198 protein-coding genes, 1 tRNA gene, 10 pseudogenes and 1 riboswitch are annotated in these 227816 nt (G+C 70.5%); of the genes and pseudogenes, 103 read left to right on the top strand and 106 right to left on the bottom strand.

The genetic code is table 11. The features are described from left to right. Positions 1–160: 160 nt before the first annotated feature. The 5 genes from M6G65_RS26100 (at position 161) to M6G65_RS26080 (ending at position 6048) form a co-directional block, all read left to right on the top strand. Positions 161–1150: an aliphatic sulfonate ABC transporter substrate-binding protein gene (locus M6G65_RS26100; RefSeq protein WP_238198545.1), complete on the top strand. Its 990-nt coding sequence runs from the start codon at positions 161–163 to the stop codon at positions 1148–1150. A gap of 4 nt (positions 1151–1154) precedes the next feature. Further along, a complete protein-coding gene (locus tag M6G65_RS26095; RefSeq protein WP_238198538.1) occupies positions 1155–2207 on the top strand; it encodes an LLM class flavin-dependent oxidoreductase in 1053 nt (350 codons plus the stop codon). Between the two features lie 13 nt (positions 2208–2220). Then, positions 2221–3558: an LLM class flavin-dependent oxidoreductase gene (locus tag M6G65_RS26090; RefSeq protein ID WP_238198536.1), complete on the top strand. Its 1338-nt coding sequence runs from the start codon at positions 2221–2223 to the stop codon at positions 3556–3558. 248 nt (positions 3559–3806) lie between these two features. Further along, positions 3807–4862, top strand: a complete 1056-nt coding sequence (locus tag M6G65_RS26085; protein ID WP_238198534.1) for a helix-turn-helix domain-containing protein — start codon at positions 3807–3809, stop codon at positions 4860–4862. A gap of 1 nt (position 4863) precedes the next feature. Further along, positions 4864–6048: a transporter substrate-binding domain-containing protein gene (locus M6G65_RS26080; protein ID WP_238198532.1), complete on the top strand. Its 1185-nt coding sequence runs from the start codon at positions 4864–4866 to the stop codon at positions 6046–6048. On the opposite strand, the gene M6G65_RS26075 is transcribed toward M6G65_RS26080, so the two are convergent. From M6G65_RS26075 to M6G65_RS26040, 8 genes are all read right to left on the bottom strand, one after another. Then, complete coding sequence (locus M6G65_RS26075) at positions 6036–7412, bottom strand: LLM class flavin-dependent oxidoreductase (RefSeq protein ID WP_238198530.1); 1377 nt, start codon at positions 7410–7412, stop codon at positions 6036–6038. The two genes, M6G65_RS26080 and M6G65_RS26075, sit on opposite strands and share 13 nt — an antisense overlap. Then, the gene (locus tag M6G65_RS26070) at positions 7412–8650 is read right to left on the bottom strand and encodes an SfnB family sulfur acquisition oxidoreductase (RefSeq protein ID WP_250103070.1); all 1239 of its coding nucleotides are present in this window, start codon (positions 8648–8650) and stop codon (positions 7412–7414) included. Before M6G65_RS26070 ends, M6G65_RS26075 begins: the two co-directional genes overlap by 1 nt. A 10-nt stretch (positions 8651–8660) precedes the next feature. Further along, positions 8661–9905, bottom strand: coding sequence for an SfnB family sulfur acquisition oxidoreductase (locus tag M6G65_RS26065; protein ID WP_238198526.1), 1245 nt, complete (start codon positions 9903–9905; stop codon positions 8661–8663). 26 nt (positions 9906–9931) lie between these two features. Then, the gene (locus M6G65_RS26060; RefSeq protein ID WP_238198524.1) at positions 9932–10585 is read right to left on the bottom strand and encodes a methionine ABC transporter permease; all 654 of its coding nucleotides are present in this window, start codon (positions 10583–10585) and stop codon (positions 9932–9934) included. 48 nt (positions 10586–10633) lie between these two features. Beyond that, entirely contained in the window at positions 10634–11791 is a 1158-nt protein-coding gene (locus tag M6G65_RS26055; protein WP_250103069.1) for a methionine ABC transporter ATP-binding protein, read from the bottom strand. Then, positions 11791–12591: a MetQ/NlpA family ABC transporter substrate-binding protein gene (locus tag M6G65_RS26050; protein ID WP_250103068.1), complete on the bottom strand. Its 801-nt coding sequence runs from the start codon at positions 12589–12591 to the stop codon at positions 11791–11793. The genes M6G65_RS26055 and M6G65_RS26050 overlap by 1 nt, the downstream gene beginning before the upstream one ends. A 246-nt stretch (positions 12592–12837) precedes the next feature. After that, positions 12838–13299, bottom strand: a complete 462-nt coding sequence (locus M6G65_RS26045; RefSeq protein WP_238198519.1) for a YeeE/YedE family protein — start codon at positions 13297–13299, stop codon at positions 12838–12840. Continuing rightward, a complete protein-coding gene (locus tag M6G65_RS26040; RefSeq protein WP_238198517.1) occupies positions 13296–13706 on the bottom strand; it encodes a YeeE/YedE family protein in 411 nt (136 codons plus the stop codon). Before M6G65_RS26040 ends, M6G65_RS26045 begins: the two co-directional genes overlap by 4 nt. Before the next feature lie 286 nt (positions 13707–13992). On the opposite strand from M6G65_RS26040, the gene M6G65_RS26035 reads away from it, so the two are divergent. The 7 genes from M6G65_RS26035 (at position 13993) to M6G65_RS26005 (ending at position 21484) form a co-directional block, all read left to right on the top strand. Beyond that, on the top strand, positions 13993–14184 hold the full coding sequence (locus M6G65_RS26035) for a hypothetical protein (protein WP_192709786.1): 192 nt from the start codon (positions 13993–13995) through the stop codon (positions 14182–14184). A 329-nt stretch (positions 14185–14513) separates the two neighbouring features. Then, positions 14514–15737: a metallophosphoesterase family protein gene (locus M6G65_RS26030; RefSeq protein ID WP_238198515.1), complete on the top strand. Its 1224-nt coding sequence runs from the start codon at positions 14514–14516 to the stop codon at positions 15735–15737. A 50-nt stretch (positions 15738–15787) separates the two neighbouring features. Beyond that, complete coding sequence (locus M6G65_RS26025) at positions 15788–17056, top strand: arsenic transporter (RefSeq protein ID WP_238198513.1); 1269 nt, start codon at positions 15788–15790, stop codon at positions 17054–17056. A 29-nt stretch (positions 17057–17085) separates the two neighbouring features. Then, positions 17086–18021 (top strand): DMT family transporter, encoded by a 936-nt coding sequence (locus tag M6G65_RS26020; protein ID WP_238198511.1) that lies wholly within the window; start codon positions 17086–17088, stop codon positions 18019–18021. A 12-nt stretch (positions 18022–18033) separates the two neighbouring features. Beyond that, positions 18034–19431 (top strand): TAXI family TRAP transporter solute-binding subunit, encoded by a 1398-nt coding sequence (locus M6G65_RS26015; RefSeq protein ID WP_238198509.1) that lies wholly within the window; start codon positions 18034–18036, stop codon positions 19429–19431. Positions 19432–19743: 312 nt separating this feature from the next. Next, complete coding sequence (locus M6G65_RS26010) at positions 19744–21132, top strand: adenylate/guanylate cyclase domain-containing protein (RefSeq protein ID WP_250103067.1); 1389 nt, start codon at positions 19744–19746, stop codon at positions 21130–21132. A gap of 112 nt (positions 21133–21244) precedes the next feature. Beyond that, the gene (locus M6G65_RS26005; RefSeq protein WP_238198505.1) at positions 21245–21484 is read left to right on the top strand and encodes a hypothetical protein; all 240 of its coding nucleotides are present in this window, start codon (positions 21245–21247) and stop codon (positions 21482–21484) included. Positions 21485–21521: 37 nt separating this feature from the next. Here the strand turns inward: M6G65_RS26005 and sorB are convergent, their stop codons facing one another. The 6 genes from sorB to M6G65_RS25975 all read right to left on the bottom strand — a co-directional run bounded on the left by sorB (position 21522) and on the right by M6G65_RS25975 (position 28696). Beyond that, positions 21522–21839: a SorB family sulfite dehydrogenase c-type cytochrome subunit gene (gene sorB, locus M6G65_RS26000; protein ID WP_238198503.1), complete on the bottom strand. Its 318-nt coding sequence runs from the start codon at positions 21837–21839 to the stop codon at positions 21522–21524. Positions 21840–21862: 23 nt separating this feature from the next. Beyond that, positions 21863–23071, bottom strand: a complete 1209-nt coding sequence (gene sorA / locus M6G65_RS25995) for a SorA family sulfite dehydrogenase catalytic subunit (RefSeq protein WP_250103066.1) — start codon at positions 23069–23071, stop codon at positions 21863–21865. A gap of 97 nt (positions 23072–23168) precedes the next feature. After that, positions 23169–24110, bottom strand: coding sequence for an NAD(P)-dependent oxidoreductase (locus M6G65_RS25990; RefSeq protein WP_238198498.1), 942 nt, complete (start codon positions 24108–24110; stop codon positions 23169–23171). A 94-nt stretch (positions 24111–24204) separates the two neighbouring features. Further along, positions 24205–26685 carry a putative bifunctional diguanylate cyclase/phosphodiesterase gene (locus tag M6G65_RS25985; RefSeq protein ID WP_250103065.1) on the bottom strand — a complete coding sequence of 827 codons (2481 nt, stop codon included), beginning with the start codon at positions 26683–26685 and terminating at the stop codon, positions 24205–24207. Then, on the bottom strand, positions 26675–28072 hold the full coding sequence (locus tag M6G65_RS25980; protein ID WP_238198494.1) for a cytochrome P450: 1398 nt from the start codon (positions 28070–28072) through the stop codon (positions 26675–26677). Before M6G65_RS25980 ends, M6G65_RS25985 begins: the two co-directional genes overlap by 11 nt. A 363-nt stretch (positions 28073–28435) precedes the next feature. After that, the gene (locus tag M6G65_RS25975; protein ID WP_238198492.1) at positions 28436–28696 is read right to left on the bottom strand and encodes a hypothetical protein; all 261 of its coding nucleotides are present in this window, start codon (positions 28694–28696) and stop codon (positions 28436–28438) included. 260 nt (positions 28697–28956) lie between these two features. Between M6G65_RS25975 and M6G65_RS25970 the strand changes: the two genes are divergently transcribed. Next, a complete protein-coding gene (locus M6G65_RS25970; protein ID WP_238198490.1) occupies positions 28957–29313 on the top strand; it encodes a hypothetical protein in 357 nt (118 codons plus the stop codon). 372 nt (positions 29314–29685) lie between these two features. Here M6G65_RS25970 and M6G65_RS25965 read toward each other — a convergent pair whose 3' ends face one another. Continuing rightward, positions 29686–29895, bottom strand: a complete 210-nt coding sequence (locus M6G65_RS25965; protein WP_238198489.1) for a hypothetical protein — start codon at positions 29893–29895, stop codon at positions 29686–29688. A 183-nt stretch (positions 29896–30078) separates the two neighbouring features. Continuing rightward, positions 30079–30447: a hypothetical protein gene (locus M6G65_RS25960; protein WP_250103064.1), complete on the bottom strand. Its 369-nt coding sequence runs from the start codon at positions 30445–30447 to the stop codon at positions 30079–30081. 351 nt (positions 30448–30798) lie between these two features. On the opposite strand from M6G65_RS25960, the gene M6G65_RS25955 reads away from it, so the two are divergent. Then, positions 30799–31335, top strand: a complete 537-nt coding sequence (locus tag M6G65_RS25955; protein ID WP_238198486.1) for a DUF2059 domain-containing protein — start codon at positions 30799–30801, stop codon at positions 31333–31335. 284 nt (positions 31336–31619) lie between these two features. Then, entirely contained in the window at positions 31620–31934 is a 315-nt protein-coding gene (locus tag M6G65_RS25950) for a response regulator (protein WP_238198484.1), read from the top strand. 262 nt (positions 31935–32196) lie between these two features. On the opposite strand, the gene M6G65_RS25945 is transcribed toward M6G65_RS25950, so the two are convergent. From M6G65_RS25945 to M6G65_RS25915, 6 genes and pseudogenes are all read right to left on the bottom strand, one after another. Further along, positions 32197–32481 carry a hypothetical protein gene (locus tag M6G65_RS25945; protein ID WP_238198482.1) on the bottom strand — a complete coding sequence of 95 codons (285 nt, stop codon included), beginning with the start codon at positions 32479–32481 and terminating at the stop codon, positions 32197–32199. 137 nt (positions 32482–32618) lie between these two features. After that, complete coding sequence (locus tag M6G65_RS25940) at positions 32619–32939, bottom strand: hypothetical protein (protein ID WP_238198481.1); 321 nt, start codon at positions 32937–32939, stop codon at positions 32619–32621. A gap of 386 nt (positions 32940–33325) precedes the next feature. Further along, positions 33326–33475 (bottom strand): hypothetical protein, encoded by a 150-nt coding sequence (locus tag M6G65_RS25935; RefSeq protein ID WP_238198479.1) that lies wholly within the window; start codon positions 33473–33475, stop codon positions 33326–33328. After that, complete coding sequence (locus tag M6G65_RS25930; RefSeq protein WP_238198477.1) at positions 33475–33729, bottom strand: hypothetical protein; 255 nt, start codon at positions 33727–33729, stop codon at positions 33475–33477. The genes M6G65_RS25935 and M6G65_RS25930 overlap by 1 nt, the downstream gene beginning before the upstream one ends. Before the next feature lie 1234 nt (positions 33730–34963). Then, a pseudogene (locus M6G65_RS25920) lies at positions 34964–38157 on the bottom strand (efflux RND transporter permease subunit). 102 nt (positions 38158–38259) lie between these two features. Then, a complete protein-coding gene (locus M6G65_RS25915) occupies positions 38260–39501 on the bottom strand; it encodes an efflux RND transporter periplasmic adaptor subunit (RefSeq protein WP_238198472.1) in 1242 nt (413 codons plus the stop codon). Between the two features lie 104 nt (positions 39502–39605). Here M6G65_RS25915 and M6G65_RS25910 point away from each other — a divergent pair, with 104 nt between their 5' ends. Then, positions 39606–40205 (top strand): TetR/AcrR family transcriptional regulator, encoded by a 600-nt coding sequence (locus M6G65_RS25910; RefSeq protein ID WP_238198469.1) that lies wholly within the window; start codon positions 39606–39608, stop codon positions 40203–40205. A gap of 408 nt (positions 40206–40613) precedes the next feature. Here the strand turns inward: M6G65_RS25910 and M6G65_RS25905 are convergent, their stop codons facing one another. From M6G65_RS25905 to M6G65_RS25895, 3 genes are all read right to left on the bottom strand, one after another. Beyond that, positions 40614–41327: an SDR family NAD(P)-dependent oxidoreductase gene (locus tag M6G65_RS25905; RefSeq protein ID WP_238198467.1), complete on the bottom strand. Its 714-nt coding sequence runs from the start codon at positions 41325–41327 to the stop codon at positions 40614–40616. A gap of 375 nt (positions 41328–41702) precedes the next feature. Next, on the bottom strand, positions 41703–43007 hold the full coding sequence (locus tag M6G65_RS25900) for a TAXI family TRAP transporter solute-binding subunit (protein WP_238198464.1): 1305 nt from the start codon (positions 43005–43007) through the stop codon (positions 41703–41705). Positions 43008–43101: 94 nt separating this feature from the next. Next, complete coding sequence (locus M6G65_RS25895; protein ID WP_238198462.1) at positions 43102–43809, bottom strand: hypothetical protein; 708 nt, start codon at positions 43807–43809, stop codon at positions 43102–43104. A gap of 323 nt (positions 43810–44132) precedes the next feature. On the opposite strand from M6G65_RS25895, the gene M6G65_RS25890 reads away from it, so the two are divergent. Beyond that, positions 44133–44834 carry a GntR family transcriptional regulator gene (locus M6G65_RS25890; protein ID WP_238198460.1) on the top strand — a complete coding sequence of 234 codons (702 nt, stop codon included), beginning with the start codon at positions 44133–44135 and terminating at the stop codon, positions 44832–44834. Between the two features lie 10 nt (positions 44835–44844). On the opposite strand, the gene M6G65_RS25885 is transcribed toward M6G65_RS25890, so the two are convergent. After that, on the bottom strand, positions 44845–45261 hold the full coding sequence (locus M6G65_RS25885) for a nuclear transport factor 2 family protein (RefSeq protein WP_238198458.1): 417 nt from the start codon (positions 45259–45261) through the stop codon (positions 44845–44847). A gap of 199 nt (positions 45262–45460) precedes the next feature. Between M6G65_RS25885 and M6G65_RS25880 the strand changes: the two genes are divergently transcribed. Genes M6G65_RS25880 through M6G65_RS25865 form a run of 4 tightly spaced genes read left to right on the top strand, consistent with a single transcriptional unit; the run spans position 45461 to position 50894 of the window. Next, positions 45461–46642, top strand: a complete 1182-nt coding sequence (locus M6G65_RS25880; protein ID WP_238198456.1) for an ABC transporter substrate-binding protein — start codon at positions 45461–45463, stop codon at positions 46640–46642. A gap of 8 nt (positions 46643–46650) precedes the next feature. Continuing rightward, complete coding sequence (locus tag M6G65_RS25875; RefSeq protein ID WP_238198453.1) at positions 46651–47520, top strand: branched-chain amino acid ABC transporter permease; 870 nt, start codon at positions 46651–46653, stop codon at positions 47518–47520. A gap of 4 nt (positions 47521–47524) precedes the next feature. Then, entirely contained in the window at positions 47525–49993 is a 2469-nt protein-coding gene (locus tag M6G65_RS25870) for a branched-chain amino acid ABC transporter ATP-binding protein/permease (protein WP_238198451.1), read from the top strand. Positions 49994–50003: 10 nt separating this feature from the next. Then, positions 50004–50894: a polysaccharide deacetylase family protein gene (locus M6G65_RS25865; protein ID WP_250103063.1), complete on the top strand. Its 891-nt coding sequence runs from the start codon at positions 50004–50006 to the stop codon at positions 50892–50894. Positions 50895–51049: 155 nt separating this feature from the next. On the opposite strand, the gene M6G65_RS25860 is transcribed toward M6G65_RS25865, so the two are convergent. Continuing rightward, positions 51050–52336 (bottom strand): Zn-dependent hydrolase, encoded by a 1287-nt coding sequence (locus M6G65_RS25860; RefSeq protein ID WP_238198446.1) that lies wholly within the window; start codon positions 52334–52336, stop codon positions 51050–51052. Between the two features lie 358 nt (positions 52337–52694). Between M6G65_RS25860 and M6G65_RS25855 the strand changes: the two genes are divergently transcribed. From M6G65_RS25855 to M6G65_RS25830, 6 genes are read left to right on the top strand one after another with little or no spacing between them, the layout of a single operon-like run. Beyond that, positions 52695–53921, top strand: a complete 1227-nt coding sequence (locus M6G65_RS25855; RefSeq protein WP_238198444.1) for a transporter substrate-binding protein — start codon at positions 52695–52697, stop codon at positions 53919–53921. Further along, a complete protein-coding gene (urtB, locus tag M6G65_RS25850; protein ID WP_250103062.1) occupies positions 53914–55533 on the top strand; it encodes an urea ABC transporter permease subunit UrtB in 1620 nt (539 codons plus the stop codon). Before M6G65_RS25855 ends, urtB begins: the two co-directional genes overlap by 8 nt. Further along, positions 55530–56630 carry an urea ABC transporter permease subunit UrtC gene (urtC, locus tag M6G65_RS25845; RefSeq protein WP_238198440.1) on the top strand — a complete coding sequence of 367 codons (1101 nt, stop codon included), beginning with the start codon at positions 55530–55532 and terminating at the stop codon, positions 56628–56630. The genes urtB and urtC overlap by 4 nt, the downstream gene beginning before the upstream one ends. Continuing rightward, positions 56627–57337 carry an ATP-binding cassette domain-containing protein gene (locus M6G65_RS25840; protein WP_250103061.1) on the top strand — a complete coding sequence of 237 codons (711 nt, stop codon included), beginning with the start codon at positions 56627–56629 and terminating at the stop codon, positions 57335–57337. The genes urtC and M6G65_RS25840 overlap by 4 nt, the downstream gene beginning before the upstream one ends. Beyond that, entirely contained in the window at positions 57334–58047 is a 714-nt protein-coding gene (urtE, locus tag M6G65_RS25835; RefSeq protein ID WP_250103060.1) for an urea ABC transporter ATP-binding subunit UrtE, read from the top strand. Before M6G65_RS25840 ends, urtE begins: the two co-directional genes overlap by 4 nt. 19 nt (positions 58048–58066) lie before the next feature. Then, complete coding sequence (locus M6G65_RS25830; protein ID WP_238198435.1) at positions 58067–59026, top strand: acetamidase/formamidase family protein; 960 nt, start codon at positions 58067–58069, stop codon at positions 59024–59026. A gap of 157 nt (positions 59027–59183) precedes the next feature. On the opposite strand, the gene M6G65_RS25825 is transcribed toward M6G65_RS25830, so the two are convergent. Next, the gene (locus M6G65_RS25825; protein ID WP_238198433.1) at positions 59184–59537 is read right to left on the bottom strand and encodes a transposase; all 354 of its coding nucleotides are present in this window, start codon (positions 59535–59537) and stop codon (positions 59184–59186) included. Between the two features lie 216 nt (positions 59538–59753). Here M6G65_RS25825 and M6G65_RS25820 point away from each other — a divergent pair, with 216 nt between their 5' ends. From M6G65_RS25820 to glnT, 5 genes and pseudogenes are all read left to right on the top strand, one after another. Beyond that, complete coding sequence (locus tag M6G65_RS25820; RefSeq protein ID WP_238198431.1) at positions 59754–60440, top strand: helix-turn-helix domain-containing protein; 687 nt, start codon at positions 59754–59756, stop codon at positions 60438–60440. 99 nt (positions 60441–60539) lie between these two features. Continuing rightward, positions 60540–61450: pseudogene (locus tag M6G65_RS25815) on the top strand (class II glutamine amidotransferase). Positions 61451–61498: 48 nt separating this feature from the next. After that, entirely contained in the window at positions 61499–62185 is a 687-nt protein-coding gene (locus M6G65_RS25810; RefSeq protein ID WP_238198427.1) for a GXGXG domain-containing protein, read from the top strand. Between the two features lie 14 nt (positions 62186–62199). Then, complete coding sequence (locus M6G65_RS25805; protein WP_250103059.1) at positions 62200–63528, top strand: FMN-binding glutamate synthase family protein; 1329 nt, start codon at positions 62200–62202, stop codon at positions 63526–63528. A 75-nt stretch (positions 63529–63603) separates the two neighbouring features. Beyond that, positions 63604–64910, top strand: a pseudogene (glnT, locus tag M6G65_RS25800) (type III glutamate--ammonia ligase). A 34-nt stretch (positions 64911–64944) separates the two neighbouring features. Here the strand turns inward: glnT and M6G65_RS25795 are convergent. From M6G65_RS25795 to solA, 5 genes are all read right to left on the bottom strand, one after another. Next, positions 64945–65721: an amino acid ABC transporter ATP-binding protein gene (locus M6G65_RS25795; RefSeq protein ID WP_283214891.1), complete on the bottom strand. Its 777-nt coding sequence runs from the start codon at positions 65719–65721 to the stop codon at positions 64945–64947. Between the two features lie 5 nt (positions 65722–65726). Further along, positions 65727–66572: an amino acid ABC transporter permease gene (locus M6G65_RS25790; protein WP_238198420.1), complete on the bottom strand. Its 846-nt coding sequence runs from the start codon at positions 66570–66572 to the stop codon at positions 65727–65729. Further along, entirely contained in the window at positions 66569–67318 is a 750-nt protein-coding gene (locus M6G65_RS25785) for an amino acid ABC transporter permease (RefSeq protein WP_238198419.1), read from the bottom strand. Before M6G65_RS25785 ends, M6G65_RS25790 begins: the two co-directional genes overlap by 4 nt. Before the next feature lie 139 nt (positions 67319–67457). Further along, positions 67458–68297, bottom strand: coding sequence for a transporter substrate-binding domain-containing protein (locus M6G65_RS25780; protein ID WP_238198417.1), 840 nt, complete (start codon positions 68295–68297; stop codon positions 67458–67460). A 95-nt stretch (positions 68298–68392) separates the two neighbouring features. Next, positions 68393–69562, bottom strand: coding sequence for an N-methyl-L-tryptophan oxidase (gene solA / locus M6G65_RS25775; RefSeq protein ID WP_238198415.1), 1170 nt, complete (start codon positions 69560–69562; stop codon positions 68393–68395). A 151-nt stretch (positions 69563–69713) separates the two neighbouring features. On the opposite strand from solA, the gene M6G65_RS25770 reads away from it, so the two are divergent. After that, positions 69714–70733 carry a GlxA family transcriptional regulator gene (locus M6G65_RS25770; protein WP_238198413.1) on the top strand — a complete coding sequence of 340 codons (1020 nt, stop codon included), beginning with the start codon at positions 69714–69716 and terminating at the stop codon, positions 70731–70733. Between the two features lie 182 nt (positions 70734–70915). Here the strand turns inward: M6G65_RS25770 and M6G65_RS25765 are convergent, their stop codons facing one another. Beyond that, on the bottom strand, positions 70916–72952 hold the full coding sequence (locus M6G65_RS25765) for a molybdopterin oxidoreductase family protein (protein ID WP_238198411.1): 2037 nt from the start codon (positions 72950–72952) through the stop codon (positions 70916–70918). A 150-nt stretch (positions 72953–73102) separates the two neighbouring features. Here M6G65_RS25765 and M6G65_RS25760 point away from each other — a divergent pair, with 150 nt between their 5' ends. From M6G65_RS25760 to M6G65_RS25745, 4 genes and pseudogenes are all read left to right on the top strand, one after another. Continuing rightward, positions 73103–73300: a hypothetical protein gene (locus M6G65_RS25760; RefSeq protein ID WP_238198409.1), complete on the top strand. Its 198-nt coding sequence runs from the start codon at positions 73103–73105 to the stop codon at positions 73298–73300. Continuing rightward, entirely contained in the window at positions 73297–74349 is a 1053-nt protein-coding gene (locus tag M6G65_RS25755) for an alpha/beta fold hydrolase (protein WP_250103058.1), read from the top strand. The genes M6G65_RS25760 and M6G65_RS25755 overlap by 4 nt, the downstream gene beginning before the upstream one ends. Before the next feature lie 135 nt (positions 74350–74484). Continuing rightward, positions 74485–75516: an aldo/keto reductase gene (locus M6G65_RS25750; RefSeq protein ID WP_238198405.1), complete on the top strand. Its 1032-nt coding sequence runs from the start codon at positions 74485–74487 to the stop codon at positions 75514–75516. Positions 75517–76153: 637 nt separating this feature from the next. Further along, positions 76154–77134, top strand: a pseudogene (locus M6G65_RS25745) (helix-turn-helix domain-containing protein). 319 nt (positions 77135–77453) lie between these two features. On the opposite strand, the gene M6G65_RS25740 reads toward M6G65_RS25745, so the two are convergent. Beyond that, positions 77454–78749: a tyrosine-type recombinase/integrase gene (locus tag M6G65_RS25740; protein ID WP_238198403.1), complete on the bottom strand. Its 1296-nt coding sequence runs from the start codon at positions 78747–78749 to the stop codon at positions 77454–77456. Positions 78750–79103: 354 nt separating this feature from the next. Between M6G65_RS25740 and M6G65_RS25735 the strand changes: the two genes are divergently transcribed. The 5 genes from M6G65_RS25735 to M6G65_RS25715 all read left to right on the top strand — a co-directional run bounded on the left by M6G65_RS25735 (position 79104) and on the right by M6G65_RS25715 (position 84217). Continuing rightward, the gene (locus M6G65_RS25735) at positions 79104–79553 is read left to right on the top strand and encodes a hypothetical protein (RefSeq protein WP_238198401.1); all 450 of its coding nucleotides are present in this window, start codon (positions 79104–79106) and stop codon (positions 79551–79553) included. After that, positions 79531–79740, top strand: a complete 210-nt coding sequence (locus M6G65_RS25730; RefSeq protein ID WP_238198399.1) for a DNA-binding protein — start codon at positions 79531–79533, stop codon at positions 79738–79740. The genes M6G65_RS25735 and M6G65_RS25730 overlap by 23 nt, the downstream gene beginning before the upstream one ends. 160 nt (positions 79741–79900) lie before the next feature. Continuing rightward, positions 79901–80200 (top strand): hypothetical protein, encoded by a 300-nt coding sequence (locus M6G65_RS25725; protein ID WP_238198397.1) that lies wholly within the window; start codon positions 79901–79903, stop codon positions 80198–80200. Between the two features lie 354 nt (positions 80201–80554). Further along, positions 80555–80749 (top strand): helix-turn-helix domain-containing protein, encoded by a 195-nt coding sequence (locus M6G65_RS25720; RefSeq protein WP_238198395.1) that lies wholly within the window; start codon positions 80555–80557, stop codon positions 80747–80749. A 213-nt stretch (positions 80750–80962) separates the two neighbouring features. Next, on the top strand, positions 80963–84217 hold the full coding sequence (locus M6G65_RS25715; RefSeq protein ID WP_238198393.1) for a bifunctional DNA primase/polymerase: 3255 nt from the start codon (positions 80963–80965) through the stop codon (positions 84215–84217). Between the two features lie 1076 nt (positions 84218–85293). On the opposite strand, the gene M6G65_RS25710 is transcribed toward M6G65_RS25715, so the two are convergent. After that, the gene (locus tag M6G65_RS25710) at positions 85294–86118 is read right to left on the bottom strand and encodes a hypothetical protein (protein ID WP_238198391.1); all 825 of its coding nucleotides are present in this window, start codon (positions 86116–86118) and stop codon (positions 85294–85296) included. A 354-nt stretch (positions 86119–86472) separates the two neighbouring features. Next, positions 86473–87468, bottom strand: coding sequence for a DUF2971 domain-containing protein (locus tag M6G65_RS25705; protein WP_238198389.1), 996 nt, complete (start codon positions 87466–87468; stop codon positions 86473–86475). A 99-nt stretch (positions 87469–87567) separates the two neighbouring features. On the opposite strand from M6G65_RS25705, the gene M6G65_RS25700 reads away from it, so the two are divergent. The 3 genes from M6G65_RS25700 to M6G65_RS25690 all read left to right on the top strand — a co-directional run bounded on the left by M6G65_RS25700 (position 87568) and on the right by M6G65_RS25690 (position 89825). After that, a complete protein-coding gene (locus M6G65_RS25700; protein WP_238198387.1) occupies positions 87568–88047 on the top strand; it encodes a hypothetical protein in 480 nt (159 codons plus the stop codon). A gap of 32 nt (positions 88048–88079) precedes the next feature. Continuing rightward, positions 88080–89327 carry a S49 family peptidase gene (locus M6G65_RS25695; protein WP_250103057.1) on the top strand — a complete coding sequence of 416 codons (1248 nt, stop codon included), beginning with the start codon at positions 88080–88082 and terminating at the stop codon, positions 89325–89327. 210 nt (positions 89328–89537) lie between these two features. Continuing rightward, complete coding sequence (locus tag M6G65_RS25690; protein ID WP_238198384.1) at positions 89538–89825, top strand: hypothetical protein; 288 nt, start codon at positions 89538–89540, stop codon at positions 89823–89825. 83 nt (positions 89826–89908) lie between these two features. Here the strand turns inward: M6G65_RS25690 and M6G65_RS25685 are convergent, their stop codons facing one another. Further along, positions 89909–91102, bottom strand: a complete 1194-nt coding sequence (locus M6G65_RS25685) for a hypothetical protein (RefSeq protein ID WP_238198382.1) — start codon at positions 91100–91102, stop codon at positions 89909–89911. A 189-nt stretch (positions 91103–91291) separates the two neighbouring features. Between M6G65_RS25685 and M6G65_RS25680 the strand changes: the two genes are divergently transcribed. The 5 genes from M6G65_RS25680 (at position 91292) to M6G65_RS25660 (ending at position 97138) form a co-directional block, all read left to right on the top strand. Further along, positions 91292–91534: a helix-turn-helix transcriptional regulator gene (locus M6G65_RS25680; RefSeq protein ID WP_238198380.1), complete on the top strand. Its 243-nt coding sequence runs from the start codon at positions 91292–91294 to the stop codon at positions 91532–91534. Between the two features lie 33 nt (positions 91535–91567). Then, a complete protein-coding gene (locus M6G65_RS25675; RefSeq protein ID WP_238198379.1) occupies positions 91568–92341 on the top strand; it encodes a hypothetical protein in 774 nt (257 codons plus the stop codon). Continuing rightward, the gene (locus M6G65_RS25670; RefSeq protein ID WP_238198377.1) at positions 92341–92589 is read left to right on the top strand and encodes a phage tail assembly protein; all 249 of its coding nucleotides are present in this window, start codon (positions 92341–92343) and stop codon (positions 92587–92589) included. Before M6G65_RS25675 ends, M6G65_RS25670 begins: the two co-directional genes overlap by 1 nt. Positions 92590–92595: 6 nt before the next feature. Then, positions 92596–95691, top strand: coding sequence for a lysozyme family protein (locus M6G65_RS25665; protein ID WP_250103056.1), 3096 nt, complete (start codon positions 92596–92598; stop codon positions 95689–95691). 379 nt (positions 95692–96070) lie between these two features. Continuing rightward, entirely contained in the window at positions 96071–97138 is a 1068-nt protein-coding gene (locus tag M6G65_RS25660; RefSeq protein ID WP_238198373.1) for a tyrosine-type recombinase/integrase, read from the top strand. A gap of 65 nt (positions 97139–97203) precedes the next feature. Here the strand turns inward: M6G65_RS25660 and M6G65_RS25655 are convergent, their stop codons facing one another. Then, on the bottom strand, positions 97204–97725 hold the full coding sequence (locus M6G65_RS25655) for a Cap15 family cyclic dinucleotide receptor domain-containing protein (protein ID WP_238198371.1): 522 nt from the start codon (positions 97723–97725) through the stop codon (positions 97204–97206). A 94-nt stretch (positions 97726–97819) separates the two neighbouring features. Next, complete coding sequence (locus tag M6G65_RS25650) at positions 97820–98185, bottom strand: mCpol domain-containing protein (RefSeq protein WP_238198368.1); 366 nt, start codon at positions 98183–98185, stop codon at positions 97820–97822. 415 nt (positions 98186–98600) lie between these two features. Between M6G65_RS25650 and M6G65_RS25645 the strand changes: the two genes are divergently transcribed. The 3 genes from M6G65_RS25645 to M6G65_RS25635 all read left to right on the top strand — a co-directional run bounded on the left by M6G65_RS25645 (position 98601) and on the right by M6G65_RS25635 (position 100484). Beyond that, positions 98601–99544, top strand: a protein-coding gene (locus M6G65_RS25645; protein WP_238200384.1) for an IS630 family transposase whose coding sequence is annotated in 2 segments (ribosomal slippage) — positions 98601–98937 and positions 98937–99544 — 945 coding nt in all. Because the reading frame shifts where the segments join, the coding sequence is not laid out codon by codon here. 383 nt (positions 99545–99927) lie between these two features. After that, a complete protein-coding gene (locus M6G65_RS25640; protein ID WP_238200008.1) occupies positions 99928–100173 on the top strand; it encodes a hypothetical protein in 246 nt (81 codons plus the stop codon). A gap of 14 nt (positions 100174–100187) precedes the next feature. Beyond that, a complete protein-coding gene (locus tag M6G65_RS25635; protein WP_238200007.1) occupies positions 100188–100484 on the top strand; it encodes a hypothetical protein in 297 nt (98 codons plus the stop codon). A gap of 432 nt (positions 100485–100916) precedes the next feature. Here M6G65_RS25635 and M6G65_RS25630 read toward each other — a convergent pair whose 3' ends face one another. Both M6G65_RS25630 and M6G65_RS25625 read right to left on the bottom strand, forming a co-directional pair. Beyond that, positions 100917–101648 (bottom strand): hypothetical protein, encoded by a 732-nt coding sequence (locus M6G65_RS25630; RefSeq protein ID WP_238200006.1) that lies wholly within the window; start codon positions 101646–101648, stop codon positions 100917–100919. A 488-nt stretch (positions 101649–102136) separates the two neighbouring features. Further along, positions 102137–102213 (bottom strand) — tRNA-Arg (locus M6G65_RS25625). A 165-nt stretch (positions 102214–102378) separates the two neighbouring features. Here M6G65_RS25625 and M6G65_RS25620 point away from each other — a divergent pair. Further along, positions 102379–104583, top strand: coding sequence for an FUSC family protein (locus M6G65_RS25620; RefSeq protein ID WP_250103055.1), 2205 nt, complete (start codon positions 102379–102381; stop codon positions 104581–104583). A gap of 42 nt (positions 104584–104625) precedes the next feature. Here the strand turns inward: M6G65_RS25620 and M6G65_RS25615 are convergent, their stop codons facing one another. Beyond that, a complete protein-coding gene (locus M6G65_RS25615; RefSeq protein WP_192710376.1) occupies positions 104626–104856 on the bottom strand; it encodes a hypothetical protein in 231 nt (76 codons plus the stop codon). A gap of 236 nt (positions 104857–105092) precedes the next feature. Between M6G65_RS25615 and pth the strand changes: the two genes are divergently transcribed. The 5 genes from pth to M6G65_RS25590 all read left to right on the top strand — a co-directional run bounded on the left by pth (position 105093) and on the right by M6G65_RS25590 (position 109757). Beyond that, entirely contained in the window at positions 105093–105701 is a 609-nt protein-coding gene (gene pth / locus M6G65_RS25610) for an aminoacyl-tRNA hydrolase (RefSeq protein ID WP_238200004.1), read from the top strand. Between the two features lie 45 nt (positions 105702–105746). Beyond that, positions 105747–106418, top strand: a complete 672-nt coding sequence (locus tag M6G65_RS25605; RefSeq protein WP_250103054.1) for a PIN domain-containing protein — start codon at positions 105747–105749, stop codon at positions 106416–106418. A 9-nt stretch (positions 106419–106427) separates the two neighbouring features. Beyond that, positions 106428–107525, top strand: coding sequence for a redox-regulated ATPase YchF (ychF, locus tag M6G65_RS25600; RefSeq protein ID WP_250103053.1), 1098 nt, complete (start codon positions 106428–106430; stop codon positions 107523–107525). 140 nt (positions 107526–107665) lie between these two features. Further along, on the top strand, positions 107666–108655 hold the full coding sequence (locus tag M6G65_RS25595) for a MaoC/PaaZ C-terminal domain-containing protein (protein ID WP_250103052.1): 990 nt from the start codon (positions 107666–107668) through the stop codon (positions 108653–108655). Between the two features lie 58 nt (positions 108656–108713). After that, positions 108714–109757 (top strand): aldo/keto reductase, encoded by a 1044-nt coding sequence (locus M6G65_RS25590; protein WP_250103051.1) that lies wholly within the window; start codon positions 108714–108716, stop codon positions 109755–109757. 99 nt (positions 109758–109856) lie between these two features. Here M6G65_RS25590 and M6G65_RS25585 read toward each other — a convergent pair whose 3' ends face one another. The 3 genes from M6G65_RS25585 to M6G65_RS25575 are packed head-to-tail and all read right to left on the bottom strand — an operon-like array spanning position 109857 to position 112395. Next, entirely contained in the window at positions 109857–110657 is an 801-nt protein-coding gene (locus M6G65_RS25585) for an ABC transporter substrate-binding protein (RefSeq protein WP_238200009.1), read from the bottom strand. A 17-nt stretch (positions 110658–110674) separates the two neighbouring features. Continuing rightward, positions 110675–111445, bottom strand: coding sequence for a TerC family protein (locus M6G65_RS25580; RefSeq protein ID WP_238199996.1), 771 nt, complete (start codon positions 111443–111445; stop codon positions 110675–110677). Further along, complete coding sequence (locus tag M6G65_RS25575) at positions 111442–112395, bottom strand: lipid kinase (protein WP_250103050.1); 954 nt, start codon at positions 112393–112395, stop codon at positions 111442–111444. The genes M6G65_RS25580 and M6G65_RS25575 overlap by 4 nt, the downstream gene beginning before the upstream one ends. A gap of 292 nt (positions 112396–112687) precedes the next feature. Here M6G65_RS25575 and M6G65_RS25570 point away from each other — a divergent pair, with 292 nt between their 5' ends. The 3 genes from M6G65_RS25570 (at position 112688) to M6G65_RS25560 (ending at position 115974) form a co-directional block, all read left to right on the top strand. After that, positions 112688–113587, top strand: a complete 900-nt coding sequence (locus M6G65_RS25570; protein WP_250103049.1) for a hypothetical protein — start codon at positions 112688–112690, stop codon at positions 113585–113587. Between the two features lie 64 nt (positions 113588–113651). Beyond that, positions 113652–114929, top strand: a complete 1278-nt coding sequence (locus M6G65_RS25565) for a thermonuclease family protein (RefSeq protein WP_238199991.1) — start codon at positions 113652–113654, stop codon at positions 114927–114929. Positions 114930–114933: 4 nt separating this feature from the next. Further along, positions 114934–115974, top strand: coding sequence for an aldose epimerase family protein (locus tag M6G65_RS25560; protein WP_238199990.1), 1041 nt, complete (start codon positions 114934–114936; stop codon positions 115972–115974). A 16-nt stretch (positions 115975–115990) separates the two neighbouring features. Here the strand turns inward: M6G65_RS25560 and M6G65_RS25555 are convergent, their stop codons facing one another. From M6G65_RS25555 to M6G65_RS25530, 6 genes are all read right to left on the bottom strand, one after another. Next, positions 115991–116734 carry an NADH dehydrogenase ubiquinone Fe-S protein 4 gene (locus M6G65_RS25555; protein WP_250103048.1) on the bottom strand — a complete coding sequence of 248 codons (744 nt, stop codon included), beginning with the start codon at positions 116732–116734 and terminating at the stop codon, positions 115991–115993. Between the two features lie 24 nt (positions 116735–116758). Further along, positions 116759–117103, bottom strand: a complete 345-nt coding sequence (locus tag M6G65_RS25550) for a hypothetical protein (RefSeq protein WP_238199988.1) — start codon at positions 117101–117103, stop codon at positions 116759–116761. Between the two features lie 18 nt (positions 117104–117121). Next, complete coding sequence (locus M6G65_RS25545; RefSeq protein WP_250103047.1) at positions 117122–117535, bottom strand: hypothetical protein; 414 nt, start codon at positions 117533–117535, stop codon at positions 117122–117124. 126 nt (positions 117536–117661) lie between these two features. Beyond that, entirely contained in the window at positions 117662–118183 is a 522-nt protein-coding gene (locus tag M6G65_RS25540) for an Hsp20/alpha crystallin family protein (protein ID WP_250103046.1), read from the bottom strand. Between the two features lie 140 nt (positions 118184–118323). Continuing rightward, positions 118324–118806, bottom strand: coding sequence for an Hsp20 family protein (locus M6G65_RS25535; RefSeq protein WP_238199985.1), 483 nt, complete (start codon positions 118804–118806; stop codon positions 118324–118326). 313 nt (positions 118807–119119) lie between these two features. Then, on the bottom strand, positions 119120–121771 hold the full coding sequence (locus M6G65_RS25530; protein ID WP_250103045.1) for a DNA translocase FtsK: 2652 nt from the start codon (positions 121769–121771) through the stop codon (positions 119120–119122). 192 nt (positions 121772–121963) lie between these two features. Between M6G65_RS25530 and mtnA the strand changes: the two genes are divergently transcribed. Then, positions 121964–123067 carry an S-methyl-5-thioribose-1-phosphate isomerase gene (gene mtnA / locus M6G65_RS25525; RefSeq protein WP_238196011.1) on the top strand — a complete coding sequence of 368 codons (1104 nt, stop codon included), beginning with the start codon at positions 121964–121966 and terminating at the stop codon, positions 123065–123067. Positions 123068–123420: 353 nt separating this feature from the next. Here the strand turns inward: mtnA and leuS are convergent, their stop codons facing one another. Continuing rightward, positions 123421–126006 carry a leucine--tRNA ligase gene (gene leuS, locus M6G65_RS25520; RefSeq protein ID WP_238196010.1) on the bottom strand — a complete coding sequence of 862 codons (2586 nt, stop codon included), beginning with the start codon at positions 126004–126006 and terminating at the stop codon, positions 123421–123423. 454 nt (positions 126007–126460) lie between these two features. Between leuS and M6G65_RS25515 the strand changes: the two genes are divergently transcribed. Further along, positions 126461–127168, top strand: coding sequence for a YggS family pyridoxal phosphate-dependent enzyme (locus M6G65_RS25515; protein WP_238196030.1), 708 nt, complete (start codon positions 126461–126463; stop codon positions 127166–127168). Between the two features lie 68 nt (positions 127169–127236). Here the strand turns inward: M6G65_RS25515 and M6G65_RS25510 are convergent, their stop codons facing one another. Beyond that, positions 127237–127941, bottom strand: coding sequence for a YoaK family protein (locus M6G65_RS25510; RefSeq protein ID WP_238196009.1), 705 nt, complete (start codon positions 127939–127941; stop codon positions 127237–127239). 16 nt (positions 127942–127957) lie between these two features. After that, positions 127958–128158 (bottom strand): hypothetical protein, encoded by a 201-nt coding sequence (locus M6G65_RS25505; protein WP_250103044.1) that lies wholly within the window; start codon positions 128156–128158, stop codon positions 127958–127960. A 112-nt stretch (positions 128159–128270) separates the two neighbouring features. Between M6G65_RS25505 and M6G65_RS25500 the strand changes: the two genes are divergently transcribed. Continuing rightward, positions 128271–129143 (top strand): LysR substrate-binding domain-containing protein, encoded by an 873-nt coding sequence (locus tag M6G65_RS25500; RefSeq protein WP_250103043.1) that lies wholly within the window; start codon positions 128271–128273, stop codon positions 129141–129143. 74 nt (positions 129144–129217) lie between these two features. Here the strand turns inward: M6G65_RS25500 and M6G65_RS25495 are convergent, their stop codons facing one another. Continuing rightward, positions 129218–129745 carry a L,D-transpeptidase family protein gene (locus M6G65_RS25495; RefSeq protein WP_379011834.1) on the bottom strand — a complete coding sequence of 176 codons (528 nt, stop codon included), beginning with the start codon at positions 129743–129745 and terminating at the stop codon, positions 129218–129220. Positions 129746–130134: 389 nt separating this feature from the next. Here M6G65_RS25495 and M6G65_RS25490 point away from each other — a divergent pair, with 389 nt between their 5' ends. The 10 genes from M6G65_RS25490 (at position 130135) to holA (ending at position 141871) form a co-directional block, all read left to right on the top strand. Then, positions 130135–130821 (top strand): response regulator transcription factor, encoded by a 687-nt coding sequence (locus M6G65_RS25490; protein ID WP_192710400.1) that lies wholly within the window; start codon positions 130135–130137, stop codon positions 130819–130821. 66 nt (positions 130822–130887) lie between these two features. Beyond that, positions 130888–131403, top strand: a complete 516-nt coding sequence (locus M6G65_RS25485) for a cyclic nucleotide-binding domain-containing protein (RefSeq protein WP_250103042.1) — start codon at positions 130888–130890, stop codon at positions 131401–131403. Positions 131404–131438: 35 nt separating this feature from the next. Then, positions 131439–132299 carry a 2,3,4,5-tetrahydropyridine-2,6-dicarboxylate N-succinyltransferase gene (gene dapD / locus M6G65_RS25480; RefSeq protein WP_238196004.1) on the top strand — a complete coding sequence of 287 codons (861 nt, stop codon included), beginning with the start codon at positions 131439–131441 and terminating at the stop codon, positions 132297–132299. 26 nt (positions 132300–132325) lie between these two features. Next, positions 132326–133180 (top strand): alpha/beta fold hydrolase, encoded by an 855-nt coding sequence (locus M6G65_RS25475; RefSeq protein ID WP_238196003.1) that lies wholly within the window; start codon positions 132326–132328, stop codon positions 133178–133180. A gap of 138 nt (positions 133181–133318) precedes the next feature. Beyond that, entirely contained in the window at positions 133319–134203 is an 885-nt protein-coding gene (locus M6G65_RS25470; protein ID WP_238196002.1) for an acid phosphatase, read from the top strand. A 260-nt stretch (positions 134204–134463) separates the two neighbouring features. Continuing rightward, positions 134464–136689, top strand: coding sequence for a TonB-dependent siderophore receptor (locus tag M6G65_RS25465; protein ID WP_250103041.1), 2226 nt, complete (start codon positions 134464–134466; stop codon positions 136687–136689). Positions 136690–136863: 174 nt separating this feature from the next. After that, a complete protein-coding gene (locus tag M6G65_RS25460; RefSeq protein ID WP_238196000.1) occupies positions 136864–139098 on the top strand; it encodes a TonB-dependent siderophore receptor in 2235 nt (744 codons plus the stop codon). A gap of 106 nt (positions 139099–139204) precedes the next feature. Then, entirely contained in the window at positions 139205–140158 is a 954-nt protein-coding gene (locus tag M6G65_RS25455) for an AEC family transporter (protein ID WP_238195999.1), read from the top strand. Between the two features lie 129 nt (positions 140159–140287). Then, on the top strand, positions 140288–140833 hold the full coding sequence (locus M6G65_RS25450; protein WP_238195998.1) for an LPS assembly lipoprotein LptE: 546 nt from the start codon (positions 140288–140290) through the stop codon (positions 140831–140833). A gap of 6 nt (positions 140834–140839) precedes the next feature. Beyond that, the gene (holA, locus tag M6G65_RS25445) at positions 140840–141871 is read left to right on the top strand and encodes a DNA polymerase III subunit delta (protein ID WP_238195997.1); all 1032 of its coding nucleotides are present in this window, start codon (positions 140840–140842) and stop codon (positions 141869–141871) included. Between the two features lie 249 nt (positions 141872–142120). On the opposite strand, the gene M6G65_RS25440 is transcribed toward holA, so the two are convergent. From M6G65_RS25440 to mnmG, 4 genes are all read right to left on the bottom strand, one after another. Then, positions 142121–143017: a ParB/RepB/Spo0J family partition protein gene (locus M6G65_RS25440; RefSeq protein WP_250104289.1), complete on the bottom strand. Its 897-nt coding sequence runs from the start codon at positions 143015–143017 to the stop codon at positions 142121–142123. Between the two features lie 150 nt (positions 143018–143167). Next, complete coding sequence (locus tag M6G65_RS25435; protein WP_284042360.1) at positions 143168–144025, bottom strand: ParA family protein; 858 nt, start codon at positions 144023–144025, stop codon at positions 143168–143170. Further along, on the bottom strand, positions 144022–144657 hold the full coding sequence (rsmG, locus tag M6G65_RS25430) for a 16S rRNA (guanine(527)-N(7))-methyltransferase RsmG (RefSeq protein ID WP_238195996.1): 636 nt from the start codon (positions 144655–144657) through the stop codon (positions 144022–144024). The genes M6G65_RS25435 and rsmG overlap by 4 nt, the downstream gene beginning before the upstream one ends. After that, complete coding sequence (gene mnmG, locus M6G65_RS25425; protein ID WP_250103040.1) at positions 144654–146546, bottom strand: tRNA uridine-5-carboxymethylaminomethyl(34) synthesis enzyme MnmG; 1893 nt, start codon at positions 146544–146546, stop codon at positions 144654–144656. Before mnmG ends, rsmG begins: the two co-directional genes overlap by 4 nt. Before the next feature lie 396 nt (positions 146547–146942). On the opposite strand from mnmG, the gene M6G65_RS25420 reads away from it, so the two are divergent. Beyond that, on the top strand, positions 146943–147092 hold the full coding sequence (locus M6G65_RS25420; RefSeq protein WP_192710413.1) for a hypothetical protein: 150 nt from the start codon (positions 146943–146945) through the stop codon (positions 147090–147092). 61 nt (positions 147093–147153) lie between these two features. Here M6G65_RS25420 and M6G65_RS25415 read toward each other — a convergent pair whose 3' ends face one another. Together M6G65_RS25415 and M6G65_RS25410 are read right to left on the bottom strand one after the other, a co-directional pair. Then, entirely contained in the window at positions 147154–147375 is a 222-nt protein-coding gene (locus tag M6G65_RS25415; RefSeq protein ID WP_238195994.1) for a heavy-metal-associated domain-containing protein, read from the bottom strand. Positions 147376–147440: 65 nt separating this feature from the next. After that, positions 147441–148319 carry a MipA/OmpV family protein gene (locus M6G65_RS25410; RefSeq protein ID WP_238195993.1) on the bottom strand — a complete coding sequence of 293 codons (879 nt, stop codon included), beginning with the start codon at positions 148317–148319 and terminating at the stop codon, positions 147441–147443. A 279-nt stretch (positions 148320–148598) separates the two neighbouring features. On the opposite strand from M6G65_RS25410, the gene M6G65_RS25405 reads away from it, so the two are divergent. Next, entirely contained in the window at positions 148599–150050 is a 1452-nt protein-coding gene (locus tag M6G65_RS25405; protein ID WP_238196028.1) for an EAL domain-containing protein, read from the top strand. Between the two features lie 145 nt (positions 150051–150195). Here M6G65_RS25405 and M6G65_RS25400 read toward each other — a convergent pair whose 3' ends face one another. Then, complete coding sequence (locus tag M6G65_RS25400) at positions 150196–151482, bottom strand: OprO/OprP family phosphate-selective porin (protein WP_250103039.1); 1287 nt, start codon at positions 151480–151482, stop codon at positions 150196–150198. Positions 151483–151785: 303 nt separating this feature from the next. Between M6G65_RS25400 and M6G65_RS25395 the strand changes: the two genes are divergently transcribed. Continuing rightward, a complete protein-coding gene (locus tag M6G65_RS25395) occupies positions 151786–152172 on the top strand; it encodes a response regulator (protein ID WP_238196027.1) in 387 nt (128 codons plus the stop codon). A gap of 240 nt (positions 152173–152412) precedes the next feature. Here M6G65_RS25395 and panC read toward each other — a convergent pair whose 3' ends face one another. From panC to bla, 4 genes are all read right to left on the bottom strand, one after another. Then, the gene (gene panC / locus M6G65_RS25390) at positions 152413–153261 is read right to left on the bottom strand and encodes a pantoate--beta-alanine ligase (RefSeq protein ID WP_238195991.1); all 849 of its coding nucleotides are present in this window, start codon (positions 153259–153261) and stop codon (positions 152413–152415) included. A 95-nt stretch (positions 153262–153356) separates the two neighbouring features. Then, positions 153357–153713 carry a hypothetical protein gene (locus M6G65_RS25385; RefSeq protein ID WP_238195990.1) on the bottom strand — a complete coding sequence of 119 codons (357 nt, stop codon included), beginning with the start codon at positions 153711–153713 and terminating at the stop codon, positions 153357–153359. Positions 153714–153781: 68 nt separating this feature from the next. Next, a complete protein-coding gene (locus M6G65_RS25380; RefSeq protein WP_238195989.1) occupies positions 153782–154294 on the bottom strand; it encodes a YbaK/EbsC family protein in 513 nt (170 codons plus the stop codon). A gap of 13 nt (positions 154295–154307) precedes the next feature. After that, entirely contained in the window at positions 154308–155189 is an 882-nt protein-coding gene (gene bla / locus M6G65_RS25375; RefSeq protein ID WP_238195988.1) for a class A beta-lactamase, read from the bottom strand. Positions 155190–155330: 141 nt separating this feature from the next. Here bla and mnmE point away from each other — a divergent pair, with 141 nt between their 5' ends. After that, positions 155331–156644 (top strand): tRNA uridine-5-carboxymethylaminomethyl(34) synthesis GTPase MnmE, encoded by a 1314-nt coding sequence (gene mnmE / locus M6G65_RS25370; protein WP_238195987.1) that lies wholly within the window; start codon positions 155331–155333, stop codon positions 156642–156644. Positions 156645–156844: 200 nt separating this feature from the next. On the opposite strand, the gene M6G65_RS25365 is transcribed toward mnmE, so the two are convergent. Together M6G65_RS25365 and M6G65_RS25360 are read right to left on the bottom strand one after the other, a co-directional pair. Beyond that, positions 156845–157324 carry a hypothetical protein gene (locus M6G65_RS25365; RefSeq protein WP_238195986.1) on the bottom strand — a complete coding sequence of 160 codons (480 nt, stop codon included), beginning with the start codon at positions 157322–157324 and terminating at the stop codon, positions 156845–156847. 203 nt (positions 157325–157527) lie between these two features. After that, complete coding sequence (locus M6G65_RS25360; RefSeq protein WP_238195985.1) at positions 157528–159150, bottom strand: ABC-F family ATP-binding cassette domain-containing protein; 1623 nt, start codon at positions 159148–159150, stop codon at positions 157528–157530. Between the two features lie 186 nt (positions 159151–159336). Between M6G65_RS25360 and M6G65_RS25355 the strand changes: the two genes are divergently transcribed. Next, positions 159337–159597, top strand: coding sequence for a hypothetical protein (locus M6G65_RS25355; protein WP_238195984.1), 261 nt, complete (start codon positions 159337–159339; stop codon positions 159595–159597). A gap of 146 nt (positions 159598–159743) precedes the next feature. On the opposite strand, the gene ypfJ is transcribed toward M6G65_RS25355, so the two are convergent. Then, on the bottom strand, positions 159744–160649 hold the full coding sequence (gene ypfJ, locus M6G65_RS25350; protein ID WP_250103038.1) for a KPN_02809 family neutral zinc metallopeptidase: 906 nt from the start codon (positions 160647–160649) through the stop codon (positions 159744–159746). Between the two features lie 143 nt (positions 160650–160792). After that, positions 160793–161670, bottom strand: a pseudogene (locus M6G65_RS25345) (uracil-DNA glycosylase). Positions 161671–162072: 402 nt separating this feature from the next. On the opposite strand from M6G65_RS25345, the gene M6G65_RS25340 reads away from it, so the two are divergent. The 3 genes and pseudogenes from M6G65_RS25340 (at position 162073) to M6G65_RS25330 (ending at position 168041) form a co-directional block, all read left to right on the top strand. Beyond that, positions 162073–163746, top strand: coding sequence for an electron transfer flavoprotein-ubiquinone oxidoreductase (locus M6G65_RS25340; protein ID WP_250103037.1), 1674 nt, complete (start codon positions 162073–162075; stop codon positions 163744–163746). Positions 163747–164028: 282 nt separating this feature from the next. Next, entirely contained in the window at positions 164029–165897 is a 1869-nt protein-coding gene (locus tag M6G65_RS25335; protein WP_250103036.1) for a tetratricopeptide repeat protein, read from the top strand. 471 nt (positions 165898–166368) lie between these two features. Then, positions 166369–168041 (top strand): annotated as a pseudogene (locus tag M6G65_RS25330) (formate--tetrahydrofolate ligase). A gap of 255 nt (positions 168042–168296) precedes the next feature. Here the strand turns inward: M6G65_RS25330 and M6G65_RS25325 are convergent. Both M6G65_RS25325 and M6G65_RS25320 read right to left on the bottom strand, forming a co-directional pair. Continuing rightward, positions 168297–169664, bottom strand: coding sequence for an 8-oxoguanine deaminase (locus M6G65_RS25325; RefSeq protein ID WP_238195978.1), 1368 nt, complete (start codon positions 169662–169664; stop codon positions 168297–168299). A gap of 83 nt (positions 169665–169747) precedes the next feature. Beyond that, positions 169748–170236: a DUF305 domain-containing protein gene (locus M6G65_RS25320; protein WP_238195977.1), complete on the bottom strand. Its 489-nt coding sequence runs from the start codon at positions 170234–170236 to the stop codon at positions 169748–169750. A gap of 177 nt (positions 170237–170413) precedes the next feature. Between M6G65_RS25320 and M6G65_RS25315 the strand changes: the two genes are divergently transcribed. Then, positions 170414–170998: a MarR family winged helix-turn-helix transcriptional regulator gene (locus M6G65_RS25315; RefSeq protein ID WP_238195976.1), complete on the top strand. Its 585-nt coding sequence runs from the start codon at positions 170414–170416 to the stop codon at positions 170996–170998. Continuing rightward, on the top strand, positions 170995–171699 hold the full coding sequence (locus tag M6G65_RS25310) for a response regulator (protein WP_192710434.1): 705 nt from the start codon (positions 170995–170997) through the stop codon (positions 171697–171699). The genes M6G65_RS25315 and M6G65_RS25310 overlap by 4 nt, the downstream gene beginning before the upstream one ends. A 127-nt stretch (positions 171700–171826) precedes the next feature. On the opposite strand, the gene M6G65_RS25305 is transcribed toward M6G65_RS25310, so the two are convergent. The 4 genes from M6G65_RS25305 to M6G65_RS25290 form a co-directional block, all read right to left on the bottom strand. Further along, the gene (locus M6G65_RS25305; protein WP_238195975.1) at positions 171827–172714 is read right to left on the bottom strand and encodes a Brp/Blh family beta-carotene 15,15'-dioxygenase; all 888 of its coding nucleotides are present in this window, start codon (positions 172712–172714) and stop codon (positions 171827–171829) included. Between the two features lie 65 nt (positions 172715–172779). Continuing rightward, positions 172780–173532: a bacteriorhodopsin gene (locus M6G65_RS25300; RefSeq protein ID WP_238195974.1), complete on the bottom strand. Its 753-nt coding sequence runs from the start codon at positions 173530–173532 to the stop codon at positions 172780–172782. Positions 173533–173856: 324 nt separating this feature from the next. Beyond that, positions 173857–174096 carry a hypothetical protein gene (locus M6G65_RS25295; protein WP_238195973.1) on the bottom strand — a complete coding sequence of 80 codons (240 nt, stop codon included), beginning with the start codon at positions 174094–174096 and terminating at the stop codon, positions 173857–173859. 101 nt (positions 174097–174197) lie between these two features. Further along, positions 174198–175022 (bottom strand): 2-keto-4-pentenoate hydratase, encoded by an 825-nt coding sequence (locus tag M6G65_RS25290; protein WP_250103035.1) that lies wholly within the window; start codon positions 175020–175022, stop codon positions 174198–174200. 193 nt (positions 175023–175215) lie between these two features. On the opposite strand from M6G65_RS25290, the gene M6G65_RS25285 reads away from it, so the two are divergent. Beyond that, positions 175216–175959: a dienelactone hydrolase family protein gene (locus M6G65_RS25285; RefSeq protein WP_238195971.1), complete on the top strand. Its 744-nt coding sequence runs from the start codon at positions 175216–175218 to the stop codon at positions 175957–175959. Positions 175960–175981: 22 nt separating this feature from the next. On the opposite strand, the gene M6G65_RS25280 is transcribed toward M6G65_RS25285, so the two are convergent. From M6G65_RS25280 to rho, 8 genes and pseudogenes are all read right to left on the bottom strand, one after another. Beyond that, a complete protein-coding gene (locus M6G65_RS25280; protein WP_238195970.1) occupies positions 175982–176860 on the bottom strand; it encodes a TIGR01459 family HAD-type hydrolase in 879 nt (292 codons plus the stop codon). Positions 176861–177006: 146 nt separating this feature from the next. Beyond that, a complete protein-coding gene (locus tag M6G65_RS25275; protein WP_238195969.1) occupies positions 177007–178212 on the bottom strand; it encodes an extracellular catalytic domain type 1 short-chain-length polyhydroxyalkanoate depolymerase in 1206 nt (401 codons plus the stop codon). Between the two features lie 206 nt (positions 178213–178418). Then, positions 178419–179141, bottom strand: a complete 723-nt coding sequence (dnaQ, locus tag M6G65_RS25270; RefSeq protein ID WP_238195968.1) for a DNA polymerase III subunit epsilon — start codon at positions 179139–179141, stop codon at positions 178419–178421. Positions 179142–179831: 690 nt separating this feature from the next. Further along, a pseudogene (gene coaE, locus M6G65_RS25260) lies at positions 179832–180389 on the bottom strand (dephospho-CoA kinase); the annotation flags it as partial. An 80-nt stretch (positions 180390–180469) separates the two neighbouring features. Further along, the gene (locus tag M6G65_RS25255) at positions 180470–181360 is read right to left on the bottom strand and encodes a shikimate dehydrogenase (RefSeq protein ID WP_238195966.1); all 891 of its coding nucleotides are present in this window, start codon (positions 181358–181360) and stop codon (positions 180470–180472) included. Next, a complete protein-coding gene (locus M6G65_RS25250) occupies positions 181357–182334 on the bottom strand; it encodes a cation diffusion facilitator family transporter (protein WP_238195965.1) in 978 nt (325 codons plus the stop codon). Before M6G65_RS25250 ends, M6G65_RS25255 begins: the two co-directional genes overlap by 4 nt. A 93-nt stretch (positions 182335–182427) precedes the next feature. Continuing rightward, positions 182428–182958 (bottom strand): annotated as a pseudogene (locus M6G65_RS25245) (Maf family protein); the annotation flags it as partial. A gap of 272 nt (positions 182959–183230) precedes the next feature. After that, positions 183231–184571, bottom strand: coding sequence for a transcription termination factor Rho (gene rho, locus M6G65_RS25240; RefSeq protein ID WP_238195963.1), 1341 nt, complete (start codon positions 184569–184571; stop codon positions 183231–183233). Positions 184572–184962: 391 nt separating this feature from the next. On the opposite strand from rho, the gene M6G65_RS25235 reads away from it, so the two are divergent. The 7 genes from M6G65_RS25235 (at position 184963) to cuyB (ending at position 191611) form a co-directional block, all read left to right on the top strand. Further along, positions 184963–185466: a DUF3429 domain-containing protein gene (locus M6G65_RS25235; RefSeq protein ID WP_238195962.1), complete on the top strand. Its 504-nt coding sequence runs from the start codon at positions 184963–184965 to the stop codon at positions 185464–185466. 292 nt (positions 185467–185758) lie between these two features. Beyond that, the gene (gene hisS, locus M6G65_RS25230; RefSeq protein ID WP_238195961.1) at positions 185759–187306 is read left to right on the top strand and encodes a histidine--tRNA ligase; all 1548 of its coding nucleotides are present in this window, start codon (positions 185759–185761) and stop codon (positions 187304–187306) included. Positions 187307–187384: 78 nt separating this feature from the next. Next, complete coding sequence (locus M6G65_RS25225; RefSeq protein WP_238195960.1) at positions 187385–187627, top strand: hypothetical protein; 243 nt, start codon at positions 187385–187387, stop codon at positions 187625–187627. 158 nt (positions 187628–187785) lie between these two features. After that, positions 187786–188928 carry an ATP phosphoribosyltransferase regulatory subunit gene (locus tag M6G65_RS25220; RefSeq protein ID WP_238195959.1) on the top strand — a complete coding sequence of 381 codons (1143 nt, stop codon included), beginning with the start codon at positions 187786–187788 and terminating at the stop codon, positions 188926–188928. Further along, positions 188925–189917: an ATP phosphoribosyltransferase gene (hisG, locus tag M6G65_RS25215; RefSeq protein WP_250103034.1), complete on the top strand. Its 993-nt coding sequence runs from the start codon at positions 188925–188927 to the stop codon at positions 189915–189917. Before M6G65_RS25220 ends, hisG begins: the two co-directional genes overlap by 4 nt. Before the next feature lie 12 nt (positions 189918–189929). Then, positions 189930–190781: a LysR family transcriptional regulator gene (locus M6G65_RS25210; RefSeq protein WP_238195957.1), complete on the top strand. Its 852-nt coding sequence runs from the start codon at positions 189930–189932 to the stop codon at positions 190779–190781. Between the two features lie 107 nt (positions 190782–190888). After that, a complete protein-coding gene (gene cuyB, locus M6G65_RS25205) occupies positions 190889–191611 on the top strand; it encodes a cysteate racemase (RefSeq protein ID WP_250103033.1) in 723 nt (240 codons plus the stop codon). 11 nt (positions 191612–191622) lie between these two features. Here the strand turns inward: cuyB and M6G65_RS25200 are convergent, their stop codons facing one another. The 3 genes and pseudogenes from M6G65_RS25200 to M6G65_RS25190 all read right to left on the bottom strand — a co-directional run bounded on the left by M6G65_RS25200 (position 191623) and on the right by M6G65_RS25190 (position 193658). Continuing rightward, positions 191623–191973 (bottom strand): lysozyme inhibitor LprI family protein, encoded by a 351-nt coding sequence (locus M6G65_RS25200; protein WP_238195955.1) that lies wholly within the window; start codon positions 191971–191973, stop codon positions 191623–191625. 83 nt (positions 191974–192056) lie between these two features. Then, positions 192057–192488 carry a protoporphyrinogen oxidase HemJ gene (gene hemJ / locus M6G65_RS25195; protein WP_238195954.1) on the bottom strand — a complete coding sequence of 144 codons (432 nt, stop codon included), beginning with the start codon at positions 192486–192488 and terminating at the stop codon, positions 192057–192059. Positions 192489–192498: 10 nt separating this feature from the next. Beyond that, positions 192499–193658: pseudogene (locus tag M6G65_RS25190) on the bottom strand (uroporphyrinogen decarboxylase). A 475-nt stretch (positions 193659–194133) separates the two neighbouring features. Here M6G65_RS25190 and M6G65_RS25185 point away from each other — a divergent pair. Next, positions 194134–194964, top strand: a complete 831-nt coding sequence (locus tag M6G65_RS25185) for a pyruvate, water dikinase regulatory protein (RefSeq protein WP_192710460.1) — start codon at positions 194134–194136, stop codon at positions 194962–194964. A 117-nt stretch (positions 194965–195081) separates the two neighbouring features. On the opposite strand, the gene crcB is transcribed toward M6G65_RS25185, so the two are convergent. The 10 genes and pseudogenes from crcB to M6G65_RS25135 all read right to left on the bottom strand — a co-directional run bounded on the left by crcB (position 195082) and on the right by M6G65_RS25135 (position 204055). Continuing rightward, positions 195082–195471, bottom strand: a complete 390-nt coding sequence (crcB, locus tag M6G65_RS25180) for a fluoride efflux transporter CrcB (protein WP_238195952.1) — start codon at positions 195469–195471, stop codon at positions 195082–195084. An 84-nt stretch (positions 195472–195555) separates the two neighbouring features. Beyond that, a riboswitch (Fluoride riboswitch) is annotated at positions 195556–195642 on the bottom strand. A 219-nt stretch (positions 195643–195861) separates the two neighbouring features. After that, positions 195862–196371, bottom strand: coding sequence for a hypothetical protein (locus tag M6G65_RS25175; protein WP_238195951.1), 510 nt, complete (start codon positions 196369–196371; stop codon positions 195862–195864). A gap of 181 nt (positions 196372–196552) precedes the next feature. Further along, complete coding sequence (lanM, locus tag M6G65_RS25170) at positions 196553–196984, bottom strand: lanmodulin LanM (RefSeq protein WP_238195950.1); 432 nt, start codon at positions 196982–196984, stop codon at positions 196553–196555. A 211-nt stretch (positions 196985–197195) separates the two neighbouring features. Next, positions 197196–198443 (bottom strand): hypothetical protein, encoded by a 1248-nt coding sequence (locus M6G65_RS25165; RefSeq protein ID WP_238196025.1) that lies wholly within the window; start codon positions 198441–198443, stop codon positions 197196–197198. A 20-nt stretch (positions 198444–198463) separates the two neighbouring features. Then, positions 198464–199383 (bottom strand): annotated as a pseudogene (locus M6G65_RS25160) (tetratricopeptide repeat protein). Positions 199384–199396: 13 nt separating this feature from the next. Next, a complete protein-coding gene (locus M6G65_RS25155; protein ID WP_238195948.1) occupies positions 199397–200326 on the bottom strand; it encodes a VWA domain-containing protein in 930 nt (309 codons plus the stop codon). A 169-nt stretch (positions 200327–200495) separates the two neighbouring features. After that, on the bottom strand, positions 200496–201533 hold the full coding sequence (locus tag M6G65_RS25150; protein ID WP_238195947.1) for a VWA domain-containing protein: 1038 nt from the start codon (positions 201531–201533) through the stop codon (positions 200496–200498). Positions 201534–201540: 7 nt separating this feature from the next. Then, positions 201541–202014: a DUF4381 family protein gene (locus tag M6G65_RS25145; RefSeq protein WP_238195946.1), complete on the bottom strand. Its 474-nt coding sequence runs from the start codon at positions 202012–202014 to the stop codon at positions 201541–201543. 24 nt (positions 202015–202038) lie between these two features. Then, positions 202039–202908: a DUF58 domain-containing protein gene (locus tag M6G65_RS25140; RefSeq protein ID WP_250103032.1), complete on the bottom strand. Its 870-nt coding sequence runs from the start codon at positions 202906–202908 to the stop codon at positions 202039–202041. A 145-nt stretch (positions 202909–203053) separates the two neighbouring features. Next, positions 203054–204055, bottom strand: a complete 1002-nt coding sequence (locus tag M6G65_RS25135) for an AAA family ATPase (protein ID WP_250103031.1) — start codon at positions 204053–204055, stop codon at positions 203054–203056. 257 nt (positions 204056–204312) lie between these two features. Here M6G65_RS25135 and M6G65_RS25130 point away from each other — a divergent pair, with 257 nt between their 5' ends. Beyond that, positions 204313–205023 (top strand): MgtC/SapB family protein, encoded by a 711-nt coding sequence (locus tag M6G65_RS25130; RefSeq protein WP_238195944.1) that lies wholly within the window; start codon positions 204313–204315, stop codon positions 205021–205023. Between the two features lie 181 nt (positions 205024–205204). Here the strand turns inward: M6G65_RS25130 and M6G65_RS25125 are convergent, their stop codons facing one another. Next, a complete protein-coding gene (locus M6G65_RS25125) occupies positions 205205–206428 on the bottom strand; it encodes an MFS transporter (RefSeq protein ID WP_238195943.1) in 1224 nt (407 codons plus the stop codon). Positions 206429–206566: 138 nt separating this feature from the next. Between M6G65_RS25125 and M6G65_RS25120 the strand changes: the two genes are divergently transcribed. Continuing rightward, positions 206567–207352, top strand: coding sequence for an AraC family transcriptional regulator (locus M6G65_RS25120; RefSeq protein ID WP_238195942.1), 786 nt, complete (start codon positions 206567–206569; stop codon positions 207350–207352). A 305-nt stretch (positions 207353–207657) separates the two neighbouring features. Beyond that, entirely contained in the window at positions 207658–208344 is a 687-nt protein-coding gene (locus tag M6G65_RS25115; protein WP_250103030.1) for an SDR family oxidoreductase, read from the top strand. A 21-nt stretch (positions 208345–208365) separates the two neighbouring features. On the opposite strand, the gene M6G65_RS25110 is transcribed toward M6G65_RS25115, so the two are convergent. Beyond that, entirely contained in the window at positions 208366–208698 is a 333-nt protein-coding gene (locus M6G65_RS25110; protein WP_250103029.1) for a hypothetical protein, read from the bottom strand. 286 nt (positions 208699–208984) lie between these two features. On the opposite strand from M6G65_RS25110, the gene M6G65_RS25105 reads away from it, so the two are divergent. The 3 genes from M6G65_RS25105 to M6G65_RS25095 all read left to right on the top strand — a co-directional run bounded on the left by M6G65_RS25105 (position 208985) and on the right by M6G65_RS25095 (position 212021). Then, the gene (locus M6G65_RS25105; RefSeq protein WP_238195939.1) at positions 208985–209830 is read left to right on the top strand and encodes a C40 family peptidase; all 846 of its coding nucleotides are present in this window, start codon (positions 208985–208987) and stop codon (positions 209828–209830) included. Between the two features lie 121 nt (positions 209831–209951). Further along, positions 209952–210953, top strand: a complete 1002-nt coding sequence (gene ispH / locus M6G65_RS25100; RefSeq protein WP_250103028.1) for a 4-hydroxy-3-methylbut-2-enyl diphosphate reductase — start codon at positions 209952–209954, stop codon at positions 210951–210953. A 102-nt stretch (positions 210954–211055) separates the two neighbouring features. Then, positions 211056–212021, top strand: a complete 966-nt coding sequence (locus M6G65_RS25095; protein WP_238195938.1) for a homoserine kinase — start codon at positions 211056–211058, stop codon at positions 212019–212021. A gap of 443 nt (positions 212022–212464) precedes the next feature. On the opposite strand, the gene zwf is transcribed toward M6G65_RS25095, so the two are convergent. Beyond that, positions 212465–213991: a glucose-6-phosphate dehydrogenase gene (zwf, locus tag M6G65_RS25090; protein ID WP_238195937.1), complete on the bottom strand. Its 1527-nt coding sequence runs from the start codon at positions 213989–213991 to the stop codon at positions 212465–212467. A 116-nt stretch (positions 213992–214107) separates the two neighbouring features. On the opposite strand from zwf, the gene dmeF reads away from it, so the two are divergent. After that, a complete protein-coding gene (gene dmeF, locus M6G65_RS25085) occupies positions 214108–215076 on the top strand; it encodes a CDF family Co(II)/Ni(II) efflux transporter DmeF (RefSeq protein WP_238195936.1) in 969 nt (322 codons plus the stop codon). Positions 215077–215247: 171 nt separating this feature from the next. Here dmeF and M6G65_RS25080 read toward each other — a convergent pair whose 3' ends face one another. From M6G65_RS25080 to M6G65_RS25060, 5 genes are all read right to left on the bottom strand, one after another. Continuing rightward, the gene (locus M6G65_RS25080) at positions 215248–216798 is read right to left on the bottom strand and encodes an efflux transporter outer membrane subunit (RefSeq protein WP_250104287.1); all 1551 of its coding nucleotides are present in this window, start codon (positions 216796–216798) and stop codon (positions 215248–215250) included. A 191-nt stretch (positions 216799–216989) separates the two neighbouring features. After that, positions 216990–220454 carry an efflux RND transporter permease subunit gene (locus M6G65_RS25075; RefSeq protein WP_250103027.1) on the bottom strand — a complete coding sequence of 1155 codons (3465 nt, stop codon included), beginning with the start codon at positions 220452–220454 and terminating at the stop codon, positions 216990–216992. Continuing rightward, on the bottom strand, positions 220451–223579 hold the full coding sequence (locus M6G65_RS25070) for a multidrug efflux RND transporter permease subunit (RefSeq protein WP_250103026.1): 3129 nt from the start codon (positions 223577–223579) through the stop codon (positions 220451–220453). Before M6G65_RS25070 ends, M6G65_RS25075 begins: the two co-directional genes overlap by 4 nt. A 273-nt stretch (positions 223580–223852) precedes the next feature. Further along, positions 223853–225247 (bottom strand): MdtA/MuxA family multidrug efflux RND transporter periplasmic adaptor subunit, encoded by a 1395-nt coding sequence (locus M6G65_RS25065; RefSeq protein ID WP_238195933.1) that lies wholly within the window; start codon positions 225245–225247, stop codon positions 223853–223855. A gap of 297 nt (positions 225248–225544) precedes the next feature. Beyond that, a complete protein-coding gene (locus M6G65_RS25060) occupies positions 225545–225715 on the bottom strand; it encodes a hypothetical protein (protein ID WP_192710482.1) in 171 nt (56 codons plus the stop codon). A gap of 356 nt (positions 225716–226071) precedes the next feature. Between M6G65_RS25060 and M6G65_RS25055 the strand changes: the two genes are divergently transcribed. Both M6G65_RS25055 and M6G65_RS25050 read left to right on the top strand, forming a co-directional pair. Beyond that, complete coding sequence (locus tag M6G65_RS25055; RefSeq protein ID WP_238196022.1) at positions 226072–227226, top strand: aminotransferase; 1155 nt, start codon at positions 226072–226074, stop codon at positions 227224–227226. Between the two features lie 90 nt (positions 227227–227316). Then, positions 227317–227811, top strand: coding sequence for a DUF4112 domain-containing protein (locus M6G65_RS25050; protein ID WP_238195932.1), 495 nt, complete (start codon positions 227317–227319; stop codon positions 227809–227811). Positions 227812–227816: the final 5 nt, after the last annotated feature.

Below are 227816 nucleotides of genomic sequence, written 5' to 3'. Positions count from 1 at the left end.
CCCGCCTTAGAAATAGAAACATCGTTCCATTGATCCTGTCGTTCGTAACGGTCTTCAATAGAAGCGGGACGGGATGCGACGCGGATCTTCGCAGGACCGTGCCTTCCACAGCAGCTCCGGCACGCCGTCCGGGCACAGCTTCGAGATCCACGAGACCGTGATGACCGACGACACGTTGAGCCGGATCGCCCCGTCCCGCCGGTCCCTGCTGCACGCCGGCCTCGGCGCGGCCGCCACCCTGGCGCTCGGCGCGCCGGCAGTGCGGGCCGGCCCCCGCGAGGTGAAGATCAGCATGCAGCGCTCCTCGGTGCTGTTCACCGTGCTGAAGGTGAAGGGCACGCTGGCCGAGCGCCTGGCGCCGTTGGGCTTCACGCCGAGCTGGCACCTGTTCACCAGCGTGATCGAGCCGATGACGGCCGGCGCCGTCGACATCCATGCCGACGTCGCCGACGCGGTGCCGATCTTCACGCAATCGGCCAAGGCGCCGCTGACCTTCTACGCCCGCGAGCGCGGCGCGCCGGCCGCCGAGGCGATCATCGTGCCGGCGGAGTCGCCGATCCGCACGATCGCGGACCTCAAGGGCCGCACGGTCGGCGTCTCCCGGGGCTCGGGCAGCCACTACGTGCTCGCCGCCGCGCTGAAGCGCGCCGGCCTGAGCTTTTCCGACATCAAGCCGGCCTACCTCCAGGCGCCGGAGGGCGCGGCCGCCTTCGAGCAGGGCAGCCTCGACGCGTGGTCGATCTGGGACCCGTTCCTCGCCTTTGCGCAGGCGAAGCGCCCGGTGCGGGTCGTCGCCGACGCCACCGGCCTGACGAGCTATCACCGCTACTACCTCGTCAACGACAGCTTCGTCGCCGCGCAGCCGGAGGTCGTCGCCGTCGTCTACCGGGCGCTGGTCGAGGCCGGCGCCTGGATGCGGGCGAATCCGGAGGAGGCGGTGGCGCTGCTGGCCCCGATCTGGGGCGACCTGCCGCCCGCGGTCGTGGCCGCCGCCAACAGCCGCCGCACCTACGCGGTCGAGCCGGTGGACCGCGCCCAGCTCGGTGAGCAGCAGGCCATCGCCGACGTGTTCTACGAGGCCAAGCTCATCCCGCGCCGAATCGACGCCACCGACGTGCCGATCTGGCAGGCGCCGGCGGGGCGGGGCTGAGGCCATGGCCGGACCGACCCACGCGCCCCGCTTCGGCATCTGGGCGGCCGTCCACGGCTCCCGGGCCTCCCACCACGACCCCGACGAGCCGGACGACGCCAGCTGGGACCGCAACCGCGCCCTGGTCCTAGAGGCGGAGGCCCTGGGCTTCGATTCCGTGCTGGTCGCCCAGCACACGATGAACCCCTACGACCCGACGCGCGACCAGCTCGAGGCCTGGACGGGGGCGGCGGCGCTCGCGGCACTCACCCGCCGCATCGAGATCATCGCGGCGATCAAGCCCGGGCTCTACCATCCGGTGGTGCTCGCCAAGATGGCGCTCCAGATCGAGCATATCAGCGGCGGCCGCTTCGCCCTGAACCTCGTGAATGCCTGGAACAAGGCCGAGTTCGAGCGGGCCGGCCTGCCCTTCCCGGCCCACGACGACCGCTACGCCTACGGGCGCGAGTGGATCGGCCTCGTGGATCGGCTGATGCGCGGCGAGCGTGTCACCTTCGCGGGGGCGCATTTCCGGGTCGAGGACTACCAGCTCCGCCCCGCCGGCACGTTCCGGAAGCGGCCGACCATCTATCTCGGCGGCGAGTCGGAGCCTGCCCGGGCGCTGGCCGCCGACCATGCGGATGTCTGGTTCATCAACGGCCAGCCGCTGGAGGACGTCGCGGCCCTGATCGCCGACGTCGCCCGGCGGCCTGCGTCCAACGGCCCCCTGCGCTACGGCCTCTCGGCCTTCGTGATCGCGCGGGACTCCGACGCGGAGGCCGAGGCCGAGCACGCGCGGCTCCTCGCCCTCGCGCAGCGCGACGTGGACCTGCGCGCCGACACCCGCGCCCGGACCGACCAGGCCAGCGTGATGTTCGCCAAGACCGATGCGGCGGCTTCCCGCCACGTCGGCACCAACGGCGGCACGGCCGCCGGGCTGGTTGGCAGCTACGCCACCGTGGCGGAGCGGATCCGCGCCTTCCACGCGGCCGGCATCGAGCTGTTCATGCTGCAGTTCCAGCCGTTCGAGGCCGAGATGCGCCGCTTCGCCGAGCAGGTCCTGCCGCGCGTCCGCTGACCCGGAGAGTTCGATGAGCGGACGCACGCTGCATCTCAACGTCAACCTGCTGCATTCGGGCGTCTACCCGTCCGCGTGGCGGCTGCCGGACAGCCGGCCGGACGCCTTCATCGACATCGACCATTTCGTGCGCGTCGCCCGCATCGCGGAGCGGGGCAAGCTCGACGCGATCTTCCTGGCCGACACGCCGGCGATCAACGACCGGATCGACTACCGGCCGTTCAACGCCCTCGAACCCACGGTGGTGCTGGCGAGCGTGGCGGCGGCGACCAGCCATGTCGGCCTCGTGGCCACCGCCTCGACGACCTACAACGAGCCCTACAATCTCGCCCGTCGCTTCGCGAGCCTCGATCTCGTGAGCCGCGGCCGGGCCGGCTGGAACGTGGTGACCACGGCCGACGCCGCCGCGGGCCGCAATTTCGGCTTCGCGGGGGCGTCCGAGCACGGGGCGCGGTACGCCCGGGCCCGGGAATTCACCGAGCTGGTCCACGCCCTGTGGGACAGCTGGGAGGACGACGCGTTCGTCGGCGACAAGGCGGGCGGCAGGTTCGTCGACACCGGGAAGGTCCACGCCGTTCGCCACCGCGGCGCGCACTATACGGTCGAGGGCCCGCTCACGGTGCCGCGCAGCCCGCAAGGGCGCCCGGTGACCTTCCAGGCCGGCGGCTCGGAGGACGGGCGCGAGCTCGCCGCCGCCACCGCCGACGCGGTGTTCTCCCTGGCCCAGACCATCGAGGACGGGGCGGCCTATGCCCGGGACCTGCGCGCACGGGCGGCGCGCTACGGACGCGGGCCGGATGCGCTGATCATCCTGCCCGGCCTCGCCACGGTGATCGGCGCCACGGAGGCCGAGGCGCGCCGCCGGCAGGACGAGCTCTGGGATCTGGTGCCGGAGGCATACAGCCTCGCGCGGCTCGCCGGGACGCTGCGGATCGATCCGGCACGGCTCGACCTCGACAAGCCGCTGCCGGACCCGCTGCCGCTCCCGCCCGACGCCAACCACACGATGTTCCTCGGCACGGTCGCGCTCGCCCGGCGGGACGGGCTGACCGTGCGCCAGCTCCTGCGGGCGCTGGGCGGCGGCGTCGGCCACCGCATCGTCGCGGGCACGCCGGAGGCGATCGCCGACGACATCGAGGCGTGGTTCCGGGCCGGCGCGGCGGACGGCTTCAACCTGATGCCGGACGTGCTGCCGGACGGGCTGGAGACCTTCGTGGACGCGGTGGTGCCGATCCTCCAGCACCGCGGCCTGTTCCGGCGCGACTACGCGGGCGCGACCTTGCGCGACCATCTCGGCCTGGACCGGCCGGCAAGCCGCTACGCGGTCGGCGCGGCCTCGCTCTCCGCCTGATACGCCTGAGGCCGCCCCGGGACGGGAGGAGCCTCCACGCCGGCTGTCCGTCCGGACGATGCCGGCGCTCGGTCGCGCGCACCGACACGGCAAAGGACCGTGTACAGCCGCCTCGCACGCCGTGGGAGCGGATGACCCTCCGGCCGGCCGGGGCTAACATCCGGACCGATCGCGCCGCGCCGCGGCGCGATTCCGCTTCCCACGCCTCGTCAGCGGTCGCGATCAGAACACGCATTCAGGCTGACCGTATGCCGTCCGACGCGACAAGCCGCCCTGCCGACGCCGCCTCGTCCGGCGACGAAGCCGCCGGCGGCGCGGTCGCCTGCCTGCGGTTCGAGCCGCCCGCGGATCCGGAAGCGCTCGGCCGGGCCTGGCAGGACCATCTCGCGCCGGTCTTCGCGGTCAGCTTCCGGCCCGAGACCGATCTCACCGTCCCGATCGCGATGCGCAGCTACAACCTCGGCGACCTCCTCGTCGGCGACGTGATTGCGCCGGCCCACACCCTGGTCCGAACCGAGGCGATGATCCACCAGCAGGGCATCGACCACATCCTTCTCCAGTTCTACCGCCGGGGGCGGAGCGTCGTGGAGACGGACAGCCGCGCCGGACCGGTCACCGAGGTGCAGTGCATCGTCTTCGACCTCGCCCAGCCCGTGCGCATCGTCGCGGAGGCCGTCGACGCCACCAACGTCGTGATCCCGCGCGCGCTCCTGGAGCAGCAGGGCTGCCACCCGGACGCCCTGCACGGCCGCCCCCTCGATCACGACGGCGACCCGTTCGGCCGGCTGGTCCACAACTTCGTCGCCAACGTCGTCGCGTGCGGCGACCTGCTGGACCGGCGCGAGGCCCTGTCGGCCGCGGCGGCGATCACCCAGCTCTGCGCGAGCTGGCTGCGCGGCCAGGAGCAGGGCCGCCCGACCGAGCATCAGGACGTCCGGATCCGGCTGCGCCGCCTCATCGAGGCCGAACTGGGCAACCCGAAGCTGACGCCCGCGCTGATCGCCGGCCGCCTGGGCCTGTCGCGCTCGACGCTGTACCGCCTGTTCGCACCGAACGGCATCGTCGCCTATATCCGCGACCGCCGCCTGATGGCCGCGATGCGGATGCTCGTCCGGGACGACGCGCCCCGCCCGCTGCGCATCGCGCAGGTCGCCTACGCCGTCGGATTCTCGGACGAGCGGACCTTCCGGCGCGCGTTCAAGCGCCGGTTCGGCTTCATCCCGAGCGACGCCCCGCACCGCGCGGACACGGAGCCGGACCGGGCGTCGGCGGCCGTCCTGCGCAACTGGATCGAGAGCCTCTGACGTGCGGGCCCCTCACCGGTCGCTTCCCGCATGCCTGCCGGCCCTGCGGCTGTCCCTGTGCCTGGCCGCCGCGGCCCTGCTGCTCGATGCCCGCGCCTGCCGGGCCGAGCCCCTGGAGACGCCGCGCGAGGCACCCCTCGCCCTCCGCACCGGGAGCACCGAGACGTGGCGGGTCGCGACCCATCCGGTCCCGCCGCTGGTCATGGACGAGGGCGGCCGGCTGCGCGGGTTCAGCATCGATCTCTGGAACGCGATCGCCAAGGATCTGGGGGTCCGGACGGAGTACCGGCGCGTCGACAACCTGCCCGCGCTGTTCGACGCCCTGTCGGCAGGCCGGGCGGACGTGGCGATCGCGGCCGTCTCGATCACCGCGGAGCGCGAGCAGCGGTTCGACTTCTCGGTGACCATGCTGGAGACCGGCCTGCGGATCGCCGTCCGGGCGGCCCCGGATTCCACGGGATCGGCCACGGTGCGGGCCCTCTGGGCGCTTTTGGGCGACGCCGCCTTCCTCCAGGTCGTCCTGGGGATCGGCGCGCTCATCCTGGCGGTGGCCGCCCTCGTCTGGTGGCTGGAGCGGCGCCATCCGGCGGGCATGGTGGCGCAGGCGCCGCCCGGGCGCGGCTTCGCCTACACGCTGTGGTGGGCCCTGAGCAGCCTCGGCGCACAGGCGGAGGAGATGCCCCGCAGTCCCGCGGCGCGGGCGATCACCGTCCTCTGGCTGTTCGCCTGCATCGCCCTGGTGGCGTGGTTCACGGCCGGCCTGACCAGCACCGCGACGGTGGAGCGCCTGCGCGGCGCCATCAACGGGCCGCAGGACCTGCCGGGCAAGCGGGTGGGCACCGTCGCCGACACCACGTCGGTCGCCTATCTGGCGGACCACTTCGCCACGCCGGTGGCCTTCGCGAGCCTGGAGGAGGCCTGCGCGGCGCTGGAGGCCGGGACCGTCGCCGCAGTGGTCTACGATGCCCCGGCGCTCGCCTATTACGCGACGCAGGCCGACCACGCGCCGGTGCGCCTGATCGGGCCGGCCTTCAACCGGCAGGCCTACGGCATCCTGTTCGCGGCCAACGACCCGCGCCGCAAGCGCGTGAACCGGGCCCTCCTCGCCCTGCGGGAGGATGGCCGCTACGACGAAATCTACGGCCGGTGGTTCGGCTCCGAGAGCGGCGAGGCTCAGTCCCGCTGAACCGTCCCGGGCCGGAAGGCGTTCGCGGGGTGGCGCGCGGGCAGCCGGTCGCCCGCGCCGAACAGCTTCGCCCGCAGCGCGCCTTCGGCATAGGCGGTCTTGTAGAGGCCGCGGTCCTGCAGCTCCGGGATCACGATGTCGATGAAATCCGAGAAGCTTTCCGGCACGACGATCCGGCTGAGGTTGAAGCCGTCGACCTCGCCCTCCGCGATCCAGGCCTGGAGTTCGTCGGCGATCGTCACGGCGTCGCCGGTGAGCACCGCGTAGCGGCTGCCGAGTTGCAGCTCGGCCAGGAGGTCGCGCTTGGTCAGGCCGCGCTTGGCCGCCGCCGCGGTGGCCGACTGGATGGCGTTGCCCGGCGCGTAGGGGATCGGCTCGTCGAGGCCGTAGCGGGCGAAATCGATCCCCGTGGAGGCCGAGAAATGCGCCAGCCCGGCCTCCGGGCTCGCGTAGGACAGGTACTCGTCCCGCTTCGCCTCGGCCTCCGCCCGCGTCCGTCCGGGGATGACCGCGAGGCCGACGAACACCTTCACGTCGTCGGGCTTCCGGCCGGCGGCGACCGCCTCGGCCCGGATGGCGCGCACGGATTCGCGGGCGGCGGCGGGGTCACGGGCCGAGATGAACACGCATTCGGCGTGACGCCCCGCGAAGGCCCGGCCCCGGCCCGAGGCGCCGGCCTGGTAGAGGACCGGCGTGCGCTGGGGCGACGGCTCCGACAGGTGATAGCCCTCGACCGAGAAGAACTCGCCCCGGTGGGAGACCTTGCGGATATGGGCGGGATCGCTGAACACCCGGGTCGCCCGGTCCCGGCGCACGGCCGCGTCGTCCCAGCTGCCCTCCCAGAGCCGGTAGAGCACCTCCAGGTACTCGTCGGCGTAGTCGTAGCGCCGGTCGTGCGCCGGCAACGTGCCGCCGCTCTGGCCGCGATGGGCGCTGTCGAGATAGCCGGTGACGATGTTCCAGCCGATCCGGCCGCCGGTCAGGTGGTCGAGGGTCGAGAGGCGCCGGGCGAAGGTGTAGGGCGCCTCCTGGTGGACGTTGATCGTCACCCCGAAGCCGAGATGCTCGGTCACCGCCGCCATGGCGGAGATCATCACGGTCGGGTCGTTGACCGGGAGCTGCACGGCCTCCCGGGCGGTGACGTCGATGCCGCCGCCGTAGATGTCGTAGACGCCGATGATGTCGGCGATGAACAGGCCGTCGAACAGGCCGCGCTCCAGGAGCTTCGCCTGCTCGGTCCAGTAGGACAGCGTGTTGTAGGCGGCCGAGCGGTCGCGCGGGTGGGTCCAGAGCCCGTGGTTGATGTGGCCCACGCAAGTCATGTTGAAGGCGTTCAACAGGATCTGCTTCTTTGCGAGGGCCATCAGAGCGCTCCGTGCCGGGGCGGATGCCGGCCGTCGAGGTGGTAGGCGCCGATCCAGTGGTACTTCCAGCGCACCGGATCGTGCAGGGTGTGGGTGCGGACGTTGCGCCAGTAGCGGTCGAGCGCCTCGGCCCGGTCGGTGGCCGAGGCGCCGCCGAGTTCGAGGAGCTTGTTGGCGGCGAGAAGCCCGGCCCGGTGGCTCGCGGCCCGGGCCTCCGCCACCGCCACGGAGGCCGCCGCGACGCGCTCGGCGTCGGGGGCTTCCTGCGCGGCGTCGACGAAGCGGCCGGCCCGCGCCAGCAGGGCGTCGGCCGCCGCGAGGCGCACCTGGACGTCGCCGAGCGCGTGCAGGGTCAGGGGATCCTCGCTCGCCCGCGTTACCCCGGAATCGATCCACGGCCGGGCGCGATCGCGCACGAAGGGCAGCGTCGCCGCGAAGGCGCCCGCGCCGATGCCGAGATCGATCCCGGCATGCAGGATCTGCGCGAAGGGACCGATGGCGGTCGGCCGCTCCAGCGAGGCCTGGAACGGCACCACCCAGTCGGGCTCCACGGCGACCCGCTCGAACAGGACCGACCCTGAGCCGGTGACGCGCTGGCCGAACCCGTCCCAATCATCGACCAGGGTCACGCCGGGCGCGTCCCGGGGGATGAAGACGAGGTAGGCGACCGCCCGCTCCGCCTCCTCGGCGTTGACCAGGGTCGGGATCCGGTGGGCGTAGAGCGAGCCGGTGCAGTAGAATTTGCGGCCCTCGACAATCCAGCCCGCGGGGTCACGCACGAGCCGCGTGCGGCGGGTGTGGTCGCGCGCGCCGATCTCGGCCAGCGCGTTGCCGAAGCGCTCGCCCGCCAGGACGCGGCCGTAAAGGGCGCGCTTCTGGGCCTCGGTGCCGCCGTTGCGGAGCACCTCCAGGGCGTAGAAGTGGTTCTGCGGGATCTGGCCGAGGGAGCCGTCGCCCGCGGCGATCCGGGCGATCACCTGGGCGACCGTGGCGCTGTCGAGGCCGGGGCCGCCGTATTCCGTCGGCACCGAGATCGCCCAGAGTCCGGATGCGGTGAAGCGCTCGATCTCGGCGAAGGGCAGGAGGCGCTCGCGGTCGCGCTCGACGGCGGCCTCGGCGAAGTCGGAGGCCAGCGTGTCGGCGATCGCCAGCGCCGACGCGGCGTCGGCGATCACCGGCACCGGGCGCGGCGGCGCGGGCGTCCGCGTGAACGCGGTCTCGTGCGGCTGGAGCGGCATGGCCCGGTCCTCAGTTCCACTGGTGCCGGGCCGGCAGCACGCCGTTCAGGGCGTAGTTGCCGAGGAGGTGGTATTTCCAGCGCACGGGATCGTGCAGGGTATGGACCCGGGCGTCGCGCCAGAACCGGCCGAGATTATAGGCCTCGCGGGTCGCCGAGGCGCCGGCGAGCTCGAGGAGCCGCTCGGAGGCCTCCAGGGCCACCTCGGTGGTGAGGATCTTGGCCTGCGCCACCGCCACGGAGGCCTCGGCCGAGCTCTGCGCGGTGACGGGCGCGGCGGCGATCCGGTCCAGACTCCGTCCGGCCCGGGCCAGAACCTCCTCGGCGGCGTGCAGGTCGACCGTGAGCCGGCCGATCTCGCCGAGGATGTGGGGATCCTCCGCGACGGTCTCGGCGGTGAACGGATAGGGCCGCGTCCGGGTGCGCAGGAATGCGAGGGCGGCGGCGGTGGCGCCCCGGGCGAGGCCGGCATCGATCGCCGCCTGGATCAGCTGCGAGACCGGGCCGAACAGGCCCGGCCGGTCGGCCAGCGGCGCGAGGTCCAGGGTGAGATCCGCCTCGACGGGCGCATCCTCGAACACCACCGTGCCGCTCGCCGTGGTGCGCTGGCCGAAGCCCTGCCAATCGTCCACGACCCGCACCCCGGAGGCGTCCCGGCGGACGAAGACCACGAGCGGCCGGCCGGCGGGATCGACCGCGCGGGTCGGGATCCAATGGGCGAAGAGCGCGCCGGTCGCGTAGAAGCGCGTGCCGGTCAGGCGCGGCCCCTCCGGCCCGGCGGTCAGGCGCGTTTCCATATGGGTGATCGCCTTGCCGTTGCGGGCGGGTCCGGCATTGCCGATCCGGTAGCCGGCGAGCACGTCGCGAAAGATCCGCGCCTTCTGGTCGGGGCGCCCGGCGAACGCGACCAGGGCCAGCACGCCGAACTGGTTCTGGGGGATCTGCGCCGCCGAGCCGTCGGCCTCGGCGAGGATCGCGAACACCTCGGCGAGCGTCGCGTACGAGACCTCCGCCCCGCCGTAAGCCCGCGGCACCGTGATGCCGCCGAGCCCGCTCTCTGTGAAGGCCGCGATCTCCGCCCAGGGCAGGCGCCGGTCGCGGTCGCGCTCCGCCGCGCCCGCGGCGAAGACCCGGGCCACCGCGCGGGCGGCCGCGAGCGCCTCGGCGTCGGAGCGGATCCGGTGCGGGGGCGACGGCGGCGGCGGAAGCCGGTCCGCGGCGGCCTCGGGGGCGGGATCGTCCCGATGCAGAGTCATGGCCGGCGCGCCTCGCGAAGGGTCCGTCAGCGGGCGCGGAGGCGCCGCACCGCGGTGTCGCCCACGAGCTGCACGAGGCAGACGAGGGCGATCAGGATCGCGATCACGACGCTCATCACGGTGGTGTCGAAGCGCTGGTAGCCGTACCGGATGGCGACGTCGCCGAGCCCGCCCGCGCCCACCGCCCCGGCCATCGCGGAGGCGCCGATCATCGACACCACCGTGATGGTGAAGCCGCCGACGATGCCGGGCAGCGCCTCGGGCAGGAGCACGTGGGCGAGGATGTGCCGGCGCCGGCAGCCGATGGACTGGGCCGCCTCGATCAGGCCGGCATCGACCTCGCGCAGCGACACCTCGGCGATCCGGGCGAAGAACGGGGTGGCGCTCACCGAGAGCGGCACGATCGCCGCCCAGACGCCGATCGTGGTGCCGGCCACCAGCCGGGTGAACGGGATCAGCGCCACCAGCAGCACGATGAACGGCACCGCCCGGAAGCCGTTGACCAGGGTCCCGACCACCCGGTTGGCCCGCGGCGCCGGGAAGATGCCCTCGGGAGCGGAGGTGACGAGGAACAGCGCCAGCGGGATGCCGGCCAGCACCGCGATCCCGGCCGAGACCCCGACCATGAACAGCGTGTCCAGGAAGGCCTGCCAGAGGCGGTCGATCATCTGCGGGGTCATGGCGAGGCTCCGGGTCGAGACGGTTGTCGGGCGGCCGCTGTCGCGGACTCACGCCGCTTCGAAGTCCGAGCCGGCGTAGCCCAGCCGCTCGACGCTCCCGCCGAGCGCCCGCAGCCGCCCCTCCACGCCCGGATCCTCGCTTGCGACGGCGACCAGGATCCGGCCGACCGCGTGGCCCTGGATCCGCTCGATGCCGGCCTGGAGGAGCCGCACCGGCGCCCCGGCGGCGGCCGCCGTGCCCGAGAGATCGGGCGCGCCCTGCCCGGAATAGGTGACCTGCAGGATCGCCGACCCGCCGGGCGCCGGGTGCGGCTGCAGCCGGGCCGCGAGGTCCGCCGGCAGGCCGCGGGTCAGCGGTTCGAGGAGCGCCCGGGTGGTGGGATGCGCGGGCGCCCCGAAGACGCGCCAGACCGGCCCGGTCTCGACCACCCGGCCCGCCTCCAGCACAACCACGTCGCTGCAGATCTCGCGGATCACGCTCATCTCGTGGGTGATCAGCACGATGGTGATCCCCAGCCGCCGGTTGATGTCGCGCAGCAGATCCAGGATCGCCAGCGTCGTCTCCGGATCGAGGGCGGAGGTCGCCTCGTCGCAGAGCAGGATCTCGGGGCTGCTCACCAGCGCCCGGGCGATGCCGACCCGCTGCTTCTGCCCGCCGGAGAGCCGCGACGGGTAGGCGTCGGCCTTGTCCTCCAGCCCGACGAGGCGCAGCGCCTCCGCGACCCGCCGGCCGATCTCGGCCTTGGGGATGCCCGCCACGGCCAGCGGCAGCGCCACGTTCTGTCGGACGGTCTTGGCCGCCAGCAGGTTGAAGTGCTGGAAGATCATGCCGATGCGGCGGCGCAGGGCCACGAGCCCGTCCGTATCGAGGGCGTCGATCGGCGCGCCGTCGACCAGCACCCGGCCAGAACTCGGCCTCTCCAGCCGGTTGACGGTCCGCAGCAGGCTCGACTTGCCCGCCCCCGAGCGGCCGATGATGCCGAAGATCGCCCCGGCGGGGATGTCGAGGTCGACGCCGTCGAGGGCCCGGACCGGGCCGGCGGCGGACGGATAGGTCTTGGAGACCGCCTCGAACCGCACCGTGCCGGCGGCCCGGCCGGGCGGCGCCGTCACGCTTGCGGGAGCGAGGGCGGCGCCCGGGTTCCGCGGTCCGAGGGCGATCCGTCCGGCCGGATCGCGCAGGCTGTCGAAGACGAGGCCGACCATCAGTTCTGCCACGCCAGCAGGTAGAGCTTGTCGCTGTCGGCGAAGGACTTGCGGATCTGCTGCTTCACGGCCTCCGAATTCTGGAACAGCTTGACGAACTTGGCGATGGCCGGGTCGTCCTTGCGGGACGCCTTGGTGACGAAGCTGACGGCGAAGAGCTTGTCCTCGATGCCGGAATAGATCAGGCCGCCGGTCGGGTCGAAGCTGCCGGACGCCACGATGAAGTGCGGGTAGCCCTGCGCAAGGTCGACGTCGCGGGTGATCCGCACGAGCTGCGGACCCTCGACCTCGGTGAATTTCAGCTTCTTCGGGTTCTCGGTGATGTCGCCGAGGGTGCCGAGGAAGCCGACCCCGTCCTTCAGCCTGATCAGCCCGGCCTTCTGGAGGAGCAGCAGGGCGCGGCCCTGGTTCACCGGATCGTTGGCGACCGCCACCGAGCCGCCCACCGGGATCGCGTCGAAGCTCTTATGCTTCAGGGAGTACAGGCCGATGTTCTGCAGGATCCCGAGGCCGACGATCGCGAACTGGTAGCCCTTCTGCTTCGCGGCGTTCTCCATGAAGGGCCGGTGCTGGAAGAAGTTCACGTCGACATCGCCGGCGTCCAGCGCGACGTTCGGCGTCGTCCAGTCGCTGAACTCGATGACCTGGACATCGAGCCCCTCGGCCTTGGCCTCCCGGGCTGCCACGTTGGCGGCGTCGCTGTAGGCGCCGGGGACAGTGCCGATCTTCAGGGTCTCGGCCCGGGCGGAGACTGTGCCGAGGGCGAGCCCCAGGGCGGCGAGGACAGGCAGGACCTTCATCGGGCAGGACTCCGGGCTCGTGACGGGGCGCGGGCCCCGCACCGACCGGACGGCATCGATCCCGCAGGCGCGGCGGCGTGCGGAGACCGTTCCCCAAGTCGATGCGTGCCAGTGCGCTCAGCTGATCTTCAGCGCCGAGGTTTAGATCACGGGCGCCGGCGCCGACATTCCAAAGATACCGACCGAATGGGATGTTTGATCTCTGGCTGGCCTGTATCGGAAATTGGAATGCTTCCGGCGTCCGGCTCAGGCCGGGGCGCGTTCGTGCGGCGCATCCTTGCGCCCCGCGACCCCGCGTCCGAGATCGTGGAGGGCCATCCCGGCGAGCATGGCGGCGACGAAGACGAGGACCGGGCTCGCCCCCGTGGAGAGCGCCGCGACGGCCGGGCCGGGGCAGAAGCCCGAGAGCCCCCAGCCGATCCCGAACAGGGCCGCACCGGCGACGAGCGGCGCGTCGATCCGGCGCTTGGCCGGCCAGTCGAACCGGGTCGCGAGCACCGGCCGGGCGCGGCGCCGGCTCAGGCGGTAGCCCAGACCCGAGACCGTGACGGCGCCCCCGAGGACGAAGACGAGGCTCGGATCCCAGGCGCCCGCCACGTCGAGGAAGCCGCGTACGCGCGCCGGGTCGAGCATCCCCGAGAGCGCGAGGCCGAGGCCGAAGAGCAGCCCGGACGCCAGGGCCGCGAGGATGCGCAGGGCCGCGCTCACGCCAGCCCCCGGACGGCCGCGACCGTCAGCATGCCGGTGGCGAGGAAGACCAGCACCGCCACGATCGAGCGCGGCGACAGGCGCGCGAGGCCGCAGACGCCGTGGCCGGAGGTGCAGCCGGACCCCAGCCGCGTGCCGAAGCCGACCAGCAGGCCGGCCAGCGCCAGGACCGGCAGACCGGCCGCGATGCGCATCTGCGGCCATTGGCCGGCGAGCAGAGCGAAGAGCGGCGGCCCGAGGGCGAGGCCGAGCAGGAACGCGGCGTCGGTCCAGCGGCGCGCGCCCGGGCGGCCGAGGCCGGCGACGAGGCCGCTGATCCCCGCGATCCGGCCGTTCAGCAGGAGCAGCAGCGTGGCCGACAGGCCGATCAGCAGGCCGCCAGCCAGGGCGGGGAGATAGGTGCCCATCGCACGTCCCCGGATCGCGACTCGCAGGATCGCGACTCGCGCGGCCGCGGCGGCGGCCGGATGCGACGTGGTAGCGCTCCGGAAACGCCGGAACAAGCCTTGCCGGATCGTTTTGGACCTGTAATTATTCATTTATCGCAATGGCTTAGTGAAGATCATGCTCTTCCGCGAGCACTCCGCGAACGAAACCTTCTCCTCGACCCTGGAGCCCGGGGAAGAGCTTTTCCGGGACGATCGGGCGCCCCCGCGGCAGACCCGCGACGCTTGGGAGCCACCGGCTCTGGGCGTGGCGCAGGGCGACGAGGTCGTGTTCGAGCGGCTCGACCTCGCCGAGATCCTGGGGATCTGGCGCCACGCCCGCGGCCGGGTCGTGGGCATCCACCGCCAGGGCGGCGACGCCGCCACCGTGGATGTGAAGTTCGAGGGACACGAGACCCTGGAGCGCTACCTGCCGGACCTGTTCCGCCGCGTGCACTGACGCGCCGCCGGAAGTCTCCGACCGCCCGCGGCAAGATCCGGCCGGGCGCGGCTCAAGATCCCGCGATCTGTCGCGCCAGACGACAGGGGGTGTCTGCTTTCCCGACACTTCCGGCTGCTGACCCTCCGGCGCGGCCCCGATCACGAAAAGTTAGGCCCCTCCGCCCGCGTGCCTCCCCGGCAGGCCGGAACTCGGCCCCGTCCGAAACGTCGGGCCGGTCGCGACCACCGCGGCCGATCCCCGGCCGGGGCGGACGCGTCTGTCCCGGGGGGCACGATGGCTGAGGGGAACCGCAGAACGAGCGGGCGGCGTGCGCGCGCGGGCGCACCATGACGGCCCGCCACGGCGTCTTCGCGTTCGCGCATGTCGGCGACCTCCACCTGGCGGGTGCCGATGACCGCCACGTCGCCGACCTGCGGGCGATCCTCGCGGAGGTGGCGGGCCTGCACGGCCGGAGCCTGCTCGACTTCGCCTATCTCCCCGGCGACCTCGCCGAGGATGGCCGGGCGGAGCAGTACGCGCTCCTGCGCGCGGCCCTCGACGCGCATCCGGACCTGCCGGTGCGCCTGATCGCCGGCGACCACGACCGCCAGCACGGCACGATGACGGATTTCGACGCCCTGTTCGCGGCGATCGCCGGCAGCCGCCGCGGCGGCGGCCACGCGGCGCGCCGCCACGACCTGCCGCGCCCGCGCGATCCGGCCCCTGTCACCCAATCCTACTACGCCGAGACCATCGCGGGCGTGCGCTGCCTGTTCCTCGACATGATCAGTGCCGGCTACGGCGAGAAGGGGTTCGGCCTCGATTTCCGCCTCGGCCCCTGCCAGCTCGCTTGGCTCGGCGAGGAACTGGCCCAGGCCGAGCGCGAGGGCCTGCCCTGCGCGGTCTTCGCCCACACCTACCCGGACGACCTGTGCGTGCCCGACGAGCGGGAAGCGCTCGCCGGCCTGATCCGCCACCACGGCGTGCGCCTCGTGGAAATGGGCCATACCCACTACAACGAGCTCGCCCCGGATGGCCGCACCCTCTACGCGGCGGCCCGCTCGGTCGGCCAGAACGAGGACGGCTCGGTGGGCTACGCGGTCGCGGCGATCGACGGGCCGGTCACGAGCTGGCGCTTCAAGCCCCTCGACCGGGCGCTGCCCTTCGTGATGATCACGAGCCCGGCCGACCGGCGCCTCGCCACCGCCCCCCTCGACGCCCCCGACGGCACGATCTCGGTGCGCGCCCTCGTGCTGTCGGAGAGGCCGCAGGACGCGTGGCGCTGCCATCTGCGCGTCGATGGCGGCCCGGCCCACCCGATGGTGCCGGACGGGCCCCGCACGGTCCACGCCCGCATCCCCTGGCGGGAGGGCGCGCACCGCCTCGCCGTCACGGTGACGGACGGCACCGGCCCTGCCGATACCGAAGTGATCGAGCCCGTGGGCCGGAGCTTCGTGCCGCCGCCCCCGCACGCCCGCCCCGGCAGCGATGCGTTCCGCCTGCCCGCTTGGCCCGAGAAGGGCCTGCGCGGAGACCAGCTCGGCCCGAACCGCAATGGCCGGGACTGGTAGACGCGCTACACCCCCGCACCAACCAACCCGACAGAGGATCACCGGACCCGATGGGCGCGCTGACGCTGACCCCCAACATCGCCACCTGGGCCATCGCCGCGCTCGCGACGCTCGGCGTCATCGTGCGGCCGTTCTCCTGGCCGGAGGCGATCTGGGCCGTGCTCGGCGCCGGGGCGCTCGTCGCCCTCGGCCTGCTCGCCCCCGCCACCGCCTGGGACGGCGTGCTGAAGGGGACCGACGTCTACCTGTTCCTCGTCGGCATGATGCTGATGTCGGAGGTCGCCCGGAAGGAGGGCCTGTTCGACTGGCTGGCCTCGATCGCGGTCCGGGCTGCCAAGGGCTCGGCGACGCGGCTGTTCACCCTGGTCTACCTCGTCGGCACGGTCGTCACGGTGTTCCTGTCGAACGACGCCTGCGCGGTGGTGCTCACGCCCGCCGTCTACGCGGCCACCAAGGCCGCCAAGGTCGAGAACCCCCTCCCCTACCTGTTCATCTGCGCCTTCATCGCCAACGCGGCGAGCTTCGTGCTGCCGATCTCGAACCCGGCCAACCTCGTGGTCTTCGCCGAGCACATGCCGCCGCTGGTGCGCTGGCTCGGCCTGTTCGCCCTGCCCTCGGTTCTCGCTATCGGGACGACCTACGCGGTGCTGCGGCTGACCCAGGCAAAGACCCTGCGCGGCCAGCAGGTCGCCACCGACGTCGCGGCCGTGTCGCTGTCCCGCACCGGCCTCGTGGCGGGCTTGGGCATCGTGGCGACCGGCGGCGTGCTGATCGGCGCCTCGGCGCTCGGCCTCGACCTCGGCCTGCCGACCTTCGTGGCGGGCCTCGCCACCACGATCGTCGTGCTGCTGCTCAAGCGCGGCGGCCTCGTGGAGGTCGCCAAGGACGTGTCGTGGAGCGTGCTGCCGCTGGTGGCCGGCCTGTTCGTCCTGGTCGAGGCCCTGGAGAAGACCGGCGTGCTGGCGATGCTGGCGGACCTCCTCAAGGGCTACGCCCACGCCGCCCCGGAGGCCACCGCCTGGGGGGCGGGCGGCCTGGTCGCGGTGCTGTGCAACCTCGTCAACAACCTGCCGGCCGGGCTGATCGCGGGCGCCGCCGTGCAGGCCGCCCACGTGCCCGAGAAGGTGGCGGGCGCGATCCTGATCGGCATCGACCTCGGTCCGAACCTGTCGGTGACGGGCTCGCTCGCGACGATCCTCTGGCTCACCGCCATCCGCCGCGAGGGCCAGGATGTCGGCGCCTGGACCTTCCTGAAGCTCGGCCTGCTGGTGATGCCGCCGGCCCTCGCGCTGGCGCTCGCCGGCCTGCTCCTCGTCTGACCCTTTTCCCGCAAACCCAAGGTCCGCGCGTGACGGCTGCCCTCCTCTATCCCTTCATCCTGGTGGCGGGTGCGCTGCAGGCGATCGGCAACGCCATGAACGCGCAGCTGCGCGGCCGCATGGTCAATCCGTGGCTCGCCGCGACGGTGTCGTTCCTGCCGATCGTCTTCGTGTTCACGACCCTGTTCCTCACGATGCCGACGCCGCTGCCGAGCCTCGACAGCTTGAGCAAGATGCCCTGGTACGCGCCGCTGGGGGGCCTGGCCGGCGCGGTGGCGGTGTTCGGCGGGCTCGCCTTCATCGACAAGGTCGGCGCCGGGCCGTTCAACGGCCTGACGCTCACCGCCAACATCCTCACCTCCCTGGCGATGGACGCGCTCGGCCTGTTCGGCCTGCAGGCCGCGGGCTTCAAGCCGATGCCCTGGCTCGGCGGCCTGCTGATGGCGGTGGGCGTCACCTTCATCGCGCGCTCGGGCGGCAAGAGCGACGGCGGCGAGGGGCATGGCGAGGGGCACGGCATGTCGGGCAAGCTGCTCTACCCGTTCATCCTCGTGGCCGGCGCCCTGATGGCGATCGGCGTGGTCTGGAACGCGCAGCTCCGCGGCGCCCTGGAGAATCCCTGGCTCGCCGCGACGGTGTCGTTCGTGCCGGTCGTGTTCGTGTTCGCGCTGATGTTCCTGCTGCGGCCGTCGCCGCTGCCGACCCGGGCCGACATCGCGGGCGTCCGCTGGTGGATGCCCCTCGCCGGGATCACCGGGGCGGTGGCGGTCTTCGCCGGGCTGCTCTTCGTCGACAAGGTCGGGGCCGGCGCGTTCAACGGCCTGCTCATCACCGCCAACCTCCTGACCTCGGTGGCGCTCGACCATTTCGGCTGGTTCGGCATGAAGCAGGTCAAGGCCGGCCCGCCGCGCCTGATCGGCGCCGCCCTGATGGTCGGCGGCATCGTGCTGATCTCGCTGTTCTGAGCGCCCGGGCCGATGGCGACCCTCCCCGCTTGGCTCCTGCGCCGGGAGACCCTGCTCCTGGCCGGGGCCGCCCTCCTGGGCGCGGGCGGGGTCGCGGCCTGGGTCCTGCTCCAGGCGACGGTCCTGACCATCGCGGTCGCGCCGCGCGACGGCACCGAGCCCGGCCTGATCAAGGCCTACGCGGACGCGCTCGACGCCGCGCACGAGAAGGTCCGGCTGAGGATCCTGTCCTTCGACGACGTGCGCGAGAGCGCCGCCGCCCTGCAGGACGGGCGGGCCGACCTCGCGGTGGTCCGCCCCGACGTGCTGCTCCCGACCAACGGCCTGACCCTGGCGATCCTGCGCGACCAGGCGATGGTCATCGCCTCGCCCGAGCAGGCCGGGATCACGAGCTTCCCGAAGCTCGCCGGCAAGCGGCTCGGCATCGCGGCGCACCGGGACGCCGATCTCTGGCTGCTCCGGAATCTCCTCGGCTATTACGGGCTCACCCTGGAGGAGGCCGCCGGCCCGGTCCGGGACTCGGCGGTCCTGCTGGTCCCGGTCGACCAGGAGGCGGTGGCCGCCGCCTTCCGCGAGCGGCGGATCGACGCCTTCGTCAGCATCATCGCGCCCTCGGCACCCAAGGCGCTGGCCCTGGTCTCGGCCGTGCAGGGCGTCGCCCGCGGCGGCAAGGTGGCGTTCGTCGCCGTGGAGGATGACGGCGCCGTGATCGAGCGCTTCCCGCGGCTCCAGGCGGTCACGGTCCCGGGCGGCCTGTTCGGCGGCCGGCCGAAGCTGCCGGCCGACGACGTGAAGACGGTGGGCGCCTCGTACCGGCTGATGGCCCGCGCCTCCTTGAGCCGCGTCGTGGCGGCCGACGTGACCCAGCAGCTCTTCGAGAAGCGTACCGCCGCCGCGCAGGCGACGGACGCCGCCGAGTACGTCCAGGCCCCGGCCTACGACACGACCGTGGCGGCCACCAGCGCCCGGATCCCGATCCATCCCGGCGCGATCGACTATTACGAGCGCGACCAGCACGGCTTCATCGAGCGCTACGGCGACACGCTCTACCTGCTCGGCGCCCTGGCGGGCGGCCTCGTCTCGGTGCTGGCCTGGATCCGGCAGCGCCTCGCAGGCCTGCGCCGCGAGCGCATCGACGAGATCATGGACCGGCTCCTGGAGATCGCCGGGCAGGCCCGGGCGCTGCGCGACCCGGCGGCGATCGCGGCGCTCAACACCGAGGTCGACGCCCTGGCCATGGACGTGGTGCGCTACGCCCGGGAGCGGGAGCCGGACACCCGAACCATGTCGGCTGCTGCGGTCGCCATCGACACCGCTCGGGCGACCATCGCGGATTGCCGGGCGCACGCGGCGGAGGCGGGAGGTCGGGCCGGGCGGCCTGTCCGGCTGCACGGCGCGGGCGGGGGCTGAGATGGCCATCTCGGAAGTTCACCCCCGGGCGTTCTCGTGTCCGCCCTGTGCGGCCGGCGCATCGGGAACCTTTGGAGCCAGCTCCGACTGATGCTGTCCCGCCGTCATCCCGGGGCCGCACAGCGGAGCCCGGGATCCAGACCCGCCGACGTGCCAAGATCCTGCACGGCCAGCGGATCTGGGTTGCCCGCCTGCGGCGTGCCCCTCCGGGTCCGGGCTCGCCTGCGGCGCCCCGGAACGACGGCGGACCCGATCCGGCGGGCAGCCTCGACACTCTGGGACACCGATTCGCGCATGCACAGAGCCAGCGGCATGGCCGTCTCGACCGCGCCGGCACCGGACCTGGTCGATCCCGCGCCGGATGCCGCCTCCGTCCGGGCGCGCATGGCGGCACGGGTGCAGCGGTCCCTGCGCTCGCGCACCGTGGCGTGGATGACGGTGGGGTTCGCCACGATCCTGGTGATGACCGCCATCGCGCTCGGCGCCTTCGTGTACCAGCAGCGCGGCATCGACGCCGTGCGCCACACCGTGGCGGTGGACGGGCGCCTCGCCCGCGTGCTGTCCGCGGTGCAGGACGCCGAGACCGGCCAGCGCGGCTACCTGCTCACCGGCGACGAGGCCTTCCTGCTGCCCTTCACCGAGGGCCGGCCGAACGCCGACCGCCAGCTCGACCTCCTGCGCGACCTCGTCCGGGACGATCCCGACCAGAAGTCCGACCTCGACGCCCTGGCCGGGCTGATCCGCCGGAAGCTCGACGAAATCGGCGCCAGCGTCGCCCTCATGCGCGGCGGCGACGGCGCGGCGGCCCGCGCGTCCGTGGCGGGCGGGCGCGGCAAGCAGGTGATGGACGCGATCCGCGACCGCGTGCGCCTCATGGAGGCGCACGAGGCCGACCGGATGGAGCGGCGGCAGGCGATCGTGTCCCGGATCGCCCTGGCCATCTGGGTCCTGGTCGGCGCCCTCGCGGTCCTGTTCGTGCTGTTCGCCGCCTCGGCCCTGCGGGAGGCGACCCGGCGCAACCGGCTGTCGCGGTTCCTCCCGCAGGAGCTGGTCCTGCGGCTCGCCGACGGCGACGGCAGCCTGAAGGCCGGCCGCCGACAGCAGGCCGCCATCGTGTTCATCGACATGCGCGGGTCGACCGCCCTTGCCGAGAGCCTCGATCCGCACCGGCTCTCCGAGTTCCTGTCCGCGTTCCGGCGGCGGGTGACGCGCCTCGCCCGCCTGCGCGGCGGCGTGGTCGACAAGTTCATCGGCGACGGGGCCCTGGTGGTGTTCGGCCTGCCCGAGCCCGGCCCCGACGATGCCGCCCGCGCCCTCGCCTTCGCCCAGGACCTCGTTGCGGTGATCGCCCGCTGGACCGACCGGGCCGGGCCGACGGAAGCCGTACGCATCGGCGTCGGCGTCCATTACGGCGAGGTGTTCTGCGGGATCATCGGCGAGGAGGCGCGCTACGAGTTCACCGTGCTGGGCGACGCCGTCAACGTCGCCGCCCGCCTGGAACAGGCGACCAAGCTCCACGGCGTCCCGATCCTGGTCTCGGAGGCGGCGCGGCGAGCGGCCGGAGCCCCGGCTGCGGCGTGGCGCGAGGTCAGCCGCGAGCCCCTGCGGGGACGCCGCGAGCGCATGGCCTACCACACGCCCGCCGGACCGGGCGCCGGCCGGGCGGATGTTCCGCTGCCGACGATCGAAACGCCGCCCTGAGAAGAACCTGTTTGCCGTCGGGTCTGGGCGGAGAACAAGCATCTCTACGCGCAGCGAAATACGAAAGACGCGTCCATTGCGAACGGGGGTGCCGAGCGCGACATTCCGCATCATGCGCAGCGCCTCTGAAATCCAGTCGCCGGCCTTCGATCCGTTCGGCGAGCCCGTCGCCGACGGCGTCGCGCGCGCCTGCCCGGCCTCCACGACCGGCGACCGCACGGCGCGGCGCGTCGGCGGTGCGGTGTTCTGGACGCTGGCGCTGGCGATCCTGGCCGGCCGCGTCTACGCCTACGATCTTCCGGCCGTGCAATCCGTCGCCGCCCACGCGGCGCAGGTGCTCGCGCTGCGCTGACGCGCGGAACGCGCGTTCCGTCCGTCGCTCGACACGCTCAGTACGTCCCCGCCAGATAGGCGGCGATCGCGCCGGCATCGGCCTGCTCGATCGGGGCGTGGTAGGCCTTGATCATCTTGGCCACCTCCGCGTCCCAGAACGCCGTCCCGCGGCCGGGCGGCTGCGTGGCGATGTAATCCACCGAGTGGCAGGTCTGGCAATTGGCCTGGGCGGCCTCGTAGCCCGCGGCCAGGCTGCCGTCCTTCGGCGGCCGCAACTGCGCGGTCGGGTCCGGGACCGTGTAGGTCCGCGGCGCGGCCCAGGCCGCGCCGGCGGTCAGGCCCGCGATCACCGCACCGAGCAGAAGCGCACGCATCCCGTCCGTCCTCCGGTTCGCCGTCATGCCGCCTGCACCCGGGTGGTCTCGACGCCGTTGCGCATGTAGCCGGACGGGTTCCAGCGGGACGCCATCGGCTGAGTGCTGCCGTCCTGGGCGGTGGCCCGCACCCGAATCGCGTGGGCGCCGGGCGCGAGTGCGGTCGCGAGCGACCAGGGCCGGAACGCGTAGGGGCCGAGATCCTGGCCGAGCGCGGCCTGGATCCAGGTGGCGCCGTCGTCGGTCGAGACCGCGACCTCCTTGATGCCCGAGCCGCCGTCGAACGCGATGCCGCGCAGGGCGACCGGCCCGGCCTTCACCTGCGCGCCGTCGGTCAGGTTGGTCAGGAACGACCGCACGTTGAGGCGTCCGATCGGCACGGTCTTGTCGGCGGCCTTGCCGGGCTCCGTGCAGGCGCAGGGATTGTCGGGGATGCGGTAGGCGGTCTTCATGAAGAAGCCCTCGAACGGCTTGTCCAAGACCGTGATGGTGTCGAGGTGCTTGACCCAGTAGGTCCCGTAATAGCCCGGCACTACGAGGCGGAGTGGGTAGCCGTTGAGCCAGGGCAGATCCGCGCCGTTCATGCCCCAGGCGAGCAGCACCTGCCCGTCGCCGGCCTGGTCGAGGGTCAGCGCCTTGGCGAAGTCCGGTGTCTCCGGCAGGACCGGGCGGTCGAGCCCGTTGAACGCGACCTGCACGGCCCCGGCCTTCACCCCGGCCCTGTCGAGCACGCTCTTCAGCGGCACGCCGGTCCAGCGGGCGCAGCCCATGGCGCCGTTGGCGAGCTGGCCGCCGGCCATGCGCGGCTCGAAGAAGCCGCGGGAATTGCCCGAGCACTGGTTGACCGCGACGATCTCGGTCCGGCCCGGCAGCGCCTTCAGCTCCGCAAGCGACAGCGCGACGGGGCGCTCCACATGGCCGCCGACATTCAGCCGGAACGCCTCGGGGTCGATCTCCAGGGGGATGTCGGCGAGGTGGTAGCGGACGAAGAACGCGTCGTTCGGCGTGATCGCGCCCTCGCCGAAGACCGCGAACGGCGTCTCCAGCTGGGGCGGCCGGGCGGTGGTCTGCAGCAGCGGCCGCTTGCCCGGATAGGCGACGAGCGGTCGCTCGCCGTTGCCGAAGGGCAGGTGCGCGTCCTCCCCGGCCCGGGCGGGCCGCAGGCCGCTCCCCGCCGCCAGGACGCCGAGGGCGGCGCTCCTCAGGAAGGCCCGTCGTGCCGGATCGGTCATCCCCTGCTCCCTCCCGGCCGGCCCCGCAATTCGCGGTCGCGCAGCGCCGGTCCCGATGGATAGCCCGCGCCGGCCGAAAGGCCCAGATCCCGGGCGTTCAGCCCTGCGTGAGGTGCCGGCGCACCGCCGCCGCGATCACGGCCGAGACCCGGACGTTCGATTCCTGCGTCACCCCGGCGATGTGCGGCGTGAGGATCAGGTTCGGCACCCCCGCGAGCGCGGCGCCGGCCGCGGCGTCGAGGGGCTCGCGGTCGAACACGTCGAGGGCCGCGCCGCCGAGATGCCCCGACCGCAGGGCCGCCGCCACCGCGGCCGCGTCGACGACGCCGCCCCGGGCGGCGTTGATCAGCACGGCGCCCGCGGGCATCCGCGCGAGGGCGGCCGCGTCGATCAGGCCGCGGGTCTCCGCGGTGAGCGGGACGTGCAGGGAGAGCACGTCGCTCTCCGCGATCAGCGTCGTGAGGTCCCGCCGCTGCACCGGACCGTAGGCGGGCGTCCAGGCCGGATCCGCGTCCGCGACGAACGGGTCATGGGCCGCGAGCGCCATGCCGAGGGCGGCGGCGCGTCGGGCGGTCTCCCGGGCGATCGATCCGAAGCCCACGAGCCCGAGACGCTTGCCGGCGATCTCGCGCCCCATCAGGGCGTTGCGCGGCCACGCGCCCGAAGCGACCGCCGCGCTCGCTCCGTAGGCCCCGCGCAGGAGCAGCATCGCGGTCGCCACCACGTACTCGGCGACCGCCCCGTCATTGGCGCCCGTCGCCGGATAGACCGCGATACCGCGCGCCTCGCAGACCGGGACATCGATGTTGTCGAGACCGACCCCGAGCCGCCCGACCACCCGGAGACGCGCCGCGGCGGCGAGGAGCGGGCCGCGCACCTGCGTCCGGTTGCGCACGATCAGGGCGTCGGCGTCGCCTAGGACCGCCGCCAGGGCGTCGGGCCGGTCGACGAGACCGGGATCGTACAGGGTGTCGAAGCCCGCGAGATCCGCGGCGATCGCCGCCTCGTCCATGAACTCGCTGATGACGACCTTGGGCATGCGGCGCTCGGTTCCTCGGGTTCGCGTGGCCGCAACCCGCTACAGGGGTTTGCGGCCCCGTGGAACAGCAACATGGAACAGAGGCGGCCGCGGCTCAGGCCACCGCGCGCACGGCCTGGTCCGCCAGCAGGGCCGTCCGGGGTATGCGCTCGACTAGGCTCGCCACCTCGCCGGGCGGACGGGCCGGGCTGTACAGGAAGCCTTGCGCGGAGTTGCAGCGCCGCGACCGGAGAAGCGCCGCCTGCTGCTCCGTCTCGACGCCCTCCACCGTGACGTCGATGCGCAGGTCACGGGCGATGACCATGATCGCCTCGATCACCGTCAGGCATTCCGGACGGCTGCTCAGGTCGCGGACGAAGGCCCGGTCGATCTTGATCTTGTCGACCGGAAACTGCGTCAGGTAGCTCAGCGACGAGTAGCCCGTCCCGAAATCGCCGAGGGCGATGCGCACGCCGAGTGCCCGCAGCGCGCGAAGGTTGTCGAGGACGTGCGGCGTGTTGGCGAGGAAGATCGATTCCGTGATCTCGATTTCCAGGCGCTCCGGCGCGAGGCCGGTCTCGGCCAGCACGGCCTCGACGTCGGCGAAGAAGTCGGGCAGCCGGAAATGGATCGACGAGATGTTGACGGCCACGCGCATCTGCGCCGGCCAGGTCAGCGCCTCGGCGCAGGCCTGCCGCAGCGCCCAGCGCCCGATCGTGATGACGAAGCCCGTGCTCTCGGCGATCGGGATCATCTCGGCGGGCGAGACGGCGCCGTGCCCGGCGCGCGTCCAGCGCAGCAGCGCTTCGCAGCCGACCACCTGCCCGTCCTGCAGGCTCACCAGCGGCTGGTAGTGCAGCTCCATCTCGCCGTTCTCGAGGCCCGCCCGCATCGCCTCGCCGAGCTCGCGCCAGCGCTGGACGCGGCGCTCCAGGTTGCGGTCGAAGCGCTGCCAGCGGCCCTTGCCGGCCTCCTTGGCGCTGTAGAGCGCGAGGTCGGCCTTGCGGAGCAGGTCCGCGGGGGCGGCCGCATCCCCGGGCGCGCACGCGATCCCGATGCTCACGCCGATCTCCGCCCGGACGCCGTCGATCAGGTAGGGCGCGCACAGGGCGCCGATGGCGGCCTCGGCCAGGGCCTCCGCCGCGGGATCCCCGCCGCGGTGCAGAATCGCGAACTCGTCGCCGCCGAGACGGAACGCCTGGGCGTCGGCCGGGAGCAGGACGCGCAGGCGCTCGCCGACTTGGCACAGCAGGGCGTCACCCGTGGCGTGGCCCGCGCTGTCGTTGACGGTCTTGAAGCCGTCGAGATCGAGGTAGAGCAGGCTGACCGGCGCGCCCTGGACCTCCGAGACGGCCGCCGCGCAGGCCTCGGAGGCGACCTCGTGGAACATGACCCGGTTGGACAGGCCGGTCAGCGCGTCCCGGGTCGCCAGATAGGCGATATGCGCCTCCGCCTCGCGGCTCTGCGTGACGTCCGAGCCGACGCCGCGGAAGCCCGCGAAGCTCCTGCGCTGATCGAGGAACGGCTTGCCGCTCAGCCGGAGCCAGCGTTGGCCGGCCGGCGTGGGGAAGGCGACGAGGTGCTCGTGGAAGGCGCGGCCCTGCCGGAGGTGATCGAGGAGCTCGGCGCTGTGGTCGGCCTCGTGCACCGTGTCGCGCGAGGCCTCGCCTCTGCCGGCGAGCAGGGCCTCGAACGCGCTGTGCTGAAGCACCGCGACCGGGCAGCCGAGCACCTCCGCCATCCGGGTGGAGACGTGCTGAAACTGTCCGGTCGCGTCCGTCTCCCAGAGCCAGTCGCTGGCATGCGCCTCGAACTCGTTGAGCAGCAGGCCGATCGTCTCGCTCTGCTCCTCGACCCGCACCCGGTCCAGGATGCGCTGGCGCGACAGGCGGCTCATGCGGCCCACGCTCACCACCACGAAGAGCGCGTAGACGACGAGCAGGAAGCCGATGCTGAGCGCGACCGGCTCCCCGCACCGCGCCAGCCCGACGAAGCTCCCGAGGATGACCGGGATCGCGAACAGGTACGAGACCGACAGGAGCGGGCCGACCACGTAGGCGTCCGAGATCAGGCCCGCCGCGGTGGCGACGATGATCAGGCGCTCGTCGCCGTCGGCGGGGGCGAACAGCACCACCGGCATGGTCGCCCAGGCCAGGCCCAGGGCGAGGGCCAGCCCGCCGGAGATCCGGCAGCCCCACAGGACCCCGGCCGGCGAGACGGCGCTGGCATAGGTGCGCAGGTAGCGCCAGGTCAGATAGGTCGCCGCGACGATCACCACGGCGACCCAGGCGAGCAGGCCGAGGAGGTAGGCCTGCGGTGCCGAGGTCCAGAAGAAGTAGGCGACGGCGGCCGCGATGATCAGGTGCGTGACGGCCGAGTAGGTGGCGAGCTTCAGCGTCTCCTCGAGGAGGCCGGCGCGGACCTGCAGCCGGTAGCGGCTCGGCAGGGCCGCGACGGCGTCGAGGCGGCGGATGCGGTCGATCAGGGACCGGGCCGTACCGCCCGGCGCGGCGGCCGTTCCGACCGCCTGAGCCGTCTCGGCCGCCTTGCCGGTTTCGGCCGCGCGGTCCGGCCCGGGCGCGCGTTCAGTGGACATGGCGCGGCACGACCTTCATCCGCAGGCCGCCCTCGGGCCTCAGCGTCACGCGGAACTGCGCCCGCGGCATCTCGGCCGCCTCGGGCACGAAGCGGAAGGCAGGCAGCAGCGTCGCCAGGATGACGAGGCATTCCGTCAGGGCAAGGCTCATGCCGATGCAGACCCGCGGGCCGGCGCCGAACGGCAGGTAGGCGTAGCGGTCGCGCGCCGCGGCCCGGTCGGGGGCGAAGCGGTCCGGATCGAACAGGTCCGGCCGGTCCCAGAGCAGCGCGTGCCGGTGCAGGGCGTAGACGGGGACGTGGATCGACTGCCCGGCCGGGACGGTCATGTCTCCGAGGCGGACCGGGGCCTTCGCCCGCCGCACGATCAGCGGGGCCGGCGGATACAGGCGCATCACCTCGAGGAGAACTTGGCGGGTGTAGGGCAGCCGGTCTGCGGCCTCGGGATCGGCGACGAGGTCCGCGTCAAGGGCCGCCATCTCGGCGAGGACGCGCCGCTCGACCTCCGGGTGCTCCGCCAGGACCCGGAAGGTCCAGGCCAGCGCGAGGGCGGTGGTCTCGTGGCCGGCGGCGACGAAGGTCAGGAGGTTGTCGATGATGCTCGCGTCGGCGAGGGGCTGGCCGGTCTCCGGATCCCGTGCCTCGAGCAGGAGACCGAGAAGGTCGGCACCGGGCTCGGCCCGGGCGCGGCGGCGCGCGATCGTCCGGCCGACCTCGGCGCGCAGGTAGCGGGCCGCCGCCGCGCCCGCCCGCGCCCCCGGATGCGGGACCCAGGCCGGCGCGTGCAGCATCTCGAGGGCGATCTTCCAGCTGGTCTGGCCGAGATACGCGTCCATCGCGCGGCCGAACGGCTCGACCTCCAGTTGGTCGTCGCCCGACACCATCGTGGCGACGATCACGTCGAAGGTGGTGCGCATCATCTCGCGCAGGATGTCCCGGGTCCCGTCGGGCGGCGTGTCGCCGCGCCAGCGCGCCCGGGTCGCCTCGGCGGCCCGGGCCATCGCCGGCACGAAGCTGCGCACGCGATCCGGTCGGAACATCGGGACCGCGGTCCTGCGCTGCTCCCGCCAGTGTGGACCATCCGCGGTGAGGACGCCGGCCCCGAGCGCGGGCGCGAGGGCGCGCAGCATGAACGGCTCGCGCTCCAGGGCGTCGGCCTGATCGACCATCAGGCTGCGGATCTGGCCGGGGCTGCACACGTAGGTGGTCCGCCGCCCGAGGAAGCGGGTGGTCACCAGCGGCTGCGTGTAGATCTGCTGCGGCCACGCCTCGATCAGGCTGCGCAGCATCGTGGCGAGCACCGACGGCAGAAGCATCACCTCGGCCAGGGCCTCCCCGAGCGGGGTCTGGCCCGGCTCGCAGACCCTGAACCTTCCGACAGCTGGCATTCCCAAATCCTCTCGGGACCAGAATCGGGTGCCAGTGTTAAATTTTGGCTCGGTTCGGACCAGCATCCGGGCCCGAGTTCCCTGACCGGCCAGAGAATTCATCACCGTGCTTACCGATCGCTTGCGCAATCGCGCGCGGATCGGAAGGTTAGGAAACCGCACCGCCGCGCCGCATCTGCGCGCGGTGCGCCACCGACTGGCGCACGGCCGCGATCAACTGCGGACCCGGCAGACCGTCTGAAACGATACAGCTCCGCATTTGGGCCGTCGGTCGGATCATCGCCAGGCTGATTCTCTGGTGGAGCCGAGCCGATCCGTCGGCTTGCGGCTGTCGCCTCGGGCGTCGGCTGGCGAACCCGGAGCTCAATCCACCCCGCAGGCCAGAAGATCGCGTCTGTGCCGCTCGGCCTCCTCCCGCGCCTCCTCCTGCCAGCTGTCCTCGGGAGGGGTGACCTTGACCCGGTCCGACCGCTCGCCCGGCAGATGCAGGCTGCGCGGGTCGACGGTCAGCGAACCCGTCGTCTCGGGATCCTGGCCGCAATCCGGGCCCGGCCGATAGGCCTGCGCGAAGGCGGGACCGGCACACACGGTCGCGGCCACCGTGAGGGCGATGAGCTTGTTCATGATCGGTGTCTCGGCATCCTGACGCGACGGTTCGGTCACCGTCGTGGGCGGCGGCGGGTGCGGGCCGACCGCCTTACCGGGAAGTTCGGGCGAAGGCTCGGCCGCAGCTATGGGCGCGGAGCATGCGCCCCCCGACACGGTCGCGCTTGACCGCGCTTCCCCATCGGGCGGGCCGCGCGCCGCGAGCGAAGCGCGCATGGCCAAGCCGGAATGGCCAAGCCGGAATGGACAGGCCGGAACGGCCTCGCTAGCCTTCCGGAATGGCTGACAGCATTCTGGAGATCACCGGTCGCGTCGGGAGCACCGTGCGCGCCGTATCGACATCCGCCGGCATCGGCCTGCGGTCGCGAACCCATGGCGCAGGCGTGGCCGTCGACCTCGCACCGGAAGCGGCCCTCGAACTCGGCGAGTGGCTGGTGGAGCAGGCGCGGGCACAGGGTGTCGCCCGTCCTGCGGACGACGACCAAGGTGCGGCCGCCAGCCAAGGGGCGGCCGACAGCACAGGGGCGGCCGCCGCGCGGAGCCCCGCATCGCCCGAAGGGGCGACCCGCGGCCTGACGCCGGCCGGGCGCCATCGCCGTCCGCGGACCGGCCGGAAGATGCCGGCCGCGCGATAGGTCCCGCTGGGCACGATCTCCGGGCCGCCGGGGCCCAGGGTCGGGCGTCGCGGCTGAACGCCGGAAGCCTGTGCGGCGTGCCGTTGTGGCGGCCGTGCGACAGGGCTCGGCGACCGCCTGTGGATGACGGCGCTTGCCCCCGAATGATCAAGGTTTGGGCGCGAGGCTGATCAGATCACCCGCGATCCGATGACCATGCTGGCTCTCCATCACGCTTTCGTCCACCGGCACCGCGAAGAGGTTGCCGTGCTCGTCTCCTCGGTCGTGTTCCTGGCCAGCGCGCTGCCGTTGTTCTGGGCGCTCGGCTGACCGTCGTCCGGACCGGGAAACGTCTCGGCCGATCCCGCCCCTCTCGGCTGTCGCGGCGTTTCCTCAGGGCGCCCGCGCGTCCCTGGAAGCGTGGCGTTCCGCTTCCGCCCGCCACGCCCTGCATTCGGCCTGGACCGCCTCGAGACGCGCATGCAGGTGCCCGGCGTCGATCGCCGTCTCCATCAGCATGTCCTGCGCGGCGGCGAGCTGCTGACGCAGCTCGGTATTCTCGGTGGCGAGGACGAGGAGGAGAGAGGCCACATCGTCACCCATCCGGGCTCCTGCTTCCGCGATCCGAGCCGGCGCGTCTACGCGCGCCGGGCGGCAGGTTCAACCGCGTTGATCAAGACGCGCCCGGACACGCCGCCGCGCCTCTGCCCGCCGGATTCACCACCCGTGCGGGATCGCGCCGCGCGACCGCGTGACCGAAGGCCGGCCGCCGCGACACCCGAAGCCTCAAAGGGCCGAGCCGGATGAGCGGCGGCGCGACAGGTCGGGCAGAAAAGCCGGATCGGTGAGGGCCGCCGCGAGCACCGCGAACAGGCCGAGATGGAGCCCCAGGGCCGCGAGCCCGAGATCGTGCAGCGACCACAAGCCGATGGCGCCGGCCGCCATTACGGGCGGTCCGGCGACGTAGACCGGCATTCGCCACGGGGCCGCGGGCCGCGCCAAGCGCCAGAAGCAGCCGGCGAAGGCCGCGAGCGCGAGACCGCCCTTGATCAGCGCCATGAAGCGGATCACCCGCACGAGGTCCGGATCGACGGTTGCGGCCGGGCCCCGCACGGCCGCGGCGCAGCCGACCAGAACCGCGCAGGCGGTTATCACGGCGAGGGCCGGGCGCGCGGATCGCGGCCCGCTCGGGGCGACAGCGGATGCGTCTGCGATTCGCATCGTCTGGGTTCGCATCACGGTCTCGCGCCGACGGCGTCGCGGTGGCCCGACACCGGGTCCGCCCGGACCGGCCGAGCGAGGCAGGCTTCGCCCTCACCGGACGCCGCCAGGGTGACAGTCTTGCCCGCGTCCCGCGCGATGATCCGCATCCTATCACCGCTTCGACCCGATCGCCGATCGGCGCCGCTCAATCCTGAGGTGTCATCGATTCTATTCAGAGCTGTGATAGCAGTCCTAGTCGGCTTCGAAGCGCCGGACGGCGCCGGGCCTTGGACTGGAGCGATCATGCGCCTTTCACCCTGGCTTGTCGGCCTGTGTCTCGGGGTTGCGCTGCCATGCGCCGCGAGTGCGCAACCCGCTCCGAAGCCCGCGCCCGCCGCGGCGCCGGATCCGGCCTTGCTGAAGGTCGCCCGGGAGACGGTCGCCCAGATGCAGGGCGACCGCGCCGCGACGCTCAGCTCGATGGCCGCGCCCATGGTCGGCATGATGCAGCAGATCGGCATCAAGGAGCCCGACAAGGCCCAGGTGCTGGTGCAGGAAGTCGTGATGCCGACCCTGTCGGCGCATTACGACGAGCTGCTCGACATCCAGGCCCGCGGCTTCGCCACGGTGCTCGGCAAGGACGACCTGCAGGCCATCGCGGCGTTCTACGCCACGCCGGCTGGCAAACGCCTCGCGGCCGCCCAGCCGCAGCTCGCCCAGATCCAGCTTGCCGGCATGCAGCAATGGATGCAGGCCGTGGCGCCCGAGATGCAGGGCAAGCTCATCAAGGCGGTCCAGGCGCACGGCTGGACGGCGGGGGGCCAAACGAAACCCCAGTGAGCCACACCCTGCCCTGAGCCGGAACCTCTCATCCGATCCGCGCGTGCCGGGAGGCGGCGGACGGCCGGGACGGCTGGGGAATCCGGCCTCGCCCGCGGCGAGCCGGACCGCCGCCCGGCGTGACGGCCGACAGGTCCAGAGCCGTCCCAGGCAGCGGCTGCCGGCGGCGCGGACGGTAAAAATTCTACGGCCACGCTGAAACGCGCGACGGAGGGACGCATTTCTGATCCATGTCAGGATCTCGCCCCCTCGCCGTTATCGCCGATGATGAAGCCGTCATCCGCATGGCTGCAGCCGACATGCTGTCGGCGCTCGGCTTCGAGGTGCTGGAAGCCGAGCATGCCTCCGGGGCCCTGCAGCACCTAGAGGCCTGTGGCGGCGCCACGCTGCTCTACACCGACATCAACATGCCTGGTGTAATGGATGGCTGTGATCTGGCGCACGCCGTTCGCGCGCGCTGGCCCGAAACCCGGATCATCGTCTGCTCGGGGTGCGACCCGCTGGAGGCCGCGACACTGCCCGAAGCCGCCCACTTCATCAGCAAGCCCTGCGCTGAGCGCCTCGTCCGCAAGGCGCTTCAGGCGCTGCGGCTGCACTGAGCCGAGGAGCCACGCGAAAGCGGCACGAAAAAACCCGCACCGGCGGACCGGGCGGGCTGAAGGCGTTCTTGGGAGGAAGCGCGACCATACGGCGCGTGCATCTGGTATACCAGAGCGTCCAATGCATGTCTGACCAGCGAGAGTGGGACCGGCACGGTCGAGACACCCGTCCGGGCGGGCGATCCCGGCCTGGAAACGCGGCGCGGATCGCCCTTGCCGGACAGGCTGGCGCTGACCGGCAGCGCCAGCGCAGTGCCGCCCTTCAGTAAGGATAGCCGTAGTACGGCCGCGGCGCCGGACGGTAGCGCTCCCTCACAGGCCGGCCTTGAGGGCCGTACGGTCCGTAGGCCCGCAGGTAGGTGTTGTATTCGGGCGGCGAATAGTTGCCGCTGTTCACCCCGCCGGTGCGGCCATTACCGCTGAGTTCGGAATAGGGGTTCAACCCGCTTCCGCTGTCTCCGCCGCCGCTGCCGCGTGCCAGCACGGCGCCCGACGCGCCCAGGATCATCACGGCCGCAAGCGCAGCGCGCGTTGCATGCTGTCTCATAGTGCTCTCCCGATCGGCTCTGCCCCCGCTGGAGCAGAGATGGGAGGCGCGGTCCCGGTTTGGCACCGGGGCGCGGCATGACGGCTCAGGGAGGGCTCAGCCTGAGCTGGCGGCCTCACGCCCGCCCCGTGACGGTCTCACCCGCGCTCATCGGCCCGCCAGCGGCGCGGCGGGTCGACCCAGACCCCGCTCTCCGCGTCCGGGGATTGGCTCATCACCTCCCGCTTCGAACCGGCTCCCGTTCGCGCCGCGTCGACCGCCGATACCTTGGGCGTGATCGCTCCGGTGGTCTCGGGATCCATCCAGTCCGGCGCGAGCGCAGTGCCCTGGGCGGCCTGGGCAACTTGGGCGGCCGGATCCGGCAGATTGCGCTCGTAGCCCACGACCACGGCGGTGAGGCCCACCGCGACCAGCACGAAGGCCAGTCCGTCGACGATCATGTAGCCCAGTCTCGGCATCGCACCCGCGCTCGTCCCGAAGCTCCAGGGCTACGGCGGCAGGGTTAACGATTCCTGGCACGCGCGCGCGATCACGCCGCGGCTACCGGGTGACGGCCCAGGTTCCGGATCGGCTGCCAGCGAGAGAGGCCGGCCACGATCGGTGTTCTGCCGACGATCGCGCCGTCGCGCTGTCCTGCCGCCAACGGTTGGAGGGCCGAGTCGCCCGCCGGGCCGGGCCCCTCCGACGCGCGTTCCGACCGCGGCGTCATGTGTGTCGACGGCCCAAGCGTGAGGCGCCGTCAGATGGCCGAGAGGCTTTCGACGGCGTCGCCGAGACGGGAGGCCGCGACGATCCGCGCAGCGCACGGGCTCAGCTGTCCAGCGCTCGGATCCGTCGACGAACCTCACCGCCCCAGCAACTGGTGAAGTATCAGACCGGAGAAAATGAACAGGAGCAGCATCACGTTCAGGTAGAGATGCATCCGACTGCGCCGGACGTCGAGCTGATCATCGTCGCTGTTCAGCGCCCGCTCGTACTCATAATTGCCGAACATCAGAGAAAAACCGCTTCCTGCTCCATGCGCCCGCGCGAGGTGAGGTGGACCGCGCCCAGTCCGAGGCCGCAGGCCTCGATCAGCTCGTTCTGGATGTCTTTGCGCTGCGCCTCTGTCAGTTCGGACAAGATGTCTTGGCCCTCGCGATCGATCGCCGCTGTCAGACGGCATGATGAACCCGTGATCTCGAAATCGACCAAGACTTCGCGCTCCGCGTAAGAATCAAGAGGATCGATGCACAGGTGTTTGGGCAAGTCGAATGATCCCGCGGACCCTGTCGTGAATTCTATACGCAACTTACGAGCTGGTTCTTAGCGCGGTCAATGCGTTTGATTTTCGTTTTTCGAACGACAGCGAGAAAGAACATGCGCCCATGCGCGGTGCGGGCAGCGCCTTGTTCCAAGACACGCGGCAGGGTTGCGACGCGGATCGTTTGGTAGGGGCGACAGGTCGACCCTCTGAAAGCCCCGAAGACCCGCCGGCTCGTAGGCGGACGGGACGGTGCGGCCTCTGTGGCCGCGCCCGCCTTCCGCAGCGTCCGACCATGATGCCGGCGCCCGCGCTCTTCGCGGACGCCGGCAGCTCCGGTCGAGCGGACGACGGCCGTCCCGGTTCCGGCACGGACCCTCGCGGCCCGGAAGGACCGATCCATAGCGCTGCGTCCGGCGGCGAAGCTCAGTTCTCAGGCGCCGGCCGCTATCACGCGTTGATTTGCGGCCGTGCCGGCAGCGTGCAGACGGCGCCTACAAGCCGTGCCGACGTCGAACATGCGTCCGCGCCTTCGCTCGGCTTTTCGGCCGCGCCGCCGCCTGTGGCGGTCGGGCGGGATCGACCGCAGGCGTGCCGCCCGGTGCGCCCAGCCCGCGCTCCTGTCCACCGAGGGGCCCGCCCGCCTGTGAGCCGGAGCGGTTGTATGGCGAATTGCCCTGCGCAAACGCCGGACCTGTCAGCAGCGCACACATCAGGATTGTGACGGGCGTAATCTTCATCGTGGTTCACTCCTGGATGGCTGCGCGTGTTGATCTGAGCGTCGAGGCGGGAACTGTCTTGGATGATCCCACGCGCCCGGTGAGCCGAGGCGACTTCTGCACCATGTCCGTCCGGCGTCGGGTGAACGGCGCGGGGGGGTTCATGTGTCGTGAGACCGACTTACCGGCGGTCGTGATTCGGCAACCGGGACCCTCCTGACGGGTGGCGAGCGGAAAGTTCCGTCTCTCGACACACTGTTCCTTCAGTATTGACGGCGATCAATAGAAAGCTAAATCATTTTTCAAGACCAGCACCGAACTTAAATTCGTGTTGGCCGTGAAATCGAGGATGAAAATCTTCCCCGTCCATGGCCAGCGGGCTGGGCGACGACACGCTGTCGAATCGTCGTGTCCCAGAGCGGAGTCGAGCCCGCGCGCCGCGGATCTGCCGCGATGGCCGGCACGGCCGCACATATCGGCTCGTCGCCCTGTCCGATCCGCCCGATTGCCCCGGCCGCGGCTAGACCGGCTCCGCGATGCCGCTGTCGTGTGACATCGCCGTCTCGTGGCCGTGCTGCTTGAGCGGCCTGTTGCCGCTCAAGCGACGGAGCAGGACGTAGAAGACCGGCGTCAGGAACAAGCCGAACGCGGTCACGCCGATCATGCCCGAGAACACGGCGACGCCCATGGCACGCCGCATCTCCGATCCGGCCCCGGTCGCGGTCACCAGCGGCAGGACGCCCATGATGAAGGCCATGGACGTCATCAGGATCGGACGCAGCCGGAGACGGCTCGCCTCGATGGCCGCCTGGAGCGGCGTGCGGCCGGCAAACTCCAGCTCGCGCGCGAATTCCACGATCAGGATGGCGTTCTTGGCTGAGAGGCCGACCAGCACGATCAGGCCGATCTGCGTGAACACGTTGTTGTCGCCCGCCGACAGCCACACGCCGAACATGGCGGCGAGCAGGCCCATCGGCACGATCAGCAGGATCGCCAGCGGAAGGGTGAGACTCTCGTACTGCGCGGCCAGCACGAGGAAGACCAGGAGCAGCGCCAGCGGGAAGACCCAGATCCCGGAATTGCCCGCGATGAACTCCTGGTAGGTCAGGTCCGTCCACTCGAAGGCGAAGCCCCGCGGCAGAGTCTCGGCCGCGATGCGCGTCGCCGCGGCCTGGGCCTGCCCCGACGAGTAGCCGGGAGCCGCGCCCGCGTTGATGTCGGCCGACAGGAAGCCGTTGTAGCGCATGGCCCGCTCGGGGCCGGCGGTCTGACGGACGTGCAGCAGGGCCGAGAGCGGCACCATCTCGCCCGAGCCGGTCCGGACCTTCAGCGACCCGACATCGTCCGAGCGCGCCCGGAAGGGCGCATCGGCTTGGACGCGCACCGAGTAGGTCCGGCCGAACTTGTTGAAGTCGTTCACGTAGAGCGAGCCGAGATAGATCTGCAGCGTGTCGAAGATGTCGGTCACCGGGATGCCGAGCTGGCGGGCCTTCGTCCGGTCGACGTCGGCGAAGAGCTGCGGCACGTTCATCTGGAAGCTGGAGAACAGGCCGACGAGTTCCGGCGCCTGGGCGGCCTTGGCCATGAACGCCTTGGTGGCGTCGTTCAGCGCCTCGTAGCCGAGGCCGGCCCGGTCCTCGATCTGCAGCTTGAAGCCGCCGATGGTCCCGAGGCCGTTGACGGGCGGCGGCGGGAACATCGCGATGAAGGCTTCGGGAATCGCCGCGTATTTCCTGTTCAGCGACTGGGCGATGGCCGCCCCGTTCAGCGACGGATCCTTGCGCTCGCCGAACGGCTTCAGGGTCGAGAACACGATCCCCGAGTTGGAGCTGTTGGTGAAGCCGTTGATCGAGAGGCCCGGGAAGGCGACCGCGCTCTCGACGCCCGGCTCCTTGAGCGCGATCTCGCTCATGCGGCGGATCACCTCCTCGGTCCGGTCGAGGGTGGCGCCGTCGGGCAGCTGCGCGAAGCCGACGAGATACTGCTTGTCCTGCCCCGGCACGAAGCCGCCCGGGATCTGGCGGAACAGAAGCGCGGTCAGGCCGACGAGCAGGAGGTAGACGACCATCATCGTCGCCTTGCGCGACACGGCGAAGCCGACGCCGCGTCCGTACCCGTGCGCGGCCTGCCCGAAGGCCCGGTTGAACCGGCGGAAGAACCATCCCATCAAACTGTCCAGGATGCGGGTCAGGCGATCCTTCGGGGCGTGGTGATCCTTCAGCAGAAGGGCCGAGAGAGCCGGCGAGAGCGTCAGGGAATTGACCGCCGAAATCACCGTCGAGATCGCGATAGTCAGGGCGAACTGCTTGTAGAACTGGCCCGTCAGGCCGCTGATGAAGGCCAGGGGGACGAAGACGGCGACGAGCACCAGCGCGATGGCGATGATCGGGCCCGAGACCTCGCGCATGGCCTGGTAGCTGGCCTCCCGCGGGGACAACCCGCTCTCGATGTTCCGCTCGACATTCTCGGCGACCACGATCGCGTCGCCGACCACGATGCCGATGGCGAGCACGAGGCCGAACAGGCTCAGCGCGTTGATCGAGAAGCCGAAGACATGCATCACCGCGAAGGTGCCGACGATGGAGACCGGCACGGCGAGCAGCGGGATGATCGAGGCCCGCCACGTCTGCAGGAACAGGATCACCACCAGCACCACGAGGGCGATGGCCTCCAGCAGCGTGTGGATCACCGCCTCGATGGAGGCACGCACGAACTGCGTCGGATCGTAGACGATCTGGTAATCGACCCCCTCCGGCATGGTCTGCTTGATCTCCGCCATGGTCCGGCGGACCTCGTCGGAGATCTGGATCGCGTTCGAGCCGGGCGACTGGGAGATCGGGATCGCCACCGCCGACTTGTTGTCGAGGAGCGAGCGCAGGGCGTAGTCGGAGGCGCCCAGCTCGATCCGCGCGACGTCGCGCAGCCGGGTGATCGCGCCGTCGGTGCCGGTCTTGACCACGATGTCGCCGAACTGCTCCTCGCTGCTCAGGCGCCCCTCGGCGTTGAGCGAGAGCTGGAGGTCGAGGCCCGGAACGGCCGGCGACGCGCCGATGACGCCGGCCGCGGCCTCGACGTTCTGGGCCTGGATCTCGCGCACGACGTCGCCGGCCGACAGGCCGTGCTCGGCGACCTTCTGCGGGTCGAGCCAGATCCGCATCGCGTAATCACCGGAGCCGAAGAGCTGCACCTGGCCGACGCCGTCGAGGCGGGCAGGCGGTCCTTGATGTTCAGCACCGCGTAATTGCGCAGGTACGTCATGTCGTAGCGGCCGTTCGGCGATACGAGATGCACGACCATGGTCAGGTCGGGGGAGCTCTTCACCGTGACGATGCCGAGCTGGCGCACCACCGCCGGCAGGCGCGGCTCGGCCTGCGAGACGCGGTTCTGGACGAGCTGCTGGGCCTTGTCGGGGTCGGTGCCGAGCCGGAAGGTGACGGTCAGCGTCATGATGCCGTCCGTCGTGGCTTGGCTCGACATGTAGAGCATGCCCTCGACGCCGTTGATCTGCTCCTCGATGGGCGTCGCCACGGTCTCGACGATGACCTTGGGGTTGGCGCCCGGGAAGGTCGCGCGGACCACGACGGAGGGCGGCACCACGTCCGGGTACTCGGAGATCGGCATCGCGAAGAGCGAGAGCAGGCCGCCGATAAAGATGAGCATCGAGAGCACGCCCGCGAAGATCGGACGGTCGATGAAGAACTTGGAGAGGTTCATGCCGCCCTCCGGGGGCGAGAGGCCAGAGCGGGACCGGGCGGCCGCGCGGGCCGCCGGATCAACGCGTCCGGTGAGAAGGCGAGGTGGGGCCGTGGCGCCCCGTCAGCGCTGGGCGAGCTGACGCGTCCCGGAGGCGGCGTCCTGCGGCCGGCCGCCCATCGCGACGGGTTCGGGCTGCACGAGGGTGCCGGGACGGATGCGCTGCAGCCCGTTGACCACGATGCGCTCACCGCCCGCCAGGCCGGAGGTCACGACGCGCAGGCCCTCGACGGCCCGGCCGAGCGTGACGACCCGGAACGTGGCCCGATTGTCCGCCCCCACCACGAGCACGAACTTCTTGTCCTGATCGGTGCCGACGGCCCGCTCGTCGACGAGCAGAAGCCGTCCGGGGGCGGCCTGACCGAGCCGCATGCGCGCGAACTGGCCGGGGATCAGGCGGCCGTCGCCGTTGGCGAAGGTCGCACGCACGCGGATCGTGCCGCTGCGGGCATCGACCTTGTTGTCGATGAACTGCAGATGCCCCTTGGCCTGCGTGCCGTCGGCGGTCGCCATCTCCACGGGAATGCGGTCGAGCTTGCCGCGTCCGCCCGCCGGCTCGGCGATCGAGGCGAGCGCCTTCAGGACGACCCCCTCGTCCGCATCGAAGCTGGCATAGACGGGATCGACCGAGACCAGCGTGGTGAGCACGGGGGCCCCCGCGCCGGTTGCCACGAGGTTGCCCGGCGTGATCTCACGCCGTCCGACGCGGCCGCTCACGGCCGCGCGGACCTGGGTGTAGCCGAGGTTCAGACGCGCCGCTTCCAGCGCGGCCTTCGCGGCGTCCAGGCTGGCTTTCGCCTCCTTGAAGGCGTTCGCCCGGACGTCGAGGTCGCGCGCCGTGACGATGTGCTGGTCCGACAGCCTCTGTCCGCGCTCGAGGTCGCTCGACGTCATCGCGACGCGCGCCTCGGCACCCGCCACCTGGGCTTCCAGGCGCTGGACCTCCGCCGCGTAGGGTGCCGGATCGATGCTCACCAGCAGGTCGCCGGCCTTCACCAGTTCGCCTTCGGCGAAATGCGTGGCCTGAACCGCGCCGCCGACGCGGGCGCGCACGTCGATGCGGTCGACGGCTTCCAGACGCCCCGAGAACTCGTCCCAGAGGATCGCCTCCCGCGGTTCGAGGGTCGCGACCGAGGCCGGCATGGCCTGCTCGGCCGGCGGCGTGCCGGCGACCGCCTGCGTTCCGGACATCGGCCAGAGCGGGATCAGGTGGTAGGACGCCCCTGCCGCCGCGAGGGCGAGGCCGCCGCCGACGAGGCGCCGGAGGCGGGAACGGTTCGACGGAGAATGGCGCTGCGATTCCAAGGCTGGCCCCCGACATCTGTACAGAGCGCTACACATGTCGGCATGGACGCGGGGCGTCAAGTGACTTATCTACCACTCGATACAAAAGTTGGAGTTCGCGGACAATGGTGATGGGTCGGCCCCGGTCGTTCGACACGGACAAGGCCCTCGACGACGCGATGGAGGTGTTCTGGCGCCACGGGTACGACGGCGCGAGCCTCGCCATGCTGACGAAAGCGATGGGCATCAAGCCGCCGAGCCTCTACGCGGCCTTCGGCAGCAAGGAAGGCCTGCTCAAGGCCGCCCTCGACCGCTACGCGGAGCGGCGGTCCGCCCATATGGGCTACGTGCTTGCCGGCGCCACCGCCCGCGACGTGGCCGAGCGCTTCCTGAGCAGCATCGCGGAGAGCCATACCGATCCGGCCAACCCGCCCGGTTGCCTCCTGGTCCAGGGCGGGCTCGCCTGCGGGGCCGGCTCGGAGAACATCCCCTTCGAGCTCGCGTCCCGGCGCGCGCAGACGGAGACGGAGCTCCGCGAGCGGTTCGTTCAGGCGAAGCAGGAGGGCGATCTCGCGGAGGATGCCGACCCGGCGGCGCTGGCGCGCTTCCTGTCGACAATCGCGTCGGGCATGGGCGTCCTGGCCTCCTCCGGGGCCGACCGTGACGCGTTGCGGGAGGTCGCGGGCGTCTCACTCAAAGCTTTCGGCCAGAGCCAGGGGGTTTGAAGGCCCCTCGGCCGCCCCCGTCCCTGGAACCGGTCTGGGAACGGTCGATACTCCGGTCACGCTCGCCCGCTTCGAGCATCGCGGTTGGCGGTCCTGGCATGGGCGCCATCATCACCGACGCTTCGTCCCGGGCCTGCACAGGCGCGGTCATCATCATCGGTTCTGACGCGGCCCACGCCACGCGGGACCGGAGACCGGCCCGCCATCGCGTGACGCGCTGAGAGGCGCATGCAGGGCCGCTCCCGACGGTCTCTTCGCCGAGGAGCGGCTCCCGTCGATCCGGCCGCAGGAAGCGCCCCGTTGCGCAGGACCCGCCGATCCTCGAAGACGCCGGCATCCTCGGCATCATCTCCGCCCGACCGGGATTTGAAGATCTACCATCGGGAGAATGACGATATCGGGCCCGCATCACGGCGGGATCGGCTGCCCGTCCCACGCGAAGGTCTGACCGGAATCCCGGCTCTGCAGCCCGGACACGACCCGCAGCAGATGGGCTGCACTCGCGTCGGGCGTGAACACGCCGGGCGTTCCAGCCTGCGGGCGAAACGGGTGGGACAACGCCGTCCGCACGGTTCCGGGATGGAGACCGACGACGATCAACCCCGGGTGGCTGCGCGCCGTCTCGACGGCGAGGGTGCGGAGGATCTGGTTCAGCGCCGCCTTCGACGCCCGGTAAGCGTACCATCCACCCAGGCGGTTGTCGCCGATCGAGCCGACGCGTGCGGAGAGAGCCGCGAACACACCGCGTTCGGTACGCGGCATCAGCGGCAGGAAATGCTTGGCCACGAGCGCGGGGCCGATGGCGTTCACGGCGAACACCCGGGTCATCGCGGCCGGATCCAGGGCGCGGATCGCCTTCTCCGGCGCGATATCCGGCCCGTGCAGCAAGCCGCTGGCGACGAGGACCAGCCCGACCGGTCCCGCCGTTCCGACCGCCTGGGCCGCAGCCGCGATGGACGCCTCGTCCGTGATGTCGACGGACAGGGAGCGCACAGGTTCGGGTTGGGACACCTGCGCACGCGACAGAGCGAAGACGGGCTCGTTCATACCGCCTGCCGCGAGCGCCGCAACGAGGGCGCGGCCGATCCCGCCCGAGGCGCCGACGACGACCGCGCTACTCATGCTGCCCACCACTCCCCAAAGGAACCGGCACCGAAAGGTGTCCCCACGCCGCCAGCGTCTCCAGAGAGAGCCTCACGGGATCGGTCACGCGTACCGGCCGGCCGACGCCCGCGAACCCCGGACCACCGGCATTCGGATCGATCGTATACAGGGCGAAGCGTCGAGCTGTTCCGCATTCAGGGCGGATCGTCATCAAGCCTGCAAGGCGGCATCAATATCGCGCTCGCCACGTGCGCTGTGGACCAGCAGGCCCGGCCCGTGGTTCGCCCGTTCGCCGCGATCACCGGCCGGGACGGGTTCGACGCCCTGTCCCGCCGAGCACCGGACGCGGCGCCGGTCGCGCCCCTCAGCCAAGCCAGCGATTCCTGGCCTCTGTCACGGGACGGGATGAGGGCCGCCCGCGACGGCACGCCCGGCCCGACGGCGCACCGCCTCGTGCACATGGGTGGCGAGGAGCGCGACGAGCCGCATCTCGATGGTCTCCGTGCGCCCGTGCGCCTCCTCCCGGACGACGGCCTCCACGATCGCGTCCGTCTCCGCCTCCAGACCGGCCAAGTCCGCCGCGTCGGCCGTGCGCACGGCCAACCAGATCTCCAGGAGGCGCATGACCCGCGTCGGCGGTCGCGGCGGCCGATAGCGGTGATGCAACGCCATGCCGGTCGCGCTCAACGAGGCGATCGCGCTCGCCACCAGTCCGAGCCAATAGGCCACGCTCTGGGCTTGGTCGGACAAGCTCGGCAGGTTGCCCGACAGGTAGGCGGCCGCGCCCGGATGGATCGGCAGCGCCTGGGCCTTGTCGTCCGTGTCCGGCGCCTCGATCCCGCTGAGGTCATCGTCCATGGCGACGAGCTTCGGCTTGCCGGTCAGGACCTCCCGCGTGATCTCGCCGGCGAGCCAATCCGGCATTCTGCTGCGCGCGACGAGCCGGTGACTGACCGACAGGGTCGTGATGTCGTCACTGGGCGCCGGGATCGAGCCCACGAACGCGCCTTTGGGCAGGTCGATCGTGCTCAGGACCGGGTGCTCGCGGGCAAGCGCGGCCGCCTCGTCGACCTCGAAGGTCCGCGGCGCACCGGAGCCCTTGCGCAGGGCCGTGTAGAGCGGCAGCCACACCTTGCCGGCGACGGGCGCGACGACAAAAACCGCGCCGATGCGATGGTGCCGTGCTGCGTCGGTCAGTTGATCCATACGCAGCACCTCGCGGCGCACGCTCTCGGGCGGGACGCCGTAATGCGTCAGGATGCGGTCGAGCAGGTGCGGGTCGAGCTTACGCCCATCCAGGAGCGCCACCGTTTCTCCGCGCAGCTTGGCGATGCTGTCGACGTGGCTGCCACCGGGGGCGACGAACACCACAGCGTCGCGACGGGTGATGACGAGCGTCTGTCCGTCCTGCGGAGCGGCGTCGGCGCGCACGAGGGCGAGTTGGGCCTCACCCCTGTCCAGGGCCGCCGCGGTGCCCAACCGATCCGGCGCCAGGACGGTCCTGATCCGCACGCGCGGATGCTCGGCGGAGAACAATCCGATCAGGGCCGTGGCGGCCTGACGATCCTCGGTGCTCGTCTCGGCGATGGCGAGCTTGAGCTCGAACAGCCCGAGCAGGACATGCACGAGGATCGCGCCGGCTGCAGCGGCGATGATGACGGCCAGCGCAGCAGCGGGCGCGGCGTACCGCCGTCGCATCGCTCATCCTCCCCGACTACACCGTAGCATGCTCCGGGTCGGCCCGCCTCCGCGGACTTTGATCCGGTCCTGCGGGGATGGCGCGGGTACGCGTTCAGGCCGTGCGGGACGTGCCACCCTGACGCCGATCTCCGGCCGGGGCGGCCTCCTCCCACTCGCGATCCTGCTGCGCGCGCAGAGCGGCACGGCGCGCCGCGACGACCTCCGCGTCCGTCGCGGGCGCGTCCATCGTCGCGTCCGCGGCGCGCGGAGCAGGCGCGCCGGCCACGGCCAGGAAGCGGGCGAGCGTCGCGACGAGGCGATCCACATCGCCGGACATCACGGCGCCTGTGCCCAGGAGGTCGCGGCGTGACCGGTCGGCGAGATCCGCGCAGGTCCCGCCCGCCAAGCCGAGCGCGGCGATGGCGTCGGCGCCCAGGGGCAGACGCTCGACCGGAATGTCCCGCAGCCGTCCGAGCCTCCGCGTTCCGGTGGCCCCCTCCGTGTGCACATCGCGTGCGCCCGGCAGCCACCGGGCGATCTCGTTGAGGATGAACGTCCGAACCGCCGCGACGCGGACCGGACCGAACTTCCGGATCCCGCTGATCGCCTCCGGCGACGACTGGGCCAGGTGACCGAGATCCCGGTACCCGGCCTTACGCAGACGGGCCCGCAGGGAGGCCGTCAGGAAACCGCGGCCGAAACCCGCCGTCACGAGATGCTGGAGCGTGTCGGGCGGCAGAGCCTCGAACAGCGGGAGCCGCGCGCTGACTTCGTCGAAAAGGCTATCGGACCTGACGGTGCGCAGGGATCGGCCGGGCATCATCGCCGCCGATAGGGCGCTTTCCGGATCTCCGCAACATGCGGCGAAGGCGGCCATTCCGGGTGCCTGCTTGTCCGCCGTCTGTCCGGCCGTGAACGGGCGCCATTGGCCGGACGCCGCCCGTCCGCTCCCGATAGGGTCGGTCGGAAAGGCGGACGGGCTCCGAGCCTGTCCGAAACGGCTGGCGTGACCGTTGCACCCGGAGGTCCGCTTCGGCAGACAGCGCATGGGACATCCGTCCGGGTCGCCGGAGCGGATCGCGACCCCGAGAGGATCATGACCGACCAATCCGCAGGGGCGGTGGCGCCAAGCCCGGGACGTCGATGAAGGCGCGAGACGACGGGGATCGCGTGGGCGCGATCTGCCAGGCGCTGCGGCACGCCATCGTGGAGCGGGCGCTCGCCCCCGGAGACCGTCTGCCCGAGGATGCCCTCGGCGAGCGGTTCGGGGTCAGCCGCACCATCGCGCGGCAGGCCCTGCTGCGGCTGGCCGGGGAAGGGCTAGTCGACCTGCGCCGCAACCGCATCGCCGTCGTGGCGACGCCGAGCTGGGAGGAGGCGCGCGACACCTTCGACGTGCGTCTCGGCCTGGAGCGGCTGGTGGTGCGCCGCCTCGCCGGGCAGCTCAGCCCGGAACAGCGCCAGGGCCTGCTGGACCAGATCGCTCGCGAGGAGGCCGCCCGGGGCGGGCCGGAGGCGCTGTCGATCCGGCTCGCCACCGAATTCCACCTGATGCTCGCCGAGATGACCGGGAGCGCCGTGCTGACCCGCTACGTCGCGGAACTCGGCTATCGCTGCGCCCTGATCCTGTCCCTCTACAGCCGCCCGCATTCCTCGGACTGCGCTGTCAGCGAGCACCGCGACATCGTCGCCGCCCTGGTCGCGGGCGATGCCGAGCGCGCCGCCGCGCTCATGGACCACCATCTCGACGCGGTGGCGGACCGGGCACGCATCGTCCCGCCGGCCCCGCGCGAGCGCGATCTCGCACGCCTGCTGGCGCCCTACGTCGCGGGCGGCGGGGCCTGAGCCCGCGGCGTCAGGCCGTAAGGCCGTGCTTGGTCAGCAGGCGCTCGGCGCTGTCGTTCCAGACCTCCATGCCGACGATCAGCCCGTCGCGCACGGTGAAGCGGTCGACGTAGCGGTTGCCCTCGAACGGGGTGCCGTCCGGCCATGCGCCGTACAGGGTGCCGAGGCTGTAGACCGTGGTGACGCCGTCGCCCGGCACCACGTCCAGCCGCTCCATCCGCTTCTTCACCCAGGCGTAGCGGCCGGCATTGAAGGCCGTGACCTCGGACGGATGGTTGAACACCCGGGCGCCGGTGAACACGATCCGCGTGTTCGGCGCCATGTAGCGCGCGGCCGTCTCGGGATCCGGCACCATCGAAGCCTCGAGATAGGCGGTGACGTTGGCGGCGTCGCGCGCGGTGGCGGCATCGTGGATCACGTCGGTCATGGCAGGCCTCCTGTCGGGCCTAACGTGCCGCAAAAGACCAACCGGTGCATGCGGGAAGTGTATGCACTTTGGCACGTGATTGAGCACAGAATGCCTCCTGAGGTGCACGCACGGCGGCCCTCCGGGCGGCGAAGCATCGGGTTTTCAGTGGCATGGAGGTTGCGCTCGGCAGGCTGCGCCCCGCCCTCGGAGACACGCCATGGCCTCCTTCCTGCCCCCGACCCTGCGCCGCATCGCGGTGACGACGAGCGCCCTGCTCGGCCTCGCCGTCTCGACCGCGCAAGCGGCCGACACCGTCAAGATCGGCCTCGTGACCGCCCTGAGCGGCCAGTCCGCCAAGTCCGGCGAGGCGATCTCCCGCGGGATCGGTCTCGCCATCGACGAGATCAACGCCAAGGGCGGCGTCCTCGGGCGCCCCCTCGAGCTCGTGGCCCGCGACGACGAGGCCAACCCGTCCAAGGGCGTGCTGGCGACCCGCGAGCTGATCCAGCGGGTCGGCGTCGTCGCGGTGGTCGGCGGCCTCGACACGCCGGTCTCGATGGCGATCGTGCCGATCGCCAACCAGATGAAGGTGCCGTTCATCGGCCCCTGGGCGGCCGGCACCGGCATCACCCGCAACGGCGCCGCCGACAATTACGCCTTCCGGGTCTCCGCGGTCGACGCCCTCGTCGACGAGGCGCTGGTCGCCTACGCGGTGAAGACCTACGGGGCGAAAAAGCCCGGCATGATCCTCGTCAACAACGCCTGGGGCGAGTCGAACCAGAAGGGCCTCAAGGACGCCCTGCAGGCGGCCAACCTCCCGGCGGCGGGCATCGAGAAGTACGAGGCCAACGACGTCGACATGGTGCCCCAGCTGTCCCGGCTGAAGGAGGCCGGGGCCGACGCGCTGTTCCTGGTCGGCAATGTCGGCCCCTCGGCCCAGGTGGTGAAGTCCCTCGACCGGATGGGCTGGTCGGTGCCGGTCGTCTCGCATTGGGGCCCGGCGGGCGGGCGCTTCGACGAGCTCGCCGGCCCGAGCGCCGGTAAGGTCCACTTCATCCAGACCTTCACTTTTGCCGGCAACACGTCTCCGAAGGCGAGCGCGGTGCTCGACGCGCTCAAGGCCAAGTACCCGGCGATCAAGTCGATGGCCGACGTCACCCCCGCCGTCGGCATCGCCAACGCCTACGACGCGACCCACCTGCTGGCGCTCGCCATCCAGGCCGCCGGCTCCACCGAAGGCCCGAAGGTCCGCGACGGCTTCTACAAGATCGGCACCTATCCGGGCCTGATCAAAACCTACGACAAGCCCTTCGCCCCCGGCCAGCACGACGCGCTCGGCCCGAACGATTACGTGTTCACCCGCTTCAAGGACGGTGAGATCGTCGCGGTGACCAACTGAGCCCGGCGATGCTGACCTCCATCCTCGTCAGCGGCCTCGGCCTCGGCAGCATGTACGGGCTCGTGGCCCTCGGCTTCCACGTGACCTACGCGGTGTCGGGGACCGTGAACTTCGCGCAGGGCAGCGTCGTCACCCTGGGGGCGGTCCTGGGTTACGCGCTCGGCGTCACCCTCGGTTGGCCGATGTCCGCGGCGATCGTCCTGGCGCTCGCCGGCTGCGCCCTGTTCGGCCTCGTGGTCGAGCGGGCGCTGGTCCGCCCGTTCGTGGCGCGCGGCTCGGATGCGTGGCTGCTCGCGACGGTGGCGGGCGGCATCGTCCTCGACAACACCGTGCTGTTCACCTTCGGCAAGGAGCCGCGCAGCCTGCCCTCGCCGCTGGCGATGAAGCCGGTGGAGATCCTCGGGACCGGCATCTACCCGCTGCAGCTCGTGATTCCGGTCGTCGGGATCGCGCTCGCCTTCGCGATCCGCACGGTGTTCCGCCGGACCGATCTCGGCCGCGTCCTGCTCGCCGTGGCGCAGAACGCCGACGCCGCCCGCCTGATGGGGATCGACGTGCGCCGCACCGTGGCCTGCGCCTTCGCGCTCTCGGCGGTGCTGGCCGGCATCGCGGGCCTGCTGATCGCGCCGCTGTTCTCGGTCTCGGCCGAGCTTGGCACCCTGTTCGGCCTCAAGGCCTTCGCGGTGGCGATCCTCGGCGGCATCGGCTCCGCCACCGGGGTGATCCTGGCGGGGCTGCTCTACGGCCTCGTCGAGGCCGGCGTCACCGCGACCCTCGGCTCGACCTACACGCAGCTCGTGGTGTTCTCGGTGATCATCCTGGCCCTCACCCTGCGCCCCGACGGCCTGCTCGGCCGCGCCGCGGTCAACAAGGTCTGACGCGATGCCGTACCTGCGCTCGGCCCCGGCGATGCGGCTCGGCATCGCCGGCCTCACCGCCGCCGCGCTCGGCCTCGTCGCGCTGACCGCCGGCTACAGCCACTTCGTGATCGCCCTCGTGGCGCTGACCACGGTGGCGGGCGTCGGCCTCAACGTGCTCCTCGGCCTGACCGGGCTGATCTCCTTCGGCCATGCCGGCTTCTATGCGATCGGCGCCTACGCGAGCGCGATCCTGACGCTCCACGGCGTCAGCTTCTGGCTGGCGCTCCCGGCGGCGGCCCTGGTCGCGGCGCTCGTCGGCGGCCTCGTGGCGGTGCCGGCGATGCGGGTGAAGGGCCCCTACCTCGCCATGCTGACGATCGCCTTCGGCTTCATCGTCGAGCACGGGCTGATCGAGGGCGGCGCGCTGACCGGCGGCCAGAACGGCCTCGTCGTCACCGACGCGCCGACGCTTTTCGGCGAGTCACTCTCGCCGGCCGGGCTCGCGGTGCTGGCGGTGCTCGCGGCCGGCGCCAGCCTCGCCGGGTTCGACATCCTCGCCCGAAGCCGCCTCGGCCGGGCGATGCGCGCGGTGCGCGACGCCGACGTCGCGGCCGCGGCTCTGGGCTTCGATCCGGTCCGGGTGAAGACCCTGGCCTTCGCGATCTCCGCGGCCCTGACCGGCCTCGCGGGGGCTGTCCTGCCGCCGCTGATGCTGTTCATCGCGCCGAGCTCGTTCCCGTTCTCGCAGTCGATCCTGTTCGTCCTCTCGGTGATCGTCGGCGGCGCCGGCACGGTGCTCGGCCCGCTCCTCGGCGCCCTCGTCACCGTGCTGCTGCCGGAGGCGCTGTCGGGGCTCGCCGAGTACCGCCTGCTGTTCTTCGGCGTCGCGACCCTGGCGGTGCTGTGGCTGGTGCCCTCGGGGCTGGTCGGCAGCCTCGCTCGCCTGCTGCCCCGCGGCCGAGACGCGCCGGCCGCCGCGGAGAGTGGGGACGCGCCGCTGCCCGGCGCGACGGCGCGTGAGGCCCTCGTCCTCGAGGGGCTCGGTATCCGCTTCGGCGGCATCACGGCGGCCGAGGGGGTCGACCTCACCGCCCGGCCAGCGGCCGTCACCAGCGTGATCGGCCCGAACGGCGCCGGTAAGACCACCGTTCTCAACATGGTCTCGGGCTTCTACCGCCCGAGCGCCGGGGCGATCCGGCTCGGAAACCGCGAGCTCGCCGGCCGGCCCGCGCACGTCGTCGCCCGGGCCGGCATCGCGCGCACCTACCAGACCACGCGCCTGTTCGGCTCGCTGCCGGTGGTCGACAACGTCGCCCTCGGCCTCGCGCCGGGCCGGCTGTGGCGCCGCGCCCGCGCGGGGGACCGCCGGACCGCCACCGCGCTCCTGTCCTTCGTCGGCTACCGCGGCGCCCTCGACCGCCCGGCCGCCGAGCTGCCCCATGTCGACCGGCGCCTCGTGGAGATTGCCCGGGCGCTCGCCGGCAGCCCCGCGGTGCTGCTCCTCGACGAGCCCGCCGCCGGCCTGTCGCGGTCCGATACCGACCGGCTGGCCCGGCTGATCCGCCGGATCGCCGACAGCGGCGTCGCGGTGGTGCTGGTCGAGCACGACATGCCGCTGGTGATGGGCATCTCCGACCACATCCTCGTCATGGATGCCGGGCGCCCGATCGCGCGGGGCACGCCCGCCGAGATCCGGCGCGACCCGGCGGTCCTGCGCGCCTATCTCGGCGGCGCCGACACGCCGGCCCGGCCGCGGAGCGCGCCGTGGCAGGGTCCGGCGGACGCGATCCTCTCGGTCCTCGACCTGACCGCCGGCTACGGCGCCGCGCCCGTCCTCGACGGCGTCCATCTCGACGTGCGGCCGGGCGAGACCGTCGCCCTGCTGGGCGCGAACGGCGCCGGCAAGTCCACGGCCATGCGGGCGCTGGCGGGGCTGCTGCGCCCGGTCGCGGGATCGGTCGTGTTCGACGGCCGGCGCATCGACGCGCTGCCCGCGCACCGGATCGCCCGCGGCGGCCTCGTGCTGGTGCCGGAGGGCCGGCAGGTCTTCCCGGAGCTCACCGTCGTCGAGAACATCCGCCTCGGTGCCTTCGGGCGCGGGACGCCGATCGACCCGGCCGAGGTGGAGCGCCTGCTCGACCGGTTCCCGCGGCTGCGCGACCGCTCGGCAAGCCGGGCGGGCCTGCTCTCCGGCGGCGAGCAGCAGATGCTGGCCATCGCCCGCGGGTTGATGGCGCATCCGCGCATCCTGCTCCTCGACGAGCCGTCGCTCGGCCTCGCCCCGGCGATGATCAACGCCCTCTACGCCACCGTGGCCGAGCTGCGCGACGAGGGCGTCACCATCCTGATCGTCGACCAGATGGCGGCGCTGGCCCTCACGGTCGCCGACCGCGGCTACGTGCTGGAGCAGGGCCGGGTCGTCGCGCGCGGAACCGCCGCGGAGCTGTCGGCGGACAAGGGGCTGGAAGCGGCCTATCTCGGTGCGGCGTAAGGGGGCCCTGATGGACACGAATGCCGGACACGGCCGCTACGGCTACAGCGCCCTCCCCGACCGGCCGGTCTACGATTGGCCGGAGGGCAAGCGGCTGGCCGTCTATATCGGGCTGAACCTCGAGACCTTCGCGTTCGGCGAGGGCCTGGGCGCCGAGCTCGCGCCGGGCGGCCCGCAGCCGGACGTGCTCAACTACGCGTGGCGCGACTGGGGCAACCGGGTCGGCGCCTGGCGGATCGCCGCGATGCTGGACGAGCTGGCGATGCCGGCGAGCGTGCTGGTCAACAGCAACCTCTACCGGGACTGCCCCGGGCTGATCGAGGCGTTCCGGGCGCGGGGCGACGAGATCGTCGGCCACGGGCGGACCAACGCCGAGCGGCAGGGCACCCTCGACGAGGCCGCCGAGCGGGCGCTGATCGCCGAGACGACGCGGGTGATCGCCGCGCAGGAGGGCCGCCCGCCGGCCGGCTGGCTCGGGCCGTGGATCTCGCAATCGCGGGTGACGCCCGATCTCCTCGCCGAGGCCGGCTACCGCTACCTGCTCGACTGGGACCACGACGACCAGCCGACCTGGTTCGCGACGCGCGGCGGCGGCCGAATCCTGACGGTGCCCTACCCGCAGGAACTCAACGACATCCCCGCGATCGTGGCCCGCAAGGAGACGGGCCGCCAGTTCGCCGATGCCATCGTCGACGCCTTCGGCGAGATGCTGGAGCAGGCGCGGGCCGCGCCCCTGGTCATGGGCATCGCGCTCCACCCCTACATCGTCGGGCGCCCGCACCGGCTGCGGCCCCTGCGGCAGGCGCTCCAGCACATCGTCGACCGGCGCGCCGACATCTGGCTCACCACAGCCGGCGCCATCGCGGACCACGTCACGGCGCAGGCGGCCGAGGCCCGCTGACACGGCGCGAATCCTCACGCGGGCCGCCAGGGCGCGGCCCCGGCCGGACTGCCCGGCCGGCCTCACCGGGGTCCAGGCTCTGGTGCCGATCATGCTCGACCCGGTCGCGGCCGGGCGCCTGACGCCGCACATTTCCGGTTGGCGGGCGCCCGCCGTCAGCCGCCGCAGGTCTCCGCCACCAGCCAGGCGGTGAGGATCGCGACGGCATCGAGGAGGTCGTCGGTCGCCATGGCCTCATCGGGGTTGTGGCTGCCGTTGGCGTTGCGCACGAACAGCATGGCCATCGGCACGCCGGCCTTGGCGAATGCGGCGGCGTCGTGCGAGGCCGGGCTGCCGAGGGGCCGGGTGGCGATGCCGAGCGCCGCCGCCGCCGCCGCGAGCCCGTCGCGGATCCCGGGCGAGACCGCGCCGACGCCCGCCTCGGCGCGGGGCCCGAGCGCCACCGCGACGCCGCGGCGCTCCGACACGTCGGTCACGGCCGCCAGGAACGCAGCCTCCAAATCCGCCAGCACCTCGGCCGCGTAGGCGCGCATGTCGAGGCTGAACCGGAACTCGCCCGGGACGGTCGTTAGGCCGTGGGCCGCGGCATCGGTGTGGAACCGGCCGAAGGTGACGGCCATCGGGCAGCCGGCCGCCTCGTGCTCCGCCCACACCCTGTCGAGGGCCAGGGCGATTTCCGCACCGGCCAGGGCGGCGTCGCGGCGGAAGCGGCGGGGCGTTCCGACATGGTCGTAGCGACCGGCGATGCGGACATCGGGGTAGCGGACGTTGCCGGGGATCCCGGTGCAGAGGCCGACCGGGATCCCCGCCTCCTCCAGGCTCGGCGCCTGCTCGATATGCACCTCCAGGAAGGCGTGGATCGCGGCGGCCGCGAGGGCGGGCGGGCCGCTGCGCAGCGCTTCCGGGTCGCCGCCCTCCCGGGCGATGTGGGCGGCGAGGCTGAGGCCGCTGTCGATCCGGGCAGCGTCCAGCGCCCCGTCCGGCAGGGTTCCGAGGGCCGCCCGGCTGCCGATATAGGAGACCTGGAACCAGACGCTCTCCTCGGCGCGGATGCCCATGACGGTGATGTCGCGCGCCGGGGTCAGCCCCATCGCGCGGAGCGCCGCGACGGCGGCGAGCCCGGCCACCACCCCGGCGGCGCCGTCGAAATTGCCGCCGTGAGCGACCGTGTCGAGGTGGGAGCCGATCAGGATCGGCGGCAGTCCCCGGTCCCGCCCCGGCAGCGTCATCGTGGTGTTGGCAGCCGCGTCCCGCCCGATCGCGAGGCCGAGATCGGCGGCGCAGCGCGTCACCACCGCGTGCGCCTCGGTCTCCTCCGGGCTGTAGGAGGCCCGCGTGAACCCGGGATCGGTCCGGCCGCACCGGGCGAGGTCGTCGAACAGCGCCTCCACCCGGCCGCGTTGTGCGCGGACCGCCGTGCCGACCGCCGCTATCGTGTCCATCCCGCCGCTCCCGGTGCGCGGGTCCGGGGCGGACCGCGACGGCGCCACCCTGCCACTTCCGTGCCGGCGCGGCGTCGGCTGGAGGCGCCCCGGCCGGCGCGGCCGTCCGCGCGCGGTCCGACACGGCTTTCGATCGACGCCGTCGCAGGATGCAGGCCTCCCGTCATCACGTTCCGGGCGGCACAGGGTTGAGACTCAATACGAGAATTTTGACGTTCTCGGCCCAGAACCGCCCGCGGCGCGCACAAATGCCGCCAATATGCGCAAGGCCCGCGCCGGCCTGCAGCCTCTTTGACCTTCCCGTCTCCCGGACCTCGGCCGACAATCGGCCGATCCATCCATGGGAGCTTCGGGGTCGATGACGCATCTCACGCGACGCGGCGTCTTGGGCACGGCGGCGCTGCTCGCGGCCCCGGCCCTCATCCGTCCGGCCTTCGCGGCCGACACCGTCAAGCTCGGCTGCCTGTTCTCGTCCTCGGGCACGATGGCCAATCTCGAGGGCCGGCTGAACCACGTGGTCCGCATGGCCGCCGACGCGATCAACGGGCGCGGCGGCGTCAACGGCCGCCAGATCGAGGTGCTGACCTCCGATCCCGCCTCGGACTGGCCGCTCTATGCCCAGGTCGGCCGGCAGATGCTCCAGCAGGAGAAGGTCGCGGCCCTGTTCGGCTGCTGGACCTCCGTGTCGCGCAAGTCGGTGCTGCCGGTGGTCGAGCAGAATGACGGGCTGCTGTTCTATCCGCTGCACTTCGAGGGCGACGAGAACTCCAAGAACGTCGTCTACGTGAACTCGCCGCCCGCGAGTTCCGTGCTGCCGGCGGTCGATTACCTGATGGGCCCGGACGGGGTCGGGGCGAAGCGCTTCTTCATGATCGGCTCGGACTACGTCTGGCCGCGCACGATCAACAAGCAGCTCAAGGGCTACTGGAAGAGCAAGGGCATCCCGGAGAGCGCGTGGCGCGAGGAATACGTGCCGTTCGGCTTCTCGAACTTCCAGACGCTGGTGAACCAGGTCCGCAGCTTCGCCAGCCAGCCCGGCGGCCAGGCGATCGTGGTGCTCACCGTCGTCGGCTCCTCGATCCCCGACTTCCTGCGCGAATTCGCCAACCAGGGCATCAGCGCCACCGACGTGCCGATCCTCGGCCTCGACATGGTGGAGGCCGATCTCGAAGGGCTCGATACCGGAAAGCTCGCCGGCCACCTGAATTGCTGGGCCTATCTCCAGGCCGCCAAGGGTGAGCGCAACCAGAAGTTCCTCGCCGACTGGGCGGCCTACGTGAAGGCCAAGAACGTCCCGTTCAGCGCCGACACGGTGATCGACCCGATGGTCTCGGCCTATGACAGCGTCCATCTCTGGGCGCTCGCCGCCGCCAAGGCCGGCTCCTTCGCGGTGCCGGAGGTGCGCAAGGCCTTCGCGGGCCTCAGCTTCGACGACCCGTCGGGCTACACGCTGACCATGACGGGCGAGAACAACTACGTCTCGCGCGGCGTGTTCATCGGCTCGGTCAACGAGAAGCGCGGCTTCGACGTCCTCTGGCAATCGCCGAACGCCCCGAAGCCGGTCCCGTTCAGCCCCTATGGCTGATCCGCTCCGCGCGCTACTGGCGCTCTGCTGTCTCGCGCTGCTGACGGTTCCGGCCTCCGCCGCGCCCCTCGACCGGGCGGCCTTCGCGGCGGATCTGTGCGGCGACGGCGCTGCGCAGGTTCGCGGGGCCGAAGGCCTCGTCCAGGCCGCCGGCGATCTGGCGGCCGACGACCTCGCCTTCGCCGGCGGCCTTCTCGGCGCGCTCGCCGAGCGCCGCCTGGCCTGCCCGGCGGAGGGCGCGCTCCTGCTCGGCCGTCCGGGCGCGCCGGAGGGCCGCGACGCGCTCACCGGCGCGACGCGTCCGGCCGCGGAGGCGCGCGCGCCGGTCCTCGGCCTGCGCCAGCGCGCCGCCGTGGAGACCGCGCGCGGCACCGTCGCGCTGCTGACCGGCCCGGATCCGGCCGCCCGCGTCGCCGGTCTGGCGGTTCTGGAGCGGCGCATCGCCACCGTCCCGGCGGCCGTGCTCGACCGGGCCCGCGACGCGGAGACGGATGCCGCGCTGAAGGGGACGATCACCGGCCTCGCCCATGCGGCCGCCCTGTCGTCGCCCGATCCGGCCCGGCGCCGGGCGGCGATCGCCGCCGTGGCCGCGAGCCCGTCCGGGGCCGCGCAGGCGCGGCTCGCGGCGCTCAAGGGCGATCCCGCCTACAGCGCCGACCCGGCCTTCCGGGCGGCGCTCGATGCGGGGCTGGCGCAGGTCTCCCGGGCGGTGGCGGTCGGGGACGGCCTCGCGGTCTTCTATAACGGCCTGAGCTTCGCCAGCATCCTGTTCATGGCGGCGGCCGGGCTCGCGATCATCTTCGGGCTGATGGGCGTGATCAACCTCGCCCAGGGCGAGTTCATCATGCTCGGCGCCTACGCCACCTACGGCGTGCAGGAGGCCTTCCGCCGCCTCGCCCCCGGCCTGCTCGACCTGTACCTGCTCGCCGCCGTTCCGGTGGCGTTCGCGGCGGTCGCCCTGGTGGGGATCGCGGTCGAGGCGCTGATCCTGCGCCACCTCTACCGGCGGCCGCTGATGAGCCTGCTCGCCACCTGGGCGGTGAGCCTGTTCCTGGTGAACCTCGTCCGCGTGACGGTCGGCACCCAGAACCTGCAATTCGTCATGCCGGCCTATGTCAGCGGCGGCGTGCCGCTCTACGCCGACTTCGTCATGACCTGGAACCGGCTGTTCGCCATCGGCTTCGCGGCGGCGACGCTCGTCCTGACGCTCCTGATCCTGCGCCGCACCCCGCTCGGGCTCGACATCCGCGCCGTGACCCAGAACCGCGACATGGCCGCCTGCCTCGGGCTGCCGACCCGGCGGGTCGACCGCCTCGCCTTCGGGCTCGGCTCGGGGCTGGCCGGCCTCGCCGGGGTGGCGCTCTGCCCGATCTACAGCGTCAATCCCGGCATGGGCTCCGGCTTCATCGCCGACAGTTTCATGGTCGTGGTGCTGGGCGGCGTCGGCAGCCTCATCGGGACACTGGTGGCGGCCCTCGGGGTCGGCGGCGCCAACGTGCTGATCGAGCCGGTCTCCGGCGCGGTCGCCGCCAAGGTGATCGTGCTCGTCGGCATCATCCTGTTCCTGCAGCGCCGGCCCGAGGGTCTGTTCGCCGTGCGGCGGCGGCGATGAACGGCGCCGTGCAGACCGCCCTCGTCGCTCCCGCCGGACCGGCGCGCCGCGCCGTGCGCGATCCCCTGGTCGCGGGGCTCGTGGGGCTCTGCCTCGCCGCCGCGGCGGCGATCCTCGTGGCGCCCCCTGCCCCGTATCTCGTCAACGCCCTGGGCCAGCTCGCGGCCTTCGCGATCCTCGCCGTGTCGCTGGATCTGGTCTGGGGCTATCTCGGGATCCTCAGCCTGGGGCACGGGCTGTTCTTCGCGATCGGCGGCTACGTCTGCGCCATGCACCTGCTGGCCCACGGCGCCGCGGTGACCGGGGTGCTGCCGGACTTCGTGCAGTTCATGGGCTGGAAGAGCCTGCCGGCCTATTGGGCCGGCCTCGACCACGGCGCCTACGCCTTCGTCCTCGCCCTGGCGCTGGCCGGCCTCGTCGCCTTCGTGTTCGGGCTCGCCTCGTTCCGCTCGCGGGTCAACGGCGTCTATTTCTCGATCATCAGCCAGGCGCTCGTCTACGTCGCGATGCTGCTGATGTACCGCAACGACACCGGGCTCGGCGGCAACAACGGCATGACCGGCTTCCCGCTGCTGTTCGGCTGGCCGATGGGTTCGCCCGGCGTGGTCACCGGGCTGGCGGTCGCCGCCCTCCTGACTCTGGCGGTGGTGCTCGCCGGCACGCGGCTCCTCGTCGGCAGCACGGTCGGGCGGCGGATGCTCGCCTGCCGCGACGACGAGACCCGCCTGCGCACGCTGGGCTACAGCACCACGCGGCTGAAGCTCGGGATCTGGTGCCTCTCGGCCATGATCGCGGCGCTGGCCGGCATCCTCTACGTGCCGCAGGTCGGCATCATCAACCCGCGGGTGCTGGCGCCCGACCTGTCCATCGAGATCGCCGTCTGGGTGGCGATCGGCGGACTGGGGCGGCTCGGCGGGGCGGTGATCGGCGCGATCCTGGTCAACGGCCTGAAGTTCTGGCTCAGCGCCGCGATGCCGGAGGCGTGGCCGTTCATCCTGTCCGGGCTGGTGCTGCTCGTGGTGCTGGTCCTGCCGAACGGGCTCCTCGACCTCGTGGGCTGGCGCCTGCGCCCGACCTGGCTGCGGGGCGCCCGATGACCGCCCTCGTGGTCGACGCCCTCACCGTCGCCTTCGGCCGGTTCACGGCCCTCGATGCCGTGTCGCTCGCTGTCGATCCCGGCGAGGTCCGGGCCGTGATCGGCCCGAACGGCGCCGGCAAGACCACGCTGCTCGACGTGATCTCGGGCGTCACCAAGCCGGTCTCCGGACGGGTGATGCTCGGCGACCACGTCGACCTGACCAAGCGCTCCGAGGCCGAGATCGCGAAGGCCGGCGTGCGGCGCAAGTTCCAGAAGCCCAGCGTCTTCCCGGCGCTCACCGTGCGCGAGAACCTGGAGATCGGCTGCGGCCCCGCCCTGAGTCCGCGCGACCGCCCGGCGCGCATCGCCGCCGTGCTCGGCGAGATCGGCCTCGGACCCCGCGCCGAGGTGCCGGCCGGCAGCCTCGCCCACGGCGAGAAGCAATGGCTGGAGATCGGCATGGTGCTCGCCGCCGAGCCGGCGCTGCTCCTCCTCGACGAGCCCGTCGCCGGGCTCTCCGACGCCGAGACCGCTCAGACCGCCGCGCTGATCCGGAGCCTTCGCCGGCCGGACCGGGCGATCCTGGTGATCGAGCACGACATGGGCTTCGCCGAGGCCATCGCCGACCGGGTGACGGTGCTGCACGAGGGCCGCACGCTCTACGAGGGCAGCATGCAGGGCGCGCGGGCCGATGCCCGGGTGATCGAGGTGTTCCTCGGCCGATGACGCACGTATCCCGACCCGCGGGCCTCACTGTCGAGAGTCTCGACCAGCATTACGGCAGCGCGCAGGTGCTGCGCGGCATCGGTCTCGCCGTCGAGCCGGGGGCCTGCCTCGCCGTGCTCGGCCGCAACGGCGCCGGCAAGACCACGCTGCTGCGCTGCCTCACCGGCCTGATCCCGGAAAGCCGCGGCCGGATCGCCCTCGACGGGACCGAGCTGACGCGCCTGTCGCCCGACCGGCGCGCCCGCTCAGGCCTCGCCTACGTGCCGCAGGGGCGCGAGATCTTTCCCGATCTCACCGTGGCCGAGAACCTGCGGGTGGCGGCCCGGGCCCACGGGCTGGAGCGGACCGACGCGGTCGACGAGGCGGTCGCCCTGTTCCCGGCGCTGCGCGGCCTCTGGCACCGCCCCGGGGGCAACCTCTCGGGCGGCCAGCAGCAGCAGCTCGCCATCGCCCGGGCGCTCGCCACCCGGCCCCGCGCGCTCCTGCTCGACGAGCCGACCGAGGGCATCCAGCCCTCGATCGTCGCCGCCATCGAGACGGTGATCGCCGGGCTCAAAGGCCGGATCACCGTGCTGCTCGTGGAGCAGTACCTCGATTTCGCCCTCCGGGTCGCCGATGCCGTGGTGGTGCTGTCCCGCGGCAGCGTCGCCGAGCGCGGCGATCCGAAGGCGTTGAACCCCGAAGCCCTCACCCGTCACATCGCCGTCTGACATCCGCAAAGGAGCCGCCGTGCCGACCCATCACGAGATCCCCGCGACGCCCGAGACCATGGTGCTCGGCTATTTCGACGCCGCGCTGCCGCCCGTCCTCACCGTCGCGTCCGGCGACACCGTCACCCTGCACTCGCATCCGGCGGGCGGGCGCGAGTCCCTTCACCCCGATCCGGCCCGGGTGCCGGGCGACCTGCTCCACGCCCTCGACACCCTGGAGCGCGGCCCCGGCCCGCACTTCGTCACCGGCCCGGTCCACGTCGCGGGCGCCGAGCCCGGCGACATGCTGCAGGTCGACATCCTCGACCTGAAGTTCCGCCTCGACTGGGGCTTCGTGTCGATCCTGCCGCTGCTCGGCACCCTGCCGGACGAGTTCACCGACTACGAGACTGTCCACGCCGACATCGACACCGCGCGCGGCCTCTGCCGCCTGCCCTGGGGCACGGAGCTGCCCCTCGACCCGTTCTTCGGCATCATGGGCACCGCCCCGCCCGCCGCCTGGGGCCGGGTCGGCAGCCCGGTGCCCCGCGCCTTCGGCGGCAACATGGACAACAAGGAGCTGCGGGTCGGCACCACCCTCTACCTGCCGGTGTTCAACCCCGGCGGCGGCTTCTACGCGGGCGACGGCCACGGCGTGCAGGGCGACGGCGAGGTCTGCATCACCGCCCTGGAGACCGGGCTGACCGGCACGTTCCGGCTGACCGTCCGCAAGGACCTTCCCGGCGCTTGGCCCTTCGCCGAGACTCCCACCGACCTGATGTCGATCGGCCTGCACGAGAGCCTCGACGAGGCGATGCGCCAGGCCGTGCGCGAGATGGTGCGCCTCGTCTGCGCGCGGACCAGCCTCACCCGCAACCAGGCCTACATGCTGTGCTCGCTCGCCGGGAACCTGCGGATCACCCAGACGGTCGACGGCAACAAGGGCGTGCACATGCTGATGCCCAAGACAGCCCTCGCTTCGACGTCCGGGGCCGCCTGAGCGCATTCTCGGCTGATGCTGCCCCCTCCGTCTTTGCGAGCGCAGCGAAGCAATCCAGCAGCGCTACGTTCAACGGCCCCGCTGCCCTGGGTCGCTTCGCTGCGCTCGCGATGACGGGGAGGAACGCCTCACCCGATTCCTGCAGATGGAGACCGCCTCAGTTCGCGCTGCGTCCGAAGGCGAACCGGCCGACACAGGCTTGGGCGCCGCGATGGTGCGGCGGCTGGCGCAGGCTCGCGCGCTCCGTCGTGGCCGGTGCCCCGCGCCCCGGCTGGACGAGCAGGGCTGCCCGAAGCCGCAGCACCTCCGCCCGGAGTCCGGCATTCTCCCGCTCGACCTGATCGAGCCGGGCCACACCGGCGGGCTTCAGACCGCCGAGGCGTCTTCGCCAGCGGTAGAAGGTGCCGAGCGAGATCCGGGCGCTCGCGCAGATCTCGGCGATGGGGATGCCGCGCGCGGCCTCCTCGAGCAGGAAGGCGATCTCCTCATCCGTGTGCAGGGATCGACGCATGCAGGATCTCCCGGTTCGGCAGCCTTGAGTCCACTCCGCGGCCGGGCTGCGAGCAAGAAGCGGACCGGCGACGCGGCGCGGGTGACGTTTCCGTCCTGCAGCGCCCGCGGTCCGGGCTGGCGGGCGCCGATCCGTTGACAGGCGTCTGACGCCGCGGCAGGGCGGCCGAGGATCCGCGCGGCCGCAGCCCGCGACCGCCGAGGAGGAGAATCCGCTATGCCGTCAGGCGCGTCGAACCGGGCGGCGGGGGATGTACCGGAGCCGGCGCGCGAGCCGGTCCTGTCGCAGGATCCGCACGCCGTCCGCGAGCCGCGCGAGAACAACCTCGAACGGGCGATCGGTCACGCGGTGCGCGAGCGCCGGAAGCGCCTGGGCCTCACCTCCGCCGACCTCGCCGCGGCCACCGGCCTGTCGCCCGGCATGCTGTCGAAGATCGAGAACGGCAACATCTCGCCGTCCCTGACGACGCTGCAGCTGCTCGCCCAGGCGCTCGGCATGCCGATCACCGGCTTCTTCCGGCGCTACGAGGAGGTCCGCAACGCAGTCTTCGTCAAGGCCGGCGAAGGCGTCGAGCTGGAGCGGCGCGGCACGCGGGCCGGGCACCAGTACAACCTGCTCGGCCACATTTACGAGAACACCAGCGGGGTCACGGTCGAACCGTACCTGATCACGCTCACGACCGATTCGGACGTGTTCCCGACCTTCCAGCACGCGGGCCTGGAGTTCCTCTACATGCTGGAGGGCGAGGTGCTGTACCGGCACGGGGACCGGCACTTCCACATGCAGCCGGGCGACAGCCTGTTCTTCGACGCCGACGCCCCGCACGGGCCGGCGGAGCTCTTGGTGCTGCCGGCCCGCTACCTCTCGGTGATCGCCTACCCGCAATCCGGCAGCACCGACTGACCCACTCCAATTCTTGGGAAGAAATTTTATTTCCTGGGAGTTGATTTCCACGCGCGAGGCCGCCTATCCTCCGGGCGAACCCGCGACGGAGGTGGTGCCATGTGCGGCATCGTCGGATTGTTCCTGAAGGACCCCGCCCTGGAGCCGCAGCTCGGCGCGCTGCTCGCCGACATGCTCGTCACCATGACGGATCGGGGGCCGGATTCGGCGGGCCTCGCGATCTACGGGCCGCCGATTCCCGGCCTGTCGAAGATCACCGTGCAGTCGGCTCAGGCCCTGGCAGATTTCCCCGCCCTGGAGCAGCGCCTCGCGGAGGTGTCCGGCGGCTCGGCGCGGGTGGCGGTGAAGAGCTCGCACGCGGTGATCACCGTGGCGTCGGACCGTCTCGCGGCGACGCGGGACGCCCTGAAGGGCCTCTCGTCCGACCTGCGCGTCATGGGCGCGGGCGAGAGCGTCGAGATCTACAAGGAGGTCGGCCTGCCGAAGGACGTGGTCCAGCGCTTCGGCATCGCCGGGATGTCCGGCACCCACGGCATCGGCCACACCCGGATGGCGACGGAATCGGCCGTGACCACGATGGGCGCGCACCCGTTCTCCACGGGCGCCGACCAGTGCCTCGTCCATAACGGCTCGCTGTCGAACCACAACAACCTGCGCCGGAGCCTGGCGCGCGACGGTATGGTCTTCGAGACCCAGAACGATTCCGAGGTCGCGGCCGCCTACCTCACTACCGCGATGGCGCGGGGCCGGGACCTCGGCGCGGCGCTCGCGGGGGCGCTGGAGGATCTCGACGGGTTCTTCACCTTCGTGGTCGGCACCAAGTCCGGCTTCGGCGTGCTGCGCGACCCGATCGCCTGCAAGCCCGCGATCATGGCCGAGACCGACCGCTACGTCGCCTTCGGCTCGGAATACCGGGCGCTGGTCGGCAGGTGCCGGGGATCGAAACTGCCCGCGTGTGGGAGCCCGAGCCGGCGACCGTCTACTTCTGGGATCAGCGGCAGGCCGCCTGAGCCGCCCCGCTTCCCGCCCATCACGGATCTCGTCCACGGATCTCGCCCATGCCCGTCTTCGATCTGGCGGCGACGCCCCTGCGCGCCCTGAATCAGGCCCTCCACGGCGTCGCCCCGGGCGCCAACGACACCGCCTTCGAGGTGTTGAACCCGCGCGGCCAGCACGCGGTGGCGGTCGGGATCGACGGACCCGTCACCGTCACGGTGCGGGGCTCGGTCGGCTATTACTGCGCCGGCATGAACGACGGCGGCACCGTCACGGTGCAGGGCTCGGCGGGCCCCGGCGTCGCCGAGAACATGATGTCCGGCACCGTCGTGATCGAGGGCGACGCCTCGCAATATGCCGGCGCCACCGGGCGCGGCGGCCTTCTCGTCATCAAGGGCAACGCGGCCTCGCGCTGCGGCATCTCCATGAAGGGGATCGACATCGTCGTGCACGGCTCGATCGGGCACATGTCGGCCTTCATGGGCCAGTCGGGCTCCCTGGTGGTGCTGGGCGATGCCGGCGAGGCCTTGGGCGACTCGCTCTACGAGGCCAAGCTGTTCGTGCGCGGCCACGTGAAGAGCCTCGGGGCCGACTGCATCGAGAAGCCGATGCGCCCGGAGCACTTGGACCACCTCGCGGCCCTGCTCGACCGCGCCGGGGTGACGGACGTCCAGCCCGGAGAGTTCCGACGCTACGGCTCGGCCCGCAAACTCTACAGCTTCAACATCGACAACGCCGACGCCTACTGAGCGGGAGACCGGGCATGACCTATCAGAACCCGCCGATGCCGCCGCGCAAGTCGGCAACCTTCGGCGACCACACGATGGCGGAGATCCGCCGGGCCGCGGCCACCGGCATCTACGACATCCGCGGCGGCGGCACGAAGCGCAAGCTCCCGCATCTCGACGACCTGCTGTTCCTCGGCGCCTCGATGTCCCGCTACCCGCTGGAGGGTTACCGGGAGACCTGCGGGACCGGCGTCACCCTCGGCACGCGCTTTGCGAAGAAGCCGATCGCGTTGAAGATCCCGATCACCATCGCCGGCATGAGCTTCGGATCCCTGTCCGCCAACGCCAAGGAGGCGCTCGGCCGCGGCGCGAGCCTGGCCGGCACCTCCACCACCACCGGTGACGGCGGCATGACCGACGAGGAGCGCGGCCATTCCGACATCCTCGTCTACCAGTACCTGCCCTCCCGCTACGGCATGAACCCGCGCGACCTCCGGCGCGCCGACGCCATCGAGGTGGTGGTCGGTCAGGGCGCCAAGCCGGGCGGCGGCGGCATGCTGCTCGGCCAGAAGATCTCCGACCGGGTCGCCGCCATGCGCGACCTCCCCAAGGGCATCGACCAGCGCTCCGCCTGCCGCCACCCGGACTGGACCGGCCCGGACGACCTCGAGATCAAGATCGGCGAATTGCGCGAGATCACCGACTGGGAGAAGCCGATCTACGTGAAGGTCGGCGGTGCGCGGCCCTATTACGACACCGCGCTGGCCGCGAAGGCCGGGGCCGACGTCGTCGTCCTCGACGGCATGCAGGGCGGCACGGCGGCGACCCAGGACGTGTTCATCGAGCATGTCGGCCAGCCGACGCTCGCCTGCATCCGCCCCGCCGTGCAGGCGCTGCAGGATCTCGGCCTGCACCGATCCGTGCAGCTCGTGATCTCCGGCGGCATCCGCTCCGGCGCCGACGTCGCCAAGGCCATCGCGCTGGGAGCCGACGCGGTCTCGATCGGCACCGCGGCGCTCGTCGCCATCGGCGACAACGACCCGGCCTACGAGGAGGAGTACCGCAAGCTCGGCTCCACCGCGGGCGCCTACGACGACTGGCACGAGGGGCGCGATCCCGCGGGCATCACCACGCAGGATCCCGAGCTGATGGCCCGCCTCGACCCGGTCCGCGCCGGCCGGCGGCTCGCCAACTACCTGAAGGTCATGACCCTGGAGGCGCAGACGATCGCCCGCGCCTGCGGCCACAACCACCTGCACAATCTGGAGCCCGAGGACCTCGTGGCGCTGACCCTGGAGGCCGCCGCCATGGCCCGCGTGCCGCTGGCCGGGACCGACTGGTACCCGGGCAAAGCGGGCTTCTAGGGCTCTTCAACCCCGCCGGTCGCGCCGGAACGGGGCGCGGCCGGTCCCCAACCGATCCGCGCTCAGGGGGCTGCCGTGACGACCGACCTTTCCGCCTACGCCGCCGAGCACGGCGTGAAGTACTTCATGATCTCCTACACGGACCTGTTCGGCTGCCAGCGGGCCAAGCTGGTGCCCGCGCAGGCGATCGGCGACATGCAGCGCGACGGCGCGGGCTTCGCGGGCTTCGCCACGTGGCTCGACCTGACCCCGGCCCATCCCGACCTGTTCGCCATGCCGGACGCCGCCTCGGTGATCCGCCTGCCCTGGAAGCCGGACGTCGCCTGGGTGGCGGCCGACTGCACCATGGCGGACGCCCCCGTCGACCGGCCCCCCGGGTGGTGCTGAAGCAGCTCGTGGCGCGGGCCGCCGCCGAGGGTTTGCGGGTCAAGACCGGCGTCGAGGCGGAGTTCTTCCTGCTGAGCCAGGATGGCGCCGCGATCTCCGATCACCACGACCGGGCGGAGAAGTCCTGCTATGACCAGCAGGCGCTGATGCGCCGCTACGACGTGATCGCCGAGATCTGCGACCACATGCTGGCTCTGGGCTGGAAGCCCTACCAGAACGACCACGAGGACGCGAACGGCCAGTTCGAGATGAACTGGGAATACGACGACGCGCTGGCTACCGCCGACAAGCACGCCTTCTTCAAGTTCATGGTCCGGTCGGTGGCCGAGCGGCACGGCCTGCGGGCGACCTTCATGCCGAAGCCGTTCCCCGGCCTCACCGGCAACGGCTGCCACTGCCACGTCTCGGTGTGGAACAATGCCGGCACCGTGAACGCCTTCGCGGATCCCGAGATGCCGTTCGGCCTGTCGACCCGGGGCCGGCACTTCCTCGGCGGGATCATGCGGCACGCGCCCGCCCTCGCCGCGATCACCAATCCGACGGTCAATTCCTACAAGCGCATCAACGCGCCGCGCACGATCTCGGGCGCGACCTGGGCGCCGAACGCCGTGACCTGGACCGGCAACAACCGCACCCACATGGTCCGGGTGCCCGGGCCGGGCCGGTTCGAGCTGCGCCTGCCCGACGGTGCGGCCAACCCCTACCTGCTCCAGGCGGCGATCCTGGCCGCGGGCCTCGACGGGCTGGCGCACGCGGCCGATCCCGGGCCGCACAGCGACGTCGACATGTACCGGGACGGCCACACGGTTTCCGGCGCCCCGCGCCTGCCGCTCAACCTGCTCGACGCCCTACGGGCCTTCGAGGCCGACGAGGCCCTGCGGGCGAATCTGGGCGGCGCCTTCTCGTCCGCCTACCTCAAGCTGAAGCAGGGTGAGTGGGACAGCTACTGCGCCCATTTCACCGCCTGGGAGCGCGAGACCACGCTCGACGTGTGAGGCCGCGCCGTGCCGGCGGACGCCGCCTGGGGTGTCAGAGCACCTGCGAGAGGAAGCGGCGGGTCCGCGGGTCCTGGGCCGAGGCGAAGAAGGTCGCGGGCGGCCCGTGCTCGACGATCACGCCGCGGTCGGTGAAGTAGATGTGGTCGGCGACGTCCCGGGCGAAGTTCATCTCGTGGGTGACGAGCATGCAGGTCATGCCCTCCTCGGCGAGTTCGCGGATCGTGACCAGCACCTCCTTGACCGTCTCCGGGTCCAGGGCGGCGGTGACCTCGTCGAACAGCATCACGTCGGGCCGCATCGCCAGCGAGCGGGCGATGGCCACGCGCTGCTGCTGGCCGCCCGACAGCTCGCCCGGATAGGCATCCTCCTTGCCGGCCAGCCGGACCTTGGCGAGGAGCGCCCGGGCGCGGGCCTCGACCTCGCGCCGGTCCTGCCCGAGGACGTGGATCGGCGCCATCATCACGTTCTGCAGCGCGGTCTTGTGCGGGAACAGGTTGTACTGCTGGAACACCATGCCGACCTTACGGCGCAGCGCCAGCTTGTCGAGCCGCGGATCGGTGACGTCGATCCCCTCGACCTCGATCGAGCCCGCCGTGACCGGCACCAGCGCGTTGACGCAGCGGATCAGCGTCGACTTGCCCGAGCCCGAGGGGCCGATGATGCAGACCACCTCGCCCTTGCGGACGTCGAAGCTGATGCCTTTCAGGACCTCGAAGGTCCCGAAGGATTTGTGCACGTCGGCGAGGCGGACGATCGGCTGATCGGGCGTCCAGCCCGGGGACGGGCTGCGGGCAGCGGGTGCGGGCATCGGGCTCAACGGGTCTCGAAGCGGCGTTCCAGGCGGGCGGTCAGCCGGTCGATCGGGTAGCAGTAGACGAAGAAGCAGAGCAGCGCGAAGCCGTAGAGCGGGGCGAACAGCTCGGGGCGGCCGCCCTCGGCCGCGTGCACCTGCGCGGTCAGCGTCAGCATCTCGGTGACCCCGACGATCGACGCCTGCACGGTCGCCATGGCGATCAGCGAGTAGACGTTCATCCAGGGCGGCAGCATCCGCTTCGCGCACTGGGGCAGGATGATGCGCCACAGCGTCTGCCGCCGGGTGAAGGCCAGGGACTCGGCCGCCTCCCACTGGGTGTTGGGCACCGAGCGCACCGCGCCGCGGACGATCTCGGCGACGTTGGCCATGACCGGCAGGCTGAAGCCGAAGGTCGCCTTGATCCAGTCGGGGAGCGGCACCCGGACCCCGAACACCGTGACCTGGAACGGCACCAGGAACATCACGAAGAACAGCAGCACCAGCCAGGGCACGTTGCGGAAGACTTGCGTGGCGCACCACGCGAGGCGGGGCAGGATTCGGCCCTCGGCCATCATGGCCAGGCCGAGCCCGATCCCCGCGACGGTGCCGATCGCCATCGCCATCAGCGAGATCGCGACGTTGAAGGCGAAGCCCGTGAGCAGCAGGGGCGCCCACTTGATCACGACCTCCAGCGGCGACAGCGCGGCGGCCCCGCCCTGCGCCCAGGCCGGCACCGCCACGAGGGCGAGGCCGGTGAGCAGCCAGAGATGGGCCGGCCGCAGGCGCGCCGCCGGGCGGTGATCGGCGAGCGCGAACGGCAGCAGGACCGGCAGGTCACCCCGTCGGCTCGGGTCCGGGGCGCTCATCGGCCGTAGCCCGGGATGCGCAGGGCCCGCTCCCAGCGGTGCATGATCCAGACGAGCACGCCGACGAGGATGGCGTAGGTCGCGAGCAGCACGAGCATCATCTCGAGGACGTTCTGCGACTCGGACCAGATCTGCTTGACCGCGTAGAGCGTCTCGGGGACCGCGATGGCGTAGGCCAGCGTCGTGGTCTTCAGGAGGTTGATCAGGTTGTTGTTCAGGGCCGGCAGGCAGACGCGCAGAGCCAGCGGCAGGACGACGTGGCGGTAGGCCTTGAACCGGGTGTAGCCCAGGGCCTCCGCGGCCTCGATCGTGGTCTTCGGCACGGCCTCGATGCCGGAGCGGAAGATCTCGACGTTGAACGCGCCCGCAAACAGCGACAGCGAGACGATCGCCCATTGCACGTTGTTGAGGATCGGCACGCGCAGGCCGTCCGCCGAGCGGATGTCCGGGAGCAGCGTCCCGAGCCCGAAGTAGAAGAAGAAGATCTGCACCAGCGGCGGCGTGTTGCGGAACAGCACGACGAAGCCGTTGACCAGCGCCCGAAGGACGCGCGACGGCCCGCTCTGCAGGAGCGCGCCGACGGCGCCGATGACGAGGCTCGCCAGGATCGTGCTGATCCCGAGCAGCAGCGTCATCCGCAGGCCGGCGACGTAGCGGTCCCAGTCGTAGGGGTCGTAGAAGACCGTGAAGTTGAAGCCCGTGGTCTCGTAGAGCTGCTGGAACCACGCCTGGATCGTGGCGATCATCGCGGGCGAACGCTCTTGGAGCCGCGCTCGATCGCGTCGCAATCGCGCGCGGCTCCACGTCCCTGTTTCGACGCGCTCTCGTGCGCCGAACCGGCGTCCACTTCGGCGGAGAGCGCGCGAGCCGTCGTGCAGGACCGCATCAGTTGGTCGCGTTCTTGTATTTCTCGTGCATCGCCTTCGAGTAAGCGGTCGGCTCGATGCCCCACTTCTTCTCCTCGTCGACGATGAAGCCGGTCTTCATCCAGTCCTTGGTGGCGTCCTCAACCATGGTCTGGAGCGTGGTGTTGCCCTGCGCCACCGCCATCATCCACGGCGCATCCAGGATGCCCTTGAGCGGCAGGGCGTAGTTGGCCTTCCAGTCGTCATCGAGCAGCTTACCCTGCAGCATGCTCTGGTCGTAGACGTAGCCGATGCAATTGCCCTGCTTGAGCGCGAAGAGCGGCTTCTCCGAGCCGTCGAAGGCGATGATCTCCGCCCCGTAGGTGCGCGCGACGTCTTTGTTGTACCACGCCCCCGAGGTCGCGCAGAGCGGCTTGCCCTTCAGCTGCGCCCAGTCGGTAATGCCGGAACTCTTGGGCAGCAGCACGTTCACGAAGTCGGAATAGTATTGCGGGTCGATCGCCTGCACGACGCGGCGGCGCTCCGGCTTGTCGGAGAGCGTGGCGATCAGCAGATCGACCTTGCCCTGCTGCAGGAACTCGATCCGGTTGGCCGAGACCACCGGCACCAGCTCGAGCTTCACGCCGAGCCGCTTGGCGAGGTCGGCGGCGAGGTCGGGCTCGAGTCCGATGATCGTGCCGCTCGGATCGCGGAAGCCGAATGGCCTGTAATCCGCCTTCACCCCGACGATCAGCGTCCCGCGCTTCTTGATCGCCTCGACACCGTCGGCGGCCCCAGCCCGACCCGGCAGCGCGACGGCCGAGAGCGCCGCGAGGGCCAGCGCTCCGGTCGTCAGGAAGGTGCGGATCGTGTGTCGCATCGGAACGGTCCTGCTGGCCTGTACTGAACGTGGCGGTGATCGCGGCGCCGATCTTGGCATGGTTTCAAGCAATCCACGAGCCATCGGCCAGCGTATCAACCGAAGCGTGCGAGGGCGAAGGGGGCGAGATCGACCCGCCCGGGCCCGCCGGCCAGCTCCGCGGCGACGGCCTCGCCGATCCCGGCCGAGTGCTTGAAGCCGTGCCCCGAGCAGGCGGAGACCACCCAGAGCCGATCCATCCTGGGATGCCGGTCGATGATGAAGCCGCGGTCGGGGGTCACCGTGTAGACGCAGGCGGCCGCCCGGACGACCTCCGGCGTGGCGCCGGCCAGCCGGTCCGCGACGCGCAGGCGGTACATCTCGGCGGATTCCGACGGATCGACGCGGCGCTCCACCCCGTCGGCGGTGGTGGCGGTGTCGTACTGCTCGGTCGCGACCTTGATGGCGCGCTCCCCCGGCAGCGGCGGGAAGCCGTAGAGGTACTCGGTGTCGGTCGTGCCGTACATCCAGATGAAGACCGGCGCCTGCGGCCCATAGGCCGAGTCGTCGGTCAGCGCGTACCAGTGCAGCAGCTGGCGCCGGACCGTGAGCAGCCGGTCGAACGGGCTTCCGAGCAGCGGCGCCGTCCAGGCGCCGGCAGCGACCACGGCGCGGTCAGCCAGGATCCCGCCGTCCTCGGTCTCGATGCGGATCCCGGCCCCGTCCTGGCTGAGCGCCCGCACCGCGCAGCCGGTCCGGATCTCGGCGCCCGCCGCGGCCGCGCAGCCGAGCTGCGCGGCAAGGCAGCGCTCCGGGAAGACGTAGCCGCCACCCGGCTCGTAATAGGCCTTCTCGTCGCCCGCGAGGTTGAGGAATTGCGGGAAGCGGCGGGCGACCTCGGCGCCGTCGAGCACCTCGTGGGCGATCCCGGCCCCCTGCGCGGCGCTGATCGAGCGGCCGACGAAGTCCGGCTTGCCGTGATGGGACGAGATCCCGTGACCGGGCGCCATGACGAGGGCGCCGCAGGCATTCAGCAGGGTCTCCCCCGTCGCCGCCTCCAACTCGCGCCAGATGCGGTGCGAGGCGCCGACGAACGGGACGTAGTCGCGCCCCTCGCCGACGGCCTGACGGGTGATGCGTGTCTCGCCGTGGCTCGATCCGAACGCGTGCGGCGGGGCGAAGCGGTCGATCCCGACGACCGCGGCCCCGCTTTTGGCCAGCTGATACAGGACGGCGCTGCCCATCGCGCCGAGCCCGAGGACCGCGACGTCGACCCGGCGGGTCATCGGGTCTGCCCGCGCGCACCGGCGCGGCCGACGAACGCGGGTGGGCACAGGGCGTTGGGCATACGGATGGGGTTCCGGACCGAAGGAGCGGCGCCAAGAATGGCGTCCTGCCCCGGTTGCGCTTGACCGTGACAGACGGTTTCTTGCACGGATGAGCCAACCCGAAGCACAGACAGCGGATGCGGGTCCTCCAGGAGCGGGGGATCGGCCGCAGGAGATCGGCTTCCTCCTCATCCCGGGCTTCGCGCTGTTGTCGTTCGCCTCGGCCTGCGAGCCATTCCGGGCGGCCAACGACCTGGCGGGGCGCGCCCTCTATCGGCTGCGCTACTTCGGCGAGGCGGAGGGCCGGGTCGCGTCCTCCTCCGGCGTGGAGGTCCCCACCGAGGGGCTGCCCCGGGAGCGCGGGCATCTTCACACCCTCTTCATCTGCGCGGGCGGCGAGCCGACCGGGTGGGACAGGCCGGCGATCCACGCGGCCCTGCGGCGCATGGCCCGATTCGGCGTCCGCATCGGCGGCATATCGGGCGGCCCCTACCTGATGGCCGCGGCGGGGCTGCTGGCGGAGCGCGCCTTCACCCTTCACTGGGAGTATGCCGGCGCCACGGTCGAGGCGTTTCCGGAGGCGCGGCTCACGCGGGCGCGCTACGTCGCCGATGCCGACCGCCTGACCTGCGGCGGCGGGGTCGCCCCCCTCGACATGGCGCACAGGCTGATCGCCGAACGGATGGGCGCGGCCTTCGCGCGCCGCGTCTCGGACTGGTTCCTGCACACCGCCGTGGGCGCCGCGGACGACCCGCAGCGCGCGTCCGCGGCGGAGCGGTACGGCGTCCACCACCCGGCCCTGCTGACAATCCTCGAGACGATGGAGAAGACGGTCGAGGCGCCGCTGAGCCGTCAAGCCATGGCCCGCCTCGCCTCGGTCAGCGCGCGTCACCTCGATCGGCTGTTCCTCGACAAGCGGGGCCTGCGTTTCTCGGCGCAGTACCGGGCCATTCGCCTGGCCCACGGCCGGCGCCTGTTGCGCCAGAGCCCCCTGGCGATCGGAGAGATCGCGACGGCCTGCGGGTTCTCGAGCGCGGCGCATTTTTCCCGCAGCTACCGGTCCCAGTTCGGGTGCAGCCCCTCCGCAGACCGAGACCTGTCGGCCCAGACTGTCGACCGCACGGGTTGATCGGCCGGAGCCGCACATGGGGTTTCGGGCGTCCGGAATCCGGGCGCGGCGGCACGACTTAGCTATCGACCGAAATCTGCGAAGGCCATCCGACGGACATCCTGGGCGAGGATCGCGCCGGTGAAAGGCCGATGGACCGGCCGGCGCCTGTGCCCGAGGCGCTGACGGCCTGAGCGCCCGGCTCAGGCCGCCCGGACCCAGACCGCGGTGTCGTGGAAGGCGGCGCCGTCGTTGGGCGCCGCCGGCGCGGAGCCGATCAGGGTGTTGATCCCGCTGCCGCCCGTGAAGGACGCGCTCGGCCACAGGCTCTCGACCACCACGACGCCCGGCTGCTGCCCCTCGGCGAGGCGCGCGTGCAGCCGCACCCGGCCGCGGGTATTGCCGATCTCGATGATGTCGCCCGTGCCGATCCCGAGCCGCGCGCCGTCCTCCGGGTGGAGCAGGCAGGTCGGCCGCCCCTCGCGGCGGAGCGACTCGGCCACATTGGTGAAGGTCGCGTTGAGGAACTGGCGGGCCGGCGGGGCGATCATCCGGAACGGGTGCTCCGCGTCGGCGGGCTCGGCCGTCGGCCAGTGATCGGGCAGGCTTGGCATCCCGGCCGCGCGGGGGCCGAGCGCCGCCCAGTCGGGGGCGAAGCGGAAGCGCCCGTCCGGATGGCCGAACCCGTTCAGGAAATGACTCTCGGCGAAATCCGGCTGCGCGTCGATCCAGCCGGCCGCCTCCAGCCTTTCGAGGCCGCCCCAGCCCGAACGCGCCAGGGTCGCGTCGGCGAGATCCCGGGCGCTCAGTCGGAAGCCTGCATGGTCCGCGCCGAGCCGGGCGGCGAGCGCGCCGAGCAGCGCGTGGTTCGATCGGCACTCACCCGGAGGCTCCAGGATCGCCGGCCCCGCCTGGATGTGGCTGTGGCCGCCGGCCCCGTAGATGTCGTCGTGCTCCAGGAAGGTGGTGGCCGGCAGGACGAGGTCGGCCAGTGCCGCGGTCTCGGTCATGAACTGCTCGTGCACGGCCACGAACACGTCCGGCCGCGCCAGGCCGGCGCGCACCCGGGTGCTGTCGGGGGCCGAGACGGCGGGATTGGCCGACTGGATCAGCATGGCGCGCACCGGCGGGCCGCCCTGCAGGGCGTCGGGATCGTCGGCGAGGATGGCGCCGATCCGGCTCATGTCGAGCTCGCGCACGCCCGGCGCCTTGACGTCGAGGCCCTCCGTCAGGGTCTTGTCCCAGTTGAAGATCGCGGCCTGCTGCCAGAGGGCGCCGCCGCCTTCGTGCTGCCAGGCGCCGGTCACCGTCGGCAGGCAGGTCACCGCGTGGAGGTTCACGGCGCCGTTGCGGCTCCGGGTGAAGCCGAAGCCGCAGCGGATGTAGCTGCGCGGCGTCCGGCCGTAGAGGGCCGCGAAGGCCTCGATCGCGGCGGGCTCGAGGCCGGTGATCGCCGCCGCCCAATCGGGGGTGCGCGACGCGAGATGCGCCTCCAGCGCCGCCGTGTCCTCGGCATGGGCGGCGAGGTAGGCCCGGTCCGCGTGGCCGTCGCGGAACAGCACGTGGAGCACCGCGCAGGCGAGGGCCCCGTCGGTGCCCGGCCGGAGCGCGAGGTGGAGGTCGGCGGCCGCCGCCGTGCCGGTGCGGTAGGGATCGACCACCACCAGCTTGGCGCCCCGGCTCTTCCGGGCGCGGCTGATATGGGTCATCGCGTTGACCTGGGTGCTCACCGGGTTGCCGCCCCAGACCACGATCAGGTCGGACGACGCCATTTCGCGGGGATCCGGCCCGGCGATCCGGCCGATTCCGGCGCTCCAGCCCGCGATCGCCACCGCCGTGCAGATCGTGCGCTTGCGCCGCGAATAGCCCATCGCGTGGGTGAGGCGATGGATACCGTCGCGCTGGACGAGGCCCATCGTGCCGCCCGAATTGTACGGCCAGACCGCCTCCGGTCCCCAGTGTTCCGCCGTCTCCGAGAAGGCTGCGGCCAGCCGGTCGAGCGCCGCGTCCCAGGCGATCCGCCGCCACTGGCCGCCGCCCTTCGGGCCGACGCGCTCGAGCGGGTGGAGGATCCGGTCGGGATGGTGGACGCGCTCGCCGTAGCGGCTGACCTTCGCGCAGATCACCCCGGCCGTGTAGGGGTTGTCGCCGCCCCGGACTGAGACGACGCGGCCATCCGCCACCTGCACGTCGAGGCTGCAGGCGGAGGGGCAATCATGCGGGCAGACGGTCCGGACCAAGCGACGAACTCCCGTGGCGCCGGCAGGGATGATGCAAAGCTCGTGCGTTTTTGAGGCGCGCACGGTCCAGGATAGCAAATGGCTTCGGCAGGCGGACGGATTTCACGGTCGCGGCGGTGAAGGTGCTGTCGCGGCGCCTGGATCTGCACCATGGACGACACCGGCTTGACCGACACGCGCACGACCTTGACCAACGGCCTGATGCGGCTGCTCATAAGGACCATGCCGTTCCACACCGAGCACCACCGCCTGCCGGACGCCCATCGGACAAGGCGCGCGCGCCTCGGCGTGCGGCAGCGGGGCTACGCCCGCCGGCCTGTCGGCTTGGTGCGGAGGCTGCGCCCGTGACCGGCTGGCCGACGGCCACCGGCAGCTTCGAGCTCGGAGACCTGCCCCTCCAGGCGGGTGATCTCCTGCGGAGCGCCACTCTGCGCTGGAAGAGCCACGGCACCCTCTCTCCTGCGCGCGACAACGTCGTGCTCTACCCGACGAGCTACGCGGCCCAGCACCCCGACCTCGAATGGCTGATCGGACCCGAGGGGGTGCTCGATCCGGCCCGCTGGTTCATCGTCATCCCGGACATGTTCGGCAACGGCCTGTCGCCGAGCCCGTCGAACACGCCGGACTGGCTCGGCCTCGTCACCGCCTGGGACAACGTCCACGCCCAGCGCCGCCTGCTCGCCGAGACCTGGGGCATTGAACACCTGCACGCGGTCTACGGCTGGTCCATGGGGGCGCAGCAGGCCTACCACTGGGCGGCTTTGTTCCCCGAGCAGGTCGCCCGGGCGGTGATCAATTGCGGCAGCGCCCGGACCGCCACGCACAACCGCGTGTTCCTGAAGGGCCTGATGGCGGTGCTGGAGGCCGCGCCGGAGCATCGCGGCGCCGGCCGCTTCTCGGCCGAGCCCGCCGCCGCGCTCCGGGCCTTCGGGCGCATCTACGCGGGCTGGGCGCTCAGCCAGGACTTCTACCGGGCCGACCTGCACCGCACCGCCCTCGGCGCCCCGGACCTCGACACCTTCCTGCGCACCGACTGGGAGGAGCGCTTCGCCCGCCGCCCGGCGGCCGATCTGTACGCGCAGCTCCGCACCTGGGAGGCGGGCGACATCAGCCGCGACCCGCGCTTCGGCGGCGACCTCGCACGGGCGCTGGGCGCGATCACGGCCCGGCTGCTGCTGATGCCGGGCGAGACCGATCTCTACTTCCGCGTCGCCGACAACGCCGCCGAACTGCCGCACTTGCGCGAGGCCGTCCTGCGGCCGATCCCGAGCGTCTGGGGCCATCGCGCCGGCAATCCCGCGGCCAACCCGGCCGACGCCGCCTTTCTCCGCGACACCGTGCGGGCCTTCCTTGAGGCTGACGCCCAACACCCGCGCGGACCGGCTCAGGGCGCCTAGCACCCGGCGGCCGCGACAGGGCCCGGCCCGTTCCCCGCGCACGGCAGGCTTACCGGCGTGGGGAAAGCCCGGCTGGGCGGCCGTGTTAGACGGAGTGGCGCGCCGCGCGACGGGCGTGATCGCAGAGAGGTCCCGATGGAATACAGGCAGTTCGGACGCTCCGGCCTCACCGTGCCGGTGCTCAGCTTCGGCACCGGCACCTTCGGCGGGACGAACGCGTTCTTCCAGCGCTGGGGACAGACCGATGTCGCGGAGGCGACCCGCATGGTCGACCTCTGCCTCGATTCCGGGCTCAATTTCTTCGACACGGCCGACATCTACTCGGCGGGCGCCTCGGAAGAGATCCTGGGACAGGCGCTCAAGGGCAAGCGCGACCGGGCGCTGATCTCCACCAAGGCGACGTTCCGCTTCAACGACGACCTGAATCAGGTCGGCTCCTCGCGCCATCACCTGGTCCGCGCCTGCGAGGCCAGCCTCAAGCGGCTCGGCACCGACCATATCGACGTCTACTTCATGCACGGCTTCGACGCGCTGACCCCCATCGACGAGACGCTGCGCGCCCTCGACGATCTCACCCGCTCGGGCAAGATCGGCTACATCGGCGCGTCGAACTTTTCCGGCTGGCAGCTCATGAAGGCGCTCGCCACGTCCGAGCGGTACGGGCTCGCCCGCTATGTCGCCTACCAGGGCTACTATTCCCTGATCGGCCGGCACTACGAGTGGGAGCTGATGCCGCTCGGGATCGACCAGGGCGTCGGCCTGATGGTCTGGAGCCCGCTGGGATGGGGCCGTCTCACCGGCAAGATCCGCCGCGGCCAGCCGAACCAGAGCGGCCGCATCGCGGCGGGCGGCGCCGAGGGCGGTCCGCCGGTCTCCGATGAGTATCTGTTCGGCGTCGTGGATGCGCTCGACGCCGTGGCGGCCGAGACCGGCAAGACGGTGGCGCAGGTGGCGCTCAACTGGCTGCTGACCCGGCCGACCGTCTGCAACATCGTGGTCGGCGCCCGGACTGAGGACCAGCTGAAGCAGAATCTCGGCGCGCTGGGCTGGACGCTGGCGCCCGAGCAGGTCGCGCGGCTCGACGCGGCGAGCCAGGAGACCCCGATCTACCCCTACTGGCACCAGAAGGGCTTCGACGAGCGCAACCCGAAGCCGACGACCTGGTAGGCGCCAGCCCCGACGGCGCCCGAGCGGGACGCGGTCCGATCGCGAGCCGTGCGCCGCCACCAGCGGCCAAGCCGGCGGGGCGGGTGAGACGTGGCATGCGGTGGCGGTGAGCGGCCGCGCAGGCGGCAACACGCGCCACCGCGAGCCCGGGCTGTCGGAGTGGTCGCGTCGGCGGCCATTCCGCGCCCGGATCCGTCGGACCGGCAGACCGGGCAGGACGGCGGAGGTCGGTGTTTCGGTGATGAGGGGCATCCTCTCCACCCGCGCGCCCCGACCGATCGCGCTTCCAGGCGATGCCGCTGTCGTCTGGCCGTCGGTACCCGGGCGTCCGGCGCTGCTTCCGATCACTCCTGCCGGTCCCGCCGGCACCGCGTCACATCCTGGTCCTATGGTCTTCGATTGCCGCCGATGAAGGCGATCGTGCAATGAGTATTGACCCGAGCAGGGGCAGTCCTTCGCATCTCTGTCGCGAATCCGCGCCCCTGTGTTACAGGCCGGTCCGTTGAGGATTCGCATCGCATCGAACTTGATGATTTCGGCTTATGATCGATCAAGTCTTTTGTGCACAGTGATACGCAAGCCTCGACGACGTTCCTGACTTGAACATTCGCGGCGGCAGAGGCCGCGGAAATTGCCGATGCAGACACTGTTCTCGACCGAGGGCCTCCCCCCGAGGAACGGCTTCAAGCTGTGGCGCGAGCTCCTGGGCGAGCGGCTCGTGCCGATCGAGGTTGAACGCCTCGACGACGATGGCCCGTTCCAGGGCAGGCTCGACGTCGCCGAGATCGGCCCCCTCCACATCTCGCGTCTGACGCAGAGCGCCCTGCGATGCGAGACCACGCCCAGCGCGGCGCGGCGCCACGACCGGTCCGGGATGGTCGTGGTGCTGTTCAAGCTCGCGGGCCTGTCGGCGAGTCTCCAGGACGGGCGGGAGGCGGTGCAGCGACCCGGCGATATGGTCGTGCTCGACCATCGGCCCTCCGTGGTGACGGCCCACGTGAACAGCCAGGCCCTGTTTCTGGAGCTGCCGCGCGAGCGCCTGGAGCGCGTGCTCGGCTCGACGCGCCTCTACACGGGGCTGTCCGTGGGGGCGGATCTCGCGTCCACCAAGCTGACGACGACCTTCCTGCATGAGCTGATCCGGGTGCGCCACCAGCTTACACCCGATGCCGCGGAGCGCATGGCGGCGGTCGGCGTCGATCTGATCCTGGCCAGTCTGGCCGAGCGGCTGGCGCGGGAGGCGCCCCGGCCGCTCCACGGCAGCGTCGTGGTCCAGCGCGCCAAGGCCTATGTCGAGGCCAACCTGCAGGACCCCACCCTCGACCCGCCACAGCTCGCGGTCGCGACGGGCGTGTCGCTGCGCCGGTTGCAGGAGCTGTTCCACGAGCGCGGACAGCACATCTCCGACTGGATCTGGGAACGCCGGCTGGCGATGGCGGCCAAGCGCCTGGCCGATCCGGCCTGTCTTCACCTGCCGATCGGCACGCTCGCGTATGGCTGCGGCTTCACCAGCTAGGCTCACTTCGCGCGCCGCTTCAGGAATCGCCACGGCCTGACCCCGCGGGAATACAGGGATGCCTCCGCTCTGAAGGAAGCCGGCACCCCGTCGCATCCGTGAGCGCCGAGAGGGCCGGCAAGGATCGGTCCGAACGCCGCAAGCCGCTCACGTTTTGCGTGTCCGACGCCGGGATCCGACAGACCGGGGGCTGCCGGCCTCTGTTTCACCGCGGCGAACGGCCAGGGAACGGGACGGCGGAAGACGGCCGCAGTCCGAATCGACCGGCCATGTCTCTGGCCCCTGCCAGATCCTCAAGGCGGCGGCCGGCCTCCGCGGCGTCCAGGAACAAGGGCTGGCGACCCCGGTAGGGCTCGAACCTACGACCTGCCGCTTAGAAGGCGGCTGCTGCTGCCGCCCAAGCCGTTGCTCCGGCGTGTTTTTACGGGGCGGTGTCTCCCTCGTGTTGCAGTGGTGTTGCAGGTTCGATCGCGCCGAGCACGGAAAGCTCGCCTGCGGTGACGGCTCGGCGATCCGCGCGGTCCGCCTTGAACAGGTGCCCGTAGACCCTTTGCGTGAACTCGGGCGACTCGTGTCCGGCCCATTCTGAGACCTGACCGATCTTCGACCCCGCGCCGATCCAAAGCGACACGGCGAAGTGCCGGAAGCTGTGTGCCGTCCAGCGGGGCGAACCGTCCGCCGCCACGATGCCAAGGGCTACCTGCAATGGCGCGATCTGGCGGTTGACGATGTTCGGATAGCCAAGTGGCGTCCCGGTCTCTGATGGGAACACGAGGCCCTCCGCTGCCCCATTCCTAGCGCGCCAGTTAGCCAGGATCGTCGCTAGCTGCGCGCCGACGGGTGCCTCGCGCAGAGCCGCCTTGGTTTTCACCGTATCACGCACGTTGTAGCGGTCGACGCCTTCGCGCACCCATAAGTGCGTTGGCTCGACGTGGGCCCAAGCAAGCCCACGGACCTCGCCGATGCGCAGGCCGGCGAAGGCCATCGTAGCGAGGAACGGCCTGAGCCAGGATGTTGGCCGGAATGTCTCGACGTGGAGGCCGGGATGCCGCGCGCGAAAAGCGCGGGCGGCCTTGATTGGATGCTCGGCCGAGACACGCTCCACGGCGACGGTGCGAGACTTCCCGTCCGCCCTTTCACGGGCGATCAGGAACAGCGCATCCGTGTCCGCCGCGGCGGCGAGCATCGCTCGAACCACATCACGCTCTGGGATGCGTACGGTTTCCTCGGCCTCGCGGATCTCCGCCCGGCGGGTGTTCCGGCGACTGCGGAGCGAGCGAACAGGGTTGGCGTAGGCAAGCCGGCGCCGAATGGCCTCGTCGAAAATGGCGCCGAGCACGATCCTGGCGCGGCGGCGCGTGTCATCGGTGCGTCCCTCAGCCCTCAAGCGATCGAGCCAGTCGCCAACGTCGGCCGGATGCAGCTTCGGCAGCAGCCGCGAGCCGAGGAACGGCTTCACGTGGCCGCCGTAGTAGACGCGATAGTTGTGCAGGGTCGCCCCTGCCGCCCGGTCGGCCTCAAGGGCCAAGATCAGCAGCTTGTATGCGTCATCTACCGTGCTGGCCAATCGATCCGGCACGTGGGTACCGGCGGCAACCTCAGCCCTTGCAATCGTGAGGAAGGCATCGGCGTCGCTCTTCCGTTCGAACTGCTTGAACCGCCGTTTCCCACCGCCATCAGCATAGGCGGCCAGCCACACGGCCTTGCCGCTCGGCAAAATTCTCTTTCGTATGGAAGACATTTGTGGGGCATGGGGCGAGCGCGCACAGAACTAGAGCGCTCCTGAAAATTAGCGCATGCGCAGCCCTGCGTCGAATCCTTTCGTATGGAATGCGAAAGAGCGTTGACTGGCCCCCGAGCTTCGTGTTGAATGCGATAGAGATCGGCCGCAGGGTGCCCGGCAGCAGAGAGCTGGCGAGTGCTGGGGCGGGTCGTGGCGAGTCCGAAGGAATTGGTCGAATGTGTATCGGACGTGTTGAGAACTCCTCTCGCAACGGTGACAGTCCATGATCGGAACTTGGCTGTAGCTGGCTTGCGGACCGTCAATGGCCGGGGCCGAGCTGTCGCAGCTGTGACAGCCGACGATGCCGCAAATCTTCTCATCGCGGTCATGGCAAGCGAGCAGGTGCGGGACAGCGCCAAAACTGTTCATGAATTCGGGTCACTTATCACTCGGGGCGACAAGCTCTTAACTGATGTTTCGAGCAAACTCGCGCGTCGGCACACTTTCAGAGAAGGTTTGTCTGGAGTCATCTCTCTTCTCGCCAGCGACGGTCTGAAGCACGGGGGCAATCTATCAGTTGATGTAAAGATTGAAGTGCGCGACCCGGCATCAAGCATCGTCATGTCGAACGACCTTGGGGAGCCCATCCTCTCTTATGCCCCAATGACTCCCGTCAAAGATCTTAGGTCAGCTGGCGATCTATATATCACGAAAAGAGTCACGCAATTGACGATTTTCACGATCGCAGAACTCTTGAAAAGCGAGGCAAGGTCAGATGCAAACCCAAGTCTCCGATGATCTAATGCAGGGCGCGGGGAAAATCGCTCAGTTCCTGTTCGGAAGCGAAAAGCAAGCTAGAAAGATCTACTACCTCGAAGAGAAGGGGCAGATACCGACTTTCCGCATGGGTTCTACAATCTGCGCTCGCAAGTCGACGATCCTCGCGTGGATCGAAGAGCGCGAAGGCCGTCGCCCGGCGCAGTAAGTCGACATCTCTGGCCGGGCTCACCGCTCGGCAGATGTAGGCGGCACTGCCGCCCGGTCGCCGGTCCGATAGCCGGCCCAATCTCGACAATCCGAACGGACCGCCGACCGGCATAAAGCCGGCGAATGCGGTCTCATGTCTAAAGCAATTGGGGCTGAACATGACCGTTTCGACCATCGCCGCTCTGCTCGGGGCGTTTGCGGCGACGCTTACTGCGGAGGAAGCCGTTCTCGCCGTGGCCATGCCGGAAGCTGCCCAGGGCCTCCGTGCCACCATTGAGGCCATACGCAACGCAACGCGGGAGGCGATCGAGGCGGCCGTTGCAGCACCGGGCGATGCCTTCGAGCGCATGGCGCTCTTACGGCACGCCGTTGACCTCGAAGGCTTCGACGGGCCGCTCGTGGCGCGGATCGCCGCATCGCTCGCCGCGGCTTCACAGATGGGTTCGCCGACTGTTTAATGAAAGGGACACCGATGAAGTACGCAGATCTACAAAAAGTCCCTCACTTGATGGAGGAACGGCGCACATTGAAGGCGATGATTAGCAGAAATCTTCGGTTCCGCGTTTCATTTGGCGGGGTATGCAATACAAATCTGCTAGGTGCGTTAGACAGAGTGGCCTGGCCTCCAGTCCTCGCACATCTTCGCGGCGAGCTTCAAAGAGTCGAACGCGAGATCAGCACACTCGGCATCGAGTTCGATCCCGACGATTGATCTTCCGCAGGCGGATCGAGGGGAGATTCGACACGCCTCTCGCCGGGGCCCTCGCACGGATAGCCTGAGACAATCTGAGACGCCGAGCAACGAGGTCGCCGTGCGTGATGCCTACCGCATTGCTGAGATTGCCCGCCCGAACGGGCCGATCAGCCGCGCCACCCTTTACCGGGAGATAGCGGCCGGCCGCCTGCCGGCACGGAAGCTCGGCCGAGCGACGATCTTGCTGCACGAGGACTACGCCAACTTCCTCAAAGCGACGCCGCGGCTGAAGACCCCATCGCAGCCTGCGTAAAAAGCGAAGCACCCGGTGTTGGAGCCGCCGGGCGCTTCTGTCGTGCATCAATCAGGTAACTTCCAATGTATGGCGGAGCCGCGAATGGTCCGCAAGCGAATACGCACGCTTGTAGGGTCGTTTCTATAGCCCATCTGGCAGAGTATTGGTCCGCACACTCCGTGACGGATTTCTGCTGGACTTGTGCGATTTTGGACGGCTGAGAGTCGGCGCGTGTCCGGCATCCTAGCCTCATCGGCAGCGATCTCGCCGGGCGAGTGGGCGACCCGCTGGCCGTCCGGTGTCGAGAGCCTGACCCCTCATCAGTTGCGGAGTAGGGTTCTGGCGAACGGCTGGGGGGCTCTGCCGATCCTCGCTCACGATGCGCCCGGCAAGGCGGCCGGCAAGCGGCCGGCCCTGAAAGCCTGGGCGGATTTTGCGGGCTTCGAGGCGGCTCGTCCCGCTCAGAGTGCGGTTGCCTCTTGGGACCGCCAGTTCTCGCGCGCGCCCGGCACTGGCATTCCCTGCGGCACCGTCGTTGGTATCGACGTCGACGTGACCGATCCCATTCTCGCTGCGGAGATCGAGGCGGTCGCGCGCGCGTGCCTCGGCGACACCCCGTTCAGCCGGCAGGGCAAGGCACCGAAGCTGCTGCTCGTCTACCGCGCGGCTGAGGCGTTCCCGAAGCGGGCGTTCAAAGCGAACGACGGCTCTGGCGCTGGCTTAGACATTTTGGCTGACGGATCACAGTTCGTCGGCTTCGGCATCCATCCCGGCACCGGCCGACCCTACCGTTGGATCGGCCCCGAGAGCCCGTTGACGGCCGGGCCCGACGCGGCCCCCGAGGTCACGGCCGCGCAGATCAAGGCTTTCGTCGATCGCGTCCACGCGCTCATGCCACTCTCGAAGACGGGTGGAAGGCAGGCACGCGGGCCCGGTGGTGAGAGCGCCGAGATCGTCCGCGATGCCGAGGGCTTCGTGATCGACGGTCGCGAAGCGTGGCTCACCAATCTCGTGTGGCGTGCGGCCAATGAGCTTCACGACGGCGGCCTGCCCCTGACAGAGGAAGCGGTAGCAGACCTCGCCTGGGGGCGGTTCCTCGCATCAGCACGCCCCGACGTTGGCGGGCGGGTCTGGGCCCGCGCAGATGCCGCGGCAAAGGCGCGGGGCACGCTCGATCGTATCCGACGCCGCAAGGTATCGCTCGGGCCGAAGATCGTCGCCACCGATCCAACCTATCCAGACGAGGCACGGCCGCTGGCCGAGGCTGAAGCCGAGGTTCGTCGGCTGATCGAGGACTTCTTCACCCACGAGGCGCCGGGCTTCAAGAATGCACTTGGGGCCTACCTCATCGAGCACGAGGGAAACCCGCTCAGGCTACCGCCGAAACCGCGCGGGACGGCATTGCGAATCGAGGCCGGCATTGGAAAGACCGAGGTCGCAATTGAGGCGGCGGCTAAGTCTGTCCGACGCGGTCTCGCAGTCGTGTACGCCGTGCCGACGGTCAAACTTGGCGACGAGGTCGCTTCCCGCTTCGCCGCTCGTGGCATCGACGCACAAGTCTACCGGGGCCGCGACCGCGAAGATCCCGAGGGGGCTGGCGAGGCGATGTGCAGGAACCTTCCTGCCGTTCGGGACGCCGAGCGCGCGAAGGTATGGAGCGTCTACGCCGCGGCCTGCGAGACCAAGCCTAAGGGAACGAGCGCCGCGATACGCTGCCCCATGTTCGATGCCTGTGGCTACGTGCGCCAGCGCCGGGCTGAGCCTGCGGTGTGGATCGTCCCACACGTCATGCTCTTCCGTGATCGGCCCGCGCTCATCCCTGCGCCCGATGCACTCGTGATCGACGAGGGCTTCGCCTCCGGCGCTGTACCGAACAAGCCGACGCGTCTCACCCTAGATGCGATCGAGGCCGCCGCGCTACCGGACGGTGGCGAGGACGCCGTCACTCTCGATCGGCTCCGGGCGTGTCTCGTTGGCGTACTCCGCACGATGCCGGACGGACCGTTAACGCGCGCCGCCATGGCGGGCGCAGGGCTGACTGCCAACGACGCGCGCGAGGCACACCGTCTCGAATGGCGCCGCCGCCTCGATCCCGAGCTTCATCCGGGGCTCGATGCCTCCGAACGGTCCCGGCGCGCTGAGCGAGCCGCAGCGGTGAACCGCGAGGTCTCGGCGCTGACGTCTGTGTGGCGCGGATTAACCGATTTCCTTGACGGCGAAGCCGAGGCGAGCGGCCGCATGTTGCTCAGGCGCGATGACGCGTCAAAGGCTCGCTGCATTGAGCACCGGGCGCTGAAGCCGGTTCATGAGAAATGGCACGCGCCAACCCTGATCCTGGACGCAACCGCGCCGCCAGCCGACGTGCTCGCCAGGGCGCTCGGGATGCCGGTAGACCTGAAGGCGTCGATCTCAGCTGTGTGGAGCCCGTACGGCCGGGTGCGGCAGATCATCGGCGCCCCGGTTTCGTCAACGAAGCTCGGCCTTACAGAACGGGAGGGCAACCGGCGCGCGATCGGCGATCTTCGGCGGCTCGTCGTGCTGCGTGCGGCGCTCGCCTTTCCGCGGACTGTAGCGGTGATTGCTCAAGAGGATGCGATCACGCTTCTTGAGCACGCCGGACTACCAAAGAACGTGGAGACGGGGCACTTCAATGCGCTTGCCGGTCTCGATCGTTGGCGCGAAGCAGCCGGTCTGATCGTGATCGGCCGGACTTTACCTCCGCCGATGGCAATGGAGATCGATGCGGGAGTGCTGATCGGCGAGCCGGCGCAGGCGACCGTGACTGAGGATGGCCGCAAGGCGTTCTTCGACCGAGTGGAGGGCGGCATTCGGCTTCGGAACGGCGGCGCCGTAGCCGTTGAGCGGTATCAGCACCCCGATCCCGTCGCCGAGGCCCTGCGCTGGCAGACATGCGAGGCTAACGTAATCCAGGCAGTTGGACGCCTGCGCCCGCTGCGGCGCGGCGCCGACGCTCCGTTCTTCCTGGACATCCTGTGCGATGTGCCCCTGCCCTTCGCTGTCGATGGCGTCGAGACGTGGGAGGACGCGCGCCCCGGCTCTTGGAGCATCATGGCGTCAGAAGGCGTGATTCTGACCGGGGCCGGCGATATCGAAGCGGCGTTTCCCGAGGATGCGCCATCGCGGAAGGCGGCGCGCGGAATGGAGACCGAGCCGACGGTGGCCCTTACATCTATAAGGAGTCTCTCTATAGATGTAGGGGCCACCGTCAGCCGGGTCACTTACAAGCGTCGGGGGCGCTACCCTGACAGCGCAGCGCTCATCCTGCCGAACGGGCCGAAGGGTAAGCCGGCCCTGAAGCGATGGTTCGACGAGCACGGTATGCCGCTTGAGCACGTCGTACGGGACGGCGGAGAACCCTCAGCCTTCGAGCGCGTCGGACGAGTACTGTTCCAAACAAAATTTTTCTTGCCGGACGGTATCGGACGTGCTGTCCTAACCCTCTTGGAGAACGTGACTACGCTCTGATATGGAAGCATATCGATGCTTCTTGGGCACCATCTTGCAAATCTACACACCGCCATGATGGATTTTATCAACAAAATACCATTATTGGCTTCATGTGCAGCCATCTGCACAGGTATCTATGGGATTTTCGCCTGGGCCGAGAGTAGAATCAAACCACAGTTTAGGGACAAGGCCGCGGAGATACTCCTCAGGCAAAACAAGTTTAGTCATTCATACGATTACTTATCTGCTATATATTCTCTGCTGTTTGGCACAAGACAAATTTCACTTCGTTGTTTTGCCGTATCCTATCTACTCGCACTAACATCATTCGCTATAACTCGGCTTCAAGGAGGAATAAATTGGAGCGACACGGAATATTTACTATCGGTTATCGTATGGATCCTAGAAGCTTCTTCCTTAATTTGCTTTCCGATCATATATGCCAGTCTTCTCGTTGACCGGAATTCTCTCAACTCTCTGTCGATCCCACGCCTGAGAAGAATTTGGCCAGCGACATTGCTAGCAAACTTGATAATCAAGTATGCACTGGCGTGGTTTGCAGTACGCTTTATCTACAGGCCATTCTGGGGCGACGGTTTTCTGTCTTTTTTAGGCGGATTTAATGTTTTCAACGCAATAATTCTAAGTTACTGCCTAATATGGCTGGCACTCGCTGGATGCCGATCTCTTTATACATTGTCGAATGTGCTCGATATAGAAAAACAGCCCCTTCAATCACTTGGCATCGTACTTGGCCCCACATTCGCGGCCGCGTTCCTACTGATCAGCATTTCTGGGTACTTCATTTTTATAATGGCTCTTGGTAACCTCGTTGGACTATGAACTTTCACTCAATCGAATTGCTTGCCAAAGGTTTTGCAAACAGATTGACCCCACAGAATTTTGGCGCGTTGTTCCATACACATATGTAAGCAAGTTCTGTCTGCCGCAACCTCGACGTCGGCGTTAACTGCACACGTCCGCAATGAGACGGATACCACGGAAGCTTGGGCGTCGAGAAGCACGGGTCCCTCTGGGTGGGGTAGGGGGGCGGTTGACGCGCGATCTCGACAGTCCGCTAGGCACAAGAAATTTTAGACCATTTTATTACTTGTCGGGCCCATTTCGCTCTCAAGACCGCGGCTGTAAAAATCAATAAGCTTATCTGCGTTCTCTTTGCCGAATTGGGCTTCTCGCTTTTTGCGTGCCTTTTCTGTCGCCCATAGAGGGCCGGGGTCCGGCTTTCCTGATGCAAAAGTCATCAAACGCTTATGAACATGCGTTATATCCTGCATATCGCCAAGATATTCTTGTATGGTGCTATCGGTAAGCCTCAAAAAAGTCTCATACTCCACCGGCTCAGAGCGTGCTGCTGGATTGATGCCCGTAAATTTTGAATAAACCAAATAGATATCCCCAGCGATCGACGGCCCTAATACGCCTAGGCTATTTATGTTCGCGTCGTAGATTGCGGTTCGCCACCGCGGAGCCTGAAGTCTAAGAAGCTCTTTGTCAGCCCGTGGTCCGAATTTTCGCACTATATCAGCAACGACCCTTTTCATTTCTGAGGCTCGCTCAATATCGTGCGCGAGTACCGACAATTCAGCAGCGAGACCGAACGCGAGCGAGTTCGCCTTGTCTTTCTCTTCCTGTCTCTTTGCAGCGACGTTCAATCTAGATTGATGGTTTCTAGCCTCAATTTCGATTACTGCCCTGTGTTCTTGTGCCTTTATGATATTAAAGAAGCCCCGGTTCGCAGTAAAGGCGACTCCGAAAAGACCGATTATTGCGCCGATCATGCTCCCCCAAGCGGTAGGAAGCGATGCCAAAGGTCGCAACATCTCGGAATGCGGAAGTATTACGATCGCCACCACCAGAACGAGGATAGCTGTATTTGCGGTTACTAATATTTTCAGCATCGCAATGGTCTAATCTTCGCTTGTGCACACTGGCGGCTTGCCTCTGGACGCGACGGGGAGGCTGGGCCGTCAACGATCAACCTAGTCGTTATAGGGCGACTAAAACAGCCCCGACACACGCCCCGCCGACTAGCATGTTCTTTCCCGTGGCACAGCGGGAGCGCCGAAATGGCCGAGTTGAACGCTGCCGAAGACCGCACGAACCCAGAAAACCGGGTCGGGGCCGCGAAGATCGACCTCAGTCTGATGCCCCCGACCGGCATCATCCATGGAGCGCACGCTTTCATGGACAGCGCCGACGATTGGATTTTCAGCACTCGCGGGAACGGTGATCAAGCGCCAACCGTCACCGATTTAGGGGCGCAGCGGCTGGAAAGGCATCGAAATGCTGACATTAGGCAGATCGTATCTGTGCGTTAGAAAACCGGCGGAATGCATCGTCGCGGGACCATCGGCGTTCGGACCGATTACAAGCTGCCGCACCGCGCAATCTCTTACGGTTTGACTGCGGAGATCCAACCGCACATACGGCACGATTCGGCTTCCTGATGCCCGATGCTCTAATTGTGTTTCCCCTATCAGAATTGTTTCATCGATCACTTTCATGCACCTCCATTCCTGCTCCTCCTCAAAAGCAGGATGCTTGATGAAAGCCGCGGTTTCGGCGCACCACGTCTTTATCAGCGCCCCTTTCTGCTGGAGGGAGGCAAACGGAACTGTCTCATCGCCAGCATCCATAGCCTGATCGAACGCCGCTGCAGATCTCTCAAGCTCGGCAAGACGCTGCAACAACAAGCCAACCCGCTTCCTCAACCAAGCCGGGAAGCGGCGTTCAACTGGAAGATCCTGCTGGCTCTGCGCCCAATAGTAATAGACCATGCCGCTTGTGAAGCCCTGATTAGAGGCAAGTTCTTCTATCAGATCTTTCTGGAATCCAATCGCAATGCCATCCTGCCTCGCATAGGCTCTCCATTGAGAAAGCACGTTTCCACGCATGCAGAATGAGCATGTCAGTACATACATGCTCATATTGCTGCGTTTCATCAACGCTATCTCCATCAGGATTTCGCGACGAAGTTCTGGCGATAGTCCAGCATCTTCCAAATCATGGGCAGCAACCATTTCCAGAATCTCAAGCCCAAAAGTAAGTTCGCTTGCATCGTTTAGGTATCTATAATCTGACGACCACAAGGAACCCGTCGACAAGATGCCGTTCAAGCCTGCAATATTTGTGTAGTGCCATACGGTCCTATCGGTTACGCGGTTGAATCGCAGTCCCAAGCCATCGAATTGAACAAGATGAAGATGTCTATCGCGCGCATCGTGAGCGCTTAGGGGCGTGATCGGCATGATGCTCGCCATTCGGGACGCTTGCGGGCAGCCCGCACGCTAAAACATAGCTACTCGATCCGCCTCTCCGAAATCCACCTTCGGCCGCACACTCGCGGCATGAAACACAGCATTCAGATCTCTCGGCGCAACCCCGAGCGGAAGAAGCGCCAGAACAAGGTGACGGTCCCGGCGCGTGTCGGGCCTCACGTCAAGCTCGTCTTCTCGGAAATGTTTCGCCAGCGCGTCACCTATGACGAGATCGAGCAAGGGTCCGGCGTGCTGCGCTCGACCCTGAAGGCGTGGCGCGTGAAGAACCGGCCGGGCCTCGAAACCCTGGAAGCGGTCTTCGGCTTCCTCGGCTTCGATTTCGTGCCGGTGCCGCGAGCCCGCGTCCTGCCGCCCGAGATCCTGGCCGAGCTTCAGCCGATCGCCGACCGGCTCGGAACGGAAATGCCCCGCCTGATCGAGGCGGTCACGATGATCGCGGCGGGCGTGCGCGAGCGGGTCCCCACTCAGGCCGAGCCGGCCCCCGTCTTCATCCCGGCCGAGGTCTCGATCATCCGCCAGTCAGAAGGCCCTTCGCCATGCGCCGCCTGATTGACGACGCCTCTGTAGTGAGTGCGTGGGCGATGGATGAGCCGGCAATCGTCCGGCTCTTCGAGATCGCAAGCCGGGAGCACGAGTTTAGCCCTACAGCCCTCGCAGCGGCGCGCGGGGAACGCCTCGACGGCGCCGCGCGCGGGCGCGTCCGCGACGGAGTGGCAGTGATCTCGATCGAGGGCCCCCTTTTCAAGAGGGACAATCTGTTCACCGCCCTAATCGGCGGCACGTCCTACGCCGGCCTCATGCGCGACCTCAGGACTGCAGTCGACGCTCCCGGCGTGCGGGCGATCATGCTCGCGATCGACTCTCCTGGCGGCGAGGCGGCGGGCGTGGCCGAGTTTGCCGCGGCCGTGAAGGGGGCCCGCGGCGAGAAGCCGGTCGTCGCCTATGTGGCCGACGTTGGCGCCTCGGCGGCCTATTGGATCGCCTCGGCGGCCGACAGGATCGTGCTCGGCCCGAGCGCGGCCGTCGGCTCGATCGGCGTCCGCATGTCGATCCCCGACACCCGTGCGCGCGACGAGCGGGCCGGCGTGCGGCGCTTCGACTTCGTGTCCTCGCAGTCCCCCTACAAGGTCAACGACCCGGCGACCGAAGACGGCAACGCTCGGATCAAGGCGCGCGTCGACGCCCTCGCTCAGGTCTTCGCCGAGGCCGTGGCGGACAACCGCGGCGTGACGGTCGCGCACGTTCTCGACGGCTTCGGCCGGGGCGACGTGCTGATCGGAGCCGCGGCCGTCGCTGCGGGCATGGCCGACGCTCTCGGGAGCTCTGAATCGGTCCTGGCGGACCTTGTTGCGGGCCGGCCAGTGAAGCGGCTTCACCTTCCGCCTCCCGCACCCCCGGCTCGCCACGTTCCGCCCATCAGCCCCTTACCGAAGGCCCCCCGCGCCATGCCCGTTCATCCCGCCATGCCTCGCATTGTGCCGGCCCTGCCGATCGCGCCCGTGCCACCGCAGCCGAAGCCATCGGCCGCCGAGCTTGCTCGGATCGAGGGTGAGCGCGCGGCGGAGGCCATGCTCGCCGCGATCAGGCCACCTATGCTCACGGACGTTCCCGACGCGGACGACAACGACAATCCGGCGGCGACGCTGCTCGACGCCGCCCGCCAGCGCGCGCCGGTCAGTAGCGGCGGCAACCCTGAGGAAGAAGCGGCGGTCGGCCTGATCCTCGAAGCCTACCGGACGGCCGAGCCCAACACGGAAGCCGGCGGCGGAGACGATGGTGAGGCTGCAGTGCGGACGATCATGGCCGCGTGGCGCGGGAATGTCGCGTGAAACAATCCCACTGACCGCGATTCGAACGACCTCGCGCCATCGGCTAATTTAGATAGGTTCCTGTCTCCCTGCGTGAACTTCGGCGGGCGGTCCTACGATCGCCCGCCTTTTTGTATGTCACACGCCACCGGATCGGGCTCCACTCGAACAGTCCCTTAGTCGATTCTGCCTATGCCGGCGTGAAGACCGGCGCCAGCCAGGATCTAGATCATGCATCTCTCATTCAGACCTTACCCACGTGTGCAGCCCCGGCCGAACTTCATCATCGGAATGGTCGGCTTTCTGCTGAAGGCGTCAGCGGACAGCCTCGCTCGTCTGAGCGTCGAGCTTCAGGACCGGGAATACCTCGACGACACCGATATGGCCGTGATCGAGGCGCAGCTTGCGGGCGTGAAGAGCACCTTCGCCAGGATCGAGACAGAGCTTGCGGCACCTGGCTCGAAGGTACGAGAGGCGTCGCCTAGTCAGGATGGCGCCTCTGTTCCGGGTGGAATCTGAGCAGTTGATTTGTGGTTCGGGCGCTTGTTCATATTCTGCCAGAATAGCAGTTGATACCGCTATTCTGGAGGCTACAGAATAATCTATCTTACCTGCAACGAAGACACCGGATTTGCTGTAAAAAATTCGTTCGGACTGATGCCATCGGGAAGGAGCGAAGGAATTTTTTGAACAGTTGGATTGCTGAAATCTATCAAAATTCGTCCCTTGATAGAGGAGATCGGCAAATTCGGAATCATGAATGCTCTAGTGCCCACGCTCTTTAAGAACTCTTCGTCAGCGGGCCATTCAGAAAGTTCGCAAGATGAGCGCTGCAGATTATCATCAGAGCATGTATTGCCTCCCCGGCTTGCGTGACGGGCAAAGCCTAATGGATGCCAATCGTGCGTTAGGGTGCCAAGGAGTGTGGAAGCCGGATATTTTTCCGTGTTGCACCGGAATTCGTAAGACAAAGAGCAGTAATATTTGTAAAATCGACCGTACTCGGTCCATGACCAACTCTCCAAACGCTCTTTGTCCTTCAATCCGCTAACCGCAGCAGGCCAGATATTCGACAGCTTCCCGGTCACGTCGAAAGACGGCTTTAGCTGAGACGTTTGCTCAACAGAGTTTATGACCTGCATCAAACCCCGTGCATTCATTGGTATTATTTCTTTGATCTGATCAGCGGGAAATATGACGGCGCTGATCTTAAGGCCATCCACATAGCGAATCCCGGTTTTCCGCAAAGCCTCCGCACCCGTATAACCTCTTAGCTCATCGTAATCCGCCACAAAGGAATAGCGTTGATTCAAGGGGCCGATGTAGCTTAGACGTTCAAGCGATAGCTCTGGGCGCTCGGCAGGATCGTAGGCAATAAGCCTAATGAACCTCGATACCCTTGTATTCTTCTTTAGATTTTCAAGTATTATTTCTGGCTGAACGTCGTTTTTGAAAAAATTCTCAAATTGTTCTGCACGAGATCTATAAATTACCTCTGACTTTCGAGCCTGTTGGTACAATGATAGAGCGGGACCGGCAACCACGAGCAGCATACCCAGAACGCCTGGAACGAATAGGATCAACTTGTGCCAGAGCATTACAGAAGCAGGATTCGATTTTATCAACTTGTATGCAACACCGCCACAGAAAAATAGCACAACTATACCAACAGCTGAAAGAAAACTCCCGAGATTATCCGAGGTCGTAAGTTCTATTATTTTCTTCAACACGCTGAAGATGTTGTCCCAAGCTATGGGCGCCTGCTCAGCGGCATTTTTGACGGCTTCCGTAGCCATTGCCGTTTTCTCCCTCAGTCGAATTTCCTGAATACAGTAAATTCGGCAGCGCTGTCCACAAGTTCGTTGTCCTTTTCAGACTGAGACGGACTAACGCGGCAGCAGAGCCCCATGAGGATACCGAAACGACCCCGACAGGTGGCCGGATATGGCCGCATATGTCCCCACACCCGATGGGGACAGCCTTCAATGAATATCAGACTCAAGCAGTGCCTGACGCGGCCGGACCTGTCCGGCATGCTCGGCGTCAGCACGCGGACGCTGCGCCGCATGGACCGTGACGGCACTGGCCCACGGCCCATCCGGGTCGGTCCCCATACCGTTCGCTACGCGCCGGCCGAGGTCGCCGAGTTCATGAACGCAGCCGGCCTGTCCGCGCCCGCCGAACTCACCGCCGGCCGCAACGGCTTCGCGCTTCCCGGCTCTCGCTAATCCCTTCCGCCTCTCACCGTCTCAGGATCACTGATGTCCTTCCTCACTCGCATCTTCGGCGCGGAGAAGCCGACCTCCGTCAGGGTCGCCGCTGCCCTTGCCGACGCCGAGGCCGAGCTTCGTGACGTACCGGCCCGCATCGCCAGGGCCCGCGCCACGCTCGAACTTGTCGCCGACATGACCGACGAGCAGCACGCCGAGGCGGATGATGAGCTTGCCGCCGCCATGCGCTCGGAAGCCCGCCTCACGGCGCAGATTAAGCAGCTTGTGGCTGTCCGCGAGCAGGCCGAGAAGAGCGAGGCCGCTGCTGCACTGTCCGCGCGTGCCAATGCGGCTCAGCGCCGGGTCGACGAAGAGGGTCCGAAGCTCCTGGCAGACTACGAGAAGCACGCAGCAAGGCTCGCCAAAGTGGCGGCTGCCCTACGCGAGATCGCCGTTGAGGTCGACGGGACGAACTACACCATCGGCGCGGCGTCGCGTGACGATCCCGCGCTCAAACGGCCATCGCGAGTAGTCGGGATCGGCGAACGGTTCCTGACCGAGCCGGACGCGGTCGAGCCGGATCGGGTCGTGGAAGAAGAGCAGTGGGGCTATCTCGACGAGAACGGCAGGTGGCGACTGATCGGCGTGTTCGGGGAGCGGAACGGGGGGCGCTTCACTTCCATCGCGGGCGCCCAGAAGCGGACCAAGCGGACAATCATCCCCGGCCAGACCCGACCGGGCCGGAAGGGGTTCTCGCCCCACGAGGGCTTACGCCTGCCCACGGCTCGTCTCGGTGCGGACGCCTTCTGGCCGAGGAAGCAGTGATGAGCGGCGGCGTTGAGATCACCCTCGATCACCCAATCGAGTCGGACGGGGTAACGCACAACGTCATCACCGTTCGCCCGCCGACCGCTGAAGACTTCCGGCGGGCTCGCCGCGGGAACTTCACCCGATACGCCCGCGGCATGGCCCTCGCGGCGATAGTGACGGGCTGCAGTCGCGACGTCCTCCGCAAGATGGAAGAGGCCGACGCGGCGAAGGTCGACGATTTTCTACTTCGTCATTCGGCTTGACGCATCATGGCAAAGCAATTTTCCGTCTTCGTCAACGTCGGCGGTCGCGTCGCCCCGTCCTTTACGAACGCGATCAATACGGTTCAGGGCAAGCTCGACGGATTAAATCGGCACATGCTCAAGCGCGCGGCCGATGCGAAGGCCGCGATGAAGGGCATAGGCGAGAGCATGAAGGCCGCGGCTGCAATGGCGGCCGGTGGCGGCCTCGCTTTCAGCTGCAAGCACGCCTTCGGCGACGGCGCCGAACTCGCTCACGAGATCCAGGGCCTACGGAACGCCGGCCGGTCCGCGCACGAGATCGCCGAGGGGATCAAGGCCGCGACCGACGCGATCTCGGAGCTTCCGACGTCGACGATGGTGAACGGGATCAAGCTCCTAAACGAGACGACCGGCGCCTTCGGCGACTATCACCATGCTCTTGAGAACCTGACCTTCAACTCGAAGCTCGCCGACGTCCTGAAGAACACCGTTCACGTCGAGGACCCGACGCACGCGCTCGGCTCGATGATTAAGGCGCTTGAAATCCGGGGTTCCGCCAGCAACCCGGAGACGTATCGGCGCGAGGCCGAGAAGCTGACGCAGGCGATGACCTTCTTCGGCGGCCGTCTGAAGCCGGAGGATATCTACACCTTCGCGAGCAATGCTCAGGTCGGTATCCGGCAGTTAAATGAACGCTTCCTGACCCGGATCGCGCCTTCGATGATTCAGGAGTTGGGCGGCGACAAGGTCGGCACCGGCCTGACCGCGTTCCGCACGATCATTTCGGGCCGCAAGATCTCGGACAACGCACAGGCGGCCGAGTGGGTCAAGCTCGGCCTCGTCAATAAGAATATGCTCATCAAAAATAAGATGGGCGACGTCAAGGGCTGGAAAGAGGGGGCAGTCGAGAATACACGCGGCGCTTATCAGGACCCGCTTCAGTGGATGGAAGACACCATTCTTCCGAAGCTTCAGAAGAGGGGCGTCGATCTCACAGATCCGATCAAGCTCGGCGCCGCGCTCAATACGCTCTTTAAGAACACGAAGGCGAATGCGTTCGTCGCGGCGATTTCGACGGTCGCCGATCGCGCTCGTCTGAAGAAAGACGAAGCTCTTATCAATCAGGTCCTTTCCGTCAACGAAAACTATAATTCGAGCCTGCTCAACGACCCGAAATTCGCGCAACTGGCGATCAAGTCATCTCTGACGAATATCGGGGCAGCGTTGACGCTACCGCTTATGAAGCCGGTCGCGCAAATGCTGATCGCGATTGCGCGCGGGATCAATCAGGTCTCGGCCGCGCTCATGCGCAACCCCAAAGCGGCGAAGATCGTCGCCGGTATCGCGGCGGCGCTCACCACGCTTGCGGCCGTGCGGATCGCGAGCTTCCTGCTCGGCGTGACCGGACTCGCTCGTGCGCTCGGCTTTCTGGCGCTGGCCGCGCCGCTCGGCTTGGCGTCTCGCCTTCTGACGATCGCGAGCGCCGTCCGCGCTTTGGCCGTTGCGAGCGCAATCGGGGCCGTGGGGCGGCTTCGCGCTCTCGCCGCGGGGATCATTGCTCTCGGCGCCGTCGGCGGCGTGCGGGGCGTCCTGGCGGCCCTGGCGGGATCGTTCGTCGCTCTCGGCCGCGCGATCCTCATGCTTCCCGTGACGTTGCTCCGCGGCGCCTTCGTCGGGATCGCTGCAGTCCTCTCGCCGATCGGCGTTTCGGTCGCGGCCGTAACGGTTGCGCTCACGGCGCTCGGCCTGTGGGTCTATAACAACCTGAGCGGGCTCGGGACCTTCTTCAAGTCGTTTGGCGACGCCTTCATGAAGGCGCTCGGCCCCGAGAACGCGCAAAACGTTCAGACGATCGTCGGCTACCTGAAGCAGGCATGGCAGTGGGTAAACAACCTCCTCGGCCCGCTCGACGAGTCCGGCGCGAAGTGGAAGGCATGGGGCGAGTGGGCCGGCCAGGGCGCCGCGGCCGTCGTGACCGCGCTCACCGGCCTGCCGGAGAAGATCGGTGCGGTCGCTCGGCAGGGCTATGACGCGCTCGTGAATTTCGATTGGAAGAAGGCTGGCGGGGAGCTTGTCGATAAGATCATTGCGGGGATCAGCGGCGCTACCGGAGCGCTCGTCGACGCGCTGAAGGCCGCGGTCGGCTCGGCATGGCGTTCCGCCCTGTCTGCGGTCGGTCTCGGCGGCACGACCCCGGCGCCGGGCGCGCCGGCTGTCGACGGGCACCGCGCGCGCGGCGGTCCGGTGTCGGCCGGGAAGACCTACCTCGTCGGCGAGAAGGGCCCCGAGCTATTCCGGCCGGCCGGCTCGGGGAGCATTACCAGCCACTCCAACCTGAACAATCTCGCCGAGCGGATGAACGGCCCGAAGGGCGAGCCGGGCGGCGGCGGAAAGTCGTGGTATGACGCCGTCATGCGGGCCGAGGGCACGTCGGGCCGCGATCCCTACAACACCGTGCTCGGATATGGCCGCTACGGCTCGCCCTCGAAGCCGCTGACGGACATGAACCTCCGCGAGGCGTATCAGTTCGGCCGAAGCGTCCGCGCCCGTCACGGGTCGTCCTCGGCGCTTGGCGCCTTCCAGATCGTCGGCCGGACGATGAAGGACGCCATGAAGGCGACCGGCCTCGGATGGGACGATAAGTTCTCGCCCGAGAACCAACGGACGATGGCCGGATGGATTCGCAAGACACAGGGCTTCGGGGCTTGGGAAGGCTTCAAGCGCCACCCTGGCGAGCTTGCAGCGGCCCGCGCTGGCGGATCGACCGTCGACCCGATCGCCGGGCCGAGCAGCGTCGCCGTCGGCAAGATCATCCGTGACGCTCAGGAAGGCGCCGCCAAGCACGCGGCGTCCGGTGGAGGCGCGCACGGCGGAGGCGGCGGCCGTCACGCCGGGCTCGCCTCGCGCGTGACCGCCCTGGCGGATCACGCTCAAGCGACGGTCAAAGCTTCGAAGTCTCGATCGAAGTCGTCCTCACGAGACGGAAGCGGCGGCATCGTCGTGAACCTCACGGTCAATTCGACCGGAGGCGACGCAAACGAGATCGCGAGCACGGTTCGCCGTGAGATGCGGATGATTCTGGCGGAGTACGAGTCCGCCCAGAACGGCTCTCTGAACGATTAATACTGACGGATACCAGTTGCTAGTGACTGATATCCGTCGAACTGTTCATTAAACGGACTCAAAGACAATCCCGGCATACAAACAACGGGATTGCTCATGCGCAAAGCTGACCGGCGCGACTTAGCGGCCCACACCGCCCTGCCCCCGCGGCTGCTCTCGAAGATCCAGGCCGCGCAATACCTCGGTCTCACGCCGCGCGGTTTCGACCGCTGGCGGAAAGACGGCCGGATTCCCAACCCCTTGCCGGGCACGGCCCGTTGGGACCGGAACGCGATTGACTCGGCTATCGACGCGCTCTCGCAACTCGGGAGCCTCCGCGCGTCGACTCCTATCCCACAGCCTGAAGCCGACCCGCTCGAAGAGTGGAGAAAGAAGCGCGATGAGCGACGCAATCGAAGGGGTTAAGCCGATCCGGCGCAAGCTCGCGAGCGGAGCCGAGCGGGTTTATTACTACCACCGCGCGACCGGGCATCGCCTGCCGGACGACCCCGCCTCCCCGGCGTTCAAGGCCATGCTCGATCGGGCTAATCGTGAAGCCGCATCGCTACTCCGTCCCCCACGGCCGAGCACCCGCACGATCGCGACGCTTATCCGGACGTATCAGTCTGCACCCGACTGGACGAAGCTCGCCGCATCGACGCGCGAGACCGAGCAGTTCAACATAAACGCGATCGAGCGCGAATTCGGGGACATGCCGCTGGCGGCTGTTGAGCAGAAAGGCGCTCGCGCGATCTTCCTCGAATGGCGCGATGAACTTGCGGAAGAGCATCCGCGGGCCGCCGACGGCAAGCTCGTCCGCCTCGCGCGCATCCTGAAGTTCGCCTTTGACCGCGAGATGATCGACAAGCACCCGCTGGCAACGTTCAGGCGGGTTTACGGGGTCGACCGCTCGGCGACGTTGTGGCTTCCTGAGCACTTCGCAGCGCTCAACGCCGAGGCGCGGCCGGAGATCCGACTCGCAGCCTTTGTAGCCTTGCACACCGGCCAGCGTCGCGGCGACCTTATCGCGCTACGGTGGGGCCAGTACGATGGCAGCGCCATTCGGCTAACGCAGTCGAAGACGGGCGCTCAGGTCTTTATCCCTTGCACGAAGGCGTTGAGGACTGCGCTCGATGAGCTTCGGGCGTTGGCGTCGGCGGCTAGGCTTGACGTTGAGATGTGCCCGATCCTCCTGTCGCCGAGCGGCCGACCTTGGACGATCGAGGCCTTCAAGACTGCTTGGCGGCGAGCGTTTCAGCGGTCGGGCATCACGGCCGACCTCCACTTTCACGACATCCGCGGTACGGCTGTTACCATGCTTGCGGAGGCTGGCTGCACCGTGCCGGAGATCGCCTCGATCACGGGCCACGCCTTGGAGAGCGCTCAGCGGATTATTGATCGCTATCTCGCGCGCACGAACGCGTTGGCGGTGTCGGCTATCGCGAAGCTTGAGGCGCGGCTCTCGTGAGAAAGCCCGCGCGCGATAATGGCGTCTGAACTCTCGCTAAATCCCAAAGCTGAACGCCTGAAGGCTCAGTAATACGAAACATCTTTTGCTAATTTACTATCTACCTGCCGCAAAATGACCCTACCTACCGTTCTCCTGTCGGTAAAATAATGACCGGAAAGCTCCAGCGGCCGATGCGGATGTTCCATCGATGCGCGCACATCGAAAATCGTAGATCCAGTATACTGACTCCAATCTGGATTTTTAGGCTTTGATCTATATGTATAATACAGTTTACACTGCCCGCTCTCTACAACAGGTGTAGTTTCCAGCGTTACAGATTTGGAAGTTTCCGTATGAAGATCGATTTGAGTCAATATCGAAGTCTGACGAACTAATGCCCGAGCAGGTATAGATACACCCTGATCTGTGATGATTTCGCCCTCCCAGGTGCCGTTCAAATCCGGGTAAAGGGATGAATCGAATCTCGACCAGATCTTCCAAATATTTCTAGCAATCAAATTGGTCGTCATACACAAGATTATTATGAGCGCCACATAGGGAGCTATGCTCAAAATCCTCACTAGCGGCAATTCATGACCGATCATCCGTCGAAACAGCTCATAGAACGCGATACTGATGAATGTAGTCGCGATTGCAACATAACGCAGCACGTACACAAAGTTGATTATGCGAAACATATCAAGGCAGATCCTTAAATTGGCAGATGCGTGCTTTCCCGTTACTTTTTGCAAAAGACAAGGCGAAGTAAGACTCACGCAAATTAGCCCCAACTCCTGCCGAGAATGTCAGCTGTCTTTCGGAAAAATTAGAAATTCGGTTGTAAATTCTAGCTAGATCTAAATCGGGCAGATCAATAAAACCCGCAACTCCGTCCGCTGCGCAAAATATGATCTTGAACCCCTCGGATTGGAGATAATCTGCAATTTTTCTGACGATACTTTGCACAAATTCATTTAACAAAGACAGAGACTCGACGTCATTATTCAGATAACATGCAGATATCTTCTGGCCAATGTCGTCCCCGTCTACTGTTATAAACAACATGCCAAAATTCCACTGATCCTACCTGTCGCAGGCTCATCAACGGCGCGTCGAACGCCTCAGGCATTGATAAGCGATCCGGGGCGCCTCGGGCAATGAACAGAAGGCCCGTTCCGCTCCGGGCAGTATCGCGTCTGCCCCGTTGGCCGCGTTAATCGAGTGCTGCGGTCGATGATCATCGGACCTCACTGCGGCTGCCCTACATCCCGGTCGAAGGAGCCGATCCGCCCGAAGCCTGAAAACGAAGCGTGTTAAGCGCCGGGCCTCGGGGCACCCGCTGTACCGGTAACAGAAGGAGATTAGGAAGGCTTGGAAGAAGGAGCGTTAGAGCGTTTTCGGAATGAGCTGAGTCGGACTGTTGGGGTTCACGCAGGGCATTTGGGCTGATTCATTGCGCGCTTCCTGTGAGGAGCACGTCATGGGCCGACCCTACAGCCAGGATCTGCGTGAGCGGGTGGTGGACGCCGCAGGCGCGACGTCGCGCCGGCAAGCGGCCAAGCGCTTCGGGGTGGGGGCTGCGACCGCGATCCGCTGGATGGCGGCGCTGGCCACGACCGGGACGGTGGCGGCCCGTCCGCAAGGTCGGGCACGCCGCTCCAAGCTCGATCCGCACGAGGCGTTCCTGCGCGCCCTGATCGCCGAGCGGGATGACGTCACCCTGGAGGAGATGCGGGTCCGCCTGCGGGAGGAGCGCGCTCTCCCAGTCGGGCTGGGCACGCTGTGGAGCTTCCTCGACGCGCGCGGCCTGACATACAAAAAAAGACAGCTCACGCCACGGAGCAGGACCGCCCGGACGTGAAGGCCGCCCGCGAGGCGTGGTTCCAGGACCAGCCCGACCTCGACCCCGCCCGCCTCGTGTTCCTTGACGAGACTTGGACCTCGACCAACATGGCCCGCACCCGCGGGCGTGCCCCGCGCGGCGAACGGCTTCGTTCGGGCGTGCCGCACGGTCATTGGAAGACCACAACCTTCGTGGCAGGCCTGCGCCTGTCGGGTCTCTCGGCGCCGTTCGTGCTGGACGGGCCGATCAACCGCGACGCCTTCCAGACTTACGTCGAGCGCGTGCTGGTGCCCGAACTCACTCCCGGCGACACCGTCGTGATGGACAACCTCGGCAGCCATAAAGGGCCGGCCGTGCGCGCGGCTATCGAGGCGGCCGGCGCGCGGCTGCTCTTCCTCCCGCCCTACTCGCCCGACTTCAACCCGATCGAAATGGCCTTCTCCAAGCTCAAGGCGCTGCTGCGCAAGGCCGCTGAGCGCACCGTCGAGGGATTATGGACAGCCATCGGCCAGCTCATCGACACCATCACACCTGACGAATGTGCCAACTTCTTCAGAGCCGCAGGATATGAGCCAGATTAAATCGAAAACGCTCTAGAGCACGCAGCAAGGAACTCCAGCGCCTAAGGTCGTGCCTCAATTAGATATTAGGCGGCTGACGCAGCGCCAATCATCTGCCTCAATAGCGTGGACAAAGGCGCCGCCAGCCACCGACACCAGCGCCTCGACGTGCGGGGCGTCGGCAACCACTCGAATGGTGGCGCTTCAACGTAGGTCGTAGTCAATTGCCGAGCAGGTGTTGTGGCGGCCTATCACCACATCGAGGCCGCGAAGAGCCCGACCGCGGATAAATGCAGCGCCGCCGAGATCCAGGCCGACCAGCTTCCGCTCGGCGCATTTTTGTTTGCGTGAATGGGAAAGCGGTATCATAGAAGGCCAGACAGAGCACGTCGGCCGGAGACTCCATGTCTGACCTTTCGGTCTCAAGCCTCACCGTCGATTTGTTACAGAATCAAGCGTCTGTCGCCTTGTTCAAGGCGAGCCCAGGACAGACGCTTGGTCACCCTCAGCGCGTTACCAGCATCAATATCGCCGTGCCATTGCCCGGAATGGGCATACCTTCAGACAAACTGCTGAAAAAGGCCGCCATAGATGAGGCCAGGAAAGCTTTGGAAGAAGCGATCAGGGTCTTAGCGAATTACCCTGTCTAATCGAGGCGGCTTGAATGAGTGATCCGGCCGACGCCGCTCGTATCAGCGCTCTCGAAAGTAGGCTGGCGGCTCTTGAAGCTCAAGTTACATTCTCTCTGCCTCGGCTGGACAGGTTCGAGGGCAAAATAGATCCAGTCGTAGAAAGAGTAGTTAGGCTCGAAGAAGCGGCAAAGCACATTCCATCTAAAGGTTTCATAGTCACGATTGTCCTTATTGCACTAACAATCGCAGGCGGGATGCTGACTGTCGTCAATGGACTCAAGACCGCCACTGGCTCGGCGGCGCTACCGGCTCAATCACAGGTGAAGTAGGCCACTAATCGAGGGATCTTAGCAACAGCGGGAGGTATAAAGCAACAGTTGCTAGGCCGAACGCATTTTTGTTCTCCATAATACGGAGACAAACCTTCTAAAAATACGCTTTATCGCTTGAATAGTGATGTCAAGCCGACGCTCCGGTGTGTGTTTCAATCTACCGAGCCCCCGCAAAGCGACTTTACTGGCTCGTACCGGGCTTCCGAACTCGCGGGGGCTCGACACGTTGGTATATCACTCGCCCCTCAGCCGCCGGCCGGTCGCTGCCGGAGATCGCCTGCCTCTTTGGCTCCCGGCAGCGCTCGACCGTGCTGAACGCCTGCTGTTGAGTCGATTGCGAGATCAGTCAAATCAGCGGGCCATTCGATGACAAGCCCGAGGCGTGGGCGTGACTGCCGTGGCCGGAGCACCGGCCGACAGCAGTCAGCATCAGCTGACAATTGGCGGTGAAACGAAACGCAAAAAGCTGTCGCCAATATACGTTGTAAGCTTACCGTCACTTGATCCCTTCTTCGGGTCGAAGGAGACCATGCCGTGCGAATTTAAATCAAACATGATGCGATCCATAACTTCGGGCACAAGTTTCGAGCGAAGGTGCAGCCTCAAAGTTGTTCCAGTGTAATCAACGTTTCCGTGATATTCTGTGATATGGTCCTCAGGCGACGTGCCCGTGCTAAACATGCTTCCTTCGCTGCCAGACATGTGCCTTAGTACTTCAAGGTGGCTGGCCGAGAATTGCTCCAAAATCTGCATGAAACTTCCTCGCACAACGTCGTCCAATGATAGTCCGGCTGCTGTGTTGAGGACCGTGTTCTTCAGAGCCTCTAGCTTTTCCTCGTGATGCGTTCGCAATGCTATATGTGTTGCCGCAAGGACAGCTGTTAGAAACTCTTCGTTGTTATCGAGAGACTTTGGATCAAATCCGGATAGCCGTGTTTGAAGTTCGTATACGGCCTCACCGAGGCGATTGAACCAATGCGCTTGCCGAACGGCAGTCGGAGTCGCGACGTATTTTTTGATGATCCCTTGGACCACGGGCCCAGAGAAAGGCACCAGCGTGGATGCCGCTGCGCCGAGGATACCGACTGCAACGTCGTGACCGGAAGACAGATTATCGGACGTCGGATATTTCGGATCAATATGAGCATTTTTGCCCTTCATCGTTCAAGCCAGACGCTGAGGTTTCGATCCAGGATTGTCGCCACCATCGATAAATTAGGGCACCTGGGGGTTCGTCGCACACGCGGAACTTAGCTGTGGAACGGGGTAGACGCTCTCCGGCGCTGCGACGGTCGTTATACTCAGACCCTCAAGGGCGCAGGCAATGCATGTGTGTAGATCCGCCCACAGCTTAGCCTCGGCTTTGCGGGCGAGATCGCTCGCTCGGACCTATGGCAAGTCTGCCCTCCCATTTGTCCTCCGCTGGCGAGCAGCCATGGTGGAGGCGAACCGGATCCGACTTCGTCGTGCCGCTCGGGTCGCGCTGAGGCTTCAAGGCTCTCGTGTTCCGCCCGTGTTGCGCGGACATGCCGGCACAGGTTGGTAAGCCCTTGTAAAATAAGGAATCCCGTTGCACAGCGTTGCAAGTCGAAATCCGCCCGAACCAGGGCGGCTCATCGCGAATTTCGATTATCTAACAACAAGATAACTGGCGACCCCGGTAGGGCTCGAACCTACGACCTGCCGCTTAGAAGGCGGCTGCTCTATCCAGCTGAGCTACGGAGTCAGGAGGCCAGGCGGCCCCAGAAGCCACGGGCTCGCCCGAGGGTCAAGCACCCGCGCGGGCGCACGCACCGGCCGGCGGACGGACCAGCGGCCGGCACGGATCCCGCCTGCGCGCGGCGGGGGCCTTGCGAAGCGGGACGGATCCGGACAGGTCCGGATGCGGTTCATGCCGGGGCGCCGCGCCCGTGTCCGGAGACCGAGCTTGACCGCGCCGAGTCCCACAGAAAAGCCGTCCGTGCGCGCCTGGAGCCGCCAGCGCGCCGCGGGCCGGGGCAGCCTGAACCGGCCCGGCGCGGATCTGCGGCGCCTGCCGACCGGCCTCGACCTCCGGGGCCTGCGGCTCGTGGAGGGCGTGCGCGCCGCCTTCGCGTTCGGCGTCGTCATCCTGCTCAATATCTGGGTGCAGTGGCCGCCGCTGCTGACCATGGCGCTCGCCGCCAACCTCGCCTGCTTCTGCGACAATGGCGGGCCGATGCGGGCACGCCTGCGCGTGCTCACCGCCTTCTCGCTGCTCGGCGGCCTGCTCTGGGCCGGGCTCGGCCTGCTCAAGCCCCTGGGCCTTCCGGTTGTCGTCCCGGTCGCCTGCGCGCTGATCTTCGCCTGCGCGTACGCGCGGGTCTGGAGCGTGCAGGCGCAGTCGGCCGGCAACGTCCTGGTGGTGGTGCTGTGCATCGCGCTCGACCGGCCGCTCACCCCCGAACAGGCCGGCATCACCGTGCTGATGTTCGCCGCCGGCGGTCTCTGGGCGACCTTCCTGGCCCTCGTGATCTGGCGCCTGCACCCCTACCGGCCGGCCCACCGGGCGGTGGCGGAGGTCTGGCACGATCTCGCGCGCCTCTGCGGCGATCTCGAGCGGCTCGTCGCCCTGCCGGAGCCCGACAATGCCGCCTTCGACGGCCATGCCCGCGGCCACCGACGGGGCGTGCGGGCGGGCATCGAGACCGCGCGGACCATGATCCTCGACCTCGCCCGCTCCCGCGAGCGCGTCTCGGACCGCACCGCCCAGGCGCTGCTGCGCCTGGAGAGCGCCGAGCAGATCTTTTCCGCCCTGATCGCCGTGGGTGAGCTGATCGACAGCCGGCCCGACCCGCACCGCCGTGCTCTGGCAAAAACCTTCCTGCGCCGCCTGCGCCCCCTGCTGGTGACCATCGCCCGGGCGATCCGCGACGATGTCGACCTCGATCTCGCCCGCCTGGAGCACTCGATCACCCGGGTGGCCGAGGGGCTCTCGGCCGACCCGATCCTGGCGGGGCTCGCCGACCGGATCGTCGGGCGCGTGCGCATCGGCGCCAAGCTCTCGGCGCCGGAGGGGTACCGGCCCGGCGGCACGCTCACCGAGGGCGGCCGCCTCGACCGATGGACCCGCTATGTCGGGCCGCTGCAGCAGAACTTCACCCTGGCCTCGCCGAACCTGCGCCATGCCCTGCGGGCGAGCGCGGTCGCGGCGCCGGCGCTCGCCGCCACCCTGAGCTACGCGGGCGCCTTCACGCACTGGCTGGTGATGACCGTGGTGCTGACCATGCAGCCCTTCTACGCGGCGACGTGGCAGCGGGCCCTCGAGCGGATCGGCGGCACGGTGCTGGGCGGCCTCGCGGGCGCGGTCCTCGCCTATTATGCCACGACCCCGCTGATGGAGGCTGGCCTGATCCTCGTGCTCAGCGTGGTCGGCTTCGCGGCGCGCCAGATCTCGTACGGCTTCTTCGTCACCTGCCTGACCCCGCTCGTGGTGCTGCTGGTCGAGTTGCTGGAGCCGGGCCACAGCTCCTGGGAGATCGTCGCCATGCGGGCGGGCTTCACGGTGCTGGGCGGCCTGATCGCGGTGGCGAGCTGCACGGTGCTCTGGCCGATCTGGGAGCCCGACCAGGTCCGCCAGGAATTGCGCCGGGCGCTGAAGGCCCACGCGGATTTCGCCGAGGCCGTGCTGCGCGCCGCCCCCGGGCCGGAGCGGGAGGCCGCGCTCCTGGCCAGCACCCGCGCGGCCGGCCTCGCCCTCAACGATCTGGAGGCGGCGCTGTCGCGCGCCCTGCAGCAGCCCCGGGCCGGCCACCATCCGGAGGTGGAATCCGCCCTGGTGGCCGACGCGACCCTGCGCCGGATCAGCGCCCGGCTGACCGTGCTGCGGCACGCCCCCGAGGCCGCGGACCCGAAGGCCGGGATCTGGCGGGACTGGATCACCGCGACCCTGGCGGCGCTCGGCGCCGACCGGCCGCTGCCGGCGCGGCCCGACCTGAACCAGGGCCAGTCCCTGACCCGGCTGGTGAGTCAGGTCGATCTCCTGGCCGGCACGCTGCGTCCCGGCCAGATCCGCGCGGCGGCCGCGGCCGGGATGGCCGCGCCGTCCGGGCCTCCGACGATGTCGGTGACCCGGTAGCCCGGCGCGACGGGACCCTGGACGATCCGGGGCCCCGCGGCGTCAGTAGCGCGGCAGGGCATTGGCCGGGCCGCCGGCATGCGGGCCGGCGTAGCGGTAGGCGAGCGGCCGGCCGTAATCGGCGGGGGCCTGCGTCACCACCGGGGCGTTGCCGATCCAGCCCGAATAGGCGGAGGCCGGGTAGGGCGAGTGCTTCGAGTCCAGGCCCTGCGCGAGGGCCGGCGTGGCGGCCGCGGCGACCAGGGCGGCGGCAGCGAGCATGCGGATCGTCATGATGATCTCCTGGTGTCTTCGTATGACTTCAACGGGAAGTCATCCGGTCAACCGTGTCGGGTGAGGAAGATCGTCGGTGCGGCGGTCTTGATCACTCAGGCTTTGCTTGGCCGAATGTGACCTCTCAACGGAGATGTACTGCTTCGGGTTCGCCCGACGCCGTGCGCTGGCGCACGGGGGATGCGCCGCGCGCGGAAGCGTGCCAGAGACCGCGGCCTGACAGGGATGCAACCACCATGCGGCTGATCGTCGGCCTTGGAAATCCGGGCGCGCGCTACGCGGGCAACCGGCACAATATCGGCTTCCTCGCTATCGACGCGATCGCCCGGCAGCACCGGGCGAGCCCGTTCCGCCACCGCTTCCAGGGCGAGGCCGCCGAGGTGGTGCTGGGCACGGAGCGGGCGATCCTGTTGAAGCCCACGACCTTCATGAACGAGTCGGGCCGCTCGGTCTCGGAAGCGCAGCGCTTCTATAAGATCCCGCTCGGCGACGTGATCGTGCTTCACGACGAGCTCGACCTCGCCCCCGCCAAGCTGCGGGTGAAGGTCGGCGGCGGCAATGCCGGCCATAACGGCCTGCGCTCGATCACCGCGCAATGCGGCAACGACTATCGCCGGGTCCGGCTCGGCATCGGCCATCCCGGCGACAAGGCGCTGGTGCATTCTTACGTGCTCAACGATTTCGGCAAGGCCGAGCAGCCCTGGGTCGAGGATCTCTGCCGGGCGGTTGCCGACCACGCCGGGCTGCTCGCCGCCGGTGAGGATGCGAGCTTCCAGAACAAGGTCCACCTCGCCATGGCGGGCCGCGGCTGGGACGACGTGAAGACGCTCGGCGCGAGAAATTGACACGAAAACACGAGAACACGATATGGATCGGCCTCGGAGGCTGCCATGAAGAACGTCACGGTGACGATGAGCGAGGCCCTGCTGCAGCGGGCGCGCGTCGCGGCCGCGCGCGACGGCAAGAGCCTGTCGCGCTTCGTGGCCGAGGCCGTCGAGCAGCGGGTCGGCCGACCGCTGACGCAGCTTGAGGCGATCGAGCGGTTCCTGGCTGGCCCCCTCTCCACGTTCTGGATGAGAACGGGAAGGCACCGACCCGAGACCAACTGTACGATGACGACTGACCTCGTCTTCGTCGATACGAACGTCTTCCTGTATGCCCGCGACGATCGTTACCCGGACAAGCAACGGACGGTCACGCACTGGCTCGCAACGCTCGCGGCCCGCGAGGCTCTCGTCGTGAGTCCGCAGGTGATCGGCGAGATCCACAACGCGGTCCTGCGCGGGAAGGTCGCCGTCGACAGCGCGGAGATGCGGCGGATGACACTGGAACTGCAACCCTTCTCGCAGGGCGCGACCGATCTCGAACTCATCACGCGGGCTTGGTCGATCCGGACCGAGACGACCTTCCAGTGGTGGGATTGCATCATTCTCGCAGCTGCGACGCGCGCCGGGTGCCGCTATCTTCTCTCGGAGGATTACCAGCACGACCGCACGGTCCGCGGCACCACCATCCTCAACCCTTTCATGGTCGGCCCCGAGGCCGTCGTGACCGAACACTAGGACCGATCCATGGGCTTCAAATGCGGCATCGTCGGCCTGCCGAACGTCGGCAAGTCGACCCTCTTCAACGCGCTGACGCAGACGGCGGCCGCCCAGGCGGCGAACTACCCGTTCTGCACCATCGAGCCGAATGTCGGCGAGGTGGCGGTGCCGGACCCGCGGCTGACGGATCTCGCCCGGATCGCGTCGCCGAAGGAGATCATCCCGACGCGGCTGACCTTCGTGGACATTGCCGGCCTCGTGCGCGGCGCCTCCAAGGGTGAGGGCCTGGGCAACCAGTTCCTGGCCAATATTCGCGAGGTCGACGCCATCGCCCACGTGGTCCGCTGCTTCACGGACGGCGACGTCACCCACGTGGAGGGCAAGGTCGATCCGGCCGCCGATATCGAGACGATTGAGACCGAGCTGATGCTCGCCGACCTCGACAGCCTGGAGCGCCGCGCCGTCGCCTTGGAGAAGAAGGCCAAGGGCGCCGACAAGGAGGCCAAGGAAACCCTCGACCTCGTCAACCGCGCGCTCCCGCTCCTGCGCGACGGCAAGCCGGCGCGCCTCGTGGAGCGCAAGCCCGACGAGGAGAAGCTGTTCCAGTCGCTCGGCCTGATGACCGCGAAGCCCGTCCTCTACGTCTGCAACGTCGACGAGGGCGACGCCGACAAGGGCAACGCCTACTCGGACGCGGTCGTCGCCCGCGCCAAGGAAGAGGGCGCCGTCGCGGTGGTGGTCTCGGCCAAGATCGAGAGCGAGATCGCCGTGATGCCGGAGGCCGACCAGGCCGAGTTCCTGGAGGCGGTGGGGCTCACCGAGCCGGGCCTCAACCGGGTGATCCGCGCCGGCTACGACCTCCTCGGCCTCGTGACCTACTTCACGGTCGGCCCCAAGGAGGCGCGGGCCTGGACGATCACCAAGGGCACCCGCGCCCCCGGGGCGGCCGGGGTGATCCACTCGGATTTCGAGAAGGGCTTCATCCGCGCCGAGACCATCGCGTTCAAGGACTACACGGCCTTGAACGGCGAGGCCGGGGCCCGGGACGCCGGCAAGCTGCGGCTCGAGGGCAAGGAGTACGTGGTGCAGGACGGCGACGTGCTGCATTTCCGCTTCGCCAACTGAGTTCGGCGCCGTCATCGCGAGCGCAGCGAAGCGACCCAGGGCAGCGGGACCGCCCGGCAGCGTGGCGCCACTGGATTGCTTCGCTCCGCTCGCAAAGACGGCGTATCCCGATCCCCGCTGATCAACGAGACGAGCCCGCCATGCCGGATCCCGCCCTCGAAGACTTCTCCGTCGGCGACGTGATCGTCGGGGAGCCGCTGACGGTGACCCGCGACGCCATCGTGGGCTTCGCGACGGCGTTCGACTTCCAGCCGTTCCATATCGGCGAGACGGCCGCCGAGACGACCTTCGCGGGCCGGCTGATCGGCTCGGGCTGGCACACGGCGGCGCTCGGGATGCGGCTGCTCCAGCAGGGGCCGTTCCAGGGCGGCTCGTCGCTCGGCGCGCCGGGGATCGGCGAGCTGCGCTGGCTCGCCCCGGTCCTGCCCGGCGACGCCCTGACGCTGACCTTCCGGGTCGTAGGGCTGCGCGATTCGGCGACGAAGCCCGGCCTCGGCTTCGTGACCGCCGAGGTCGCCCTCGACAATCAGCGGGCTGAGACGGTGCTCACCCAGCGCTTCACCTTCATGCTGGCCCGCCGCGGCACCGATCCCCTGCCCCCGCGGCCCGTCGCGATCGGGGAACCCGGCCCGGTCACCGAGCCGGACGATGCCGAGATCCTGCCGTTCCTGCGGGATGCCGAGATCGGCGCCGTGCGCGAGCTGGGCGCCTACGCGTTCACCGCCGAGGCGATCGTGGCCTTCGCGCGGGCCTACGACCCGCAGGCCTTCCATCTCGACCCCGAGGTGGCCAAGCGCAGCCATTTCGGCGGGCTCTGCGCCTCCGGCTGGCACACGGCCGCCGCCTACATGAACCGGATGCTCACGACCCGCGCCCGCGACGCCGCCTACACGGCCGCCCGGGGTCCCGTCCCGGAGGCGGGCCCCTCCCCCGGGTTCAAGAACCTGCGCTGGCTGAAGCCGGTCTACGCCGGCGACACGGTCCGGTTCAGCGCCCGGCTCACCGACAAGCGCGCCTCGGCCTCGCGGCCGGGCTGGGGCACGGCCTTCGCCCGCAACACCGGGGTGAACCAGCGCGGCGAGCCGGTCTTCGCCTTCGACAGCGCCGTTTTCCACCGCTGGGAGCCCTGAGCGCACCGGCCGCCGCCCCGCGCGTTGTCGACAGGGAAACGGACGGAATCAGGCAGGCATGTATCAGAAGAAGCTCGGCAACACGGGGCTGTTCGTCTCGGAACTCTGCCTCGGCACCATGACCTTCGGGGGCGGAGCCGGGATGTGGCGCCAGATCGGCGCCCTCGACCAGGCGGAGGCCGGGCGCCTCGTCGGGCGGGCGCTGGAGGCCGGGATCAACTTCATCGACACCGCCGACGTCTATGCCGAAGGGCTCTCGGAGCAGATTACCGGCCGTGCCCTGCGCGACCTCAAGATCCCGCGCGACAGCGTCGTCGTCGCCACCAAGGGCTACGGTCCGACCGGCCCGGGCGCCAACGCCAAGGGCGCCTCGCGCCTGCACCTGATCGACGCCTGCAAGGCGAGCCTCAAGCGGCTCCAGCTCGACCATATCGACCTCTACCAGATCCACGGCTTCGACCCGGCGACCCCGATCGAGGAGCAGGTGCGGGCGCTCGACATCCTCGTGCAGCACGGCCACGTCCGCTACGTCGGCGTCTCGAACTGGGCGGCGTGGCAGATCGTGAAGGCGCTGGGTATCAGCGCGCGGGCCGGGCTCGCCCGCTTCGAGACCCTGCAGGCCTACTATTCCATCGCGGGGCGCGACCTGGAGCGGGAGATCGTCCCGATGCTGCGCTCGGAGGGGCTCGGCCTCCTGGTCTGGAGCCCGCTGGCCGGCGGCTTGCTCAGCGGCAAATATTCCGGCGGCTCCGGCGAGGGCCGGCGCGCGAGCTTCGATTTCCCGCCGGTCGACCGGCCGCGAGCCGAAGCCTGCATCGACGCGATGCGCACCGTGGCGGAAGCCCGCGGCGTCTCGGTGGCCCAGGTGGCGCTGGCACGGCTCCTGCACCGCAAGGCGGTGACCAGCGTCATCGTGGGGGCCAAGCGCCTCGACCAGCTGGACGACAACATCGCGGCGACCGAACTGAGCCTCACCGGCGAGGAACTCGACGCCCTCGACGCGGTGAGCGCGCTGCCGACCGAGTATCCGGGCTGGATGTTCGAGCGCCAGGGCGTCCGGGCGCAGCAGCTCGCGGAATCGGGCCGGCCCGGCGTGCGCTGAGGCGGCCGGATCGCGCAGCCCCATCCGACCCGCATCCGCATCCTGAGGTGCCGGAGCGTAGCGGAGGCCTCGAAGGAGCCCTCGTGCGAGGCCCGCCCCTCAGGGCGCCGCCAGATCCGGATCCTGCCCGCTGGCCTCCAGGCCGCGCCGCACCAGCCCGTCGCGCTTCGCCTGCGCGATGAAATCCGCCAGATAGGCCGCCCCCGCCGCGCGTCCCACCGGCAAGCCCATCGCCTGCGGGATCGCCATGAAGTGCCCCGGCAGCAGCCGCACCTCCGGATGCGACGCCGCGTAGGCGGCGAGCGGCTGATCCACGCCGGCCGCGACCTCGAGACCGTCGCGCGCGAACGCCGTCACCGCCTCGGCCGAGGTCGGCGCCCGCACCAGGGTTGCGTGCCTCAGGGCGCGGGTCAGGAACAGGTCGTAGGCGCTGCCGCGGCCCACCGAGACGCGCACGCCGTCGCGGTCGACCTCCTCCGCGCTCCGGATCGCCGAGCCGGCCGGCACGAGGTAGCGGCCGGCGATCCGCACGTAGGGCTCCGTGAAGGCGATGCCCTCGGCCCGCTTCGGATCGATCGCCAGGAAGCAGATGTCCCAGGCGCCCGTTCCCGCCGAGCCGGAGACCGCGCCCGCCCCAGGATAGGCCACGAACGCCACCGGCACGCCGAGCCGGGCCGCCAGAGCCCGGGCGAGATCCACCGACACCCCGGTGGGCCCGTCCATGCCCGCCTGCGCGAGGACCGGATTGCCGAGATTGATCGCCGCCCGGAGCGTGCCGGTGGGGGCGAGGTCGTGCCGCACGGCCGCGTCCGGCACCATCTGTCGGGTCTCCGCTTGGGCGAGGGCCGGCTGGACGAGGGCGGGAAGCAGGAGCAGGCCGAGGGCCGCGCGCCGCCGCATGAGCATCGGTCGCGGCCTCAGGCGCGCCGGGTCTGCCCGGCGGGCACCCGCGCCTCGCCCTGCGCGGACCGCCGTCGCCGACGGGCCAGCATGTTGAGGCCCTCCACGCCCGCCGAGAACGCCATGGCGGTGTAGATGTAGCCCTTCGGCACGTGCGCGCCGAACCCTTCGGCAATCAGCGTCATGCCGATCATGATCAGGAAGCCGAGCGCCAGCATCACCACGGTGGGGTTGCGGGCGATGAAGGCCGAGAGCGGCTCGGCGGCGACCAGCATCACCACCACGGCGATCACCACGGCGATCATCATCACCGGCACGTGCTCGGTCATGCCCACCGCGGTGATGATCGAGTCGATCGAGAAGACGAGGTCGAGGAGCAGGATCTGGCCGATCGCCGCGCCGAAGCCGAGGCTGCCGCCGGCCGCCCCGTCCGCCTTGGGCTCCGGATCCACCGTGTGGTGGATCTCCTTGGTGGCCTTCCAGAGCAGGAACAGGCCGCCGCCAATCAGGATCAGGTCGCGCCACGAGAAGGCTTGGCCGAACACCGAGAAGACCGGCTCGGTCAGGTGGACGATGAACGCCACGGTGCCGAGCAGCCCCAGCCGCAGGACCAGGGCGAGCCCGATCCCGATGCGCCGGGCCCGGGTCTGCTGATCGGCCGGCAGCTTGTTGGTCAGGATCGAGATGAAGATCAGGTTGTCGACGCCGAGCACCACCTCCATCACCACCAGCGTGGCGAGGGCGGCCCAGACGGCGGGCTGGCTGGCGAGCTGGATCAGGTCGGTCACAGGCGGGGAGCCTCGCTGGTCGGGAACAGGCTTTTGCCGAGGGTGGCGAGGTCGAAGGTGGCGGGACCGCGCACCGGCTCGGGGGCGAAGACCCGCAGGATCTTCGGGAAGACCTTGAAATGGGCGGGCGTGTGGGTGGTCAGCTCGCCGTCGGTGTTCACCGGCCGGGGCTTGCGGGTCGAGAGCCGGATCTCCTGCGCGTGGAAGGCCCGCACGTCGGCCGCGCGCCCCTGCGTGCCCCGGCGCAGGGCCGGCAGCAGCGCGAGGAGCCGCCACCAGTGGTTGATCTCCAGGCTGTAGAAATCCAGCTTGCCGTCGCCGACCGCGGCACTCTCCGCCACGGTCATGCCGCCGCCGTAGTGCCGGCCGTTGCCCACCGAGACCTGGATGGTGGTGACCTTCTCGGCGACGCCGTCATGCTCGATCGTCACCGTGAAGGGCCGGACCCGGCGCAGCACGCGGATGGCCGCGACCGCGTAGCCCAGCACGCCCCAGGTCTTCTTCGATTCCGCCGTGAGCTCGCCGGCGAGCTCGGCCGAGAAGCCGACGCTGGCCACGTTGAAATAATAGTGGCCGTTGACCCAGCCGAGATCCACCGGGCGCGCCTCGGCGGTCGGGATGAAGCGGGCCGCCGCGAGGGGGTCGAGCGGCAGGTTCAGGGACCGGGCGAGGTCGTTCGCCGTGCCGAGCGGCAGGATCGCGAGCGGCAGGCCGCTCTCCACCAGGGCCGGCGCGGCGTAGTTCATGGTGCCGTCGCCGCCGCCCAGGATCACCATGTCGACCGCGCCGGCCCGGTCGCGGATCACGTCGCGGCAATCGGCCTCCGGCGGCGGTTCCTCCGGCTCGATGCCGCCCGCGCGCAGGATCCCCCGGACCTCGTCCAGATCGAGGGCGCCGTTGCGGGCCTTGGCGTTGCAGAGCAGCAGGGCCCGGCGCGGGTTGATGCTCATCGGGCGTTCCCGGGATGCGGGCCTGGGGGCGAAGCGGTCTCGGGACGGGCCAAGGGATCCTCGATGCGCGGCGGAGGCGGGCGGTATGGGAGCCTGGGAATGGCCGAAGGCCAAGACTGTCCCCGACTTGGTACCCAAACGCACGAACGCAACCCCATCATCCCCGCAATCCAGGGCTGGTCGCCGCCGTCCCGTACGTCAGGATGGGGGTGCGCCCGAAACGATCGTGGAACCCCTTCGACGGGCGGGCGCATTCTCCCCATTGATCGCTCCGGCCGCCAGGAAGGCACCGATGTCCGCCACCCGTCCCGCTCGACCCCAAACCCTCGTGCTCGGCCTGCTCCTGCCTCTGGCCTTCACGGGCGCCGCGTCGGCTCAGCAGCAGGGGGCGGATGCCCGGTCGGCCTGGGTGGATCCGCCGCCGCGGGCCGCCACGCCGGCCGCGGGGGCCGCGAAGGAATCCCTCAGGGCGGCGGATCAGGCCAGGACCGTTCCGGCGGACAAGCCCGCGGAGCAGCAGGCCGCCCAGCAGGCGAAAAGCCGGCCTGCCGGCACGCGCGACGCGGAGCCCGTCCGTCAGGCCGCCAGGCCGGAGCCCGCCGAGGACGCCTTGCCGAAGGCCGCCGGAACGCGGGCGCCGAGCCCGAAGCGGGCCGCCGCCCTGGAGCGTCCGCCGGTCCGCGAGGCGCTGCGCCGCCCCGCGCATCAGCCGCACCGCCTCGCCGCGACGCCGGCGGCCTTCGCCCCGGTCTCCGCACCCGCCTCGGCCGAGCGCGCGGCCGCGGCCCGGGCCCTGACCGCCAGCTACCTCGACACCGTCTCGGCCTCTGGCGACACCATGGTGGGGGCCGCGACCCGGTATTACGCGACGCGCGTGCGCTTCTACGGACGGCCGATCACGACGGCCGGCCTCGTCGCCGAGAAGCGCAGCTTCGTCCAGCGCTGGCCCGAGCGGCGCTACGAGCCGCGGGCGATGCACGCCGCCTGCGATGCCGAGACCTGCACGATCCGCGCGCTCGCCGATTTCCGCACGGCCAATCCCGGCCGCGGTGCGGTCTCCAGCGGCGAGGCCGAGCTGATCCTGGAGGTGGGCTTCGCGGGCACGCGGCCTTACATCCTGGGCGAGACCGGGCGCGTCCTGCGTCGGAGCATCCAGGCCGGCACCCTGGCTCCCTCGCCCGGCAAGGCGTAAGAGCCTCGCGTGGCGGCCCGCGGCGCCGTCGCGGGCGGCGCGTGGTGATGCCGGGATCGGGTGTATGACGTCTTCAACGGTGGTGGCGAAGCAGGAAGTGGGGCCGGCGCGTCCGGCGCTCGACGATCCCGGTCGCACCGCCCTCCGCGCGGCGATCCGGGCCGAGATCGCCCGCGCGCGCCCGCGCCCGGTGGCCGTGCGGACCCTCGAACTCCTGGCGGAAGCCGCGACCGTGCCCGACGCGGCCGGGAACGGCCTGCGCGTGCTGGACCGGCACGGCGCCGTTCGCCTGCGCGGCGACACGTCCGAGCCGATGACGCTGGCCGATCTCGTCGCGGAGCTGCAGGAGCGGCATCCGGCCCTGTTCCTGCCGCCCGAGCCCGAGCCGGAGGCGGCCCCGGTCGAGGAATCCCGGGATTCGCCGCTGCTCAGCGGCGCCTACGAGATGAAGGCGGCGACGGCGCGCTTCGTCGAGACCCAGTCGGAGCGCGCCCGCTCGCTGGCCGAACGCTCCTCCGTGCAGGGCCGGGCGCTGGCGCAGAACGCCGCCGGCCGGTTCGCGACTCTGCGGACAAGCCTGCGCGGCCGGTTGGGCCGCCCCGCCGACGAGCCCGAGGGGCATGCCGCGGCCGCGGCTCCCGGATCGGACCCGGTGGCGGCCTGGAATGCCGGGGCCGGCCGCTTCGGCGAGACGGTGCGCGACGGCGTCGAGCGGCTGCGCGACCGGTTGCGTTTCGGCCGGAACGATCTGGACGACGGCGCCCGTCGGCAGCGCCGCTGGCTCGCGGGCGCGAGCGCGGCCGCCCTGGTGGCGGTCGTCGCGGCCGGGCTCGTCCTGGAGAGCCGTCCGCCCGAGACGGCCCGGACCGCCGCGACCGAGCCGACCGCGTCCTCGACCCCCGCCCCGACCGGCACGCCGAGCGGCGCCTCCCGGGCCGCGCCCCCGGCCGCCCCCGTTCCCGACACGGTGACCCCGCCCCCCGAGACCGGCGGCGATCCCGAGCCCGATACCCCGCCGCCATCGCCCAACGCGGTGACCGGGTCGGTCCAGGTGATCGATACCGCCACCCTCAAGGTCGGCGGCAAGGTCGTCCATCTGTTCGGCGTCGAGTGGGTGCGGGGCGGCCAGGCGGACGAGCTGGCCCGCTACATCGGCGGCCGGACGGTGACCTGCCAGCCCGCGCCGGGCAGCGAGACCATGAACTGCCTCGTGGACGGGCGCGACCTCTCCGAGGTGGTGCTGTTCAACGGCGGCGGCCGCGCCTCCCCGGAGGCGAGCCCCGAGCTGGTCGCGGCCGAGGACCATGCCCGGAGCGAGCGGCTCGGCGTCTGGAAGCGCTAGCCGGATGCCGGTCGAACCGTTCGGCACGACGGCGGACGGGCAGGCGGTCGGCCGCCACAGCCTGAGCCGCGGCAGCCTGCGCGTCGACATCATCGAATTCGGCGCCATCATCACGCGGATCGGGGTGCCCGACCGCGCCGGACATTCGGCCAACGTCGTCCTCGGCCTCGACACCCTGAGGGGCTACGAGACCGTGAGCCCGAGCTTCGGCGCGGTGATCGGGCGCTACGCCAACCGCATCGCGGGCGGGCGCTTCAGCCTCGACGGGCACACCTATCGGCTACCGGTGAACGAGGGCCCCAACACGCTGCACGGCGGCCCGCGGAACTTCGGCAAGCGCCTGTGGCGGGTCGAGGGCGCCGAGGCCACGAGCCTCGCCCTGGCCCGCCGCTCTCCGGACGGCGAAGAGGGGTTTCCGGGCAACCTCGACGTCCGCGTGCGCTACAGCCTGCCCGCGGACGGCGTGCTGCGCATGGATTACGCGGCCACGACCGACCGGCCCACGGTCCTGAACCTCACCAACCACAGCTACTTCAACCTCGCGGGGGAGGGAACGGGGAGCGTTCTCGGCCACGTCGTGCAGCTCGAAGCCGACGCCTTCACCCCGACGGACGCGACCCAGATCCCCACCGGCGCGCTCCGGCCGGTCGCCGGCACCCCGTTCGACTTCCGCACGCCGCACCCGCTGGAGGCCCGCATCCGGGCCGGCGACTCGCAGCTCGCCATCGCCAAGGGGTACGACCACACCTTCGTGCTGCGCGGTCCCGCCGGGACGCTGCGACCGGCGGCCCGATGCACCGATCCGGAGAGCGGGCGCCGCCTCGACGTCTGGACCACGCAACCCGCCCTGCAGCTCTACAGCGGCAACAATCTCGACGGCACGCTGATCGGGCCGTCGGGCCGGATCTACCGCTCCGGCGACGGGGTCTGCTTCGAGACCCAGGGCTTTCCCGACGCCCCGAACCAGCCGGCGTTTCCGTCGGCGGTGCTGCGACCGGGCGAGACCTTCGTGGCGCGCACGGAGTTCCGGTTCTCGGTGGCGTGAGGCGGCGGGCGCCCGCTCAAGCGGCCGCGCGGATCCGATCCTCCGTGTCCGTCTCACGCGCTGCCGGCAGCGCGGCGGCGGGCGCGGCGGGATCCGGGCGCCAGGTCTCTCCGAGCGCCAGGAGCGCCGCCGTCACGTCGCCGAGCCGCGACGGCTCGCCCTCGGCCATACCCTCGGCGGCGGCCACCTCCTTCAGGTACTCGTCCCAGGCCCAGCGCCGCAGGATCTCCCGCTTGCACGGGCGCAGCAGCCGGGGATGGTCGCGCACGGCGGCCGGCGTGTCGAACACCGCCGCCGGGTTGACCAGGGCCCGCTCCAGGTCGGGCAGGCTGACCGAGTTCGGCGCACCGGCGCGCCGGTCCCGCGCCGTCGCGCGGCCCTGAGGGTGCGCCGATGCCGGGCGCCGGTTCGCGCGCCAGACCCGCAGCGTTTTCGCCCGCGCCGTCTCCGCCGGCTCGGGCCCGGCGCTGTAGGCGAGGCCCTGGCGCTCGGCATAGGCCAAAGCCTGCGCCCGCGTCGGGAAGGCCAGCACCACCTCCGTGGCGAGCGTGTCGGTCCCGCCGGTCCAGCCCATCAGCGGCTCGATCTCCGGAGGCGTCTGCCGCTCGAAGGTGAGCTCCCAGGTGTCGGCCCGGGCGCGGCCCGAGGTCTCGACGGAGCGCCCGCGGCGGCGGATCAGAGCCCGCCGGCCGGCGAGCCACGGCGCGTCCAATGCGGCGGGCGGGTTGTTGTGTCCTAGTCCGATGGTCCGATCCTGCATGGTTGCCTCCCTGTCTCGGCGCGCTCAGCCGCCGAAGAGGCCGAGGCGCGCCGCCGATTGCACGCCGAAGCTGGCCGCGAACGCGAGCAGCGCGGCGTCCCAGGCGGTCAGGTGCGGGGCGTCGGCCGGCGGCCCCGCCTGCGTGATCGCCAGACCGAGCCAGACGAAGCCCGACAGGCTCAGCAGGCCGGCCAGAACCCAGGGCAGGGCCGGCGCCGGGCAGGGCGCGGCCAGAGCGAGGCACAGCGCGGCCGACGCGATCCATCTGCCCAGCACGGCTCCGTCGGTGGTCCGCGCCGGCCATCCGCGCCGGCTGCGCCGGAGCCGGGACCGGAGCCCGCGACCGCCTTTCAGGTCGAAGGTCGTCATGGCAGCCCCCGGTTCAGTTCAGCGCGCGCGCCCGTCCCGCCGGGCCGCGCTGCCAGCGGCGCGTGAGGCTCCCGGAGCGCAGCGGTTGGGGCGCCGCCGGGGTGCGGCCGGTGCCGCGCCATCGCCGAGCGCCTGGAGCGCGGCCAGGATCGTGTCGAGCGGCACGGGCTCGGCCCGGCAGCCCGGCAGACAGCGCAAGCCCGGACAGGACTCGACGGCCCGCGCGTCCGAGGCCCAGGAGGCCAGGATTGCCCGTTTCTCGGCCCGCGACAGGCCCGGATAGCCCAGCACCTCGCGCGGATGCCGGAAGACGTCCCCCGGCGCCACGAACGCCTCGAACGGCTCGATCGCCGGCGGCCTGAGGCTGGCCGCCGCCACCGGACCGAGGCGCTCGATGTCGGGCTGGAGCAACGATGTTTCGATCGGCTGCATGCAATCCTCCACGTGAGCAAAGGCGTGAGCAAAGGCTGGGCGGCCGGCACGTCCGCTCGGGTCGCGCCGGCCGCCGCGTCATGCGTCCCGCCCGCGGCCGCCGGGGCAGCCGCGTTCGGTCCCGGTTCAGTGCTTGGCGGCCGGGGCCGCACTGCCGTTGATCGCGATCCGGCGTCGGCGCTCCGGCGCCTCGGCGGCGCGCGGCAGCGTCACGGTGAGGACGCCGTTGCGGAACGTCGCCTCGGCCTTGTCCTCCGCCACCGGGATGGGGAGGGCGATCGCGCGCTCGAAGCGGCCGTAGCTGCGCTCCGTGTAGCCGCGCGCCGCGTCGGTGGTCTCTGCGCGCTTCTCACCCTTGAGGGTGAGGACGCCGTCGGCGATCAGGAGCTCGACGTCCGCCTCGTCGAGCCCGGGAAGCTCGGCGGAGACCCGAAGCGCGCCGTTCTCCTCCACCAGCTCGACCTTCGGCCAGCCGAGCGTGCGGTCCGCCAAGCCGGGTAGGCTGCCGAACCCGCTGAACACATCGCCGAACAGCCGGTTCATCTCGCGGTGCAGCGTCAGGAAGGGGCTGGCCGCCTCGTTCGACAGGGAGGCCGGCGCGGGGGCCGGGGTGGTGCGGTTCCAGGGGATCAGATCTCTCACGCTCATGGTCCTATCTCCATCGAAAGCGATGCCGTCGTTGGAACAGGCCCGCGGGTCCGCGGACCCGTGAGGGATGTCGATCGGTGGGTGCGGCGGCGCCCGGGCGGGCGGGCCCGGGACGCCGGCCGTGCGGCTCCCGCCGCGGATCAGGCCGCCTTGGCCTCGCGGGCGATCTGCGCCGGGGCGTTGTCCTGGCCGGACACGCCCGTCGTGCCGCCGATGGCGATGCGGCGGGGCTTCAGGGCCTCCGGCACCTCGCGCTTCAGCGCGACGGTGAGCAGGCCGTTCTCCAGGGAAGCCCCCACGACCTTCACGTGCTCGGCCAGGTTGAAGGTCTGGCGGAAGCTGCGCGCCGCGATCCCGCGGTGGAGGTAGTGCGTCTCGGCCTCCGGGGCGGCCTTCTGGCCCGAGACCAGGAGCGTGGTGTCCTGCTGGGTCAGCTCGATCTCGTCGGCCGTGAAGCCCGCGACCGCCATGGTGATGCGGTACTGGTCCTCGGCGATCTTCTCGATGTTGTAGGGCGGCCAAGCGGTCGATGCCTCGACCCGCTCGGCCTGGTTGAGCAGCTCGAACAGACGGTCGAACCCGACGGACGACCGGAACAGGGGCGAAACGTCGTAAGTCCTCATAACCACATCCTCCAACGAGCAACGTGACTACAAGCGACGCCGGACACCGAGCCCGGCGCCCTCGCTGCGAGCCCGTTTCCAGGCCTCGCACGCGCGTAACGTGCGGATAGCGGACGGGTTCCGGGCCGGAGCGGATTTTTTTGAGCGGCTCTGCCGAGAGCGGCGCGACGGGGCACTTTACCCCGAACACCGCATCCTGAGGTGCCGCGGAGCGGCCCCGAAGGAGGCCTCCGCTACGCTCCGGCACCACAGGATGAGGCTCAGTCTGGGACGGCCGGGAACGCTGAGCCAGCGGCTCCGGCGCCCGCAACGATCACCCGACCGCCTCCTCCACCAGGATCTCGCGCTTGCCGGCGTGGTTGGCCGGGCCGACGATCCCCTCGATCTCCATCCGCTCCATGAGCGAGGCGGCGCGGTTGTAGCCGATCTGCAGCCGACGCTGGATGTAGCTGGTCGAAGCCTTCTGGTCGCGCAGCACCACCTGCACGGCCTGCTCGTAGAGGTCGCCGCTGGCCTCGCCGAACGAGCCCTGGTCGAACACCGCGCCGTCGAGCTCGAGTTCGGCCGCGCCAGCTTTCCCCTTGCCGCCCTTCTCAGGCGCGCCCTCGTCCTCATCCGCCGTGACGGCGTCGAGGTAGCTGGGCCGGCCCTGGCGCTTGAGGTGGGCGACCACGCTCTCGACCTCGCTGTCCGAGCAGAACGGCCCGTGCACGCGCGTCGTGCGCCCGCCGCCGGCCATGAACAGCATGTCGCCTTGGCCCAGCAGCTGCTCGGCGCCCATCTCGCCCAGGATCGTGCGGCTGTCGATCTTGCTCGTGACCTGGAAGCTGATCCGGGTCGGGAAGTTCGCCTTGATCGTGCCGGTGATCACGTCCACCGACGGGCGCTGGGTGGCCATGATCAGGTGGATGCCGGCCGCGCGCGCCATCTGCGCCAGCCGCTGGATCGCGCCCTCGATGTCCTTGCCGGCCACCATCATCAGGTCGGCCATCTCGTCGACCACGATCACGATGTACGGCAGCGGTGCCAGATCCATCGCCTCGTCCTCGTAGACCGCCTCACCGGTGTGGCGGTCGAAGCCGGTCTGCACGGTCCGGGTCAGGACCTCGCCGCGCGCCGCTGCCTCGGCGACCCGGGCGTTGTAGCCATCGATGTTGCGGACCGCGATCTTGGACATCTTCTTGTAGCGCTCCTCCATCTCGCGCACGGCCCACTTGAGGGCGATCACCGCCTTCTTCGGGTCGGTGACGACGGGGGAGAGCAGGTGCGGGATGCCGTCGTACACGGACAGCTCCAGCATCTTGGGATCGACCATGATCAGGCGGCACTCTTCCGGCTTGAGCCGGTAGAGCAGGCTGAGGATCATCGTGTTGATCGCCACCGACTTGCCCGAGCCGGTGGTGCCGGCGACGAGCAGGTGCGGCATGCGCGCGAGGTCGGCGATGATCGGCTCGCCGCCGATGTTCTTGCCCAGACACAGAGCCAGCTTGTGCTTGCTCTCGGCAAAGTCCGTGGAGGCCAGGAGTTCGCGCAGGTACACCGTCTCGCGCTTGGCGTTCGGCAATTCGATGCCGATCGCGTTGCGGCCGGGCACGACCGCGACGCGGGCCGAGACCGCCGACATCGACCGGGCGATGTCGTCGGCCAGCGCGATCACGCGGCTGGATTTGGTGCCGGGGGCGGGCTCGAGCTCGTAGAGGGTGACGACCGGGCCGGGCCGCACCGCCAGGATATCGCCGCGCACGCCGAAATCGCCCAGCGTCGCCTCGAGCAGCGTCGCGTTCTGCTCCAGGGCGTCCGCCGAGATCTGGCTCGCCGGCGACGGGCCGCGCGGCGCGGCCAGCAGGTCGAGGGCCGGCAGGGCGTAATCCTCGGGGCGGGTCGGCGGCGCCGGCGTGCGGCGGGCCGGCACGGGCGCGGCGGGCGGCGGGGCGACGCGGGACGCGGCCGGCTCGGGCCGCGGTGGCGCCTGCTGCTGCGGGGCCTCGAACGCCCCCGCCTCGTCCTCGTCGTCGTGCAGCGGCACGGCCCGGCGAGCGGTCGCGGCCGGGACCGGCGATGCGTCCTGCGCGTCGAACACGGGCTCGCGCCGGGCCGCGCCCGGCCGGGCGCCCTCCGGCAGGTGGTCGGCCCAGGGCAGGTCCGCATCCGTGAAGGCCCGCCGGGCCGCGAGGGCGGGCGAGGCGCCGTCGAAAGGCTCGGCCCGGTCCGCGCGCCGGTCGCGATCCGCTCGGAGGCGGCGGCGGAGGCCCATCAGACCCTGCGCCAGGGCGCCGACCCCGACAAGGCCGAGGCTCGGCTCGTCGGCATCCTCGCGCTCGTCGCGGCCCGACTCGCGGCCCCGCACCGGCGCGCGCCGGACGGGATAGGGCTCGTCGTGGAGGGAGTCCTCCTCCACGGCCCCGAAGCGGCAGGCGCCGGTCAGGCTGAGGATCGCCACCGCGGCGTAGCCGAAGCCGACGAGATGCGCGGCCGCCGACGAGACCGCCCCGACGATTACCCGGGCCATCGACAGCAGGCCGTCGCCGGCCACGCCGCCGAGGCCGGTAGGCAGTGGCCAGCGCGTCGTCGGCGGCAGCGCGCTCGCCACCGCGCTCGCCGCGCAGAAGCCGATGATCCAGAGCGCGATGCGCAGGCCGCCGTCAGGGAGGTTGCGCTCGCGCATCAGCCGCACGCCCCAGAGGGCCGGCGGCAGCACGAAGGCGAGGGCGCCGAGGCCGAGGATCTGCATGGCGAGATCCGCCACGACGGCGCCCGGCTGGCCGAGGACGTTGTGGGCGGCATGGTCGGTGGCGTGGTTCAGGCTCGGATCGTCGATCGACCACGTGGCCAGAGCCACGGTCAGAGCGACCGCGCCGGTGAACAGCACAAGACCGCCGAGTTCCGTCAGGCGCTTGCCCAGGAACGGGCGAACGCTGTCGACGAAAGTGTCGTAGGGCGATGCGGGACGGCGAAGCGAGCGCATGCGGGACCGGACGCAAAACGGGGACGTACCCCAGAGGCTAGGCACGGGGGCCTTAACGAGCCGCTAAGGTTGAGGAAGGCTGACCGGCCCCCGTCCGGGCGTCCCCCATCCGATGTCGGCTCCGGTGCCAGCCCCGGCGCCGGATCATCCGGGAGGGTGCAAAACCCGTCCCGCTGTGGCACAGGACCGGCCATGAACATCGACGGCCAGCCCTACCGCACGATCTTCCCGGACCCGGACGGCGTCAGCGTCCAGGTCATCGACCAGACGCGCCTGCCCTTCGCGTTCGAGCTGAAGCGGCTGGCCACGCTGGACGACGCCGCGGTGGCGATCCGCACCATGATCGTGCGCGGCGCGCCGCTGATCGGCGTCACCGCCGCATACGGGCTGGCGCTCGCCATGCGGGCGGATGCCTCTCTCGACGGGATCGACCGGGCGGTGGCGACGCTGGCCGCCACCCGCCCGACCGCGATCAACCTGCGCTGGGCGCTCGACCGGCTCTCCGCCAACCTGCGGCAGGTCCAGCCGGGCGAGCGCTTCGCCCGCGCCTTCGCGGAGGCCGGCCGCATCGCCGAGGAGGACGTGGCGAGCTGCCGCTCGATCGGCGCCCATGGCAGCCGGATCATCGCCGACCTGCACAGGGCCAAGGGCGGCGACAAGCCGATCACGGTGCTGACCCATTGCAATGCCGGCTGGCTCGCCACGGTGGATTGGGGAACGGCGCTCGCGCCGATCTACGCCGCCCACGAGCAGGGCGTGCCGGTGCACGTGCTGGTCGACGAGACCCGGCCGCGCAGCCAGGGCGCGGCGCTGACCGCCTTCGAGCTCAACGGCCACGGCGTGCCCCACACGGTGATCGCCGACAATGCCGGCGGCCACCTGATGCAGCACGGCCAAGTCGATCTCTGCATCGTCGGCTCGGACCGGACCACGGCCTCGGGCGACGTCTGCAACAAGATCGGCACCTACCTGAAGGCGCTCGCCGCCCACGATACCGGCGTGCCGTTCTACGCGGCGCTGCCGTTCTCGACCATCGACTGGACGCTCGACGACGGCGTCAGGGAGATCCCCATCGAGGAGCGCGACGGGCGCGAGGTCACCCACATGACCGGGCGGCTCGCCGATGGCGGTTTCGCCACGATCGAGGTGGTCTCGCCCGGCAGCCCGGTGGCTAACCCGGCCTTCGACGTGACGCCGGCCCGGCTGATGACCGGGATCATCACCGAGCGCGGCGTCTGCGACGCGAGCCGCGAGGGCCTTTATGGGCTCTATCCGGAGCGCCGCAACGCGGCGTGAGAGCCCGGTTCGGAGCTGTTCCGGCCGCGTTATTCCGAGCGACACCGAGGCGGTGCCGAATCCTGTGCCGGCCTTCGACCCGCGCCCGCATCCTTGAAAGTCATCCGCGGTCCGATCTCGTCGGATCGGATCTGCGACGACGGGCGGGACGCCGGCCCATCCTGGGGCTTTGAATCCCGCACCTCAGCTGGGACGCCTGTCCGTCCATTCCACGACTCCGGACAGTTGCTCGGGCCGCAAGTGCCCGGTTGCACAGGGTGGGGCGGACCGGCGCTCGCCGCGCGCCGGCACCTCAGGATGAGGACAGAGGGTGGGTCGGCGTAGATCCCGGATGGGATCGACCGACCGACGCCTCACACCACCAGGTTCACGATCCGCCCCGGCACCACGATCACCTTCCGGGGCGCCCTTCCCTCCAGGATCGTCTGGACCGCTGCCAGCGCCAGGGTCGCGGCCTCCACGGCCTTGGCGTCGGCGTCGCGCGGCACGGTGACGTCCGCGCGCTTCTTGCCGTTGATCTGCACCGGCAGGGTGATCTCGTCCTCGACTAGGAGCCCCGCCTCGGTCTCAGGCCAGGGCGCCTGGGCCACGAGGCCGCCGCCACCGAGGACGGACCAGCACTCCTCGGCGAGGTGGGGCATCATCGGGGCGATGAGCTGTACCAGGATCCCGGCCGCTTCCTTGGCGGCGGCCGGCGAGACCGGGCCGCGCAGGCCGTCCTCCAGGGCGTTGGCCAGGGTGTAGATGTGGGCGACGCCGCGGTTGAAGCGCAGGCGCTCGATATCGTCCTGCACGGAGGCCAAAGCCCGGTGGGCGGCCTTGCGCAGCGGCAGATCCGCGGCGCCGTCGCCTTTCGCCTGCCCGGCGGCGTTGACCAGCCGCCAGACCTTCTGGACGAACCGGGCCGCGCCCTGCACGCCCTCCTCGGTCCAGATCACGTCGCGCTCGGGCGGCGAGTCGGACAGCATGAACCAGCGCGCCGTGTCGGCCCCGTAGCTCGCGATGATGTCGTCGGGATCGACCACGTTCTTCTTCGACTTCGACATCTTCTCGATCGGGCCGATCGCGATCGGCGCCTGAGTTTTCACGTGAAACGCGCGGCGCTCGCCCTCCTCGGTGGCGAAGCGGATCTCGGCCGGGGGCACCCAGGCACCGGCCGCGTCCTTGTAGGTCTCGTGGACCACCATGCCCTGCGTGAACAGACCGGCGAACGGCTCGGCGACGCCGGCCCAGCCGGTCTCGCGCATCGCCCGCATGAAGAACCGGGCGTAGAGCAGGTGCAGGATCGCGTGCTCGATGCCGCCGATATACTGGTCCACCGCCAGCCAGCGATCGACCACGGCGCGGTCGGTGGGCGCGTCCGTGAGCCAGGGCGCGGTGAAGCGGGCGTAGTACCAGGACGAATCGACGAACGTGTCCATTGTGTCGGTCTCGCGCCGGGCCGCCGCGCCGCAATGCGGGCAGGGCACGTTGCGCCATGCGGCGTCCCGCTCCAGCGGGTTGCCGGGCTGGTCGAAGGACACCTCCTCCGGCAGTTTCACCGGCAGGTCGGCCACCGGCACCGGGACCGGGCCGCAGCTGTGGCAGTGGATGATCGGAATCGGGCAGCCCCAGTAGCGCTGCCGGGAGACACCCCAGTCGCGCAGGCGGAACTGGACCTTGCGCTTGGCGACCCCCTCCCCTTCGAGGCGCCGGGCCACGGCCTCGAAGGCCTCGTCCGTGCTCATCCCGTCGAGGAAGCGCGAGTTGATCATCCGCCCGTCCTCGACATAGGCGGTGTCGGTGATCACGAAGCTCGCCGGGTCCTGGCCCGCAGGGCAGACCACGGGCGTGTTGCCGAGCCCGTACTTGTTGGCAAAATCGAGGTCGCGCTGATCGTGCGCCGGGCAGCCGAACACCGCGCCGGTGCCGTATTCCATCAGCACGAAGTTCGCCACGTAGACCGGCAATTCCCAGGACGCGTCCAGGGGATGGCGCACGGTCAGGCCGGTGTCGAAACCGTGCTTCTCGGCGGTGTCGATCGCCGCCTGGGCGGTGCCGGTGCGGCGGCATTCCTCGATGAAGGTCTGCAGCTCCGGCCGTCCCTCGGCCAGAGCGGCGGCCAGGGGATGGTCGGCCGCGATCGCCAGGAACTTGGCGCCGAACAGCGTGTCGGGCCGGGTCGTGTAGACGGTCACCGAATCGGCGGCCCCGGCCACCGGCCGGGCGAGGCTGAACTGAACCTCCAGGCCTTCCGAGCGGCCGATCCAGTTCTTCTGCATCAGCCGGACCTTCTCCGGCCAGCGATCCAGCCCGTCGAGGGCGGTCAGCAGATCCTCGGCGAAGTCGGTGATCTTGAAGAACCACTGGGTCAGCTCGCGCTGCTCCACCAGGGCGCCGGAGCGCCAGCCGCGCCCGTCGATCACCTGCTCGTTGGCCAGCACCGTGTGGTCGACCGGGTCCCAGTTCACCTTGGCGGTGCGGCGGGTGACGAGGCCCTTGCCCAGGAAGTCGAGGAACATGCGCTGCTGGTGCTTGTAATAGTCGGGATCGCAGGTCGCGATCTCCCGGCTCCAGTCGAGCGACAGGCCCATGGCCTTCAGCTGGTCGCGCATCGAGGCGATGTTGGCGTAGGTCCAGTCCCGCGGGTTGACCTTGCGCTCCATGGCGGCGTTCTCGGCCGGCAGGCCGAAGGCGTCCCAGCCCATCGGGTGCAGGACGTTGAAGCCGCGGGCGCGCTTGTAGCGGGCGACCACGTCGCCCATCGCGTAGTTGCGGACATGGCCCATATGGATGCGCCCCGACGGGTAGGGGAACATCTCCAGCACGTAGTATTTCGGGCGGGGGTCGGAATTGTCGGTCTCGAACAGGCGCTTCTCGGCCCAGGCCTCCTGCCAGCGCGGCTCGGCATCCTTGGCGTTGTAGCGCTCGACGGGCTGGGGAACGGTGCTGGTGGTCATGGGTCCGGCTGGGTCAAGGGCTCGTCGGTCATTCCGAAGGATGACCACGGCACGGTTGCGCCGCGATAGCATATCTGCGCCGCAGCCGGTCAACGCAGCGCGCGATTCGGGCTTGCGCGGGGCGCGCGAACGCATAGGTCGGCATGACGGGACACAGACCACACCGAGGGCCTGCGCCGGGGCGCTCCCGATCGCGTCCCTCATCCTGAGGTGCCCGCGTGAGCGGGCCTCGAAGGAGGATTCCAGGGATCGTCGCGCCATCTGGAGGTCTCCTTCGAGGCCTCCGCTGCGCTCCGGCACCTCAGGATGAGGGTTTGGGGTTGGAGAAGCGCCTCCCGGAGTGGTCCGTTCTCGGGTCGTGTACCGTTGGGCGCAGGATCGGCGTCCGGCAGCGATAGGACAGGCAGGCATGGACGACGCGATCACCGACACGAACGCTCCGGCGACGGACGGGATGGGGCACCGGACGGAGAAGCCCCCGGTGGGCCAGGCCGACGTCGCCGCCGGGCTCGCCGAGGTGCGGGCGGCGATCGCCCGGGCCGCCGAGGATTCGGAGCGCGATCCGGCCGAGGTCCAGCTGGTGGCCATCTCCAAGACCGTGCCGGCCGACGGCATCCTGCCCGCGCTCAAGGCCGGGCAGCGGGTGTTCGGCGAGAACTACGTCCAGGAATCCGTGGCGAAATGGCCGGATCTGCGGGCCCGCTTCCCGGATGTGGAGCTGCACCTCGTCGGGCCGCTGCAATCCAACAAGGCCCGGGAGGTGGTGGCGCTGTTCGACGTGATCCACTCCCTCGACCGGCTGTCGCTCGCGGCGGCGCTGGCCAAGGAGATCGACCGGTCCGGCCGGACCCCGAAGCTGCTGATCCAGGTCAATACCGGCGCCGAGCCCCAGAAGGGCGGCGTCCTGCCGGACCAGCTCGACACCCTGCTGTCCGAATGCCGCGAGACCCACGGGCTCGCGATCCAGGGGCTGATGTGCATCCCCCCCGCGGAGGATCCGCCCTCGGCCCATTTCGCCCTGCTGGCCCGGCTGGCGAAGGCGCACAACCTGCCGATCCTCTCCATGGGCATGAGCGCCGACTTCCCGGCGGCGATCCAGCTCGGCGCCACCCATGTCCGGGTCGGGACTGCGATCTTCGGGGCGCGGCGCCCGAAAGGGTAGCGACACCCGACAGGTTCCAAGGGCCGAACCGAAACGGCCCGGTCGATGTCACGGTCGGTCAGGACACGTCACGGCGCGGCGTTCGCTTCAGCCGGCGCCACGGCCAGGATGACCAGGGCCATCAGGATTCCGAGCGGGAGGACGACACAGCCGAAGGCGAGATGCGCGATCCCGAAGGCTCCGCACAGCGCGCCCGCGGCGAAGGCCGCGATGGCCGGCAGCACGCGCAGAAACCGCCGACGGGTCTGATCGCGATCCTCGGCCCGCCGCAGGACCAAGTCCGTCGCGTCGATGACGGCTTGACTCACGCTCACCGTCATCACCGTCGTGGGCGCGAGATGGCCGAGGGAGAGGCGGCCGATGGCGTTCTGCAGGCCCATGGCGGCGACCGCCAACATGCCGACGGCGATGGCCGGGGCGCCGTCCGCCGCCCCCAGCGGCGCCGCCAGCGTGCCGCACAGGCCGAAGCCCGCGAGCAGGCCCAGTTCGACGGCGAGCAGCCAGGGCAGCGGCGCGCGTCCCTGCCGCTCCAGCAGCAGCGCCAGAACCCGCGCGCCCGCCACCGCCCCGACGAAGACGGGCAGGGCCAGGAGCTTGGCCAGCACGCCGGTCGAACGCGCGACCAGTTCGGCACCGATCAGGACGAAGTTTCCGGTGACGTGGGCCGTAAACAGGCCGGTCAGCGCGATGAAGGCCGCCGCGTCGACGAAGCCGGCGACGAAGGCGAGGGCAGCCCCGGTGGCCGTGCCGCAACCCGTGTTCTGCAAGCGCACGCGACGCACCCCGACGTCAGTCGGCGCCCGAAGGTTCGGTCGCGGCGACCGGCATCTGCGGATTGGCGTAGTAATCCGGCCAGCGCGCGCAGAGATACAGGGCCGCACCCATCACGATGATGACCGCCAGGAGGAAGGCGAGTGCCTCGGTGACCTGCTGCGCCCATTTCCCGAGAGTCGGGATCGCGACCAAGCCGCCGACGAAAAGCGTTGTCATGAGCACGGGTGCGGACATGGACGAGGCTCGGCGGCTGGGCCCTGCAACGGGCTCGGCCTGGACCTTAAGCCGGCCCGCGCCGCGGCGTTACCGATATCGGTTATCATGAATCATGATGGGCCCTCCGAACATCGCGCTGCTCCGCTCCTTCCTGGCCGTCGCCGAGAGCAGCAGCTTCACGGGCGCGGCGCAGGCGCTGGGGCTGCGGCAATCCACGGTCAGCGGGCATATCGCGCGGCTGGAACAGGCTCTCGGCCGCTCCCTGCTGATGCGGGACACCCATCGGGTCGCCCCGACGCCGGATGGCCAGGCCCTGATCGGCTTCGCGCACGACGTCGTGCAGGCGCAGGACCGGCTGTGCGCTTTCTTCTCGCCGAGCGGCCTACGCGGCCGCATCCGGCTCGGTGTCTCGGAGGACTACACCCTCGCGACCCTGGGCCGTGTCCTCGCACGCTTCGCCGATCGTCACGATGCGGTGGATCTGCAGATCACGGTCGGGCTGAGCCGGGCGCTCTATCAGAGCTACGATGCCGGCGACTTGGACGTGATCTTCTGCAAGCGCCGGCGCGGCGATCCGCGCGGCACGATGGCCTGGGCGGAGGAGCTGATCTGGACGGGACGGCCCGGCTTCGTTCCCGATCCGGGGCAGCCCTTGCCCTTGGTGCTCTATCCACCGCCCTCGATGACCCGCACGCTGGCCCTCGATGCCCTTGAGGCGGCGGGTCGGTCCTGGCGGATTGCCTGCACCAGCGGCAGCCTGATGGGGCTGCGCGCCGCCGTCGAGGCCGGCCTGGGCATCGCACCGCACTCGGCCAAGGTCCTGCCGCCGGGGCTGGCCGCGATCCCCGACTCGGCGGGCCTGCCCGCGCTCGGAGAGGTCGAGTTTGTCGTGCTCGGCCCGGGCCGCCACCACCATCTGGCCACGGCGCTGCAGGAAGCGATCCTGGCGAGCACGGTCGAGCTTCAGGGCGCCGGTCCGTCCTGAACGGCGCGCCCGCCCCGAGCCGTCTGCGCGGTCAGGCTTATCGCGCTCAGCGTCGCGCTGCCGCCGAGCCGGGCTCAGCCGATCCGCAGATGCGTCCGCGGCCCGAGGCGCCGGAGCAGCCGCAGCAGGTCGGCCCGGGCCAGGGCGACGCAGCCCTCCGTGGGGCGATAGCCGTCGCGGGCGATGTGCAGGAAGATCGCCGAGCCCCGCCCCTTCCGGATCGGGGCGCGGTTGTAGTCGAGGTCGATCACCACGTCGTAGAGCCCGTCGCCGCGCCACATCGATTCGGCGCTGACTCCAGGGGCCGGCAGGCGGATCGGCCGGTTGTAGCGGCGGTCCCGCCGGTCGTCGCACCAGCCGTCCTCGGGCCGGGTCGCCCGGAGCGGCAGCGCCGTGCGCGGGCGGATCCCGAGATGATCGGGCCGGTAGGCGCCACCCCGCAGGCGGAAGCGGCCCCGCGGCGAGCCGCCGTCACCCTCGCGCTTGGCGATGACGATTCCCCCGGCCCCGAGGGCGCAGGGAATCACCGTCGGACCGACCAGGAGATGGCCCCGCCGCCGGTCCCCGACCGTCGCCCGCACGCGGATCTCGCCCAGGCTCAGGCGGACTGAGCCGGGCTCCTCATTTCGTCCTCGACGCACGGCTAACCCTCTCTCAGCCTGGTCCACCGAAGCGGACCGGCGGGTCTTAGGTCCGGGATTCGCAGTTTGAAACCGGTGAACAATTGCGCACAAGGCAGTTTCCGGCCACAAACGTTGCCCTATCCTTGGCCGGAAATCGGGCGGCTGATCCGGGATTGGGAGCGAACCCGCCACGCTTGGCGCGGCCGACGCCCTCGAATCACGGCGCGCGCCACCCGGCACGGACAATGATGCGGAAACAATACCCTCGGCAAAGTCGCGACGCGCGATCCTGCTGAGACCATCAGTCATCGCACGCTGCGCCCGGAAGGCGGCCCTTCCCTTCCGCAGCCTGCTCTGGGACCCGGACGATGCCGAATGCCTACCGCCTGCTGATCTGCGACGACGACGCGATCCTGCGCGACACCCTCACCGAGCAGCTCGACCTCTGCGAGGATTTCTCGGTGATCACCGAGGCGAACGCCGCGGACGCGATCCGGCGGGTGGCCGCGGAGCGCATCGACCTCGCGGTGATGGATGTCGGCCTGCCCGATCTCGACGGGCGCGAGGCCGTGCGCCGGATGCGGGCGGCCGGATACCGCGGCCCGGTGATCATGCTCACCGCCCAGGATTCCGAGGCGGATCACGTCGAAGGGCTGGAGGCCGGCGCCAACGATTACGTGACCAAGCCGTTCAAGTTCGGCATCCTGCTGGCCCGCATCCGCGCGCACCTGCGCAGCCACGAGGCCTCCGAGGATGCGGTCTTCCAGATCGGTCCCTACACGTTCCGGCCGGGGGCCAAGCTGCTGGTCGGCGAGCGCGGCTCGAAGCTCAAGCTCACCGAGAAGGAGACCGCGATCCTGCGCTTCCTCTACCGGGCGGGCCGGGCGGTGGTGAACCGCGACACGCTGCTGGCCGAGGTCTGGGGCTACAACGCCCACGTCACCACCCACACGCTGGAGACGCATATCTACCGGCTGCGCCAGAAGATCGAGCCCAACCCTGCCACCGCCGCGATCCTCGTGACGGAGGGCGGTGGATACAAGTTGCTGCCCTGACGAAATGAAGTTTTCCGTGTAGGCGATCCGAATAGGTTCGCGTGCGCGCAGGGTGGTGAGGCGTTCTTGGGGCTCGGCGACGACATCGCGATCCTCGCAGCCGCGCCGCTGTTCGGCTTCCTCGACCGGGATGCCCTGCGCCTGCTGACCTTCGCGGCCGAGCGGCGCGAGCTCACGGATGGCGACCTGCTGTTCTCCCGCGGCGACCCGGCCGATGGCGGCTTCGTGGTGATGTCGGGCACGATCCGGCTCGAGCCGCGAGGCGCGGGGGCCGAGACGGTCCGGGCCGGGCGCGCGGCGCTGATCGGGCAGCTCGCCCTGTTCGTGCGCGGCACGCGCCCGACCGAGGCCCGGGCCGAGGGCGCCGCCGAGGTCATGCGGATCACCCCGACCCTGATGCGCCGCGTGCTGGAGGAATTCCCCGGTGCCGCCCAGGCCGTCCACGACACCCTCGCGGACGACCTCGCCGGTCTGGTGGCCGATCTCGATCAGGTGGGCGCGCTGCTCGCGGCGATCGACGGCATCGCCCAGGGTGAGAGCTCAAGTGACAGCCCAGGTGACAGCCCCGGTGACCGCTTGTAAGCACGGGCTCCCGCCTCAAGAGTTCTGACCCGTCCATGTCCCAGGCCGGCAAGCCCCATTCCGATCTCGCCCAGACCATCGAAGCCGCCTGGGAGGACCGCGCCAACATCTCGACCGCCACCCGGGGCGCGGTGCGCGAGGCGGTCGAGGCGGCTCTGGACCTGCTCGATTCCGGCAAGGCCCGCGTCGCCGAGAAAAGCGGCAACGACGACTGGGTCGTCAACCAGTGGCTGAAGAAGGCGGTGCTGCTCTCCTTCCGCCTCAACGACATGGCGACGATCGAGGGCGGCCCCGGCGGCGCGCCCTGGTGGGACAAGGTCGCCTCCAAGTTCGCCGGCTGGGGCGAGGCCGAGTTCCGCGCCGCGGGCCTGCGCGCCGTGCCGGGCTGCTTCGTCCGCCGCGGCTCCTACATCGCGCCGGGCGCCGTGCTGATGCCGAGCTTCGTCAATCTCGGCGCCCATGTCGGCGAGGGCACGATGGTCGACACCTGGGTGACGATCGGCTCCTGCGCGCAGGTCGGCAAGAACTGCCACATCTCGGGCGGCGCCGGCATCGCGGGCGTGCTGGAGCCGCTCCAGGCCAACCCGGTGATTATCGAGGACGATTGCTTCATCGGCGCCCGCGCCGAGGTGGCGGAGGGCGTGATCGTCGGCCAGGGCAGCGTCCTGTCGATGGGCGTCTATATCGGCGCCTCGACCAAGATCGTGGACCGGACCACCGGCGAGGTCATGTACGGCCGCGTGCCGCCCTACTCGGTCGTTGTCTCGGGCACGATGCCCGGCAAGGCGCTGCCGGACGGCTCGCCCGGCCCGGGCCTGTACTGCGCGGTGATCGTCAAGCGCGTCGATGCCGGCACCCGCTCGAAGACCGCGATCAACGAGCTGCTCCGCACCTGATTCTTCTGGGACTCGAGGGCGGCCCGATGGAGACGCAGGCGCTGAGCCTCACGGTGGCGGGCCGGCCGGTGCCGACGCCCTGCGACGTGATCGGCCAGGGGCAGGACGCGCTCCTGCTGCCGGCCCTCTCGACCATCTCGGCGCGGGCCGAGATGCGCGATCTCGCCCGCGCATTAGGGACCGGGTATCGCTGCCGCATCCCCGACTGGCCGGGCTTCGGCGCCCGGCCGCGGACCCGGGTGCCGCTGGCCCCGGAGACGTTCCACGCCTTCCTGGACGCGCTGCTCGAAGCCGCGCCCGGCCCCTACGCCCTCGGCGTTGCGGCCGGCCATGCCGCCGGCTACCTCGTGGCGGCGGCGCGGCGCCATCCCGGCACCTTCGCCCGGCTGGTCCTGGTGGCGCCGACCTGGCGGGGGCCGCTGCCCACCGCGATGCCGGGCCGCGCGCACTGGTTCCCGCGCATCCGCCGGGCCGTGGAGGCCCCGATCTTCGGCGAGGCGCTCTACCGGATCAACATCAGCCCGCCGATCATCGGCCGGATGATGCGCGCCCATGTCTACGCCGACGCGGCGCGCGTGACGCCGGCCGTGGTCCGCGACAAGCACGCGATCACCCGCCAGCGCAACGGCCGGTTCGGCACCGCGGCCTTCGTCACCGGCGGCCTCGACCCGGTGGCCAGCCGCGCGGCCTTCCTCGACCTGTTCGACGCGGCCCTGCCGCCGATCCTGGTGCTGCGGCCCGAGGGCGCCCCGCGCCGCTCGGGGGCCGAGATGGACGCCCTGATCGCCGGCGGCCGGGTGACGGGCGCGGTGATCCCCGGGGCGCTGAGCCCGCACGAGGAACATCCGGAGGCCGTGGCGGCCGCGATCCGGGCGGGCTGACGTCCCTCAGCGCAGGGCGCGACGGGCCCCATCTGGACAGGACCGCCCGCCTGTGCAGGGACTGAGCGGGCCGGTTGAGCCGTTCGTCCGGCAGCGGGACTGGCCCGCAGGTTTCCAGCCGATAGAGCCCCGGATCCGATGCTGCGCACCCCGTCCCGCCTCGCTCCGCCCGTCCGCCCCGCTCTCCTCGCCGTTCTCCTCGCCGCGGCGGTCCCGGCGCTGGCCGAGGACATGCCCCGCCCTGCCCCGCCGGGCGTGGCGCCGTCGCTCGGCTCCGACACGCTCAAGCCCGGCAAGCCGGCGGCGAAACCCTATCTCGCCGACACGGCGCTGCCCGACGCCCTCAAGATCCTGCCGGCGCCGCCGGCCCACGACGCGCCCCTCGACAAGGCCGACCGGGCGGCCTTCAGCAGCACCCGCGCCCTCAAGGGCAGCCCGCGCTGGGAGATCGCCAGCAACGACGTCGCCGAGGGCGCCGCCGCGGTTCTGGAGAACTTCGCCTGCGTGCTCGGTACTCGGATCGACCAGACCCGGGTACCGGCGGTGATCAACCTGCTGGAGCGGGCCCGCCTCGACCTCGCCCGGGCAACCCGCGGCCCCAAGGTGCATTACCGCCGCCTGCGGCCCTTCGTGGGCAACGAGGCCCCGATCTGCGTCCAGCGCAGCCAGGCGCTGGCCGACAGCTTCAGCTATCCCTCCGGCCACGCGACGCAAGGCTGGGCCTACGCGCTGATCCTGGCGGCCCTGGTGCCCGAAAAGGCGACCCCGATCCTGGTCCGCGGCCGGGCCTACGGCGAGAGCCGGATCGTCTGCGGCGTCCACTGGCTCAGCGACGTGGTCGCGGGGCGCCTGACCGGCACCGCGGTCTTCGCCGCCCTGATGGGCGACCCGACCTTCCGGGCCGACCTGGAGAAGGCCCGCGCCGAGCTGCGCGCCGCCCTCGCCGGGGCCGGGACCGCGCCCGATCAGGCGACCTGCACCCGGGAGGCCGACGCCCTGCGGGAGCCGCCGCTGGAGTTCTGAGATCGGGCGGCGCAGATGAAGCAGCGCGCCCCCGAAGATCTCGGCGGGGCGCCGACAGCTCTGCTGCGCGTGGCGGGTCCGGCTACGCATTGAATGCAGGTCCGGCTCTGTATAGCGCGCCAAGCTGGAACGGTTATAGATTTTAGGTCTTCTAACTGTGTGATTTTCAACACGAATCTACCTTGCCCGATCATCCTTGAGCAGCCCATCGTGAGCGCGCGATCGCCGGTCACCGGTGCCGGTTCGGGCTTCGAGGGTTCATGCGTTCGGTCCGCCTCACGGTTCTGCTCGCCTCGACGGCGCTCGCCGGCTCCGCCCTCGCCCAGGAGGCGAAGGTGCAGCTCAACGAGATCTCCGTGGAGGCCGCAGGCCCCGCCCCGGCCGCCGCGGTCGTCTCCGGCGCGGACGGCAATGTCAGCGGCGGTGACGGCAACAGTTCGGCCACCAGCGGGGGCGGCGGCGGGCCCTCGGGGGTCACCGGCTACGTCGCCCGGGTCAGCCCCACCGCCACCAAGACCAACACCGCGCTGATCGACACCCCGCAATCGGTCTCGGTCGTCACCCGCGAGCAGCTCAACGACCGCAACGTCCAGAGCGTCAACGAGGCTCTGGCCTACACGCCCGGCGTCTCGAGCAACGTGTTCGGCTTCGACCCGCGCTTCGACGCCTTCTACATCCGCGGCTTCGCCGCGACGAACGACGGCGTCTTCCGCGACGGCCTGCGCCAGCCCGGCGTCGGGCAGGCGGTGGCCCGGATCGAGCCCTACGGCACCGAGGCGCTGACCATCCTGCGCGGACCGTCCTCCGGCCTCTACGGGCTGGGCTCGCCCGGCGGCATCGCCGACATCACCTCGAAGCGCCCGGTCTTCGTGCCCTTCGGCGAGGTCTGGTTCCAGGGCGGCAACTTCGACCGCACCCAGGGCAATTTCGACATCGGCAGCCCGATTGAGGGTTCGGACGGCACCCTCGCCTTCCGGCTGACCGGCGCGTTCCGCGAGGCGAACACGTTCCTGCCGAGCGGCACCGACAACCGCTTCACCATCGCGCCGGCGCTCACGTGGCGGCCCTCGGCCGACACCACCTTCACGCTGCTCACCGAGTTCCAGCACTCCAAGGCGCCGGGCACCTCGGCCTTCTACACCGCGCCGGGCTTCGTCATCACTCGCCTCTACCAGGGCGACGCGGCCTTCAACGCCCTGAACCAGGATTCCTACCGGATCGGCTACGGCTTCGAACACCGGTTCTCGGACGACCTGATCTTCCGCCAGAACGTCCGCTACCAGAACATCGACAGCCATCTCGCCTACACGCAGATCGACAGCGTCACCGGCCTCTCGGCCCAGCGCGAGAACGGTCTGATCCACGACCGGCTCGGCTACGTGGCGGTCGACAACCAGCTCGAGGCGCATCTCGTCACCGGCCCGGTGAGCCACACCCTGCTCGCCGGCGTCGATTACCTCCACTACGATTACCGGCGCGATGCCGGTTTCGGCCTGATCCCGGACCTCAACCTCGCGGGCGTCAGCGACTTCTCGACCTTCCGCTACCGCACCTTCGTGCCCCGCCCGGCCCTCACCTCGGCCTCCGCGCAGTCGCAGGACCAGATCGGCCTCTACATCCAGGAGCAGGCGAAGTTCGACCGCTTCGTCCTGACGCTGACCGGCCGCCAGGATTTCGTCAGCCAATCCACCCGCGCCGGGACGCCCGGCAGCCTCGGCGCGGCGCGGAGCCAGGACGATTCCGCCTTCACGGGCCGCGCCGGCCTCAACTACCTGCTGGCGCCGGGGCTGGTGCCCTACGCGAGCTACGCCACGACCTTCACGCCCCAGCTCGGCGTCGACATCAACGGCCGCGCGTTCAAGCCCGCCACCGGCGATCAGATCGAGGCCGGCGTGAAATACGCCATCCCCGACACCAACATCACCGGAAGTTTTGCCGGCTTCGATATCGTGCAGTCGAGCGTCCTTCAGACCGACCCGACCAACATCGCCAATCAGGTCGCCTCCGGATCGGTCCAGTCCAAGGGCTTCGAGGCGGAGCTGACCGCCAATTTTGCGCCGGGCACGAACCTGACCGTCGCCTACACGCATCTCGACCTGCGCTACCGCAACGCGACCTTCCCGGGCACGACCCAGTCGATCAGCGGCAATGCCGTCTCGGGCATCCCGGGCGACACCTTCGCGGCCTTCGGGACCTATCAATTCCCGCCCGCCTCGCCGCTGCGCGGCCTGCAGATCGGCGGTGGCATCCGCTACACGAGCACGAGCTTCGCCGACGACCTCAACACCGTACGCAACCCGACGGTGACGCAGTTCGACGCCCTGGTGGCCTACGATTTCGCGGCTTTGGACCCGAAGTACAAAGGCTTCCGGGCGCAGATCAACGCCTTCAACATCTTCGACCGCGACTACTACACGTGCCAATCCGGCTTCTGCTACCGCGGCGCGCCCGCCACGGTGATCGGCAGCCTGATCTACCGCTGGTAGGGACGGGTCCGGTCGGTCCGTGCCGGCCTCGAGACGGACCGCAGCTTCGAACCGTTTCACATTTTAAACGTTCTAAGTGTGTGATCTAGAACACGTTTTCGGCTTGATCAAGAAACCGTGAACGGGTGAAGAGGAACCCAAGTGCCGATCAACGGCACGAATACAGGGTCCTCGATGTTCACGCGTTCTGCCTCGCTCGGTCTGCTCCTCGCCTCCACGGCCCTGGTCGGGCCCCACATGGCCGGTCAAGCCGCGGCCCAGCCCGCCGATGTCCAGCTCAACGAACTCTCGGTCGAGGCCGCCGGCCAAGTCGTGACCGGTCCGGCCGTCTCCGGGGCGGGCGGCAATGTCAGCGGCGGCGACGGCGGCAACAGCTCGGCCACCAGCGGGGGCGGGGGCGGCCCCTCCGGCGTCACCGGCTACGTCGCCCGGATCAGCCCGACCGCCACCAAGACCAACACGCCGCTGATCGAGACCCCGCAATCCGTCTCGGTGGTCACCCGCGAGCAGCTCAACGACCGCAACGTCCAGAGCTTCAGCGACGCCCTCGCCTACGTGCCGGGCGCCACCATCAACGTCTCGGGCTTCGACCCCCGCTTCGATCAGGTCTTCATCCGCGGCTTCGACGTGCTCTCCAACCAGGGCACCTACCGGGACGGCCTGCGCCAGATCGGCAGCGGCTTCATCTTCCCGCGCATCGAGCCCTACGGGCTGGAGGCCGTGACGGTCCTGCGCGGGCCGGCCTCGGGCCTCTACGGCCTCGGCTCACCGGGCGGCATCCTCGACGCGACCTCGAAGCGCCCGGTCTTCGCGCCCTTCGGCGAGGTCTGGTTCCAGTCGGGCAGCTTCGACCGCTTCCAGGGCAATTTCGACCTCGGCGGCCCGGTGGAGGGCTCGAACGGCACCATGGCCTACCGGCTGACCGGCGTGCGCCGGGAAGCCGGCACCTTCATCGGCCGCGGCACCAACGACGACCAGCTCAACATTGCCCCGGCCTTCACGTGGAAGCCCTCGGCCGACACCACCCTCACCTTCCTGAGCGAGTTCCAGGTCCGGAACACGCCGGCCACCGTGTTCTACTACAACGATCCCGGCTTCCGGGTGACCAAGTATTACAGCGGCGACCCGCGCTTCGCCGGGCTCGACCAGACGCAGTACCGGATCGGCTACGCCTTCGAGCACCGGTTCTCGGACGACCTGATCTTCCGCCAGAACTTCCGGCACTACGGGATCTTCCTCAGCGCCAAGTACACCAGCATCGATTCCATCAACGAAGCGCGCACGCTGGGCTCCCGCTCGACCGGCTATATCCGCGAGGGGCTGGTGCAGCAGACGCTGGACAACCAGCTCGAGGCGCACCTCGTCACCGGCCCCATCTCCCACACCCTGGTGGCGGGCGTGGACTACGCTCATTACGGCCTGAGCAACCGCTTCGGCGGCGGCCCCGCCCCCGACCTCAACCTCATCACCCAGAATTACGGCCGGCAATTCATCCCGACGCCGACGCTGGCGAGCCCGACGCGGCAGGCCCAGGACCAGATCGGCGTCTATCTGCAGGATCAGGCCCGGTTCGGCGACTTCATCCTGACGCTGAACGGGCGCCACGACTGGATCTTCCAGGACAACCGCACCACGCCGGTCAGCGCGGTCACCCGCCAGGACGACACTGCCTTCACCGGCCGGGTCGGCCTCGGCTACGTGCTGGCGCCCGGTCTCGTGCCCTACGCGAGCTACGCCACCACCTTCACGCCCCAGGTCGGCACGGATGCCCGCGGCCAGGCCTTCAAGCCGGCGAGCGGCGACCAGATCGAGGCCGGCGTGAAGTACCTGATCCCCGGCACCAACATCCAGACCGCGTTCGCGGGCTTCGACATCGAGCAGTCGAGCATCCTGCGCACGGACCCGACCAACATCGCCTTCCAGGCCGCGACCGGCTCGGTGCGCTCCCGCGGCTTCGAGGCCGAGGCGACCGCCAACCTCGCGCCGGGCACGAACCTGACCATCGCCTACACACACCTCGACTTCCGCTTCCTGAGCCAGACCTCGTTCGGGGGCACCAACCAGGACGGGAACCGCGTCTCCGGCATCCCGAGCGACACCTACGCGTCGTTCCTCACCTACGCGTTCCCGACCTCCTCGGCCTTCCGCGGCCTGACGATCGGCGGCGGCATCCGCTACATCGGCACCAGCTTCGCCGACGACGACAACACGGTGCGCAACCCCACCGTGACGCTCTACGACGCGCTGGTCGCGTACGATTTCGCCGCGATCGACCCGAAGTATCAAGGCCTGCGCGCGCAGATCAACGCCTACAACATCTTCGACCGGACCTATAACACCTGCGCGTTCGGGAACTGCTTCCGAGGCGCCCCGGCCACCGTCATCGGCAGCCTGATCTACCGCTGGTGATCCCGCGGGGGCGGGCGCCGGCATGGCTGGCCCCCGCCCCCGGCACTGGAGATCGGCGCGGAATCCGTCCTAAGGCCGGAGCATCGTCCTCCGCCCCGGGCCCGCCATGCTCTCGACCCTCCTGGTCGTGCTGCCGATCTTCGCGCTGATCTTCGCCGGCTGGCTGGCCCGGCGGATCGGCGTGCTCGGCGCCGCCGCCACCACCGAGCTCAACCGGTTCGTGGTCTTCCTGGCGCTGCCGGCGCTGCTGTTCGACGTCACCGCCCATGCCCATTGGAGCGCCATCTGGAAGCCCGGCTTCATCGGCGCCTTCGGCCTCAGCAGCCTCGCGATCTTCGCGCTCACGGTGCTGATCCGGCGGGGGGAGGGGCGTCCGCTCGCCGATGCCGCGGTGGATGGGCTGAATGCCGGCTACGCCAATACCGGGTTCATGGGCTTCCCCCTGGCGCTCGTGGCCTTCGGTCCCGAGGCGCTGGCTCCCACCACGGTGGCGACGATCCTGACCGTCTGCGCCGTGTTCGCGGTCGCGATCGTGCTGATCGAGACCGGGCTGCGGCGCGAGGCGGTCGCGGCCGGGCAGGGCGGCGCCCGCGGCCCGGTCTGGCGCACGGTCGGCCGGTCGCTGCTGCGCAACCCGCTCCTGGTGGCGCCGGCGCTGGGCGCCCTGGTGCCGTGCCTCGGGCTCGCCCTGCCGGCGCCCGTGGAGACCTTTCTGAAGCTCCTCGGCGGCGCGGCCTCGCCCTGCGCCCTGGTGGCCCTCGGCCTGTTCCTGGCCCAGAAGCGCGGGCGGCAGAGCGGGCAGGGGCGGGTGGCGGGGCTCCTCGTCGGGCTGAAGCTCGCCGCCCATCCGCTGCTGGCCTACGGGCTCGGCCGCTACCTGTTCGACCTGCCGCCGCTCCTGCTGCACGTGGCGGTGCTGATGGCGGCGCTGCCCACCGGGACCGGGCCGTTCATGCTGGCGGAGTTCTACCGGCGCGAGGCCGACCTGACCGCCACGGTGGTGCTGGTCTCGACGGTGCTGGCGGTGCTGACGGTCTCGGGCTACCTGGCGACGCTCTGAAACGTGGCCGACACCTGACGACCACGCTCTTGCCGCAGAGGAATCGTAACGCTTCGCGCCTAGCGTCATGGCGCGGCCCTCTGTGTCCGCGCTAGAACGATCCGGCGAAGCGGGGCGGAACGGCGGCTGATGGTGAGGTCTGGGGTATCGATCGCGGGTCGGGTCGGCCGTCTCGTCTGCGTGGCCGGCCTGGCGCTGAACCTCTCGGCCTGCTTTCGCCCGCTCTACGGGCCGACGGCCTCCGGCGAGACCGTCCAGGCGCTGCTCGCCTCCGTGCAGGTCGACGACGTGGTGATGGCCCAGGGCCAGGAACGGCTCGGGCATTACCTGCGCAGCGAGCTGGTCTTCGACCTCGACGGGTCGGGCCAGCCCTCGGCCAAGCGCTACCGGCTGAAGCTCTCGGGCTCCGAGATCGTCCAGACCCCGATCGTGTCCTCGACCACGGGCCGCGCCGAGGCCGGCACCCTGGTGGCCAACATCAAGTACAGCCTCGAGGACATGACCGGCGCCAAGGTCTACACCGAGGGCGTGGCGACCTCGACCGCGACCTACGACCGATCGGTCCAGCGCTTCGCCAGCCAGCGGGCGGCGCGCGACGCCGAGATTCGCCTCGCCAGCGTGCTCTCCGACCAGATCAAGAGCCGCCTCGCGGCCGTGCTCTCGACCAAGCCGTAACCCGCGGTGACCGCGGTCAAGGCCGGCGAGATCGAAGGGCTGATCCGGCGCGGGCCCGACCCGCGCATCCCGGTGATCCTCGTCTACGGACCCGACACGGGTCTCGTCACCGAGCGCGCCCGCAAGCTCGCCGAGGATTTCGTCACCGACCCGGCCGACCCCTTCGCCCTGGTGCGGATCGACGGCGACGCCCTCGCCTCCGATCCAGGCCGGCTCTGCGACGAGGCCGGCACGATGGGCCTGTTCGGCGGCCGCCGGGCGATCTGGGTCCGGCCCGGCACCCGCAACTACGCGCCCGCGGTCGAGGCGGTGCTGGGCGCCACGGTCGCCGACGCCCGGATCGTCGTGGAGGCCGGCGACCTCGCCAAGAACAACCCGTTGCGCACCCTGTGCGAGCGCTCGGCCAAGGCACTGGCGATTCCCTGCTACGCCGACGACGAGCGCACCCTCTCGGACCTGATCGAGCGCACCCTCCAGGAGCGCGGCCTGCGCATCGACCGCGCCGCCCGCGAGGTCCTGGCCCGGAGCCTCGGCGGCGACCGCCGGGCCAGCCTGATGGAGATCGAGAAGCTCGCCCTCTACGCGGCCGGTGAGGGCACCGTGACCCTCGACCATGTCGAGGCCGTCACCAGCGACGTCGCCGCCAGCGTGCTCAACACCCTGATCGACGCGGCCTTCGACGGCCGCCGCGACGCGGTGGAGCGCGACTACCGGCGCTTCCGGCACGAGGGTCTCGATCCCGGCGCGGTGCTGGGCTCGGCGCTGCGGCACGCCCTGACGCTGCTCACCACCCGCCTCGACAACCCCGACAAGACGCCCGCCCTCATGGTGGCGACGTGGCGCGGCCTGCATTTCAAGCGCAAGGCCAGCATCGAGGGCCAGCTCGGCGCTTGGCCGCCCGGTACCCTGCGGCAGGCGGTGGCGGCCCTTCAGGCGGCCGTCCTGGCCTGCCGGCGGGCCGAGCCGGAGCTGGCCCACGCCCTGGCCTCAGCGGCCCTGCTGCGCGTCGCCGAGGCCGGAGCGCGGCGTCGGCGGTAGGGCAGGGCGCGGGAGCGACCCGCCGGGGCGTTGCGGGTCTCGCGTGCTCGACAGAACGCCCGCTCGCCCCACCCTGCTCCGAGACCCAACCTGATCCTGAGGTGCCGCAGCGCAGCGGAGGCTTCGAAGGCGGGCTCCAGCCAGTCACGCGATCCCTGGAGCTTCCTTCGAGGCCCGCTGACGCGGTCCCCTCAGGATGAGGGGCAGGTTGGGATCGGGCCCGGCGCCCCGGATCAGGCCGGCTTGGCCTCAGCCGTCCGACACCCGGAAGCGGTTGAGCAGCCCCTGCAGCTCGTCCTGGGTCTCGTAGCGGATGCGGATCTCGCCGGAGGACTCGTCCTTCGGCCGGTACGAGACCGGGACGCCGAGCGCCCGGTGGATCCGCAATTCGAGGTCGCGCACCGGGGCGGCACGCTCCGCGGAGAGGCGCGGACGGCCGGGGCGAGGTGCCTCGTTCGGCTGGGCCTCGGCGGCCGCGATGGCCTCCACGTCCCGGACCGACAGGCCTTCCGCCACGACCCGGCGGGCCAGGGCCTCCGGATCCCGCACCGCGAGCAGCGCCCGGGCATGGCCGGCGGTCAGCTCGCCCTCGACGACGCGCTCCTGCACGGCGGCCGGCAGGTTGAGCAGGCGCAGGGTGTTGGCGAGGTGGCTGCGGCTCTTGCCGAGGATCTCGGCCAGCTCCTTCTGCGTGTACGAGAAGTCCTGCATCAGGCGCTCGTAGCCCGACGCCTCCTCGATCGGGTTGAGGTCGCTGCGCTGGACATTCTCCAGGATGGCGAATTCCAGCGAGGCGCGGTCGCCGATCTCGACGACCACCACCGGCACCTCGTCGAGCCCGGCCCGCTGGGCCGCCCGCCAGCGCCGTTCGCCGGCGACGATCTCGAACGTGCCGGGCACGTCGCCGATCGGCCGCGCCACGATCGGCTGGATGATGCCGCGCTGACCGATCGAGGTCGCCAGCTCGGACAGCTCCGTCTCGCTGAAGCTCCGGCGCGGGTTGCGCGGGTTCGGCCGCAGGAACTCCACCGGGACCCTGCGCTGCGCGTCCACCTTCGCGGCAGCGGCCTGTCCCGTGTCGCCGAAATCACCGATCAGCGCCGCGAGGCCGCGCCCCAGTCGGGGTCTTGCCCCCTCCTCCGCCATGATCGCCACCCGTGTCACGCTCCACACACACCCCCGGATCGGCGAGGGGCTCATCGGCGCCGTTCCGACCTCGTCGGGCACGGCTCCTGGTTCGATGCGCCCTCCGGAGCCCAGCCGGCATCCGGTCCGCGGGGCGCCCGCGCAGTCCGATCAGGCCGCGGCCGGGACCCGGCCCTCGCGCTGGATCACCTCCGAGGCCAGGCGCAGATAGGCCCGGCTGCCGGCGCATTTCAGGTCGTACAGCAGGGCCGGCTTGCCGTGCGAGGGCGCCTCGGAGATGCGGACGTTGCGGGGGATCACGGTCTCGTAGACCTTGTCGCCCATGAAGCCGCGCACATCCGCCACGACCTGGGCGGAGAGGTTGTTGCGCGGGTCGAACATTGTCAGCACGATGCCCTGGATCGTCAGCTTCGGGTTAAGGGCGCCGCGCACCTGCTCGACCGTCCGCAGCAGCTGGCTGAGGCCCTCCAGGGCAAAGAACTCGCATTGCAGCGGCACCAGCACAGCATCGGCCGCCGCCAGGGCGTTGATGGTCAGCAGGTTGAGCGAGGGCGGGCAGTCGATCAGCACGTAGCTGATCTTCGACAGGCTCGGCGCCTGGGTCAGGCTCTTGAGCATGGAGCGCAGCCGGTGCGCCCGGTCGGGCAGGGTGGCCAGCTCCAGCTCCAGCCCGAGGAGATCCATGGTCGAGGGCGCGATCGACAGCCGCGGCACGGCGGTCGGCACCACCGCCTGCGCCAGCGAGGCCTCGCCGGCCATCACCTCGTAGGTCGAGACCCGGCGCTTGGCGCGGTCGATCCCGAGCCCCGTCGAGGCGTTACCCTGCGGATCGAGGTCGATCACCAGCACGTCCTCGCCGATCGCCGCCAGCGCGGTGCCGAGGTTGATCGCCGTCGTGGTCTTGCCGACGCCGCCCTTCTGGTTGGCGAGCGCCAGAACGCGCAGCGGGCGTCGCATGGATGAATCCATGGACCGGTCGGCGGACTCGCCGAGGATCGGTTCGTTCATCGGTGGCTCGGGGCGGCGAGGGCAGTGACGCGCACGATCCGGGCTTCGGAATCGGTCCGGCTCGGCACGAGGTCGTTAACGACTGTCCACTGCGCGGACGCCTGGGTCAATTCGGCTTGTACATCCCGGCCCTTCGGAAACAGACCGGTGGTGCCCGTTTTCAACAGCGGCTCCGTCCAGGCGAGGAGCTGTGCCAGGGGCGCCAGGGCGCGGGCGCAGACGATCTCGATGCCGCCATACGCGTCGATCACCGACTCGATCCGGGCGTTGCGCACTCGGGCCGGCGCGCCGGTGAGGCGGGCCGTCTCGGTGAGGAAGGCGCATTTGCGCGCGTTGCTCTCCACGAGGTCGACCTGGATGCCGCGCTCCGTCCCGGCGATGGCCAGGATCAGCCCCGGGATGCCGGCCCCGGAGCCGAGATCGAGCCAGGTCCGGGCATCCGGGGCGAGGTCGAGGAGCTGCAGCGCGTCGTCGATATGCCGGCGCCAGACCTCGTCCAGGGTGGCGGGGCCGACGAGGTTCTTGATCGGCTGCCAGCGGCGGAGCTGGGCGACGTAGAGGTCGAGCCGCTCGGCTGTTTCACGTGAAACACGGGAGCCGGCGAGGACGCGGGCGCGGTCGGGATCACTCATGCCGACAGACGATCCGCGTTTCCCCGCGCGCCGCGCCGGGCATGGGCGGCGAGCAGCGTCAGCGCGGCCGGTGTCACGCCCTCGATCCGCGCGGCCTGACCAAGGGTCCCGGGGCGCACTGCCTCGAGCTTCACCCGCATCTCGTTGGAGAGACCGCTGATCGCCGCGTAGTCCAGCCCGGCCGGCAGACGCACCGCCTCGTCCCGGCGGAAGGCCGCGATGTCTGCGTTCTGCCGGTCGAGATAGACCGCGTAGGTCGCGTCGGTCTTGAGCCGGTCGGCAATGCGTGGCGCGACCGCGGCGAGATCGGGCCAGATCGCCGCCAGATCGGTCCACGCGATCTCCGGATAGGCGAGCAGCTGGAAGCCCGTCCGGCGGATGCCGTCGCGGTTCAGACTGATCCCGTGGGCGGCCGCTTGGCTCGGCGTCAGGCTCACCGCGTCGAGCCGCGCCCGGGCCGCGCCGAGGTCCTGCTGCGACGCCGTGAAATGCGCCGCCCGGTGGCGGCCGACGCAGCCGAGGGCCTCCCCGCGCGGGGTCAGCCGGGCATCGGCGTTGTCGACCCGCAGGGATAGCCGGTACTCGGAGCGCGACGTGAACATCCGGTACGGCTCGCTGACCCCGTGGGTCACCAAGTCGCCGATCATCACGCCGAGGTAGGATTCGGCCCGGTCGAAACCCGCGATGTCGAGGCCGCCGGCGGATCGGGCGGCGTTGAGGCCGGCCACCAGCCCCTGGCCGGCCGCCTCCTCGTAGCCGGTGGTGCCGTTGATCTGGCCGGCCAGGAACAGCCCCGGCAGGCGCTTCACCTGCAGGCCCGTGTCGAGCTCGCGCGGATCGACGTAATCGTACTCGATGGCGTAGCCCGTCCGGAGGATCGTGGCCCGCTCCAGCCCCGGGATCGCCCGGATGATCGCCTGCTGCACCTCTTCCGGAAGGGCCGTCGAGATGCCGTTCGGGTAGATGGTCGGGTCGTCGAGCCCCTCGGGCTCCAGGAAGATCTGGTGCCCCTCGCGGTCGCCGAAGCGCACCACCTTGTCCTCGATCGACGGGCAGTAGCGCGGCCCGCGGCTGGCGATGCCGCCGGAATACATCGGCGACCGGTGCAGGTTGGCGCGGATCAGGTCGTGGACGGCCGGGCTCGTCCGGGTGATGCCGCACCGGATCTGCGGGTTGGTGATCCGCTCGGTCAGCGTCGAGAACGGCACCGGCTCGGCATCCGCCTCCTGCATCTCCAGACCGGCCCAGTCGATGGTCCGGCCATCGAGGCGCGGCGGCGTCCCGGTCTTCAGGCGCCCGAGGCGCAGGCCGAGGCGGTCCAGCGTCCGCGCGAGCCCGATCGCCGGCGCCTCGCCGACGCGGCCCGCCGGGATCTGCCGCTCGCCGATATGGATCAGGCCGCGCAGGAAGGTGCCGGTGGTCAGCACCACGGCGGCGCAGGCGAGGGTACGGCCGTCGGCCAGGACGAGACCGGCGATGCGGCCGCCGGCGTCGAGGACGAGATCCTCGCAGGCCCCCGCGATCACCGTCAGGCCGGCTGTCTCGGCGATGGCCGCCTGCATGGCGGCCGCGTAGAGCTTCCGGTCGGCCTGGGTCCGGGGGCCGCGCACCGCCGGTCCCTTGCGGCGGTTGAGCAGGCGGAACTGGATGCCGGCGGCGTCCGCGACGCGGCCCATCAGCCCGTCCAGGGCATCGACCTCGCGCACGAGGTGGCCCTTGCCGAGGCCGCCGATCGCGGGGTTGCATGACATCGCCCCGATCGTCGCCGGGTCGTGGGTGACCAGGGCGGTGCGCGCGCCGCAGCGCGCCGCGGCGGCGGCGGCCTCGACGCCGGCATGACCGCCGCCGACGATCGCGACGTCGAACCGGTCGGGTGAGGGGGTAGGCATCGGGTGACGCGCGGCCTTTCGCTGAAGTCCCGCCGCGTCGTCCGCACGGGAGGGGCCCAGGTCGGGCCGGTCGGGCCGGTCTAAGCGCGCGCGGACGCGCCGGTCAACGCGTCGCGCCGTCCGCCCGCCGCGGTCCGCCCGGCCGGGCCGGGATCGCGCGGACCGGCCATACGGCAGTACAGTATTCCGAGCCTGCGCGCCGCCCGTCTCTATCCCGCGGCGATGCTATACTTCGGCCTGGCCGGTGAGGACTGTTCCGGCCGCCCTTGCCAGTGCGTCCGGGCCGTGCAAGTCTTGGCCGTCACGGAATCCTGAACGGACAACGGCGTCCGTCAGGCCCACGCGGGGGATTGTTTCGCTGCGTCGCGGAGCGACGCGCGGTGAGGAGAGATCGAGATGTCGTCGCTGACGATCGGCCTGGGTGCCGTCTGTTGCGCGGCCGGCGCCGCCGCCCATTTCCTCGACAGCACCAAGCGCAAGGAAGGCCTGTTCGGCCTCGCGGGCTTCGCCCTGCTGCTGACCGGGATGTTCCTGACCCGCTCCTGAGACCCACAGCGGCCGGAGGCCAAGCTTCAAGCTCAAGCCTCGGGCCGCTGCCAGAGCCGGCTCAGCCGGTCATCGCGGTGGCCGTGTAGCCCGCCTTGGTCAGGGCCTCGGCGACCACCAAGGCCTGCGCGTCGGTGCGGATCGCCACCTGCCCGGTCGCGCGGTCGACCTGAACCTCGGCCGCGGGATCGAGGCGCTGGACCGTTCGGGTCACCGCCGCGGCGCAGCCGTCGCAGGTCATGCCCTCGACCCGCATCAGCAGATCCGTGTGCGTCGCGTCCATCGCGTCCTCCGAGAAGCCGGCCCCGGGATGTCGGGACCGGATCCGCCCCGCGCAAGGCGGGCGGCTCAGAACAGGGCCGGCATCCGGAACGCGTAATCGATCCGCAGGCCGAACTGATACTGATTCGGGTTGCCGAAGGGACGGCGCACCAGCGGGCTGTCGCCGGACACGCCCAGGATCCGGGTGTAGCCGGCATAGGCGGTGTAAGCCCAGGTCTCGTTCGGCGTGTAGGTCACGGCGCCGAGGGCGCCCGCCGAGTAGAAGCTGTCCGGATCGTAGGGGGTGACGCGGCCGTTGAGCGCCGCCTCGGTCGGAGACACGCCGAAATACTTCCGGGCGAAGCTGGCATCGCCGATGTTGAAGCGCGGCCCGATCGAGAACAGGAGCTTGTCGACCGGTATCAGATAGTCGGCCGCCACCGAGCCGACCGTGCCATGATGTCCGTAGATGCCCTGCCGGATCTCGGCGCGGGTGCGGATGAAGGAGACCGGGTAGAATTCCGCGAACACCCCCGGCTCGACCGCGAAGCGCGCGTCGCGGAAGCCGAACAGGTGGCGCCGGTCGTCGCCGTAGTAGCGGCCCGGCACGAAGCGGGCGGTCGGACCGATCCGGAAGGTCTCGCTGTCGTAGAGGGACAGGCTGAATCCGTCGTCGGGCGCCGAGAAGCGGCGCGGCTCCCCGACCCGCCGGATGTCGATCGAGGGATAACCCACCGCCGTGTAGTCGCTCGCGCCAGGATAGCGCGGCACGGCCTGGATCGAGCCGCTCACCGTCACGATCCAGGTGCTGGGATCGACCATCGCGAAGGTCGGCGTGGCGCGCGGCAGCACCGCGCCGAGATCGGCGGCGCGCGACGCCGTCGGAACGCTGGCGGCGACGAGCGCGGCGGCGCCGAGGACGGCGCGGATTCGAGAGGGACGGGAAGAGACTGACGTCATGGCCACGCTTTATGGCGCCTTTTCATCCCCTCCGCATTCGCAAGCCGCGCAACCCTCCCCGGAACGCCTCGCAATCGGGTCGGCCGTGACGATTCCGCAACGTTCCAGCGGGCGCGGGCGTCACACCACCCGGAATTCACACCTTGCGCGCCGCAGCAGGACGCGCACGGCCTTGCCGCCCCGGCCGCGCGGCGCCAAAGATTCGGCGAGCGGTTCTCGCCCGGCGGGGTTTCGCGCGGGATCTCCCCCAGCGACCGGTGCGTGACCCTGGCGGGTGTTGAGACGATGGTCCCGGTCCTCGGCCGGTACGCGGGGCTGTTGACGGTCGGCCTTCTCGGGCTCGTCGTGTTCGGGCCGCTCGCCGTGTTCCTGCCGCTCTGGAGTGCCCTGACGCTCGGTGTCCTGGCCGCCGGGGTCGCAGGCCTCGCCCTGACCCGCATCGCGGTCCTGAAGGCGCGCTGCGAGAAGCTGTCCGGCGAGGTCGACCTGCTGTCCCGCCGCCTGCTCAAGGTCGAGACCGGCGCCGCCACCGCCGCCGCGCAGCCGCAGCCCGAAGCCGCCGAGGCAGCGCTCCGGGCGCAGATCGAGGAACTCACCGTCGAGTTCGGCCTCCTGAGCGGGATCGTCCGGGACCTCACCGGGGTGGTGACCGCGCAGGATGCCGAGATCGCCCGCCTCAACGCCCGGCCGGTCGCGGCGCCGGATTTGCGGTCCGAAATTCGGGCCGAGATCCGGGCCGAGCTGGCCGCGCCCGCGCCGGAGCCGATCCTCTCATCCCGCCCGCAGGCTGCCGCGCCCGAGGCGCCGCCCGTCGTGGCCACCCGGCCGGTCCTGCCGGCATCGCCCACGATGCGACCGATCCCGCCACTCCCTCTTCCGCCGCGGCCGATCCCGCCCCGGCCGGCCCGGGAGCCCGAGGAGGAGGCCGAGATCATCCGGGCCTTCGAGGGGGAGGGGCTGGAGATCCATCTCCAGCCGGTCGTCACGCTGCCCCAGCGCAAGGTCGTGGCCTACGAGGCGCTGGCCCGGCTGCGGGTCGGCGGTGTGTCGACCGAGCCCGAAACGTTCCTTCCGGTGCTGGAGCGCCACGGGCGCACCACCGAGCTCGACCGCCGCATGCTGCAGCGGGCCGCCATCGTGACCCGTCACCTCGCCCGGCGGGGCAGCGAGACCATGCTGACCTACGGCCTGTCGCCGCTGTCGCTGTTCGAGCCCGGCCTGATGCGCGAACTGGCCCGCATGGCGGCGGACGATCCCGCCCTGGCGGGGCTGGTGATCGGCCTGCCGCAGGCGAGCTGGCGCGGCCTCGATGCCGGTCAGCGGAGCCTGCTGGCGCCCCTGCGCGGCCGGATCGGCTTCAGCCTCGACCGCCCGGACGACCTCCGCTTCGACGCGGCGGAGCTGGCCGCGCTCGGCATCGGCCAGGTCAAGGTTCCGGCGGAGATGCTGCTGCGCCCGGCCTCCGAGCGGGACCGCCTCGCCGACATCGCCGTCGAGGATACCGCGCCGGCCCTCGCGCGCGCCGGCATCCGGCTGGTCGCCACGGAGATCGGCGACGAGGCGGATGTGCCCGACCTGATCGACCTCGACGTGCCGTTCGCGCAGGGCTCGGCCTTCGCGACGCCGCGACCCGTCCGCGCCGAAGTTCTGGCGACGCCCTCCGACGCCCCCGTGCCGCCCCCCGAGCCGGAACCGGAGCGGCGCTCCTTCCGGTCGGTCCTGCGCCGCGCCGTCTGATCCGGTTTCCGAGTGCAGGCGTCGGGTGGGGTGTCCGCATCCGTCATCGCGCGCGCAGCGAAGCGATCCGGGGCAGCAGGATTCCTCCGGAGGTCGCGCGACCCTGGATGGCTTCGCGCCGCCCGCAAGGACGGCCGGCGCGGCCTCACCAGTAGATCTGCAGGCGCCCGATGACCGTGTCGACCGAGAACGGCGCGGTGCCGAGTGTGTCGGACTGCGCCGCGCCGGGCCGTACGCGGCCGTGGATGTAGTTGGCGATGAGGCGGAGATTCGGTTCCGGGTACCAGCTCAGGCCGAGGGTGACATCCCGCTCCAAGCCGCCGCGCAGGCCGCGGTCGCCGAGGTCGATGGCGCTGAAGCGGGCGGCCACCTCGAACACGCCGATCCCGCCCCGCGAGACCCGCTGCCCCTCCGGCACGGCCACACCCTTGAAGGTGGCGTAGGTGGTGCCGCCATTCGGCGTCAGGGCATAGCGGCGGCCCTCCCCGTTCAGCACGAGGGCCGCCTCGATGTAGCCGCCCTGGAAGGCCCGCGCCGGCGGCGATCCGCCGGGTCCCGCGAAGCGCTCGATCTCGGCCCGGATGTACTCGGCCTGGACCAGGAACGGGCCGTTGCGATAGGCGAATTCCGCGCCGAGCCGCGAGACGCGCGCCACGTCGGGCAGGTCGCCGGTATCGGCGAACGGGCGCGCGAACAGCGACGCCTCCGCTTGGGTCGAGAAGCTGAAATCGTCGTCGCTCCGGGATCGGCGGCGATAGATCCCGGCGAGCCCGAAATGCAGGGTCTCGTCATCCGTCAGGATCGGCGCCACGGTCGCCCGCCCCGCGGCCGCGACGCCGTCCCCGCCGATGCCGTTGCTGGCGGCGTTGCCGAACACGCCGGCCACGGCGGTCCAGGCCTGCCCGTGATGCCCGACCGCGAAGCCGAAGCGGCGGTCCGGCACGAAGGCGTTGGCGAGCGAGCGCTCGGTAAACAGCGTGTCGTTGTTGCTCTGCAGCCATTCCAGGCTGAACGGCACCTTCATGTTGCCGAGGGTCAGGATCGTGTCCGGCAGCCCCTTCCAGGCCACGAAGGCATCGTTGATCGGCAGTTGCGGATCGCTGAAATCGTACTGGAAGGCGATCACCCAGTCCTTGCCGATGGTCAGCGTCGGCTCGATCCAGGCGCGGCGCACGGCGACCTTGTCGGGAAAGGCTTCGGGCAGGCCGGGCCGGCTGAAGCCGGCCGTGCCGGCGTCGAGGTGGAGCCGGCCGCCGATATTCAGCGTCACTTCGGGATCGGGAAACGTGAGGGTCAGCCCCTTCTCGTCGTAGCGCAGGCGCTCTCCGTAGGGGCCGGCCATGCCCTCGAACGCGTCGTCCCCGGCGCAGGCGGGGGTCGCGCAGGCGAGGGAGGCGGCCAGGAAGGCCTGGGCGGGGCGCGATCCGATCACGGGGCCAGCAGAGAGCAGGTCGGCCCGGCAGCGCCAACAGCGTGGGATAGCAAACCGTAAAAACGCCGGGGGCGTGACCCGGCTGCCACGATGCAGTTCCCGGGGGCGGCGCTCTGGCGCCGGCCCGCAGCACGGGGACGCTGAAGGCGCGCAGACCGGTGATTGGGCGCCCGTGGCACGATGGATCAACGGTCGATTGCGGACCGATCCGGGCCAGAGCAACCTACGTGATGGAAGCCGACCGCATTTGCGGCACCTTCGCGCGGCCTGCTCCGGACCTGCAGGCCTGGAAGGGTCGTGCCGATGTCTGCCGGGTCACTCTCCCGCCGCCGCGTCCTGGCGGTCGAGGACGAGTACTTCATCGCGGAGGAGCTGGAGGAAGCGCTGCGGAATGCCGGGGCCACCGTGCTCGGGCCGGTCGCGTCTGTCGATGGCGCCCTCGCCCTGCTCCGAACCGAGGCGGCGCCCGAGGCGGCGATCCTCGACGTGAACCTGTGCGGCGAGATGGTCTATCCAGTCGCGGACCTGCTGACGGCGCGCGGCGTGCCGTTCGTGTTCGCCACCGGCTACGATCAGGCCGCCCTGCCCGAACGCTACGCCGCGGTGCGCCGCTTGGAGAAGCCGTTCGAGCCCCCCGCGGTCCTTCGGGAACTCGGGCGCCTGCTCGCGGGCACACCCGCGCCGGCGTAGGGCGGCCCAGGGCAGGGCGAGGGCCGCGGCAACCGGCCTCTTCCCATCCTTCCCCTCATCCTGAGAAGACCGCGAAGCGGGCCTCGAAGGAGGGCTCCAGGAATCGCAAGGGCATCTTGAGCCCTCCTTCGAGGCCTCCGCTGCGCTTCGGCACCTCAGGATGAGGGCGCGGGTGGGATGACGATGTCCTGCCCTCCCGCGACGACCCGCGTCCCGCCGTCGACGGGATCGAAAACGGACCTACACGGCGAGATTGTCGATCAGCCGGGTCCGGCCGAGGAAGGCGGCGGCGAGGACGCGCGCCGGGCCGTCGACCCGCTCCACCGGCGCCAGAGTCCGGGCGTCGCAGACGGCGAGGTACTGAACCCGGAAGCCCGCAACTTCCAGCGCGGCCCGTCCGGCGGCGATCCGGCCGGCCACCGGGGTGCCGTTGCGCGAGGCGGCCGCGATCTCGGTCAGCACGGCGTGGAGTCTCGGCGCGATCGCCCGCTCCTCGGGCGAGAGGTAGCGGTTGCGCGACGACAGCGCGAGGCCGTCCGGCTCCCGCACGGTCGGCACGCCGCGGATCTCCACCGCGAGATCGAGATCGGCCACCGCCTGCTGGATCACCCGGAGCTGCTGGAAATCCTTCTCGCCGAACAAAGCGACGTCCGGCCGGACCTGGTTCAGGAGCTTGGTAACCACGGTGGCGACCCCGGCGAAATGACCCGGCCGGAACGGGCCGCACAGCCCCTCGGACAGAGCCCCGACCTCGATCCGCGTGGCGAAGCCCGGCGGGTACATGGTCGGCACGTCGGGCGTCCAGGCGGCATCGGCCCCCGCCCGACCGAGGAGGGCCAGGTCGGATTCCACGTCCCGCGGATAGCGGGCGAAATCCTCGTTGGGGCCGAACTGCGTCGGGTTGACGAAGATGCTCGCCACGATGCGCTGCCCGAGCTTCCGGGCCTCCGCCACCAGGGCGAGATGGCCCTCGTGCAGGGCGCCCATCGTGGGGATCAGGACGACGCGCTCACCCGCCGCGCGCCACCCCGCCACGCAGCCGCGCAGGGCGGTGAGATCGCTGAAACGCTGCGGGATCGACTCGGGCAAGGGACGGGCTCCGGGGGCGGTGCCGCCGGTCTAGAGCCGTTTCCGATCGCGTTGCAATCGGGAACGGCGCGACGGGGCCTCCGCGCCGCGCCCCGTCAGGGACAATAGGGCAGGAGCGAGCGGCCGAAGGGATCGTCGACGCCCGGCGGCGGCGTAAAGCCGTAATAGCTCGGATGCGACAGGCCGTATTCCGAGCCGACATAGCTCGGATCGTCCGGCGCGTTGGTGGGCACCTTTGCCCGACGGGGCGTGCAGCCCGCCGGCACCGGCCGGCTCCGGACGGCGTAGACCGGCCGGCGATCGATCCCGTCATTGCGCGGGAAGAAGCGCGGGCTGCCGCTCACCCCGGACTCGTAGGCGCCGCGGACCTCGAGATCCGCCGCCGCGCCGGGACCAGCGGGCAGCAGGGCGAGTCCGAGCGCCGCCATCACCCCGCGCCCCACGATCCGCATGCCGGTCCCACCTCTCAGGAAGGCGCTACCGTGCAGGAACAGGGTAAACGCGCCCTTACCCGGCCCGGCTAGGCGAGCGGGACGACCAGGGCGTTCAGCGCCGCGACGAGGTCACCCTCGGTCAGGCGGATCTGGAGGCCGCGGCCGCCGCCGTTGACGTGGATCTCGGCTCCTGCGTCGCCGAGGGAGCCGGCATCGATCGCCGTCGGGAAAGGCCGTTTCTGGCCGAGCGGGCTGATCCCGCCGACATGGTAGCCGGTCAGGCGCTCGGCATCGGCGGGCTTTAGCATCGCGGCGGCCTTGCCCGAGAAGGCGGCAGCGACGCGCTTCATCGCGACTTCCTTGTCGGACGCCACCAGCAGGCAGACGGGGCGTCCATCCACCGCCGCCATCAGGGTCTTCAGCACCCGGCCGGGATCGACGCCCAGCGCCTCCGCGGCCTGGAGGCCGATGCGGGCCGCGTCCGGATCGTAAGCGTAAGTGTGGACACTGTAGCAGTATCCGGCCTTGTCGAGGGCCTGCGTCGCACGTGTGATCTTGGCTGGGGCCTTCGCGGCTGTCTTCGCGGCTGTCTTGGCCATGATGTGTCCGGTCTCACGCACCGGCCGCCCGCGCGGCGACGAGCCGGCCGATCTCCGCGAAGGCCGCCTCGTAGGCCGCCGCGGGGGCTGCCGAGCCGGTGACGTACACGGTCGCGATCACCGGCGCACGCCCTGGCGGCCGCAGGATCGCGACGTCGTTCACCGTGCCGTTGTCGCCGCTGCCGGTCTTGTCGCCCACCGGCCAGTCCGGCGGCAGCCCGGCGCGGAGCCGCTTGAAGCCGGTCTGGCACGCCGCCATCCAGCCCTCCAGCCGCGCGCGCGACGGCGGGGCCAGCACCGACCCGAGCAGGATCCGCGCGAGGGTTTCGCGCATGGCCTCCGGGGTGGTGGTATCGCGCGGATCGTCGGGGATCGCGGTGTTCAGGGTCGGCTCGGTGCGGTCGAGCCGGGTGAGGGGATCGCCGAGGCTCCGCAGCCACGCGGTCAGGCCCTTAGGGCCGCCGAGGCGCGCGAGCAGCAGGTTCGCAGCGGTGTTGTCGCTCCATTCGAGGGCGGCCGCGCAGAGGTCGGAAACCGTGAGGCGGCCACTACCACCGGTTTCCAGAGCCGTCCGGGTCACCGGCGCGTAGCTCAGCAGGTCGTCCGGTCCGTAGGCGACGCTCCGCTCCAGCGTCTCGGACCCGGCATCGACCCGGGCCAGAACCGCCGCGACGGCCAGGACCTTGAAGGTGCTGCACAGAGGGAAGCGCGCATCGGCGCGGTGTCCGATCAAGACGCGCCCGGCCGAGGCTGCGGAGACGCCGAGGCGGCCGCCGAGCCGGCTCTCGATCGCCGCGAGGTCGGTCCCGGTTCCGGCGCGGGCCGGCCGCAGATGCAGGGAAGCGGGCGCGATCAGCAGGCCGCGGCCGATGCTGCGGCGAGTCCAGAGCGTCATGGCGATTCCCGATTCGGCGCGTCCGCTTTCGTCTTGCAGCCGCAGAATGGCGCCAGGATGGTATACGGCCGGACGGTTGTTTCACGTGAAATCCTGTCCCGGCGGCCCGGCGGCCGCGGAGCGTCACGCCTTTCGAAGACCATGACTGACACCGACACGCTCTTCGCTCCCGCCAGCGGCTTCGGCCGCGCCGCGGTTGCGGTACTCCGGATCAGCGGCCCGGCCGCTGGGGATGTCGTCATGGCGCTGGCGGGGACCCTGCCGCCGCCGCGGCGGCTGTCACTCCGGATGCTCCGCGATCCCGCCGACGGGGTCGAGCTCGACCGGGCCCTGGTCGCGTGGTTTCCGGGTCCGGGCACCTATACTGGCGAGGACATGGCCGAGCTGCACCTACACGGTGGGTCGGCGGTGCGGATGGGTGTGCTCGCGGCACTCGCGCGTCTCCCGGGCTGCCGGGCCGCGGGACCGGGGGCCTTCACCCGCCGCGCCGTGCTGAACGGCCGGATGGATCTCGCCGAGGCCGAGGCGGTCGCCGACCTGATCGATGCCGAGACCGAAGGACAGCGCCGCCAGGCGCTGCGCCAACTCGACGGTGCCCTCAGCCGGCAGGTGGCGGCCTGGCGCGCCGAGGCGATCGACTGCCTGGCCGCCGCGGAGGCGGCCCTCGACTTCGCCGACGAGGGCGACGTGGACGATGCCGGCCTCGACGCCGCCCTGTTCGGCCGGGCCGCCGCGCTGCGCGACGCCATCGTGGCGGCCCTGCGCGACGGCCGCAGGGGCGAGCGGCTGCGCGACGGCTTCACGGTGGTCCTGGCCGGTGCTCCCAACGCCGGCAAATCGACACTGCTGAACGCCCTCAGCCGGCGCGAGGTCGCGATCGTCTCGGACGTGCCGGGGACCACCCGGGACGCGATCGAGGTCCGGCTCGACCTCGGCGGCCTGCCGGTCCTGCTGGTCGACACCGCGGGCCTGCGCGACACGGCGGAGCCAGTGGAGGCCGAGGGCATCGCCCGAACCCGCCAGCGGATCGCGGGCGCCGATCTGGTGCTGCTTCTCGTTCCTCCCGACGGGACGCCACCGGACGTCGACACGGGTGAGGTTCCGGCCGTGCCGATCCTGACGAAGGCCGATCTTTTTGCCGGCTCACATCATGCCGGGCTTGCCGTCTCGGCGCGGACCGGCGCCGGTCTTGAGACCCTGCTCGACACCATCCAGACGGCGGCGGAAACCGGGCTCGGCGCCGGCGACGCGCTGATCACCCGAGCGCGTCACCGGGCGGCGCTCGAGGCCTGCGTGGTCCATCTCGACCGGTTGCAGGCCGGCGCCGGCGGCCTGCCGGAACTCGCCGCGGAGGATCTGCGAATGGCGGTCCGAGCGCTCGGCGAAGTCGGAGGCCATGTCGGTGTCGAGGATGTGCTCGACCGATTGTTTGCCGGCTTCTGTATTGGGAAATAAGGTCTGCCGCCTCACGCGTTCGGGGTCCAGGCGCGGCTGTTCCGGATCACCGGCGGTCCCACCTGCCCCCCTCATCCTGAGGTGCCGGAGCGCAGCGAAGGCCACGAAGGAGGGCTTCAGGGATCGCGCAGCGGGCAGGGCTTCTTCGAGGCTCGCTCCGCTCGCGCCTTAGGAGGAGGGCGCGGTTCGAAGAGACGTCCTTAGGTGGGGATCCGCAGCACGCGCGGTCGCCAGATCCCGAGCGCCACGTTCGCGGTGGCCACGGCGAGCAGCACCCAGAGCGTGCCCCGCTCGCCCGGCAGCGAGACCGCCAAGGCGGCGGGATCGAGCGTGCCGGCGAGCGCCTGCGCGCTCTGCTCGGCCTCCCGCTTCATCGGACCCTGCACGTAGACCAGGCCGCCCTCGAACATCAGGACGCCGGTAGCGAGCTTCAGCCACGCCCAGCCGGCATTGAGATAGGCGCGGTTCAGCGCCATCGCGAGCAGGCCCGACATCAGCGTCACGGTCAGGGACGGCAGGAAGATCCAGGTGGCGACCGCGCCCATCGCACCCCGGATCGCCGCGTATCCCGACAGAGCCGCCGGCGCGGGCGCGAGGCTCAGCAGGACGACCAGCGCGGCCATCGCGCCGAGCAATCCGGCCGATCCCATCGTGTGCAGGAATTTCAGGAGGCGTCGCACGGCGTCTCACCCGGGCCGTTTCCGCTCAACCTAGCGCGGGGCATCCCAGCGGAATAGCGGCGCGCCGGTCGCAGGGCTTCCGGCCGAAACCCTCTGCCGTCCTTGCGAGCGGAGCGAAGCAGTCCAGCCGGCACCACGCCGACCGAGGTCGCGCTGCCCTGGGTCGCTTCGCTGCGCTCACGATGACGGAGCTGCGCCGCCCCTCAGCTGCGCAGGCCCGGCGCCTCCTGGCCGGTGCGGGCGACGTACTCGGTGTAGCCGCCGCCATACTGGTGGATGCCGTCCGGGGTCACTTCGAGCACCCGATTCGACAGCGCCGCCAGGAAGTGCCGGTCGTGGGACACGAACAGCATCGTCCCCTCGTAATTGGCGAGCGCCGTGATCAGCATCTCCTTGGTGCCCATATCGAGATGGTTCGTCGGCTCATCGAGCACCAGGAAGTTCGGCGGGTCGTAGAGCATCAGGGCCATCACCAGCCGGGCCTTCTCGCCGCCCGACAGCACGCGGCAGCGCTTCTCGACATCGTCGCCCGAGAATCCGAAGCAGCCGGCGAGCGCCCGGAGCGATCCCTGGCCCGCCTGCGGGAACGCATCCTCCAGGGTCTGGAACACGGTGCGGTCGCCGTCGAGCAGGTCCATGGCGTGCTGGGCGAAGTAGCCGAGCTTGACGCTGCCGCCGACCGTGACCGCGCCGTCGTCGGGCTCGGTGGTGCCGGTGACGAGCTTCAGCAGCGTCGACTTGCCGGCGCCGTTGATGCCCATCACGCACCAGCGCTCCTTGCGCCGCACCGAGAAGTCGAGCCCCTCGTAGATCGTGCGGCTGCCGTAGCGCTTGTGCACGCCTTTCAGCATCACGACGTCGTCGCCCGAGCGCGGCGCCGGCTGGAACTCGAAGGCCACGGATTGCCGCCGCCGGGGCGGCTCGACACGCTCGATCTTGTCGAGCTTCTTCACCCGGCTCTGCACCTGGGCGGCGTGGGACGCCCGGGCCTTGAAGCGCTCGATGAACGCGATTTCTTTCGCGAGCATCGCCTGCTGGCGCTCGAACTGCGCCTGCTGCTGCGCCTCGTTCAGCTTCCGCTGGCCCTCGTAGAAGGCGTAGTCGCCCGAATAGGTGGTGAGCGCGCCGCCATCGATCTCGATGACCTTGGTGACGATGCGGTTCATGAACTCGCGGTCGTGCGAGGTCATCAGCAGGGCGCCGTCATAGGCCTTAAGGAACGATTCGAGCCAGATCAGGCTCTCCAGGTCGAGGTGGTTCGACGGCTCGTCGAGGAGCATCACGTCCGGGCGCATCAGCAGGATGCGGGCGAGCGCCACGCGCATCTTCCAGCCGCCCGAGAGAGCGCCGACATCGCCGTCCATCATCTCCTGGCTGAAGCTGAGGCCGTCGAGCACCTCACGGGCCCGGCCCTCCAGGGCGTAGCCGTCGAGCTCCTCAAACCGGGCCTGGACCTCGCCGTAGCGCTCGATCAATGCATCCATCTCGTCGGCCCGCTCCGGGTCGGCGAGCGCGGCGCCGAGCTCGGCGAGCTCGGCCGCCACCGCACTCACGGGACCGGCCCCATCCATCACCTCGGTGACGACGCTGCGGCCCGACATCTCGCCGACATCCTGGCTGAAATAGCCGATGGTGATGCCCCGGTCGGCGGAGACCTGCCCCTCGTCGGGCTGCTCCTGGCCGATGATCATCCGGAACAGGGTGGTCTTGCCGGCGCCGTTCGGACCGACGAGCCCGACCTTCTCGCCCCGCTGGAGGGCGGCCGAGGCCTCGATGAAGACGAGCTGGCGCCCGTTCTGCTTGGTGATCTTGTCCAGGCGTATCATGGCAGGCGGGCGCTGTCCGGGAGGTCGCTATCCGGGATATCTCCCGGGCGCTTACGGCATCGGCCGACGCGGCGCAAAGGCGGGTTGCCGCAGTGCGGGATAACGCTTGCGTCCGGCGCAGGCCTGGGCGCATCCCGGGACCCAGGATCAGGCTCGGCCGTTGCCCTGGGCAACAAGAGGATCGCGATGCTGTTCGGTTGGTGGATGACGGGCATGGACATGGCCATGCTGGGGCTGGAGGCGCAGGGCGTCATCGCCCAGCGGATGGCGATGCTCGCCCTCGGCGGCCCGGCGGCTCAGGCCGAGGCGCAGCTGATGGTGACCGAGAAGATGCTGGCCGCCGGCGAGGCCGCCCTGATGCTCGCCGCAGGTGCCTCGAACGGCAAGGTGATCCGCAGCTACCGGCGGAAGGTCCAGGCCAATGCGAGGCGGCTGAGCCGGGGGTGAGGGATCAGATCTGACCCCGCGCCGTCATCGCGAGCGCAGCGAAGCGACCCAGGGCAGCGGGACTTCTCAGGACGTCGCGCGTCCGCGGATCGCTTCGCTGCGCGCGCAAGCACGGATACGGGCCGCCTCAAACCGGCGGCCCGACTTCAGTTGTTCGCAGTCCGGAACGTGTCGCAGGCCTTGGTCTGGCCGCTCTTGTAGCCGGCCGAGAACCAGCGCTGGCGCTGGGCCGAGGAGCCGTGGGTGAAGGAATCCGGCACCACGTAGCCCCGCGAGCGCTGCTGCAGGGCGTCGTCGCCGATCTGCGCGGCGGCGTTGAGCGCCTCGCCGATGTCGCCCTGATCGAGCTCGGCGTACTTGTCGTTGGAATTCTTGGCCCAGACGCCAGCGAGGCAGTCGGCCATTAGCTCGATGCGCACCGACAGGGCGTTCGCCTCGGTCTTGCTGGAAGCCTGCTGCTGGCGGGCCTGGACCTTGCCGAGGATGCCGAGCACGTCCTGGACGTGGTGGCCGACCTCGTGGGCGATGACGTACGCGTAGGCGAAATCGCCCTTCACGCCGAACTTCGAGGCCATCTCCTTGAAGAAGCCGGTGTCGAGATAGACCTTTTTGTCCAGCGGGCAGTAGAACGGGCCCATGGCGGCCTGCGCCGAGCCGCAGCCGGAGCGGGTGCCGCCGGTATAGAGCACCAGCGTCGTCGGCGTGTACTGCTTGCCGGTCTGCTGCGGCAGGATCTGGCTCCACACGTCTTCGGTGTTGCCCAGGATCTTCGAGGCGAACCGCCCGCTCTCGTCGGTGGGCGCCTGGCGGCGCCGGGCCTGGGTCTGCGGGTCGGCCGGCTGCTCCTGCTGGGCGCGGCCGCCGCCGATCCGCTCGGCACCGCCGATCAGGATCGCCGGGTTGATGCCGGTGAAGTAGCTGACGATCAGCAGCACCACGATGGTGCCGATGCCGAGCCCGCCGGCACCGCCGCCGGGGAAGCCCATGCCGCCGCCGCCCTCGCCCCGACGATCCTCGACATTGTCGGAGCTGCGTAGATCTTCCCAGCGCATGGTTGGGTCCCGCCATCGATGCCGCGCCGGCTGCCTCGGGCAGCCCACGGCTGTGTGCACGTCGCTTGGCCCGCCCGGTGGCGGACCACCGGCGGGAACGAAGCTCTAATGGTGGGAGGGGAGACCCGGTTCCGCGATCCCGGTCAAGCTTTCCCGTCGAGCAGCGCGCGCAGGGCGCGGAAATCCCGCCACGCCAGGCGCTTCTGCACCGGCTGGCGCAGCAGGAAGGCCGGGTGCAGCGTCGCCAGCACCTTCGCCTCGCGGCTCGGCAATTTGTACGGGAACAGCCGGCCGCGGGTCCGCAGGATCCCGTCCTTGGTGCCGGTCAACGTCTGGGTCGCGGGCGCGCCGAGGCAGACGATGATGTCCGGGTCGACCAGCTCGATCTGGCGCTCCACGAACGGCCGGCACACCGCCACCTCCTGGGGGGTCGGGTTGCGGTTGCCCGGGGGCCGCCAGGGCACGATGTTGCCGATATAGGCGCTCGACCGATCCAGACCGATCGCCTTCATCATCTTGTCGAGGAGCTGGCCCGAGCGGCCCATGAACGGCTTGCCGATCCGGTCCTCGTCGGCGCCGGGCGCCTCGCCGAGAAACATCACCCGCGCCTCCGGATTGCCGTCGGCGAAGACGAGGTTCTTGGCGGTGAAGCGCAGCGGGCAGGCATCGAAATCCGCAAGGATCCGCTCCAGCTCGTCGAGCGTCCTGGCCGGCGCGCCCGGGCGCGGGCGTCGGACGCGGCCTCGTCGGGCTGGGCGCTGGCGGCGCGGCCGAAGGTGCGCGGCGCCGCGGCCGGCGGCGGCGATCCGGGGGGCGGCACGAGCGTGTTGGCGACCGCGCCGGCCGGCGGCTCGGCGGCTCGGGGCGCCGTGCGGCGGGGCGCGCGCAGGGTCGGTGCGGGCGTGTCGGCCTCGCCGAAGCGGTCGTGCGGCTGCTCGTCGAGCGCCGCGTCGGCCCCGGCCTCCACGTGGAAGTCGAGATAGGCGATCAGGTCGGCTTGCGTGTCGGTGGGGCTCGGCATGGACTTCAGAATGTGGGGCGGCCGAGGCCTGTGGACAACTCTTGAAAGCGGCCAGCCGCCAAGGACTTGCGTGACCGAACAGCGCGGTACCGGGAGGCCGATACGGATCGTCCCAACCGCGCCCTCATCCTGAGGTGCCGAAGCGCAGCGGAGGCCTCGAAGGAGAGCCCTCCAGCCGGCCGCGCGATCCCTGGAGCCCTCCTTCGAGACCCGCTCACGCGGGACCCTCAGGATGAGGGCGCAGGTTGGATCACCTCGCTAGTCTGCCGTGCGGCAAAGGGAACTTTGCCATAACCCTGGGCGTCGGCAACTTGCCTTTCTAGCTTGGAATCGCTTGAGACGGCATCAGGAAGGCCGGCCCGGCGACGAACCGGGCGCCGGAACAAGAAAAGGAACGTGAGGATGGCGCTGCCCGAACGCGAGAGCATGGATTTCGACGTGGTCGTGGTCGGCGCCGGACCGGCGGGGCTCGCCACCGCGATCCGCCTGAAGCAGCGCGCCGCCGAGATCGGCGAGGAGATCTCCGTCGTCGTCGCCGAGAAGGGCTCGGAGGTCGGCGCCCATATCCTGTCGGGGGCGGTGATCGACCCGAGCGGCCTCGACCGGCTGCTGCCGGAGTGGCGCACCGATCCGGATCGGCCGCTGAAGACCGAGGTTCAGCGCGACGAGTTCATGCTGCTGACCAAGAACAGCGGCCTCACCGTGCCGAACCTGTTCTTCCCCAAGCTCATGTCGAACCACGGCAACTTCGTCGGCTCGCTGTCGAACGTCTGCAAGTATCTCGGGGCCCAGGCCGAGGCGCTCGGCGTCGAGATCTACCCGGGCTTCCCGGCCTCCGAGGTGCTGTTCGACGCCAACGGCTCCGTGGCGGGCATCGCGACCGGCGACCTCGGCATCGGCCGGTCGGGCGAGCCGCGCGCGGACTACACCCGCGGCATGGAATTGCGCGCCAAGTACACGGTGTTCGGCGAGGGCGCCCGGGGCAACCTGACCAAGGGCCTGATCCAGCGCTTCGAACTCAACCGGCACAGCGACGTGTTCAAGTACGGGCTCGGCGTGAAGGAGCTGTGGCAGCTCGCGCCCGGCAAGTTCGAGCCGGGGCTGGTGCGCCACACCATGGGCTGGCCGCTGCCCAACCGGGCCGGCGGCGGCTCCTGGCTGTACCATTTCGACGACAACCTGCTCTCGGTCGGCTTCGTCACGCACCTGAACTACGAGAACCCGACCCTGTCGCCGTTCGAGGAGTTCCAGCGCTTCAAGACCCACCCGCTGATCGCCGAGACCTTCGAGGGCGCCAAGCGCATCGGCTACGGCGCGCGGGCGATCATGGAGGGCGGCTGGCAATCGGTGCCCAAGTTGGTCTTCCCCGGCGGCTGCCTGGTCGGCTGCTCGGCCGGCTTCGTGAACGTGCCGCGGATCAAGGGCTCGCACAACGCGGTGCTCTCCGGCATGCAGGCGGCCGACGCCATCGCCGATGCCCTGAAGGCGGGCCGCGCCGGCGACGAGCTCACCGCCTACGAGGCCGGCTGGCGCGACAGCCCGATCGGGCAGGACCTGAAGGCGGTGCGCAACGTCAAGCCGCTCTGGTCGCGCTACGGCACGCTGGTCGGCGTCGGCCTCGGCGGGATCGACATGTGGGCGACCAGCATCCTCGGCGCCTCGCCGTTCGGCACGCTCAAGCACGGCAAGCCGGATCACGCCTGCCTCAAGCCGCTCTCGGAGGTGACGCCGATCGTCTACCCGAAGCCCGACGGCAAGCTGACCTTCGACCGGCTGTCCTCGGTCTACCTGTCGAACACCAACCACGAGGAGGACCAGCCGCCCCACCTCAAGGTTCGCGACCTGGAGCTGCAGAAGCGCTCCGAGCACGACGTCTACGGCGGGCCCTCGGGCCGCTACTGCCCGGCGGGCGTCTACGAGTGGGTGGAGGATTCCTCCGCCAGCGACGGGGTGCGCTACCAGATCAACGCGCAGAACTGCGTCCACTGCAAGACGTGCGACATCAAGGATCCGAACCAGAACATCGACTGGGTGACGCCGGAGGGCCCGGGCGGGCCGAACTACCCGAACATGTGAGGGCCGCCCTCGGCCCAGGAGCCGAGGCCCCCCCGTCCTTGCGAGCGCAGCGAAGCAATCCAGGGATGCGCGACGTCCTGGGAAGTCCCGCCGCCCTGGATTGCTTCGCTGCGCTCGCGAGGACGGGAAGGCGGACGACCTGGGCATCCGCCTCCGCGCCATCCTTTCGCCTTGCGGGGCTGGCGGGATGGGTTCAGTGTCCCCAGCGTTTTTTCGGGGACGCCCCGCCATTCTCGCGCCCGGCCCTCTTGCGAGCCGGCGCCCAGGAGCCGCGATCGGTTCATGATGACATCTCGCGCCCGCCGGAGCGTTTCGGCGCTCGCCCTGCTGCTCGCCGCCGGGCTTCCGCAGACCGGGCTCGCCGCGCAGCCGAGGGAATCGACCCCGGTGCTCGACTACGAGCCCGCGGATTCGCTGGAGGGCAACTTCCTCTCCGCCTACATCGCGGGCGCGTCCCGGGACACGGCGGCGGCGGCGACCTTCTACCGCGAGGCGGTCAAGGCCGACCCGCGCAACGCGGAACTCGCCGAGCGCGCCTTCATCTCGCTGCTCGCCGATGGCGCCCTGCCGGACGCGTTCCGCACCGCCGAGAAGCTGATCGCCCGCGATCCGACCAACGGGCTCGCCAACCTCTCCCTCGGGGTGCGCCAGATCAAGGCCGGCCAATGGGCCGCCGCCCGCCAGAATTTTTCGCGCAGCGGCCGGGGCGCCGCCACGGACCTGACCGCGACGCTGCTCACCGCCTGGTCGTATGCCGGCGCCGGTGACGGCAAGAAGGCGCTGGAGACGGTCAACAAGCTCCGCGGCGAGCGCTACTACAACACGTTCCGCGACTACCATGCCGGCCTGATCGCGGCGGTGACCGGCGACAATGCCGAGGCCGAGCGCCGCCTGAAGGCGGCCTACGAGGCCGACCGCAACACCCTGCGCATCGTCGATGCCTACGCGCGGATGGAGGCGAGCCTCGGCCGCACCGACTTGGCGATCCAGGCCTATTCCGATTTCGACCAGCTCTCGCCCCGCCATCCGCTGGTGCGCGACGCCCTCGACAAGCTCAAGGCCGGCAAGCCGCTCACGCGCCTGATCGGCAACGCCCAGGAGGGCGCCGCCGAGGTGCTGTACGGGCTGGGCTCCGCGGGCTCGACGCAGGGCGACGAGCTGCCCGCCGTGATCTACCTGCGGCTGGCGCTCTATCTCGCCCCCGACCACGCCCTCGCCCGGCTGACGCTGGCCGACACCCTCGACCGGATGAAGCAGCCCGAGCGCGCCAACGAGGCCTACGCGCAGATTCCCGCCAATTCCCCGCTCAAGCTCAACGGCGACATCCAGATCGGCCAGAACCTGGAGCAGATGGGCAAGGGCGACGAGGCGCTCGAGCATCTCGACGCCACCATGAAGGCGCATCCGGACGACATCGACGTGATCACCGCGCTCGGCAACGTCCAGCGCGCGCGCAAGAAGTACGAGGAGGCGGCGGCGACCTACACCCGCGCCATCGACCTGATCGGCGACCGGCCGCAATCCAATTACTGGACGACCTACTACTTCCGCGGCACCGCCTACGAGCGCGCCAAGCAATGGCCGAAGGCCGAGGCCGACCTGAAGAAGGCCCTGTCCCTGGTGCCGGCCAGCCAGCCGGCCGCCAAGGCGCAGGTGATGAACTACCTGGGCTATTCCTGGGTCGACCAGAACACCAATATCGACGAGGCGTTCAAGCTGCTGCAGCAGGCCGCTGACGCGAGCCCCCGCGACGGCATGATCGCCGACAGCCTCGGCTGGGCCTATTTCCGCCTCGGCCGCTGGGACGACGCGGTGCGCGAACTGGAGAAGGCGGTCGAGCTGAAGCCCGGCGATCCGACCATCAACGACCACCTGGGCGACGCCTACTGGCGCTCCGGCCGGCGCCTCGAGGGCAAGTTCCAGTGGCAGCACGCCAAGGACCTGAACCCCGAGCCGGACGACCTCGCGCAGATCAACGCGAAGCTGAAGGACGGCCTGCCCGACATCGAGAAGCCGACCGCCACCGCCGAGACCGTGCCGGCCCCGGTCGCCGCCCCGCACAACGCCGAGAACCCGGAGCTGCCGAAGGGCGCGCCGCAGCCGCACGAGGCGCCGGGCGCCGCCGACAAGGCCAAGAAGTCCGGGGGCTGACGGGGCCGCGCCCGTCCTTCCCGGAGCGCTCACGGCTCTCCGCGGTGTCGGCGCACCGCGGCCGCTTCCTCCCGTCATTCCGGGGCCGCGCAGCGGAGCCCGGAATCCAGATCCGCCGGCCCGCCAAGATCCGGCACCGATCGCGGTTCTGGGTTCCGGGCTCGCCTTCGGCGCCCCGGAATGACGGCGCGGATCTCCGGCCGATGGCGGTCAACACGGAAATGAGTTTTTCAAAGCGTGTTGCCTTTGGCCTAATAGGCCAGGGGGACGCGCGGTGAACGCCGAGGTGACCATCCTTTCCGGATCGACAAGAGTATTTTGTCGGCCACCTCATAAAAATCGACGCGCATTTCCGAACGGTTTGACGCACAGTGCGCAGCCGTTCGCGGGCGGCTGCCCGCACGACCGGTCACCCGCACGGCAACAGCCGGCGGTCGGGCGCCGAGCCCGCAATCCAGGGAGGGAACGCCCATGCCGTCAGACATCGAGATCGCCCGCGCCGCGACCCTGAAGCCGATCGCGCAGGTCGCCGAGCGACTCGGCATCCCGGATGACGCGCTCCACAATTACGGCAAGCACATCGCCAAGATCGACCACGGCTACATCGCCGGGCTGGAGAGCCGGAAGCCCGGCAAGCTCGTGCTGGTCACCGCGATCTCCCCGACCCCGGCCGGCGAGGGCAAGACCACCACCACGGTGGGCCTGGGCGACGCCCTGAACCGCATCGGCGAGAAGACCATGATCTGCCTGCGCGAGCCCTCGCTCGGGCCGTGCTTCGGCATGAAGGGGGCGCTGCCGGCGGCGGCAAGGCGCAGGTCGTGCCGATGGAGCAGATCAACCTGCACTTCACCGGCGACTTCCACGCCATCACGTCGGCCCACAGCCTCGCGGCCGCGCTGATCGACAACCACGTCTACTGGGCGAACGAGCTCAACATCGACGTCCGCCGCATCCACTGGCGCCGCGTCGCCGACATGAACGACCGCGCGCTCCGTCAGATCACCCAGTCGCTCGGCGGCGTCGCCAACGGCTTCCCCCGCGAGGACGGGTTCGACATCACGGTGGCCTCCGAGGTGATGGCGGTGTTCTGCCTCGCCAAGGATCTGGCCGACCTGGAGGAGCGCCTCGGCCGGATCGTCATCGCCGAGACCCGCGACCGCAAGCTCGTCACCCTCAAGGACGTGAAGGCCACCGGCGCCATGACGGTGCTGCTCAAGGACGCCCTGCAGCCGAACCTCGTGCAGACGCTCGAGGGCAACCCGGCGCTGATCCACGGCGGCCCCTTCGCCAACATCGCCCATGGCTGCAACTCGGTGATCGCCACGCGGGCCGGCCTGCGGCTCGCCGACTACACGGTGACGGAAGCCGGCTTCGGCGCCGATCTCGGCGCCGAGAAGTTTTTGGACATCAAGTGCCGGCAGGCGGGCCTCGCCCCCTCGGCTGTGGTGGTCGTGGCGACGATCCGCGCCCTCAAGATGCACGGCGGCGTCGACAAGAAGAACCTGGGCGGCGAGAACATCGACGCCCTGGAGAAGGGGTTCGCCAACCTCGCCCGGCACGTCACCAACCTGCGCGGCTTCGGCCTGCCGGTGGTGGTCGGCGTCAACCACTTCCACGCCGACACCGACGCCGAGCACGCCAAGCTCAAGGAGCTGTGCCGCGAGCGCCTCGACGTCGAGGCGATCACCTGCCGCCACTGGGCCGAGGGCGGCGCCGGCGCCGAGGAGCTGGCCCGCGCGGTGGTGAAGCTCAGCCAGGCCGAGCCGGCCCCGATCCGGCACGCCTACGAGACCGAGAGCCGGCTCACCGACAAGATCCGGGCGATCGCCACCAAGCTGTACGGCGCCGCCGACATCCAGATCGAGACCAAGGCCGCCGGCAAGCTCGCCACCTTCGAGAAGGACGGCTACGGCCACCTGCCGATCTGCATGGCCAAGACCCAGTACTCGTTCTCCACCGACCCGACCCTGATGGGCGCCCCCGAGGGCCACATCGTCGGCGTGCGCGACGTCCGGCTCTCGGCCGGCGCCGGCTTCGTGGTGGCGATCTGCGGGGAGATCATGACCATGCCGGGCCTGCCCCGGGTGCCGGCCGCCGACACGATCCGGCTGGATGCCAACGGGCAGATCGACGGGCTGTTCTGAGGATCGTCGCGCGGGGCTCGCCCAGGGACGAGCCCCGCCGTTCAGGCGTGACGGACGCGCAGGCCGGCGCGGACGGGACAGTTTCCACCGCGCGACGCCTCGTCAGTTCGGCGAACGCAGCGCGAAGTGGGCCGCTCGTCTTCGCGAGCGGAGCGAAGCAATCCAGGGACACACCACATCCCGAGATCGCGCGCTGCCCTGGGTCGCTTCGCTGACGCTCGCGATGACGGAGCGGGTCGGGTCAGGGCTCGCCCTCTACACCGCCCCGAACAAGTCCACCGCCAGCCGGGAATGGGCCTCGCGCAGCAGCCCGGTATCGACCCCGAGCGGCTGCCCGTCGATCACCCGCCACTGACCCGCCACCATCACCCGGTCGGCCCGGGTGGCGCCGCACAGGACGAGAGCCGCCAGCGGGTCGTGGGCGCCGGAGAAGCGCAGTTCGTCCAGAGTGAACAGCGCGAGGTCGGCCTCCCGGCCCGGCGCGATCCGGCCGATATCGGAGCGGCCGAGGCACGCCGCCGAGCCCTCGGTCGCCCAGCGCAGCGCGTCCAAATGCGTTACGGCCTCGGCCCCGTAGGTCAGCCGGTTGATCATCAGGGCGTGGCGCACGCCCTCCATCAGGTTCGAGCTGTCGTTCGAGGCCGAGCCGTCGACCCCGAGGCCGACGGGCGAACCCGCCGCCTCCAGGTCGCAGGTGCGGCAGCGGCCGGAGGCCAGGGTCATGTTCGAGGTCGGGCAGTGGCACACGCCGACGCCGGCCCTGCCGAGCCGCGCGACCTCGGCATCGGTGAAGTGGATGCCGTGGGCGAGCCAGACCCGGTCGTTCAGCCAGCCGACCTCCTCCAGATACTCCACTGGCCGGCAGCCGAACATCGACTGGCAGTAATCGTCCTCGTCCAGCGTCTCGCCGAGATGGGTGTGGAGCCGGCACGCGTGCCGGGCGGCCAGCGTGGCGCTCTCGCACATCAGGCGCTTGGTCACCGCGAAGGGCGAGCACGGCGCGAGCGCGACCTGCACCATCGCGCCCGGGGCGGGATCGTGGAACAGGTTCAGCACCCGCTCGCAATCGGCGAGGATCGTGTCATCGTCCTGCGTCAGCGCCGCGGGGGGCAGGCCGCCCTCCCGGTCGGACAGGCTCATGGAGCCGCGGGTGATGGCGGCGCGGATCCCGAGGGCCCGGGCCTCCACGACCTGGACGTCCATCGAATCCTCCAGGCCCTTCGGGAACAGGTAATGGTGGTCGCCCGCGGTGGTGCAGCCCGAGAGCAGCAGCTCGGTGAAGGCCACCTGCGTGGCGAGCCGGAACGCCTCCGGGGTGATCCGCCCCCAGACCGTGTAGAGCGCCTTCAGCCAGGGGAAGAGCGGCTTGTTGATCGCGAGCGGATGGGCGCGGGTCAGAGTCTGGAAGGCGTGATGGTGGGTGTTGATCAGCCCGGGGATGACCACGTGGCGCGACGCGTCGAAGGTCTCGTCGACGGGCGCCGCGGGCTTCGCGCCCGCCGGCACGTGCTCGACGATCCGGGTGCCCGCGACCACCACCCCGCCGCCGGCCCCCTCGGCCAGGATGGCGAGCGGATCGCGGATCCACAGGCGGCGCGGGCCCGGTTCAGCTGCCTCGGCCATGCTCTCGGTCGCTCCGTCCGCCCAATCCGGGATGCGTAGCGGAGCGATCCGACCTCCCGCAAGCCTGCGCCGGGCGCAGTGCGCTAGCGGATGCCCGCGCCCGGTGCCCAGGACTGGCCGCGCATCTCCGCGCGGGTCCCGGCCTCGGCAGACTGGCTCCGGAACGAGTCCGCCGTCAGGACGTGCTGCGGCGCCCCGCCGGCCGGCACGGCCACGCCCCGCCGGGTGAGCCAGGCCTCCATCTCGGCGATCTCGCGCTGCTGCTCGACGATCACCGCCTCGGCGAGCTGACGGGTCCAGGGATCGGTCGCGTGCACGAGGGCGACCTGCGCCATCGCGATCGCGCCCTGGTGATGCGGGATCATCTGAAGCCGGAAATCGACGTCCGGATCCCCCGTATAGGGGACCGCCATGGCGCGCATCATCGCGCCGTGCGCGGCCTTGAAGCCCTGCGTCGCCGGCGGGTCGCGGCCGGGCCCGTGCGCGGACGAACTGTGAGCTGAATGCTGGGCGAGGGCCGTGCCCGCGGTCAGAACGAGCCCGAGGCCCAGAGCTGGCCCGAGATGTCGCATGCCTGTTTCCCCTCCGCGCAAGTGCCGATCCAGGGTCGATTCGGGCACGCTAGGGCTTGCCATGGTGGCAAGGTCAACGTCGCGACACCGATCGGCGGCGATCAGGGTTGACGGGCCCGGCCGTGCTTGGGAAACGTCACGGAGACTGACCTATCACCCGTTGGGAGCGGCCGCGCCGTGACACGGACAGCCCCGCGCGAAGGGTCCTTCGCGGCCAAGCCCGTCCCGGGCGCCGCGCCGGCGACCCTCGGCAGCGACGACCTGATCGAGCTCCTGTTCTTCGCCTACCGGGATTTCGTGGGCGATCCCGACCGGATCCTGGCGGATTACGGCTTCGGCCGGGCCCACCACCGGGTGCTGCACTTCGTCGACCGCTATCCGGGCCTGACCATCGCCGAGCTCCTCGACATCCTGCGCATCACCAAGCAGAGCCTGAACCGGGTGCTCAAGGACCTGATCGGGCAGGGCTACATCGCGCAGAAGCCGGGTTCGAGCGACCGGCGCCAGCGCCTGCTGTACTGCACGGAGGCCGGCGCCGGGCTCGCGGCCGACCTCACGCGGGTCCAGGCGCGCCGCCTCGCCCGGGCCCTCGCCGCACCGGACGCGCGGGGCTCCCCGGAGGACTTCCTGATGGCGATGATCGAGCCGGAGGACCGCCCGGCGGTCCAGCGCCTGATGGCACGGCGCGGGAGCGCGGCCGACGCCCGTGCAACCGACCCGCGCGCGGCCGATTTCCGCGCGACCGGCGGGGGCGGCGCGTGACGGCCGCCCGGGCCGAGCTGCCCGACGAGGCGCCGCACGTCCTCGTGGTCGACGACGACCGCCGCCTGCGCGACCTGCTCGCCCGCTACCTCACCGACCAAGGGTTCCGGGTCACCACGGCGGCGAGCGCCGCCGAGGCAAGGGCCCGGGCCCAGAGCGTCGTGTTCGACGCGATGGTGCTCGACGTGATGATGCCCGGCGAGAACGGCTTCGACTACGCCCGCAGCGTGCGCGAGACCTCCCGGGTGCCGATCCTGATGCTCACCGCCCGCTCCAACCCGAACGACCGGGTGATGGGCCTGGAGATCGGCGCCGACGATTACCTGCCCAAGCCGTTCGAGCCCCGGGAGCTGACGCTCCGGCTGAACAACATCATCCAGCGCGGCGTGCGCCCGCGCGCGGCGGCCGCCGAGGCCGTGACCTTCGGGCCGTTCGCGTTCCGGATCGACCGGGGCGAGCTGCGCCGGGACGACGAGCTGATCCGCATCACCGACCGCGAGCGCGAGATCCTGACGATCCTGGCCATGGCCGGAGGCGGCAATGTCGAGCGCGAGCAGCTCGCCGGCTCCGGCGGGGCGGCCATGGAGCGCACGGTCGACGTCCAGATCAACCGCCTGCGCCGCAAGACCGAGGTCGATCCCGCCAACCCGCTGTTCCTGCAGACGGTCCGGGGCGTCGGCTACCGGCTGGCGGTGGATTGAGGACGGGTCTGAGCGACATCAGCTGAGCCGTCGTAATGTCCGAGAGGGGGAAAGCGGAAGGTCGGCTTGGAGGCTCGCCTTGGCGTCAACCGACATGATCCTCGAAGCATCGCGCTCACCGCGGCGGCTAATAGTCTGAACGGCTTTGATGCCGCGCTGCGATGTGGTCGAGGAGAATGTGCGGGACGGTCAGGGCCGACAACATCTGGAGCGTCACGGTCAGAAGATTGGCCGACACGTCAGATGAGCCAGAGGCATAGAGCGGCCAGAGGCCAGCGCCCAGTAGGAGGGTCAGAGCGAAGATCGGCAGCGAAGTGCGGACGGCCCGCTGCATCGTATCAACGCCAGGGGCCTTGATCGGGTCTCGCACCAGAGCGAGCATGTGCCTGGGCGCATGAAGGCCGACGAAGTACAGGGTGAATGCCGTCAGGGGTGGTAGCGCCAGGAAGGCCGCAGCCAAGCCCGTGATCTCACCGAGCACGTTCCACCGTGCTTGGCGCGTCAGAAGCCACGCCCCTGTCAAGGCAAGCCAGAGCCACGCTGCGGCTGACCACCAAGTGGGAAGCTGCGGCATCGGCATACGCGCAACGACCGAGAAGATCTGTGCCGTTTCCTCCGGGCGTAGCAGCGCTGGCAGTGCGATCGGTAGGCCCCCGCGTACAAGCGCCTCGATTGGTCTGCCCGAGCCCGCGTCCTCCTCGCCGAAATGCAGAACCGATACAGCCAGGAACCCCGCCAGGGTTGCAAGAGGCAGGACCTGCCAAGCCAGGAGAACCAGCGCGGAGAGACCGAGATACGGGATGGCAAAGACCCCGAACCATGCACGCCCGTATCGGGGGCGCAGCAGCGGCGCCGCCACCGCGCCGTCCAGGGCACCGTGGGGAACGCCGAGGACGATCACCGCGGTCAGAGCCACCAGCCAGGAGGCTTCGCGCGGCAGAAAGGCAGAGGCGACCAGCCCGAGCACAGCCAGCACGCCGGCGCCTTGCAGCAGCCGGGTCCACAGTGAAGGCATGCGGTGGCGGCTCGCGCCGGCGGTATCCCCGAGGAGGGAGAAAGACGACGGAGCCGCCATCCGCTTCAGGCCGCCCGGCGCAGCGGCGTGGCAGCGACAGATCCATCCTTCAGATCGCGATCGACTGTGCGCGTCGTCTCCAGGGTCGCCATGATCCCGTAGACGACCTTGGCGGTCAGATCGAGGATGGCGATCACTGCCAGGGCCGCAGTCGGCGATAGGATGCCGAGGCCGTCCTGACCGACAAGCAGGACGATCGGGTAGGCCGACCACACTCCCGTGAGGAACACGGCATTTCGCACGAAGGCTTTGCGCACATCGGCGCGCTCAGAGGCGTTCTCCTCACGCAATTGCACGAAGATCCCGTAGAACACGGCGAGAAACCCGCCGCAGGAGATGGCGAACCACGTCCACTTGATCGCGGCGACATCGGACAGGCCAAAGGCCAGGGCCGTCACGATCATGATCAGGTCAGAGCCGATCAGCCCCCAGACAACGGCCGGCCGGCGCATGCCAGAGTGCATCGCCGTGCGCGAGAGCCCGACGAGCAGCAGAGGCGTGGTGAACGTCCAGTCGATGTAGCGCGCGAAGTAGAACTGGCGCGCAGCCTCTGCCGCATCGGGACCGGCGGGGAGGACGAGACTTCCCTGTCCCGTGGCCATAGCGAAGTAGGAGCAGGCTGCGATGATCGGCACGATCCCGTGGATGATCCCATCGGCCTCTTCGGCGGGTGTCCGCCGCTTTGCCATGAATAGGATCGCGGCAGCTCCTGCCGCCATGCCCGCGAAGCCGAGCCACAGCCAGAATTGAGGCGTCATCGATGTCTCATTGGGATAGGGATGAAAGAGCTGCGCACGAACGTGGCGGCACCCTGCCCAATAGGCTTGGAACGAGATCGTTGCGTAGGATGATTGTCGCAGTTGCGCCAAATCTGAGCCGCAGCCTTTGCCAAAGGCTTGGCGACGTTTTTTTGCTTCGGGAAGTCGCGGGTTCGTGATCCGACGACTTACAGCCGGGCCACATCGGACGTCCGCTTCAGGGTGGGCGAACGGGCTCCGAGTACGGCCGCGATGGGTCGGAAGCAGCCACCTCACGCTCAACCCGAATGGGTTCAGACCCGAAGGGGATAGAGGCCTGGGGCGTCACACCGGGCGCGGCTCGTCGGGTTTCAGCTTGAGCGCCTTGGCGATCCGGGTCGACAGGCTGCCCACGATGGCCAGGGCGGCCTGGGGATCGACCCGTGCGCGCACCGCTTCCAGCGCCTCCTCGGGACCGGGCTTCATCACCGCGTAGACGAGGGTGCTCGACCCATTGCTGCGCGACCGTTCCGCCGCGACGGAGACGAGGAAGGCCGTGTAACGTCTCCGCGGGCGACCAGGCATGTTTCTGCATGTGGCATGTCGGCTAACTATCGCCAATGCCTGATTCCGGCAGCCGCTCCGGAAGAAGCACCACTATCCTACACCAACCCGCGCCGGGCTCTTCAGATCATCGCAAGGTCGATGCCGGGCAGCGGCAGCCCGTCGAGCCGCGCGCGCCAGCTTTGCCCGGGGGCGATCGGCAGCGCGTCGGTGAGGGTGCCGGTGGTGATGATCTCGCCGGCCGCGAGCGGCGGGGCGTCCGGATCGTTAGCCAGCACATCGGCGAGATGGCCGAGGGCCGCGAGGGGGCCGGTGCCGAGGACGTTCCGGCCGCCGCCCCGGTCCGCGACCGCCCCGTCCCGCAGCAGGTCGACGGTGAAATCCGCGAGGCGGCCGATCCAGGCCTGCCTCTCCGCGGGGGCGATCCGCACGCGCTCGCCGACCACCAGCAGTCCGTGCAGCCCGAAGGCCGCGACCGTGTCGGGGGCCGCGAAACGCCAGCCGGGAAAGAGCGACTGCACGATCTCGAACCCGGCGGCCGCCCAGTCGAGGCAGCCGATCAGGGCGGGCGCGTCCATGCCGGGCTCCGGGGGACGGGCCAGGCCGAACACGATCTCGGGCTCGATCCGGGGCTCCACGAAGGCCGCCAGAGCGACCGGACCCGGCAGCGCGTCCCGGTCGCGCAGGGTGGTGTCGTAGACGTGGCCCCAGATCGGCGCGCGGACGCCGTAGCGGTCCCAGAGCGTCGTGTTGGTGAAGCCGATCTTGCGGCCGATGGCGCGCTCGCCCCGCGCGGCGCGCAGGTGCCGCACCTCCTCGGCCACCCGGTAGGCGGCCGGCAGGTCGAGGGCCCGATCCCACCCGGTCAGCGGCGGGATCTGGCGGCGATGCTCGTGCGCGGCCAGGATGGTCCGGGCGTGGTGCGCGGCAGAGAGAGGCTCGGTCATCAGCACCGCTTCCTTAGTTGGGCCATGTGGCTCGGGATCCGCAGAGTCGCGCCGGAGACGCGGCGGTACGACGCGCGGGGACCATCGGCCAGGAACGAGCCGGCGACAAACCGGACCGACCGGCCACGTTCGCCCCCTGGCGGTTTCCGGCGGCCGGGCGCAGAAGGGTCCGGCCCCCGTTGAGGAACACCGCATGCGCGTTGAGCCCGTCGCGATCCAGACCCGGGACGGCGTGTGCCCGACACAGGTGGTCACGCCGGACGGCGCCGGACCCTGGCCCGCCGTGATCCTCTACATGGATGCCGGCGGCATCCGGCCGGCCCTGGTCGACATGGCGCGGCAGCTCGCGGCCGGCGGCTACGTCGTGCTGCTGCCGGACCTGTTCTACCGCTACGGACCCTACGCGCCGTTCGTGCCCGCGGAGGTGTTCAAGGGCGACTTCCGGGCGATCCTGGGCCCGCTGATGGCCACGACCGATAATGTGAAGGCGGCGGCGGATACCGGCGCCCTGCTCGCCCATCTCGACACGCGCGACGACGTCGCCGGCCGGAGCGTCGGGGCGGTGGGCTTCTGCATGGGTGGCCGCATGGCGCTGACCGCGACCGCGACCTATCCCGACCGGTTCGCGGCCGCGGCGAGCTTCCACGGCGGCAACCTCGCCACCGACGAGCCGACCAGCCCGCACCGTCTCGCGCCGCAGCTGAAGGCCGAGCTCTACATCGCGGCGGCCGAGAACGACGGCAGCTACCCGCCCGAGATGGCCGAGCGGCTGGAAGGGGCGCTGTCGGCGGCGGGCATCCGCTACGGGGCGGAGACCTACCCCGCCGCGCATGGCTGGATGATGCCGGATTTCCCGGTCTACGACCCGGCCGCCGCCGCGCGCGGCTGGACGGCGATGCTGGCCCTGTTCGACCGGACGCTCTCCCGCAGCGGGTGAGCGGGGTCGTCCGCGCGGGCCGCTACCAGACCAGCCGCTCGATCACCGCGTCCGGGTGCACCGCCTGCTGTCCGAGCCAGTCCGCCACGTCGCCCAGCCGGTGGTGCTCGGCGGTGACGCCGAGTTCCTCCGCGTGGATGCCTCGTGCCACCAAGAGGCTCGCGATGCCGAAGCCGTTGGCCCCGGCAATGTCGGTGCGGATCGCGTCGCCGATCGCCAGCACCCGGGCCGGATCGACGGGCGCGCCGGCGAGTTCGCCACCCTTGGCCAGGGCCGCCTCGTAGACCGGGCGGTGCGGCTTGCCGGCATAGACCACCGCGCCGCCGATCTCCGCGTAGGCCGCCGCGATCAGGCCCGCGCAGGGGATCAGCCGGTTGCCGCTCTCGACCACGAGATCGGGATTGGCGCAGATCAGCGTCAGCCCGCGGGCGGCGAGGCGCTCGAGCTCCGGGCGGTAATCGTCCGCGGTCTCGCTGCGGTCGTCGAACAGGCCGGTGCAGACGATCAGGTCGGCCTCCGCCTCCGGGACGAGGCTGAGATCGAGGCCCTGGAAGATGCCGAGGTCGCGCTCCGGCCCGAGATGCCGGATCCGGGCGCCGGGGCGGGCGGCGATCAGGTCGTGGGTGAGGTCGCCCGAGGTCAGGATCGCGTCGTAGGCCTCCCGCGGCACCCCGAACCGGTCGAGGATGCGGCCGACGCCGTCCCCGGGCCGGGGCGCGTTCGAGACGAGCACCACCCGGCGGGGCCGGTCGCCGGAGAGAGTGCGGAAGCGGATCAGCGCCTCGCCGGCGGCCGTATGGGCCTTCTGGCCGTCATGCAGCACGCCCCAGACGTCGCAGAGGATCAGGTCGTACCGGTCGGCGATCTCGGCGAGGCCGTTCAGGGTCGGGATGGCGGTCATGATGGTCCGTGGAAATTTCTCGGGTTTCAAAAGGTCCGGGACCTTTTGCGGGTGCAGGGCGGAGCCCTGCAAGCGGGCGAAGCCCGTTCAGAGGCCAGGGCTCCGCCCCGGCAACCCGCCGAAGGGCACAGCCCTTGGGAAACCCATTACCGGCGTTGCGGGCCGAGCCGGTGCTCGGCGAAGAAGTCGAGCATGGCGCGGGAGGCGTCGGGTCCCTCGCGATCCGTGTAGCTGCCCTCTGGGCGGCCGCCCGACCAGGCGTGGCCGGCGCCGCGCACCCGCCAATCCTCGACCACGGCCCGACCGGTCTCGTCGAGGTAGCGGGTGCGGGTGAAGGGATGGCCGCGGCCCTCGATGGTTTCGGACCGCGCCGTCAGCCCGGCGATGTTGGCCTGCGTCAGGACCTGATCGGCGTTGCGCACGCTCACCGTGCCGTCATCCTCGCCGTGGAAGACGATCGTCGGCACCCGCGTCGCCGCGGCCGGGGCGCCGAACGGCGTCGTCGTGCCGAGACCCGGCGCGCCGACCTGCATGGCCATCAGCGCCGAGCCGAGATCGCGGGCGCAGCCGGCCGCGAGGCCCGAATGGACGCCCACGGCGGCGTAGAGGTCCGGATAGGCGCGGGCGATGTTGAGGGCGGCCGCGCCCCCCGCCGACAGGCCGGCGATGTAGACCCGGGCCGGGTCGATCGGGTGTTCGGCCATCACCGCGCGGGTGAGGCCCGCGATGATCGCCGGCTCGCCGGAGCCGCGGGCCTGGTCCCGGGGCTCGTACCAGTTCCAGCAGCGCTGCGCGTGGGCCTGACGGCTCTGGGCCGGATAGGCCACGAACACGCCCGCGCGCTCGGCCAGGGCGTTCATGCCGGTGCCGGCGGCGAAATCGTCCGGGTTCTGCGTGCAGCCGTGCAGCATCACGATCAGCGGCGCCGCGGCCTCCGGATGGCTCGGGATGAACAGCTTGTAGTCGCGGCTGCCGGCGGCATCGGTGTAGCTCAAAGGCACGAAGCCGCCGCCGGCGGGTTTCCGCTCATCGGCCGGCGCGGGCTGCCGCAGGGGATGGCCGAGGCCCTTCAGCACCGGCGCGAGGCCGCGCACGACCTGACCGACCACCTCGCCCATCACCTCGCGCACCCGGGTGCCGGATTCCGGCGCGGCACTGCGCGCGGTCTCGGCCCGGTTCTCGCCGGCGGGGGTGGAGGCGGGGGGCGCGGCCTTCTGGCCCGCGAGGCTGCGCTGGATCAGGGCGGTCGCCTCCTCCAGGCGGCCGAGGCCGGTGAGGCGGGTGGCCTCGATCATGTCGGTGAACGGCGAAGCGCCGCCCTTCTCGTCGCGGCTGCCGAAATCCTCGGTCATGCGTGCGCGCCTCGTTGCCTCAGGATTGCTGTCGCGGCCCGGCCCGGCACGTCTGTGCCGCCGCATGGCCGATCCGCACCCGATCGCCAGATGGGACGTCGGCCCCGTATTGTGCATTGCAGTAAACGCCGATGTGCGCTGCGGCAACAGCCCCCGGCGCAACCCTCCGGTCTCCTGATCCGGCGTTACGCGGAGGGGTCGGCGGATCAGGCGGGGTCGTCCGCGCCGATGTAATCGGCCCAGATCGCGGCGGGACCGAGGCTGGCCCGGAAGCTGTCGTGGCGGGCGCGCTCCGCCTCGGTCAGCCGGCTGCGGTAGGGGCGGGGCGTTGCGGAACTCGTCTGTCGCGCCGCCGATCCGGCGACGGGAGCGGCGACCTCCGCCGCGAGCAGCCCGAGGCTGGTCTGCTTGCCGCCGAGCAGCTCGACATAGACCTCCGCGAGGATCTGCGCGTCGAGGAGCGCCCCGTGCTTGGTGCGCTTGGTGTTGTCGATGCCGTAGCGGGAGCAGAGGGCGTCGAGGTTGTTGGCCGCACCCGGGTGCTTGCGCCGGGCCATCGGCAGGGTGTCGACCACGTCCTCCAGCCGGATCGGCGGCGGGGCGCGGTCCCCGAGCCGCGCGTATTCCATGTTGAGGAAGCCGACGTCGAAGGGCGCGTTGTGGATGACGAGGCGCCCGTCGGCGAGGAAGTCCAGCAGCTCGCCGACGATCTCGGCGAAGACCGGCTTGTCGGACAGGAACGCGTCGGACAGGCCGTGGACGTTGAACGCGCCCTCGGAGACCGCCCGCTGCGGGTTGCAGTAGCGGTGAAAGGTTCGGCCGGTGGGGATGTGGTTGAGGAGCTCGACGGCGCCGATCTCGATCAGCCGGTCGCCGCCCTTCGCCTCCGTGCCGGTGGTCTCGGTGTCGAGGACGATCTCGCGCAGCATGGGTCTCGCGGCTCGCAGGTGGGAGACGGATTCTAGCCCGATAGTCCGGCGCGGTTAAGCTCCCGTGCCTCTCACCGCAGGGCAATCGCTCCAGCGAAGGTTTTGTCGAGACCGATCACGGTCGCACGCGCTCGATCTGCCGGCCGAGATGCCGGAGGCGGGTCCATCGACTACTCCGTCATTCCGGGCGCCGCAGGCGAGCCTGGAATCCAGAGCCGCCGACAGCGCAAGGTTTGGACCTGTCGGCGGCTCTGGATCCCGGGTTCCGCTGCGCGGCCCCGGGATGACGGGATGGGAGCTTGAACGTCAACCCGCCGCCCGCGTGCAGGGGACGATGAGATCCTCGGAAGCGGTTGCCCTGCCGCTTACCGGGACATGTTACGGTAGACGCAGACGCGGCCCTGGTCCTCGTAGCCGGCCGGACAGGCGGTGACGCAGGCGCCGGCGGCGAATTTCTTCGGCGGCGGGCAGGCGGTGGCGTACTGGGCCTGAGCCGGCGCGGCGGGGAGCGCCAGCATGATGGCCGAGAGGGCGGCGGCCAGGATCGTCGCCACGACGCCGCCGGAGCGAACCGGACCGATTCCTCTGAAGCGCCACGCCATGCCGTCCATCCTGCACTCGGTTCACCCCCGAACTGCAACTCCAGATAGGCAAAGGCGCGGCCGGATCACCCGCCGGCCCGGTGCGGCGGCGCACGCCCTCGGTGAGCGCGGCCACGATCCGCGCCACCGCGGCCTCGGCGGCGGGAAAGCCCCTGCTCGTGTCGATGACGAAATCCGCCCGGGCGCGCTTCTCGGCATCGGGCATCTGCTTGGCCAGGATCGCCGCGAAGGCCGCCGCGTCCATGCCGGGACGGGCCAGGACCCGGGCGCGCTGGACCTCGGGCGGGGCGCTCACCACCGCGACCGCGTCGCAGCGGCCCGCGCCGCCGGTCTCGAAGAGAAGCGGGATGTCGAGGACGACGAGCGGGGCGTCCGCGTGCCGGGCCAGGAAGTCCGTGCTCGCCGCCCGGACCAGCGGGTGGACGATCGCCTCCAGGACCGCCATCCGGTCCGGTGCGTCGAGCACGGCGGCGCGCAGCCGGCTGCGGTCGACGCCGCCGTCCGCGTCGAGCACGCCGGGAAAGGTCTGTCCGATCGCCGCCGCGGCTGCGCCGCCGGGCCCGTAGAGGGCGTGGACGGCGGCGTCGGCGTCGTGGACCGGGACGCCGAGCCGCGCGAACATCGCCGCGGTGGCCGACTTGCCCATGCCGATCGAGCCGGTCAGCCCGAGGATGACGGGCCCGGAACCGGCCTTCGGCCTGATGGAGCGAGATCCGGCCTTCGGCCTCACGGGGCGAGATCCGCCACGATCCGGTCGCGCAGGGCCGGGGTGACCGCGGGGCGCAGGCCGAACCAGGCTTCGAAGCCGGGCACCGCCTGGTGCAGCAGCATGCCGAGCCCGTCCACGGCCGCGAGCCCACGCCGGCGCGCGGCGGCGAGGAGGTCCGTCTCCAGGGGCGCGTAGACGATGTCGGCCACGGCCGCGTCCGCCGGCATCGGGGCGAGGTCGAGGACGAGGGGCGGCTGCCCCTTCATGCCGAGCGCCGTGGTGTTGACGAGGAGCCCGGCCCCCGCCAGCGCCGCCGGCAGGTCGTCCCAGGCGAGGGATTCGCCGATGCCCGGCGCCAGGGCCGCCACAGCTTCGGCCCGGGATGCCGTGCGGTTGGCGACCCGGATGCGCCGGACCCCGCGCTCGGCGAGGCCGACCACGATCGCCCGCGCGGCGCCGCCGGCCCCGAGCACCACGGCGGTGCCGCCCGCGCGCTCCGGCCAGGCCGCGCCCAGGCTCTGGTCGAGATGGGCGCAGAAGCCCGGCGCGTCGGTGTTGTCGCCGCGGATCCGGCCGTCGGCCTCGACCACCAGGGTGTTGACCGCCCCGATGGCTTTCGCCCGCGGCGTGAGCGTGTCGGCCAGCGCGAAGGCCGTCTCCTTGTGGGGGATGGTGACGTTGCCGCCCCGGTAGCCGGAGGCGGGCAGGCCGCGGATGAAATCCGGAAAGGCCTCGGGGGCCACGTCCAGGCGCTGGTAGGAGCCGGGGATCCCGTGCTCGGCGAGCCAGTGGCCGTGGATCAGCGGCGAGCGCGAATGCGCGATCGGGTGGCCGACCACGAAGGCGCGGCGCTCGGTGCCGCGCGCGTCCGGCAGGGTGCTCGGGGACTCGCTCTTGGACGCGCTCATGCCGCGCAATCCTGCGCGAGGCGGCAGGCCGGGCCGCCGGCCTCCTCGATCTGCAGGGTCGCGTGGCCGATGCCGAAACGCGCGCGCAGGCCCTCGGCGGTCTCGGCGAGGAAGCCGTTGCCGGGCAGGCGGTGGGCCTGATGGCCCTCCGCCATCACGAGATGGACCGTCAGGGCGACGCTGGTGGTGCTCATGGGCCAGATATGCAGGTCGTGGAGGCCGGCGACGCCGGGCCGGCCGAGGAGGAAGCCCGTCACCGCGTCCGGGGAGATCTCCGGCGGCACGGCGTCGAGGGACATGGCCACGCTGTCGCGCAGCAGGCCCCAGGTCGCCCAGACGACCAGGGCCGCGATCACGAGGCTGACCGCCGGGTCGAGCCAACTGAGCCCGGTGAGCTGGATCACGAGGCCGGCCACCACGACGCCGGCCGAGACTGCGGCGTCGGCCGCCATGTGCAGGAAGGCGCCGCGGACGTTGATGTCGCCCTTGGCGCCGCTGGCGAACAGCCACGCGGTCAGGCCGTTCACCAGAATCCCGATCGCGGCCACCACCATCACGGTCGTGCCCGCCACGGGCTCGGGATGGACCAGCCGGACCAGCGCCTCCCAGATCACCGCCCCCATGGCGATCAGCAGGAACACGGCGTTGAACAGGGCGGCCAGGATCGAGGAGCCGCGATAGCCGTAGGTGAAGCGCGCGGTGGCCCGCCGGCGCACCAGGATGGCGGCGATCCAGGCCGCCGCGAGACCCAGAACGTCCGACAGGTTGTGGCCGGCATCGGCCACAAGGGACATGGAGTTGCTGAGGTAGCCGTAGGCCGCCTCGACCACCACGAAGGCGGTGTTGAGCACGATGCCGATGGCGAAGGCGGTGCCGAAATCCTTCGGCGCGTGCGCGTGGCCGCCATGGGCATGACCGCCGTGCCCGTGGCTGCCGTGCGAATGGCCGCCATGCGAATGGTCGTGTCCGGCCAAAAGGTGCTCCTTCAGAAGGCCGAGGTAGCCGGCACTGCGCAGCCGGGCGAGGAGCGGCAGCAGCGGCAGGCCCAGCACGGTGCTGTGGTCCCCGGCCACCGATTCGAACAGGTGGATCCCCGGCCCTTCGAGCTGGTAGCCGCCGACGCTCGCCCGCACGCGCTCCGCGCCGGCGCACTCCACATAGGCCGCGATCGCCCGGTCATCGAGGGGGCGCAGGGTCAGTCGGGCGGTCTCCACGAAGGCGTCCCGCACCGCCCCGGCCAGGACCACGGCGGAATGGAGGGCGTGGGTCCGGCCAGACAGGCGGGCGAGCTGCGCCCGGGCGGCCTCGGCATCGACCGGCTTGTGGAACACGGTGCCGTCGCAATCGAGCACCTGGTCGGCGCCGAGCACGACCCGCCCCGGGAACCGTGCCGCCACCGCCTCGGCCTTGGCGCGGGCGAGCACCAGGGCGAGGTCGGGCGGGGTCAGGCCGGCGCGCGCCGCCTCGAGGGCACGCTCGTCGACGTCGGGCGACGCGGTCTCGACCGGCAGGGCGGCGCTCTCCAGCAGGAGGCGCCGGGTCGGGCTGGTCGAGGCGAGGAGGAGCGGGGCCGAGCCGGTCCAGGGCGAGCGGAGCATCGCGCCAGTGTCACGGATCCGGGCGTGGGTGCAAGCCGGGCTGCGACGAGCCCCGCCGCCGGGATCGACCGGGCGGCGGGGCTGTCGCGGCGCCGATACGCAACCTGGCGCCCGAAGAGGACCTTGGCAGGGACCGGTTAGGGGACAGTCAACGGGCGCATCGCGCAGCCGGTCGCTTTCGTGCCGCGGCGGGACAGGGGCAGAGGCGCACCGGCCCTCCAACCCACCCCCTCATCCTGAGGTGCGGGTCGGGGGGCCATTGAACCGCCGCCTCAGGTGTTCATCGAATCGAAGAAGTCGCTGTTGCTCTTGGTCTGGCGCAGCTTGTCCAGCAGGAACTCGATCGCGTCGGTGACGCCCATCGGGTTGAGGATGCGGCGCAGCACGTAGGTCTTCTTGAGCGAATCCGGCGGGACCAGCAGCTCCTCCTTGCGGGTGCCCGAGCGGGTGATGTCGATCGCCGGGAAGATGCGCTTGTCGGAGACCTTGCGGTCCAGGATGATCTCGGAATTGCCGGTGCCCTTGAACTCCTCGAAGATCACCTCGTCCATGCGCGAGCCGGTGTCGATCAGCGCGGTGGCGATGATCGAGAGCGAGCCGCCCTCCTCGATGTTGCGGGCCGCGCCGAAGAAGCGCTTGGGCCGCTGCAGGGCGTTGGCGTCGACGCCGCCGGTCAGCACCTTGCCGGAGGACGGCACCACCGTGTTGTAGGCGCGGCCGAGGCGGGTGATCGAATCCAGCAGGATCACGACGTCGCGCCCGTGCTCCACGAGGCGCTTGGCCTTCTCGATCACCATCTCGGCGACCTGCACGTGGCGGGTGGCCGGCTCGTCGAAGGTCGAGGCGATGACCTCGCCCTTCACCGAGCGCTGCATGTCGGTGACCTCCTCGGGCCGCTCGTCGATGAGCAGCACGATCAGGTAGCACTCGGGGTGGTTCAGGGTGATCGACTGCGCGATGTTCTGCATCAGCACGGTCTTACCCGTGCGCGGCGGCGCCACGATCAGGGCGCGCTGGCCCTTGCCGATCGGCGCCACGATGTCGATGATCCGCGGCGAGAAGTCCTTCTTGGTCGGGTTGTCCAGCTCGAGCTTGAACCGCTTCGTCGGGAAGAGCGGCGTCAGGTTGTCGAAGTGGACCTTGTGCTTGATCTTCTCGGGGTTCTCGAAATTGATCGTGTTGACCTTCAGGAGCGCGAAGTAGCGCTCGCCGTCCTTGGGGCCGCGGATCGGGCCCTCGACGGTGTCGCCGGTCCGCAGGCCGAAGCGGCGGATCTGGGTCGGCGAGATGTAGATGTCGTCCGGGCCGGGCAGGTAGTTCGAGTCGGAGGAGCGCAGGAAGCCGAAGCCGTCCTGCAGCACCTCGACGGTGCCCGAGCCGATGATCTCGACCTCCTTGGCAGCGAGCTGCTTCAGGATTGCGAACATCAGCTCCTGCTTGCGCATGGTCGAGGCGTTCTCGACCTCGACCTCCTCGGCAAAGGCCGTCAGATCGGTCGGCGTCTTCGACTTGAGGTCCTGGAGCTTGACCTCGCGGACGCCGACGAGGGCGGCGGGCATCTCGACCGGCTCGGCAGTCTCGATATCGGCGAGGTCGTCGGGGTGTGGCGTCATGGGGTGTCTTGCAACCGACGGAGAAGGTGGGAGGGCCGGTTCTGTGCCAAGCACCCGGGGGACGGGCGCTGAAGGGCGGGCCGCGCTGCGGCGAGGGGCCCGTGGATCAGGGTGGCGAAACCGATTTGGCAGGACCCTCACGGCTCACGGGCGCGCTGCGGCGCAGACCTTGTGATGAGGGCCCCGCACAGATAACGCCTTTTTTCCCTGACCTCAAGGCCCCCGCGCGGCCCGCTCCCGGGCCTCGCCGCGGCGCTCCGCCGGCGCTAGACAGGCCGACGCCGCGAGACGGCTTTCGGGCCGGTTCCGGAACCGTGCCGGCGCGCGACCGTTGCCCGTCCCGGCGCTGCACTGCAGCAGACCTCCGCACTGAAAGCCCCGCCCGACTCCCATGCGCGACGACGCCACCGGACGCACCCTCACCACGCACGAGCCGCGCCGGATCCCGTGGCTCGACATCGTCTTCGGCTTCGGCCCGATGGTGCCGATCGCGGTCGGCGCCGCCGCGACGTGGTGGCTGAACGGGCAGCCCCTCGACTATCTCGTAGCCCTGTTCACCCTGCTCTACGCGGCCTCGATCCTGCTGTTCCTGGCCGGCGTCCACCGGGGCGTCAGCTTCCGGACCGAGGGCGGCCCGCAGGCCTCGCAGATCGTGACGATGCTGGTCCTGTACGCCCTCGGCCTGTTCAGCCTGTTCGCGGCGGTGATGGGCAAGGCCGTGCCGGCGCTGGCGATGCTGATCCTCGGCTACGCCCTGATCGGGATCCTCGACCCGATCGCGGCCCGCGCCGGCGAGGTGCCGCTCGCCCATGCCCGGCTGCGGCCCCTGCAGATGCCGATCGCCGTCATCAGCCTCGCGGCCCTGCTCTGGCTCAAGCTGACGGCGCCGTACTGATCGAGCCCGCTTCCGCACCATCATCCCGGGGCCGCGCAACGGAGCCCGGGATCCAGATACGCCGGCGCGCCAGATCCTGACGCCCAAGGTTCTGACACCCAAGGTCCTGGCCCCATGACGGTACGTCCCGCGCGCGATGGCGGCGATGGCCTTGCGCCGAGGGCCTTCGGAAACCGAATTCCCCTTTCCGATCGCATGCTCTAGAGCCCGGCCCCAGGATCTCCGCCCGGCGGAGACGATCGAAGATTCGATGCGGACCTGGATTCCGGGTCCGCGAGAAGCGAATGCACCCATGTCCAAGGCTGAAACTCCGAAGGCCGAGAAGGCCGAGACCCTGAAGCCCCGCCTGCCGCGCGGCTTCGTCGACCGGCGCGCCGGCGAGATCGCCGCGCAGGGCCGGATGCTGGAGACGATCCGCAAGAGCTTCGAGCTCTACGGCTTCGAGGCCCTGGAGACGCCCTTCGTCGAGTACACCGAGGCTCTGGGCAAGTTCCTGCCCGACCTCGACCGCCCGAACGCCGGCGTGTTCTCGTTCCAGGACGACGACGAGGCGTGGCTGTCGCTCCGCTACGACCTGACGGCGCCGCTCGCCCGCTTCGTGGCCGAGCACTACGACGCCCTGCCCAAGCCCTATCGCAGCTACCGGGCCGGCTACGTGTTCCGCAACGAGAAGCCGGGGCCGGGCCGCTTCCGCCAGTTCATGCAGTTCGACGCCGACATCGTCGGCGCCGGCAGCGTCGCGGCCGATGCCGAGACCTGCATGCTGATGGCCGACACGCTGAACCGCCTCGGGCTCGGCGGCCAGTACGTGGTCAAGGTCAACAACCGGAAGGTGCTCGACGGCGTCATGGAGGCGATCGGGCTCGCCGGTCCCGACAAGGCCGGCCAGCGCCTCACGGTCCTGCGGGCGATCGACAAGCTCGACCGGCTGGGCGTCGACGGGGTGCGCGACCTCCTCGGCGTCGGCCGCAAGGACGAGAGCGGCGACTTCACCAAGGGCGCGGGCCTCGACGCCACGGCGATCGGCCGGATCCTCGCCTACGTGTCGTTCCAGGCCGATGCCGCGGACGGCGCCGACAAGGTGGCGTTCTGGGAGAAGTTCTTCGGCGGCTGGCACGAGGCGGTCGGCGATTCCGAGACCGGCCGCGAGGGGATCGCCGAACTGCACGCGATCATGCGCCTCTGCGCCGCCGCCGGCTACGGCCACGACGTGATCCGGGCCGATCCGAGCGTGGTGCGCGGCCTCGAATACTACACCGGCCCGGTCTACGAGGCCGAGCTGACCTTCCCGGTCACCAACGAGGACGGCCAGACCGTGCGCTTCGGCTCGGTGGCGGGCGGCGGGCGCTACGACGGCCTCGTCGGGCGGTTCCGGGCCGAGCCGGTCCCGGCCACCGGCTTCTCGATCGGCGTCTCGCGGCTGTTCTCGGCCCTGCAGCTCGTGGGCAGTCCCCTGATCGCCGGCGCCGAGGCGCCCGGGCCGGTGGTGGTGCTGGTCCTCGACCGGGAGAACATGGCCGATTACCAGCGGCTCGTCGCGCTCCTGCGCGCCGACGGCATCCGGGCCGAGCTCTATCTCGGCGCCGCCGGCATGAAGGCGCAGATGAAGTACGCCGACCGCCGCCGCGCCCCGGTGGCCATCATCCAGGGCTCGAACGAGCGGCTGGCCGGCGAGGTCCAGATCAAGGACCTGATCGCGGGCGCTCAGGCGGCCGAGTCCATCGCCAGCAACGCCGAGTGGAAGGCGGCGCGGCCCGCGCAGGTCTCGTGCCCCGAGGCCGACATGGTGGCACAGGTCCGCGCCGTGCTGGCCCGGCATTTTCCGTCACCGGAGATCTGAGACACGCGCATCGAACCGCACATCGAACGCAGGGGCTCCGGCGGCGTTGTCGTCGGTCGATGCCGTGGAGATGGCGGGATGCGCGCGAAGATCCTCATCCTGTCCCTCGGCCTGATCTGCGCCGGCGCGGGACCCGTCTGGGCCGCCCGGCCGGTCCTCGACCGGCTGCCCAGCGCCGTCGCGCAGGCCACCCCCGGGACCGGAAGCGCGCCGATCCTCAGCGCCGGGATCGCGGGGGCGCCCGCCGTGACCGTGCTCGCTCGCCGCAAGCCGGTCCGGCGCCCGCGCGGGGCGCGCCTCGGCAGCCTCCGGCCGCTCTGAGCCAGTCAGGTCCTTGATTCCGTAGCGGATATCGGGTCCCGGCGCAGGACCTGCCCGGGACTGCGCAGTCCTGCGCGGCGCGCCGGCCCGGTGCCGGCGCGCTGCGTGTCGCCAAGTCCGGTCGCGGTTGCTACAGAGCGCCCGCGAGGTGGATTGCGATGACACGACCGGAGGCGGGCGAGACGGGGGCGGGGGACGCGGCGCGCGCGCGGCTCTCCGCCCATCTGGCGGCGGCGGGCTACCGGCCGGTGACGCCGCCGGTGCTGCAGCCCCTCGAGCCGTTCCTCGAACTGTCGGGCGAGGATATCCGCCGGCGGATCTTCGTCACGCAGGACGCGGGCGGGGCCGAGCTGTGCCTGCGGCCGGAATTCACCATTCCCGTCTGCCGCCTGCACCGGGCCGAGGCCGACGGCCGGGCGGCCGATTACAGCTATTGCGGCCCGGTCTTCCGGCTCGCCGCCGACGAGCCCGACGAGTTCTTCCAGGCTGGCATCGAGTCGATCGGGCGCACCGACACGCCGGCGGCCGACGCCGAGGTGCTGGGCCTCGCCTTGGAGGGCCTCGCCCTGTTCGGCCGGACCGACCCGGCGGTGCGGCTCGGCGATATGGGCCTGACCGTGGCGCTCCTCGACGGCCTCGCGGTCCCGCCCGCCGCCAAGCGCCGGACGCTCCGGGCGCTCGCCGCCGGGCGTACGCTCGATGCCGTGACCAACGGCGCCGAGGGCACCCGTCCCGAGGATCCCCATGCCGGCCTGCTGGCGGCGATCCAGGGCCAGGACCCGCGCGGGGTGCGCGCCTTCGTGGAGGACGTGCTGGCCATCGCCGGGATCTCGGCGGTGGGCGGGCGCAGCGCCGGCGAGATCGCCGAGCGCTTCCTCGCCAAGGCCTCCGCGCAGGCCCATGGCGGGGCCGGGCTCAACGCCGAGAACCGCGCGCTCCTCGACCGCTACCGGGCGATCGCCGGCCATCCGGACGCCGCCGCCCGCGACCTGCGGGCGCTCGTCGCCGACGCGAACATCCGGCACGACGCGCTCGCGGCCGCCCTCGACCTGTTCGAGGAGCGCACCGGCTTCATCGCGGCGCGCGGCCTGCCGATCGAGCGCTTCCGCTTCCAGGGCGGCTTCGCCCGCAATCTCGACTACTACACCGGCTTCATCTTCGAGGTGACGGAAGGCGAGGGTCCGACCCTGGTCGGCGGCGGCCGCTACGACGGCCTGCTCGGCCATCTCGGCAGCCCGGTGCCGCTGCCGGCGGTCGGCTGCACCTTCTGGATCGAGCGCGTCGCGGGAGCCGGCCGATGAGTGCTTCGGACGCGACCGCCATGCCGCTGATCCTCGCCGTCCCGTCCAAGGGCCGCCTGCAGGAGAATGCCAGCGCGTTCTTCGGCCGGGCCGGGCTGAAGCTCGCTCAAGGCGCGGGCGCCCGCGACTATCGGGGCAAGCTCTTGGGCGTGCCCGACGTCGAGGTCCGCTACCTCTCGGCCTCCGAGATCGCCGCGCAGCTCGCCTCGGGCGCCGCCCATCTCGGCGTCACCGGCGAGGACCTGATCCGCGAGACCCTGCCGGACGTGCGCGGCGAGGTCGAGCTGCTGACGCCGCTCGGCTTCGGCAACGCCACCGTGGTGGTGGCGGTGCCCCAGGCCTGGATCGACGTGCGCGACATGTCCGACCTCGACGAGGTCGCGGCCGGCATGCGGACCCGCCACGGACGGCGCCTGCGGGTCGCCACCAAGTACGTGAACCTGACCCGCCGGTTCTTCGCCGAGAAAGGCGTCGCCGATTACCGGATCGTCGAGAGCCTGGGCGCCACCGAGGGGGCGCCGGCGGCGGGCTCGGCCGAGATCGTGGTCGACATCACCACCACGGGGGCGACGCTCTCGGCCAACGCCCTGAAGGTGCTGGACGACGGCATCATCCTGCGCTCGGAGGCCAATCTCGTCGCCTCGCTCAAGGCCCCCTGGGGCGAGGGCCAGCGGGCGGCTCTGCGCACCGTGCTCGGCCGCATCGCCGCCGAGGAGCGCGCCCGGACCACCCGGGAGGTGCGCGCCGCCCTGCCGGAGAGCGGCACCATCGACCTCGCCACGATCGCGGGCCTGCACGAGGCCGAGCTGCCCTACGGCGCGCCGAAGGGTCCGGAGGGCGAGATCGTCCTGCGCTGCCGGGAGGCCGCGGTGTTCGACCTCGCAGGCGCCCTGGTCGAGGCCGGCGCGCGGGCCGTCACGGTGCGGCGGGTCGACTACGCCTTCGCGGCCGAGAACCCGCTGGCGGAGCGGCTCCTGGCGCGGCTCTGAGACCGCCGCGCGATGGAGCTGAAATGGCTCGAGGACTTCCTGAGCCTCGCGCGCACCGGCAGCTTCTCGCGCTCGGCGGTCGAGCGCCACGTCACCCAGCCGGCCTTCGGCCGCCGCATCCGGGCGCTCGAGGGCTGGCTCGGCGTCGCGCTGGTCGACCGCAGCACCTACCCGACCGCCCTGACGCCGGAGGGCCGGCTGTTCCTGGAGACCGCCGAGGAGACCGTGCGGCGGCTCCACGGCAGCCGCGACGCGCTCCGGGCCCGGATCCGGCCGCCGCCGCGGACCGTGTCGGTGGCGGCGCTCCACACCCTGGCGCTGACTGTCTTCCCGCGCTGGTTCCGGGACGTCGAAGCCCGCACCGGTCCCCTCGGCAGCCGGCTGCTGCCGGACGATTTCCACGCCTGCGTGCAGGCGCTGGCTGAGGGCGGCTACGACCTGCTGCTGACCTACCACCATCCCCTGGTGCCGATCCCCCTCGACCCGGCGGCCTTCCCGCATCTCGCCATCGGCCGGGACAGCCTCGTGCCAGTGCACCGGCCGGGGCCGGCCGCGGACCGGCCCGGGCTCGGCTATCCCCGGGACTCGTTCCTGGGCCGGGTCGCGGCGCTGGCCGGTGACGGGGCGGCCGTCGCCCATGTCAACGAGAACGCCATGGCGGAGGCCCTGAAGTTCATGGTCCTCGCGGGCCACGGCCGCGCCTGGCTGCCCGAGAGCCTCGTCGCCCGCGAGCTCGCCGAGGGCAGCCTCGTGGCCGCCGGGCCGGGCACAGCGCTGGAGATCCGGCTGTACCGCAGGGCCGGACGCGGCGGCGCGGTCGAGGCGGTCTGGGCCGCGGCCGCCGCCCTGGCGGCTGGACCCTAGGAACCGCCGCGCGCCCGGTGCCGGATCGGCATGGCCGGTGCCGACACGGCATTGGATTCCCGCCCCGCCGCGGCCCATCAGGTCAGCCGCGACGGTCGGAGGCGGCGATGCTCGGTGTACTCGGCGGGATGGGTCCGATGGCCACGGTGGACTTCCTGGCCAAGCTCGTGCGAGCGACGCCCGCGGGGCGCGACCAAGACCACATCCCGACCCTGGTCTGCTCGGCCGTCGACATCCCCGACCGCGCCGACGCGATCCTGGGCACCGGACCGGACCCGCTGCCGGCAATGCGCGCCGCCCTGGCGCGGCTCGAGGCCGGCGGCGCCACCCGGATCGCGATCCCCTGCAACACCGCCCATCACTGGCACGCGGCGCTGCAGGCCGGGACTGGCCTGCCGATCCTCCACATCGTCGACGCCGTGGCCGAGACCCTGGCGCGCACAGGGATCGAGACCGGCGGCCGGGTCGGCCTGCTCGCCACCGACGGCACCCTGCGGGCCGGGCTCTACCGGGAGCGGCTGGCGCGGCGCGAGATCGCGTGCCGCGCGCCCGGTCCGGAGGGTCAGGCCGCCGTGGCGGCGGCGATCCGCCCGGTGAAGGCGCACCGGGTCGCAGAGGCGCGGCCGCTCCTGGAGGCGCAGGTCCGGGCGCTGTCGGAGGCCGGCTGTGACCGGGTGGTGATGGCCTGTACGGAGATCCCGATCGCGCTCGCCGGGAGCGACCCGTCCGGCCTGCTGGTGGACGCCACCGAGGCGCTGGCGCGCGCCTGCGTGGCGGCTTGCCGGCCGGATCGCGGGGACGCCGCCGCGGCGCTGCCGCGCGCGGCCTGATCGGGCGCCCTTTACGGACCCTGCTTGGCGAATTCCGACAGCACCCCGCGCAGGACCTTGAGCCGGGTCTCGTAGGCGGCTTTGAGGCAGGCGACGTCGCCCCCGCAGGCCTGCCGCTCCTTGAGCCACGCCTCTTGGTCGTCGCGCAGCTTGCCCTGGCCGCCCATCGGCAGCACGCTCTTCAGGATCTCGAACCGGGTCGCCATCTCGACGTCCCGGTCGTTGAGCGGGAGATGGGCGCAGATCGCCTTCTCGTCGGGCGCCTCGGCCTTGTCGCACGGGAAGCTCGCGGCCCGAGCGGGGAGCGGAGCGAGGGTCGTCAGGGCGGAGAGCGCCAGGGTGAGGACGAGCGGCTTCGACATGGTCCGCCAACGGCCCGCCAACGGAAAGGCTCCGCGCGAAGCGGCGGCAGGGTAAACCGGTCCGGGATCACAGGATCCCGGGATCAGAGGCCCGGCTTGACGATCGCCAGGATGACGATGCCGATCATCAGCAGCGTCGGCACCTCGTTGAGCACCCGGTAGAACTTGTGACCGCGGGTGTTCCGGTCGGCGGCGAAATCCTTGACTATCCGGGCGAGCCAGCCGTGGATCCCTGACATCGCCAGGACCAGCACGAACTTCGCCTGCAGCCAGACGCTCGCGTAGAAGCCGCTCATCCCGGCGAGCGTGAGCCCGAACACCCAGGTGGCGATCATGGCCGGGTTCATGATTGCCTTGAGCAGGCGGCGCTCCATCACCTTGAAGGTCGCCGATTGCGCCTCGGAGCCCGGCGGCAGGCTCGCGTGGTAGACGAACAGCCGCGGCAGGTAGAGCATCCCGGCCATCCAGGCGATCAGGCTGATGACGTGGCCGGCCTTGATCCAGTCGTACAGCACCCGCCCGGCCTCAGCCCTGGCCGCGCAGCCGCGCGAGCATCCGCTCGACATGGGCCACCGGCGTCTGCGGCGTGATGCCGTGGCCGAGGTTGAAGATGTGCGGCAGACCGGCGGTCGCCGCCAGCACCGCGTCCACCGCCGCGTCGAGGGCGGCGCCGCCCGCGATCAGCGTGTCCGGATGCAGGTTGCCCTGCGTCACCGTCGTGGCCGGCACCCGTGCCCGCAGGGCCCTCAGGTCCACGCCCCAATCGACCCCGACCGCGTCGGCGCCGGTCTCCGGCACCACCCGGGCGTGGCCGTCGAGGCCCGAGCCGCGGGCGAAGACGATGATCTTGGCCCCCGGCACCCGGGCACGGACCCCCGCCACCATCCGGGCGATCGGCTGCAGCGACCAGCGGGTGAGGGCATCGGCGGCGGGCGCGTCCGGCAGCGCGCTCTCGGACACGTCGCCGACGGGCTCGACGACCCCACCGGAGGCCGGCACCGCGCGCGGCAGGGTGCCCGCATGGGACTCGAAGATCTGCACCGCGTCGGCGCCGGCCTCGAGCTGGCGCACGAGGTAGTCGGTCTGCACCGTGACGAGGCGGTCGATCAGGGCGTCGACCAGGGCGGTGTCCCCCTCGGCCAGCGCCCGCGCGGGGGCGAGATCCGGCGTGCCGCGGCCGCCGATCATGTAGCTCGCCACCGTCCAGGGCGCGCCGCAGAAGCCGAGCAGCGTGGTCTCGCCGGGCAGTTCCGCGCGCAGCCGCGTCACCGTCTCGAAGACCGGGGCGAGATGGGTCATCACCGCCGGATCGCCGGCCTCGCGCAGCCGCGCGAACGCGTCCCGTCCGTCCAGCGGGTCGAGGCGCGGGCCCTCGCCCTCGACGAAGCGCACGTCCTGGCCGAGCGCGTGGGGGACGACGAGGATGTCGGAGAACAGGATCGCCGCGTCGAAGCCGAAGCGCCGGATCGGCTGGAGCGTCACCTCGACGGCGAAGTCCGGGCTGTAGCAGAGGTCGAGGAACGAGCCGGCTTCCGCCCGGGTCGCCCGGTACTCCGGCAGATAGCGCCCGGCTTGGCGCATCATCCAGGCGGGGGCGGTCCGATCGCCTCGCCCTCGAGGACGCGCAGCACCTTCCGGCCGGACGTCTTCCGCTCGGGCTCGCGCTCCGTCATGGCCGTTCCCATCCCGTATTCCTCACCCCGCATGCCCGTCGGCGGGCGTCCTGTCGAGTCGAGGCGCGCCGATCCCCACACAGGCCCCTTCGAAAAGATAAGAGAGAATCTTGGAGTCTGTTTTTTCTCTTGGGGGGCCGAATCTCGGGGGCACAAAAGCGTCCACAGGCGGTCCCCGACGCCGCGCCGTTAACGAGGCTTTAAAGGATTTGCTCCATCTTGCGAGAACCGGATGGTCCGACAGCACCTTGGCAACGCCGAGTCGTGTACGGGCCCCCGATGCGTCCCGGATTCTCCCAGACGCCCGGATTCCGCGCGTCCCGCTCGCCTGCCTGTGAACGGCGGAGTCGACAGCGCGCACCGGGATCGCCCTGGACCGGCCCGGTCGGGCATCCTATCCACATTCATCGACTCCCCTGGCGGCCGGCGGTGGACAACCTCGGCGCCGCGCAAGGCGACCGCCGAGTCGACCGCAGAGGCGATCGGAATGGGCCGCAGCTACTTCCACCTCCACCTCGTCTCCGACTCCACCGGCGAGACGCTGATCAATGTCGGGCGCGCCGCGGCCGCGCAATACGAGGGCGTCTCGGCGATCGAGCACGTCTACCCGCTGGTCCGCTCGGCCGCGCAGCTCGACCGGGTGATCTCGGAGATTCGGGCGGCGCCGGGCCTCGTCCTCTACACCCTGGTCGGCGGCGATCTCGGCGAGCGGCTGGAGGAGGTCGCCCGCGAGACCGGCTCGCCCTGCCTGTCGGTGCTGCGGCCGGTCCACGACCTGCTGCGCGCCTATCTCGGCGCCGAGACCACGGCCCGCCCCGGCGCCCAGCACATGCTCAACGCCGAGTACTTCAAGCGCATCGACGCGATGAACTTCACGCTGGCCCACGACGACGGCAACCTGCCGGACGATCTGGAGGAGGCCGACGTGATCCTGCTCGGGGTCAGCCGGACCTCGAAGACGCCGACCTCGATCTACCTCGCCAATCGCGGCCTCAAGACCACCAACCTGCCGCTGGTGCCGGGCGTGCCGCTGCCGCCCGCGATCGAGCGCGCCCGGAAACCCCTGGTCGTCGGCCTGTTCGCCTCGCCGGAGCGGATCGTGCAGATCCGCCAGAACCGGCTGTCGAGCCTCAACGCCGACGAATCCTCCCTCTACGTCGACCGCTCGGCGGTGGCCGACGAGATCACCGCCTCCCGCCGGCTGTTCGTCAAGAACCGCTGGCCGACGATTGACGTGACCCGCCGCTCCATCGAGGAGACCGCGGCGGCGATCGTCGACCTCCACCGCGACCACCGGCTGAAGTTCATCGCGGACTGAGACGGGGTTCCCAAAGGGCTGAGCCCTTTGGCAGGGGTTCGGGGGCAGGGCCCCCGAGACGCCAGGGCTCCGCCCTGGACCCGCGAAAGGTCTCGACCTTTCGAAACCACGACGTTCTCAGCTCCCGCTCAGGACCGTCCGCACCAGGGCGAGGCCCGCCACGAGGCCGATCAGCCCGGCGGCGACCGAGGCCACCACGTAGAGCGCGGCCGCGGCGGTCTCGCCCCGCTGGTACAGGCTGATTGCGTCGAGGGAGAAGGTCGAGAAGGTGGTGAAGCCGCCGAGCACGCCGGTGGTCAGGAACAGCCGCGCCGGGTGGCCGGCCGCGCCCCGCAGGGCGAAGCCCTCGGCGAGCACGCCCATCAGGAACGAGCCCAGCACGTTGATGATCAGCGTGGCCAGCGGGAAGCCGAGGCCCGGCAGCAGCCGCGCCACCGCGACGTTGATGCCGTGGCGGGTCCCGCCGCCGAGCCCGGCCCCGAGGATGACGATGAGGGTGTTGATCATGCCTGCCCTTCCTGTTCGGTCGGGCGGCCGCGTCGTGTCGCGGCTTCGGCGCAGGGCCCCACCGCGGACGGCTGAGGGCACGCCCGTTCGGTAGGAGCCATCAGCCCGGCAGGGCGGCCAGGATCGGCGACCATCGGGCGGTTGTCGGGGAGCTCCATCCCCATCGCCGACAGGCTTAGCGCAGGATGCGCGGCAGGGGAATCGGGTTTTCCGGATGCCCGGGCGCGGCGGAACGATGTTCACGGAGCGCTTGTCCCTCCCCCTTGTGGGGAGGGGAGGGGTGGGGGTGGTTCAGGATCAAGCGTTCCGGTGCCGCTTGCGCCACCCCCACCTCCAACGCCTCCCCACACGGGGGAGGTGAGCGTGGTCCGGAGGGATGCCTGCGCCGGCTCAGCGGGCAAAGGCGAAGTGGCTGCGCTGCTCGATCTGGGCGGCGTAGAAATCCTCGATCACCTCGCGGACGACCTCGGCCAGCTCGTCGCCCCGGTGCTCGTCGAGCTGGATGTCGCTGCCGACCGTCCGGCCGATCGCGCAGCTCGCGGCGCCCGGCACGAGGCGCTCGTTGTAGCGCTGGTTCAGGCCCGAGACCGAGATGTAGTTGCTGCCGCCGAGTTCGGGACCGTACTTGATCTTGATCTTCTGCTCGGACTCGGTGCCGCGCAGCAGCGCGCAGAGGCTGATGAAGTTGTCCTGATCGATCTTGGCCTCGAGGCCGGTGATGCTGCCGTGGACGTTGTCCTCCTCGTTGAGGACCTCGGCCATGAGGTGCAGCACCCCGACCACCGGCTCCAGCGCCCGCGCGCCGTCCTCCAGGAGCTTCTTGCGGAAGTCGTTGCTGCGGGCATCGGCCTCCTGCAGCCGCGCGCGGAACCTGTCCTTGACCTCGTTCACGCGTGCCATCGCGCGCCCTCCCTGGTGATTCAAGCCGATGCTTTGATGCTCGGACATTGAGAACCTACGGAGGCCCAACAGATGATGCAAGATCGTGCAAAATATTGATGCCTGCTCAGAACTTGAGCCGTTGCACAGGAATAATACTTGCTCACGAACTGTGCAACGGTATCCGTCCGGGCGGCCGGGTCTACTTGAGGAGCTGCAGCAGGCTCCGTCCCGCCGGGGTCTTGAGTTCCTTGGCGTCGAGCGTGCCGTCGTCGTCGGGATCGGCGGCCTTGAAGCGCTGCTCGACCAGGGCGAGGTATTCCTTGCGGTCGAGGGTGCCGTCGGAATCGGTGTCGGCCGCCTTCAGGTCCTTCTTGCTGAGCCGGCCCTTCAGCTCCTTGGCGTCGACGGTGCCGTCCTTGTCGGTCTCGGCGCCGTCGAAGACCTTGCCGGCGGCGGCCTGCGCCTCGGCCAGATCGATCGTGCCGTCGTTGTCGGTGTCGACCGCTTTCAGCGTGCGCTCGGTGCCGGCGGACCGGGCCAGGGCCGAGGAGGACAGAGCGGCCGGGACGGCCAGGCCGAGGGCGAGGGCCGCGGCCAGCGCGCGGGCGGGTGTGATCAGGATCGCGGGCATGAGCGGAATCTCCGGTGGCGGTCAGCGCCGGCAGCCCAAGCCGCCACGCGGTGTGCCGTTCCCGGAGGCGCGTTCACAAGCTGACGAGCATCCGTCGGCCGGCAGGCCCGGCCCGCATTCCGTGCAGGGTCCTGGCGCGCCGACGCGTCCGTTCACGCCTCGGATTGCGGAAGGCGGTTTTCCCTGTCGCCGCGCATTCCCGCGGCCGCGATCAGCGCGCCGGGCCGTCCAGCGCCGCCAGCCGCTCCGGCCCGGGCGGCCCGGGGACCCGTTCCGGACGCGAGAGCGCGCGGGCCAGGGCCGGCAGGTCCGGGACGGGGGCGCCCGCAGCCCCGAAGACCGACCGGTCGAGGGCCGCCAGGGCTGCCGTCACGTCCGGCCGGCCCCGCCAGATCCGGGCGAGGTCCGGGGCGTCCCGCATCGCCGCGTCCAGCGCCGCACGGAACCCGGCCGGATCGCCCGCGCGGGCTGCCGCATGCAGGGCCCGGCGGGCGGAGGCGGACAGGCGTAAGGACGGCCGGCCGAGACCGAAGCCGATCAGCGCCAGGCCCAGCCCGAAGGCGGCGAGCGCCGCCGCGGCGGTCACGAGCGGCGAGGGGATCGCGGGCGGCGCCCGGTCGGTCTCGCGGTCGGGCAAGCCACCGCCGATCTGCCGGGCCGGGATCTCGGTCTCGCGCATCGTCCGGGTGCTCGTGTCGAACCACGGGATCGCGATCGCGTCGAGGGGGATGATCTCCGGCACGCCGGGCTTCACGTCCCACTGGTAGGTGGCCCGCGCCACCGGTCCCGACGGGGTCAGCAGGGTCTCGCGCGTGACCGGGCCCGCGAAGGTGATGATGCCGCGGGTGCGCATCACCGGCCGCGGCGGCAGGCCCTCGGCGACCATGCCCTGCGCCTCCAGGGTGACGATCCGGCGGGCGGTCTCGCCGACCTTGATGGTCTCGGGGTCGGGGCTCCACGAATCGGTGATCGCGACGTCCTTGGCGGGCAGCCACCAGGGCTCCTTGGCGTCGGGACCGCCGGTGGGCTCGGTCCAGGGCGCCACCGGGAACGGGATCGGCTTCGAGCGCACCTCGACCACCCGCCGCTCGCCGACATCGTTGACCGTCAGCTTGTGGATGAACGGCTCGATGGTGAACTGCCCGGCATGGTGCGGGAACACCGCGACGGTGCGGTCGAACGCGATGGCGCTCTGGCCGTCGGGGAGCTTGGTCCGGCTCCAGTGGTCGCGGCCGAGCTGCGTCCAGGAGAAGTTGGCGAGCGAGGGCTGCACCACCTCCTCCAGCAGGATCGGCTGCTTGTAGACCCCGTGGATCTTCAGCAGCACCATCTCGCGGGCGAAGGGCGCGCTGTTGCCGTTCAGCTCCGCCGTCACCGTCAGGGTGAGGTCGCCGGGCTCGACCTCGGCGCGGGCGGGGAGGGGAGCGAGGAGGATAAGGGCGAGAGCCAGGGCGCGCATCTCGGTCACCCCAAAAGAAATCACCACGGGTTGCTCCCGGCGGGGATGGCGGTACCGGCCTCGACCCGGCGGGTCTGCTCGGCGCGCAGGCGCAGCTTGAGATAGCGGCCGGGATCGTCCGGCAGGGTCTGGAGCCAAAGCCGGTCCGGGCGGATCTCGTGGGCCTCGAAGCTCTTGGTCACCCGCCGGACCTCGCGCTCGGGCGCCTCGGCCACCATGGCGGAGCCGCCGCCGGTCCGGCCGCGGCCGGCCGCGTCGCCGGCCGAGCCGCGGGCCGGCCCTTGCCGGCGTCGATCGATTGCTGCTCGGCCTTGCCGCGTCGGGCGACCTTGCTGTTGCCGGGCAGCGACGCGCTGGCGTTGGATTCCTTGTTGCCGGCCAGGCCCTCGCCGCTGGAGGCGGCGTTGATGTCGTTGTTCTGGTCCTGGTTGCCGGTGTTGTTGTAGCGGGCGCCGTACTGGGCGGTGCCGTTGGCGATGCCGCCGCCGGGACCGCGGTCGATCACCTCGGCCTGCATCCGGGCGATCAGCGAGCGGTTGGCCTGGGCGTCGGCGTTGCGGGGGTTGAAGCGCAGCGCTTCGTCGTAGGCCGCGAGCGCGCCGGTGAGGTCGCCCGCCTTCGCGAGCGCGTTGCCGAGATTGTAGCTCGCCCGCCGGCCGCCGGTGCGGAACAGCGCGATCGCCGCGTCGTAGCGGCCGGCCTCGTAGAGCGCTGCGGCGCGCCAGGCCGGATCGTCGAGGACATGCGCGGCGAGCCCCGGCAGGCCGAGGCCCATCAGCAGCCGCCCGAAGCCGGTGCGCGGCTGCGAGACGGCGAGCAGCGCCAGGAGGCCGAGGCCGGCAAGCGCGAGGCCCGCGACCCGGGCGCGGTGCCGCCAGCGCACCGGCAGGCCGGCCCGGAGCGGGGCGGCGAGGCCGGTCTCGGGGAGGGTCAGCCGCATCACGCGCTCCTCATCACGCGCTCCTGCGGAACAGCACCAGGGCCGGCAGGGCCGCGAGCAGCAGCAGCCAGCGCCCGAGATCTGCGTAGGCCAGCACCCCGTAGCCGCCGGCCGCGAGGTGCTGGCTGAGCCCGGCCCCGACCGCGTCGAGCACCGGGCCGGGGGTGTCGATGTCGGCGGTCGTGCCGCCGCCGGCCCGCGCGAGGGCGTCGAGGGCGGTCCGGTCGGGCTTCGGGACGTTCGGCGGCAGCGGCTTGTCGGCCGGGACGAACAGGGCCTGGAGGCGCCAGCCGTGCTCGGCGATGGCGCGCGCCTCCCGGGTCGCAGCCTCGCCGATGCCGTCGCCGTCGCTGATCAGCACCACGTCGGCCGCGACCACGCTGGCCTCCGCCAGGGTGCGGCGGGCGAGCGCCAGCCCGCGCTCGGGATGGGAGCCCCGGTCCGGCACCGTGTCGGCGTCGAGGGCGAACAGGGTGGTGCCGAGGCTGTCGCGGTCGGTGGTCGGGGAGGCGGCGAGGTAGGCGTCGCCGGCATAGACGACGAGCGCCACCGCCCGGGTGCCGGCGGCCTCGGCCACCGCGGCGGCGGCCTGCCGGACGCCCTGAAGGTTGCCGCCCTCGGTGACCGAACGGGACAGGTCGACGACGAGCACGGTCTCGTCGAGGTTGCGGAAGGTGCGCCCGTCGGCGCGCTCCACCGCGGGGCCGGTGAGGGCGAGGGCGATCAGCCCGGCCGCGAGCGCCGCGGCGCGGTTCGCCTGCCGCCGTCCGCCCAGCACCGCGCCGGTCCGGGCGAGATGCGCCATCAGCGCCGGATCGACCGCCCGGGCCCAGTCGCCGAGCGGCGCCGCGCGCCACGCGGCGCGGAGCGCCAGCAGGGCGACGACCGGGATCGCCAGGAACCACCAGGGGCGCAGGAGCGCGAATGCGTCGAGGGCGCTCATCGGGTCGATCCTCCCGCCCAGACCACCTCGTCCTGAGGTGCCGGAGCGCAGCGGAGGCCTCGAAGGAGCCCTCCAGCCAGCCGCGCGATGTCTGGAGCCCTCCTTCGAGGCTCGCTGCGCTCGCACCTCAGGATGAGGAGGTTGGTCGGACAGGTGTGGTATCGGGCCATCACGCCCCCCTCCGGCTGGCGAGCAGCGCGGCGGCGGCCAGCAGCGCCAGGGCGGCCGGCCAGGGCCACAGGTCCCGGCGCAGCGGCAGGGGCGGCGCCAGGGCGCGGCCGCCCTCCAGCCGGTCGATGGCGTCGGCGACGCGGACGAGGTCGTCCGTGGTGCGGACCCGGAACGCCTCGCCGCCGCTGGCCTGGGCCATGTCGCGCAGGGTCTCGGTGTCGACCACGTCCTGCTCGCCGTCGGCGTCGGCCATGTCGCGGGGGCCCAGCGCGATGGTGTAGACCTTGATGCCCAGCTCCCGGGCGAGCTCCGCCACGTCCTTGGGGGCGGTCTGGCCGGCATTGTTGGCGCCGTCCGAGAGCAGGATCACGGCCTTCGCGGCCTTCTCGCCGGGCTTGGCTCCGGACGCGGCCTCGCCTCCGGCATCCCGGGGATCGAGCCGCCGCAGGGCGAGCCCCAGGCCGTCGCCGATCCCGGTGGAACGGCCGCTGATGCCGATCGTCGCCTCGTCCAGCGCCCGGGCGACCGCCGCGGTGTCGAAGCTCGGGGCGGCGGCCACGTAGGCTTGGTCGGCGAAGATCACGAGGCCGATCCGGTCACCGGCCCGGCGGCGGATGAAGTCGGTGCCGACGCGCTTGACCGCGGTGAGCCGGTTCACGGTCTCGCCGTCGAGGGCGAAGTCGCGCCGCTCCATGGAGCCCGACAGGTCCATGGCGATCATGATCTCGCGGCCGGAGGCCGGGAGCGCGGCGGCCGGCAGGACGAGGCGCGGAACACTCAGCGCCGCCACCAGGGCGATCCACAGCGTCCAGGTCAGCAGGGCCCGCCGCCGCCCGCGGGCGGCCAGATCAGCGCCGGTGCGCCCGTCGCCGACCAGCGTGCCGGGGACGCGGAGCGCCCCGCTGCCGCCCTCCGGCTCGGGCGGGATCAGGCGGGCGGCCAGTAGCGGCAGGGGCAGGGCCAGCAGCGCCCAGGGCGCGGCGAGGTCGAAGGCCGACAGCAGGGCGCTGAGCCAGGCGGGCAGGAATGCGCTCATGAGGACGTCATGCCCGCAGCCGTCCGATCAGGCGGCCTAGCTCGGCATCGAGGGCGTCGAGGTCCGGCGCCTGCCGCCGGTACAGGCCGTCGGCGAGCACCCGTCCGGCACCCCGCGTGAAGAAGTCGGTCTTGAACAGCCCGTCGAGGCGGGCCGCCCAGTCGGCCCCCGCGGCCCGGCTCTCCGCCTCACCGCCGAGCGTCCGGCCGAGGCGGCGCAGCAGACGGGCCTGGGCCAGGAGGCGCGCCTCCGGATCGAGGCCGCGGCTCCGGGTCAGCTCGGCCAGCGCCGCCCGGCGGATGGTGGCCCGGGACCGGCTGCGCCCGTAGCGCACCAGCCCGACCAGCAGGGCGGCGAGGAAGCCCAGGGCGGCCGCCGCGATGATCTCGCCCTGCACGGCGCCCGCGGCGCCGCCGGGCAGGTGCAGGCCGCGGAGCTGGTCGAGGGACAGGGGGATCTCGGCGGGCGTGACGGGATTCATCGGGATGGACCGCCGGTTCCGGTCTCACAGCACCGCATCAAGGCGCTCCATGAGCGGCGCGTAGGCCTCCGGGCCGGTCTCGACGTCGAGGCGCACGCCCGCGATGCCCCGGCGGGCATAGTCGGCGAGCCGGGCTTCGGCGGACTCCCCCGCCGGCCCGGCGGCTTTCGGCAGCGCGGTCCCGCGGCGGCCATCCGCGAGGGCGAAGGGGTAGTAGCCCGGCGGCCGGGCGCGCTCGAAGGCGTCGCTGACCAGGATAAGCCGGATCGCGATCCGCTCGGCGAGCAGCGTCAGGAGTTCGCCGAAGCCCGGGCCGGGATCGTCGAGGGCGCTGGCGATGACGAGATGGCCGCCGGCGGGCAGCAGGCTGCGCGCGAGACCGAGCGTCCCCTCCAGAGGCGGCTCCGCGCGGGCAGGTGAGCCGGTTTCCGCCCCCAGGGCGTCGGCGTGGGCCTGGGCGAGGGCGCCGGTCACCGCGATCATGGCGCGCTCGCCGCCCGCCGGCCGCAGAACCGTGGGCGCGCCGGCCGACGCCACCGCGAGGCCGACCCGGCCGCCATCGGCGGCGACCCGCCAGCCGAGCAGCGCCAGGGCCTCGGCGGCCGCGACCGAGCGGAGCGCCCGGCGAGTGCCGAACAGCATGGAGGGCCGGAAATCGGCGAGCAGCACCACGGCGCGGTCGCGCTCGTCGTGATGGGTGCGCACGTGCAGCTGCCCGGTGCGGGCGGTGGCGTTCCGGTCGATGAAGCGGCGGTCGTCGCCCTCGGACCAGAGCCGGACATCCTCCGGCTCCGAGCCGCGCCCGCGGCGCCGGGTGACAATGCCGCCGGGCAGGCCCGCGAGCGTCCGGGTCGCGGGCGCCGAGCCGCGGCGGGCGAGGTGGCGCAGGCCCATCAGGGCCTCGCCGGAGAGGTGGATGCCGTGCTCGGCGCGATCTCTTCCCGCGCCCTGGACGGGGGAGGGGGCCCGGCCGTCGGGCCGCCGTCCCCCGCGGAGGGGGGCGGGAATTGGCGGCGCGACTGTCCGAACCCGAACACCGTCAGAGCGCCCGCACCCGCTGGATCAGGTCGCCGACGACGCCGCGCGCCGTCTTGCCCTCGGCGGCCGCCCGCCAGGTCAGGCCGATGCGGTGGGAGAGGGCGTCGCGCGCGAGTTCCGTGACATCCTCGGGGATCACATGGTCGCGACCGCGCAGCCAGGCCCGGGCCTTGCCGGCCATCATCAGCGCCAGGGTGCCGCGCGGCGAGGCCGGGTGCTCGATCAGGGCGCGCAGGTCCGGGGCGGCGGCGTCGGTGCGGGTCGCCGCCACCAGCCGGACGAGGTAGTCCTTGAGCGCCGGCGACACGTAGGTGGCGAGCGCCGCCTCCCGGGCGGCGCGCACGTCGGCCAGCGACAGCCGCATGGTCATCGCGTCGACGTGGTGGGTGATCTCGCCCTCGACCAGGTCGAGGATCGCCCGCTCGGTGGTCTCGTCGGGCATGTCGACCACGACGTGGAGGAGGAAGCGGTCGAGCTGCGCCTCCGGCAGCGGGAAGGTGCCGGCATGCTCGATCGGGTTCTGGGTCGCCACGACCATGAACGGGTCGGACAGGCGGTGGGTGTGGCCCGAGACCGTCACCTGCCCCTCGGCCATGGATTCGAGCAGCGCCGACTGCACCTTCGGGGGCGCGCGGTTGACCTCGCCGACCAGCACGAGGGCGTGGAACAGCGGCCCGGGCAGGAACTCGAAGGTGCCGCTGTCCTGGCGCCACACCGTGGTGCCGGTGAGGTCGGCCGGCATCAGGTCCGGCGTGCACTGGATGCGCGCGAAGGAGCCGTCGAGCCCGTCGGCGAGCCGCTTGACCGCGCGGGTCTTGGCCAGCCCCGGCGCGCCCTCGATCAGCAGGTGGCCGCCGGTCAGGAGCCCGATCAGCAGGCGCTCCACGAGGCCGGCGCTGCCGATCAGGCCGCGCTCCAGCCCCTCGCGCAGCGCCATGACGCGGCCGTGCAGCTCCGCATCCGGGACGCTCTCGGGCCGGCGTTCGGCGCGCACACCGCTCATCACAGCGCTCATGCGAAGACTGACCCGACGCGGATCGAATCCGCCGCAACGGCCGTTCCCCGGGCCATGTCGTGGGCCATGTGCTGCATCCTGCACGTCTCCTCGGCCGGGTCCCGAATTCTTAAGGGATCCTCAGGCTCTTGCCGGTGTGCCCGCTGCCCGGTGCGGCCGTCAATCCCGCTTCAGACACGCTGTCCGATCCGGGCCGGGCCATGGTGTCACGGTTCCGTCACCTCCCCTCTCCCATGAGACCGCGGATGACCAGCTACGCCGCCCTCCCCGAAGAGTTGAAATCCGGCATCGGCCTGCTCGTGGCCTTCGTGCTCGGCACGATTATCGGCGCCGAGCGGCAGTACCGGCAGCGCACGGCGGGCCTGCGCACGGCCGTACTGGTGGCGGTCGGCGCCAGCGCCTTCGTGGATCTCGGCATGCGGCTGACCGGTCCGGACGGGGGCGTCCGCACGGTGGCCTACGTGATCTCCGGCATCGGCTTCCTCGGCGCCGGCGTGATCATGAAGGAGGGCATGAACGTCCGCGGCCTCAACACGGCCGCCACGCTGTGGTGCTCGGCCGCCGTCGGCGCGTTCTGCGGCGCCGACCTGCCCCTGGAGGCCGTGTTCGTGATGGTGACGGTGCTGGCCTGCAACACCGCGCTCCGGCCGCTGGTGAACGCCATCAACCGCGCGCCGATCCGCGAATCCGCCACCGAGGCGACCTACGAGGTCCAGGTCACCACGGCACCCGGCGAGGCCGGGCCGGCCCAGGACCTGCTGGTCGAGCGCCTGGAGGCGGCCAATTACCCGGTCAGCAGCGTCGTGGTCGAGGAGCGCGGCGAGCGCGCGGTCGACGTGGTGGCAACCCTGACGGCCAGCGCCGTGAAGGCGGAGGAGCTTGACGCCGTCACCGCCGAGCTCGCCCGCGCCCCGGGCATCCGCCACGCCACCTGGTCGATCCAGACGGCGGATTGAGTTCTCCGTGGTCGAAGCTTGATCGGCCTGATCGGACCCGTATCGGCTCTCGGTCCAACCCAGCCGTAGGGGCGTTGTCGACGCGTCCTGAAGGCCGCCCTGCATCGGCTCTCCGGCGACGTCTGCCCGAGGGGGGTTCAGACGTCCTCCGTTGATTGGGAGAGACCACCGTCCAGCCGCATCAAGCCAGTCGGCGTGCGCCTCGCACGGCCATCAACGCCAGCGCCGAAGCTGCAAGAGCCAGTGGCACGAACGAGACCCAGAGGACCGTGTCCCATCCGTAGCTCGTGAGCAGACCTCCGGATGAGAACGAACCCAGGGCCACCATGCCGAACACGATGAAGTCGTTGACCGACTGCACCCGCGTCCGTTCCTCGGGCTGGTGGCATTCCAGCACCATCGCCGAAGCCCCCACGAAGCCGAAGTTCCAGCCCAGGCCCAGGAGGATCAGGGACAGCCAGAAATGCGCGACGTCCACGCCTGCAAGGCCAACGATGGCGGCCGCGCCCGTCAACGTGAGGCCGGCCGCCACGACGCTCGACGCACCAAAGCGCGTGATCAGCCGTCCGGTGAAGAAGCTCGGGCCGTACATGGCGATCACGTGCCATTGGAGGCCGAGATTCGCGTCCTCCTGCGCATGCCCGCACAGGTGCATCGCCAGCGGCGCCGCCGTCATCACGAAGTTCATCAGCAGATAGGACACGGCCCCGCAGACCACCGCGATGATGAAGCGCGGCTGGGCCAGGATCACCGCCAGGGGCCGCCCGCCGGCGAGAACGTCCGCGGCGGGGCGCGGCAGGCGGACGCCGGCGAGAACGACGGCCGCCAGTGCGGCGACCGCTGCTTGAGCCAGGAAGGTGGCGGCGAACAGGTGGGGCGGCCACAGGTTCATGGTGTGCGTGACGAGTTGCGGGCCGATCACCCCCGCGAAGATCCCGCCCGCCATGACGGTGGACAGCGCGCGCGGTCGCCGCTCGGGCGGGACGCACTCCGCCGCGGCGAAGCGGAACGAGAAGACCACGGCGGCGTAGGCACCCCCGAAGAACATGGCCGCGCTGAACAGCCAGAAGTTGGCTGCCAGGATGGCAAGCGCGGACAGCAGCCCGACGAGCACCCCGCAGCTCGTTCCGCTCATGAAGGCCGCGTTGCGACCGTAGCGTCGGGCGATACTGCCGGCCGGGAGCGAGCAGGCGGCCATCCCGACGACGAAAATCGAAATCGGCAACGTCGCCAGGATCTTGCTCGGCGCCAGCATGTCGCCGACGATGGCACCGGTCGAGAACACGACGACAGAGTTCGCCCCGGCGAGCGCCTGTGCGATGGCCAGCCTGAGGACGTTCGCTGTTCCGGCTCGGGCAACGGGAGCGGGTGCGCGTTCGGCGGTCAGCGTGGAGGCGTCAGGCATCGGAGGCTCGGGTTGCAACGGATGGCTTCCTCGTGCCCGCTTGCCGGCAGGCTGGGCGGCTATAAATCGCGTGACGCTCGTCCGTATCTCGACGGGATGCCAATTTGTGTAGAATGGCTGCCAACCTGAAGGTTGGCGATGAAGTGGGAGCCGATCGAGACGCCGCCTGGCTTGGTGCCGCCCCGGCCGGTGACCGTGCGTGCCCAGACGATCCCGGCGCGCGGGTACTTCGCCGAGCACGCACACCGCTGGCACCAAATCGTCTACGCCACCTCCGGGGTGCTCACGGTGGCCGTGGAAGGGCGCTCCTTCGTGATCTCGCCGGAGCAGGCCGTGTGGCTGCCGACCGGCGTCCGACACCGGGTCGGATCGCTTCTCGGCGCCCAGTTCCGCAGCCTTTGGGTCGCCGATGAGGCCGGACGGGACGTGGAGGATCGCCCCACGGTGTTCGCTGTGCAACCCTTGCTGCGAGCCCTGATCCTGGAGGCTGTGGCGCTGGAAGGGGCGCAGGACGATGACGGCTATGCCGGTCGCGTCACCGCCCTCATCCTCGACCAATTCCGACGGGCCCGTCCGCTGCCGGGGGCGCTGCCCTGGCCGCGCGGGGGTCCTTTGGTCGGGCTGTGTGAAGCGCTCTATGCCAATCCGGCCGATACGCGTGGGCCCGAAGAATGGGGGCGTGACCTCGGGATGTCGGAACGGACCCTGGCGCGGCGTTTCGAGACCGACATCGGGATGAGCCTGCGATCTTGGCGGCGACGCCTGCGCTTGTTCAGGGCCGTCGAGCCGATGGGCGGCGGCAGGAGTGTGACCGAGACCGCCATGCAACTCGGCTACGGCTCGACGTCCGCGTTCGTTTACGCGTTCCGCACTGAGCTCGGCAGCACGCCGCAAGCCTACATGCGCGAGCAGATCTCAGGGTAACCCGGGATCATGGCCTCTTCTGCACGTTCAAGTCTGGCAACGTCATTCCTGGCCCGGGCTCATCCAGACCTGACCGAGCCTGCCATGGGTCGTGGACCGGCGTGGCGGCGACGTTCTCTCGTGCGTGGCCGTCCGAAAGCGGCCCGGCGGAGATCCACCCAACGCGGACCTTCCCTCGGTCAAGCGCACGGCGTTCGAACCCTGGGACGCGGCCCGATCGAGACCGGCCCAATTTAAGACCTGCCTCGGTCACGAAACCTCCGAGCCTGATCGAACCTTATCCGGCGGATGTCCGGAGACCGACCATGACCCAATCGCAGAAGAGCGCGCTGATCGTCGGGGCCTCCCGCGGCCTCGGGCTCGGCCTCGCCGAGACCTTCCTGGCGCGCGGCTGGCGGGTCACCGCGACCCAGCGCACGCCGTCCCCGCAGCTCGGCCGCCTGAGCGCCGAGGCGCTGCGCATCGAGACCGCCGACATCGACGACGATGCGGGTGTCGCCGCCCTCCACGACCGCTTGGCGGGCCAGCGCTTCGACCTGATCTTCGTGGTGGCCGGCGTCGCCACGCAGGCGCATGATCCGCTCCACGCGGTGCCCCGTTCGGTGGCCGCGCAGGTCTTCCTCACCAACGCGGTCAGCCCGATCCGTTTCGCCGAGGCCTTCCTCGACCGCCTCGCCCCCGGCGGCAGCCTCGCGTTGATGAGCTCGGTCCTCGGCAGCGTCAGCCTCAACGACAGCGGCGGCTGGGAGACCTACCGGGCCAGCAAGGCGGCGCTGAACACCCTGGCGCGCAGCTTCGAGATCCGCCACCGGGCCGAGAACCTGTCGGTGCTGATCCTGCACCCGGGCTGGGTGCGCACCGAGATGGGCGGGGCGGAGGCCGATATCGACGTGGCGACCAGCGTCACGGGGCTCGCCGACGTGATCACGGACCGGCTCGGCCGGCCGGGCGCCCATTACCTCGACTACACGGGCAAGACGCTGCCGTGGTGACGCTGCGCCGGTAGGGGTCGCTCAGCGGCGCGGGTCGAGGGGCCGGCCCCGGCGCTCGATCACCACGGTCGGGCGGGTGCGCCGCTCGACCACGACGGTCCGGGGCGCCCGACTCGGGCTCGCATGAGTCAGGATCCGCTCCGGCGCGCGCTCGGGCACGGCCTTCTTGGCCGCAAGGACGTGCGGGCGGACCTCGTCGGCGGGCAGGCCCATCAGGCCCGCGGCGATCTCGACCTGCTGCTCGACATCGTCGGCGAGGTCCTGCGCGGCGGCGACCGCCTCGTTCACCGTCGGCGGCTCGCGGCGCACCCGGATCGGGGGCAGGTCGGCGAAGCTCTTCTGCGTCTTCTTCACGGGGCGACTCGCGGTCTTCATGGGGAAGACATAGCCCTTTCCGGGCCGGTTGTGCAGTGCATCAAAAACCTGTGACCGACGTGCCCGGTACATGCCTCGGCGGCGCGTGATGCAGGAATGGGCAGGGCGGGAGCGGCCTACTCGGGCACTCGAACAATCCTTCGGCAGAATCCTTCCTGCATGGCACGGGATGCGACATAGGAGCGCAGCAGGGTTCATGCAACGTGTGATGCGACCGTTACGTCGCCGGCGTCGTCGTTAAGGCCGCCCGTGCTAGCATCGCCCGATGACCGAGACCCTCGATCCCCGGCTCACCCCAGCCCGTGCCGATCTCGCCGATCTCCGCCTGCGCGGCCGGGTCACCGCGGCGCGCTACGTGGCGGCCGTGTCGCGCCGGGTGACGGCGCCCGCTGCGCCGCTGCGCCGGGCGCCATCCGACACGGCCGGGCTCGATACCGAGGCTCTCCTCGGTGACGCCGTCGACGTCTACGACGAGGCGGACGGCTTCGCCTTCGTGCAGCTCGTCCGCGACGGCTATGTCGGCTACCTGCCGGCCGCCAGCCTGGGCCCGGCCGCACCGGAGCCGACCCACCGGGTCACGGCCCTGCGCACCTTCCTGTATCCCGAGCCGGACCTGAAGCGGCCGGTCCGCGCCCATCTGAGTCTCGGGGCGCGCCTCGTGGTGACCGGCGAGACAGGCGCGTATCTGGAGACCCCGGGCGGCTTCGTGTTCGCCCGCCATTGCGCGCCGGTGACGGCCCGCGAGCCCGACTATGCGGCGACCGCCGCGCGGCTCCTCGGGACGCCCTATCTGTGGGGCGGGCGCACCAGCCTCGGGCTCGACTGCTCGGGCCTCGTGCAGCTCTGCCTCGACGCAGCCGGCCTGCCCTGCCCGCGCGACGCCGACATGCAGGAGCGCGACCTCGGCTATGCGCTGCCGCGCGACCACGCGGACCTGCGCCGGGGAGACTTCGTGTTCTGGCGCGGCCATGTCGGGCTGATGCTCGATTCCGAGACGCTGATCCACGCCAACGGTCACCACATGGCGGTGGCGGCCGAGCCCCTGGCCGAGGCCGTGGCCCGGATCCAGTCGGACAGTTTCGGCGCCGTGACCGGCATCCGGCGCCTCTGACCCGGCCGGGGTCCAATTCACGCGGCAATCGTGCTACAGAGGTGCCCCGCGGCCGTCTTCCTGCCCGGTTCCTGAGCCAGGAATGTTGACAGGACAGCCCCGCCCTCGCCACATCCCCCGCATGACCGTCGATATCGCGACCCCCGAGCCCGTCCTGGGCACCGCCGGCAAGCCGCCGCTGGAGATCCTGCTCTGCGCCCCGCGCGGCTTCTGCGCCGGCGTGGTGCGGGCCATCGACGTGGTGGAGCGGGCGCTCGCCATCTATGGGCCGCCCGTCTACGTCCGCCACGAGATCGTGCACAACAAGTACGTGGTCGAGAGCCTGAAGCGGAAGGGCGCGGTGTTCGTCCGCGAGCTCGACGAGGTGCCGGACGGCGCCGCCCCGGTGATCTTCTCCGCCCACGGCGTCGCCAAGACGGTGCCGGCGAACGCTGATTCGCGCGGGCTGACCACGATCGACGCCACCTGCCCGCTGGTCACCAAGGTCCACCGCGAGGCCGAGATCCACCACAAGCGCGGCCGCCACGTGCTGCTGGTCGGCCATTCCGGCCATCCCGAGGTGGTCGGCACGATGGGCCAGCTGCCCAAGGGCTCGATCACCCTCGCCGAGGATCTCGAGCAGATCGCGGCCCTGACCCCGGACAATCCCGACAACCTCGCCTGGGTGACCCAGACCACCCTGTCGGTCGACGACACCCGCCACATCGCCGAGGCGCTGAAGAAGAAGTTCCCGAACATTACCGGGCCGCACAAGGACGACATCTGCTACGCCACCACCAACCGCCAGGAGGCGGTGAAGCAGGTGGCGCCGCTGGTCGACGCGCTGATCGTGGTCGGCTCGCCGAACTCGCCGAACTCGCAGCGCCTGCGCGAGGTCGCCGAGCGCGTCGGCTGCCCGATCACCCGCCTGGTGCTCCGTGCCGAGGAGATCGACTGGCCGGCCTTCGAGGGCATCCGCAAGCTCGGCCTCACCGCCGGCGCCTCGGCCCCCGAGGTGCTGGTCGAGGAGATCATCGACGCCTTCGCGGCCCGCTACGACGTGATCGCCGACACGGTCTCGACGGTGATCGAGGACATGGTCTTCCCGCTGCCGCGGGAGCTGCGCAGCGAGGCCGCTGAGTAGGCGACCCAGTAGGCAGCCTGGACACAGGCGCGGCAGGCTTTATGCGGGGGCGCTTCGGCGCCCCTCGTCGTATCGAAGTTCCAAAATCCAGAGCGCGAACACGTGGCCGTCTACACCGAGGTTTCCGACGCAGCGCTCGCCGACTTCCTGTCGGCCTACGCGATCGGCGGCCTGCTCTCCTACAAGGGCATCGCCGAGGGCGTCGAGAACTCGAACTTCTTCCTGCACACGACCGACGGCGCCTACATCCTGACGCTCTACGAGAAGCGCGTCCGGGAGCAGGACCTGCCGTTCTTCATCGGGCTGATGGAGCACCTCTCGGCCCGCGGCCTCGCCTGCCCGCAGCCAGTCCGGGACCGAGCCGGCCAAGCCCTCGGCCAGCTCTGCGGCCGGCCCGCCGCCATCGTGAGCTTCCTGGAGGGCGTCTCGGTCAAGGCGCCGGGCGCCGAGCATTGCCGGGAACTCGGCCGGGCGCTGGCCGCGCTCCACGAGGCCGGCCGGGACTTCGCCATGGTGCGGGAGAACAGCCTGTCGGTCTCGTCCTGGCGGCCGCTCTTCGCGCAGGCTGAGGCCCAGGCCGATTCGGTCGAGCCCGGCCTCGCGGAGCGGACCCGGGCCGACCTCGCCGTTCTTGAGGCGCACTGGCCCCGCGATCTGCCGGGTGGCGTGATCCACGCCGACCTGTTCACCGACAACGTGTTCTTCATCGGCGACGCGCTGTCGGGCCTGATCGACTTCTACTTCGCCTGCACGGATGCGTTCGCGTACGACCTCGCGGTCTGCCTCAACGCGTGGTGCTTCGACCCCGACGGCACCTTCCACCGCGACAGGGCGGCGGCCCTGATCGCCGGCTACGAGGCGGTGCGACCGCTCGAACCCGCCGAGGTCGCTGCCCTGCCGATCCTGTGCCGGGGCGCCGCCCTGCGCTTCATGCTGACCCGCCTGGTCGACTGGCTGAACGTGCCGCCGGGCGCCCTGGTGAAGCCCAAGGACCCGCGGGAATTCGATCGCCGGCTCACCTTCCACCGGCAGGCGCGGGACGCCCGGGATTACGGGCGGCCGGGCTGAGACGCGGATGAGCACTCGGCCGTGCCGGCGACCCGTCGAACAACCGGGTCGCCGCCTTGGCCGTGGTGGCAATGCTGCCGTTCAAGCGGCGGTGAGCGCGGAGCCGTCTGCGGCAACGTGTGGATGTTCAACGAACAGTGAGCCGCCTCGTCATTCCGGGACCGCGTAGCGGAGCCCGGACCCGGAGGGGCACGCCGGAGGCGGGCAATCCAGACCCGCTGACGCACCAAGATCCTGCATGGCCAGCGGATCTGGATTCCGGGCTCGCCTGCGGCGCCCCGGAATGACGGGGTACGCGGCCGCAATGCTTTCCTACAAAGACGAGAATCGAGGGATCTGCGCGAACGGGAGATGAAACCTGCACTCTAGCTATCCCTTCGCCAGCGGGGAAGGGAGAGTCGCGGAACCGGTTGCTCCCGCGTTCGGACGGATCGCCGAGCCGCTCAGTCGGTCTGCCCGTCGAGGCCCAGCCAGTGGCGGCCGTCGCGCGCCAGGAGGTCGTCGGCCTCCTTCGGGCCGGCGCTCCCGGCCGGGTAGAAGGCTACCTCCGCCTGCGGCCAGCCCTTGAGCAGCGGCTCCACCGCCGCCCAGCCGGCCTCGATGTTGTCGGCGCGCTGGAACAGGGTCGCGTCGCCGGTCATGCAATCGTAGAGCAGCGTCTCGTAGCCGACATTCGGCCGGTCGGCGAAGAAGTCCTTGTAGCGGAAGCCGGAGCGGACCCGGCCAATCTTCATCTGCGGCCCCGGCACCTTGACGTTGAACTCGGTACTGACGCCGTGATCGGGATCGATCAGGATCCGCATCACGGTCGGCCCGAGATCGGCGGTCGGCGTGTCCTCGAACATCTTGAACGGGGCAGGCTTGAACAGGATCGCGATCTCGGTGCGCCGCCCGGTCATGCGCTTGCCGGTGCGGATGTAGAACGGCACGCCGGCCCAGCGCCAATTCTCGATGTGGAGCTTCAACGCGATGTAGGTCTCGGTGACCGAGTCCTTGGAGACGTGCGGCTCGTCCCGGTAGGCCGGGACGTCGCGCCCCTCCGAGGTGCCGGCTGAGTACTGCCCGCGCACCGCGTCCTCGGGCGGGATCGGCCGCACGGCCTCGGCGAGCTTCGCCTTCTCGGTGCGCACGGCCTCGGCGTCGAAGGAGTTCGGCGGCTCCATCCCGACCATGCAGAGCAGCTGGAACATGTGGTTCGGCACCATGTCGCGCAGCGCCCCGGTCGGCTCGTAGAAGCCGCCGCGCTCCTCGACTCCGACCGTCTCGGCGGCCGTGATCTGGATGCTATCGATGTATTCCCGCCGCCAGACCGGCTCGAGCAGGCCGTTGGCGAAGCGGAACGCCATGATCGACTGCACGGTCTCCTTACCCAGGAAGTGGTCGATCCGGTAGAACTGGCTCTCGTCGCCCTGTTTGAGGATCCGGGCATTGAGCGCCCGGGCCGAGTCGAGATCGGAGCCGAACGGCTTCTCGATGACCACGCGGCGGAAGCTGTCGCCTTCCTGCTTGAGCAGGCCGGCTTGACCGAGCCCGTCCACGATCGTCCCGAAGAAGCGCGCCGCCACCGCGCAGTAGAACACCGCGCTGCCGGTGACCCGCTGCTTCACGGCCTCGTAGGTCTCGGGCTTCTCGAAATCGCCCTTGAGGTAGTGCAGCCGGTCCCGGATGAAGCCCCAGCTCGTCGGGTCGATGTGGTCGGCGTGGAACTCGGACGTCGGGTCCTTGCTGAACGCCTCCAGGGTCCGGGTGAGGTTTTCGCGCAGGGATTCGTCGGTGCCGTCGTTGTGGTCGATGCCGAGGATCGAGAAGCCCTCCGACAGGAGCCCGGCCCCCGCCAGATTGTAGAGTGAGGGCATCAGCAGGCGCTTGGTCAGGTCGCCGCCGGCCCCGAAAATCACCAGCGTGCAGGGCGGCGCCGGCTTGGTGCCGCAGGCCGCCTTGTCCTTGAGGGCTGTCGTCGGCTCGGCCATCCCTGACTCCCGTGTGGCTGCGGTGCAGCAAACCGGCCTGACAACCCGCCGCGGCGAGGCCCGTTCCGGTACCCGTTGGGCTATGCTGCGCCGAGTCTAGGATCAAGGAACCCCGCATGCATAGCCATTCCCTCGAACCCTGGACGCACGGCCACGTCTTCCTGGGCGACCGGCACGATCGCCACGCCCGCCGGACCTGGGCGGTCGTCACGCTCACGGCCGCCACCATGGTCGCCGAGATCCTCGGCGGCACGTGGTTCGGCTCCATGGCGCTGGTCGCCGACGGCTGGCACATGTCGACCCACGCGGCGGCGCTCGGCATCGCGGCGCTCGCCTACCATTTCGCCCGACGGCACGCGGACGATCCGCGCTTCAGCTTCGGCACCGGCAAGTTCGGGGATCTGGCGGCCTTCGCCAGCGCGATCATCCTCGGGCTCATCGCGCTGCTGATCGGAGCCGAGAGCCTGGACCGTCTGCTGCACCCGGTGGCGATCGGCTTCGGACCGGCGATCCCGATCGCCGTCCTGGGGCTCGCCGTGAACGTCGCCAGCGTCTGGCTGCTCCACGACGACCACGACGCCGGAGACGGCGGGCACGCCCACGGGGGACACTCGCACGGCGGGCACTCCCACGGGGGCCACGGCGGGCACGACACCAACTTCCGGGCCGCCTACATCCACGTGCTCGCCGACGCGCTCACCTCGGTCCTGGCCATCGCGGCCCTGCTCGGCGGGCGCTATCTCGGCCTCGCCTGGCTCGATCCGGCCATAGGGCTGGTCGGCACGGCGGTGATCCTGACGTGGTCATGGAGCCTCCTGCGCACGGCCGGCCTCGTGCTCCTCGACGCCCGGCCCTCGGCCGCGGCCACCCGGGAGATCCGGGAGCGGCTGGAGACCGGCGGCGACCGGATCAGCGACCTGCATCTCTGGCAGGTCGGTCCGGGCCACCGCGCCGCCGTGATCGCCCTCGTCAGCGACGATCCGCAGCCGCCCGCCCACTACAAGGCCCGGCTCGCCGGGGTGAGGGGTTTGAGCCACGTCACCGTGGAGGTCCAGCCCTGCCCGAGGCATGCGGCGGTGGCCTGAGAGGAGCACACTCCGCGTCGGCGACGTACGGCGGTCTTCCAACCCACCCCCTCATCCTGAGGTGCCGGAGCGCAGCGGAGGCCTCCTTCGAGGCCCGCTGGCGCAGGCGCCTCAGGATGAGGGCGGAGGGTGGAAAGGTCCGCGTCGAACAGGCACGGAGCCCGCTCGCCGCTACTCGTCCGGGCGGACCGCCTGACCGCCCCGGTCGATCGGCAGGCTCGGACCCTTCAGCTCGGAATCGCTCGGCAGGGCGCGCACGTCCCAGCCGCCACCGAGCGCCCGGATCAGCGTCACCGCCGCGGTGAAGCGGCTCAACCGCACCTGGAGGGCGTTGACCTCGTTGGTCACCAGCAGGTTCTGCGCGGTTACCACCGTGGTGAAGTTCTGGGTGCCGGCCCGGTACTCGTTGAGCGTGATCTCCACAGCCTTGCGCGACAGGTCCACGGCAGTGTCCTGCGCTCCCTGCTGCTGGCCGAGGATGCGCAAAGCCGCCATCTGGTTCTCGACCTCGGCGAAGGCCGACAATACCACCTGCCGGTAATTGGCCACCGCGGCGTCGTAGCCGGCCTCGGCCGAGCGCAGCGCCGCCGTGCGCGCGCCGCCGTCGAACAGCACCTCGCTGCCGGAGGCCGCCACCGACCAGACCTGATTGGCCGCCGAGAGCAGGCCGTTGCGGGTCGCCCCAGAAATCCCGCCCTGGGCCGAGATCGTCACGGTCGGGAAGAAGGCCGCCACCGCCACACCGATGCGCTCGCTCTGCGCCTGGACCAGCCGCTCGGCCTGGGCGACGTCCGGCCGCCGCTCCAGCAGGTCGCCCGGGATCCCGACCGGCACACCGGGGGGATTGCGCCCGATGCCGGCCACCGGGATCGACACCTCGGAAGGGGGCCGCCCGATCAGGGTGGCAATGGCGTTGACGTACTGCACCCGGGTCAGGCGCACCGCGATGGCCTGGGCCTGGATGGTCTGGACCTGGGTCTGGGCGGTGATCACGTCGGAGCGGGCCGCGACGCCGGCGGCGTACTGGTTCTCGGTGATCGTCAGGGTCTTCTTGAAGTTCTCGACGTTCTCGCCGAGGACCTTCTGCAGGGCGTCCGCGTAGCGCACCGTCAGGTAGTCGGCCGCGATCTCGGCCTGGATGGACAGGCGGGTCAGCGCGATCGTGGCGGCGTCGGATTGCGCCAGGGCCGCCTCGCTCTCGATATTGCGGCGGGTGCCGCCGAACAGGTCGAGCTCCCAGCTCGCCTGACCGATCAGCGCCACGTTGGTGCGCGTGGTGGTGCCGCTGCCGGTCCGGGTGATGCTCGGCGCGCCGATCACCGTCGGGTACAGGGCGGCCTGCGCGGAGGCGACGAGCGCCCGCGCCTGCCGGTAATTCGCCACCGCCTGCCGGAGGGACTGGTTGTCGACGTCGACGAGGCGGATCAGCCGGTCGAGCGTCGGATCCCGGAACACCCGCCACCAGTCGCCGCGCTCGACGGCGTCGCTGGGCCGGGCCTCGCGCCAGCCCTTCTTCCGCGCCGCGACGTAGGCCGGGCTGTCCTCCCGGACGCCGCCCTGCTTGTAGGCGAGCGGCGTCTCCACGGAGGGCCGGGCGTAGTCGGGGCCGACCACGCAGCCGGCGAGGAGCGGGGCGGCGAGGAGGAGGGATGCGAGGGTGCGGCGCCGACGATCGGCAGCGGCGGGTTGGTGGCCCGACGGTCCGACGGAAGCAGGCGTCATGCTCACCCGCGCCCTCGTCCCGAGGTGCCGGAGCGCAGCGGCGACCTCGAAGGAGGGCTCCAGCCAAGCGCGCGATCCCTGGAACCCTCCTTCGCGGCCCGCTGGCGCGGGCACCTCAGAATGAGGGCGTGGGCTGGACAGATGTTCACACCCGGCCGGAGCCGCCGCTGTTTCACGTGAAACCTTAACCATCATTCCCCGGCCGGCAGCGCCGCTTCTCCGCCCCGTCCGGCGCGCCTGCGGCGGTTGAGCACCCTGTGCCGGAGGCGATCGAGGGTGAGGTAGACGACGGGGGTGGTGTAGAGGGTCAGGATCTGGCTCACAATCAGGCCGCCGACGATGGCGATGCCGAGCGGACGGCGCAGCTCCGCGCCCTCGCCGTTGGCCAGAATCAGCGGCACGGCGCCGAGCATGGCCGCCAGCGTCGTCATCATGATCGGCCGGAAGCGCAGGAGACAGGCCTCCCGGATCGCGTCCACGGGATTCGCGCCCCGGGTCCGTTCGGCGTCGATCGCCACGTCGATCATCATGATCGCGTTCTTCTTCACGATGCCGATGAGCAGGAACACCGCGATCAGCGCGATGATGGTGAAGTCGGTGCCAGTCACCAGCAGGGCCAGCACCGCGCCGACGCCGGCCGAGGGGAGGGTGGAGAGGATCGTGAGCGGGTGCACGAAGCTCTCGTACAGGATGCCCAGCACCGCGTAGACCGCCAGGATCGCCGCCAGGATCAGCAGCGGCTGGCGCGATGCGGAGGCGACGTAGTTCTTGGCCGCGCCGGCATACTCGCCGTGGATCGTCGCCGGCAGGTGCAGGTTGGCCATCGCCTGATCGATGGCCGCGGTGGCGTCCGACAGGCTCTTGCCCGGCGCGAGGTTGAACGAGATCGTGGTCGCCACGAACAGGCCCTGGTGGCTGACCTGCACAGGCGCATTCCCCGGCTCGATCCGCGCGAAGGCCGAGAGCGGCACCATCGTCTCCTTGGCGGCCGAGACCGGGGCGCTCGACGAGGCGCCGCCCTTGCTCGCCGCGATCGCGTTGGAGGACGCGTTACGGGCCGAGTCGGAGGCGATCGCGGCGGCGTTCGACGCCGTATCGGCCGTGCTGGCCGAGGCCGCCGCGGCGGCCGCGCCCGTGCTGCCGGAGGCGCCGCCGACCGCGCCGGTGCCGGTGGCGGCGCCCCCGACACTCGTGGTCGCCGACGACGCGCTGCCTGGGCTGCTCGTGCCGGTCGCCGCGTTGGTGTTGACGCTGCCGCCCGCCGCGACGGTGCCGGCCACCGCGTTGGTGGTCGCCGAGCCGGCCGCATTGCCGCCCGAAGTCGAGACGTAGATCTGCTTGAGCGTCTCAGGCGTCTCCAAGTAGCGCGGCGCGATCTCCATCACGACGTGGTACTGGTTCAGCGGGTTGTAGATCGCCGAGACCTGGCGCTGGCCGAAGGCGTCGTAGAGCGTGTTGTCGATCTTGTTCGGGGTGATGCCGTAGCGGAACGCGGTCGCCCGGTCGATCACCACCCGGCTCTCCAGCCCGCCCTCCTGCTGGTCGGAGGTGACGTCCGCGAAGGTCGGGTCCTTCTGCAGGGCGGCGAGCAGCTTCGGGGCGGCGGCGAACAGCTCCTCGGCGGTGTCGCCCTGGAGGGTGTACTGATACTGGGCGAAGCTCTGGCGGCCGCCCATCTGCAGGTCCTGGCGGGGGAAGACGTAGAGCCGCGCGCCCGCGACCTGCGCCAGCTTGGGCCGTAGCCGCGCCATCACGGTGGAGATCGGCGCCCGCGCGTTGAGCGGCTTCAGCCCGACGAAGACGTTGGCCGAGTTGGTGCCCCGGCCGCCCGTGAAGCCGACGACGCTCTCGACCGCCGGATCGGCGCCGACGATCGCGGTCGCCTGCTTGAGCTTCTTCTCCATCGATTGGAACGAGATGCGCTGGTCGGCCTGGATGCCGCCCATCATCTGGCCGGTATCCTGCTCGGGGAAGAAGCCCTTCGGGACGATGATGTAGAGGTAGACGTTGAGCCCGACCGTGGCGAGCAGGCTCAGCAGGACGAGGCGCGGATGGGCGAGCGCCACCTCCAGCGTCCGCGCGTAGGCCCGGAGCAGCCCCGAGAAGCCGCCCTCCAGCATCCGGATCAGCCGGTTCGGCCGGCGCCCCGATGCGGGTGCCCCGTCCGGACCGTGCCCCTCGGCGCGCAGCAGCCGGGCGCACATCATCGGCGTCGTGGTGAGCGACAGGACCAGGGAGATCAGGATCGACAGCGACAGGGTGACGGAGAATTCCTGGAAGATGCGGCCGACGAGGCCGCCCATCAGCAGGATCGGCAGGAACACCGCGATGAGCGACAGGCTCATCGAGATCACCGTGAAGCCGACCTCCCGGGCGCCGATCAAGGCCGCCTGGAGCCGGGGCTTGCCCTCCTCGATGTGGCGCTGGACGTTCTCCAGCACCACGATGGCGTCGCCGACCACGAAGCCGGTGCCGATGATCAGCGCGGTGAGGGACAGGATGTTGAGCGAGTAGCCGAGCAGGTACATCGCCGAGAAGGTGCCGATGATCGAGATCGGCACCGCGACCGCCGGGATCAGCGTGGCGCGCCAGGAGCGCAGGAAGCCGAACACCACCAGGATCACGAGGCCGACCGCTACCAGCAGCGTCTCCTCGGTGGCCGAGAGCGAGGCGCGGATCGTGGCGCTGCGGTCGCCCGTGAGCTTGATGTCGATGCCGCCGGGCAGGGCCGCGGTGATCTGCGGCAGCGCCTCCTTCACGGCGTTGATGGTCTCGACCACGTTGGCGCCGGGCTGCTTGTAGACGAACAGCAGCACGCCCGGCTCGCCGTTGACGATGCCGAGGTTGCGCTTGTCCTCGACGCCGTCGAGCACTTGGCCGACATCGGTGAGCTTGACCGCGGCGCCGTTTCGGTAGGCCACGATGATGTCGCGGTAATCGGCGGCTTTGCGGCCCTGGTCGTTGGCGTAGAGCTGGTAGCGGCGGGGACCGACATCGATCTCGCCCTTGGGCGAGTTGGCGTTGGCCGAGGCCAGAGCCGCCCGGATGCCCTCGAGGCCGATGCCGTAGTTGAACAGGGCCGTGGGATCGAGCTCGACCCGCACCGCCGGCAGGGACGAGCCGCCGATATCGACGTTGCCGACGCCGGGCAGCTGCGACAGCTTCTGCTGCACCACCGTGGCGGCGGAATCGTAGACCTGGCCGCGGGTCAGCGTCTGCGAGGTCATGCCGAGGATGATGATCGGCGTGTCGGCGGGGTTGAACTTGCGGTAGGTCGGGTTCTGCCGGAGCGCCGCCGGAAGATCGGCGCGCGCCGCGTTGATGGCGGCCTGGACGTCGCGGGCCGCCCCGTCGATGTCGCGGTTGAGGCCGAACAGCAGCACGATCCGGGTGGAGCCCAGGGTGTTGGTCGACGTCATCTCGTTGACGTCCGCGATGGCGCCGAGCCGCCGCTCGAGGGGCGCCGCCACGGTGGCCGCCATGGTGTCGGGCGAGGCGCCGGCCATCTGCGCCTGGACGAGGATGACAGGGAAGTCGATCTGCGGCAGCGGCGCCACCGGCAGCTTCAGGAACGCGAACAGGCCGGCGAGAAGCACGCCGATCGTGAGCAGCGTGGTCGCGACCGGCCGCCGGATGAACGGCTCGGAGATGTTCACGGCAGCGCCTCGCCGGCCGTGAGATCCGGATCGCGCCGCCCGGAGATCCGCCGCTCCAGCCGGTCGAACGCCAGATAGATCACCGGCGTCGTGAACAGCGTCAGCACTTGGCTGACGATCAGGCCGCCCGCGATGCAGATGCCGAGCGGCTGGCGCAGCTCCGAGCCGACGCCGGTGCCGAGGATCAGCGGCACCGCCGCGAACAAGGCCGCCAGCGTCGTCATCAGGATCGGCCGGAAGCGCAGGAGGCAGGCCTGGAAGATCGCCTCCCGGGGCTCCAGCCCGTCCTCGCGCTCCGCCTGGAGCGCGAAGTCGATCATCATGATGGCGTTCTTCTTCACGATGCCGATCAAGAGCACGATGCCGATCACCGCGATGATGTCGAGCGACAGGCCGAACAGCATCAGGCCAAGCAGCGCCCCGATCCCCGCCGAAGGCAGGGTCGAGAGGATCGTGATCGGGTGGATGAAGCTCTCGTAGAGCACGCCCAGCACGATGTAGACCGTGACGATCGCGGCCAGCACCAGGAACAGCTCGTTGCCGAGCGCCGACTGGAAGGCGAAGACCGAGCCCTGCGGCACCACCCGGAACGAGGGCGGCAGGCCGATCTCGGCCTTGACCCGGTCGATCGCCTCGACGCCCTGTCCGAGGGCCGCGCCCGGCGCGAGGTTGAACGACACGGTGGTGGCCGGGAACTGGCCGAGATGGGAGATCAGCAGCGGCGCCCGCCGCTCGCTGATCCGCGCCACGGCCGACAGCGGCACCTGCCCGTTCGCCGCCGTGGACGAGGGCAGGTAGATCGCGTCGAGGCTGCGCAGGGTCGTGTGCAGCTTCGGATCGGCCTCCAGGATCACCCGGTACTGGTTCGACTGGGTGAAGATCGCCGAGATGATCCGCTGTCCGAAGGCGTCGTAGAGGGCGTTGTCGATCGTGGCCGGGGTGATGCCGTACCGGCCGGCGGTGGGCCGGTCGATGGTCACGTAGGCGGCCAGCCCCTGGCCCTGGTGGTCGCTCGCCACGTCGGTGACCACGGGCGACTTCGCCAGCGCCTCGGTGAAGCGCGGCACCCAGGTCTCGAAATCGCCGATGTTCGGGCTCTCGAGGATCACCTGGTACTGGGTCGCCGAGACCGCCGTGTCGATGGTCAGGTCCTGGACCGGCTGCATGTAGAGCCGCATGCCGGGCGCGTCCGCGGCCGCCGCCGAGATCCGCCGGATGATCGCGCTGGCGGACGCCGTGCGCTCCTCCCGGGGCTTCAGGTTGATCAGCATCCGGCCGGAATTGAGCGTGACGTTCTGGCCGTCGACGCCGATGAACGACGACAGGCTGGCGACGTCCGGATCCTTGAGGACGATCTCGGCCATGCGCTGCTGGCGCTCGGCCATGGCGGCGTAGGACACCGACTGGTCGGCCTGGGTAATGCCCTGGATCACGCCCGTGTCCTGCACCGGGAAGAAGCCCTTGGGGATCACCACGAACAGGTAGGCGGTGAGCGCCAGCGTGCCCAAGGCCACCAGCAGCGTCAGGCCCTGGTGGTCCAGCACCACCCGCAGGGAGCGGCCGTAGGATTCGATCGTGCCGTCGATGGCGCGCCGGCCGAGGCGGGCGATCGCGCCCTCCCGGCGGTGGCGGGTCTCGGCCTCCGGCACGTGCTTCAGGAGCCGCGCGCACAGCATCGGCACGAGGGTCAGCGAGACCACCGCCGAGATGATGATCGTGGCCGCCAGCGTGATGGCGAATTCGTGGAACAGGCGCCCGACCACGTCGCCCATGAACAGGAGCGGGATCAGCACGGCGATCAGCGAGACGGTCAGCGAGATGATGGTGAAGCCGATCTCGCGGGAGCCCTTCAGCGCCGCCTCAAGGGGCGAGTCGCCGGCCTCGACGTGGCGGGCGATGTTCTCGATCACCACGATGGCGTCGCCGACCACGAAGCCGGTGGCGATGGTCAGCGCCATCAGGGACAGGTTGTCGAGGGAGAAGCCGTAGAGATCCATTACCGACAGGGCGCCGACCAGCGACAGGGGCACCGACAGGCTCGGGATCAGGGTCGCCGACAGGCTGCGCAGGAACAGGAAGATCACCAGCACGACGAGGGCGATGGCGAGGCCGAGCTCGAACTGCACGTCCTCCACGGAGGCGCGGATCGTGGTGGTGCGGTCGGTGAGCGGCGCCACCGCCACAGCGGCCGGCAGGCTCGCCTGCATCTGCGGCAGCAGCGACTTGATCTTGTCGACCGTGGCGATGACGTTGGCGCCCGGCTGGCGCTGGATGTTGAGGATCACCGCCGGCGTCGCGTCGGCCCAGGCGCCGAGCTTGGTGTTCTCCGGCCCCTCGACCACGTCGGCGACCTCCGAGAGCATCACCGGGGCGCCGTTGCGGTAGGCGATGATCGCCGAATCGTAGGCCTTCGGGTCGCGGATCTGGTCGTTGGCGTTGATCGCGTAGGACTGCTTCGGCCCGTCGATCGTGCCTTTCGGCGTGTTGACGTTGAGGTTGGTGATGGTCGTGCGCAGGTCGCCGATATTCAGCCCGTAGGCGGCGAGCGCCCTTGCGTTGAACCGCACCCGCACGGACGGGCGCTGACCCCCTGAGATGCTCACGAGGCCGACGCCCGCCACCTGGCTGATCTTCTGGGCGAGCCGCGATTCCGCCAGATCCCGGACCTGGGTGAGCGGCAGGGTCTTGGAGGTCAGCGCCAGCGTCAGGACCGGCGCGTCGGCCGGGTTGACCTTGGCGTAGACCGGCGGCGCCGGCAGGTCGGAGGGCAGCAGGTTGCCGGCGGCGTTGATCGCCGCCTGGACCTGCTGCTCGGCGATGTCGAGGGACAGGTCCAGGCTGAATTGCAGGGTGATGACCGAGGCGCCCGCGGAGGATTGCGAGGTCATCTGGTTGAGGTTGGCGAGCTGCCCGAACTGCCGCTCCAGGGGCGCGGTCACCGAGGAGGTCATCACCTCGGGGCTGGCACCCGGATAGAAGGTCTGGACCTGGATCGTCGGGTAGTCGACCGCCGGCAGCGCCGAGACCGGCAGGTTCAGGTACGACACGCCGCCGACGATCAGGATCGCCAGCATCAGCAGCGTCGTGGCCACCGGGCGGAGGATGAACAGGCGGGACGGGTTCATGGGCGCGGCCCTTCCGCGCCGGAGAGCACGCGCTTCAGGGGAGCCTGAATCGAGGGACGCGGACGTCCCGTCCGCGCCCGCATCCTGAGGTGCCGGAGCGCGGCGGAGGCCTCGAAGGAGCCCTCCGGCCGGCCGCGCGATCCCCGGAGCCCGCCTTGGAGGCTGCTACGCAGCACCTCAGAATGAGGAGGAGATTGGGACTGACCTTCCGGAATCATTCCAGATCCGCGGAGGGGGAGGGGAGGCCGCTGGTCCCGCGCGCCGGGGCCGCCCTCACTGCGCCTGACGGCGCCGGTGCCGACGACCGCCCTCCGCCGCACCCTGGGTATCCGCCGCGGTCTCAGCCGGCGCACCCGGCTTCACATCCCCTTTGCCGTCGGGCTTGGCCTCGGCGGCCTTCCTGTCCCCTGCCGCCGCCTGCGCGCCCTCGGTGATCCGGACCGGGGCGCCGTCCTTCAGCCGGTCGGTGCCGTCCGTGACGACGCGGTCGCCCGGGTTCAGGCCGGAGGCCACCACGGTGTTGGTCCCGTCGGTCTCGCCGGTCTTGATTGGCCGGACCGTGACCTTGTTGTCCCCGTCCATCAGGTACACGTAGGTGCCGGGCGTGCCCTGGAGCAGGCTGGAATTCGGCACCAGCGTCGCGCCCCGCACCGTGTCGACGGTCAGCTTGGCGTTGACGAACTGGTTCGGGAACAGCTCCTCGTCGGAATTGTCGAACAGCGCGCGCAGCTTCACCGTGCCGGTGGTCGTATCGATCTGGTTGTCGACCGTGTCGAGCCGGCCGGTGGCGATCTCGTGCGCGTCGCCGCGATCGTAGGCCCGCACGGCAAGCTTGGCGCCGGCGCGCACCTGCCGCATCACCCGGGACACGTCGTCCTCCGGCAGGGTGAACACCACCGAGATCGGGTGCAGCTGGGTCACCACCACGATCGCCGTGGAGGCGGCCGAGATGTAGTTGCCCTGGTCGACCTGGCGCAGGCCGACCCGGCCGTCCACCGGCGACGTGATGTGCGTGTAGGCGATGTTGAGCCTCTGCTGGTCGACCAGCGCCTGGTCGGCCGCGACCGTGCCCTCGTTCTGCTTCACCAGGGCGGCCTGCGTGTCGACATTCTGCTTCGAGATGGAATCCTGCCGGTTCAGCGTCTGGTAGCGCTGGAGGTCGAGCTTCGAGTTCTGCAAGAGCGCCTGGTCGCGGGCGAGCTGGCCCTGGTACTGGGCGAGCAGCGCCTCGTAGGGCCGGGAATCGATCTGCGCGAGCTCGTCGCCCGCCTTGACGGTCTGGCCCTCGCGGAACTTCACCTGGGTGAGATAGCCGCTGATCTGCGACTTCACCGTCACGGTGGCGAGCGGCGTCACCGTGCCGAGGCCCTGGAGGATCACCGGCATGTCGCCGGTCGTGACCTGCGCGATGCCTACCGCCTGCGGCATGTCGGCGCCGCCGTGCCGGCCGCCGCGGCCGCCGGCCCGATGGGCGGTCGCGGGCTCGGCGCCCTTGTCGGTGCGGGCCTCGTACCAGCGATGGCCGATCGCCCCGGCGCCGGCGAGCAGCACCAGGATCACGAGCCAGCGGATCGGCCGGAACCGCCGCCGCCGGACGTCACGCGCGGGCGCCTCGCCGGGCTGGTAGGCGCGGGCGGTGTCGGTCCGGATCGGTGAACTCTCGTTCATGCCTGACTAGAGCACAGGACGATCGCCTGCGCGACCGATTGCACCCTATCCCTCACTGTCCAAACCCCCATGTCCGGTCTCCGCGGCGCCGCATGCTGCCGCGGCCCGAAGGCCCCGCCGAAGCCCACCTTCCCGTAGGGACGGCGGCGGCTCCGATCCCGCGGGCGGGAGCGTAAGCCCATAAAGCTGTCCGGGACCCGAACGGCTCCTTACCGCGGCGTCATGGCCACCGGGCGGCCTCGATCGTGCGGGTTCCTCGGTGCCCGCCCAATGCGCCGTCACTAGGGCGGCGAAGTTTCAGTCGTGTTGCTGGGGGCCGCCGGCCGGCGCCGCGTAGGCGCTGAGCACCGCGCGGAACGCCGCATCCACGGGCGTGACCGGCAGGGCGCGGCGCAGGCCGAATCCGGCGCCGCCGATCAGGAGGGCCAGAAGCAGGCAGCCGAGGAGCTCGCGCGCTGTCATCCGCATGTCGGATCCCGATGTCGGATCCCGGGCGCCGGTCCGGCGACCGGAACGGCCGGCCCGGGGCATGACGAAAGGGCCACCGACCCGCAAGTCGATGACCCTTCGTGAGGACCGGAGCGGCACCCCGCTGACGGGGCGAGGGGGCGAAGCCCCATCGGCGAGAGCGCCGCTCCGACCGTGCTCTCAACCTACGATACGAGTGATGAAAGTCAACATTCGTCAGCCGGTTGTTGGGCGTTGGACAGCGCGTCTGTGCGAGTGCGCACATTCCGCATCGCGCGGCGGCCATGGTACAGGCCGGCGATGCCGAGACCGATCATGCCGACACCTGCGACACCTTTGGCCCCGGGCCGCACCGCATGAATCCCGTTTTCGCGGCACTGCCCACGACGGTGTTCGAGACCATGTCGCGGCTCGCGCAGGTCCACGGCGCGATCAATCTAGGCCAGGGCTTTCCGGACGATCCCGGCCCCGAAGACGTGCGCGAACGGGGCGCGCGGGCGCTTCTGGACGGCTGGAACCAGTATCCGCCGATGATGGGTCTGCCGGCCCTGCGCGAGGCGGTCGCCGCCCATTACGCGCAGCATCAGGGACTGACGCTCGATCCCGAGACCGAGGTGATGGTGACCTCCGGCGCCACCGAGGCGCTCGCCGGCGCGCTGCTGGCCCTGATCAACCCCGGCGACGAGGTCGTGCTGTTCGCGCCCATGTACGACGCCTACCTGCCCCTGGTTCGGCGGGCCGGCGGCGTGCCGCGGATCGTCGCCCTGCAGCCGCCGGCCTTCCGCCTCGACGAGGCGGCCCTGGCGGACGCGTTCGGGGACCGCACCCGGGTCGTGGTGCTGAACAATCCGCTGAACCCGAGCGCCACTCTGTTCGCCCCGGAGGACCTCGCCCTGCTCGCCCGCTATTGCCAGCGCTTCGACGTCACGGCGCTCTGCGACGAGGTCTGGGAGCACGTGGTGTTCGACGGCGCCCGCCACCGGCCGCTGATGGCGCTGCCCGGGATGCGCGAGCGGACGGTCAAGATCGGCTCGGCCGGCAAGATCTTCTCGCTCACCGGCTGGAAGGTCGGCTTCGTGATGGCCGATGCCGGGCTGATGCGCGGGCTCGCCAAGGCGCACCAGTTCCTCACCTTCACGACGCCGCCGAACCTCCAGGAGGCGGTGGCCTACGGCCTGCGGAAGCCGGCCCCATGGTTCGAGACGATGCGGTCGGGCTACGCCGCCTCCCGTGACCGGCTGGCCGGCGGCCTGCGCGACCTCGGCTTCCGGGTGCTGCCGGCCGAGGCCACGTGGTTCCTCAACATCGACATCGCCGAGCTCGGCTACGCGGACGACACGGCCTTCTGCGAGGCCCTCGTCACCCGCCACGGCGTGGCGGCGATTCCGGTCAGCGCCTTCTACCCGGACGCCGCCGTGCGCAGCCTCGTGCGCCTGTGCTTCGCCAAGGCCGACGCGACCCTGGACGCGGCCCTCGACCGGATGAGCGGCCTTCCCGGGAGGGCGGCGTGACGGGGACGGTCCTGGCGGCCGCCGTCCTTGCGGGGATCCGGTGCGGGGGCCACATCGTTGGGCAGGATGGCTTCCCGACGGACCCCGACCATGGATTTCACCCAGGCTCCCCGGGCCGGGCACTTCACCCGGACCGAGACCTTTCCCGGCGGCGCGGCGCCCTCCGGCGGCCGGCCGCCCTTCCTGTCGGCAGATCTCGGCCGCGAGGCGAGCCTCGCCCGGCTGGAGACGCTGGCCCACCTGATGGACACGGCCTTCGTGATCCCGGGCATCAACCGGCGGGTCGGGTTCGACGCGCTGATCGGCCTCGTGCCGGTGATCGGCGACGTGGCCGGCATGGTGATCTCATCCTTCATCGTCTACGAGGCCAAGCGCCTCGGGGCACCGCGCTGGCTGGTGGCCCGGATGGGGCTGAATGTCGCGTTCGACGGGCTGATCGGCGCGGTGCCCGTAGCGGGCGACCTGTTCGACGCCGCCTTCAAGGCCAACCGCCGCAACGTCCGGCTGCTGCGCCGCTGGATGGAGCGCAGCGGCGGCCTGCGCCCGAGCGAGATCGAGGGCACCGCGACGCGGATCGACGGCTGAGGGGC

The organism is Methylobacterium tardum (assembly GCF_023546765.1).
GTDB lineage: Bacteria > Pseudomonadota > Alphaproteobacteria > Rhizobiales > Beijerinckiaceae > Methylobacterium > Methylobacterium tardum.
This window is presented reverse-complemented; position numbering and strand designations above follow the sequence as displayed.

Coding starts and splice junctions, on each gene's coding strand:
- M6G65_RS26100 (WP_238198545.1), top strand. CDS start 161: ATGACCGACGACACGTTGAGCCGGATCGCCCCGTCCCGCCGGTCCCTG.
- M6G65_RS26095 (WP_238198538.1), top strand. CDS start 1,155: ATGGCCGGACCGACCCACGCGCCCCGCTTCGGCATCTGGGCGGCCGTC.
- M6G65_RS26090 (WP_238198536.1), top strand. CDS start 2,221: ATGAGCGGACGCACGCTGCATCTCAACGTCAACCTGCTGCATTCGGGC.
- M6G65_RS26085 (WP_238198534.1), top strand. CDS start 3,807: ATGCCGTCCGACGCGACAAGCCGCCCTGCCGACGCCGCCTCGTCCGGC.
- M6G65_RS26075 (WP_238198530.1), bottom strand. CDS start 7,412: ATGGCCCTCGCAAAGAAGCAGATCCTGTTGAACGCCTTCAACATGACT.
- M6G65_RS26070 (WP_250103070.1), bottom strand. CDS start 8,650: ATGCCGCTCCAGCCGCACGAGACCGCGTTCACGCGGACGCCCGCGCCG.
- M6G65_RS26065 (WP_238198526.1), bottom strand. CDS start 9,905: ATGACTCTGCATCGGGACGATCCCGCCCCCGAGGCCGCCGCGGACCGG.
- M6G65_RS26060 (WP_238198524.1), bottom strand. CDS start 10,585: ATGACCCCGCAGATGATCGACCGCCTCTGGCAGGCCTTCCTGGACACG.
- M6G65_RS26055 (WP_250103069.1), bottom strand. CDS start 11,791: ATGGTCGGCCTCGTCTTCGACAGCCTGCGCGATCCGGCCGGACGGATC.
- M6G65_RS26050 (WP_250103068.1), bottom strand. CDS start 12,591: ATGAAGGTCCTGCCTGTCCTCGCCGCCCTGGGGCTCGCCCTCGGCACA.
- M6G65_RS26040 (WP_238198517.1), bottom strand. CDS start 13,706: ATGGGCACCTATCTCCCCGCCCTGGCTGGCGGCCTGCTGATCGGCCTG.
- M6G65_RS26030 (WP_238198515.1), top strand. CDS start 14,514: ATGACGGCCCGCCACGGCGTCTTCGCGTTCGCGCATGTCGGCGACCTC.
- M6G65_RS26025 (WP_238198513.1), top strand. CDS start 15,788: ATGGGCGCGCTGACGCTGACCCCCAACATCGCCACCTGGGCCATCGCC.
- M6G65_RS26015 (WP_238198509.1), top strand. CDS start 18,034: ATGGCGACCCTCCCCGCTTGGCTCCTGCGCCGGGAGACCCTGCTCCTG.
- M6G65_RS26010 (WP_250103067.1), top strand. CDS start 19,744: ATGGCCGTCTCGACCGCGCCGGCACCGGACCTGGTCGATCCCGCGCCG.
- M6G65_RS26005 (WP_238198505.1), top strand. CDS start 21,245: ATGCGCAGCGCCTCTGAAATCCAGTCGCCGGCCTTCGATCCGTTCGGC.
- sorB (WP_238198503.1), bottom strand. CDS start 21,839: ATGCGTGCGCTTCTGCTCGGTGCGGTGATCGCGGGCCTGACCGCCGGC.
- sorA (WP_250103066.1), bottom strand. CDS start 23,071: ATGACCGATCCGGCACGACGGGCCTTCCTGAGGAGCGCCGCCCTCGGC.
- M6G65_RS25990 (WP_238198498.1), bottom strand. CDS start 24,110: ATGCCCAAGGTCGTCATCAGCGAGTTCATGGACGAGGCGGCGATCGCC.
- M6G65_RS25985 (WP_250103065.1), bottom strand. CDS start 26,685: ATGTCCACTGAACGCGCGCCCGGGCCGGACCGCGCGGCCGAAACCGGC.
- M6G65_RS25980 (WP_238198494.1), bottom strand. CDS start 28,072: ATGCCAGCTGTCGGAAGGTTCAGGGTCTGCGAGCCGGGCCAGACCCCG.
- M6G65_RS25975 (WP_238198492.1), bottom strand. CDS start 28,696: ATGAACAAGCTCATCGCCCTCACGGTGGCCGCGACCGTGTGTGCCGGT.
- M6G65_RS25970 (WP_238198490.1), top strand. CDS start 28,957: ATGGCTGACAGCATTCTGGAGATCACCGGTCGCGTCGGGAGCACCGTG.
- M6G65_RS25965 (WP_238198489.1), bottom strand. CDS start 29,895: ATGGGTGACGATGTGGCCTCTCTCCTCCTCGTCCTCGCCACCGAGAAT.
- M6G65_RS25955 (WP_238198486.1), top strand. CDS start 30,799: ATGCGCCTTTCACCCTGGCTTGTCGGCCTGTGTCTCGGGGTTGCGCTG.
- M6G65_RS25950 (WP_238198484.1), top strand. CDS start 31,620: ATGGCTGCAGCCGACATGCTGTCGGCGCTCGGCTTCGAGGTGCTGGAA.
- M6G65_RS25945 (WP_238198482.1), bottom strand. CDS start 32,481: ATGAGACAGCATGCAACGCGCGCTGCGCTTGCGGCCGTGATGATCCTG.
- M6G65_RS25940 (WP_238198481.1), bottom strand. CDS start 32,939: ATGCCGAGACTGGGCTACATGATCGTCGACGGACTGGCCTTCGTGCTG.
- M6G65_RS25935 (WP_238198479.1), bottom strand. CDS start 33,475: ATGTTCGGCAATTATGAGTACGAGCGGGCGCTGAACAGCGACGATGAT.
- M6G65_RS25910 (WP_238198469.1), top strand. CDS start 39,606: ATGGTGATGGGTCGGCCCCGGTCGTTCGACACGGACAAGGCCCTCGAC.
- M6G65_RS25905 (WP_238198467.1), bottom strand. CDS start 41,327: ATGAGTAGCGCGGTCGTCGTCGGCGCCTCGGGCGGGATCGGCCGCGCC.
- M6G65_RS25900 (WP_238198464.1), bottom strand. CDS start 43,007: ATGCGACGGCGGTACGCCGCGCCCGCTGCTGCGCTGGCCGTCATCATC.
- M6G65_RS25895 (WP_238198462.1), bottom strand. CDS start 43,809: ATGCCCGGCCGATCCCTGCGCACCGTCAGGTCCGATAGCCTTTTCGAC.
- M6G65_RS25890 (WP_238198460.1), top strand. CDS start 44,133: ATGAAGGCGCGAGACGACGGGGATCGCGTGGGCGCGATCTGCCAGGCG.
- M6G65_RS25885 (WP_238198458.1), bottom strand. CDS start 45,261: ATGACCGACGTGATCCACGATGCCGCCACCGCGCGCGACGCCGCCAAC.
- M6G65_RS25880 (WP_238198456.1), top strand. CDS start 45,461: ATGGCCTCCTTCCTGCCCCCGACCCTGCGCCGCATCGCGGTGACGACG.
- M6G65_RS25875 (WP_238198453.1), top strand. CDS start 46,651: ATGCTGACCTCCATCCTCGTCAGCGGCCTCGGCCTCGGCAGCATGTAC.
- M6G65_RS25870 (WP_238198451.1), top strand. CDS start 47,525: ATGCCGTACCTGCGCTCGGCCCCGGCGATGCGGCTCGGCATCGCCGGC.
- M6G65_RS25865 (WP_250103063.1), top strand. CDS start 50,004: ATGGACACGAATGCCGGACACGGCCGCTACGGCTACAGCGCCCTCCCC.
- M6G65_RS25860 (WP_238198446.1), bottom strand. CDS start 52,336: ATGGACACGATAGCGGCGGTCGGCACGGCGGTCCGCGCACAACGCGGC.
- M6G65_RS25855 (WP_238198444.1), top strand. CDS start 52,695: ATGACGCATCTCACGCGACGCGGCGTCTTGGGCACGGCGGCGCTGCTC.
- urtB (WP_250103062.1), top strand. CDS start 53,914: ATGGCTGATCCGCTCCGCGCGCTACTGGCGCTCTGCTGTCTCGCGCTG.
- urtC (WP_238198440.1), top strand. CDS start 55,530: ATGAACGGCGCCGTGCAGACCGCCCTCGTCGCTCCCGCCGGACCGGCG.
- M6G65_RS25840 (WP_250103061.1), top strand. CDS start 56,627: ATGACCGCCCTCGTGGTCGACGCCCTCACCGTCGCCTTCGGCCGGTTC.
- urtE (WP_250103060.1), top strand. CDS start 57,334: ATGACGCACGTATCCCGACCCGCGGGCCTCACTGTCGAGAGTCTCGAC.
- M6G65_RS25825 (WP_238198433.1), bottom strand. CDS start 59,537: ATGCGTCGATCCCTGCACACGGATGAGGAGATCGCCTTCCTGCTCGAG.
- M6G65_RS25820 (WP_238198431.1), top strand. CDS start 59,754: ATGCCGTCAGGCGCGTCGAACCGGGCGGCGGGGGATGTACCGGAGCCG.
- M6G65_RS25810 (WP_238198427.1), top strand. CDS start 61,499: ATGCCCGTCTTCGATCTGGCGGCGACGCCCCTGCGCGCCCTGAATCAG.
- M6G65_RS25805 (WP_250103059.1), top strand. CDS start 62,200: ATGACCTATCAGAACCCGCCGATGCCGCCGCGCAAGTCGGCAACCTTC.
- M6G65_RS25795 (WP_283214891.1), bottom strand. CDS start 65,721: ATGCCCGCACCCGCTGCCCGCAGCCCGTCCCCGGGCTGGACGCCCGAT.
- M6G65_RS25790 (WP_238198420.1), bottom strand. CDS start 66,572: ATGAGCGCCCCGGACCCGAGCCGACGGGGTGACCTGCCGGTCCTGCTG.
- M6G65_RS25785 (WP_238198419.1), bottom strand. CDS start 67,318: ATGATCGCCACGATCCAGGCGTGGTTCCAGCAGCTCTACGAGACCACG.
- M6G65_RS25780 (WP_238198417.1), bottom strand. CDS start 68,297: ATGCGACACACGATCCGCACCTTCCTGACGACCGGAGCGCTGGCCCTC.
- solA (WP_238198415.1), bottom strand. CDS start 69,562: ATGACCCGCCGGGTCGACGTCGCGGTCCTCGGGCTCGGCGCGATGGGC.
- M6G65_RS25770 (WP_238198413.1), top strand. CDS start 69,714: ATGAGCCAACCCGAAGCACAGACAGCGGATGCGGGTCCTCCAGGAGCG.
- M6G65_RS25760 (WP_238198409.1), top strand. CDS start 73,103: ATGGACGACACCGGCTTGACCGACACGCGCACGACCTTGACCAACGGC.
- M6G65_RS25750 (WP_238198405.1), top strand. CDS start 74,485: ATGGAATACAGGCAGTTCGGACGCTCCGGCCTCACCGTGCCGGTGCTC.
- M6G65_RS25730 (WP_238198399.1), top strand. CDS start 79,531: ATGCAAACCCAAGTCTCCGATGATCTAATGCAGGGCGCGGGGAAAATC.
- M6G65_RS25725 (WP_238198397.1), top strand. CDS start 79,901: ATGACCGTTTCGACCATCGCCGCTCTGCTCGGGGCGTTTGCGGCGACG.
- M6G65_RS25710 (WP_238198391.1), bottom strand. CDS start 86,118: ATGCTGAAAATATTAGTAACCGCAAATACAGCTATCCTCGTTCTGGTG.
- M6G65_RS25705 (WP_238198389.1), bottom strand. CDS start 87,468: ATGCCGATCACGCCCCTAAGCGCTCACGATGCGCGCGATAGACATCTT.
- M6G65_RS25700 (WP_238198387.1), top strand. CDS start 87,568: ATGAAACACAGCATTCAGATCTCTCGGCGCAACCCCGAGCGGAAGAAG.
- M6G65_RS25695 (WP_250103057.1), top strand. CDS start 88,080: ATGGATGAGCCGGCAATCGTCCGGCTCTTCGAGATCGCAAGCCGGGAG.
- M6G65_RS25690 (WP_238198384.1), top strand. CDS start 89,538: ATGCATCTCTCATTCAGACCTTACCCACGTGTGCAGCCCCGGCCGAAC.
- M6G65_RS25685 (WP_238198382.1), bottom strand. CDS start 91,102: ATGGCTACGGAAGCCGTCAAAAATGCCGCTGAGCAGGCGCCCATAGCT.
- M6G65_RS25680 (WP_238198380.1), top strand. CDS start 91,292: ATGAATATCAGACTCAAGCAGTGCCTGACGCGGCCGGACCTGTCCGGC.
- M6G65_RS25675 (WP_238198379.1), top strand. CDS start 91,568: ATGTCCTTCCTCACTCGCATCTTCGGCGCGGAGAAGCCGACCTCCGTC.
- M6G65_RS25670 (WP_238198377.1), top strand. CDS start 92,341: ATGAGCGGCGGCGTTGAGATCACCCTCGATCACCCAATCGAGTCGGAC.
- M6G65_RS25665 (WP_250103056.1), top strand. CDS start 92,596: ATGGCAAAGCAATTTTCCGTCTTCGTCAACGTCGGCGGTCGCGTCGCC.
- M6G65_RS25660 (WP_238198373.1), top strand. CDS start 96,071: ATGAGCGACGCAATCGAAGGGGTTAAGCCGATCCGGCGCAAGCTCGCG.
- M6G65_RS25655 (WP_238198371.1), bottom strand. CDS start 97,725: ATGATCGGTCATGAATTGCCGCTAGTGAGGATTTTGAGCATAGCTCCC.
- M6G65_RS25650 (WP_238198368.1), bottom strand. CDS start 98,185: ATGTTGTTTATAACAGTAGACGGGGACGACATTGGCCAGAAGATATCT.
- M6G65_RS25640 (WP_238200008.1), top strand. CDS start 99,928: ATGTCTGACCTTTCGGTCTCAAGCCTCACCGTCGATTTGTTACAGAAT.
- M6G65_RS25635 (WP_238200007.1), top strand. CDS start 100,188: ATGAGTGATCCGGCCGACGCCGCTCGTATCAGCGCTCTCGAAAGTAGG.
- M6G65_RS25630 (WP_238200006.1), bottom strand. CDS start 101,648: ATGAAGGGCAAAAATGCTCATATTGATCCGAAATATCCGACGTCCGAT.
- M6G65_RS25620 (WP_250103055.1), top strand. CDS start 102,379: ATGCCGGGGCGCCGCGCCCGTGTCCGGAGACCGAGCTTGACCGCGCCG.
- M6G65_RS25615 (WP_192710376.1), bottom strand. CDS start 104,856: ATGACGATCCGCATGCTCGCTGCCGCCGCCCTGGTCGCCGCGGCCGCC.
- pth (WP_238200004.1), top strand. CDS start 105,093: ATGCGGCTGATCGTCGGCCTTGGAAATCCGGGCGCGCGCTACGCGGGC.
- M6G65_RS25605 (WP_250103054.1), top strand. CDS start 105,747: ATGAAGAACGTCACGGTGACGATGAGCGAGGCCCTGCTGCAGCGGGCG.
- ychF (WP_250103053.1), top strand. CDS start 106,428: ATGGGCTTCAAATGCGGCATCGTCGGCCTGCCGAACGTCGGCAAGTCG.
- M6G65_RS25595 (WP_250103052.1), top strand. CDS start 107,666: ATGCCGGATCCCGCCCTCGAAGACTTCTCCGTCGGCGACGTGATCGTC.
- M6G65_RS25590 (WP_250103051.1), top strand. CDS start 108,714: ATGTATCAGAAGAAGCTCGGCAACACGGGGCTGTTCGTCTCGGAACTC.
- M6G65_RS25585 (WP_238200009.1), bottom strand. CDS start 110,657: ATGCGGCGGCGCGCGGCCCTCGGCCTGCTCCTGCTTCCCGCCCTCGTC.
- M6G65_RS25575 (WP_250103050.1), bottom strand. CDS start 112,395: ATGAGCATCAACCCGCGCCGGGCCCTGCTGCTCTGCAACGCCAAGGCC.
- M6G65_RS25570 (WP_250103049.1), top strand. CDS start 112,688: ATGTCCGCCACCCGTCCCGCTCGACCCCAAACCCTCGTGCTCGGCCTG.
- M6G65_RS25565 (WP_238199991.1), top strand. CDS start 113,652: ATGACGTCTTCAACGGTGGTGGCGAAGCAGGAAGTGGGGCCGGCGCGT.
- M6G65_RS25560 (WP_238199990.1), top strand. CDS start 114,934: ATGCCGGTCGAACCGTTCGGCACGACGGCGGACGGGCAGGCGGTCGGC.
- M6G65_RS25555 (WP_250103048.1), bottom strand. CDS start 116,734: ATGCAGGATCGGACCATCGGACTAGGACACAACAACCCGCCCGCCGCA.
- M6G65_RS25550 (WP_238199988.1), bottom strand. CDS start 117,103: ATGACGACCTTCGACCTGAAAGGCGGTCGCGGGCTCCGGTCCCGGCTC.
- M6G65_RS25545 (WP_250103047.1), bottom strand. CDS start 117,535: ATGCAGCCGATCGAAACATCGTTGCTCCAGCCCGACATCGAGCGCCTC.
- M6G65_RS25540 (WP_250103046.1), bottom strand. CDS start 118,183: ATGAGCGTGAGAGATCTGATCCCCTGGAACCGCACCACCCCGGCCCCC.
- M6G65_RS25535 (WP_238199985.1), bottom strand. CDS start 118,806: ATGAGGACTTACGACGTTTCGCCCCTGTTCCGGTCGTCCGTCGGGTTC.
- M6G65_RS25530 (WP_250103045.1), bottom strand. CDS start 121,771: ATGCGCTCGCTTCGCCGTCCCGCATCGCCCTACGACACTTTCGTCGAC.
- mtnA (WP_238196011.1), top strand. CDS start 121,964: ATGAACATCGACGGCCAGCCCTACCGCACGATCTTCCCGGACCCGGAC.
- leuS (WP_238196010.1), bottom strand. CDS start 126,006: ATGACCACCAGCACCGTTCCCCAGCCCGTCGAGCGCTACAACGCCAAG.
- M6G65_RS25515 (WP_238196030.1), top strand. CDS start 126,461: ATGGGGCACCGGACGGAGAAGCCCCCGGTGGGCCAGGCCGACGTCGCC.
- M6G65_RS25505 (WP_250103044.1), bottom strand. CDS start 128,158: ATGACAACGCTTTTCGTCGGCGGCTTGGTCGCGATCCCGACTCTCGGG.
- M6G65_RS25500 (WP_250103043.1), top strand. CDS start 128,271: ATGATGGGCCCTCCGAACATCGCGCTGCTCCGCTCCTTCCTGGCCGTC.
- M6G65_RS25490 (WP_192710400.1), top strand. CDS start 130,135: ATGCCGAATGCCTACCGCCTGCTGATCTGCGACGACGACGCGATCCTG.
- dapD (WP_238196004.1), top strand. CDS start 131,439: ATGTCCCAGGCCGGCAAGCCCCATTCCGATCTCGCCCAGACCATCGAA.
- M6G65_RS25475 (WP_238196003.1), top strand. CDS start 132,326: ATGGAGACGCAGGCGCTGAGCCTCACGGTGGCGGGCCGGCCGGTGCCG.
- M6G65_RS25470 (WP_238196002.1), top strand. CDS start 133,319: ATGCTGCGCACCCCGTCCCGCCTCGCTCCGCCCGTCCGCCCCGCTCTC.
- M6G65_RS25465 (WP_250103041.1), top strand. CDS start 134,464: ATGCGTTCGGTCCGCCTCACGGTTCTGCTCGCCTCGACGGCGCTCGCC.
- M6G65_RS25460 (WP_238196000.1), top strand. CDS start 136,864: ATGTTCACGCGTTCTGCCTCGCTCGGTCTGCTCCTCGCCTCCACGGCC.
- M6G65_RS25455 (WP_238195999.1), top strand. CDS start 139,205: ATGCTCTCGACCCTCCTGGTCGTGCTGCCGATCTTCGCGCTGATCTTC.
- M6G65_RS25450 (WP_238195998.1), top strand. CDS start 140,288: ATGGTGAGGTCTGGGGTATCGATCGCGGGTCGGGTCGGCCGTCTCGTC.
- M6G65_RS25440 (WP_250104289.1), bottom strand. CDS start 143,017: ATGGCGGAGGAGGGGGCAAGACCCCGACTGGGGCGCGGCCTCGCGGCG.
- M6G65_RS25435 (WP_284042360.1), bottom strand. CDS start 144,025: ATGAACGAACCGATCCTCGGCGAGTCCGCCGACCGGTCCATGGATTCA.
- rsmG (WP_238195996.1), bottom strand. CDS start 144,657: ATGAGTGATCCCGACCGCGCCCGCGTCCTCGCCGGCTCCCGTGTTTCA.
- mnmG (WP_250103040.1), bottom strand. CDS start 146,546: ATGCCTACCCCCTCACCCGACCGGTTCGACGTCGCGATCGTCGGCGGC.
- M6G65_RS25420 (WP_192710413.1), top strand. CDS start 146,943: ATGTCGTCGCTGACGATCGGCCTGGGTGCCGTCTGTTGCGCGGCCGGC.
- M6G65_RS25415 (WP_238195994.1), bottom strand. CDS start 147,375: ATGGACGCGACGCACACGGATCTGCTGATGCGGGTCGAGGGCATGACC.
- M6G65_RS25405 (WP_238196028.1), top strand. CDS start 148,599: ATGGTCCCGGTCCTCGGCCGGTACGCGGGGCTGTTGACGGTCGGCCTT.
- M6G65_RS25395 (WP_238196027.1), top strand. CDS start 151,786: ATGTCTGCCGGGTCACTCTCCCGCCGCCGCGTCCTGGCGGTCGAGGAC.
- M6G65_RS25385 (WP_238195990.1), bottom strand. CDS start 153,713: ATGCGGATCGTGGGGCGCGGGGTGATGGCGGCGCTCGGACTCGCCCTG.
- M6G65_RS25380 (WP_238195989.1), bottom strand. CDS start 154,294: ATGGCCAAGACAGCCGCGAAGACAGCCGCGAAGGCCCCAGCCAAGATC.
- bla (WP_238195988.1), bottom strand. CDS start 155,189: ATGACGCTCTGGACTCGCCGCAGCATCGGCCGCGGCCTGCTGATCGCG.
- mnmE (WP_238195987.1), top strand. CDS start 155,331: ATGACTGACACCGACACGCTCTTCGCTCCCGCCAGCGGCTTCGGCCGC.
- M6G65_RS25360 (WP_238195985.1), bottom strand. CDS start 159,150: ATGATACGCCTGGACAAGATCACCAAGCAGAACGGGCGCCAGCTCGTC.
- M6G65_RS25355 (WP_238195984.1), top strand. CDS start 159,337: ATGCTGTTCGGTTGGTGGATGACGGGCATGGACATGGCCATGCTGGGG.
- ypfJ (WP_250103038.1), bottom strand. CDS start 160,649: ATGCGCTGGGAAGATCTACGCAGCTCCGACAATGTCGAGGATCGTCGG.
- M6G65_RS25340 (WP_250103037.1), top strand. CDS start 162,073: ATGGCGCTGCCCGAACGCGAGAGCATGGATTTCGACGTGGTCGTGGTC.
- M6G65_RS25335 (WP_250103036.1), top strand. CDS start 164,029: ATGATGACATCTCGCGCCCGCCGGAGCGTTTCGGCGCTCGCCCTGCTG.
- M6G65_RS25325 (WP_238195978.1), bottom strand. CDS start 169,664: ATGGCCGAGGCAGCTGAACCGGGCCCGCGCCGCCTGTGGATCCGCGAT.
- M6G65_RS25320 (WP_238195977.1), bottom strand. CDS start 170,236: ATGCGACATCTCGGGCCAGCTCTGGGCCTCGGGCTCGTTCTGACCGCG.
- M6G65_RS25305 (WP_238195975.1), bottom strand. CDS start 172,714: ATGCCTTCACTGTGGACCCGGCTGCTGCAAGGCGCCGGCGTGCTGGCT.
- M6G65_RS25300 (WP_238195974.1), bottom strand. CDS start 173,532: ATGACGCCTCAATTCTGGCTGTGGCTCGGCTTCGCGGGCATGGCGGCA.
- M6G65_RS25295 (WP_238195973.1), bottom strand. CDS start 174,096: ATGCCTGGTCGCCCGCGGAGACGTTACACGGCCTTCCTCGTCTCCGTC.
- M6G65_RS25290 (WP_250103035.1), bottom strand. CDS start 175,022: ATGACCGAGCCTCTCTCTGCCGCGCACCACGCCCGGACCATCCTGGCC.
- M6G65_RS25285 (WP_238195971.1), top strand. CDS start 175,216: ATGCGCGTTGAGCCCGTCGCGATCCAGACCCGGGACGGCGTGTGCCCG.
- M6G65_RS25280 (WP_238195970.1), bottom strand. CDS start 176,860: ATGACCGCCATCCCGACCCTGAACGGCCTCGCCGAGATCGCCGACCGG.
- M6G65_RS25275 (WP_238195969.1), bottom strand. CDS start 178,212: ATGACCGAGGATTTCGGCAGCCGCGACGAGAAGGGCGGCGCTTCGCCG.
- dnaQ (WP_238195968.1), bottom strand. CDS start 179,141: ATGCTGCGCGAGATCGTCCTCGACACCGAGACCACCGGCACGGAGGCG.
- M6G65_RS25255 (WP_238195966.1), bottom strand. CDS start 181,360: ATGAGCGCGTCCAAGAGCGAGTCCCCGAGCACCCTGCCGGACGCGCGC.
- rho (WP_238195963.1), bottom strand. CDS start 184,571: ATGACGCCACACCCCGACGACCTCGCCGATATCGAGACTGCCGAGCCG.
- M6G65_RS25235 (WP_238195962.1), top strand. CDS start 184,963: ATGCGCGACGACGCCACCGGACGCACCCTCACCACGCACGAGCCGCGC.
- hisS (WP_238195961.1), top strand. CDS start 185,759: ATGTCCAAGGCTGAAACTCCGAAGGCCGAGAAGGCCGAGACCCTGAAG.
- M6G65_RS25225 (WP_238195960.1), top strand. CDS start 187,385: ATGCGCGCGAAGATCCTCATCCTGTCCCTCGGCCTGATCTGCGCCGGC.
- M6G65_RS25220 (WP_238195959.1), top strand. CDS start 187,786: ATGACACGACCGGAGGCGGGCGAGACGGGGGCGGGGGACGCGGCGCGC.
- hisG (WP_250103034.1), top strand. CDS start 188,925: ATGAGTGCTTCGGACGCGACCGCCATGCCGCTGATCCTCGCCGTCCCG.
- M6G65_RS25210 (WP_238195957.1), top strand. CDS start 189,930: ATGGAGCTGAAATGGCTCGAGGACTTCCTGAGCCTCGCGCGCACCGGC.
- cuyB (WP_250103033.1), top strand. CDS start 190,889: ATGCTCGGTGTACTCGGCGGGATGGGTCCGATGGCCACGGTGGACTTC.
- M6G65_RS25200 (WP_238195955.1), bottom strand. CDS start 191,973: ATGTCGAAGCCGCTCGTCCTCACCCTGGCGCTCTCCGCCCTGACGACC.
- M6G65_RS25185 (WP_192710460.1), top strand. CDS start 194,134: ATGGGCCGCAGCTACTTCCACCTCCACCTCGTCTCCGACTCCACCGGC.
- crcB (WP_238195952.1), bottom strand. CDS start 195,471: ATGATCAACACCCTCATCGTCATCCTCGGGGCCGGGCTCGGCGGCGGG.
- M6G65_RS25175 (WP_238195951.1), bottom strand. CDS start 196,371: ATGGCACGCGTGAACGAGGTCAAGGACAGGTTCCGCGCGCGGCTGCAG.
- lanM (WP_238195950.1), bottom strand. CDS start 196,984: ATGCCCGCGATCCTGATCACACCCGCCCGCGCGCTGGCCGCGGCCCTC.
- M6G65_RS25165 (WP_238196025.1), bottom strand. CDS start 198,443: ATGCGCGCCCTGGCTCTCGCCCTTATCCTCCTCGCTCCCCTCCCCGCC.
- M6G65_RS25155 (WP_238195948.1), bottom strand. CDS start 200,326: ATGAGCGCCCTCGACGCATTCGCGCTCCTGCGCCCCTGGTGGTTCCTG.
- M6G65_RS25150 (WP_238195947.1), bottom strand. CDS start 201,533: ATGAGCGCATTCCTGCCCGCCTGGCTCAGCGCCCTGCTGTCGGCCTTC.
- M6G65_RS25145 (WP_238195946.1), bottom strand. CDS start 202,014: ATGAATCCCGTCACGCCCGCCGAGATCCCCCTGTCCCTCGACCAGCTC.
- M6G65_RS25140 (WP_250103032.1), bottom strand. CDS start 202,908: ATGGGCCTGCGCCACCTCGCCCGCCGCGGCTCGGCGCCCGCGACCCGG.
- M6G65_RS25135 (WP_250103031.1), bottom strand. CDS start 204,055: ATGAGCGGTGTGCGCGCCGAACGCCGGCCCGAGAGCGTCCCGGATGCG.
- M6G65_RS25130 (WP_238195944.1), top strand. CDS start 204,313: ATGACCAGCTACGCCGCCCTCCCCGAAGAGTTGAAATCCGGCATCGGC.
- M6G65_RS25125 (WP_238195943.1), bottom strand. CDS start 206,428: ATGCCTGACGCCTCCACGCTGACCGCCGAACGCGCACCCGCTCCCGTT.
- M6G65_RS25120 (WP_238195942.1), top strand. CDS start 206,567: ATGAAGTGGGAGCCGATCGAGACGCCGCCTGGCTTGGTGCCGCCCCGG.
- M6G65_RS25115 (WP_250103030.1), top strand. CDS start 207,658: ATGACCCAATCGCAGAAGAGCGCGCTGATCGTCGGGGCCTCCCGCGGC.
- M6G65_RS25105 (WP_238195939.1), top strand. CDS start 208,985: ATGACCGAGACCCTCGATCCCCGGCTCACCCCAGCCCGTGCCGATCTC.
- ispH (WP_250103028.1), top strand. CDS start 209,952: ATGACCGTCGATATCGCGACCCCCGAGCCCGTCCTGGGCACCGCCGGC.
- zwf (WP_238195937.1), bottom strand. CDS start 213,991: ATGGCCGAGCCGACGACAGCCCTCAAGGACAAGGCGGCCTGCGGCACC.
- dmeF (WP_238195936.1), top strand. CDS start 214,108: ATGCATAGCCATTCCCTCGAACCCTGGACGCACGGCCACGTCTTCCTG.
- M6G65_RS25080 (WP_250104287.1), bottom strand. CDS start 216,798: ATGACGCCTGCTTCCGTCGGACCGTCGGGCCACCAACCCGCCGCTGCC.
- M6G65_RS25070 (WP_250103026.1), bottom strand. CDS start 223,579: ATGAACCCGTCCCGCCTGTTCATCCTCCGCCCGGTGGCCACGACGCTG.
- M6G65_RS25065 (WP_238195933.1), bottom strand. CDS start 225,247: ATGAACGAGAGTTCACCGATCCGGACCGACACCGCCCGCGCCTACCAG.
- M6G65_RS25060 (WP_192710482.1), bottom strand. CDS start 225,715: ATGCGGATGACAGCGCGCGAGCTCCTCGGCTGCCTGCTTCTGGCCCTC.
- M6G65_RS25055 (WP_238196022.1), top strand. CDS start 226,072: ATGAATCCCGTTTTCGCGGCACTGCCCACGACGGTGTTCGAGACCATG.
- M6G65_RS25050 (WP_238195932.1), top strand. CDS start 227,317: ATGGATTTCACCCAGGCTCCCCGGGCCGGGCACTTCACCCGGACCGAG.